The sequence below is a fragment of the Campylobacter sp. RKI_CA19_01122 genome (genome assembly GCF_025771325.1).
In the GTDB taxonomy this organism is placed as follows: Bacteria; Campylobacterota; Campylobacteria; order Campylobacterales; family Campylobacteraceae; genus Campylobacter_D; species Campylobacter_D lari_D.
The window spans coordinates 1-230,686 of record NZ_JAKMPZ010000001.1; the positions used below are offsets into that span (position 1 = coordinate 1).

General features: G+C 29.0%; 231 protein-coding genes, 1 tRNA gene, 5 pseudogenes and 1 riboswitch (1 of these 238 cut by a window edge). Of the genes and pseudogenes, 142 read left to right on the top strand and 95 right to left on the bottom strand.

The genetic code is table 11. The features are described 5' to 3' along the window. The 4 genes and pseudogenes from L8U37_RS00005 to argS form a co-directional block, all read left to right on the top strand. Nucleotides 1-778, top strand: a pseudogene (locus L8U37_RS00005) (hypothetical protein); the annotation flags it as partial. Beyond that, nucleotides 775-1,389: a guanylate kinase gene (gmk, locus tag L8U37_RS00010; protein WP_220566902.1), complete on the top strand. Its 615-nt coding sequence runs from the start codon at nt 775-777 to the stop codon at nt 1,387-1,389. The pseudogene L8U37_RS00005 and the gene gmk, both read left to right, overlap by 4 nt. A gap of 1 nt (nt 1,390) precedes the next feature. Beyond that, a complete protein-coding gene (locus L8U37_RS00015; RefSeq protein WP_133318671.1) occupies nt 1,391-1,630 on the top strand; it encodes a twin-arginine translocase TatA/TatE family subunit in 240 nt (79 codons plus the stop codon). 9 nt (nt 1,631-1,639) lie between these two features. Beyond that, on the top strand, nt 1,640-3,235 hold the full coding sequence (gene argS, locus L8U37_RS00020; RefSeq protein ID WP_220566901.1) for an arginine--tRNA ligase: 1,596 nt from the start codon (nt 1,640-1,642) through the stop codon (nt 3,233-3,235). Here the strand turns inward: argS and L8U37_RS00025 are convergent. From L8U37_RS00025 to L8U37_RS00050, 6 genes are all read right to left on the bottom strand, one after another. Beyond that, nucleotides 3,232-3,750, bottom strand: a complete 519-nt coding sequence (locus L8U37_RS00025) for a threonine/serine exporter family protein (protein ID WP_133318673.1) — start codon at nt 3,748-3,750, stop codon at nt 3,232-3,234. The two genes, argS and L8U37_RS00025, sit on opposite strands and share 4 nt — an antisense overlap. Further along, nucleotides 3,747-4,523, bottom strand: coding sequence for a threonine/serine ThrE exporter family protein (locus tag L8U37_RS00030; RefSeq protein ID WP_220566900.1), 777 nt, complete (start codon nt 4,521-4,523; stop codon nt 3,747-3,749). Before L8U37_RS00030 ends, L8U37_RS00025 begins: the two co-directional genes overlap by 4 nt. 126 nt (nt 4,524-4,649) lie before the next feature. Then, a complete protein-coding gene (locus L8U37_RS00035; RefSeq protein ID WP_263728295.1) occupies nt 4,650-5,255 on the bottom strand; it encodes a DedA family protein in 606 nt (201 codons plus the stop codon). A gap of 50 nt (nt 5,256-5,305) precedes the next feature. Next, entirely contained in the window at nt 5,306-5,734 is a 429-nt protein-coding gene (locus tag L8U37_RS00040) for a trehalose-6-phosphate synthase (protein ID WP_220566898.1), read from the bottom strand. Between the two features lie 48 nt (nt 5,735-5,782). Further along, nucleotides 5,783-6,265, bottom strand: a complete 483-nt coding sequence (locus tag L8U37_RS00045) for a peptidylprolyl isomerase (protein ID WP_133318677.1) — start codon at nt 6,263-6,265, stop codon at nt 5,783-5,785. A gap of 9 nt (nt 6,266-6,274) precedes the next feature. Further along, nucleotides 6,275-6,982, bottom strand: a complete 708-nt coding sequence (locus L8U37_RS00050; RefSeq protein ID WP_039618745.1) for a YebC/PmpR family DNA-binding transcriptional regulator — start codon at nt 6,980-6,982, stop codon at nt 6,275-6,277. A gap of 80 nt (nt 6,983-7,062) precedes the next feature. On the opposite strand from L8U37_RS00050, the gene L8U37_RS00055 reads away from it, so the two are divergent. From L8U37_RS00055 to L8U37_RS00070, 4 genes are all read left to right on the top strand, one after another. After that, entirely contained in the window at nt 7,063-7,608 is a 546-nt protein-coding gene (locus tag L8U37_RS00055; RefSeq protein ID WP_263728296.1) for a GNAT family N-acetyltransferase, read from the top strand. After that, nucleotides 7,609-7,800, top strand: coding sequence for a cation transporter (locus L8U37_RS00060; protein ID WP_263659023.1), 192 nt, complete (start codon nt 7,609-7,611; stop codon nt 7,798-7,800). Beyond that, the gene (locus L8U37_RS00065; protein WP_263728297.1) at nt 7,790-9,910 is read left to right on the top strand and encodes a heavy metal translocating P-type ATPase; all 2,121 of its coding nucleotides are present in this window, start codon (nt 7,790-7,792) and stop codon (nt 9,908-9,910) included. The genes L8U37_RS00060 and L8U37_RS00065 overlap by 11 nt, the downstream gene beginning before the upstream one ends. A 66-nt stretch (nt 9,911-9,976) precedes the next feature. Next, nucleotides 9,977-10,501, top strand: a complete 525-nt coding sequence (locus L8U37_RS00070; RefSeq protein ID WP_220566893.1) for a DUF2165 family protein — start codon at nt 9,977-9,979, stop codon at nt 10,499-10,501. A gap of 70 nt (nt 10,502-10,571) precedes the next feature. Here the strand turns inward: L8U37_RS00070 and L8U37_RS00075 are convergent, their stop codons facing one another. The 5 genes from L8U37_RS00075 to alaS all read right to left on the bottom strand — a co-directional run bounded on the left by L8U37_RS00075 (nt 10,572) and on the right by alaS (nt 17,108). Then, nucleotides 10,572-11,120: a sulfite oxidase heme-binding subunit YedZ gene (locus L8U37_RS00075; RefSeq protein WP_263728298.1), complete on the bottom strand. Its 549-nt coding sequence runs from the start codon at nt 11,118-11,120 to the stop codon at nt 10,572-10,574. Further along, nucleotides 11,120-12,013 (bottom strand): protein-methionine-sulfoxide reductase catalytic subunit MsrP, encoded by an 894-nt coding sequence (gene msrP / locus L8U37_RS00080; RefSeq protein WP_220566891.1) that lies wholly within the window; start codon nt 12,011-12,013, stop codon nt 11,120-11,122. Before msrP ends, L8U37_RS00075 begins: the two co-directional genes overlap by 1 nt. Before the next feature lie 84 nt (nt 12,014-12,097). Next, nucleotides 12,098-14,029, bottom strand: coding sequence for a PBP1A family penicillin-binding protein (locus L8U37_RS00085; protein ID WP_263728396.1), 1,932 nt, complete (start codon nt 14,027-14,029; stop codon nt 12,098-12,100). Continuing rightward, nucleotides 14,029-14,571 (bottom strand): septum formation inhibitor Maf, encoded by a 543-nt coding sequence (gene maf / locus L8U37_RS00090; protein ID WP_263660145.1) that lies wholly within the window; start codon nt 14,569-14,571, stop codon nt 14,029-14,031. Before maf ends, L8U37_RS00085 begins: the two co-directional genes overlap by 1 nt. Next, nucleotides 14,571-17,108 (bottom strand): alanine--tRNA ligase, encoded by a 2,538-nt coding sequence (alaS, locus tag L8U37_RS00095; RefSeq protein ID WP_263728299.1) that lies wholly within the window; start codon nt 17,106-17,108, stop codon nt 14,571-14,573. Before alaS ends, maf begins: the two co-directional genes overlap by 1 nt. 108 nt (nt 17,109-17,216) lie before the next feature. Here alaS and L8U37_RS00100 point away from each other — a divergent pair, with 108 nt between their 5' ends. The 3 genes from L8U37_RS00100 to hemH are packed head-to-tail and all read left to right on the top strand — an operon-like array spanning nt 17,217 to nt 20,055. Further along, a complete protein-coding gene (locus L8U37_RS00100; RefSeq protein WP_263728397.1) occupies nt 17,217-18,293 on the top strand; it encodes a DegT/DnrJ/EryC1/StrS family aminotransferase in 1,077 nt (358 codons plus the stop codon). Further along, a complete protein-coding gene (locus L8U37_RS00105; protein ID WP_263728301.1) occupies nt 18,290-19,147 on the top strand; it encodes a Gfo/Idh/MocA family protein in 858 nt (285 codons plus the stop codon). Before L8U37_RS00100 ends, L8U37_RS00105 begins: the two co-directional genes overlap by 4 nt. A 2-nt stretch (nt 19,148-19,149) precedes the next feature. Then, on the top strand, nt 19,150-20,055 hold the full coding sequence (gene hemH / locus L8U37_RS00110) for a ferrochelatase (protein ID WP_263728302.1): 906 nt from the start codon (nt 19,150-19,152) through the stop codon (nt 20,053-20,055). A gap of 16 nt (nt 20,056-20,071) precedes the next feature. Here the strand turns inward: hemH and L8U37_RS08160 are convergent, their stop codons facing one another. From L8U37_RS08160 to sstT, 20 genes and pseudogenes are all read right to left on the bottom strand, one after another. Next, nucleotides 20,072-20,305 carry a BspA family leucine-rich repeat surface protein gene (locus L8U37_RS08160; protein ID WP_412174895.1) on the bottom strand — a complete coding sequence of 78 codons (234 nt, stop codon included), beginning with the start codon at nt 20,303-20,305 and terminating at the stop codon, nt 20,072-20,074. Further along, nucleotides 20,206-20,727 carry a BspA family leucine-rich repeat surface protein gene (locus L8U37_RS00115; RefSeq protein WP_412174896.1) on the bottom strand — a complete coding sequence of 174 codons (522 nt, stop codon included), beginning with the start codon at nt 20,725-20,727 and terminating at the stop codon, nt 20,206-20,208. The genes L8U37_RS08160 and L8U37_RS00115 overlap by 100 nt, the downstream gene beginning before the upstream one ends. After that, nucleotides 20,719-21,120, bottom strand: a pseudogene (locus L8U37_RS00120) (BspA family leucine-rich repeat surface protein); the annotation flags it as partial. The pseudogene L8U37_RS00120 and the gene L8U37_RS00115, both read right to left, overlap by 9 nt. Nucleotides 21,121-21,410: 290 nt before the next feature. Beyond that, nucleotides 21,411-23,222 (bottom strand): peptidoglycan D,D-transpeptidase FtsI family protein, encoded by a 1,812-nt coding sequence (locus L8U37_RS00125; protein ID WP_133318689.1) that lies wholly within the window; start codon nt 23,220-23,222, stop codon nt 21,411-21,413. A gap of 3 nt (nt 23,223-23,225) precedes the next feature. Beyond that, a complete protein-coding gene (gene fliE / locus L8U37_RS00130) occupies nt 23,226-23,522 on the bottom strand; it encodes a flagellar hook-basal body complex protein FliE (RefSeq protein ID WP_133318690.1) in 297 nt (98 codons plus the stop codon). Between the two features lie 3 nt (nt 23,523-23,525). Further along, nucleotides 23,526-24,020, bottom strand: coding sequence for a flagellar basal body rod protein FlgC (flgC, locus tag L8U37_RS00135; RefSeq protein WP_263664367.1), 495 nt, complete (start codon nt 24,018-24,020; stop codon nt 23,526-23,528). Between the two features lie 10 nt (nt 24,021-24,030). Beyond that, nucleotides 24,031-24,462: a flagellar basal body rod protein FlgB gene (gene flgB, locus L8U37_RS00140; protein ID WP_263728303.1), complete on the bottom strand. Its 432-nt coding sequence runs from the start codon at nt 24,460-24,462 to the stop codon at nt 24,031-24,033. A 92-nt stretch (nt 24,463-24,554) separates the two neighbouring features. After that, complete coding sequence (gene aat, locus L8U37_RS00145) at nt 24,555-25,196, bottom strand: leucyl/phenylalanyl-tRNA--protein transferase (RefSeq protein WP_263664369.1); 642 nt, start codon at nt 25,194-25,196, stop codon at nt 24,555-24,557. Further along, entirely contained in the window at nt 25,171-27,300 is a 2,130-nt protein-coding gene (locus L8U37_RS00150) for an AAA family ATPase (protein ID WP_263728304.1), read from the bottom strand. Before L8U37_RS00150 ends, aat begins: the two co-directional genes overlap by 26 nt. Then, nucleotides 27,297-27,590, bottom strand: coding sequence for an ATP-dependent Clp protease adaptor ClpS (locus L8U37_RS00155; protein WP_133318695.1), 294 nt, complete (start codon nt 27,588-27,590; stop codon nt 27,297-27,299). The genes L8U37_RS00150 and L8U37_RS00155 overlap by 4 nt, the downstream gene beginning before the upstream one ends. Further along, entirely contained in the window at nt 27,574-28,191 is a 618-nt protein-coding gene (locus L8U37_RS00160; protein ID WP_133318696.1) for a TlpA family protein disulfide reductase, read from the bottom strand. The genes L8U37_RS00155 and L8U37_RS00160 overlap by 17 nt, the downstream gene beginning before the upstream one ends. Nucleotides 28,192-28,203: 12 nt before the next feature. After that, on the bottom strand, nt 28,204-28,659 hold the full coding sequence (gene smpB, locus L8U37_RS00165) for an SsrA-binding protein SmpB (RefSeq protein WP_039668585.1): 456 nt from the start codon (nt 28,657-28,659) through the stop codon (nt 28,204-28,206). Then, nucleotides 28,659-29,414: a 4-(cytidine 5'-diphospho)-2-C-methyl-D-erythritol kinase gene (locus L8U37_RS00170; RefSeq protein WP_133318697.1), complete on the bottom strand. Its 756-nt coding sequence runs from the start codon at nt 29,412-29,414 to the stop codon at nt 28,659-28,661. Before L8U37_RS00170 ends, smpB begins: the two co-directional genes overlap by 1 nt. After that, entirely contained in the window at nt 29,411-29,638 is a 228-nt protein-coding gene (gene csrA / locus L8U37_RS00175) for a carbon storage regulator CsrA (RefSeq protein WP_012661763.1), read from the bottom strand. The genes L8U37_RS00170 and csrA overlap by 4 nt, the downstream gene beginning before the upstream one ends. Further along, on the bottom strand, nt 29,632-30,450 hold the full coding sequence (gene truB, locus L8U37_RS00180) for a tRNA pseudouridine(55) synthase TruB (protein ID WP_133318698.1): 819 nt from the start codon (nt 30,448-30,450) through the stop codon (nt 29,632-29,634). The genes csrA and truB overlap by 7 nt, the downstream gene beginning before the upstream one ends. Then, a complete protein-coding gene (locus L8U37_RS00185; protein ID WP_133318699.1) occupies nt 30,447-32,510 on the bottom strand; it encodes an ATP-dependent helicase in 2,064 nt (687 codons plus the stop codon). Before L8U37_RS00185 ends, truB begins: the two co-directional genes overlap by 4 nt. Continuing rightward, entirely contained in the window at nt 32,507-32,953 is a 447-nt protein-coding gene (locus L8U37_RS00190; RefSeq protein WP_133318700.1) for a hypothetical protein, read from the bottom strand. Before L8U37_RS00190 ends, L8U37_RS00185 begins: the two co-directional genes overlap by 4 nt. After that, nucleotides 32,946-34,667, bottom strand: a complete 1,722-nt coding sequence (locus L8U37_RS00195; protein ID WP_133318701.1) for a M3 family oligoendopeptidase — start codon at nt 34,665-34,667, stop codon at nt 32,946-32,948. The genes L8U37_RS00190 and L8U37_RS00195 overlap by 8 nt, the downstream gene beginning before the upstream one ends. Before the next feature lie 4 nt (nt 34,668-34,671). After that, entirely contained in the window at nt 34,672-35,550 is an 879-nt protein-coding gene (locus L8U37_RS00200; RefSeq protein ID WP_133318702.1) for an aspartate carbamoyltransferase catalytic subunit, read from the bottom strand. Nucleotides 35,551-35,559: 9 nt separating this feature from the next. Beyond that, on the bottom strand, nt 35,560-36,786 hold the full coding sequence (sstT, locus tag L8U37_RS00205) for a serine/threonine transporter SstT (RefSeq protein WP_263671265.1): 1,227 nt from the start codon (nt 36,784-36,786) through the stop codon (nt 35,560-35,562). A 147-nt stretch (nt 36,787-36,933) separates the two neighbouring features. Between sstT and metK the strand changes: the two genes are divergently transcribed. Next, on the top strand, nt 36,934-38,127 hold the full coding sequence (gene metK, locus L8U37_RS00210) for a methionine adenosyltransferase (protein ID WP_263665254.1): 1,194 nt from the start codon (nt 36,934-36,936) through the stop codon (nt 38,125-38,127). A 10-nt stretch (nt 38,128-38,137) separates the two neighbouring features. Here the strand turns inward: metK and L8U37_RS00215 are convergent, their stop codons facing one another. After that, a complete protein-coding gene (locus L8U37_RS00215; protein ID WP_220566869.1) occupies nt 38,138-39,460 on the bottom strand; it encodes an apolipoprotein N-acyltransferase in 1,323 nt (440 codons plus the stop codon). Here L8U37_RS00215 and yajC point away from each other — a divergent pair. From yajC to hpf, 13 genes are all read left to right on the top strand, one after another. Next, nucleotides 39,430-39,705, top strand: coding sequence for a preprotein translocase subunit YajC (gene yajC / locus L8U37_RS00220; protein ID WP_039618686.1), 276 nt, complete (start codon nt 39,430-39,432; stop codon nt 39,703-39,705). The two genes, L8U37_RS00215 and yajC, sit on opposite strands and share 31 nt — an antisense overlap. Further along, entirely contained in the window at nt 39,698-41,278 is a 1,581-nt protein-coding gene (gene secD / locus L8U37_RS00225) for a protein translocase subunit SecD (protein WP_039628546.1), read from the top strand. The genes yajC and secD overlap by 8 nt, the downstream gene beginning before the upstream one ends. Beyond that, nucleotides 41,278-42,249 (top strand): protein translocase subunit SecF, encoded by a 972-nt coding sequence (gene secF, locus L8U37_RS00230; RefSeq protein WP_220566868.1) that lies wholly within the window; start codon nt 41,278-41,280, stop codon nt 42,247-42,249. The genes secD and secF overlap by 1 nt, the downstream gene beginning before the upstream one ends. Nucleotides 42,250-42,251: 2 nt before the next feature. Beyond that, nucleotides 42,252-42,593, top strand: a complete 342-nt coding sequence (locus L8U37_RS00235; protein ID WP_133318707.1) for a DUF6394 family protein — start codon at nt 42,252-42,254, stop codon at nt 42,591-42,593. Nucleotides 42,594-42,601: 8 nt separating this feature from the next. Further along, nucleotides 42,602-45,031 (top strand): leucine--tRNA ligase, encoded by a 2,430-nt coding sequence (leuS, locus tag L8U37_RS00240; RefSeq protein WP_263728305.1) that lies wholly within the window; start codon nt 42,602-42,604, stop codon nt 45,029-45,031. After that, the gene (gene lptE, locus L8U37_RS00245) at nt 45,028-45,525 is read left to right on the top strand and encodes an LPS assembly lipoprotein LptE (RefSeq protein ID WP_133318709.1); all 498 of its coding nucleotides are present in this window, start codon (nt 45,028-45,030) and stop codon (nt 45,523-45,525) included. Before leuS ends, lptE begins: the two co-directional genes overlap by 4 nt. Further along, nucleotides 45,526-46,893, top strand: a complete 1,368-nt coding sequence (locus tag L8U37_RS00250; protein WP_263662498.1) for a hypothetical protein — start codon at nt 45,526-45,528, stop codon at nt 46,891-46,893. A 1-nt stretch (nt 46,894) separates the two neighbouring features. Then, complete coding sequence (locus L8U37_RS00255; RefSeq protein WP_263728306.1) at nt 46,895-48,064, top strand: Mur ligase family protein; 1,170 nt, start codon at nt 46,895-46,897, stop codon at nt 48,062-48,064. After that, nucleotides 48,051-48,962: a M23 family metallopeptidase gene (locus L8U37_RS00260; protein WP_243705623.1), complete on the top strand. Its 912-nt coding sequence runs from the start codon at nt 48,051-48,053 to the stop codon at nt 48,960-48,962. The genes L8U37_RS00255 and L8U37_RS00260 overlap by 14 nt, the downstream gene beginning before the upstream one ends. Continuing rightward, entirely contained in the window at nt 48,890-49,294 is a 405-nt protein-coding gene (locus L8U37_RS00265; RefSeq protein ID WP_220566863.1) for a bactofilin family protein, read from the top strand. Before L8U37_RS00260 ends, L8U37_RS00265 begins: the two co-directional genes overlap by 73 nt. Beyond that, nucleotides 49,284-52,223, top strand: coding sequence for a DEAD/DEAH box helicase (locus L8U37_RS00270; protein ID WP_263728307.1), 2,940 nt, complete (start codon nt 49,284-49,286; stop codon nt 52,221-52,223). The genes L8U37_RS00265 and L8U37_RS00270 overlap by 11 nt, the downstream gene beginning before the upstream one ends. Further along, nucleotides 52,220-52,900, top strand: coding sequence for an endonuclease III domain-containing protein (locus tag L8U37_RS00275; protein WP_263725724.1), 681 nt, complete (start codon nt 52,220-52,222; stop codon nt 52,898-52,900). Before L8U37_RS00270 ends, L8U37_RS00275 begins: the two co-directional genes overlap by 4 nt. A 78-nt stretch (nt 52,901-52,978) precedes the next feature. Then, on the top strand, nt 52,979-53,497 hold the full coding sequence (gene hpf / locus L8U37_RS00280) for a ribosome hibernation-promoting factor, HPF/YfiA family (RefSeq protein ID WP_263728308.1): 519 nt from the start codon (nt 52,979-52,981) through the stop codon (nt 53,495-53,497). Between the two features lie 35 nt (nt 53,498-53,532). On the opposite strand, the gene L8U37_RS00285 is transcribed toward hpf, so the two are convergent. Continuing rightward, on the bottom strand, nt 53,533-56,076 hold the full coding sequence (locus L8U37_RS00285) for a hypothetical protein (RefSeq protein ID WP_263728309.1): 2,544 nt from the start codon (nt 56,074-56,076) through the stop codon (nt 53,533-53,535). A gap of 162 nt (nt 56,077-56,238) precedes the next feature. Between L8U37_RS00285 and groES the strand changes: the two genes are divergently transcribed. The 3 genes from groES to L8U37_RS00300 all read left to right on the top strand — a co-directional run bounded on the left by groES (nt 56,239) and on the right by L8U37_RS00300 (nt 58,839). Further along, the gene (gene groES, locus L8U37_RS00290) at nt 56,239-56,499 is read left to right on the top strand and encodes a co-chaperone GroES (protein WP_263728310.1); all 261 of its coding nucleotides are present in this window, start codon (nt 56,239-56,241) and stop codon (nt 56,497-56,499) included. A gap of 13 nt (nt 56,500-56,512) precedes the next feature. Next, a complete protein-coding gene (gene groL, locus L8U37_RS00295; protein WP_263728311.1) occupies nt 56,513-58,150 on the top strand; it encodes a chaperonin GroEL in 1,638 nt (545 codons plus the stop codon). 119 nt (nt 58,151-58,269) lie between these two features. Beyond that, complete coding sequence (locus L8U37_RS00300; protein ID WP_220566857.1) at nt 58,270-58,839, top strand: NUDIX domain-containing protein; 570 nt, start codon at nt 58,270-58,272, stop codon at nt 58,837-58,839. Nucleotides 58,840-58,851: 12 nt separating this feature from the next. Here L8U37_RS00300 and L8U37_RS08165 read toward each other — a convergent pair whose 3' ends face one another. The 5 genes and pseudogenes from L8U37_RS08165 to rpmB all read right to left on the bottom strand — a co-directional run bounded on the left by L8U37_RS08165 (nt 58,852) and on the right by rpmB (nt 61,623). After that, complete coding sequence (locus tag L8U37_RS08165; RefSeq protein ID WP_412174897.1) at nt 58,852-59,313, bottom strand: CZB domain-containing protein; 462 nt, start codon at nt 59,311-59,313, stop codon at nt 58,852-58,854. Continuing rightward, nucleotides 59,299-59,583 (bottom strand): annotated as a pseudogene (locus L8U37_RS08170) (methyl-accepting chemotaxis protein); the annotation flags it as partial. The pseudogene L8U37_RS08170 and the gene L8U37_RS08165, both read right to left, overlap by 15 nt. 429 nt (nt 59,584-60,012) lie before the next feature. Then, entirely contained in the window at nt 60,013-60,228 is a 216-nt protein-coding gene (locus L8U37_RS00310) for a YdcH family protein (protein WP_012661736.1), read from the bottom strand. Between the two features lie 47 nt (nt 60,229-60,275). Further along, nucleotides 60,276-61,403, bottom strand: a complete 1,128-nt coding sequence (locus L8U37_RS00315) for a potassium channel family protein (RefSeq protein WP_263728313.1) — start codon at nt 61,401-61,403, stop codon at nt 60,276-60,278. Nucleotides 61,404-61,428: 25 nt separating this feature from the next. Then, entirely contained in the window at nt 61,429-61,623 is a 195-nt protein-coding gene (rpmB, locus tag L8U37_RS00320; RefSeq protein WP_012661734.1) for a 50S ribosomal protein L28, read from the bottom strand. Nucleotides 61,624-61,765: 142 nt separating this feature from the next. Between rpmB and rpe the strand changes: the two genes are divergently transcribed. The 3 genes from rpe to thiC all read left to right on the top strand — a co-directional run bounded on the left by rpe (nt 61,766) and on the right by thiC (nt 64,653). Next, the gene (gene rpe, locus L8U37_RS00325) at nt 61,766-62,413 is read left to right on the top strand and encodes a ribulose-phosphate 3-epimerase (protein ID WP_263728314.1); all 648 of its coding nucleotides are present in this window, start codon (nt 61,766-61,768) and stop codon (nt 62,411-62,413) included. Beyond that, complete coding sequence (locus L8U37_RS00330; protein ID WP_263662503.1) at nt 62,410-63,174, top strand: 3'-5' exonuclease; 765 nt, start codon at nt 62,410-62,412, stop codon at nt 63,172-63,174. The genes rpe and L8U37_RS00330 overlap by 4 nt, the downstream gene beginning before the upstream one ends. A 32-nt stretch (nt 63,175-63,206) precedes the next feature. Next, a riboswitch (TPP riboswitch) is annotated at nt 63,207-63,311 on the top strand. A 43-nt stretch (nt 63,312-63,354) separates the two neighbouring features. Continuing rightward, a complete protein-coding gene (gene thiC, locus L8U37_RS00335) occupies nt 63,355-64,653 on the top strand; it encodes a phosphomethylpyrimidine synthase ThiC (RefSeq protein WP_263660121.1) in 1,299 nt (432 codons plus the stop codon). 27 nt (nt 64,654-64,680) lie between these two features. Here thiC and L8U37_RS00340 read toward each other — a convergent pair whose 3' ends face one another. Both L8U37_RS00340 and nrfH read right to left on the bottom strand, forming a co-directional pair. Next, nucleotides 64,681-66,498 carry an ammonia-forming cytochrome c nitrite reductase subunit c552 gene (locus L8U37_RS00340; protein WP_263728315.1) on the bottom strand — a complete coding sequence of 606 codons (1,818 nt, stop codon included), beginning with the start codon at nt 66,496-66,498 and terminating at the stop codon, nt 64,681-64,683. 16 nt (nt 66,499-66,514) lie between these two features. Next, nucleotides 66,515-67,009, bottom strand: coding sequence for a cytochrome c nitrite reductase small subunit (gene nrfH, locus L8U37_RS00345; RefSeq protein WP_039618639.1), 495 nt, complete (start codon nt 67,007-67,009; stop codon nt 66,515-66,517). Nucleotides 67,010-67,236: 227 nt separating this feature from the next. Here nrfH and L8U37_RS00350 point away from each other — a divergent pair, with 227 nt between their 5' ends. Next, nucleotides 67,237-69,330 (top strand): RNA degradosome polyphosphate kinase, encoded by a 2,094-nt coding sequence (locus tag L8U37_RS00350; RefSeq protein WP_263664387.1) that lies wholly within the window; start codon nt 67,237-67,239, stop codon nt 69,328-69,330. A gap of 21 nt (nt 69,331-69,351) precedes the next feature. Here L8U37_RS00350 and rpoD read toward each other — a convergent pair whose 3' ends face one another. Further along, nucleotides 69,352-71,229 (bottom strand): RNA polymerase sigma factor RpoD, encoded by a 1,878-nt coding sequence (gene rpoD, locus L8U37_RS00355; RefSeq protein WP_133318727.1) that lies wholly within the window; start codon nt 71,227-71,229, stop codon nt 69,352-69,354. Nucleotides 71,230-71,363: 134 nt separating this feature from the next. On the opposite strand from rpoD, the gene L8U37_RS00360 reads away from it, so the two are divergent. From L8U37_RS00360 to purU, 14 genes are all read left to right on the top strand, one after another. Beyond that, nucleotides 71,364-72,176: a flagellar hook-basal body protein gene (locus L8U37_RS00360; protein WP_133318728.1), complete on the top strand. Its 813-nt coding sequence runs from the start codon at nt 71,364-71,366 to the stop codon at nt 72,174-72,176. A 17-nt stretch (nt 72,177-72,193) separates the two neighbouring features. Beyond that, entirely contained in the window at nt 72,194-72,988 is a 795-nt protein-coding gene (flgG, locus tag L8U37_RS00365; RefSeq protein WP_133318729.1) for a flagellar basal-body rod protein FlgG, read from the top strand. Nucleotides 72,989-73,156: 168 nt separating this feature from the next. Then, nucleotides 73,157-75,931, top strand: a complete 2,775-nt coding sequence (gene napA / locus L8U37_RS00370; protein WP_263728316.1) for a periplasmic nitrate reductase subunit alpha — start codon at nt 73,157-73,159, stop codon at nt 75,929-75,931. A 2-nt stretch (nt 75,932-75,933) separates the two neighbouring features. Next, nucleotides 75,934-76,683, top strand: a complete 750-nt coding sequence (gene napG / locus L8U37_RS00375) for a ferredoxin-type protein NapG (RefSeq protein WP_133318731.1) — start codon at nt 75,934-75,936, stop codon at nt 76,681-76,683. Further along, nucleotides 76,680-77,471, top strand: coding sequence for a quinol dehydrogenase ferredoxin subunit NapH (gene napH / locus L8U37_RS00380; protein WP_263728317.1), 792 nt, complete (start codon nt 76,680-76,682; stop codon nt 77,469-77,471). The genes napG and napH overlap by 4 nt, the downstream gene beginning before the upstream one ends. Next, nucleotides 77,461-77,979, top strand: a complete 519-nt coding sequence (locus tag L8U37_RS00385) for a nitrate reductase cytochrome c-type subunit (RefSeq protein ID WP_133318733.1) — start codon at nt 77,461-77,463, stop codon at nt 77,977-77,979. The genes napH and L8U37_RS00385 overlap by 11 nt, the downstream gene beginning before the upstream one ends. A gap of 4 nt (nt 77,980-77,983) precedes the next feature. Beyond that, on the top strand, nt 77,984-78,910 hold the full coding sequence (locus L8U37_RS00390; protein WP_220566846.1) for a WD40 repeat domain-containing protein: 927 nt from the start codon (nt 77,984-77,986) through the stop codon (nt 78,908-78,910). Beyond that, entirely contained in the window at nt 78,897-79,232 is a 336-nt protein-coding gene (locus L8U37_RS00395; protein WP_133318735.1) for a chaperone NapD, read from the top strand. Before L8U37_RS00390 ends, L8U37_RS00395 begins: the two co-directional genes overlap by 14 nt. Nucleotides 79,233-79,234: 2 nt before the next feature. Next, nucleotides 79,235-79,402: a hypothetical protein gene (locus tag L8U37_RS00400; protein WP_087699327.1), complete on the top strand. Its 168-nt coding sequence runs from the start codon at nt 79,235-79,237 to the stop codon at nt 79,400-79,402. Nucleotides 79,403-79,404: 2 nt separating this feature from the next. Beyond that, nucleotides 79,405-80,577, top strand: coding sequence for an MFS transporter (locus tag L8U37_RS00405; RefSeq protein ID WP_220566844.1), 1,173 nt, complete (start codon nt 79,405-79,407; stop codon nt 80,575-80,577). Nucleotides 80,578-80,638: 61 nt separating this feature from the next. After that, a complete protein-coding gene (locus L8U37_RS00410; protein ID WP_087691144.1) occupies nt 80,639-80,887 on the top strand; it encodes a hypothetical protein in 249 nt (82 codons plus the stop codon). Then, nucleotides 80,884-81,321 carry an effector protein CiaD gene (ciaD, locus tag L8U37_RS00415; RefSeq protein WP_220566843.1) on the top strand — a complete coding sequence of 146 codons (438 nt, stop codon included), beginning with the start codon at nt 80,884-80,886 and terminating at the stop codon, nt 81,319-81,321. Before L8U37_RS00410 ends, ciaD begins: the two co-directional genes overlap by 4 nt. Further along, entirely contained in the window at nt 81,290-82,393 is a 1,104-nt protein-coding gene (locus tag L8U37_RS00420; protein WP_263728318.1) for a CCA tRNA nucleotidyltransferase, read from the top strand. Before ciaD ends, L8U37_RS00420 begins: the two co-directional genes overlap by 32 nt. Before the next feature lie 2 nt (nt 82,394-82,395). Continuing rightward, nucleotides 82,396-83,223, top strand: a complete 828-nt coding sequence (gene purU / locus L8U37_RS00425; RefSeq protein ID WP_133318739.1) for a formyltetrahydrofolate deformylase — start codon at nt 82,396-82,398, stop codon at nt 83,221-83,223. Nucleotides 83,224-83,247: 24 nt separating this feature from the next. Here purU and glnA read toward each other — a convergent pair whose 3' ends face one another. Further along, nucleotides 83,248-84,678, bottom strand: coding sequence for a type I glutamate--ammonia ligase (gene glnA / locus L8U37_RS00430; protein WP_133318740.1), 1,431 nt, complete (start codon nt 84,676-84,678; stop codon nt 83,248-83,250). A 215-nt stretch (nt 84,679-84,893) separates the two neighbouring features. Between glnA and L8U37_RS00435 the strand changes: the two genes are divergently transcribed. The 18 genes from L8U37_RS00435 to L8U37_RS00520 all read left to right on the top strand — a co-directional run bounded on the left by L8U37_RS00435 (nt 84,894) and on the right by L8U37_RS00520 (nt 97,682). Further along, nucleotides 84,894-85,601: a protein phosphatase CheZ gene (locus tag L8U37_RS00435; RefSeq protein WP_220566841.1), complete on the top strand. Its 708-nt coding sequence runs from the start codon at nt 84,894-84,896 to the stop codon at nt 85,599-85,601. Continuing rightward, nucleotides 85,598-86,854 (top strand): peptidase U32 family protein, encoded by a 1,257-nt coding sequence (locus L8U37_RS00440; RefSeq protein WP_220566840.1) that lies wholly within the window; start codon nt 85,598-85,600, stop codon nt 86,852-86,854. The genes L8U37_RS00435 and L8U37_RS00440 overlap by 4 nt, the downstream gene beginning before the upstream one ends. Next, nucleotides 86,851-87,345 carry a 5-(carboxyamino)imidazole ribonucleotide mutase gene (gene purE, locus L8U37_RS00445; protein ID WP_133318743.1) on the top strand — a complete coding sequence of 165 codons (495 nt, stop codon included), beginning with the start codon at nt 86,851-86,853 and terminating at the stop codon, nt 87,343-87,345. Before L8U37_RS00440 ends, purE begins: the two co-directional genes overlap by 4 nt. A gap of 9 nt (nt 87,346-87,354) precedes the next feature. Continuing rightward, the gene (locus L8U37_RS00450; protein ID WP_220566839.1) at nt 87,355-87,861 is read left to right on the top strand and encodes a DUF3972 domain-containing protein; all 507 of its coding nucleotides are present in this window, start codon (nt 87,355-87,357) and stop codon (nt 87,859-87,861) included. Further along, nucleotides 87,858-88,718: a glycine--tRNA ligase subunit alpha gene (gene glyQ, locus L8U37_RS00455; protein ID WP_133318745.1), complete on the top strand. Its 861-nt coding sequence runs from the start codon at nt 87,858-87,860 to the stop codon at nt 88,716-88,718. Before L8U37_RS00450 ends, glyQ begins: the two co-directional genes overlap by 4 nt. Then, nucleotides 88,708-89,433 carry a Nif3-like dinuclear metal center hexameric protein gene (locus L8U37_RS00460; RefSeq protein WP_133318746.1) on the top strand — a complete coding sequence of 242 codons (726 nt, stop codon included), beginning with the start codon at nt 88,708-88,710 and terminating at the stop codon, nt 89,431-89,433. The genes glyQ and L8U37_RS00460 overlap by 11 nt, the downstream gene beginning before the upstream one ends. An 11-nt stretch (nt 89,434-89,444) precedes the next feature. After that, nucleotides 89,445-90,164 (top strand): zinc ribbon domain-containing protein, encoded by a 720-nt coding sequence (locus L8U37_RS00465; RefSeq protein ID WP_133318747.1) that lies wholly within the window; start codon nt 89,445-89,447, stop codon nt 90,162-90,164. Further along, entirely contained in the window at nt 90,161-91,345 is a 1,185-nt protein-coding gene (gene waaA, locus L8U37_RS00470; RefSeq protein WP_263669825.1) for a lipid IV(A) 3-deoxy-D-manno-octulosonic acid transferase, read from the top strand. Before L8U37_RS00465 ends, waaA begins: the two co-directional genes overlap by 4 nt. Then, a complete protein-coding gene (locus L8U37_RS00475; protein ID WP_263669824.1) occupies nt 91,326-92,078 on the top strand; it encodes a pseudouridine synthase family protein in 753 nt (250 codons plus the stop codon). Before waaA ends, L8U37_RS00475 begins: the two co-directional genes overlap by 20 nt. A 64-nt stretch (nt 92,079-92,142) precedes the next feature. Then, nucleotides 92,143-93,480, top strand: coding sequence for a signal recognition particle protein (gene ffh / locus L8U37_RS00480; protein WP_220566836.1), 1,338 nt, complete (start codon nt 92,143-92,145; stop codon nt 93,478-93,480). A gap of 71 nt (nt 93,481-93,551) precedes the next feature. Then, nucleotides 93,552-93,779 (top strand): 30S ribosomal protein S16, encoded by a 228-nt coding sequence (rpsP, locus tag L8U37_RS00485; protein ID WP_012661702.1) that lies wholly within the window; start codon nt 93,552-93,554, stop codon nt 93,777-93,779. Nucleotides 93,780-93,781: 2 nt separating this feature from the next. After that, the gene (locus L8U37_RS00490) at nt 93,782-94,027 is read left to right on the top strand and encodes a KH domain-containing protein (RefSeq protein WP_043019956.1); all 246 of its coding nucleotides are present in this window, start codon (nt 93,782-93,784) and stop codon (nt 94,025-94,027) included. Further along, on the top strand, nt 94,017-94,541 hold the full coding sequence (gene rimM, locus L8U37_RS00495) for a ribosome maturation factor RimM (RefSeq protein WP_133318751.1): 525 nt from the start codon (nt 94,017-94,019) through the stop codon (nt 94,539-94,541). The genes L8U37_RS00490 and rimM overlap by 11 nt, the downstream gene beginning before the upstream one ends. Further along, on the top strand, nt 94,538-95,242 hold the full coding sequence (gene trmD, locus L8U37_RS00500) for a tRNA (guanosine(37)-N1)-methyltransferase TrmD (protein ID WP_133318752.1): 705 nt from the start codon (nt 94,538-94,540) through the stop codon (nt 95,240-95,242). The genes rimM and trmD overlap by 4 nt, the downstream gene beginning before the upstream one ends. Before the next feature lie 11 nt (nt 95,243-95,253). Continuing rightward, complete coding sequence (gene rplS, locus L8U37_RS00505) at nt 95,254-95,610, top strand: 50S ribosomal protein L19 (protein ID WP_012661698.1); 357 nt, start codon at nt 95,254-95,256, stop codon at nt 95,608-95,610. Nucleotide 95,611: 1 nt separating this feature from the next. Then, complete coding sequence (locus tag L8U37_RS00510) at nt 95,612-95,965, top strand: cupin domain-containing protein (protein ID WP_243705616.1); 354 nt, start codon at nt 95,612-95,614, stop codon at nt 95,963-95,965. 53 nt (nt 95,966-96,018) lie between these two features. Then, entirely contained in the window at nt 96,019-97,359 is a 1,341-nt protein-coding gene (locus L8U37_RS00515) for a class II 3-deoxy-7-phosphoheptulonate synthase (RefSeq protein WP_263659063.1), read from the top strand. After that, nucleotides 97,353-97,682 carry a Spx/MgsR family RNA polymerase-binding regulatory protein gene (locus tag L8U37_RS00520; RefSeq protein WP_263665222.1) on the top strand — a complete coding sequence of 110 codons (330 nt, stop codon included), beginning with the start codon at nt 97,353-97,355 and terminating at the stop codon, nt 97,680-97,682. Before L8U37_RS00515 ends, L8U37_RS00520 begins: the two co-directional genes overlap by 7 nt. A 52-nt stretch (nt 97,683-97,734) precedes the next feature. Here L8U37_RS00520 and L8U37_RS00525 read toward each other — a convergent pair whose 3' ends face one another. From L8U37_RS00525 to L8U37_RS00545, 5 genes are all read right to left on the bottom strand, one after another. Beyond that, on the bottom strand, nt 97,735-99,930 hold the full coding sequence (locus L8U37_RS00525) for an autotransporter outer membrane beta-barrel domain-containing protein (RefSeq protein ID WP_263728319.1): 2,196 nt from the start codon (nt 99,928-99,930) through the stop codon (nt 97,735-97,737). A 126-nt stretch (nt 99,931-100,056) separates the two neighbouring features. Then, entirely contained in the window at nt 100,057-100,623 is a 567-nt protein-coding gene (locus L8U37_RS00530; protein WP_263659065.1) for an anthranilate synthase component II, read from the bottom strand. Next, complete coding sequence (locus tag L8U37_RS00535; protein WP_263728320.1) at nt 100,620-102,368, bottom strand: bifunctional anthranilate synthase component I family protein/class IV aminotransferase; 1,749 nt, start codon at nt 102,366-102,368, stop codon at nt 100,620-100,622. The genes L8U37_RS00530 and L8U37_RS00535 overlap by 4 nt, the downstream gene beginning before the upstream one ends. 65 nt (nt 102,369-102,433) lie before the next feature. Further along, a complete protein-coding gene (gene fliP, locus L8U37_RS00540; RefSeq protein WP_133318758.1) occupies nt 102,434-103,168 on the bottom strand; it encodes a flagellar type III secretion system pore protein FliP in 735 nt (244 codons plus the stop codon). 144 nt (nt 103,169-103,312) lie between these two features. Next, the gene (locus L8U37_RS00545; protein WP_263728321.1) at nt 103,313-105,649 is read right to left on the bottom strand and encodes an autotransporter domain-containing protein; all 2,337 of its coding nucleotides are present in this window, start codon (nt 105,647-105,649) and stop codon (nt 103,313-103,315) included. Between the two features lie 162 nt (nt 105,650-105,811). Here L8U37_RS00545 and glmU point away from each other — a divergent pair, with 162 nt between their 5' ends. From glmU to truA, 7 genes are read left to right on the top strand one after another with little or no spacing between them, the layout of a single operon-like run. Then, on the top strand, nt 105,812-107,104 hold the full coding sequence (gene glmU / locus L8U37_RS00550) for a bifunctional UDP-N-acetylglucosamine diphosphorylase/glucosamine-1-phosphate N-acetyltransferase GlmU (protein WP_263728322.1): 1,293 nt from the start codon (nt 105,812-105,814) through the stop codon (nt 107,102-107,104). Then, complete coding sequence (gene coaBC, locus L8U37_RS00555) at nt 107,101-108,264, top strand: bifunctional phosphopantothenoylcysteine decarboxylase/phosphopantothenate--cysteine ligase CoaBC (RefSeq protein WP_263728323.1); 1,164 nt, start codon at nt 107,101-107,103, stop codon at nt 108,262-108,264. The genes glmU and coaBC overlap by 4 nt, the downstream gene beginning before the upstream one ends. Continuing rightward, the gene (locus L8U37_RS00560) at nt 108,261-108,881 is read left to right on the top strand and encodes a hypothetical protein (protein ID WP_220567271.1); all 621 of its coding nucleotides are present in this window, start codon (nt 108,261-108,263) and stop codon (nt 108,879-108,881) included. Before coaBC ends, L8U37_RS00560 begins: the two co-directional genes overlap by 4 nt. A gap of 1 nt (nt 108,882) precedes the next feature. Then, the gene (uppS, locus tag L8U37_RS00565; RefSeq protein WP_263660975.1) at nt 108,883-109,551 is read left to right on the top strand and encodes a polyprenyl diphosphate synthase; all 669 of its coding nucleotides are present in this window, start codon (nt 108,883-108,885) and stop codon (nt 109,549-109,551) included. Then, a complete protein-coding gene (locus L8U37_RS00570) occupies nt 109,548-110,297 on the top strand; it encodes a prepilin peptidase (protein ID WP_263662528.1) in 750 nt (249 codons plus the stop codon). The genes uppS and L8U37_RS00570 overlap by 4 nt, the downstream gene beginning before the upstream one ends. Beyond that, nucleotides 110,294-111,319 carry an LptF/LptG family permease gene (locus L8U37_RS00575; RefSeq protein ID WP_214100351.1) on the top strand — a complete coding sequence of 342 codons (1,026 nt, stop codon included), beginning with the start codon at nt 110,294-110,296 and terminating at the stop codon, nt 111,317-111,319. The genes L8U37_RS00570 and L8U37_RS00575 overlap by 4 nt, the downstream gene beginning before the upstream one ends. Beyond that, the gene (gene truA / locus L8U37_RS00580) at nt 111,319-112,053 is read left to right on the top strand and encodes a tRNA pseudouridine(38-40) synthase TruA (protein ID WP_263664410.1); all 735 of its coding nucleotides are present in this window, start codon (nt 111,319-111,321) and stop codon (nt 112,051-112,053) included. The genes L8U37_RS00575 and truA overlap by 1 nt, the downstream gene beginning before the upstream one ends. Here the strand turns inward: truA and L8U37_RS00585 are convergent. Together L8U37_RS00585 and L8U37_RS00590 are read right to left on the bottom strand one after the other, a co-directional pair. Beyond that, the gene (locus tag L8U37_RS00585) at nt 112,007-112,885 is read right to left on the bottom strand and encodes an EamA family transporter (protein ID WP_263664411.1); all 879 of its coding nucleotides are present in this window, start codon (nt 112,883-112,885) and stop codon (nt 112,007-112,009) included. The genes truA and L8U37_RS00585 overlap by 47 nt on opposite strands. Nucleotide 112,886: 1 nt before the next feature. Further along, the gene (locus tag L8U37_RS00590; RefSeq protein WP_220567261.1) at nt 112,887-113,339 is read right to left on the bottom strand and encodes a methylated-DNA--[protein]-cysteine S-methyltransferase; all 453 of its coding nucleotides are present in this window, start codon (nt 113,337-113,339) and stop codon (nt 112,887-112,889) included. A gap of 108 nt (nt 113,340-113,447) precedes the next feature. Here L8U37_RS00590 and L8U37_RS00595 point away from each other — a divergent pair, with 108 nt between their 5' ends. The 11 genes from L8U37_RS00595 to L8U37_RS08175 all read left to right on the top strand — a co-directional run bounded on the left by L8U37_RS00595 (nt 113,448) and on the right by L8U37_RS08175 (nt 124,666). Next, entirely contained in the window at nt 113,448-114,695 is a 1,248-nt protein-coding gene (locus L8U37_RS00595) for an ankyrin repeat domain-containing protein (RefSeq protein WP_393921267.1), read from the top strand. Further along, nucleotides 114,692-115,438 carry an SDR family NAD(P)-dependent oxidoreductase gene (locus L8U37_RS00600; protein WP_263669812.1) on the top strand — a complete coding sequence of 249 codons (747 nt, stop codon included), beginning with the start codon at nt 114,692-114,694 and terminating at the stop codon, nt 115,436-115,438. Before L8U37_RS00595 ends, L8U37_RS00600 begins: the two co-directional genes overlap by 4 nt. Before the next feature lie 16 nt (nt 115,439-115,454). Next, nucleotides 115,455-117,167, top strand: coding sequence for a Na+/H+ antiporter NhaC family protein (locus tag L8U37_RS00605; RefSeq protein WP_263728324.1), 1,713 nt, complete (start codon nt 115,455-115,457; stop codon nt 117,165-117,167). Then, a complete protein-coding gene (trmA, locus tag L8U37_RS00610) occupies nt 117,168-118,205 on the top strand; it encodes a tRNA (uridine(54)-C5)-methyltransferase TrmA (RefSeq protein ID WP_220567256.1) in 1,038 nt (345 codons plus the stop codon). An 802-nt stretch (nt 118,206-119,007) separates the two neighbouring features. Beyond that, nucleotides 119,008-119,331: a MarR family winged helix-turn-helix transcriptional regulator gene (locus tag L8U37_RS00615; protein WP_133318774.1), complete on the top strand. Its 324-nt coding sequence runs from the start codon at nt 119,008-119,010 to the stop codon at nt 119,329-119,331. Between the two features lie 13 nt (nt 119,332-119,344). Then, nucleotides 119,345-120,517, top strand: coding sequence for an MFS transporter (locus L8U37_RS00620; protein ID WP_263659077.1), 1,173 nt, complete (start codon nt 119,345-119,347; stop codon nt 120,515-120,517). Between the two features lie 74 nt (nt 120,518-120,591). Then, entirely contained in the window at nt 120,592-120,963 is a 372-nt protein-coding gene (locus tag L8U37_RS00625) for a CoA-binding protein (protein ID WP_220567274.1), read from the top strand. Beyond that, the gene (gene ilvA, locus L8U37_RS00630) at nt 120,956-122,167 is read left to right on the top strand and encodes a threonine ammonia-lyase (protein ID WP_263728326.1); all 1,212 of its coding nucleotides are present in this window, start codon (nt 120,956-120,958) and stop codon (nt 122,165-122,167) included. Before L8U37_RS00625 ends, ilvA begins: the two co-directional genes overlap by 8 nt. A 43-nt stretch (nt 122,168-122,210) precedes the next feature. Next, nucleotides 122,211-122,702, top strand: a complete 492-nt coding sequence (locus L8U37_RS00635) for a PAS domain-containing protein (RefSeq protein ID WP_133318778.1) — start codon at nt 122,211-122,213, stop codon at nt 122,700-122,702. An 85-nt stretch (nt 122,703-122,787) separates the two neighbouring features. After that, nucleotides 122,788-123,279, top strand: a complete 492-nt coding sequence (locus L8U37_RS00640; protein ID WP_133318779.1) for a PAS domain-containing protein — start codon at nt 122,788-122,790, stop codon at nt 123,277-123,279. Between the two features lie 652 nt (nt 123,280-123,931). Further along, nucleotides 123,932-124,666, top strand: coding sequence for a methyl-accepting chemotaxis protein (locus L8U37_RS08175; RefSeq protein WP_412174898.1), 735 nt, complete (start codon nt 123,932-123,934; stop codon nt 124,664-124,666). A gap of 10 nt (nt 124,667-124,676) precedes the next feature. On the opposite strand, the gene lon is transcribed toward L8U37_RS08175, so the two are convergent. Beyond that, complete coding sequence (gene lon, locus L8U37_RS00650; RefSeq protein WP_263728327.1) at nt 124,677-127,055, bottom strand: endopeptidase La; 2,379 nt, start codon at nt 127,053-127,055, stop codon at nt 124,677-124,679. Then, complete coding sequence (gene bamD, locus L8U37_RS00655; protein WP_133318782.1) at nt 127,055-127,711, bottom strand: outer membrane protein assembly factor BamD; 657 nt, start codon at nt 127,709-127,711, stop codon at nt 127,055-127,057. The genes lon and bamD overlap by 1 nt, the downstream gene beginning before the upstream one ends. Before the next feature lie 175 nt (nt 127,712-127,886). Between bamD and fliW the strand changes: the two genes are divergently transcribed. From fliW to L8U37_RS00680, 5 genes are read left to right on the top strand one after another with little or no spacing between them, the layout of a single operon-like run. Further along, nucleotides 127,887-128,282 (top strand): flagellar assembly protein FliW, encoded by a 396-nt coding sequence (gene fliW, locus L8U37_RS00660; RefSeq protein ID WP_012661666.1) that lies wholly within the window; start codon nt 127,887-127,889, stop codon nt 128,280-128,282. Further along, the gene (locus L8U37_RS00665; RefSeq protein WP_263659080.1) at nt 128,282-129,010 is read left to right on the top strand and encodes a pyrroline-5-carboxylate reductase; all 729 of its coding nucleotides are present in this window, start codon (nt 128,282-128,284) and stop codon (nt 129,008-129,010) included. The genes fliW and L8U37_RS00665 overlap by 1 nt, the downstream gene beginning before the upstream one ends. Next, nucleotides 129,007-129,303 carry a hypothetical protein gene (locus tag L8U37_RS00670; RefSeq protein ID WP_263725695.1) on the top strand — a complete coding sequence of 99 codons (297 nt, stop codon included), beginning with the start codon at nt 129,007-129,009 and terminating at the stop codon, nt 129,301-129,303. Before L8U37_RS00665 ends, L8U37_RS00670 begins: the two co-directional genes overlap by 4 nt. Then, complete coding sequence (locus L8U37_RS00675; protein ID WP_263728328.1) at nt 129,287-130,015, top strand: prepilin-type N-terminal cleavage/methylation domain-containing protein; 729 nt, start codon at nt 129,287-129,289, stop codon at nt 130,013-130,015. The genes L8U37_RS00670 and L8U37_RS00675 overlap by 17 nt, the downstream gene beginning before the upstream one ends. Next, a complete protein-coding gene (locus L8U37_RS00680) occupies nt 130,012-130,428 on the top strand; it encodes a hypothetical protein (protein ID WP_263728330.1) in 417 nt (138 codons plus the stop codon). The genes L8U37_RS00675 and L8U37_RS00680 overlap by 4 nt, the downstream gene beginning before the upstream one ends. Here L8U37_RS00680 and L8U37_RS00685 read toward each other — a convergent pair. The 6 genes from L8U37_RS00685 to L8U37_RS00710 all read right to left on the bottom strand — a co-directional run bounded on the left by L8U37_RS00685 (nt 130,412) and on the right by L8U37_RS00710 (nt 135,277). Beyond that, nucleotides 130,412-131,056 (bottom strand): MarC family protein, encoded by a 645-nt coding sequence (locus tag L8U37_RS00685; protein WP_220567245.1) that lies wholly within the window; start codon nt 131,054-131,056, stop codon nt 130,412-130,414. The genes L8U37_RS00680 and L8U37_RS00685 overlap by 17 nt on opposite strands. 52 nt (nt 131,057-131,108) lie before the next feature. Continuing rightward, a complete protein-coding gene (rpsR, locus tag L8U37_RS00690; protein WP_039618521.1) occupies nt 131,109-131,369 on the bottom strand; it encodes a 30S ribosomal protein S18 in 261 nt (86 codons plus the stop codon). Between the two features lie 10 nt (nt 131,370-131,379). Continuing rightward, complete coding sequence (locus tag L8U37_RS00695) at nt 131,380-131,910, bottom strand: single-stranded DNA-binding protein (protein ID WP_133318788.1); 531 nt, start codon at nt 131,908-131,910, stop codon at nt 131,380-131,382. Nucleotides 131,911-131,913: 3 nt separating this feature from the next. Next, nucleotides 131,914-132,288 (bottom strand): 30S ribosomal protein S6, encoded by a 375-nt coding sequence (gene rpsF / locus L8U37_RS00700; RefSeq protein WP_133318789.1) that lies wholly within the window; start codon nt 132,286-132,288, stop codon nt 131,914-131,916. Between the two features lie 90 nt (nt 132,289-132,378). Further along, complete coding sequence (gene holA, locus L8U37_RS00705; protein WP_263728331.1) at nt 132,379-133,344, bottom strand: DNA polymerase III subunit delta; 966 nt, start codon at nt 133,342-133,344, stop codon at nt 132,379-132,381. Further along, nucleotides 133,337-135,277 carry a VacB/RNase II family 3'-5' exoribonuclease gene (locus L8U37_RS00710; protein WP_263728332.1) on the bottom strand — a complete coding sequence of 647 codons (1,941 nt, stop codon included), beginning with the start codon at nt 135,275-135,277 and terminating at the stop codon, nt 133,337-133,339. The genes holA and L8U37_RS00710 overlap by 8 nt, the downstream gene beginning before the upstream one ends. Before the next feature lie 107 nt (nt 135,278-135,384). Between L8U37_RS00710 and ilvC the strand changes: the two genes are divergently transcribed. Genes ilvC through L8U37_RS00735 form a run of 5 tightly spaced genes read left to right on the top strand, consistent with a single transcriptional unit; the run spans nt 135,385 to nt 139,493 of the window. Continuing rightward, nucleotides 135,385-136,407 (top strand): ketol-acid reductoisomerase, encoded by a 1,023-nt coding sequence (gene ilvC, locus L8U37_RS00715; RefSeq protein WP_263659087.1) that lies wholly within the window; start codon nt 135,385-135,387, stop codon nt 136,405-136,407. A 1-nt stretch (nt 136,408) separates the two neighbouring features. Continuing rightward, nucleotides 136,409-137,476 (top strand): divergent polysaccharide deacetylase family protein, encoded by a 1,068-nt coding sequence (locus L8U37_RS00720; RefSeq protein WP_263728333.1) that lies wholly within the window; start codon nt 136,409-136,411, stop codon nt 137,474-137,476. Continuing rightward, nucleotides 137,463-138,230, top strand: coding sequence for a DNA-protecting protein DprA (locus L8U37_RS00725; RefSeq protein ID WP_263660085.1), 768 nt, complete (start codon nt 137,463-137,465; stop codon nt 138,228-138,230). Before L8U37_RS00720 ends, L8U37_RS00725 begins: the two co-directional genes overlap by 14 nt. After that, entirely contained in the window at nt 138,227-138,613 is a 387-nt protein-coding gene (gene ruvX, locus L8U37_RS00730; protein ID WP_220567240.1) for a Holliday junction resolvase RuvX, read from the top strand. The genes L8U37_RS00725 and ruvX overlap by 4 nt, the downstream gene beginning before the upstream one ends. Beyond that, nucleotides 138,600-139,493 carry an RsmB/NOP family class I SAM-dependent RNA methyltransferase gene (locus L8U37_RS00735; protein WP_263728334.1) on the top strand — a complete coding sequence of 298 codons (894 nt, stop codon included), beginning with the start codon at nt 138,600-138,602 and terminating at the stop codon, nt 139,491-139,493. Before ruvX ends, L8U37_RS00735 begins: the two co-directional genes overlap by 14 nt. Nucleotides 139,494-139,680: 187 nt before the next feature. Here the strand turns inward: L8U37_RS00735 and rpsO are convergent, their stop codons facing one another. Further along, a complete protein-coding gene (gene rpsO, locus L8U37_RS00740) occupies nt 139,681-139,953 on the bottom strand; it encodes a 30S ribosomal protein S15 (RefSeq protein WP_012661650.1) in 273 nt (90 codons plus the stop codon). A 184-nt stretch (nt 139,954-140,137) separates the two neighbouring features. Here rpsO and L8U37_RS00745 point away from each other — a divergent pair, with 184 nt between their 5' ends. Genes L8U37_RS00745 through L8U37_RS00765 form a run of 5 tightly spaced genes read left to right on the top strand, consistent with a single transcriptional unit; the run spans nt 140,138 to nt 144,602 of the window. Beyond that, nucleotides 140,138-140,542 carry an Rrf2 family transcriptional regulator gene (locus L8U37_RS00745; RefSeq protein ID WP_220567238.1) on the top strand — a complete coding sequence of 135 codons (405 nt, stop codon included), beginning with the start codon at nt 140,138-140,140 and terminating at the stop codon, nt 140,540-140,542. Further along, nucleotides 140,535-142,694, top strand: a complete 2,160-nt coding sequence (gene flhA, locus L8U37_RS00750) for a flagellar biosynthesis protein FlhA (protein ID WP_263728335.1) — start codon at nt 140,535-140,537, stop codon at nt 142,692-142,694. The genes L8U37_RS00745 and flhA overlap by 8 nt, the downstream gene beginning before the upstream one ends. Before the next feature lie 9 nt (nt 142,695-142,703). Continuing rightward, nucleotides 142,704-143,756 (top strand): DHH family phosphoesterase, encoded by a 1,053-nt coding sequence (locus L8U37_RS00755; protein ID WP_263659093.1) that lies wholly within the window; start codon nt 142,704-142,706, stop codon nt 143,754-143,756. Next, entirely contained in the window at nt 143,740-143,976 is a 237-nt protein-coding gene (locus tag L8U37_RS00760) for a hypothetical protein (protein WP_263659094.1), read from the top strand. The genes L8U37_RS00755 and L8U37_RS00760 overlap by 17 nt, the downstream gene beginning before the upstream one ends. Continuing rightward, on the top strand, nt 143,973-144,602 hold the full coding sequence (locus tag L8U37_RS00765; protein ID WP_263662538.1) for a hypothetical protein: 630 nt from the start codon (nt 143,973-143,975) through the stop codon (nt 144,600-144,602). The genes L8U37_RS00760 and L8U37_RS00765 overlap by 4 nt, the downstream gene beginning before the upstream one ends. On the opposite strand, the gene L8U37_RS00770 is transcribed toward L8U37_RS00765, so the two are convergent. Further along, nucleotides 144,591-144,722: a hypothetical protein gene (locus tag L8U37_RS00770; protein ID WP_256374638.1), complete on the bottom strand. Its 132-nt coding sequence runs from the start codon at nt 144,720-144,722 to the stop codon at nt 144,591-144,593. The two genes, L8U37_RS00765 and L8U37_RS00770, sit on opposite strands and share 12 nt — an antisense overlap. 240 nt (nt 144,723-144,962) lie before the next feature. Between L8U37_RS00770 and L8U37_RS00775 the strand changes: the two genes are divergently transcribed. The 3 genes from L8U37_RS00775 to dnaK are packed head-to-tail and all read left to right on the top strand — an operon-like array spanning nt 144,963 to nt 148,136. Beyond that, nucleotides 144,963-145,745: an HrcA family transcriptional regulator gene (locus L8U37_RS00775; RefSeq protein WP_258107533.1), complete on the top strand. Its 783-nt coding sequence runs from the start codon at nt 144,963-144,965 to the stop codon at nt 145,743-145,745. Then, the gene (gene grpE, locus L8U37_RS00780) at nt 145,742-146,251 is read left to right on the top strand and encodes a nucleotide exchange factor GrpE (protein WP_114640401.1); all 510 of its coding nucleotides are present in this window, start codon (nt 145,742-145,744) and stop codon (nt 146,249-146,251) included. Before L8U37_RS00775 ends, grpE begins: the two co-directional genes overlap by 4 nt. A 22-nt stretch (nt 146,252-146,273) precedes the next feature. Continuing rightward, nucleotides 146,274-148,136, top strand: a complete 1,863-nt coding sequence (gene dnaK / locus L8U37_RS00785) for a molecular chaperone DnaK (RefSeq protein ID WP_263728336.1) — start codon at nt 146,274-146,276, stop codon at nt 148,134-148,136. A gap of 31 nt (nt 148,137-148,167) precedes the next feature. Here the strand turns inward: dnaK and L8U37_RS00790 are convergent, their stop codons facing one another. Genes L8U37_RS00790 through L8U37_RS00800 form a run of 3 tightly spaced genes read right to left on the bottom strand, consistent with a single transcriptional unit; the run spans nt 148,168 to nt 150,231 of the window. Further along, a complete protein-coding gene (locus L8U37_RS00790) occupies nt 148,168-148,821 on the bottom strand; it encodes a DNA/RNA non-specific endonuclease (protein ID WP_220567125.1) in 654 nt (217 codons plus the stop codon). Next, nucleotides 148,818-149,261, bottom strand: a complete 444-nt coding sequence (locus L8U37_RS00795) for a GatB/YqeY domain-containing protein (protein ID WP_220567124.1) — start codon at nt 149,259-149,261, stop codon at nt 148,818-148,820. Before L8U37_RS00795 ends, L8U37_RS00790 begins: the two co-directional genes overlap by 4 nt. A gap of 10 nt (nt 149,262-149,271) precedes the next feature. Next, entirely contained in the window at nt 149,272-150,231 is a 960-nt protein-coding gene (locus tag L8U37_RS00800; protein WP_263728337.1) for a Ppx/GppA family phosphatase, read from the bottom strand. A gap of 55 nt (nt 150,232-150,286) precedes the next feature. Here L8U37_RS00800 and L8U37_RS00805 point away from each other — a divergent pair, with 55 nt between their 5' ends. From L8U37_RS00805 to L8U37_RS00815, 3 genes are read left to right on the top strand one after another with little or no spacing between them, the layout of a single operon-like run. After that, complete coding sequence (locus L8U37_RS00805) at nt 150,287-151,054, top strand: pyridoxine 5'-phosphate synthase (RefSeq protein WP_220567123.1); 768 nt, start codon at nt 150,287-150,289, stop codon at nt 151,052-151,054. Next, nucleotides 151,051-152,151: a 4-hydroxythreonine-4-phosphate dehydrogenase gene (gene pdxA, locus L8U37_RS00810; protein WP_220567122.1), complete on the top strand. Its 1,101-nt coding sequence runs from the start codon at nt 151,051-151,053 to the stop codon at nt 152,149-152,151. Before L8U37_RS00805 ends, pdxA begins: the two co-directional genes overlap by 4 nt. A 43-nt stretch (nt 152,152-152,194) precedes the next feature. Beyond that, nucleotides 152,195-153,715, top strand: a complete 1,521-nt coding sequence (locus tag L8U37_RS00815; RefSeq protein WP_263728338.1) for an inorganic phosphate transporter — start codon at nt 152,195-152,197, stop codon at nt 153,713-153,715. Here L8U37_RS00815 and mnmH read toward each other — a convergent pair. From mnmH to L8U37_RS00850, 7 genes are read right to left on the bottom strand one after another with little or no spacing between them, the layout of a single operon-like run. Then, nucleotides 153,710-154,693, bottom strand: coding sequence for a tRNA 2-selenouridine(34) synthase MnmH (gene mnmH / locus L8U37_RS00820; protein WP_220567121.1), 984 nt, complete (start codon nt 154,691-154,693; stop codon nt 153,710-153,712). The genes L8U37_RS00815 and mnmH overlap by 6 nt on opposite strands. Beyond that, nucleotides 154,686-155,174: an HIT family protein gene (locus tag L8U37_RS00825; RefSeq protein ID WP_220567120.1), complete on the bottom strand. Its 489-nt coding sequence runs from the start codon at nt 155,172-155,174 to the stop codon at nt 154,686-154,688. The genes mnmH and L8U37_RS00825 overlap by 8 nt, the downstream gene beginning before the upstream one ends. Beyond that, nucleotides 155,174-155,776: an indole-3-glycerol-phosphate synthase TrpC gene (locus L8U37_RS00830; RefSeq protein WP_220567119.1), complete on the bottom strand. Its 603-nt coding sequence runs from the start codon at nt 155,774-155,776 to the stop codon at nt 155,174-155,176. Before L8U37_RS00830 ends, L8U37_RS00825 begins: the two co-directional genes overlap by 1 nt. Then, complete coding sequence (locus L8U37_RS00835) at nt 155,761-156,996, bottom strand: tetratricopeptide repeat protein (protein WP_263728339.1); 1,236 nt, start codon at nt 156,994-156,996, stop codon at nt 155,761-155,763. Before L8U37_RS00835 ends, L8U37_RS00830 begins: the two co-directional genes overlap by 16 nt. After that, nucleotides 156,972-157,343, bottom strand: a complete 372-nt coding sequence (locus L8U37_RS00840; RefSeq protein ID WP_263728340.1) for a YkgJ family cysteine cluster protein — start codon at nt 157,341-157,343, stop codon at nt 156,972-156,974. The genes L8U37_RS00835 and L8U37_RS00840 overlap by 25 nt, the downstream gene beginning before the upstream one ends. Next, on the bottom strand, nt 157,333-158,025 hold the full coding sequence (locus L8U37_RS00845) for a tRNA1(Val) (adenine(37)-N6)-methyltransferase (RefSeq protein WP_263725682.1): 693 nt from the start codon (nt 158,023-158,025) through the stop codon (nt 157,333-157,335). Before L8U37_RS00845 ends, L8U37_RS00840 begins: the two co-directional genes overlap by 11 nt. Further along, entirely contained in the window at nt 158,019-158,963 is a 945-nt protein-coding gene (locus L8U37_RS00850) for an NAD(P)-binding domain-containing protein (RefSeq protein ID WP_263728341.1), read from the bottom strand. The genes L8U37_RS00845 and L8U37_RS00850 overlap by 7 nt, the downstream gene beginning before the upstream one ends. A 251-nt stretch (nt 158,964-159,214) precedes the next feature. Here L8U37_RS00850 and L8U37_RS00855 point away from each other — a divergent pair, with 251 nt between their 5' ends. Together L8U37_RS00855 and L8U37_RS00860 are read left to right on the top strand one after the other, a co-directional pair. After that, entirely contained in the window at nt 159,215-160,465 is a 1,251-nt protein-coding gene (locus L8U37_RS00855; RefSeq protein WP_263728342.1) for an MFS transporter, read from the top strand. Further along, entirely contained in the window at nt 160,462-162,471 is a 2,010-nt protein-coding gene (locus L8U37_RS00860) for a CocE/NonD family hydrolase (RefSeq protein ID WP_263728343.1), read from the top strand. The genes L8U37_RS00855 and L8U37_RS00860 overlap by 4 nt, the downstream gene beginning before the upstream one ends. 30 nt (nt 162,472-162,501) lie before the next feature. Here the strand turns inward: L8U37_RS00860 and L8U37_RS00865 are convergent, their stop codons facing one another. Both L8U37_RS00865 and L8U37_RS00870 read right to left on the bottom strand, forming a co-directional pair. Then, on the bottom strand, nt 162,502-166,014 hold the full coding sequence (locus tag L8U37_RS00865; RefSeq protein ID WP_263728344.1) for an acyl-[ACP]--phospholipid O-acyltransferase: 3,513 nt from the start codon (nt 166,012-166,014) through the stop codon (nt 162,502-162,504). A 69-nt stretch (nt 166,015-166,083) separates the two neighbouring features. After that, on the bottom strand, nt 166,084-166,692 hold the full coding sequence (locus tag L8U37_RS00870) for an NAD(P)H-dependent oxidoreductase (RefSeq protein WP_263665185.1): 609 nt from the start codon (nt 166,690-166,692) through the stop codon (nt 166,084-166,086). A gap of 133 nt (nt 166,693-166,825) precedes the next feature. On the opposite strand from L8U37_RS00870, the gene L8U37_RS00875 reads away from it, so the two are divergent. The 4 genes from L8U37_RS00875 to gltS all read left to right on the top strand — a co-directional run bounded on the left by L8U37_RS00875 (nt 166,826) and on the right by gltS (nt 172,552). Beyond that, the gene (locus L8U37_RS00875) at nt 166,826-167,959 is read left to right on the top strand and encodes an efflux RND transporter periplasmic adaptor subunit (RefSeq protein ID WP_263728345.1); all 1,134 of its coding nucleotides are present in this window, start codon (nt 166,826-166,828) and stop codon (nt 167,957-167,959) included. Next, on the top strand, nt 167,956-169,887 hold the full coding sequence (locus L8U37_RS00880) for an ABC transporter permease (RefSeq protein WP_263728346.1): 1,932 nt from the start codon (nt 167,956-167,958) through the stop codon (nt 169,885-169,887). Before L8U37_RS00875 ends, L8U37_RS00880 begins: the two co-directional genes overlap by 4 nt. Before the next feature lies 1 nt (nt 169,888). Then, nucleotides 169,889-171,229 carry a TolC family protein gene (locus L8U37_RS00885; RefSeq protein WP_220567109.1) on the top strand — a complete coding sequence of 447 codons (1,341 nt, stop codon included), beginning with the start codon at nt 169,889-169,891 and terminating at the stop codon, nt 171,227-171,229. A gap of 114 nt (nt 171,230-171,343) precedes the next feature. Continuing rightward, nucleotides 171,344-172,552: a sodium/glutamate symporter gene (gene gltS, locus L8U37_RS00890; protein WP_133318821.1), complete on the top strand. Its 1,209-nt coding sequence runs from the start codon at nt 171,344-171,346 to the stop codon at nt 172,550-172,552. A 28-nt stretch (nt 172,553-172,580) separates the two neighbouring features. Here the strand turns inward: gltS and nth are convergent, their stop codons facing one another. Beyond that, on the bottom strand, nt 172,581-173,204 hold the full coding sequence (nth, locus tag L8U37_RS00895; protein ID WP_133318822.1) for an endonuclease III: 624 nt from the start codon (nt 173,202-173,204) through the stop codon (nt 172,581-172,583). 78 nt (nt 173,205-173,282) lie between these two features. Between nth and L8U37_RS00900 the strand changes: the two genes are divergently transcribed. From L8U37_RS00900 to L8U37_RS00920, 5 genes are all read left to right on the top strand, one after another. Next, nucleotides 173,283-174,098 carry a peptidylprolyl isomerase gene (locus L8U37_RS00900; RefSeq protein WP_133318823.1) on the top strand — a complete coding sequence of 272 codons (816 nt, stop codon included), beginning with the start codon at nt 173,283-173,285 and terminating at the stop codon, nt 174,096-174,098. After that, nucleotides 174,098-175,162, top strand: a complete 1,065-nt coding sequence (fbaA, locus tag L8U37_RS00905; RefSeq protein WP_263728347.1) for a class II fructose-bisphosphate aldolase — start codon at nt 174,098-174,100, stop codon at nt 175,160-175,162. Before L8U37_RS00900 ends, fbaA begins: the two co-directional genes overlap by 1 nt. A gap of 75 nt (nt 175,163-175,237) precedes the next feature. After that, nucleotides 175,238-176,569, top strand: a complete 1,332-nt coding sequence (locus L8U37_RS00910) for a MotA/TolQ/ExbB proton channel family protein (protein ID WP_263666191.1) — start codon at nt 175,238-175,240, stop codon at nt 176,567-176,569. Beyond that, nucleotides 176,556-177,506 (top strand): OmpA family protein, encoded by a 951-nt coding sequence (locus L8U37_RS00915; RefSeq protein WP_263660064.1) that lies wholly within the window; start codon nt 176,556-176,558, stop codon nt 177,504-177,506. The genes L8U37_RS00910 and L8U37_RS00915 overlap by 14 nt, the downstream gene beginning before the upstream one ends. Beyond that, nucleotides 177,493-178,377 carry a 1-aminocyclopropane-1-carboxylate deaminase/D-cysteine desulfhydrase gene (locus L8U37_RS00920; RefSeq protein WP_263728348.1) on the top strand — a complete coding sequence of 295 codons (885 nt, stop codon included), beginning with the start codon at nt 177,493-177,495 and terminating at the stop codon, nt 178,375-178,377. Before L8U37_RS00915 ends, L8U37_RS00920 begins: the two co-directional genes overlap by 14 nt. On the opposite strand, the gene L8U37_RS00925 is transcribed toward L8U37_RS00920, so the two are convergent. Continuing rightward, a complete protein-coding gene (locus L8U37_RS00925) occupies nt 178,348-179,712 on the bottom strand; it encodes a sodium-dependent transporter (RefSeq protein ID WP_214126899.1) in 1,365 nt (454 codons plus the stop codon). The two genes, L8U37_RS00920 and L8U37_RS00925, sit on opposite strands and share 30 nt — an antisense overlap. A 102-nt stretch (nt 179,713-179,814) precedes the next feature. Here L8U37_RS00925 and L8U37_RS00930 point away from each other — a divergent pair, with 102 nt between their 5' ends. Then, nucleotides 179,815-180,990, top strand: a complete 1,176-nt coding sequence (locus L8U37_RS00930) for an NAD(P)/FAD-dependent oxidoreductase (RefSeq protein ID WP_263728349.1) — start codon at nt 179,815-179,817, stop codon at nt 180,988-180,990. Here L8U37_RS00930 and L8U37_RS00935 read toward each other — a convergent pair. Both L8U37_RS00935 and dsbD read right to left on the bottom strand, forming a co-directional pair. Next, the gene (locus L8U37_RS00935; protein ID WP_263728400.1) at nt 180,983-181,636 is read right to left on the bottom strand and encodes an MOSC domain-containing protein; all 654 of its coding nucleotides are present in this window, start codon (nt 181,634-181,636) and stop codon (nt 180,983-180,985) included. The two genes, L8U37_RS00930 and L8U37_RS00935, sit on opposite strands and share 8 nt — an antisense overlap. After that, nucleotides 181,636-183,327, bottom strand: a complete 1,692-nt coding sequence (gene dsbD, locus L8U37_RS00940) for a protein-disulfide reductase DsbD (protein WP_263728350.1) — start codon at nt 183,325-183,327, stop codon at nt 181,636-181,638. The genes L8U37_RS00935 and dsbD overlap by 1 nt, the downstream gene beginning before the upstream one ends. A 92-nt stretch (nt 183,328-183,419) precedes the next feature. Between dsbD and ppk2 the strand changes: the two genes are divergently transcribed. Together ppk2 and L8U37_RS00950 are read left to right on the top strand one after the other, a co-directional pair. Next, nucleotides 183,420-184,247 carry a polyphosphate kinase 2 gene (gene ppk2 / locus L8U37_RS00945; protein WP_263728351.1) on the top strand — a complete coding sequence of 276 codons (828 nt, stop codon included), beginning with the start codon at nt 183,420-183,422 and terminating at the stop codon, nt 184,245-184,247. A 9-nt stretch (nt 184,248-184,256) separates the two neighbouring features. Further along, on the top strand, nt 184,257-185,039 hold the full coding sequence (locus L8U37_RS00950) for an amino acid ABC transporter permease (RefSeq protein ID WP_263728353.1): 783 nt from the start codon (nt 184,257-184,259) through the stop codon (nt 185,037-185,039). Here L8U37_RS00950 and L8U37_RS00955 read toward each other — a convergent pair. The 5 genes from L8U37_RS00955 to L8U37_RS00975 are packed head-to-tail and all read right to left on the bottom strand — an operon-like array spanning nt 185,036 to nt 189,568. After that, the gene (locus L8U37_RS00955; RefSeq protein WP_263728354.1) at nt 185,036-185,800 is read right to left on the bottom strand and encodes a transporter substrate-binding domain-containing protein; all 765 of its coding nucleotides are present in this window, start codon (nt 185,798-185,800) and stop codon (nt 185,036-185,038) included. The two genes, L8U37_RS00950 and L8U37_RS00955, sit on opposite strands and share 4 nt — an antisense overlap. Beyond that, entirely contained in the window at nt 185,797-186,522 is a 726-nt protein-coding gene (gene kdsB, locus L8U37_RS00960) for a 3-deoxy-manno-octulosonate cytidylyltransferase (RefSeq protein WP_220567098.1), read from the bottom strand. The genes L8U37_RS00955 and kdsB overlap by 4 nt, the downstream gene beginning before the upstream one ends. Beyond that, the gene (gene thrC / locus L8U37_RS00965) at nt 186,519-187,928 is read right to left on the bottom strand and encodes a threonine synthase (protein WP_263728355.1); all 1,410 of its coding nucleotides are present in this window, start codon (nt 187,926-187,928) and stop codon (nt 186,519-186,521) included. The genes kdsB and thrC overlap by 4 nt, the downstream gene beginning before the upstream one ends. After that, complete coding sequence (locus L8U37_RS00970) at nt 187,903-188,841, bottom strand: tetraacyldisaccharide 4'-kinase (RefSeq protein ID WP_263660057.1); 939 nt, start codon at nt 188,839-188,841, stop codon at nt 187,903-187,905. The genes thrC and L8U37_RS00970 overlap by 26 nt, the downstream gene beginning before the upstream one ends. Next, nucleotides 188,828-189,568 (bottom strand): NAD+ synthase, encoded by a 741-nt coding sequence (locus tag L8U37_RS00975; protein ID WP_263671394.1) that lies wholly within the window; start codon nt 189,566-189,568, stop codon nt 188,828-188,830. Before L8U37_RS00975 ends, L8U37_RS00970 begins: the two co-directional genes overlap by 14 nt. Before the next feature lie 61 nt (nt 189,569-189,629). Between L8U37_RS00975 and L8U37_RS00980 the strand changes: the two genes are divergently transcribed. Together L8U37_RS00980 and L8U37_RS00985 are read left to right on the top strand one after the other, a co-directional pair. Further along, on the top strand, nt 189,630-190,229 hold the full coding sequence (locus tag L8U37_RS00980) for an MBL fold metallo-hydrolase (RefSeq protein WP_263728357.1): 600 nt from the start codon (nt 189,630-189,632) through the stop codon (nt 190,227-190,229). Beyond that, on the top strand, nt 190,229-190,510 hold the full coding sequence (locus L8U37_RS00985) for a hypothetical protein (RefSeq protein ID WP_133318838.1): 282 nt from the start codon (nt 190,229-190,231) through the stop codon (nt 190,508-190,510). Before L8U37_RS00980 ends, L8U37_RS00985 begins: the two co-directional genes overlap by 1 nt. A 23-nt stretch (nt 190,511-190,533) precedes the next feature. Here L8U37_RS00985 and L8U37_RS00990 read toward each other — a convergent pair whose 3' ends face one another. Beyond that, a complete protein-coding gene (locus L8U37_RS00990; RefSeq protein WP_220567093.1) occupies nt 190,534-191,529 on the bottom strand; it encodes a c-type cytochrome in 996 nt (331 codons plus the stop codon). A gap of 190 nt (nt 191,530-191,719) precedes the next feature. Between L8U37_RS00990 and L8U37_RS00995 the strand changes: the two genes are divergently transcribed. Genes L8U37_RS00995 through L8U37_RS01010 form a run of 4 tightly spaced genes read left to right on the top strand, consistent with a single transcriptional unit; the run spans nt 191,720 to nt 195,027 of the window. Then, entirely contained in the window at nt 191,720-192,697 is a 978-nt protein-coding gene (locus L8U37_RS00995; RefSeq protein ID WP_220567092.1) for an agmatine deiminase family protein, read from the top strand. Then, nucleotides 192,694-193,608 carry a cation diffusion facilitator family transporter gene (locus tag L8U37_RS01000; RefSeq protein WP_012661604.1) on the top strand — a complete coding sequence of 305 codons (915 nt, stop codon included), beginning with the start codon at nt 192,694-192,696 and terminating at the stop codon, nt 193,606-193,608. The genes L8U37_RS00995 and L8U37_RS01000 overlap by 4 nt, the downstream gene beginning before the upstream one ends. After that, complete coding sequence (locus L8U37_RS01005) at nt 193,577-194,449, top strand: N-carbamoylputrescine amidohydrolase (protein WP_220567091.1); 873 nt, start codon at nt 193,577-193,579, stop codon at nt 194,447-194,449. The genes L8U37_RS01000 and L8U37_RS01005 overlap by 32 nt, the downstream gene beginning before the upstream one ends. Before the next feature lie 11 nt (nt 194,450-194,460). Next, a complete protein-coding gene (locus tag L8U37_RS01010) occupies nt 194,461-195,027 on the top strand; it encodes a DJ-1 family glyoxalase III (protein ID WP_263673081.1) in 567 nt (188 codons plus the stop codon). Between the two features lie 23 nt (nt 195,028-195,050). Here the strand turns inward: L8U37_RS01010 and L8U37_RS01015 are convergent, their stop codons facing one another. Continuing rightward, nucleotides 195,051-195,290 carry a SelT/SelW/SelH family (seleno)protein gene (locus L8U37_RS01015; protein WP_257396702.1) on the bottom strand — a complete coding sequence of 80 codons (240 nt, stop codon included), beginning with the start codon at nt 195,288-195,290 and terminating at the stop codon, nt 195,051-195,053. 103 nt (nt 195,291-195,393) lie between these two features. Here L8U37_RS01015 and dnaE point away from each other — a divergent pair, with 103 nt between their 5' ends. The 5 genes from dnaE (at nt 195,394) to L8U37_RS01040 (ending at nt 203,897) form a co-directional block, all read left to right on the top strand. Next, nucleotides 195,394-198,987, top strand: coding sequence for a DNA polymerase III subunit alpha (gene dnaE / locus L8U37_RS01020; RefSeq protein WP_263728358.1), 3,594 nt, complete (start codon nt 195,394-195,396; stop codon nt 198,985-198,987). A gap of 67 nt (nt 198,988-199,054) precedes the next feature. Further along, nucleotides 199,055-199,483: a hypothetical protein gene (locus L8U37_RS01025; protein WP_263728359.1), complete on the top strand. Its 429-nt coding sequence runs from the start codon at nt 199,055-199,057 to the stop codon at nt 199,481-199,483. A gap of 9 nt (nt 199,484-199,492) precedes the next feature. Beyond that, nucleotides 199,493-200,320, top strand: a complete 828-nt coding sequence (locus L8U37_RS01030) for an SIR2 family NAD-dependent protein deacylase (protein WP_263728360.1) — start codon at nt 199,493-199,495, stop codon at nt 200,318-200,320. 27 nt (nt 200,321-200,347) lie between these two features. Continuing rightward, nucleotides 200,348-201,748, top strand: coding sequence for a DUF262 domain-containing protein (locus L8U37_RS01035; protein WP_263728361.1), 1,401 nt, complete (start codon nt 200,348-200,350; stop codon nt 201,746-201,748). After that, entirely contained in the window at nt 201,738-203,897 is a 2,160-nt protein-coding gene (locus L8U37_RS01040; RefSeq protein WP_263728362.1) for a DUF262 domain-containing protein, read from the top strand. Before L8U37_RS01035 ends, L8U37_RS01040 begins: the two co-directional genes overlap by 11 nt. Nucleotides 203,898-203,922: 25 nt before the next feature. Here L8U37_RS01040 and L8U37_RS01045 read toward each other — a convergent pair whose 3' ends face one another. Continuing rightward, nucleotides 203,923-204,219 (bottom strand): hypothetical protein, encoded by a 297-nt coding sequence (locus tag L8U37_RS01045; RefSeq protein WP_263728363.1) that lies wholly within the window; start codon nt 204,217-204,219, stop codon nt 203,923-203,925. Nucleotides 204,220-204,316: 97 nt separating this feature from the next. Between L8U37_RS01045 and L8U37_RS01050 the strand changes: the two genes are divergently transcribed. The 5 genes from L8U37_RS01050 to L8U37_RS01070 are packed head-to-tail and all read left to right on the top strand — an operon-like array spanning nt 204,317 to nt 207,693. Continuing rightward, complete coding sequence (locus L8U37_RS01050; protein ID WP_263728364.1) at nt 204,317-205,864, top strand: WG repeat-containing protein; 1,548 nt, start codon at nt 204,317-204,319, stop codon at nt 205,862-205,864. Nucleotides 205,865-205,873: 9 nt separating this feature from the next. Further along, nucleotides 205,874-206,224 (top strand): hypothetical protein, encoded by a 351-nt coding sequence (locus L8U37_RS01055; protein WP_263672621.1) that lies wholly within the window; start codon nt 205,874-205,876, stop codon nt 206,222-206,224. A gap of 2 nt (nt 206,225-206,226) precedes the next feature. After that, entirely contained in the window at nt 206,227-207,381 is a 1,155-nt protein-coding gene (locus L8U37_RS01060) for a PD-(D/E)XK nuclease family protein (protein ID WP_263728365.1), read from the top strand. Next, on the top strand, nt 207,368-207,523 hold the full coding sequence (locus L8U37_RS01065) for a hypothetical protein (RefSeq protein ID WP_263709372.1): 156 nt from the start codon (nt 207,368-207,370) through the stop codon (nt 207,521-207,523). Before L8U37_RS01060 ends, L8U37_RS01065 begins: the two co-directional genes overlap by 14 nt. Beyond that, entirely contained in the window at nt 207,523-207,693 is a 171-nt protein-coding gene (locus L8U37_RS01070) for a hypothetical protein (protein ID WP_263672618.1), read from the top strand. The genes L8U37_RS01065 and L8U37_RS01070 overlap by 1 nt, the downstream gene beginning before the upstream one ends. Before the next feature lie 286 nt (nt 207,694-207,979). On the opposite strand, the gene L8U37_RS01075 is transcribed toward L8U37_RS01070, so the two are convergent. From L8U37_RS01075 to L8U37_RS01090, 4 genes are all read right to left on the bottom strand, one after another. Beyond that, a complete protein-coding gene (locus L8U37_RS01075) occupies nt 207,980-208,156 on the bottom strand; it encodes a WG repeat-containing protein (RefSeq protein ID WP_263728367.1) in 177 nt (58 codons plus the stop codon). A 7-nt stretch (nt 208,157-208,163) separates the two neighbouring features. Further along, entirely contained in the window at nt 208,164-208,652 is a 489-nt protein-coding gene (locus L8U37_RS01080; protein ID WP_263728368.1) for a WG repeat-containing protein, read from the bottom strand. Nucleotides 208,653-208,763: 111 nt separating this feature from the next. Continuing rightward, nucleotides 208,764-210,242 carry a DUF2779 domain-containing protein gene (locus L8U37_RS01085; RefSeq protein ID WP_263728369.1) on the bottom strand — a complete coding sequence of 493 codons (1,479 nt, stop codon included), beginning with the start codon at nt 210,240-210,242 and terminating at the stop codon, nt 208,764-208,766. A 79-nt stretch (nt 210,243-210,321) separates the two neighbouring features. Beyond that, nucleotides 210,322-210,951, bottom strand: coding sequence for a hypothetical protein (locus tag L8U37_RS01090; protein ID WP_263664460.1), 630 nt, complete (start codon nt 210,949-210,951; stop codon nt 210,322-210,324). Between the two features lie 195 nt (nt 210,952-211,146). Between L8U37_RS01090 and L8U37_RS01095 the strand changes: the two genes are divergently transcribed. Together L8U37_RS01095 and L8U37_RS01100 are read left to right on the top strand one after the other, a co-directional pair. Next, nucleotides 211,147-213,027, top strand: a complete 1,881-nt coding sequence (locus tag L8U37_RS01095) for an McrB family protein (protein ID WP_263728370.1) — start codon at nt 211,147-211,149, stop codon at nt 213,025-213,027. After that, nucleotides 213,011-214,348 carry an McrC family protein gene (locus L8U37_RS01100; RefSeq protein WP_263664462.1) on the top strand — a complete coding sequence of 446 codons (1,338 nt, stop codon included), beginning with the start codon at nt 213,011-213,013 and terminating at the stop codon, nt 214,346-214,348. The genes L8U37_RS01095 and L8U37_RS01100 overlap by 17 nt, the downstream gene beginning before the upstream one ends. Here L8U37_RS01100 and L8U37_RS01105 read toward each other — a convergent pair. The 5 genes from L8U37_RS01105 to L8U37_RS01125 form a co-directional block, all read right to left on the bottom strand. Next, on the bottom strand, nt 214,345-215,031 hold the full coding sequence (locus tag L8U37_RS01105; RefSeq protein WP_263728371.1) for a hypothetical protein: 687 nt from the start codon (nt 215,029-215,031) through the stop codon (nt 214,345-214,347). The two genes, L8U37_RS01100 and L8U37_RS01105, sit on opposite strands and share 4 nt — an antisense overlap. Before the next feature lie 13 nt (nt 215,032-215,044). Next, nucleotides 215,045-216,967 carry an AAA family ATPase gene (locus tag L8U37_RS01110; protein ID WP_263728372.1) on the bottom strand — a complete coding sequence of 641 codons (1,923 nt, stop codon included), beginning with the start codon at nt 216,965-216,967 and terminating at the stop codon, nt 215,045-215,047. 62 nt (nt 216,968-217,029) lie between these two features. Further along, nucleotides 217,030-217,653, bottom strand: a complete 624-nt coding sequence (locus tag L8U37_RS01115) for a hypothetical protein (RefSeq protein ID WP_263728373.1) — start codon at nt 217,651-217,653, stop codon at nt 217,030-217,032. Nucleotides 217,654-217,677: 24 nt separating this feature from the next. After that, on the bottom strand, nt 217,678-218,445 hold the full coding sequence (locus L8U37_RS01120) for an agmatine deiminase family protein (RefSeq protein WP_263728374.1): 768 nt from the start codon (nt 218,443-218,445) through the stop codon (nt 217,678-217,680). Next, on the bottom strand, nt 218,442-218,990 hold the full coding sequence (locus L8U37_RS01125) for a hypothetical protein (protein WP_263728375.1): 549 nt from the start codon (nt 218,988-218,990) through the stop codon (nt 218,442-218,444). Before L8U37_RS01125 ends, L8U37_RS01120 begins: the two co-directional genes overlap by 4 nt. Nucleotides 218,991-219,099: 109 nt before the next feature. Here L8U37_RS01125 and L8U37_RS01130 point away from each other — a divergent pair, with 109 nt between their 5' ends. After that, on the top strand, nt 219,100-220,506 hold the full coding sequence (locus tag L8U37_RS01130; protein ID WP_263728376.1) for a PD-(D/E)XK nuclease family protein: 1,407 nt from the start codon (nt 219,100-219,102) through the stop codon (nt 220,504-220,506). Nucleotides 220,507-220,510: 4 nt separating this feature from the next. On the opposite strand, the gene L8U37_RS01135 is transcribed toward L8U37_RS01130, so the two are convergent. Continuing rightward, nucleotides 220,511-221,431 carry a helix-turn-helix transcriptional regulator gene (locus L8U37_RS01135; RefSeq protein WP_263728378.1) on the bottom strand — a complete coding sequence of 307 codons (921 nt, stop codon included), beginning with the start codon at nt 221,429-221,431 and terminating at the stop codon, nt 220,511-220,513. Between the two features lie 527 nt (nt 221,432-221,958). Between L8U37_RS01135 and L8U37_RS01140 the strand changes: the two genes are divergently transcribed. The 4 genes and pseudogenes from L8U37_RS01140 to L8U37_RS01155 all read left to right on the top strand — a co-directional run bounded on the left by L8U37_RS01140 (nt 221,959) and on the right by L8U37_RS01155 (nt 224,380). Continuing rightward, nucleotides 221,959-222,348: a hypothetical protein gene (locus tag L8U37_RS01140; RefSeq protein ID WP_263728379.1), complete on the top strand. Its 390-nt coding sequence runs from the start codon at nt 221,959-221,961 to the stop codon at nt 222,346-222,348. Further along, a complete protein-coding gene (locus L8U37_RS01145) occupies nt 222,332-222,484 on the top strand; it encodes a hypothetical protein (protein ID WP_235362394.1) in 153 nt (50 codons plus the stop codon). Before L8U37_RS01140 ends, L8U37_RS01145 begins: the two co-directional genes overlap by 17 nt. A 559-nt stretch (nt 222,485-223,043) precedes the next feature. After that, nucleotides 223,044-223,355, top strand: a pseudogene (gene traN / locus L8U37_RS01150) (conjugal transfer protein TraN); the annotation flags it as partial. 272 nt (nt 223,356-223,627) lie between these two features. Beyond that, entirely contained in the window at nt 223,628-224,380 is a 753-nt protein-coding gene (locus L8U37_RS01155; RefSeq protein WP_263728380.1) for a hypothetical protein, read from the top strand. Nucleotides 224,381-224,487: 107 nt separating this feature from the next. Here L8U37_RS01155 and L8U37_RS01160 read toward each other — a convergent pair. Then, a tRNA-Leu gene (locus L8U37_RS01160) sits at nt 224,488-224,574 on the bottom strand. 159 nt (nt 224,575-224,733) lie between these two features. On the opposite strand from L8U37_RS01160, the gene flgL reads away from it, so the two are divergent. Next, nucleotides 224,734-226,959: a flagellar hook-associated protein FlgL gene (flgL, locus tag L8U37_RS01165; RefSeq protein WP_263728381.1), complete on the top strand. Its 2,226-nt coding sequence runs from the start codon at nt 224,734-224,736 to the stop codon at nt 226,957-226,959. Between the two features lie 1,361 nt (nt 226,960-228,320). Beyond that, nucleotides 228,321-229,841, top strand: a pseudogene (locus tag L8U37_RS08180) (DNA translocase FtsK); the annotation flags it as partial. On the opposite strand, the gene mltG reads toward L8U37_RS08180, so the two are convergent. After that, a protein-coding gene (mltG, locus tag L8U37_RS01175) for an endolytic transglycosylase MltG (protein ID WP_133318850.1) crosses the window boundary here: on the bottom strand, nt 229,842-230,686 show its 3' portion. 109 nt of this gene lie beyond the right edge of the window; only the last 845 of its 954 coding nucleotides appear in the window; the start codon falls outside the window, past its right edge; the stop codon is at nt 229,842-229,844. It abuts the pseudogene before it with no gap.

A 230,686-nucleotide genomic window follows, 5' to 3' on the forward strand; every position in this document is an offset into this window, starting at 1 on the left:
AAATATAGAAGAAAATATAGAAGAAAATATAGAAGAAAATATAGAAGAAAATATAGAAGAAACCCCTGTTGAATTTGATTCTTTTGATACACTACCTATGGTTGAAGAGATAGGTGAAAAAGAAATGAGCTTTGATGATTTACCTGAGGATGCTCAATTTATTGGTGAGGAAAAAGAAGAAAAAATGGCTTTAGAAGAAAATGAGCCTATGGTTGAAGAAATATTTGAAAATGAAAGTATAGATGATTTTCAACTAGAAGAAGAAGAGCTAAGTACTCAAGATAAGATAAAAGAAGAATTGGCCGCTATTGATGAGCTTGATGAAGAATTTAATGGTCTTGATGGGGAGTTAATGCAAAATTTTGACACTCAAGAAACAGATAACAATGAAAATACGCAAGCTTTTGATTTAGAGGAAAATATAGAGGAAAATATAGAGGAAAATATAGAGGAAAATATAGAGGAAAATATAGAGGAAAATATGAGCGAAATTTTAGACGATACACAAGATGAGTTTGCAAATTTAAATGAAAATGATATTATGTTGGCTTTAGGCGAAGAGCTTGCTCCAGCTATTGTAGAAAAGAAAGAAGAAAATAGATTAAGCACTCAAGAAAAAATAGAAAATTTACAAGAAGATGAAATGGTAAATGAGCTTAGTAAGAGTATAGCTCAAACCATTACTTCAAGTATTACTGATGATACTTTAAAGGCAGCCTTGAAAGGTATGAAGATGAATATAAACATCAATATAAGCTTTGATGAGGATAAACATTGAGCGGTCAAATTTTAATTATTTCAGGGCCAAGTGGAGCAGGTAAGAGTACCTTGCTTCAAAAACTTTTTAAAGAAAAAGATAATATTTATTTTTCTATTTCAAGCACAACAAGAGCTCCTAGGGAAAATGAAAAAAATGGAGTAGATTATTTTTTTATCAGTGAAGAAGAATTTAAACAAGGTATAGAAAAAGGTGATTTTTTAGAATGGGCTTTAGTGCATAAAAATTACTATGGTACATCGTTAATTCCTGTAAAAAAAGCATTGCAAGAGGGTAAAAGTGTCATTTTTGATATAGATGTGCAAGGCTTTTGCATAGCTAAAGAAAAAATGCCTAATTATATTACTTCTGTATTTATCACAACTAAAGATAAAAAAGAACTTGAAAAAAGATTGCTTAAGCGAAATACTGATAAAATAGAAGATATTAGCAAAAGATTAGAAAATGCTAGTGATGAAATGGCTTATTTGGATCGATATGATTTTTTAATCATAAATGATGATCTAGAAAAAAGTTATAGGGAGCTAGAAGCAGTTTTTGAAGCTTCAAAATTAAAAAGTACAAAACATGATTTAAAACAAATTCAAATTCAATGGAATAAAGGAGAATAAAATGCATATGCCAAGTGGAACCCAATGGTTAATTATATTACTTATTGTAGTATTACTTTTTGGTGCTAAAAAAATTCCAGAGCTTGCTAAAGGTTTAGGAAAAGGTATTAAAACTTTTAAAGATGAAATGAATACTGATGATGATAAAAAAATCGTTCAAGAAGATGCACAAAAAATTGAAAAAATCAACGAAAAAGATGTGCTAGTAAAAGAAAATAATGAAGAAACAAAAAAAGCTTAAGGCGATACGTTGAAAACTTTAGTTTATAAAGAAATTAAAGAGAAACTAGGAAGAGATTTTATCTTAGAAAATCCTAAGAATAAAAATTTAGCCCATTTTGCTACACCTTTGGCTTTTTCTTTAGCTAAAGAATTAAGGCAAAACCCTATAATAATTGCTAATGATATTGTTGCTAAGTTAAAAGATTGTGATTGTTTTGAAAGTGTAGAGGCTTTAAATGGTTATGTAAATTTTAAGCTTTCAAAGGCTTTTTTAAATTCTTTGGCTACGCAAGCTTTGAGTGATAGTGAAAATTTTGCAAAAGATGAAAAAAAAGAGCAGAGTTTTTTACTTGAATATGTTAGTGCAAATCCAACAGGACCTTTACACATAGGGCATGCTAGAGGGGCTATTTTTGGTGATACTTTAACTAGGGTTGCTAGACATTTAGGATATAAATTTGATACAGAATATTATGTTAATGATGCGGGTAATCAAATTTATCTTTTGGGTCTTTCTATATTGCTTGCAGTAAAAGAGCATTGTTTAAAAGAGCAAGTTCGATATCCTGATGAGTATTATAAAGGTGAATATATCGTAGATGTAGCAAAAGAGGCTTTTGCTGAATTTGAAAAAGATTTTTTTATAGAAGGAAATATTCCACAATTAGCGCTTTGGGCTAAGGATAAAATGCTAAAAATTATTAAGCAAAATTTAGCCGATGCTAAGATATTTATTGATACTTATGTGAGTGAAACAAGCTATTATAGTGAATTAGAAAATACTTTAAAAGCCTTAAAAGAGCATGGTGGTACTTATGAGCAAGATGGTAAAATATGGCTTGCATCAAGTGCTAAAGGTGATGAAAAAGATCGTGTGATTATTAAAGATAATGGAAAAGGAACTTATCTAGCTGCTGATATAGTTTATCATAAAGATAAAATGAGTCGTGGTTATGATAAGTGTATCAATATATGGGGGGCTGATCATCACGGCTATATTGCTAGAATGAAAGCTGCTATGGAATTTTTAGGTCATGATAGTCAAAATCTTGAAATTATCTTAGCACAAATGGTTTCACTCTTAAAAAATGGCGAGCCTTATAAGATGAGTAAAAGAGCAGGAAATTTCATTTTAATGGGTGATGTTTTAGAAGAACTTGGTAGTGATGTGCTAAGATATATTTTTATCAGTAAAAAATGTGATACGCATTTGGAATTTGATGTAGATGAGTTTAAAAAAGAAGATAGCTCTAATCCTGTGTATTATATTAATTATGCTCATGCGAGAATTCATCAAGTATTTGCCAAAGCAGGTAAGAGTGTAAATGATGTTATATATGCTAAATTTGAGAGTTTAAATGAAGATGGTATGAATCTTTTGTTTGAAAGCTTAAATTTAAAAGCAGTACTTAATGATGCATTCGAATCAAGAGCCTTGCAAAAAATTCCTGATTATTTAAAAAATTTAGCCTCTTTATTTCATAAATTTTATAATGAAAATAAAGTTGTTGGCTCAAGCAATGAAGATGAGCTTTTAAAACTTTTTGCCATATGTGCCTTGAGTATTAAAACAGCTTTTGCACTCATGGGAATAGAGGCAAAGAATAAAATGAATCACGATTAATTTTGATCGTGATTTTTGCTTTTTTTAATACTTCTTGTCATCATAAAGCTTTGTTCAAAAAATAAAAGCAAGGTTATGCTTACTCCTACTGCTAGAGCTAATGTTACCGAAAGTGTTGTAAAGAAATAATCAAAAAAATGAATCAAAAAATTAGTTTTTTCGCCAATATCCTCTGAGCGTATAAAAGAAATCAAATACAATATAGCTTTGTATGCGTAAATTCCGGGTATCATAGGGATAAGAGCAGGAAAAGCTATAATTTCAGCAGGTGTTTTAAAAATCTTAGCCAAAAACAAACCAAGACAACCTATGCTAAAAGAAGCTATAAAGGTCGCAATAGCTAAAGTTTGAAAGCCAAAATACCCCATTAGAGTAAAACGCATACCATGTGCTATGGCGGCTAATATGGCTGAAAGTATGAGTGTTTTAAAGGGCGGATTACACACATAAGCAAAACCAAATCCTGTTAAAGCTGCAAAAAACATATCCCAAAGTATAGAAGAATAATCAATCATCTTAAAATTCCAAAGTCACTAATGCTAAGAGTGGTATAAATTCCAATAGCAATACAGCATACCAATATCGCCACACTAATAATACGACTAAAACCCATAAGTATGTGATCTTTTAAAATATCTATAATTGAGTTTATAAAATAAACTCCAGGTATTAAATACAAGATACTAGAACCCAAAGCAATATTTGCTTCTTGTATAAGCTTTAAATCCACTCCAAAAAACACAATAAAAGAAGATAAAAAAGAGCAAAAAATATATTGAATTCTTAAATCAATTTTTATTCTAGTGAGTAAAACTCTCAAACTAAAACCCACTAAAGTAGCTAAAAATACAAATAAACATCCATAAAAATCTCCCCCAAATAGCTTACAAAAGGCCGAATTTGCTGCTGAAACTAAAAATAAATTAGCTAAAAAAGGATTTCTTTTGGTTTGTTTGAGTTTTAAAAGAGAAATTTTGGCTTCTTCTAGGTTGTATTTATGATCATGAATTTGCCAACTTAATGCACTAAGTTCTAAAATAAGTTTAAAATTAATATGATTGTGTTTGTTAGGTATGATGTAGGTTCTTTGTATAGAGTTATCATCTTTATCAAAAATATTTAGCGTAGTATGATGAAAGAAAAAATTCATATTAATTTCATAACCATACGCATTAGCTATCCTTCCAACGCATTTTGCTACTCTTGCTGTGTAAGTTCCTGCACTTAGAAAAACGCTAATATATTCGATTAAAAAATTAGTTAAATTTTGAATTGATGGTTTTTGCATAAATATTCTTTAAAATAGTTTTTAAAGATTTTATCAAAATTAAAATATAAAATCTTATAAATTTAAAATATTTTTGTAAAAATATTAAAAACATATGCACTAGGTAATTTAAGGAAGTTAAAAAAATTAAGTGCGATTTTTCTTTTTTTGTATATAAATATAGATAGTTAAAAGCATACTTATAAAAATAATACAAGCAATAATAACAAAATGTAGATATTCTTTAAGTAAGTCTTCATTTTTACCTAAAATATAACCTAATATAAGTAAAATTAAACACCAAATTCCAGCTCCTAAACTAGTATAAAATATAAATTTTTTCAAATTCATTCTTGCAAGTCCAGCAGGTAAAGAAATGTATTGACGCAATCCAGGGATTAATCTACCACTAAATGTTGATATTTCACCATGTTTATTGAAAAAGGCTTCAAACTGAGCAAATTTTGTTTCATTAACTCCAAAATATTTACATATTTTTAAAACAACATTGCGCCCTAAAAAATAACATAAGTAATAATTTAATAAAGCACCCAAAAGAGCTCCAAAAGTCCCACAAAGTAGGCATAGCCAAAAGTTAAGTTCGTTTTGATGGGCTAAATATCCAGCAGGTATCATCACTACTTCACTAGGAAAAGGAAAAAAGGAGCTTTCTATAAACATAAGAAAGATAATCCCCCAATAACCCCAATCTTTTGCAAGAGTAAGTAAAAAATCTATAATATCACCAAGCATAAACACCCTTTAATTTTTTAAACTAATGATATAAATTTAGTTTTAATGTTTTAAAAATATAGCATGGCTTTTGCACAAATGACTATTAAAATGCATAAAATCAATGCAATCAAGTGAGATTTTAAGGGATCTTTTCTTTTTAAAATTTTTATAAAAAACAAAGAATAACAAGTTAAAGCTAACATTGTTATTAGTAGCAAAAGCTTGATAAATAAAAATACTCCAAAATTGCTTGCAAAAAAATCCCAAAAAGAATTAAATTCATAAAAACTTAAAAGATAAAAACCACTCAATAAAAGTAAGATAAAAATACTAGCAAAAATAAAAATACTTGACTTGGTATAGGCTTTTTTAATTTTATCGCAATCTTCTTTGCTTTCGTGTTTATAAGCAAAGCAATAAACACAAACATCAAAAAATACATAGGCTATAAAAAATATAGCACAGATAAGATGAATACAAATAAAAATAAAATGCATAATTAATCTCCTTAAAAAATCATAGCACAATTTTAAGGAGATGTAAAATTAAAGTTTTTCTAAAATTTGGATAGTTTTGATTTTATCTCCTGCTCTAATGCTATCTAGTACTTCTAAACTTTCTTTGTCTTCAGGATTGATTTGTCCAAAGATAGTATGCACTCCATCTAAATGAGGTTGTGGGCTGTGACAAATAAAAAATTGTGAACCACCTGTATCTCTACCAGCATGAGCCATAGATAAACTACCTCTTAAATGTTTGTGTTTTTGATCGTCACATTCACATTCTATCTCATAACCAGGACCACCTGAACCTATACCATAAGGACAACCACCTTGTATTACAAAATTTGGAATCACACGGTGAAAAACAAGCTCATCATAAAAACCTTCATTAGCTAAATTAGCAAAATTACACACAGTTTGTGGTGCTTCATCGGGAAATAATTCTAATTTCATATCACCTTTTTCGGTGCTAATGATAGCAAAATTGTATTTTTTTGCATCTTTTATGTCGATTTTTTTAAGCATTTTTTGCTCCTATTCTATGTTGGTATAAACTGCTTGTACATCATCATCATCTTCTAATTTATCAAGCAATTTTTCAATATCAAGAAGTTGCTCTTCGCTAAAGCTTACGGGGTTATTAGCAAGATATTCAAGTCCTGCTTTTTTAAGCACTAAGCCTTTTTTTTCTATGGCATTACTAAGCTCACCAAAAGCAGTGTAATCACCTATAATTAGTAATTCCTCTTCATTTTGCTCAAGTTCTTCAAGTCCTGCATCAATAAGTTCAAGCTCAAGTTCTTCTAAATCTCCATCATATTTTTCAAGATGAAAAACAGCTTTGTGTGAAAACATAAAAGTCAAAGAGCCATTTTGCAAAATTTCTCCACCATTTTTGCTAAAAATTGCTTTTACATTAGCCACTGTGCGTGTAGGATTATCACTCATACACTCAACAATGATTAAAGCCCCATGTGCTGCTTTTCCCTCATAGTGGATATTTTTAATATCAGCACTATCTTTTCCACTTGCTCTTTTAATAGCTGCATCGATATTGTCTTTTGGCATATTATTAGCTTTTGCAGTAGCTATGGCACTACGAAGCTTTGGGTTCATATCAGGATCAGCTCCGCCTTCTTTTGCTGCTACTTGTATAGCCTTTGCAAGTTTTGGAAAAAGTTTGCTCATTTTATCCCATCTTGCTTCTTTAGAGGCTCTGCGATATTCAAACGCTCTTCCCATAAATTCTCTCTTTCTTATATTGTTTTAAAGTTAAAAGTATAAACTAAGAAGTCTAAATTTGATTTTAAAGGAGCAAAAGAGTGATCAGAAAAGCTAGGAAAGATGATGTTAAAAAATGTATACAATTGCTTGCTTTGGCAATGGATCATTTTATATATAAACTTAGTGGCTATAATGATCATCAAAAAGCCATAGAGGTTTTAGAAAATTTCTTCACTCAAGAAAATAATCGTTTAAGCTATGGAAATATATATGTTTATGAAGAAGATAATGAAATTTTAGGTGTGATTTGTTTTTATGATGGGGCTTTGGCAGATGAGCTAGATAAGCCTTTAAATGAGCATTTAGAATTTTTAGGAATTAATGAAAAAGTTTTAAAAGAATGTGATAATGAGTTTTATTTAGATAGTATTTGCGTGGATGAAAAGGCAAGAGGGAAAGGTATTGCTAAGAAATTGATTGAATATGCCTTCAATGAAGCTTTGAAAAATGGCAAAAAGCTTTCATTAATCGTAGAAGATGAAAATATAAATGCAAAAATACTTTATGAAAAAATGGGTTTTAAATTTATAAAAAATAAAATTTTTCACACTCATAAATATGAATATAGAGAAAAAGGAGAATAAATGATTATAAAAACTAAAAATATTAATTGTCAAAGTTGTGTAAATTTAATCAAAGCTTCATTGGAAGATGAATTTGGTGCTATGCAAATAAGTGTTGAAAATAAAAGCATAGAGATTGATTTAAAAGCAGAGCAAGTTGAAGAGTTTAAAAAACAATTGCAAGATTTAGGTTTTGAGACAGATGAAGCATGAGTTAAAGTTAAAAATAGGCAATATGACTTGTGTTAATTGCTCTAATGCTATAGAAAAAGTTTGTGCAAAAATTGATGGGGTAGAAGATGTAAGTGTTTCTTATGTCAATTCTAGTGGAGTGTTTTTGCTTAAAGATTTATCTTTAGAAGCAAAGATCAAAGAAAAAATCAAAGCTTTGGGTTTTGAGATATTGCACGAAGAACAAAATTTATACGAATTTAAACTCAAAGAGCTTAAAAATATGAAAACAAAGCTTATTATGAGTATAATTTTAAGCTCTATTGTGATGTATTTTGAAATGTTTGTTCAAGGAAATGTTTCTGCTTTAATTCAAATGTTTTTATCTATGATAGCGATTTTTTATTGCGGAAAAGGTTTTTTTATCCACGCTCTTAAAGGATTAAAACATAAAAATTTAGATATGAATACCTTGATATCTTTAGGAGCTTTTACTTCTTTTATATATTCTTTTTTTGTGTATTTTGAGGTATTTAGTAAAGATGGTTATTTGTATTTTAGTGGCGGAGCGATGATTGTAAGCTTTGTTTTATTAGGTAAATACTTAGAAGAAAAGGCTAAATTTAAATCCTTAGAATATCAAAACAAATTAAAAAATATAGATATTAAAAAAGCTAATATAATCTTAGAAGATGCAAGTATAAAAAGCATACCTAGTGCTTTTGTAAAAGAAAATGATGTGATTTTAGTGAAAGAGGGTGAAAGCGTTGTTGCTGATGGGGTAATTATAGCAGGCGAGGCTGAGGTTGATGTGAGTTTTTTAACAGGAGAATTTTTACCACTTTTGAAAAAGCAAAATGATGAAATTCTAGCAGGAAGTGTGTTGATTAATGGAAGCTTAAAGATTAAAGCTAGTAAAAAGGCGATTGAAAGCTCATTAGAACAAATTAAAGATCTTGTTTTTAAAGCAGGCAATATCAAAACACCTTTAGCAAATTTAGCTAATAAAATTTCAGCTTATTTCGTAGCTTGTATTATTGTTTTATCACTTTTTGTGTTTGTTTTTTGGTATTTTAAAGAAGGAGTCAACGCAGCATTTTTACATGCTTGTGCCACTCTTTTAATCTCTTGTCCTTGCGCTTTGGGCTTAGCAACCCCTATAGCCATAGTTAGTGCTTTAGCAAATGGTGCAAGAAATTTTATCTTAGTAAAAAATCCAGCGGTATTAGAGAATTTAGCTAGTATAAAACTTGCTATTTTTGATAAAACAGGCACTTTAAGTCAAGATGATTTAAGTATTTATAAGCATGATCTAACTCAAGAAAATTTTCAAAAACTCACGCAAATTGAAAATTTAAGCTCACATCCTATTGCAAAGGCTTTTACTAAAGAATTGAATGTAAATTTAAATTTACAAGGAAAATTAAGTGTTTTAGTGGGTAGTGGTTTGCTTTATGAGGAAAATAATGATAAATATTTAATAGGCAATGAAAAATTAATGCTTGAAAATAGTGTTGATATACAAAAAAGCAAGCAATTTTTGCAAGAATTTGAAGATCAAGCACCTATATGTTTGTATTTTGCAAAAAATAATATTTGTCTTGGCGGGGTTTGTTTAAAAAATGAACTTAAAAACGAAGCTAAAAATTTGATAGCAAATTTAAAACAAAAAGGTATAAAAAGTATTATTTTAAGTGGTGATAATAAAAAAAGTGTTACTAAAATAGCAAATGAGCTTAATGTTGATGAATATTATTCTGATTTAAAACCTGAGCAAAAACTTGATTTCATAAAAGAAAAAATCAAAAAAGAAAAAGTTCTTTTTATAGGAGATGGTATCAATGATGCTCCTGCTTTAAATTTAGCTAGTGCAAGCATAAGTTTTTCTAAAGCAAGTGAGCTTGCTAAAAAAAGCGGAGATTTGATTTTGATAAAAGATGATTTATCTTTAATAGCTTATTGTTTCGAGCTTTCTCAAAGAACTAAAAATATCATCAAACTTAATCTTTTTTGGGCTTTTGTTTACAATGCTTTATGTATTCCCATTGCGGCAGGTCTTGTGCCATTTATAAGTCTTAGTCCGCATTTGGCAGCTTTAGCAATGTGTTTTAGTTCGGTAACGGTTGTAGTCAATTCTTTGAGATTGCGTTAGATATTTCAGTTTTATTTAATATTTGTTGTATTATATTAATATAACTTTAACAAAAAGGAGTATTTAATGAATTGCAATTGTAGTTTTTCTATGATGAGTGTAATAAGATATTCTAAAATGATTATCTTGCTTACCGTTGCCTCTTTGGCTGCTATTGTTGTTTTTGGTAATATAACTGATTATAATTCAAACTTTCAGTTTGTAAAACATGTTATGAGTATGGATACTAAGCCTGATTATTTAGGTAATGCTATTATTTATAGGGCTATTACAAATTCTACGATCCATCATATTGCTTATATCTTTATTATTTGTTTTGAAGCTTTTATTATGCTGACTGCTTTAAAAGGTGCTTTAGATATGTTTAAAGCAAGAAATTTAGATGCAAAAACTTTCCATGAAGCTAAAAAATTTGGAATCATTGCTTTAACTTGTTGTTGTTTGTTATGGTTTTTTGGTTTTCAAGTGGTGGCTGCAGAGTGGTTTGGCATGTGGATGAGTAAAACTTGGAATGGTTTGCCTGATGCTACTAGATTAGTAACCTATATGCTTTTAGCATTAGTTTATATTAGTATTAAAAACGATGATTAAATCACAAACTCTCTGTTGAGGGTTTGTGGAAAATATAAAATGTTTTTATAATGATTGAGCTTGTAAATATTTACTTCTTCTTTTTTTTGTAATTATTCCATAATTTAAAAAACAAGAAAATTAAAGCTAGGCTCAGTGCTAAAAAATGTGGAATTTGCGGTATTTTTGCAGATAAAAAATAATGCCAAGATACTAGTAAAAAGCAAAAATAGCCAAGTTTTCTTATCTTACTTAATTTTTTAAAAAGCTTAAATGAGCTTATAAACATAAGTGTGAGTATGAAAAAGCTTATAAAACCACTAAATTCTAAATTTTTACTAAAAGTATCTTTGAAAAAAAGCATTAAATCTAAATTTTTACTAAAAGCAAAGTAATTAAAAAAGTGAATCAAAACCCAAAAAAATGCATAAAAACCTAAAAATTTAGGGTAATCTTTTGTGTGTTTATACTTTAAAAGTGAAAAAAATAGGCTTAATCCAAAAAAGATTAAGCCAAATACACCACTATAAAAATATACAGATTTTACAATATCAAATTCTTGCATGATTTGATAAACACTAAAAACAATACTTAAAACAAAAGCTAAAAATCCACTGATATTATAAACTTTTTTGCTCATTAAAAATTAACCTTTAAATCCATATCTTTATACAAATGCGCTACTTCTTTTTCATAGCCATTAAACATCTGTGTAGGCTTAGTGAAAAAATCTCCCAAAGGACGCTCATTTGCTTGAGACCATCTTGGGTGAGAGACATTTGGATTAACATTAGCATAAAATCCATATTCTCTAGGGTTTGCTAACTCCCATGTGGTTTTGGGTTGTTCTTTGGTAAATTCTATTTTTACAATAGATTTTATACTTTTAAAGCCATACTTCCATGGAACTACAAGGCGAATCGGTGCTCCATTTTGTCCCAATAAAGGTTTTTTATACATACCCACAGCCATAAGTGTTAGTGGGTGCATAGCCTCATCTAATCTTAAGCCTTCTACATAAGGATAATCAAGAGTTGGAAAAAATGAGGCTTGATCGGCAAATTGATTTTTATCAAAAAGAGTGGTAAATTTTATAAATTTAGCTTCACTTTTAACTTTACATTTTTCTATTAAAGCACGCAATTCAAAACCAACCCAAGGCACCACCATAGACCAAGTTTCAACACAGCGAAATCTATAAATTCTCTCTTCTAATGGAAAAGCCAATAAATCTTGCATAGTTAAAGTCAAAGGTTCTTCAACTTCCCCGCTAACTTCTATTTTCCAACCATTTGTGTTGAAATTTTTTGCAAGCTCAACAGCTCTTTTTTTATCAGTAGAAAATTCATAAAAATTAACATAATTAGTTGCAATTTTTTCTTCACTTAAATTTAATTTTTCATTATTAGGATCAGGAAAGAAATTTAATGCCATTAATTCAGATTGAACTAAAGCTGAACTAACTAAAGCTCCAGCACCTAGTTTTAAAAAATGGCGTCTTTTGTTATATAATTGTTCGTTTGTGATATTCATGAAGCATCCTTTATATATTTTGTGATATTAAAACATATAAAGGAAAATAGAAGGATAATTTTTATTATTTTATAAAAAATATTTTTAAAAAATTACCTCATTATTTTCAGATAGAGCAGGGTTGTTTTTTGGAAATGGAGAAGTATTGGTGTAGTACTCTCTTTGTTTTTCATAAATTCCTTGATAAACTCCTTTTGGGATGATAAATTTTCTAGCGCTATCAGGATAAAGTTCTAAGTATTTTGTTAAAAATTCTTTAAAAACCGGCGCAGCAGTTCTTGCCCCACCTTCTATTTGTTTCATAGGCTTATTATCATCATTTCCATACCAAATAATAGCTTCTATTTCAGGAGTTAAGCCACAAAACCACGCATCAATGCTTTTATTTGAAGTGCCTGTTTTTCCAGCTATTTCAATCCCTTCTACTCTAGCATTACGCCCAGTGCCTTTTTTTACAACATTTTGCATCATTTCATTGACTAAAAAGGCTTGTTCAGGTTCACTGATTTTTCTTTCTCCGGAATTAAATTCTACTACTATTTTACCATTTTTATCGATTACTCTTTTAATGAGTAATAAGTCTTTTTGCACACCATAGTTTCCAAATACCGTGTAAAGTTTAGCATAATCATAAATGGAAATTCCAAAGCTACCCAAAACTATAGATAAATCAACTGGTATGTTTTCAAAGCCCATAAATTGAAGCTTATCGTGGATTACATCAAGTCCTAGGGCAAGAGCTAAATTTATGGTAGCTAGGTTTCTTGAGCCAGTTAGCGCTTCTTTTAAACTTATAAGTCCTAGAAATTTTCCACCATAATTTTTAGGTTTCCAATCTTTCTCATCTTTTTTAGTACTTTCAAAAATTCTTGAAATATCGGCAACCTTACTCATAGGAGAATAGCCCATGTCAATGGCAATTTGATATAAGAAAGGCTTAAAAGAACTCCCCGGTTGTCTTAAGCTTTGAGTAGCGCGGTTGAAATTACTTTTTGTGTAATTTACTCCACCAACTAAGGCTAAAATGTCTCCATTTTGATGATTTGCTACTATCATAGCTCCATTGAGTGTGCTTAAATTTGCATCTTTATCTCTTTTAACTATTTCATCATAGCCAAATTTTAAAGCTTCTCTTGCAATATTTTGCACATCAAGATCAATGGCAAGCTCTATTTTGTAGCCACCACTTTTTAAGTCTTTAATCCCGCTTAGTTGTTTTAAAACTTCTTGAGTAACATAAGGGGCTGCATTTTGTGTTAAAGTATCATCATATACTTTTGGAATTTCTTTTAAGGCGTTTTCATACTCTTCTTTAGAAATCCAACCAAGATTATACATTCTTTGTACTACGCTATTTGCTCTAGCTAAAGAAAGATCTAAATGTCTAGTAGGATCATAAGTACTTGGAGCCTTTGGCATACCTACCAAAATAGCAATCTCTTTCAAACTAAGCTCATCTAAATTTTTTCTAAAATACCCAAGCGCAGCAGTTTTTACTCCATAATATCCATGTCCAAAGAAGATGAAATTTAAATATCTTTCTAAAATTTGCTCTTTAGTTAAAGTATTTTCTATCTTATATGCAAGCAAAGCTTCTTTTAGCTTTCTGCTCAAAGTACGCTCAGGAGTTAATTCTGTATTTTTTATGAATTGTTGAGTAAGAGTGGAAGCTCCTTCCATAGTTTTTCCACCGCTTCTTATGATTTTAATAGCTGCTCTAAAAATTGCATCTATATTAACCCCGCCATGTTCAAAAAAGCTAGTATCTTCAATGGCTACCAAAGCTTCTATAAGTCTTGGTGGAAGTTCTTCATAAGGAGCATAAAAGCGGTGTTGCTCGAAAACATTTGCAACTAATTTTCCATTTTTATCAAAAATTTGTGTTGTAAGAGGCGGTTTGTAATCTTTAAAGGTATATTGATTTAAATCAGAATCAGAAAATAAATATGCAATAAATATAAAAACTCCAACCGCACACATTATACAAAAAGAAAGAAATATTTTTAAAATTTTTATCATAAAAATGCTTTCAAAAGTTCTATATTAAGCCCTAGTGCTGTACTTTGATGGCCTATGATTTTTTTAATGTATTTTTTATGAAATCCCTCGCACATCACAGCACCGGCTTTACCTTGATAAAGTTTTGAATCAATGTATTCTTGCATATCTTTTAAATCAAATTTATCTAAGATCAAATCACACTTGCTAAGATTAAAAATCTTTTTATCTTCTAAAACTAAAATCATCGCGCTTAAAACGCTAATGCTTTTGCCACTTTGCAAATTGAGCATATTAAAAGCCTCATTGTCGCTTTTAGCTTTAGTTAGAATGATATTTTGAGCACAAACTATGCTATCAGCAAATAAAACATTTTTTAAGTCAGGATATTTTGTAAAAAATTGTCTTTCTTTTTCTAAAACAATTTTTTGCACATAAGAGCTTGGATTATCTTTTTTTATTAAACTCTCATCATAATCGATAATAATTTGCTCAAAAGCGATATTTGCTTCTTTTAGCAAAGCAACGCGTGAGGGCGAACTTGAAGCTAAATAAAGCATTAAGCAAGACTTTCTTCTATGATTTTTTTAGCATGATCAAGTGCTTGTTCTATTTTACTTGTATCTTTACCGCCAGCTGTTGCAAAATCATCTCTACCGCCACCGTTTCCACCAAGCATTTGTGCAATTTCTTTTACCAAAACACCAGCTTTTAACGAAGTGTCTTTAACACCTGCTGCTATGATAATCTTACCTTTTTTTTCTTGTAAAAGTAAAATTACAGCTTTGTTAAATTTATTTTTAAACTCATCTATCATAGTTTTTATATCACCACTATCTATTTTTTGTACACAATATTGAATGCCATTTAATTCTTTAGAGTTTAATTCTGCTTTGCTTGAATTTTTTAATTCATTTTTTAAACTAGCTATTTCATTTTTTAATTTTGCTACATAGCCTAAAATATCTTGAGTTTTTAATTCTTCTTTGGCTTGATTAAGCTCTTTTAAATTTTCACTAACATAATCAAGTGCAGCTTTACTTACCACCGCTTCTATCCTTCTAACCCCAGCACTAACACCACTTTCTTTGATGATGTAAAAACTTCCTATTTCAGAGCTATTTTTCACATGAGTACCACCGCAAAGCTCTTTGCTAGCTCCTAGGGTTAAAACTCTTACTTTTTCTTGATATTTTTCACTAAATAAAGCTATTGCACCGCTTTTTTTAGCTTCATCTAAAGCTAAAATTTCAATTTTAGCTTCATTTGCTTGTATGATGTAAGTGTTTACTAAAGCTTCTATTTGCTTTAATTCTTCTTTATTTAGAGCTTTTGGATGAGTAAAGTCAAATCTTAATTTATTGTGTTCTACTAAAGAGCCTGCTTGGCTAATGTGTGAGCCAAGAATTTCTCTTAAAGCATGGTGTAATAAATGTGTCGCACTATGATGTCTAGCAATTTGTTCTCTTTTTTTAGTATCTATGCAAGCTAACACTTCATCGTTTGTTTTAAGATCTTGTTTTAATTTCACTTGACTAAGATTAATATCAAAGAATTTTTGTGTATCTAAAACCTCATTTTCATTGATAAAACCTATATCAGCACTTTGCCCTCCACTTGTTGCGTAAAATGGAGTTTTTTCAAGCATTAACCACGCTATATCTCCTGCCTTAGTTTCGGTTATGATTTTAAAATTTTCATCCAAAATAGCCATGATTTTAGTTTTTTCTTCATAATTTTCATAACCACTAAAAGTATTTTTGCCAAATTTTTCTAATAAAACTTTAAAGTCCCCGCTAACTGCTTTATCCCCACTTCCTTTCCAAGAAGCCTTAGCTCTATCTTTTTGTTCTTGCATAAGCTCATTGAATTTAGTCTCATCTATACTAAGATTTTTTTCTCTTAGCATATCTTGGGTTAAATCAAGCGGAAAACCATAAGTATCATAAAGTTTAAAAGCTACTTCACCGCTAAAAATATCTTTAGTTTTTTTAAGTTCTTCATTAAAAATTTCTATACCATTTTCAATAGTGCTTAAAAATCTTTCTTCTTCTAGTTTGATTTGTTCTTTAATAAATTCTTTTTTTTCATTTAAGTAAGTATAATGCCCACCCATTAACTCACAAACTACATCTACAAGCTCATACATAAAAGCTCTTTTAAGACCTAACAAATATCCATGTCTTAAGGCACGACGCATAATTCTTCTTAAAACATAGCCCCTGCCTTCTTTATCAAAGCCAACTCCTTGAGCAAGTAAAAATACACTTGATCTTATATGATCAGCAATTACTCTATAACTAGCTCCGCTTTCATAGGTATAAGTTTTACCGCAAAGTTTTGCAATACTCTTAATAATAGGCATAAACAAAGAACTATCAAAATTACTAAATTTTCCTTCTTTTATAGCACTAACTCTTTCAAGCCCCATGCCTGTATCAATACTTGGTTTTGGTAATGGAGTAAGCGTGCCATCAGCACTTCTTTCATACTGCATAAAAACCAGGTTCCAAATTTCTAAGAACCTATCTCCATCTCCACCCATATAATCTTCGCTAGAATTAAAATGCTCAGCGCCTTGATCATAAAAAATTTCACTACAAGGTCCACATGGTCCAGTATCGCCCATTTGCCAGAAATTATCTTTATCGCCAAATTTATAAATTCTTTCTTTTTCTATATGTTTTTGCCAAAGCTCATATGCTTCATCATCACTTTCATGAACGGTTACATATAATCTTTCTTTAGGTAATTTTAAAACTTCAGTTACGAATTCCCAAGCATAAGCAATGGCTTGTGCTTTAAAATAATCTCCAAAACTAAAATTCCCAAGCATTTCAAAGAAAGTATGATGTCTTGCCGTATAGCCTACATTGTCTAAGTCATTATGTTTTCCACCAGCTCTTATACAAGTTTGACAGCTTGTTTTACGCGGAGGATTAGGGCGTGGTACTTCTCCGGTAAATATGCTTTTAAAAGGTACCATACCTGCATTAGTAAAAAGTAAAGTTGCATCATCAGGCACCAAAGGGCTTGAAGGAGTGATTTCATGTCCTTTTGACTTAAAAAATTCTAAATATTCTTTTCTTATATCCATAGATTTTCCTAGCTAGTTTTTTGTTTAAAATAATACCAAAAATACTTTAAATTAAGTAAAACTATCTTATAATCATGATTTTAAATTTATAAGGTTAATATAATGAAAATTCCTTTTATAGACTTAAATGCTCAATATAATGCTTATAAAAATGAAATCGATGAGGCTATTGGTGAAGTTTTACAAAGCACTTCTTTTATAGGTGGTGCAAAATTAGAAGAATTTGAAAACAATTTAGCTAAATATGCAGGTATTAAACACGCAATAGGTTGTTCAAGTGGCACAAGTGCGTTATTTTTAGCCTTGATGGCTTTGGGCGTGGGTAAAAATGATGAGGTAATAGTACCAAGTTTTACCTTTATAGCTACAGCTGAAATGGTTGCTCTAATCGGCGCTAAGCCCGTTTTTGTAGATATTGATTTTAAAGATTATAATCTTAGTTTAGAAAAAGTTCAAAGTGCTATCACGCCTAAAACTAAAGCTGTAATTGCTGTGAGTATTTTTGGGCTTATGCCTGATATGTTTGCTTTAAAAGAACTTTGTAAAAGTCAAAACATCGCTTTGATAGAAGATAGCGCACAAAGTTTTGGAGCTAGTCAAAAAGGTATAAAATCATGTGTTATAGCTGATATATCTTGCACAAGCTTTTTTCCGTCTAAGCCTTTAGGTGCTTATGGAGATGGCGGGGCGATTTTTACCCAAGATGATGAATTAGCGCAAAAAATAAAAATTTATTTAAATCATGGACAAGTGCAAAGATATAAGCATAAATACATCGGTATTAATGGAAGGCTTGATACCATCCAAGCGGCTGTTTTAAATGTGAAATTAAAATACTTAGATGAAGAGATTAAAAAAAGAGAAGTAATAGCAAAAGTTTATGATGAAAATTTAAAAAATTGTATTTTACCGCCAAGAAAAGATGATTTTGTGAGTGCTTGGGCTCAATATAGCGTGCGTGTAAAGAATAGAGAAAAATTCATGCAAAAATTACAAGAGCAAGGTATACCTACTGCGGTGCATTATCCTTTGGGGCTTCATTTGCAAGAAGCTTTCGATTATCTTGCTCATAAAAAAGGTGATTTGCCAAATACGGAGCTATTAAGTGATGAAATTTTATCCTTACCTATGAGTGCGTTTTTAAAAGAAGAACACCAAATTAGAGTGATTGAGGCTTTTAAATGAAAATAGGGCTTATAGGCCTTGGTAAAATGGGTAAAAACCATTTAAGAGAACTCGAGCGTAATTTAAAAGTAAAAGAAATTCATCTTTATGATCCTTTTTGTAAAGATAAATTTAAACACTTTTTTCATAAAAATTTTGATGATTTTTTAGCACAAAATCTTAATGGTGTTATCATTGCCACGCCTACTCATACGCATTTAGATATAGCTTTAAAGGTTTTTCCTAAAATAAAAAATGTTTTAATAGAAAAGCCTTTGGCATTAAATGTAGATGAAATTTTAATTTTAGAGCAAAAAGCTAGAGAAAATAAAGTCAGAGTAGGGGTGGGCTTTTGTGAGAGATTTAATCCGGCTATTTTAACTTTAAAAGAAAAACTTTTAGAAGATGAGATTATAAGTATTAACATACAAAGAATTTCTCCTTATCCACAAAGAATAAATGATGTGGGTGTTTTAAGTGATCTTAGTGTACATGATATTGACTTAGTTAGATTTTTAAGTCAAGAACAAATTTTAAAAGCAAATATTTATAAAAGCTTTCATCATGATAAATTTGAAGATGAGGTAATGATAGGTTTAAAATTGGAAAATATTTTAGCAAATATCCATGATAGTTGGAATGGACAATGCATTATAAGAAAGATCACGCTTTTAGGTAAAAAACATATATATGAACTTGATCTTAAAAATTTTGAACTTTTTATTAATATGCAAAAAATTCCAAATTTATATAAAAATTCTCCTTTATATGCTGAACATGAGGCTTTTTTTGAGTTTTTGCAAAATGGGGTTTGCGAAAATTTGGCTAGCATTGAAGATGCTTTGAGGGTACAAGAAATTTTAGAAGGTGTTTGATAGTGAAATATGTCTTTTTTTTAAATATGGGCGGGGTTAATAAACTTGACGAGTGTGAAGTTTTTTTAAAAAATATGTTTAATGATCCTTATATTTTAGGGATAAAAAATGTTTTTTTAAGAAAATTTGTAGCCTTTATGATAAGAAAATCAAGATTAAAAGCTATGAAACAAAACTATGAAAAAATGGGTGGGAAATCCCCGCTTACTCAAATCACACAAAGTTTATGTGATAAATTAAATTCTAAAACTAGAGAATATAAATTCGATTTTATTAGTCTTTATGTACCACCTTTTGCAAATGAGGTTTTTTCAAAATATGATTTTAAGCAAAATGACGAAATTATTTTATTTCCTTTGTATCCTCATCATTCTAAAACCACTGTAACTAGTTCTTTAGAAGTAGTGGAAAATGAGCTAAGAAATATCCAAAACCAAGCTAATGTAAAAATCATTGATGTTTTTTATAAAGATGAACTTTATAATGAAATGATTATAAAGCATATTTTAAAAAAAAAGAGAGAATATGATTATAAAACTTTGATTTTTTCTGCGCATTCTTTACCGCTTTCAGTGATTAAAAAAGGTGATTTGTATGAAAAACATGTGCAAGAGCATGTGGATATTTTAAAAGGAAAGCTTAAAAATAAATTTGACCAAATCATTTTATCATATCAATCAAAACTAGGTCCAGTTAAATGGCTTGAGCCTAACACAAGTGATATTTTAGAAAGTTTAGATCAAAAAGCTTTGATTTATCCTGTATCTTTTTGTATAGATTGCTCTGAAACGATTTTTGAGCTTGGAGTTGAATATAGGCACTTAGCAAAAAGCGATTATGAGCTTATTAAATGTCCTAATGATAGTGATGAGTTTATAGAGTTTATTTTAAATCAAGTAAAAATATAGTTTTTATATTAATGTTTTATAGCGGTATTAAAAAACATATATTTTTTCTCGGGATATTTTCTAAATTCCAGTTTGATAGTTTTTGATTGAAATTTATACATCCACTAAACATACTTTGTGTGCTTATAACACTATCAATATTCCAATTGTTTAAATCTTGATTAAATTTTGGAGTTTTTGAAAAAGGAATTTTGAAAATAGATTCACAAAAAATACATATTCCATCCATAATACATTTGAAACATCCCATTTATCCAAAGCTTGATTAAAACTAAAGCAATTTGAAAACATATAACTAATATTTATAACTTTAGTTGTGTCCCAATTATTTAGATTTTGATTGATTTTTTTACATCCATAAAACATTTCATTCATGCTTGTTACATTTGATACATCCCATTCTTCTATACCACTAAAATCTTTTCTTTTGCTATTTTTAAATAAACAATCCATTTCTTGTATATTGCTTACATTGATATCTTTAAGGCTTGTATTTAAATCATCAACTAAGGCTTTTAGTTCGCTTTTGGTTTTTGGATTATACATATGAGCATATTCTTTTTTACCAAAAAGAAAAGATTGTGTTGTATTGTTTTTGTGGTCTTTGAATAATTTCTCATATTGTTTAAAATTTGCCAAAGAAAATATGGATTTGTAACAGCCACTAAACATATTATCTTTGATAGTTATATTTTTTATGTCCCAATTATCAAGTGAATGCATGAAATTTTTACAATTTTCAAACATAGATTTTGAATTTGTAATTTTAAGTGTATTCCATTTATCTAGAGCTTGATTAAAACTTATGCAATTATAAAACATTTTAGAAGTTATTCTTAGATTAGATGTATTCCAAGAATTAATATTTTGATTAAATTTTTTACATCCTTGAAACATTTTATGTGTATTAACAAGATTAGATGTATTCCATTTATCTAGAGCTTGATTAAAATTTTCACACCCTTGAAACATTTTAGCCATGTTTTTTACTTTGCCTACATCCCAGTTGTTGATATAGGAATTAAAATTTTTACATCCTAAAAACATCCCTTCCATGTTGTCAACATTACTTGTATCTCAAGTCTCTATACCTATAAATTTTTTCTTCACTAATACTACTAAATAAATAGCTCATATCTTGAATTAAACTTGTATCTATATTTTTAAGCGGAATATCTGATAGTATCAAATATTTAAGAGTTTCTTTTGTTTTTGGTTTGTGGATTATCTTTTTTGATTGCAGTTTGAGTAAATACAATATAACTAAAAACACAAGTAAAGTTATAAATAATAAAACCCAATGCTTTAAATAAGCGAAACAAAAAATCAATATAAAAAAGATTATTATTGTAATTTTATTTTTTAATGTCATTGTTTTTGCTTTCTATTATGGGTTTTAAATAACTTTCTTTAATCAAAAGATTTACTGTATCTTTAAACATAGGTAAAGCACTTTGTGCGGCATAATAACTATAAGCTTTGGTAGGATGTCTTACTAAAACTCCAATGGTGTAGGTATTTTTCTCATCATTTGCAAAGCCAAAAAACGAGGCATTATAGCGATTTGAAGTATAGCCTTTTCTTTCAGCAATCCTAGCTGTACCCGTTTTTCCACCTATAATGATACCTTGAGTTCGTGCTTTTTTACCGGTTCCTTTTTCTATAACATTAATTAAAATTTGTTGCATTTCTTTGGCAGCTTTGCTTGAAAGAATTTTTTCTTTTTTAACTTCATCATCAAGTTTTATTAAACGCCCATCTTGATAAATTTTATTTGCAATTTGTGGGGTGATGTAAATTCCATCATTGTTAAATACATTATAAGCAGCTAAAAGTTGTATAAAAGTTGTTTTCAAGCCATAACCATAACTTAATACAGATTTTTCTACTTCTCTTAATCTTTTTGGATTTGGTATTTCTCCTTTTTGCTCATAAGGAAGATCAATACCGCTTTTTTCTCCAAAACGAAAAATTCTAAGGCCTGAGATAATTTCAAGATTACTTAATCTTTGGGCAATTTTAATCATACCGACATTTGAAGAGTAGGTAATAACTTCTTCCATGCTCATTTTGTTTTTTTTGTGATCATCGCGTATGGTAAAACGACCAAGTTTGTATTGTCCACCTTGAGTATCAATGATTTCATCAACTTTGATTTTATCAAGCATTAATGCAGTGGTAAATATAAAAGGTTTTATAACAGATCCTGCTTCATAGCCATATTCTATGGCACTTGCATTGAGCACAGATAGATCTTTTCCGCGATTTTGCGGATCGTATCTTCTTGAGCTAGCAAGTGCTAGAATTTTTCCGCTTTTGCTTTCCATGATGGCAACTATAATTTCATTGGCTTTTAGATCTTCATTTCTTTTATCGATAGCTTTTTCTAAACCTTTTTGAAGTTTTAAGGAAATATTTAAGTATAAATTACAACCATCTATTTTGCGTTGTTCATAAGAATGCAAATTTAAGATAATATTACCACCTATATCTCTTAAACCTTGAATTTTAGCATTTTGCAAAGGATTTAAACATTCATTATAGTATTTTTCCAAACCTTTTATGCCGACATTTTTAAAAATTTCACTTTGCTCATCCATATAGGTTCTTGTGTAGCCTATGATTGGAGTAAGTGAATCTTTTGGCATATATACACGATCTTCTTTGTGTTCTATAATATCAAGCCCTCTTGTCTCCACTCTGCCATTATTATTTGTGAAGGATTTAAAAAAACCTTGAGTATAAAGTTTTTTAGCTAGTTCTTTTAAATAACTTGCGTCTTTTGAGTTAATATCTTGGAGTAAAATAAAATTATAACTTCTTTTTTTCTTTGCAAGCATTCTTTTTTTTATATCTTGCATTTGTTCATCACTTGCGCCACTATAAATTTGAAAAAGAGTTAAAAACAAATCCTTTTTATCGGGATTTAAGCTCCTTAGATCAATTTCAGCTCTATAAATTTGCCTACTAGAAGTTACGGTAAAATTATCGCTTGTGATGATATTACCTCTAAGAGCGGAAAAATATTGTTCTTTTTGAGTATTTGGTATATGGCGTTTTGAGGTTAGAAAAAAAGTAGAAAGTAAAAACAAGGCCATAAAAAATAGAGCCATACAAAAAGCAAAAGCTACCTTTGAAACTCTATTTCTAATGGTGTTTGAAAGCATATATTAAATTTGGGTTCTTGAAATTTCTTTATATGCGTTTATAGCCTTATTTCTAACTTCAAGCATAAATTTCATACTTGATTCAGCTTTGCTAATCGCAATTGCAGCTTGATGTAAGTCTTTGACTTCGCCTGTTGCAATGTCTACCATAGCAGCTTCGGCGGTTTCTTGAGTTTTATTAAGATCGTTGATGGAATTTTTTAATAAACTCGAAAACTCATCTCCTATGTTGCTTGTGTTGTTATTATTGTTTTTGTTATTAACATTGTTAAATTGATTTATACCATTAATAGTGTTCATTTATTAACCTCTTAGTAAATCTATCGCACTTTGTGCTATAGTTTTGGTGTTAGTAAAGGCACTTACATTAGCTTGATAAGCTCTTGTTGCTTCTATTAAATCGGCCATTTCAATAACAGGATTTATATTTGGATAAGCAACATAACCTTGTTCATTCGCATCTGGATGAGATGGGTCAAATTTCATACGAAAATCTTTATCATCTCTTACAACTTTATCAACTACTACGCTCATTATAGCAGGTTTTGCATCTTTTTGTGAAGCAGGATCGTTTAAAGGATTTTCATATTCTAAAAAATTATTATCTTTAGCTATTTGCTTGTTTAGCAATTCATTAAAATCAGTTGCTTTGAAAATCACTTCTCTTCTTCTATATGGACCACCTTCTGCTGTTCTAGTAGTATTAGCATTAGCTATATTTGAGCTAATTACATTCATTCTAAAGCGTTGAGCACTAAGTCCATATCCACTAATATCAAAATCACTTAAATAAGCCATTATTTTTCTCCTAGCCTAATTTAGAGCTTGTTTCTATGATGGTTGAAAAAATATTACTTTGTCTTCTTAAAACACCATCTAAAGCAGAAATCATCATAGTATTTTTGCTCATTTCAGTAGTTTCTACATCAAGATCTACTGTATTTGCGTCATTTCTTGCCAAATGTCCATCTCTTAAATAAATAGTTGATTTATTAGGATCTGGAAATTTCCAAGGTTTTTGATGATTTGTATTTGTGCTTGCTAATTCAAGCTCTTTAGTATCTTTTTTTTTGAAAATTTCATTTGCTCTATTAACTAAAGCAGTTTCAAATTCTATATCTCTTGCTTTATAAAAAGGAGTATCAACATTTGCAAGGTTAGAATTAATCATTTGACTTCTTAGATTTCTTCCTGCTAAAGCATTAACAATAAGTTCTTTTGACTTAAAAGGGCTTATCATAATTTTTCCTTTAAAATAAAGCTTTTATAGACTAAAAGCAAAAATCATTCCAAAATATTTATGCAATTTTATTTATGTATAAGTATATCTTTTTATAGTAAATTTTTGAAATTTTTAAAGCCACTTTCAAGTGAAACTTTTTTTTCTAGTGTTTTCAAAAAATCTTTTTTTGTCATTTCTTTAGCACCCATAAATTTTAAATGCTCATTAGGCACTTGACAATCTATTAAAAAATCATATGGTTTTAAAAGCTCACAAAGTCTTATTAGGGCTACTTTTGAGGCATCTTTTTTAAGACTTATCATACTTTCACCAAAAAATATTTTACCTATTATAAGTCCGTATAAACCGCCGATTAAAACATCATTTTCATAAACTTCAACACTATGAGCTAAATTTTGCTCAAAAAGCTTTGTATAAACCTGTATAAATTCTTGACTTATCCAAGTTTTTTTTCTTTTTGCGCAATGACTTATAAGCGAGTTAAAATCAAAATTAAGTCTTATTTCATAAGTTTTTAAAGATTTTTTTATGCTTTTTTGTATGCGCACTTCATCAGGTAAAAGCACCATTCTAGGAGAAGGACACCACCAAGTAACAGGATTGCTAGTCCATGGAAAAAGCCCTAAGCTATAAGCATGAGGTATAAAATCTACTTCTAGTTTTTCACTAATAAAAACAGGCGCATCATCAGGGCTTTTTAAAAGTTTAGAATACAAATTCAATTTTTTCATTTTTGGAAAGTTTGAGTTTTAATTTACCACCATTTTTTAATTTTCCAAATAAAATTTCATCACTTAATCTCTCGCCTAATTCTTCGGCAATAATGCGTTTTAATAATCTTACTCCAAATTCTTTATTATTAGTTTTTTTAGCAAGAAATTCTTTTACTTTTTTATCAGCTTCCATGGTGATGTTGTTTAAATTTTTTGCCATTAAATCTAGTTCTTTTTGAACGATTTGTTCTAAAATTTCTTGACTTAAGTCATTAAAATGAATGATTTTATCTATACGGTTGATAAATTCAGGTGCGAAGAAATCTTTTATGGCTTTATTACTTTTTTCTTTATCACTGCTTAAAAAACCAAGCTCATTACTTTCTTTGAGACCTAAATTTGAAGTCATAATGATAATAGTATTTTTAAAATCAGCTTTTAACCCACTATTATCTGTTAAACTTGCATTATCAAAAATTTGTAAAAAGGTATTAGTTAAATCAGGATGAGCTTTTTCTATCTCATCAAATAAGACCACGCTAAAAGGATTTTTTCTAATACTATTACTAAGCAAGCCACCATCTTCATAGCCCACATAACCTGCTGAAGTTCCTATGAGTTTGCTCACATCATGTTTTTGTGAGTATTCACTCATGTCAAATCTTTCAAGATTAAGGTTTAAAATTTGTGCTAAATTTTTTGCAAGTTCGGTTTTACCAACTCCACTTGAACCGGTAAATAAAAACACGCCTTTTGGGGTATTTTTGCCTTTTAACCCCGCATAGCTTTGTTTTAAAATAGAACACAAAGCTTTAATGGCTTCATCTTGTCCAAAAATATTTTGTTTTAAGTTTTGCTCTAAATTTTTTAAGATTTTACCTTGATCACTTTCATAAATTTTATGAGAATGTGTCATTCTTGCTAAAGTATTTTCTAAATCTTTTATTTTTACTATTTTTTTACTTTTTTTATCTTCTAAAGCAAAGCTTGCGCCAAGTTCATCAATTAAATCAATTGCACTATCGGGTAAAAATTTATCATGTAAAAATTGTTTTGCTAGTTTTATGCTTGTTTGTAAAATTTCATCACTAATTTTGATTTTGTGAAAATTTTCATATTTGCTTTTTAAGCCTTGCAAGATCAAAAAACACTCTTCTTCGCTTGGCTCATCTATATCAATTTTTGCAAATCTTCTACTTAGAGCTTTGTTTTTATCAAAGGTATTTTTGTATTCTATGAAAGTAGTTGCACCTATGCATTTGATGTTGCCATTACTTAATGCAGGTTTTAATAAATTTGACATATCTGCATGACTTTCATTGCTTGCGCCGGTTCCTACTATGGTGTGAATTTCATCTATAAATAAAATAGCATTAGGGATATTTTCTAATTCTTTAATGATATCTTTTAACCTTTTTTCAAAATCACCCCTATATTTTGTCCCCGAAAGCAAGCTTGTCATATCAAGGCTATAAATTTTTGAGTTTTTTAAATGTTTTGGTACTTTTTCTTCAGCTATAGCTAGCGCTAACCCATCTATAATGGCACTTTTACCAACACCTGGTTCACCAACTAAAATAGGATTATTTTTCTTGCGACGGCTTAGAATTTGCATCATTCTTTCAAGTTCAAATTTCCTACCTATAACAGGATCTATTTTGCCTTTTTTTGCAAGCTCAACTAGCTCTATGGTATGGGTTTTTAAATTTTCAAATTCAGCATTTTGTAACAATTCTTTTATTTTTTCTTCTTCTATTAGGTGTTTTTTTAAGATATTATAAGAATAAGCTTTTTCTTCTTTGCAAAGTGCGATGATAAAATCAATCACACTTGTTTGATTTTTTGCATTTAGCTTGTGTAATATATTTTCCAAGATTACAGAAAAAATAGGTTCTATTTCTTTTTTTAAAATTTCATTATTTTTAGCCAGATAATTTTTTAATTCATTTTCAAAGCCTTGTAAATCACCATCTCCGATTTCTTCAAGTAGATTTTTAAAATCATCGCTAAGCTTAACTAAAGCAAAAAGCAAATGCTCACAAGTGATAAATTCATGATGATTGATAAAGCTTAAATGTCTTGCATTTGGTATAAATGAGTCAATCAATTCTTTATATTTCATTGTTCTTCTATCCTTGTTTGGAGTGGAAAATCATTATTTTTTGCTGCCATGTCAACTTGCTGTTTTTTGCTAAGTGCAATTTCTTCTGTATATATGCCACAAACTCCGCTTCCTTGATGATGGATTTCAAGCATAATTGCACTTGCTTTTTCAAAATCATGATGAAAAATATTCATTAAAATTTCAATTACAAAATCCATAGTGGTAATATCATCATTTAAAAGCAAAACCTTAAACATTTTAGGTTCTGCTAGTTTTTGTTGTTCTAAAATTTCATTTTTTAGACCCATTTAATATCCTAGTAATATCTTCTTGCATAATCTCAGTAGAAACTTTTCCAAGATAATATTTCACATAACTTTTTGAGTCTTTATTCCAAAAATCTGTTAGATCTTGATAATTTCCACCTTTTAAAACTACTTTAAAAGGAAGTTGTTCCATGCTTTGATAGTTGATATCTTTTAATGCTTGTGCAACAATTCTATCGTTTTCTTTAGAATTGCTTAAGAAATAATAAGCCCCATATTTAATGGCAAAATCTTTTACAGCTTGATCGCTAACATTTTCAAAATGACTTAGTCCTATGATGATAAAATTGTCAGCATTTTTTTGCCACAAACTTGTTAGATGAGTGGCTTCTTCTTGACAAGGTGTGCAAAAGGTTCCAAAAAAATCAAACATCAAAATTTTACTCTCTTCACCTTTTACTACAAAACCATTTTGTGTTCTTACTAGGATTTTCTCGCCACCATTGACACTTTTTAAAAGAATTTCATCACCCATTTTATACTCAGCAAATGCAAATTCATTTTCGATTTTTTCTTCACTTGAGCAAGCACTTATTAAAAATGCAAAAGCAAATGTAAAAAACAAATAAGTAAATTTTTTCATCAAAATCCTTTTTTAATAATGATTTTTCATAGCAGCTCTTGCTTCAAGATCTGCTTGTTTTTTCTTTAAGCTTTCTCTTTTATCGTGTAAGTTTTTTCCTTTGGCTAAGGCTATTAAGACTTTTGCTTTATTTTTTTCATTAAAATAAAGTTCTAATGGCACTATAGTAAAGCCTTGGGTGCTAATTTTACCAAAAAGCCTATCGATTTGCTTTTTATGCATTAAAAGTTTTCGCGCACCTTTTTCATCATGCTTATAAAAAGAATGTGTAGTGCTAAGATGAGAAATATGAGCATTAAGTAAGAAAATTTCACCTTTGATAATACGCACAAAAGAATCTTTCAAATTTGCTCTACTAGCTCTTAATGCCACTACTTCAGAACCTTTTAAAACAATACCTGCTTCAAATTTTTCCAAAATTTCATAATCAAAAAAAGCTTTTTTGTTTTTTACTATAGTTTTTTTCATCATTTAGCCTTAAAAACTCCACTTCCACTTCCACTTAAAAAATAAGCCTCATTAAGAAAAGTTTGCATTTTAGGATAAATTTTTACACAAGGAGCAAATAAGTCGTTTAAATCAGTATTTTTATACTCTAAAATTTCACTTGTTTTGAGTGTTTTAAGTGTTTTGGCTAAATTTAAATTCGCTGTTAAATCATATGAACTTTCATCAAATGCTTTATATACTTTTGCACTTGAGCATTCAATAGCTGGAAAAGTAAAATCAAGTTGGGCAAAATCATCTTCAAAATATTCTACAATCTCGCCACACCCGCTAACATTTGCACTATCATATCCGCTTAAAAAAAAGATTAAATCAGAGCCAAGTTTTTGGCAGATTTGTTTAAGTTGTTGTTGGTTGAGTTTTAAATTTAAAGTTTCGTTGATCATTAATAAAAATACAACCGCATCAGTACTGCTTCCACCAAGGCCTCCGCCTATGGGAATGTTTTTGATAAGCTTTAAACTTTTGTCTTTAAAAAATTCATTTAATTCATTAGAAAAACCTAAATTTTCTAATTCTTTATAAGCTTTGTGTATGATAGTATCTTGAGTAAAATTTCCAGTGATTTCAAACCCTTCTTTGGTTTTTTCATCACTAAAGCTTAACTCATCAAAAATATTTTTTAGTAAAATAAAGCGTGATTGTAATAAATGATAAGATCTTAAATCAATTCCTATGATTTTTAAAAAAATATTAGCTTTTGCGTAAGCTTTCATTTTTTAAGCTTTTTACTCAGATCGTCAAGTTTTATCGTTTCATCGCTAATTGCATGTAAATTTTCACTTTTTACTTGCTCGATAAGCTCTTTGCGTAGTATCATTAAAGACTTTGGAGCTTCGATGCCTATTTTAGCATAGCCTTTGCCTGTTTGAACTACTTTGATTTCTATATCATCTCCGATTTTTATACTTTCATTTTCTTTTCTTGATAAAATTAACATTTTAATACCTTATTTAAATAATATTGCACTTGATTATCTTGGATAGAAATGATAGAAAAAAAATCTTTTTCTTCTAAAATATAGCTACCTTCTTCTTGAATTTCCAAATCGTCCAAAAATATTTTTTGTCCATTGTGTAATTTTTGGGGGTATTTTATCGTATTTTTTCTAAGATTTAAATAAGCTAAAGGATTTAACTCTTTTTCATTCTCATAAAAAAACCTTCCCTCGCTTAAACGCTCCAATGAGCTTAATGTGGCTTTAATACCAAGTTTTCTAGCAAATAATTCACAATAAGAGCGTATATAAGAACCCTCACTAACTGCTATTTCTATGGTTAAAAAGGGGTGGTTATAGTGTAAAATTTTAGTATAAAAAATTTCCATAACACAGGATTTTAAATTGACTTCAAAACCTCTTTTTGCAAGCTCATAAGAGCGCACTCCATCTATTTTTTTTGCACAAAATGCGGGTGGGGTGTAGGTGATTTTACCTAAAAGTTCATTTTTAATTTGTTCTAAAATTTGCTCATCAAAAGCATTTATAAGATTGATTTCTTTGATATTTTGATTATCAAGGCTTAGTGAATGCACGCCTAGCCAAAGTGTTGCTTTATAAACTTTTGGATTTTTATCAAAAAAACGAAAAAGTTTTGTGTATTGATCAAAGGCTATGAGTAAAACACCTTTTGCAAAAGGATCAAGTGTTCCTGAAAAACCTGCTTTTTTGTTTTTATATTTTTTCTTGAGTTTGCCTAAAAAAGCATTAGAACTTATACCACTTGGTTTATAAGCTACAAAAAGTTTATTCATATCACTTTTTCCACAAAACTTGACATTATCATTCTTTCTATGCCTCCAAAATTAATCGTGAGTTTTTCTTCAGCACCTATTTTACTTACCCCAGTGACTCTGCCTATGCCAAAAATTTTATGTTTGATTAAATCGCCTTTTTTGTAGCAATTTTTTTGATGATCTAGTGTTAATTCTTTTTTGATTACATTACTCTCGCCAAAAAATCTACTTTTTTCTAATCTTGTGCGACTTCCTTTATAAAATCTAGAATTAGCATAACTTAAATAAAGTTTTTTCTTGGCTCTAGTGATTGCTACATAGGCAAGTCTTCTTTCTTCTTCTATATTGCTTGATTCGCTAGTGAGTGGGAAAAATCCTTCTTCTAAGCCTATGATAAAAACATAATCAAACTCAAGTCCTTTACTTGCATGAATACTCATAATACAAATACTTTCTTTATCAAGTCCATCTTGCTCATTAAGTAAAGAAATTTCATTTAAAATATCATCTAAGCCATTATAATTTCCATGAGTGATTTTATCTTTTAAATTAGCATAAAGTTCATCTATATTTAAAAGTTTATCTTCACCCTCTGGGTTATCTTTGTAAAATTCTTTGATTTTAAATTCTTCTTCTAAGGCTAAAATCATTGCAAGTAAATCATCTTTTTCTTTGATTTTGTGTATGCTTAGTATGAATTTTTCTAATTCTTTGTCTGTTTTTTTGCTAAAAAATCCACTTCCTTGCAAAGCACATAGGCTTTCAAATAAAGACAAATGATTTTCTTTGGCATAATTTTCTAGCTTTTCTAAACTTGCATTACCAAAATTTCTTTTAGGGCGGTTGATAATGCGTTTAAAAGAATAATCGTCATTTAAATTTGAAAGTAATCTTAAATAAGAAATAATATCTTTAATCTCAGCTCTTTCATAAAAACGAATTCCACTTAGCAATTTAAAAGGAATTTTTTCTTTGCTAAAAGCTTCTTCAAGAGCACGAGATAGGGCGTTTACTCTATAAAGTATGGCTATTTCACTAGGATTAATCCCTGAGTTTAAAAGTTTTGAAACTTCTCTTGCAACCTTAAAGCTTTCAATTTTCTCATCATCATTTTGTAAAATTGTGATTTCTTCGCCCTCATCTTTGGTGCAAATTAAAGTTTTTCCTAGTCTTTTTCTATTATGTTCTATAAGCTCATTCGCAGCTTGTAAAATAGCGCTAGTTGAGCGATAATTTTGCTCTAATTTGACTAATTTTACATTGTTAAATTGTTCTTTGAAATTTAAGATATTTTCTATTTTAGCCCCGCGCCAACCATAAATACTTTGATCATCATCACCCACCACACAAATATTTTCATGAGACGTGCAAAGTTTTTTTAGAATTTGATATTGTAAGGCATTAGTATCTTGATACTCATCTACTGTTATATAAGTATATTTTTGACTTTGCTCTTGTGCAAATTGTTCATCTTCTAAAATTTTATTAGTTAGCATGAGTAAATCATCAAAATCCATGAAATTATTTTGGATTAAAAAATGCTCATATTGCTCATATAAATGAATGATTTCTTCGTAATTTTTGTTTTTTTCATCTTTTAAAAATTCTAATTCTTTGCGTATTTCTTGAGCGCTTTTGCTTTGATTTTTAAAATTTGAAATATAAGCACCTATGCTTGCTAAAGAGCTTTGCAAATTTTCGCTAGCTAAATCTTTTAGTATTTTCTTTTTATCATCTGTATCAATAATGACAAAATTATTTGCTCTATTAATTCTTTCGCTATAAAGTCTTAAAAATAACAAACCAAATTTATGAAAAGTACATAAAAGGGGATTATGTAAATTTTGATCTTGTAAAAGTGCTAAGGCTCTTGTTTTCATTACATTAGCAGCTTTATTTGTAAAGGTTAGCGTGAGGGTATTTTGCGCAGGAATACCTACATGATCGATTAAATAGGCAAGTCTAGTGGTAATGGTTTTAGTCTTTCCACTACCTGCACCTGCTAGTATTAGCATAGCTCCATCAATATGCATGATAGCTTCTTTTTGGCTATCATTTAAACCTTCAAAAAAACTCATTTTTTAAATAAATCTTTATTGTTGGGATTGTTTAAAAAAGCATTCATGGATTTTTCTTTTAACTTTTGATCATTTTGCTTTTTAAAATAGTTTGAAAAATTGACAAAAATGATATTATCTTCAACTTGAATTTGAGTAATTGCCCCTAAATCCACTTTCACAAAGGTTGCAAAATCATCAGGTCCAAAACCTGCGTGAAATTCTATATGCTCATTTGTTAAAACTATGGATTTAAAAGTATAACCACCAAGTGCAAAAAGACAATAAGGATTTTTGCTCACTACATCTAATTCTGGTGGTAAAGGAGGTTCGAGTGTAACAAATTTAGTATTTACAATGATATTAAACTCAATATCTTCTTGGATTAAAATTTGCAAACATTCATAAATGCTTTTTTGCATTAAAGTTATAAAATTTTTATTATTTAAAATTTTATCAATCATTGCTTAGCCTTAAAAATTCATCTACTAGTATCCTAACTTGCTCTAAGCCTATATTCCAAAATTTATCACTTTCTATATCAAAGCCAAACATAGCTACAAGTTCTTTTGGGCTTTTGCTTCCCCCACTACTTAAAAACTCAATATAAATTGAAGTAAAATTAGAGCATTTGCCACTTTTATATAGACCATAAAGTGCTAAAACTAAAAGTTGTGCATAAGCATAAGCATAGCAGTAAAATGGAGAGTGTATAAAATGTGGTATATAAGAATACCAAAGGCCATAGTTTTTGGTTAAAACTACACTATCTTGAAACATTTTTCTTGATTCTTCAAGCCAAATTTCACTTAGTTCTTGAGCGCTTAGTTCTTCTTTTTTAGCATGAAATCTGCGTTCAAAAGTAGTAAAATTAATCTGTCTATAAAGAGTAGCAAAAATATCTTCGATTTTTGCTGCATATAAAGATAAAAGCTCCTCTTTGTCTAAATTTTCTTTAATGTAATCAAAAATCAACATTTCTGCAAACACTGAAGCAGTTTCTGCTGTAGTTAGAGGTGTATCTTGATTTAAAAAACTTACTTTATAAGAAAGTTTTTGATGTATAGTGTGGCCTAGCTCATGAGCTAGGGTAAAAAGATCGCGTCTTTGGTTGGTATAGTTTAAAAGTATGAAAGGATGGCTTAGCGGCGTGCTTGAGTGAGAAAATGCTCCACTTTGTTTAAATTCTTTAGGATAAACATCGATCCAATTATTCTCAAAAGCTTCTTTTGCTATCATATAAAAATCTTTAGAAAATTTTTCAAAGGCTTTTAAAACGATATCCTTTCCTTGATTAAAATCAACTTGCATTTCTTTTCCAATAGGTGCATAACGATCATAATCTTTTAACTTTTTATATCCTAGAATTTTTTTCTTTGCATTGTAAAATTTAGAAACGATATCAAAGCTATTCTCGCTAGCACTAATAAGCGCATCAACACTTTTTTTAGAAATTTGATTTCTTATATGCCTTGGAGTTTCTGGGTTTTCATAAGATCTTAACTCACAAATGCTGGCAAGTTCACTTTTAATCATATTAAAAATATATACTAAAAGTTTGTTTTGCTTTTTTAAGGTTTTGCTAAAGCATTTTGAAGCTTTTTTTCTAATGCTTCTATCTTTATCATAAAGCTTGCTTAGAATTTCTTCCTCGCTTAATTTTTGCCCTTCAAAATTAAATTTTAAAGCACTAAAGGTTTCATCAAATAATCTTGCAAATGCATTTGAACCTGTACTTGATAGAACCAAGATAACTCTTTCTTCTTTTTTAGAAAGATTGTGTTTTTTGTGTTTGATAAGATTGTTCAAATAAAACTCATAATCTTTGCAAAATGTGATGAAAGTTTTACTTTTTTCTTCTTTTAACTCGCAAAATTCAAGCTCAAAAAATAAAAGATTTTCTTCTATTTTTTTACTTAAATTTTCATATTTTGCATAAAAAGCACCCTTGGTAGTATCTTGAGCAAAATTTAAATACACATAGGTTAGTATGTGGGAAAGCTTTAAGATTAATTCTTCGTAATTTTTTAAAGCCTGTAAAAATTGCTCATTGCTTAAACTATGAAGATTAGTTTCATATTGTTTTTTAAATTCACAAGCTTCATCTTGGATTTTTTGTAAAAAAAGATTTAATTCTTGCTCATCTTTAAATAATGTACTTAAGTTCCAATTTTGCATGATTTTAGCTTTCTAAAATGAGTTTTTTTAATACAGCCATTCTAATGGCAACACCATTTTTAACTTGAGTTAAAACCTTGCATCTTTTATCAGCCATTACTTCATCACTAATATCGATATTTCTATGCACAGGACCAGGATGTAAGATAATGAGATTTTTATCTTTTATTAAATCTTTGCTAATACAAAAATCATTTGCATAATCTTTAAGCGATGCATAGGTTGGAATATTGTGTCTTTCAGTTTGTGTTCTAAGACTCATGATAATATCAACATCATCAATAACTTCTTTTAGTTTATTTGTTTTTTTAATAGGATAATTTGGCATAAAATGAGGCGGGGACACTAGGGTGATATCAATACCAAAACGAGGTAATAATTCTAAATTTGAAGCAGCAACGCGTGAGTTTTTAATATCTCCTACTATCGCTATTTTTTTACCTTTTACATTATAGTTAAAATGCTCCATTATAGTAAAAAGATCAAGCAAAGCTTGGGTAGGATGAGCGTGTTTACCATCGCCTCCATTAACTATAGGACAATGAGTGTAATTTGCTAAAGTATGAGGCACGCCTGAGTTTTTGTGTCTAACTACAATAGCACTTGGCGCCATTGCGTCTAAATTTGCAGCAGTATCAAAAAGTGTTTCGCCTTTGCTTGAACTACTTCTTGAAACATCTAATTTTAAAACTTTAGCACCTAGTCTTCTTGCGGCTGTTTCAAAGCTTGATTGAGTGCGTGTTGAATTTTCAAAGAAAATTGTTGTGACACTTTTTCCTTCTAAAAATGTGCGCGGTTTTTCATCTAAAAATTCTTTTGCTTCTTTAAATAAAGTCAAGATTTCATCATTGTTAAAATCTTTTGTAGTAATTAAATGCCTCATAAGTCCTCCTTAAATTTTTAAATTAAGTTCATTATCTGAACAAATAGCACTAAATAAAACATCTGTTGAGCTATTTAAAGCTGTTTCAACGCTATCTTGAATAACCCCTATGATAAATCCAACCGCAACTACTTGCATAGCTATATCATAATCGATATTAAACAAAGAGCAAGCAAGCGGTATGAGTAAAAGCGAACCTCCGGCAACCCCACTAGCTCCACAAGCTGCAAATGCAGCTAATACACTCAAAAGCATAGCTTGTAAAAAATTTATTTCAATACCTACTGTATGAGCTGCTGCAAGACTTAGTATAGCTATAGTTACAGCTGCCCCTGCCATATTAATCGTAGCTCCTAGTGGAATAGAAATGCTATATAGATTATTGTTGATATTTAATTTAGAGCAAAGTGCCATATTTACAGGGATGTTTGCTGCAGAACTTCTTGTAAAAAATGCAAAAACAGCACTATGTTTTAAGCAAATAAAAATCAAAGGATAAGGATTTTTCTTCGTATAAGCAAAGACAATTAAAGCATTAATTACAAAGGCTACAAAAAACATGGTTAAAACTAAAATGATTAATAATTTAATATAACTTAAAAGTCCTGCTGCTCCTGTTTGAGCAACTGAATTAGCCACAAGTCCAAAAATTCCAAAAGGAGCAAGCTTGACTATAAATTTAACGATTTTTAATACACCCTCGTTTATATCAGTAAAAAGTTGTTTTGCATCATTAGAGCAATGTCTTAGAGCAAAACCTCCACCAATAGCCCAAGCTAATATGCTTAAATAATTTCCTGAAGATAAAGCGTGGATAGGATTATCTACTACTTGAAAAAGTAAGGTTTTAAATACTTCGCCTATATGCGCAGGGCTTGTAGTGGAAGCTTTTTCAATATCGGTTAATACTAATTCTACAGGAAAGATAAAACTTATACTAACTGCGCTTAAAGAAGCTAAAAAGGTTCCAAAAATATACAAGAAAATAATGTGTTTTATTTTCTCACTTCCATGATTAAATTCTTTTGTGCAAATGGTTGTTAAAATTAAAATAAAAACTAAAATTGGCGCTATAGCTTTTAACGCTCCTGTAAATAAAGCACCAAAAATATTTGCAAAAATAGCTAAATCTTTAGAAAAAATACCTACTAAAATTCCTAAAACAATACCTATGCAAATTTGTAAAATAAGATTTCCATCTTTATAGCGTTTGATTGCATAAGAAAATAAATTCATTTCTTACCTTTTTTTGTAGTGATAAATTTAAATTTATTCTAGCAAAGTAAAGCTTAAATAAGCTTTTTGATTTTTAAGTTAGCTTATGTTATTATATTTTAGAAAATTTTTAATTTAACGAAAAAGATGATGCAAGGAATATAAAATATGTATTTATTTACTTCTGAAGTTGTTAGCGCAGGACATCCTGATAAATGTGCTGATATTATAGCTGATTCTATAGTGGATGCTTTTTTAACTCATGATAAAGACTCAAGGGTTGCTAGTGAGGTTTTTGTAGCAGGAAATAAAGTAGTAATTGGTGGTGAGATTAAATCAAAATATAAATTAGAAAAACAAGATTATGAAAATATTGTAAAAAAAGCTCTAGCAGATATTGGTTACAATGGAAATCCGCATTTTAGCAAAAAACAATGTTTACACCCTGATGATTTAGATGTAATGGTATTTTTAAATGAGCAAAGTCCTGATATCAATCAAGGTGTTGATCAAGAAGATGGAGAGATTGGAGCAGGTGATCAAGGTATAATGTTTGGTTTTGCAAGCAATGAAGCAAAAGAATATATGCCAGCAGCTATTTCTTATGCTAGAATGCTTTGTGATAAAGTATATGAGTTTGCAAAAAACAATCCTGATAAACTTGGAGTAGATATTAAAACTCAAGTTACAATTGATTATGCAAATAAAGAAAATTTTGAAAATTGCAAACCTCAAAGTATCCATACTATTGTAGTTTCAGCTCCTTGTGTTGAAAGTATGAAAATAGAAGATTTAAGAGCTTTGGTGATGGATTTGATTTTGGATTCAAATTTACCAAAAGAGCTTTTTTGCCCAGAAAAAACAAGAATTTTAATCAACCCAACGGGAAAATATGTAAATCACAGCTCATTACATGATAGTGGTTTAACAGGAAGAAAACTCATAGTAGATAGCTTTGGTGGCTATGCTCCAATAGGAGGTGGTGCACAATCTTCTAAAGACTATACTAAGGTTGATAGAAGTGGACTTTATGCTGCAAGATGGCTTGCTAAAAATATCGTAGCAGCAGGGCTTGCTAAAAAATGTATAGTGCAACTTTCTTATGCTATAGGTGTGGCTAAACCAACTTCTGTAAGTGTGGATTGCATGGGAACAAATACAAGATTAGATGATGATATTTTAAGTGATTTTGTGATGAAAACTTTCCCATTAACTCCAAATTGGATTAAAAATAAATTCAATCTTGATAAACCAAGTAAAGATACTTTCATGTATGCTGATGTAGCTGCTCGTGGTCAAGTGGGTCAAGCTGATTATCCTTGGGAAAAATTAGACGCACTTGATGAATTTAAGGCATTATAAAATGAAGCTTTTAAGCTTCATTTTGCTTTAAAAGTTTTTCTTTTATCTTTAAAATCAATACTTCTTTTGGCTTAATTACCGCATTTTCTTTTCCATTAACTGCATGATATATACTTACATTATAATTATTTGCATAAAAACGCATTAGAAAATTTTGTAATTTATACTCACTTGAAAAATTAAACCAAGCATTGTTTGAAATAGCGATGATGATTTTTGAGTGTTTGTAAAGTTTTTCTTTTGTAGCTTCAAAGCAGATAGCATTAGTGATGAGCTGGTTATTTAGAGTGTATTGATTTAATTCTTTTCCTTTTGAAAATTCATCAATATTTAAAAGGTGTTTTTTAAAAAAGTTTTTAAATATAGGAATTTCTTCTCCAAAAGGTACAAGATAATGTTTGTTAAAAACTTGTATGTTGCCATTGTCAAATACATAAGTACTATTGTATAGATGATTAGGTGTAGTGCTTATAGCACCTATGATGATGATGATTTGTTTTGATAAATCTTTTAAGGCTTGTAAATAACTTGGTGCTTTATTTAATGCAAAAGCAAAAGCAGTTTCAGGAAAAATAATTGCTTCTTTACCTTCTTTTATAGCCTTGTTGATTTGATAAAATATATCTTTAGAATGAGTTTGTAAATTTTCTTGTATGAATTTTTGATCTTGGGAGATATTAGTTTGGATTAATTTATAGTCTAATTTTAGTGTTTGTGATTGTTTTTGATTATATTGAGCTCCGATTAGAATAAGGATTAGAATGATTGCTATTTTATAATATCTTGAAATATATTTTTCATAATAAAAATAAGCAATCAAAAACATAGCTATAATACCTTGGTAACTTGCATCAAAGATTCCATATACACTTAAAACACCCCAATTTAGCCAATCAAAGCCAAAAGGATGAATAAAACAAAGTAAAAAAATTCCACAAAGCCTTAAAAAATCATATTTAAGAAAAAAACATATAAAAAACAAAAATCCATAAATTAATCCAATTAAGATAATTTCTAAAGGAATTAAATAAGCTAAATTAAAATAAATTGATGATAAACCTATCCACCAAAACCATAAAATTCCTATAAAAAAACCGGTGTAAAAATATCCTGCTTTACTTTTGTTTCTTAGTAATAAAATTAAACCATATATGCTTAAAAATGGTGAGATAAATTCGAAAAGTAAATTTTCAAAAAAAGAAAAATAAATAAAATTTGACAATAAAAGTGCAGAAAAAAAGGCTTTTATTATTTTAAAAGTGGTAGAATTAGAATTTATGAACTTAAAAAAAAGGGGAAGAAATGGCAGAAAACGGAAATATTTGGACTTCATTGTTGCCTCTCATTGTGCTTTTTGCGATTTTTTATTTTTTGGTTATTAGACCACAACAAAAACAAGCAAAAGACCATAAATTGATGGTTTCATCTTTAGAAAAAGGAGATAAAATCATCACAAATGGTGGGATAATTTGCGAGGTGGTAAAACCAGAAGAGGATTTTATCAAAGTTAAGCTTAATGATGAAAATGTAGTTGTAAAAATTTCTAGAGATTTTATAGCAAAGAAAATTGATGCGTAGTGGAAAAATTACTTATAGAAGTATTATTTTCTTTGTAGTTTTTCTTATAGGGCTTGTTTTTTCTATACCTTCTTTTATGCAAACCCAAAGTGGTGCTAAGATTAACCTAGGACTTGATTTGCAAGGTGGTTTGCATATGTTATTAGGTGTAGAAGTGGAAGAGGCAGTTAAGTCAAAGGTTAAATCCATAGCCTCTTCTCTTAGTTATTCTATCAATAAAGAAGATATTATTGTTGATAAAATCAAAGTAAATGATACTAGTATTGAATTTAGTTTATTGGATGAAAATGATGTAGCTAAGGTTGATTTGTTGTTAAAAGACATTAAAGGCTTGGCTATTACACACGAAAATTTACACTACACACTTTCTTTAACCCAAGAAGAAATTAAATTAACTCATGAACAAGCTATTTTGCAAGCTGTAGAAACAATTAGAAATAGACTTGATCAATTTGGTCTTGCAGAGCCAAATGTAGCAAGATCAGGTGAGGATAAAATTTTAGTCGAACTTCCAGGTATTAAAACTGCTGCAGATGAGGCTAGAGCTAGAGAACTTATTGCAAAAGCTGCACATTTGCAATTAATGGAAGTAGATGATGTTAGAATGGATCAGGTAAATAATCTTACTCCAGCTCAAGCTGCTGAATATGGAGATTTAATTTTTGAAGATGCAAAAAATCCTCAAATTAAATATCTAGTAAAATCTATACCTATTCTTGATGGTTCTATGCTAACAGACGCAAAAGTGGGTTTTGCGCAAAGTAATAATCTTCCTGTGATTAATTTCACCTTAAATTCGGAAGGTGCTAAAAAATTTGGAGACTATACAGGAAATAATGTAGGCAAACGCTTAGCTATAGTTTTAGATAATAAAGTATATTCAGCTCCAAGAATTAATGAAAGAATAGGTGGAGGTAGTGGTCAAATTAGTGGTAGTTTTACCGTTGAAGAAGCTCATGATGTGGCCATTGCTTTAAGAAGTGGGGCACTTTTAGCACCGGTTAAAATGCTTGAAAAAAGAAGTGTTGGACCATCTTTGGGTGCTGATAGTATTAAAATGAGTATGATAGCCCTAGCAGGTGCTTCTATATTAGTTATTGCATTTATGGTGATGTATTATGGTATAGCAGGAATTTTTGCTAATATTGCTTTAGTGGCAAATATTTTAGTGATTATTGCTGTAATGGCTATGTTTGGTGCAACCTTAACTTTACCTGGTATGGCAGGACTTGTGCTTACTGTAGGTATGGCAGTAGATTCTAATGTTATTATTAATGAAAGAATTAGGGAATTATTGCGAGAGGGTGCTAGCATAAGGCAAAGTGTTGAAAATGGCTATAAGCATGCAATGAGTGCGATTTTAGATTCTAACATTACTTCGCTTATTACTTCAGTAGTACTTTATGCTTATGGAACAGGTGCGGTAAAAGGTTTTGCGGTGACTTTAAGCATTGGAATCTTAGTTTCAATGATTACTTCTATTGTTGGAACTCATGGTATGTTTGAAATGTTTATGAACCGTATGGAAAAAAGCAATAACACAAGATTATGGTTTGGATATAGGAGACCTTAATGCAATTTTTTAGTCAAAAACATATTTATGATTTTATGAGAATGAGATTTGCAGCCATCTCTTTGTCTTTTATTTTATTTTTTGGTTCTATTTTTATCCTTTTTACTAAGGGTTTGAATTTTGGTATTGATTTTACCGGTGGAACTTTGGTACAGCTTCAATATGAGCAAAAAGCACCCTTGGCTGAAATTCGTAAAGCTTTATCTATAAATGAAAATTTAAAAGGAGCTAGTGTTACCGAATTTGGTAGTGCTAATGAAGTTATTATTCGCTTTTCAGGAAGTAGCGATAGCTTGGGAAGTGATATTGGAGTAAGTATTGCAAATTTGTTAAAAGATACAGGTAAATTTGAAGTGCGCCGCGTGGATGTAGTAGGTCCAAAAGTAGGAGATGAACTACGTAATAAAGGTCTTATGGCAGTTGGAATTTCTTTGATTGCTATTTTGATTTATTTGGCAGTGAGATTTGAATGGCGTTTTGCTATGGCTTCTATTGTGTGTGAAATTCATGATATAGTCATTACTTTAGGTGCTATTGCATTATTTGAAATAGATGTAAATTTAGATATTTTGGCGGCTGTTTTAACTGTGCTTGGATATTCTTTAAATGATACGATTATTATTTTTGATAGGATTAGAGAAGGTGTTAAAACAAGTAAAAATTCAAAACTTGATTTAATTATTAATGAATCAGTTTCTGCAACTTTATCAAGAACTACTTTAACAACAGGTTTAACTTTAATCACTGTTGTAGTGCTTTATTTCTTTGGTGGATCTATGATAGAAGGTTTTGCTCTAACTATGATAGTGGGTATTGTGGCAGGTACTGCAAGTTCTATATTTGTAGCAAGTCCAGCACTTTTATGGTTTAAATTTAGTGTTACGCAGTATCGTCAAAAAGAATTAGAAAAAGTAAAGAAAAAACAAGAAAAAGAGAAATTAAGAGCGATGTATGAAAAAGGAACGGTGTAAAAATGAATTGGGGTAAGGTTATTTATATCTTTTTTGCTCTAATGAGCTTAACTACAACCGCAGGATTTTTATATGATCAAAATGAAGTTGCATTATTTATTGCAGCTTGTGTGAATTTAATTTCTACTTTATTGAAAATCGGAGTTAGAAATTTCTTAGCAGCTGAATTATTTGCTAGTTCTTTAGTGGCTGATTTGCATTTAATTCCAGCTTTTGCTTTAATACAAATTAATCCGGAAGCTAATGTTATGGTTTATACTTTAGCAATTGGTGCTTTGATAGCTAATATCTTTTCAATGATTTTAGTTATAGTTGATTCAGTAAAAAGTCAAGAAGAAAATTAGGAGTTAAAATGGCATATGAGGCAGGTAAAATAGAAAAAAAATGGCAAAAAATTTGGCAAGAAAAAGAATATTTTGAGCCAAAAGATGATTTTTCTTTACCAAAAAAATACATTTTATCTATGTTTCCATATCCAAGTGGTAGAATTCATATGGGACATGTGAGAAACTATAGCATAGGTGATGCTATGGCTAGATATTATAGAAAAAAAGGTTTTAATGTCTTACATCCTATAGGTTTTGATAGTTTTGGTATGCCTGCTGAAAATGCTGCGATAAAACACGGTATTCATCCTAAGAAATGGACTTATGAAAATATTGATTATATGCAAAATGAACTTGTTTCTTTGGGCTTTTCCTTTTCTAAAAAAAGAATGTTTGCTACTTCTGATCCTTTATATACTAAATTTGAGCAAGAATTTTTCATCAAAATGTATGAAAAAGGACTTGTTTATACTAAAGAAGCTGAAGTTAATTGGTGTGAGAATGATAAAACAGTCTTAGCAAATGAGCAAGTTGAAGATGGCAAATGTTGGCGTTGTGGACATGAAGTCATTAGAAAAAAAATGCCAGGATATTATGTAAAAATTACCGCTTATGCAGATGAATTATTGCAAGATCTTAAAAAATTAGAAGGAAAATGGCCAAGTCAGGTTTTGACTATGCAAGAAAATTGGATAGGTAAAAGCACAGGACTTAGTTTTGATTTTGATATAGAAGAAAATGATAAAATCAGTGCAAAAAAGATCAATGTTTTTACAACAAGAGCTGAGACTATTTATGGAGTGTCTTATATTGCTTTAGCACCTGATCATGAAATAGTAAACGAATTAATTGATAAAAAATTACTAGATCAAGATACTATCATAAAAATTCAAAATATACAAAATCAAACACCCCGCCAAAGACAAGCTGCACCAAAAGAAGGATATTTTTTAAATCTTCATGTAATCCATCCACTAAGTAAAGAAAAAATTCCTTTATGGGTAGCTAATTTTGTTTTAAGTGATTATGGTAGCGGGGCTGTTATGAGTGTGCCTGCTCATGATGAAAGAGATTATGAGTTTGCAAAAACTTATAATTTAGCTATAAAAAAAGTAATTTATAAAGATGAAAATGACGCACAATGTTACACTTTAAAAGAAGGTGTTTTAACCAATAGTGGCGAATTTGATCAATTAGAATGTAATGATGCTAGAGAAAAAATTAGTTTAAAAATTGAATCTTTGGGTATTGGTAAAAAGGTTACCAATTTTAAAATTCGTGATTGGGGTGTTTCTAGACAAAGATATTGGGGTGCTCCTATACCAATGATTAAGTGTAATTCTTGTGGCATAGTTCCTCAAAAAATAGAAAATTTACCTATTACCTTGCCTGAAGATGTGATTATAAATGGAGAGGGAAATCCACTTGATAAGCATGAAATATGGAAAGAGTGCATTTGTCCAAAATGTGGTAAAAAAGCACAAAAAGAAAGCGATACTTTAGATACTTTCTTTGAAAGTTCTTGGTATTTTGCGCGTTTTGCAAGTGATGATAAAACATGGCAAGAAAAAGCGGTAGATGAAAAAAGTGTTAATTATTGGATGAATGTTGATGAATATATTGGTGGGATTGAACATGCGATATTGCATTTACTCTATGCTAGATTTTTCCAAAAAGCACTTAGAGATTTGGGTTATTTAAAAGATGATGAGCCTTTTAATAGACTTTTAACCCAAGGAATGGTCACTAAAGATGGTGCTAAGATGAGTAAATCTAAGGGTAATGTAGTAGATCCTGATTATATTATAGAAAAATATGGAGCAGATAGTGCAAGATTGTTTATATTGTTTGCTGCACCACCTGCTAAAGAACTTGAATGGAACGATAGTGCGCTAGAGGGTGCGTTTAAATTTATCAATAGGCTTTATGAAAAGGCTATGAGTTTAGAATGTGGAAAATTACAAGAAATTGATCATCAAAGTTTAAATAAAGAAGAAAAATATGCTAGATTAAAAGTATATGAAGCTTTGAAAAAATCTTTTGAAGTTTATGAAGAAAGTTTTGCCTTTAATACCTTAATAGCTGCATGTATGGAAGCTTTAAATGCCTTAAATGCTATAAATCATAAAGAAGTTTTAAAAGAAGCTTTTTATATTATTTTAAATATTTTAGAGCCTATTATCCCTCATGTTTGTTTTGAGCTTAGCGAGCATTTGTTTAAATGTGAAAATTTTAAAGTATTAAAAATAAAAGAAGAAGTTTTTGTAAAAGATAGTTTTAATATAGCTATTAGTGTTAATGGTAAAAAAAGAGCACAGATTGAAATAAATTCAGAGGCTAAAGAAGATGAGATTTTAGCTTTGGCTAAAGAAAATGTTGCAAAATGGCTAGAAGGAAAAACCATTGTAAAAGAAATTTATATTGATAAGAAATTGGTAAATTTGGTGGTTAAATGAAAAAATATTTAATATCTTTTTTTGCTTTTTTTATTATATCTTGTGGATATATCCCATCATCTCAAATGGCAAGTAGGGTTTTGGGTGAAAATGTATTTTTGAAAATCAATATTAGTAAACAAGATCCCGAAAATAGTGTTTATATAACAGATATTTTAAGAGAAGCTATGCTTAATAAGCTTGGCAGAAAAGTCACAGATGAGCATAATGCAGATAGTTCTATTATAGTTACGATGAAAAAGTTAGAATTTCATCCTATGGTGTATGATAGAAATGGTTATGTGGTTAATTATAAAGCAGAGCTTTACTTGGAATTTCTTATGCGTTATAAAAATGGTAAAGAAGAAGTTGTAAATACTAAAGGAAGTTATAATTTTGATATTAATCCAAATTCTATTATTAGCGATCAAGCTAGATTTGAAGCAATTAAAAATGCATCAAGTGAAGCTTTTGATGAATTTGTTTCTATTATAGCTATTAGGGGTTATAAATAAATGGCAAGTCATATCAATGAGATTGCAAAAGAAACATTGATAAAATTAAAAGAGCGTAAGTTGCATCCAACTCCTGAAAATTATAGTGAGGTATTTGAAGAATGCGCTAAAAAAGCGGGAGTGATGAGTTTTAATAAAGCAAGGATAGAAAAATATACTAATCTTTTAGATGATATTTATAAGCAAGAGCTAAAAGGAAAAAGCATTCGAACTATTGATGAGTTTTTGATGTTTTTAGTTTCTAGGCTTAATAGGCAAGTAAGTAGAAAATATGAAGATGTTTATGCTTTGCTTGATTTGATTGTGCAGCAGCTTAGTATTAGCAAAGATAAAAAAATCAAAGAACTAGCAAAAATTACTCAACACAGATTATCTCAAGCTATGGATTTAGAAACCATATATCTTTTAAGGGCTAAATGGAGAGAGCTTGAAAAATCTTATGAGGATTATGAGCTTTTAAAAAAATTAGAAGAATTTAATATTCGAGCGTTTTTGGATTTTCACACTTTAGTTGAAAAACTCATTGTTATGTTAAAGGAGAGATCTTATGAGAAGCAGGCTGAACTTTTACTAGCTTCTTTGGAGTCTTTGTTTGGAGCAAGTAAAGAGCTTGAGCAGTTTAAACAAAATTTAAAAGAAAATCCTAAATTAATTGCCAGGAAAGAATTTGCACATGAGTATTATTTAATGTTGCAAAAAAAAGAAGCAACAGATAAATATTATATACAAAAAAACCTTTCTTTTTTTAATCAGCACTTAGAAAGCTTAAATGAAATGGTATCAAAGCTGTATGATAACAGCCAAGAAGATGTGAAATTTATTAATGCTTTAACTAAAGATGAAAATGGTAATGTTCAAATTAATTTTGATACACTAAAAGATAAACTTTTATATGCAAACGAGCAAATAGCGCAAATTAAAACTCAAATTCAAGCTACAAGTGATGATGAGCAAAGAGAGCAGTGGAGTCTTGCTCAAGAACTTAAAAAACTTGATGAAAACTATAAGCTTTATGCTGTTAATTATGCATTATGTTTTTTTAAAATTAATAATATAGAGCATGTTATTAATGTTTATGGTGTTGATAGTTTTAAGGCAATTAGTGGAAAGTTTAAAAAGATACTTAAAGATTTATGTAAAGATATGGGTGAAATTTGGATTTTAGATGAAAGTTCTTATTTGGTTATACTTCCAGGTAAAAATTTAGAAAGTGCTCAGATTTTTATAGAAAAAGCCTTAAAGCTTATAGATGATTATAAATTCATTTATAAAGAAGAAGTAGTTAAACTTATTTTATCATCTTCTTGCATAGAAAAAAAAGAATTTCCAGATGGCGATATTTTAAAAGAATTAATCCAAAAAGCTTAGCATGAAATTTCAACAAACACTTTCACAAAAAACTATGTATGTGCAAAAAATTAGTAGATTTTTTATGTTTAGCATGTATGAGAAGTATAAAAAATTTATTCCAAAAACTAAAAATATCCAAATTATTGGCACTAATGGTAAAGGAAGTACGGGTAGATTTTTAGCGCTTTTACTTTTAGAGCAAGGATATAAAGTAGGTCATTATACAAGTCCACATATTTTTGAATTTAATGAAAGATTTTGGTTAAATGGCAAAATTGCAAGCAATGAACTTTTAGAAAAAGCGCATGAAAAACTAGAAAGTGTTTTTTTGGAAGATGTAAAAAAACTTAGTTATTTTGAATACGCTACTTTTTTAGCTTTTTTTATTTTTAAAGATTGTGATTATGTGATTTTAGAAGCCGGAGTAGGTGGGGAGTATGATGCGACAAGTGTTTTTGAAATAGATTTTAGTATTTTTACTAAAATAGGATTTGATCATCAAGATTTATTAGGTAAAAATTTAGAAGAAATAGCAAGAACAAAATTAAAAGCCATGAGTGCCAAAGCTTTAATTAATCATAAGCAAGAAGCAAAAGTATTAAATTTGGCTCAAAAAATAGCAAATTTAAAACGAGCTAGTTTAAGTATCAGTTTGCTAGAAAAAAATAATTTTATTTATCCTTATGTACAAGAATATATTCAAAAATATAATTTTGCGACTTTTTTAAAAGATAATCTTTTTTTAGCTTTAGAAGCTTTTTCTAAAATTTGTGCTAAAAATGAAAAAGAATTAATTCAAGGTATCAAAAATCTACCAAAACTTGATTTAAAAGGAAGGTGCGAGCAAATAAGTCAAAATATTTTTATTGATGTAGGACATAATGAAATGGCGGCTTTAGCTTTAGTTGAAATTTTCAAGGAAAAAAAAGTTCATTTAGTTTATAATTGCTTTTTAGATAAAGATTCTTATAAAATTTTAAAGGTCTTAAAACCTATAATAAAAATAGTTGAAATTTATGATTATGAAAGTAAAGATAGACCTTTGGCGGGTTCTGTTTTGCTAGAAAATTTAGAAAAATTAGATATTGTTTATCAAAAATTTGAACAAATAAAAAAAGATGAGTTATATTTGGTTTTTGGTTCTTTTGTATTGGTAGAAAAATTTTTAAGAGGCTATAATGAAAGATAAATTTACGCTAACTATTACAGATGTAAATGGTTCTAGACATTTTTTATTAAGTCAGATTATAAAAAAAGTAATAATTTATTTTACTACTTTTGTTTTTGTTGTTATAGTTTTAGGTGCTTTATATATTAATTATCTAGCAGATAAGCGTTCAGAGCTTTTAAAAGAACAAGAAATATTATCTTCAAAGAATACTAAATTGTTTTCTCAAAATGAGAGTATGCAAAAAAGTTTAGAAGAAAAAACAGCCTTATATGATGAACTCCAAACCCAACTTGCAGATATTGAGGATAATTTAGGCTTAAAACAAGATGAAAGTTTAGATATACCAGAAAGATTAGAAAAAGTCAAACTTACTAATGATCAAGCTTATTTATTTTTAACACAAATTCCAAATGGTCATGTGATAGAAGATAATGGAGTCACAGGTAATTTTGGATGGCGTCATCATCCTATATTAAATAAAAAAGAATTTCATCCAGGTATTGATTTAAGAGCAGCTTTAAAAACTCCTATTTATGCGCCTGCAAATGGAGTGGTTGAATACGCTGCATATAGCAATAATGGTTATGGTTACTCAGTGATTTTGATCCATAATTTTGGTTTTAAAACGGTTTATGCGCATATGACGCGTCAGGATGTTGTCAAAGCAGGGCAATTTGTAAAAAAAGGTGATTTGTTGGGTTATACGGGAAATACAGGTCTTTCTACGGGACCGCATTTGCATTATGAGGTTAGATTTATTAATAAACTTTTAGATCCTAAGATTTTTATAGATTTAAACCGAAAAAACTATGAACAAATTTTTGAAAAAGAAAGGAGAGTGCCATGGCAATCTTTAATAAAGGCTCTATTGCTGCAGTATCCGAAACTACAGTCATTTCAAACGGAGCAAAAATAGAAGGAAAATTTTATTTTGATTCTATGCTTCATTTAGATGGAGAAATTACAGGAGTAATTAATTCTTCTAATGTGATAGTGATAGGTAAAAGTGGTGTTTTAAAAGGACAAGTTAAGGCAAATAAGATAGTAATCAATGGAGTTTTTGAGGGAGAAATGCAAGTTGATTCTTTAGAAATTTTATCCGGCGGTGTGCTTAATGGTAATATCATAGTTAAACAATTAAGTATTGAAAATGGTGGGAAATTTAATGGAAGTAGTAAAATAATTGAAAAAGAAGAAGAGCTTGCAACTATTGATGTGAGTATAGAAAATTCAGAAAATGCAAGCTAAATTATATGAATATTTATTAAGTAATAAAACTGAGTTAATAATTTGTGAGAATGATAAAGAAGCAGATGAATTAGCTCAAGTTTGCTTATTTTTAAAATTAAAAACTTTTATTTTACCTGATTTTAGAGCAGAATTTGGTAGCGATTTACGCTCTTTTTCTAAAGAACTTTTTGAAATTTGTAAAGTATTAAATGCTTATCATAAAGAAAATGAAAATAAAATTTTAATATCTCCTATAAAAACAATTTTGCAAAAGTTACCAGGTAAAAAGCATCTAAAAAACATTATTCTTAAAAGAAATTCACTTCTTGCTTTAGAGAAATTTAAAGAAGAAATTTTACATAGTGGATATGAGTTTGTAGATATAGTTCAAGATAAGGGTGAAATTTCAATACGCGGGGATATTATAGATATTTTTGCGATTAATGAAGAACAACCTTTTAGAATTTTACTTTTTTCAGATGAGATAGAAAGTATAAGATATTTTGATATACATACACAAAAATCAATCCCTGCTGAACTCTCCAATATAGAAATTTGTCCTTTTTTGAGTGCTTTTAGTCAAGAGCAATATGAAAATTTACAAGAAAAAATTCAAAATTTCCAAAGTCAAAGCATTATAAATGATGTTAATTCTTTAGGTTTTTGGTGTGTTGATGATTTTTGTGATTATTTAGATTTAAATTTTGTAAGCATAAAAAAAATTGATGTAAATGATTTTGAAGAAGATATTAGTAAAATCAATCAAAATATTTTACCCGAACCAAAATTTTATAAAGATTTGGTAAGTTCTTATAATTATGATTTTTTCACTTTTCACAAAGATAAAAAAATTACTATTTTAGCAAAAAATGAAGCTTTGTTTAAAGCTTTAAATTTACAAGAATTTTCAAATATTAAATTAAAAATATCCCAAGAAAGAATTAATTTAAGTACTCAAGATGAGCTTATCATATCTTTAAATAAAAAAGAAAAAAATAAAAGAGTTAGAAAAGCAAGTTTGGTAATAGATGAGCTTAGAGTTGGGGATTTTGTTGTGCATGAAGATTATGGTGTAGCTAAATTTTTAGGTCTTGAGATTATTGCAATAGCAGGAGCAAAAAAAGAATTTGTCGCTCTTGGGTATTTAAATAACGATAAGCTTTTATTACCTGTTGAAAATTTATATATGATTGATAAATATATCGGTGCAAGTGGTGGCGTGCCTTTACTTGATAAGCTTGGAAAAGGAAGTTTTTTAAAAATCAAGGAAAGATTAAAAGAAAAATTATTTGCCATTGCTTCAAATATAGTTTCTTTAGCAGCGACTAGAGCTTTGATAAAAGCAAAAGAATTAAAAATTTCTCAAGAATTACAAGATGAATTTATCAATAAGGCAGGATTTTTTTACACTAAAGATCAAAGTCAAGTTTGTCAAGAAATCACTCAAGATTTAAAAAGTATGCAGGTGATGGATAGGCTTTTAAGTGGCGATGTGGGTTTTGGTAAAACAGAAGTTGCTATGAACGCTATATTTACTTGTGTAAAAAGTGGTTATACGGCTTTATTTTTTGCGCCAACTACTTTGCTTTCAGCCCAGCATTTTAAAACCTTAAAACGAAGATTTGATTCTTTTGATATAGAGGTTTTTAAGCTAGATCGTTTTACTAGTGCTAAAGAAAAAAAACAAGTTTTAGCATTTTTAAAAGAAAATAAGCCTTGTGTAGTGGTTGGAACGCATTCTCTTTTAGGGGTTGAGTGTGAAAATTTGGGTTTAGTCGTGATAGATGAGGAGCATAAATTTGGTGTAAAACAAAAAGAAAAACTCAAAGAACTAAGTAAAAATTCACATATTCTATCTATGTCAGCAACGCCTATACCAAGAAGTTTAAATCAAGCTCTTAGCTCTTTAAAGTCATATAGTGTTTTACAAACTCCACCTGAGGATCGTTTGGATGTGCGTACCTTTGTTAGAGAAAGTAGTGATGCTTTGGTTAAAGAAGCTATTTCAAGAGAATTAAGAAGAGCGGGACAGATTTTTTATATACACAATCATATAGCAAGTATTGATGGGTGTAAAAAATATCTTTTAGATTTGTTTCCAAATTTAAAAATTTTAATCTTGCATTCTAAAATTGATGCAAAAACTACTGAAGAAGAAATGATTAAATTCGAAAATAAAGAATATGACTTATTGCTTTGTACTTCTATAGTTGAAAGTGGTATTGATTTGGCAAATGCAAACACTATCATAGTAGAAAATTCAGATCGCTTTGGTATGGCTGATTTGCACCAACTTAGAGGAAGAGTAGGGCGTAGTGCTAAGCAAGGATATTGTTATTTTCTTATTGAAAATAAGGAAAAAACCACAAAAGATTCTTTAAAAAGACTTACGAGTTTAGAGAGTAATTCTTATTTAGGCTCAGGAAGCGTGCTTGCTTATCATGATTTAGAAATTCGTGGTGGTGGAAATTTATTAGGTGTGGATCAAAGCGGACATATAGAACAAATTGGTTATAGTTTGTATCTTAAAATGTTAGAAGATGAGATTAATAAATTAAGTAAAAAAGAAGAAATTAAAGAGAAAAAAATAGATCTAAAGCTTAATATCAATGCTTTTTTAAATAGTGAGTATATTAGTGAAGATCGTTTGAGATTAGAACTTTATAGAAGACTTAGTAAATGTATGAGTGTTAATGAAGTTTATGAGATAGAAAGTGAGATGAATGATCGTTTTGGAAGGCCTGATATCTTCACAAAGCAGTTTTTGGATTTAATCATCATAAAAATTTTAGCTAGCAAGCATTATAAACTAGTGAGTAATTATGAGCAAAATATTTGTTTTGTAAAAGATGATGAGAGCAAGGAAGTCATTAAGGCAAAAAGTAAAGACGATGATGATGTAATTGAGGCTATTTTGATGCATTTAAGAAAGAGTGAAAAAGCATGAGTGGATATGAAATTTTTAAAGCTTTAGTTAATGCAAATATTGTTTATAAAGATTTTGAATGGCTAGAAAATAATACTTTAAGTGAGTTTGAAATTTTAATTTCTGTAGTTTTAACTCAAAATACAAATTGGAAAAATGTATTGAAAGCTTTGATAAATTTAAAACAAGCAAATATTACTAAGATAGAAGATTTATCAAATTTAAATACTCAAGATTTAGCGTTTTTAATAAAGCCAAGTGGATTTTATAATACTAAGGCAAAATATATTAAAAATTTTACTCAAAAATATTTTCAATATTTTAATTCTTTTGAGCTTTTTAAAGAAGAAGTTGATAGAGAATGGCTTTTGGATATTAAGGGTTTTGGTCAAGAAAGTGCTGATGGAATTTTAAATTATATATGCAAAAAAGAAGTTTTAGTAGTTGATGCTTATAGTGCAAAAATAGCTAATTATTTAGGCTATGAGTGTCAAAGTTATGATGAGTTGGCAGATTTTTTAAAAAAAGACATAGCTAAAAATCAACAAGAATTGTGTGTTTTATTAAAAAAAGAATGTAAATTATATGAGCTTTATCAAATTTTTCATGCTTTAATTGTTTCTTTTTGTAAAACACACTTTCAAGGTAAAAAACTTTCAGAGAATGGTGTGCTTATTCTAGATCCTTTAAAATTTTAAATTTATTTTTTATTTAAAAAGTTATTTTTTTACGATTAAAGTGCTATAATGTATTTAACTTCATAAAAAGGAGAAGTAATGAATACAAGTATAGTTGGAAAGCAATTTGAGCTAACTGAGTCTATAAAAGAGTATGTGGAAAAAAGCTTTGATGCTTTAAGTAAATATGGCTTAGATGTGATTTCTGCGCGTTGTGTTATAAGTGCTGATGAAAGGCATGGAAAGAAAGGATTTTGGGCTGAATTTAGCATTAATCTAGCCGGTATTAATACAGTGGTTGTAAAGCAAAAAGATAAAGACTTATATGCTGCTATAGATTTAGCTATTGATAGAATTTCTAAGGTTTTAAGAAGATTGCATGATAAAAATATTACCCATAAACATCAAGATGAGATAAAAGAAAATTTAGTATTACCGAGCTTGATTGAGGAAGATGAGATAGTTCCAACAGAACTTGAGCTATATAAGCCTTTGGAAATTGAAGAAGTATTGGAAAAATTAAAAGCAAGTAAAGATATATTTTTAGTTTTTAATGACATAGATGCAAAAATGAGGGTGTTATATAAGAAAAAAGATGGTAAATTTGGTTTATTTTAATAAAAATCTAGCCTTTTTTTTAAAGGCTAGATTTATTAGAAGAGTTTGTTAAAAATTTTATCTATTGCTTGATCTACTTTTTTACCTGTATTTTTAGCACCATCACTAGCATTTCCACCTATTGTATTAACAATAGAATTTACAACACTTTTTGTATCAAGACTTACTTTAGGATCTTGCGTTGTTCCTTTTATAGTACCTTTGAAGTTTGCTCTATCAATGACGATATTAAAAGGAATGTTTAATTTGGTACTTTTTGTATCAACCTTACCTTTGCTAATATTTATATTGCTTCTATCAGCCACTAGGTTTAAATTTAAATCTATAAGATTTTTGTTGATATTTATTTTGGCTTCACCGTTGCGATATACATCTTGAGTGATATCTTTTTGTAAAAGTAACATTAAAGCACCTGTGATGAGATTTTTCTTAAGTTGCCCATCGGCTAAATTCATTAGCACTACACCACTTTCTTTTAAAAGATTATAATCAATGCTTAAATTTGATTTTGCTTGGTAATAATCAGGTAAATCTAAGCTTTGAGTTAAATTTGAAAGATCGGTATTTTGCATTTTAGCGTTAAAAATATTATTTTTTAAAGTGGCATTTAATGAGCCGTTAAATATATTTTTACTATTAATACTTGCATCTATTAAAGCGTTTTTAAAATCAAATTTTCCTTCAAAATCAGCCTTGCCTTTTAAGTTTCTATCAACTAAAAATCCTAACTTAGAAAAATCTTGCAATGATATATTATAAGTGCTTACTAGAGCCATTTGATTAAGATCAAATTTACCTTTTAATGAATTAATATTTGCAAATGAACTTAGAACTTTAGCGTTAAAATCAATGATTGATTTAGAAATTTTTCCATCAAGATTGATTTTTGCTGAAGTATTCTTTGGAAATTTTTTCTCTAAAAGCTTGGATAATTCTACTTCATTAAAAGAAGAATTAATGATTGCTTTAAAATCACCATTAATATTGTTAAAATCAAGTGACTTTAAGTCAATATCTGCATTTACATCACCAAATGCTAAAACTTTTTGTCCTATCAAAGGAAAAAGTTGTTCTAATTTTATATTATCAATCTTTGCTTGTAAACTTTTTCCATTGGATTTTGCATTGATAAGCCCTTGCATGATTTTAATATTTGCATCAAGATTTTGAATTTGATTTGACTTAAGATCAACTTTGGCATCTAAATTTAAAGGTCCATTGAGATCTTGTTTGGTTAAAGGTTTTAATTTGTTAAGATTATCTATAAAAGCACTAATTTGTACATTTAAATCTTTGTTTGTAAGGTTATATGAACCTTTTAGTTGAGGTATTTTTGCTATGTTTGAATCAAGTAAAGCTTCATAATCAATCAAAGAATTTTTCGCATTTGCTTTAGCTTGTAAGTTAAAATTTGTTTTTGGAAAATCAAGATTGCTTAGTTTTTTAAATTCCATAACATTTATATTTGCATTGTTTAACCTAGTGTTTAGATTGAAATTTTTAAAATCAAGCCCTTGTGTTTTTAAGTCTAAAACTAATTTAGAATTAATAAAAGCAGGTATGGAGATAGTCTTTAAAAGTTCTGCTACTTCTATATTAGTTGTATTGATATTAAGATTATTATTTTCTAAAACAGCTTTTAAGCTACCACCAAATCCAAGCAAGTTAGCATCTAATCTTTGTAATTGATTGTTTGCAAAAAGTAAATTACCTTGAATTTGACTTTTGCCTTGGAGTTTCATTTTAGCTAGAGATGAAAATTGATTAAAATCATCTATTTTGATGTCAAAATCACTAGCTAAGTTTTGTTTTGTTATATCATAAATACTTTTTTGTGTATAAAGTTTAAAAAAATTGCTTAAAATTTCACTTTTAAATATAACTTCATTGTTTTGGATTAAAGATCTTATTTCACCTTTTATATAGCTTTGTTTTGGTAAGCTTAGATTAAAATCTTTTTCAATTAGAGTATTGTTGATAGAACTTGTGTAAAAATTAATCAAAGCATTACCATTTGGTTTTAAATCTTTAGCTTGTATATCGCTTATAATACTAATTTTTCCTTGAGCATATCTTGGTAGATTAGCAAAATCTAAAATTTGAGCCAAATCTATATTTTTGCCAATAAATTCAAGATTTATAGGAGAAAAATCAACAATTTTTGCATCTAAGCTAAGATTAGAATCAAACAAAAATCCATTACCTTTTACTAAAAAATCACTACTTTTACCTACAGCACTACCTTTAAATGTAAAATCTTTATCACTTTTTAAGCCAAGATTTTGAATATAGTTTTGTTTAAGTCCTAAAAGATAGTTTAAATCAAATCCTAGTCTTAAAGGTGATATGCCACCTTCTATGTTAGCAAAAAATTTATCATCAATATTTGCTTTAATGTCAAGTTGTGAAAAACTAATTTTAAAATTTTCAAATTTAACATTCATACCGCTTTTTTGAGCAATAATCGTTTCGATTCTTGGCTTTAAAAAAGCATTACCCATGCTTGTAAATAATAATGTATATATAGCTAGAAATGCTATACACACTACACCTAAAAGAATGTAAAGAATTTTTTTCATGAGAAACCTTTATAATGATATATCATATAAATTTAGTGATATAGACTAAACTTATATGATATATTTTACTTAATTTATTGACAATTAACTTTCTTTAATGTATAATTCTATCACTCAAAAACAAAGAGTGCTAAAAATGGCACATTTTAGAAAGGATAAAAAATGAATTTTCAACCTCTAGGAAAGCGTATTTTAGTAAAACGCTTAGAAGAAATGAAAACTACTGCTTCTGGGATTATTATACCAGATAATGCTAAAGAAAAACCATTAAATGGTGAAGTTATTGCAGTAAGCAAAGAAATAGAAGATATTAAGGTAAATGATAAAGTAATGTTTGCAAAATACGGTGGAACTGAAATTAAACTTGATAATGAAGAGTATTTAGTTCTTAATGTTGAAGATGTTTTAGGGATTATTAAATAAAAAAGGATAAAAAATGGCAAAAGAAATATTTTTTTCAGATGAAGCAAGAAATAAACTTTATGAAGGTGTTAAAAAACTTAATGATGCTGTAAAAGTCACTATGGGGCCACGCGGTCGTAATGTATTAATCCAAAAAAGTTTTGGTGCTCCAACTATCACAAAAGATGGTGTGAGTGTAGCTAAAGAAGTGGAATTAAAAGATTCTTTAGAAAATATGGGTGCTTCTTTAGTTAGGGAAGTAGCTAGTAAAACAGCTGATCAAGCAGGCGATGGAACAACAACAGCAACAGTTTTAGCGCATGCTATTTTTAAAGAAGGTTTGAGAAATATTACAGCAGGTGCTAATCCTATCGAAGTTAAAAGAGGTATGGATAAAGCTTGCGAAGCTATAGTAGCTGAACTTAAAAAACTTTCTCGTGAAGTTAAAGATAAAAAAGAAATAGCTCAAGTTGCGACAATTTCTGCGAATTCAGATGAGAAAATCGGAAATTTAATCGCTGATGCTATGGAAAAAGTTGGAAAAGATGGTGTTATCACTGTTGAAGAAGCAAAATCAATCAATGATGAATTAAATGTAGTTGAAGGTATGCAATTTGATAGAGGTTATTTAAGCCCATATTTCATTACAAATACTGAAAAAATGACAGCTGAATTGCAAAATCCTTTTATTTTGTTATTTGATAAAAAAATTACTAACTTAAAAGATTTATTACCAATTTTAGAACAAATTCAAAAAACAGGAAAACCACTTTTAATTATAGCTGAAGACATTGAAGGCGAAGCTTTGGCAACTTTAGTTGTAAATAAATTAAGAGGTGTTTTAAATATTTCAGCAGTTAAAGCTCCTGGCTTTGGCGATAGAAGAAAAGCTATGCTTGAAGATATTGCTATTTTAACAGGTGGTGAAGTGATCTCTGAAGAGCTTGGAAGAACTTTAGAAAGTGCTAGTATTCAAGATTTAGGTCAAGCTTCAAGCGTGATTATTGATAAAGACAATACAACTATTGTAAATGGCGCAGGTGAAAAAGCAAATATTGATGCAAGAATTAACCAAATCAAAGCTCAAATTGCTGAAACAAGTTCAGATTATGATAGAGAAAAATTACAAGAAAGATTAGCTAAATTAAGCGGTGGTGTAGCGGTGATTAAAGTTGGTGCGGCTACTGAAACTGAAATGAAAGAGAAAAAAGATAGAGTTGATGATGCATTAAGTGCTACAAAAGCTGCAGTTGAAGAAGGTATAGTAATAGGTGGTGGCGCTGCATTAATCAAAGCAAAATCAAAAATCAGTTTGAATTTGCAAGGCGATGAGGCTATTGGTGCAGCTATTGTAGAAAGAGCATTAAGAGCACCTTTAAGACAAATTGCTGAAAATGCTGGATTTGATGCTGGTGTAGTTGTAAATACAGTAGAAAATAGTAAAGAAGAAAATACTGGTTTTGATGCTGCAAAAGGTGAATATGTAAATATGCTTGAAAGCGGTATTATCGATCCTGTTAAAGTAGAAAGAGTAGCCTTGCTTAATGCGGTATCAGTAGCTAGCATGCTTTTAACAACTGAAGCTACAATTAGCGAAATTAAAGAAGATAAACCTGCTATGCCTGATATGAGTGGTATGGGCGGTATGGGAGGCATGGGTGGTATGATGTAATACCATCTTTTTTACTTCTTTTTGGAGTTGCTTTTTATAGCAACTCTTTTAAATTCTTTTATATTTTTTCATACTCGTTTTATTTTGTTATAATAGATGTAAAATTATAAGGATTTTACATGAAAAATTTACAAGAAGAGCAATTTTCTAACTCAAAATATATTAAACCTAAAAGATATACTTATATAGGTAAAGATAACAAAAAATACACTTGGGATTTTATAGAAGCATTAGATAGTGTTTCTGTTTTTTTATATCATACTCAAAAAGATTCTTTTGTTTTTGTAAAGCAATTTAGAATTCCTTTATGGGATTATCAAAAACGCAATAACTTAAATTTAAACGAGATGGGATTTAGCATAGAGCTTTGTTCAGGTCTTGTTGATAAAGATTTGAGTTTAGAGGAAATAGCTAAAGAAGAATGTATTGAAGAACTAGGTTATGCTCCTAAGGTTGTAGAAAAAATAGGGGAATTTTATACAGGTTTTGGTTCAGGCGTTAGTAGACAATTTTTATTTTTTGCTGAAATTAATGAAGATGATAAAATTGGTAATGGTGGTGGAATTGAGGGGGAAGATATCCAAGCAGTATGGATAAAAAGAAAAGATTTTGAAAAGTTTTCTAAAGAAAATCCTATAAAAACGCCTTTACTTGAGTATGTGTATTTATGGTTTAAGGGTAAGAATTAATCTTACCTCTTTTTATTTTTCCTCTTTATTTTCAATATTTAGATCTTTTTCATCAAGCATTTCTTTAAAGATTCCAAATAAATCTTCAGAAGCCTTTTCAGCATTAGAGCATTTATCTAAAATTTGATTTTGTACTAGTTTATCACTTGTATCTTCATTATGTGCTAAAGCAACGGCTTGGTTCATATTTTCATGTACTTTTTGATGTGGTAAATTTAACTTACCAAAAGCTCTTCCGCTAGAAAATCTTTCCTTGCCAATACCAGCAATCCATTTTGCAAGTCTGCAACTTAAATGATCAGATAAAGTTTTTCCTGAAGCATGAATAATTTCATTATATCCATTTAATTTAAATGCAATATGATCTAGTTTTGCTAGTGATATGAATATTTCAGAGGTAATGCTTTTAGCGTGAGAACTAGTTGAATTTGCATTAGAAATTAATTGAGCAAAATTACTAGAGAATTTTACTATATGCTCATTAGATTCTAATGATACTTTTTCTACTTGTTCACTTTGTCCATACATCTCATCAGCATTTTGTTTTAATAGGTTAATATTTAATTCTACTTCAGAAGTTGCTTTTTGTGTTTTTTCAGCAAGTTTTCTTACTTCATCAGCAACAACAGCAAAGCCTCTGCCGTGTTCTCCTGCTCTAGCAGCTTCGATTGCGGCATTTAGTGCTAAAAGATTGGTTTGATCGGATACATCTTTGATTAAGTTAATAACATTAGTGATCTCATCAACACTGCGGTGTAAATTACCTGCTGTATCTCTTGAGCGATTAGCTGATTCAATAATGCTTTGAAGTGAAGATATAATAGAATGCGTGATAGAATTTAACTCTTGCATATCTTCCAAAGAAGAATCAGAATACTGAGAAATCATTTCCGCTTTATTAACATTTTCTTGCATGTCACTTTGAACATTTGAAATACCTTTTAAAACACCGTTTAGTAGCATTTCTAAAAGATGGGTTTCAAGTTCAGCTTTCCCACAATCTCCTTGTAGTTGTTTTTCATAATTCTCAATTAGTTCTTGCTTTTCCAAAAGAAGTTTTTTATTTTCTTCTTCTAATGCTTTGATTTTATTTTGCAATTCTTCAAAGTCTTGTTTTGATTGACTTTTTTTCCCAAACATGTTTTATCCTTAAAGTAAAAATTTTACAGAGAATTATTTTTTGTAATTTGATAAGTAAGTATTTAATTCATCCTTTAATCTTAATTTTTCTTTTTTTAGATTAGCTATTTCTAAGCTATCTAAATGAATTCTACCCTCTTCTGCATCTTTGATTTTATGATCAAGTTCATTATGCTCTTCAAATAGTTTATCAAAGTGCATATCCTTACCTTTTAACTCAGTGATTAGATCTCTAAATTCGTGTAGCATATTAGCCTCCTTTTTTAAATTAGTATTTGATTATAGCTTAAAATAAGTTAAATATATTTTAACTCATCAGGTTTTTGTTTATTTTTGATAATCTTTTTAGCTATTTTTATACTATCTGCTGTGCCTACGATTAATAATTTTGCTCCAGTACCTATTAAAGTGTCTCCTCTTGGCATAGGGGTGAATTTTTTGTTTTCCAAAATTCCTACTATGCTTACATTTGCCATATCTCTTAAATGGATTTCTTTTAATCTTTTAAATCTTACCCATGAATCATCAGGAATTTTAACTTCTTCTAAATCAATAGGGCTATTTTTTTTATAAAGATAGTTTTCTAATAAATTTTCCATATCAGGTCTTGCTGACATAGCACTAAGTCTTTGTGCGACCAATTTTGTAGCAGAAACTATGGAATTTGCTCCAAGTTTTTTTAGTTTTTCAGTTTCGTCTTCATTGCTTGAGCTAGCTAGTATAAAATAAGGATTGATTCTTTGTAATTCTTTTTCAAACAATCTCACTGAAGCAATGATGGCTATATTATCTGCTATGTTATTGCTAAGAGTAATTACACCTTTTGCGCTAGAAAGATTGGTCTTTAAAAAGGCTATATTTGTATGTGGAGCACTTTCTATATAATAAGGATAATTATATTTTTCAGCTATCTCGCTAAAATTTTCTATTTCATCAACAACAACAAAAGGAATGTGATTTTCTTTGAATTGCTGTGCTAGTTCTATGGTAAAATCATTGTGATAGCATATTACAAAATGATTTTTTAATCTTGCAACTTTATGAAGCATTCTTCTTTCCTTGATAATCTTAGACAAAACACCTTTTTTGACTATTTCTATTACCAAACCCATACAAAAAGTAAATATTGTAAAAGTCAATAATACATATACAACAGTAAAAATTCTACCTGCTGTTGGTATGGGATTTACTTCAGTATAACCTAAAGTGGTAAAAGTCATACCAGCTTGATAAATAGCATCGTTAAGGTTATAATTGCTTGTGAGCATATAACCAAAAGCCCCAATTAATGTCATCATTACAACAGCAATAAGAGGAATTCTTAAAAATCTAAGTTGCTCGTAAAGCTCGTCATTGAGATTAATTGAAGGTTTTGGAGAGGGAGACCAATTGAGGAATTTTTGTAGCTTTTTCAAAAAAGACATAACAATTCCTCGTTTACATTAAGGATTATTTGCTACTTTGTTTTTTAAGTGTTCTTAAGGTTGAAGCAGCTACTCTAACTTTTCTAGTAGTTCCATCTTCTAAAGTGATACGAACTGTTCTTAAATTTGGCAAAAAGCGTCTTTTAGTTTTATTGTTAGCGTGGCTAACATTGTTACCTACCATAGGTCCTTTTCCTGTAATTTGGCAAATTCTTGACATAAATTTTTCCTTATGAAATAAAAATAATTTTTAGCATTATATCTAAAGCAAGCTTAAAAAAATCAAATATTATTAAAAATACATAAAGAAAATTTGATAATAAGTATGATAAAATTATTTTTTATTTTATTGGAGATATATAATGTATGTAGCGCCAAGTTTATTGTCTGCAAATTTTTTAAACTTAGAAAATGAGATTAAAGAAGTATCTCAAGCGGGAGCTGATTTGTTGCACATTGATGTGATGGATGGACATTTTGTGCCAAATCTTACTTTTGGTCCTTGTGTGGTTGAAAATATTTCAAAAATTACTTCAGTACCTTTAGATGTGCATTTAATGGTGCATAATGTTAGTAGTTTTGTAGATTTATTTATACCTATAAAACCAAAATTTATTAGTTTTCATTTAGAAGCTGAAAACCATCCTATTAGGGTGTGTGAGTATATAAGAAAAAACGGCATTTATCCTGCTATTGTATTAAATCCACATACCCCCGTTTCAAGTATAGAGTATATTTTAGAATTTGTAGATATGGTGCTTTTAATGAGTGTTAATCCAGGCTTTGGCGGGCAAAGTTTTTTACCTTTGGTGTATAATAAAATTCGCCAGTTGAGAGAAATGATAGATAGGAAAAATCTTAAAGTTTTTATAGAGGTTGATGGTGGGGTAAATGGCTTAAATGCACCTGATTTGGATGAAGCAGGAGCTGATATTTTGGTCGCGGGTAGTTATATTTTTTCTTCGCAAGATAAAAAAACAGCAATTAATTCTTTAAAGCTTGAATTTTGAGCCAACAACAAATCGATGATTTAATCATCAAGCTAAGCAAAGAAAACAAACCTTTTCCTTGGGTTTTAAAAGAACTTGCAAAAATAGAAGAATTAAACCACTATGATTTTGATTTATATATTTTTGAGCTTTTAGGACTAGGGGTAGAGCTTAATGCACAAAATTGTTTGTGTTTAAAAAGTAAAAATAAAAAAATAAAAGATGAGATATTTTGTGTTGTAGATATTGAAAGTACCGGCGGGATAAAAAGTGGTCAAATTTTAGAAATAGGTGCTGTAAAAATTCAAAATTATAAAGAAATTGATAGGTTTGAAAGTTTTGTAAAAGTAGAAAGCATACCTGAAAATATTACAGAATTAACTGGGATTAGTTTAGATATGGTAGAAAATGCTCCTTCTTTGAAAGCTGTGTTAAATGATTTTAAGTTATTTTTAAAAGATAGCATTTTTGTAGCACACAATGTGCGTTTTGATTATCATTTTATATCTAAAGCTATGTATGAAAATGATTTTGGAGTGCTTTTAAATAGAAGATTATGTACTATTGATTTAGCTAAAAAATGCATTGAAAGTCCCAAATACGGCCTTGATGCTCTAAAAGAGTTTTTGTGTATTGAAAGTAAGCATCATAGAGCTTTAAGTGATGCTTTGGCCGCAAGTGAAATTTTGAAATACTGTCTTAAAAAAATTCCTTTTTACATTAAAACTACTGAAGAATTGTTACATTTTAGCAAGCAAGCTAAAAATCAAACAAAAAAATAAACTTTGTTTTGTATTTATTGCTATACTTCTTTTGCATAAATGACGGGAGCTTGTGATACAGGCTGAGAGTAAGCTAAAAGCTTAGACCGCACCAGAACTAGGTAATACTAGCGTTGGGATAATTTATCAACTACTCACATACCCTTCATTTATCCAAAATTATTTCAAGGATAAATTCAAATGAAAACTCAAATGTCTTATGCAAAAGAAGGAATTTTCACAAAGCAAATGCAAATTGTTGCACAAAAAGAACAAGTAAGTGAAGGTTTTTTACTTGAAAATATAGCATGTGGAAAAATCATCATTCCTGCAAATATCAACCATAAAGCATTAGATCCAAATGGTATCGGTTATGGACTTAAAACAAAGGTAAATGTAAATTTAGGTGTTTCAAATGATTGTGTAGATTATAGTGAAGAGATGAAAAAGGTAGAATTGGCTCACAAATTTAATATAGAAGCTATTATGGATCTTAGTAATTATGGTAAAACTAGTCGTTTTAGAGATGAGCTAATTGCTACTTCAAAAGCTATGATAGGTACTGTGCCTGTTTATGATGCGGTAGGTTTTTTAGAAAAAGATTTAAAAGATATTAAAGCAAAAGATTTTTTAGATGTAGTATATCATCATGCTAAAAGTGGAGTGGATTTTATGACAATTCACGCAGGGATAAATTCTCGTGCTGCTAGGGTTTTTAAAGAGTGTGATAGGATTACTAATATAGTTTCAAGAGGAGGTTCAGTTCTTTATGCTTGGATGCAAATGAATGATGCTGAAAATCCATTCTATGAATATTATGATGATTTGCTTGCTATATGTAAGGAATTTGATGTGACACTTTCTTTGGGTGATGCACTAAGACCTGGTTGTACTCATGATGCAAGTGATGGAGCTCAAATTGCTGAACTTATCGAACTTTCGTTATTAACTAAAAGAGCATGGGCTCAAGATGTACAAGTAATGATAGAAGGACCTGGTCATATGGCTATTAACGAAATAGAAGCTAATATGCAACTTGAAAAAAGAATTTGCAACGGGGCGCCTTTTTATGTCTTAGGACCATTAGTTACTGATATAGGTGCAGGATATGATCATATAAGTGGAGCAATTGGTGGAGCAGTTGCAGCAGCAGCTGGCGCTGATATACTTTGCTATGTAACTCCTGCTGAACATTTAAGACTTCCAAATTTAGAAGATGTAAGAGATGGTATAGTAGCAACTAAAATAGCAGCTCATGCAGGAGATATAGCCAAGCTTCCCAAAGAAAGAAAAATAGATGATGAAATGAGTAAAGCAAGACAAGATATTGATTGGGAAAAAATGTTTAAATTGGCAATTGATGGAGAAAAGGCTAAGAAAATGTTTAATGAAAGAAAACCTGAAGAACTTAATTCTTGTTCAATGTGTGGAAAAATGTGTGCTATGAACACTATGAATAAAATTTTAAAAGGTGAGGATGTAAGTTTGATAAAAGAATAAACCCTCGATTACGAGGGTTTATTTTGATTAATCTATTACTTTATAATTATAAGGTTTTAGATTTTTATCATCTTCAAGAAGTTTTGCTGGTGGATTACCATTTACTTCTTGGTGTTTATAGTAGCGATCACCTGCTTTATTACCATTTAGATCTACTTTATAGTGAATTTCACCTGGATTTAATTTTTGAATATCTTCAAAACCTAAATTTGAAGTTTTGAAATCTTTAATGCCATTTTTGGCTGCAATTTCTACTAGCTTAGTTTGTCCTTGTCTTGACATATCAACTGATTGTAAAAGCATTCTTGAAGCTTCTCTAGGATTGTGGAAACCTGTTGAGTTTTCAGCACCTACAAAGTCCGCTCTAATTTGAGATTTTCTATGTAGTTCTAATACTTCTTTTAATTCAGCCGAAATTTTAGCATCATCTGCTTTGCCATCAGTTTGAAATTTAGGCATTTTTCCAAGTTCTGCACGAATAGTTTCTACATCTTTAATCAAGCTTACTAAAGAATATTCAGCTGTTCTTAAATCATGAGCTACTGAATTTTGAATATCTTTTACTTGTTTAGCTAAATAGCCTTCGCTTTGAGTATGGCAAGTTTTACAAGCTGAGTTGATATCAACTAAAGGTGATGTGATGTTGTGGTTAGTAACTTTTTTTGCACCTTTTCTAATGTAAGGCATATGGCAATCTGCACAACTTACTCCATTTGCAGCATGTACACCGCCACTATAAAGTTCGCTTTCTGGGTGTTGAATTTTTAGCATAGGTGCTTTGGTGATTTTATGTACCCAATCACTTGGGAAATTTTCTCTATTTTTTTCGTAATAATCATCAAACATTTCTATTCTAAATGGTTCACCTTTTTTCCACTCACTCCAAGGAAATGCTAATTCTATACCATCAACTTCGATTTCAACTGGCTTATTACCATCTCTCCAAGAATCAAACTCATCATAAGTTTTCTGAGTGCCATTCCACCATTTTTTAGAACTATCATTAGCTATACTTTCGCCGATAGTTTTTACTTTGGTGCCTGTTGGTTTGAAGTAGTATTCAACGTGGCATTGAGAGCATACTAAGGTTCTCATTTCACTTCTTGAAGCTTTAATGCCTTGTTTTTCATCTGCTTCATAACCTCTTGAAATTAATGCTTTGATTAAAGCTGGTCTTGTAAGTCTTAAACTCATATCTGTTGGATTATGACAATCTGCACATGTTACACCCATTCTTTTTCCACCATGAGGTCCGCTGTGTTCAGGTGAGTTTTCTTTAGCTCCATTTACAGCTGGGATAGTTTTAACCATAGTCCAATATTTTGCAGAGTTAAATGCTACCCAATCGCCTTTTGCAGTGTTGTTTAAAAGCCATGGAGTCCATCCGCTATGGCAGTTCATACAAGCTGTTGGTTGACCGCCAAATCCTGTAAAACCATGTGCATTTAAGAAATCTTTATTATTTCTAGCTGTATCCATTTGATCTACTTGAACCCAAAAGTGTCCTCTTTCTTCATTTGCATCAATGCTAAATGGATAACCTGCCCAAAGAACAGTTAGTTGTGGATAGCGAATAAGCTTTGAATAAGCTAAATTTCCACCAAATTCTGTTGCATTAGGTGTTTGTTTTTCTACTGCTGTGTGCATGTCTAAATAATCAGGAAAGTTCTTTCCCCAGTAATCAAAAGTAGGATTTTCATCACCAAGTTTTACAATTTCTTGTGAAATGATCCCACCTACTGAATCATTTGTTTTAGCTGTAATGTCCTGATTAAGCCATAATACACCTGCAATAGCTACTATAGTAGCACTTATAGCACTATATAAAATGCCTTTGTTATTCATTAAATACTCCTTTCATTTAAAATCCTCTCTTGTGACCAACACCTTGGTGGCAAGATACACAACTTAAAGCATTATCTTTATGTGGATCTAGGGTAGGGTTGATAGTGTTACTTGCAATTTCTTTGTGACATTCTATACAGTTATTTTGGACTATTTCTTTACTTTTTGCATTTGCACTCAAATGTGTAGGTAAAGAATCTAGTTTGAAAGTAAATGCATAAGCATGTCCTAAGCCACTTTGAGCTTTAGCAATCCATTTTTCAAAAAAGCTATGTGGCAAATGGCAATCATTACAGGTTGCTCTTGGTTTACCATCAACTTCTTTAGAGTGCGAAGCTTTTAAATAATCATTATAAACCTCGTTCATAATATGGCAATTATTACAGCTTTCACTAGCATCGCTAAAATAAGAAGTGCCCTTAGCATTATGGAAAGTATACATTCCAACTCCTGCTAAAATTACAAGTAAGAAGAGGAAAACAGCAAAAAGTTTTGAGTTTGCTTTTTTCAAAGTCTCTCCTTTGAATGAAGTTTAAGTTACAAGAACTTGTGTATAATTATATAACACCATAAAGGCAAAAAAGTAAATATATATTTATTAATCATTTATTATTTTTTTAATAAGATAAAAAAAGTATTATTTTTTTATATAATTATATTTACTATTATACAAATAAAATAAATTTTAATGAAAGAAATACTAAAATATAAATATCTAGAAATAAAGGTAGGTATATCATGCAAATTCAACCATCAATGTATATTAACAGAGAACTTTCTTGGCTTGCGTTTAATTCTCGTGTTTTAGATCAATGCTCTAAAGATCTTCCTTTGCTTGAAAAACTTAAATTTATTGCTATATACTGTACAAATTTAGATGAGTTTTATATGATAAGAGTGGCTGGATTAAAACAACTTTTTGTGGCAGGAATAAGCACAACAAGCAATGATGAAATGACTCCTCTTGCGCAACTTAAAGCTATTAGAAATTATCTACATGAAGAAAAATATGTAGTAGAGCAGTATTTTACTAAAATTACCCAAGATTTAGAAAAAGAAAATTTATTTATTCGCTCATACGAAGAACTTGATGAGGATTTAAAACAGCAATGTAATGAGCATTTTTTTTCTAATATTTTTCCTGTGATAGTGCCTATTGCAGTTGATGCAACTCATCCTTTTCCGCATTTAAACAACCTTTCGTTTTCTTTAGCGGTAAAACTTTGTGATCCTATGCACCCTGAACTTTTAAAATTTGGCATGATACGCATACCTAGGGTTTTACCAAGATTTTATCAAGTAAGTTCTAATATTTATGTGCCTATAGAAAGTATAGTACGCTATCATACTGAGCATATTTTTCCTGGCTATAAGCTCTTATCTTCTGCTGCTTTTAGAGTAACTAGAAATGCAGATATGGAAATAGAAGAAGAAGAAGCTGATGATTTTATGTTGATTTTAGAGCAGGGTTTAAAACTTCGTAGAAAAGGTGCTTTTATACGCTTGCAAATAGAAAAAGGCGCAGATGAGCAGTTGATTGAATTTTTAAGTTCTCATATGAATATTTTTCATAAAGATATTTATGAGTATAATATACTTTTAAATTTAGCTTCATTATGGCAAATCATTTCCAACAAAGAATTTACACATTTGCTAAATCCTATGTATACACCAAAAATTTTACCACCTTTTGGGGATAATGTATCTATATTTAGTGCAATAGATAAACAAGATATTTTGGCTATACAGCCTTATGAGAGTTTTGAGCCTGTATATCAATTTATCAAAGAGGCAAGTAAAGATCCTAAGGTTGTTTCTATAAGAATGACTCTTTATAGAGTAGAAAAAAATTCAAACATAGTTCAAGCTTTAATTGATGCAGCAAGCGATGGCAAACAAGTTACTGTAATGGTAGAATTAAAAGCGCGTTTTGATGAGGAAAATAACTTGCATTGGGCAAAATCATTAGAAAATGCAGGGGCTCATGTGGTATATGGAATCACTGGTTTTAAAGTGCATGCAAAAGTAGCTCAAGTGATTAGAAAAGAAGGAGATAAATTAAAAATTTATAATCATTTAAGTACGGGTAATTACAATGCAAGTTCAGCTAAAATTTATACTGATGTGAGTTATTTTACTTCAAAAGAAGAATATTCTCAAGATACTACAACTTTTTTTCACATACTTTCAGGATATAGCAAAAGTCGTCGTTTAAAGACTTTGTCGATGAGTCCAAAGCAAATCAAAGAAAGAATTTTAGATATGATAGCTACTGAAGCAAGCTATGGAAAAGATGGAGTAATCATAGCCAAAATGAATGCTTTGGTAGATGGTGATGTGATTAAAGCTTTATATGAGGCTTCAAATAAAGGTGTTAAAATAGATCTTATTGTGCGTGGAATTTGTTGTTTAAGACCTGGAGTAAAAGGATATAGTGAAAATATAAGAGTTAGAAGTATAGTGGGAAAATATTTAGAGCATGCTAGAATTTTATATTTTAAACATACAACACCAAATTATTTTATTTCAAGCGCTGATTGGATGCCAAGAAATTTAGAAAGAAGACTAGAATTAATGACTCCTATTTTTGATGAGCATTCTCGTGCAAAATTGGCTCAAATTTTAAAACTACAATTAAGCGACAATGATTTAGCTTATGAGTTAGACAACGAGGGAAGATATCGTAAGGTTATTTTAAATGAGACAGAAAAAATCAACAATTCTCAACAAACTTTAGAAGAGTATATTAGTAGAATTTTTAATACCTTGAAAAAAGATACTGATCACAGCAGGGCGACGCACTTAGCAACGAAGCTTTTTAGAGATAGCTAATCCTTGCTTTTTTAGCAAGGATTATTTCCAACCTTCTATGTAGTTTTTAAGTTTTCTACCAACTTTTGGGTGTTTAAGTTTTTTTATAGCTGAGCTTTCTATTTGTCTTACTCTTTCTCTTGTGACATTTAATTCTTTACCGATTTCTTCTAAAGTTCTATCACTTTCATCATCCATTAAGCCAAAACGCATTCTAATAACAGCCTTTTCTCTATCATTAAGCTGATCTAAAACTTCATCAATTTGTTCTTTTAAATCATCTTTTAAGATGTGATCCATAGGTGAAATTGAGGTTCTATCTTCTACAAAATCTCCAAATTTACCATCATCCTCGTTGCTAATAGGTGCTTCTAGGGAAATTGGTTCTTTAGTAATTTTAATAACTTGTTTTACTTTATCTATACTAAGTCCTACTTCTTTTGCAATAATACTTACATCCGGTTCTTTACCTTCTTTTTGCAAATATTCGCGAATGATTTTATTGATTTGATTGATAGTTTCTATCATATGAATAGGAATTCTTATAGTTCTTGCTTGATCAGCAATTGCTCTTGAAATAGCTTGTCTAATCCACCAAGTTGCATAGGTTGAAAACTTATAACCGCGTTTGTATTCAAATTTATCTACCGCTTTCATTAAGCCTATGTTGCCTTCTTGGATTAAATCTAAAAATGGTAATCCGCGGTTAGTATATCTTTTGGCAATGCTTACAACTAAGCGTAAATTTGATTTTGCCATTCTGGTTTTAGCTTCATCTGAGATTTTTTTACCGCGTTTGATTTGCTCTAGAATTTCTTTTAGTTGATCTTTTTCTAAATCAAAAGAATTTTGGCTGGCCTCTTTGGTTTGAATGAGTTTTTTAATCTCCATATAAGTGCTTACCATGGTAGTTTCTAGTGCGCGTTCAGCAATTTCTTCTTTGCTAAGTTTGGTAATATCTTTTAAGATATCTTGGTGTCTTTGTTTTAATTCTTCTGAAAACATCGGTAAGCGATATTCTAAGCGTTTTAATTCTTTGTCAAATTCCTCATCACTTTTTAATGCTGTTTCCATAGATTTTACTATTTCAGAAATAAGTTTTGATGTTGGACCTAGATCCATTAGTTTTTCTTTTAGTATATTTTTCTTAAAAGCAATTATGAGTTTATCTAATAGTTCATCATCATTTTTTTCTGCATTAATAGTAGATATAGTTTTTAACCATTCTTTTTTTGCTTTTTCTAATGCTTTAAAGCTTTCTATGACTTTTAGAGTTCTTTCATCTTCTTTTTTATTTGTTTTTTTAGGTTTTTTTTCATTAGAATTTTCATTTTCCTCATTTTCGTTTTCTTCTTCAGAATCTATTTCTTCATCGCTTTTATCATCATCGCTTTTATCATCATCCTCAAAGCTTTTAAAAAGCTCTTTCACTCTTCTTTCTCTATTAATTAAAGGTTCTTTATAATCAAGTATAAAATCAATCAAATAAGGCACAGAACAAAAAGCATCGATGATAATGTCTTCGCCTAGCTCAATCTTTTTAGAAATTTCAATTTCTTCATCTTTGTTTAAAAGAGCAATTTGTCCCATTTCTCTTAAATACATTCTTACAGGAGAGTCTGATCTGCTCCACTCAAGTAAATCATTTTCATTGGCTAAATCAAATTCATTTTCCAAACTTGTATCTTGTAATTTTTGTTTTTCCTCTTGTAGCTTTTTTGCTTCTTCTAAATTTCTTTTTTTGGCAATTTCAGCTGAAGAGATTAATTCTACTTTATATTTATCCATTAGATCACGGATTTTTTTTGCACTTGTTGCGTTTGGAAGCTTTGCAAAATACTTGACAAGTTTTTCATATGTGATATAATCTTTAGAATTTTCTTTGAAAAGTTCTTCTAAAACATTAGTTTCATTAGCCATGGATACCCCTTGTATTTAAGTAATGAGTGTAAAACTAAATATTATGCCTAAAAATTAATTAAAAACAAATAAAAATATTTTGGAACGACTTTTGCTTTGTTAGTGAAAAATTAAGATTTTAGTTAGGAAAAATAATGCAAAATGGGTATTATCAAGCCACCGGTGCTATGGTTACGCAATTTAATCGTTTAGATGTTGTAACTAACAATCTAGCAAATGTAAATACAAGTGGCTATAAAAGAGATAATGTTGTTATTGCAGATTTTAAAAGGATTTTTAAAGAAACTCAAGATGAGTTACCTATACAAAATCACACAAGAGATGCTGCAAGATTTGTTAATACAACTATAGATAGAGTTCCGCAGGTTAATCATGTCTATACAAATTTTAGCGTAGGTTCTATGAAAATGACGCATAATCCTTTGGATTTAGCTCTTACTCGCGAAGATACTTTTTACTTGATTAAAACAAATAATGGTGAAATAAGATTAAGTCAAGATGGAAATTTCCAACTTGATGATGAGGGTTATTTGGTAAACCGTCAAGGATACAGAGTTTTAAGCAGTGATTATTTTAATAATCCCGAAAATGATGGCATACGCATAGGAGATTCTACTTCTTTTATTAATGTGGATAAAAATGGAATTATCAGTGCAGCTAATCAAAATATTGCAAGATTATTTGTAGCACAAGTTGATGATTTAAGAGATTTACAAAAAGATGGCGATAATATGTATAAAATTGATAATTTAAACAAGATTAGAGATTTACCAAATTCAAATGCCATTAAGCAAGGTTTTACTCAAGGATCAAATGTTAATCCAGTTACAGAAATGGTAGGGTTAATTGAGGCAAATAGAATGGTTGAGATGTATCAAAAAGTTATGACATCTCATATGGATGATTTAAATCAAGAAGCTATTAATAAATTAGCAAGTACTAAATAAAACTAAGGATAGATAAAATGTTAAGATCATTATACACAGCAGCATCAGGGATGGTATCGCAACAAACACAAATTGATGTGACTTCAAATAATATTTCAAATGTTAATACAGTAGGTTATAAAAAATCGCGTGCAGAATTTGCAGATTTGATGTATCAAACGATGAAATATGCAGGAACTTCAACCTCAAGCACCACAAAACATCCAAGCGGCATTGAAGTAGGGCTTGGAGCAAGAGTAACAGCTGTAAGTAAAATTTTTAGTGAAGGTAGTTTAAAACAAACATCAACTTCAGGTCTTGATATGGCAATTGCTGGTAATAATGGCTTTTTCCAAATTCAAATGCCTGATGGAACTATAGCTTATACTAGAAATGGTCAATTTACTAAAGATGCTGAAGGAAACATAGTAAATTCAGATGGTTATAGACTTTTACCGGAAATGACTATACCTGAAGATGCTATTGCTATAAATGTTGCAAGCGATGGAACAGTTTCAGTAATGCAGCCAGGAAATACAGCTGAAACTCAAATAGGACAAATTGAACTTGTAAATTTTATCAATCCTGCAGGTTTACATGCTTTAGGGGATAACCTTTTAGTAGAAACTGATGCAAGTGGGGCGCCTATTGCAGGTATAGCGGGCGAGAACGGTTTTTCTGTCATCAAACACGGCTTTGTGGAGCTTAGTAATGTTCAACTTGTAGAGGAAATGACTGATCTTATTACAGGACAAAGAGCTTACGAAGCAGGCTCAAAAGCAATCACTACAAGTGATGATATGCTTGGAATTGTAAATCAATTAAAACGCTAGAATTAACTAGCGTTTATAATATGTAAAAATATTTAAAAATATACTAAAAAACTCCTATTTATAAATACTTATAAAATATTCTTTTTTATAATTTAAATTTTATCATTAATGTAGTAATATTTTTTAGATGTATTAAAATACATTGAATAAACAATAACGAGGGATATAATGAACAGAAGAGACTTCATTAAAAACACCGCTATTGCTAGTGCTTGTGGTGTTGCAGGTCTTAGTGTTCCAAGTAGTGTACTTGCTAATACTGAGAATAAATGGCGTTGGGATAAGGCTGTTTGTAGATTTTGTGGTACAGGCTGTGGAATTTTAGTTGCAAGTTTAGATGGTAAAATTGTTGCTGTAAAAGGAGATCCAGCAGCTCCTGTAAATCGTGGATTAAATTGTATTAAAGGTTATTTTAATGCAAAAATTATGTATGGAGAAGATCGCTTAGTAACACCTTTACTTCGCGTAAATGCAAAAGGTGAGTTTGATAAAAATGGAAAATTTCAACAAGTTTCTTGGCAAAGAGCCTTTGATGAAATGGAAAAACAATTTAAAAAAGCTTACAAAGAAAAAGGTGTTGAAGGAATTGGAATTTTTGCAAGTGGTCAATATACTATACAAGAAGGATATGCTGCTGCAAAATTAGTAAAAGCTGGTTTTAGATCAAACAATATAGACCCAAATGCACGCCATTGTATGGCTAGTGCGGTTGTTGGTTTTATGCAAACTTTTGGAGTTGATGAGCCTTCTGGTTGTTATGATGATATAGAGCTTACTGATACTATTATTACTTGGGGTGCAAATATGGCAGAAATGCATCCGATTTTATGGTCAAGGGTAAGTGATAGAAAATTAAGTAATTTAGATAAAGTCAAAATTGTAAATTTATCTACTTTTTCTAATAGAACTTCTCATATAGCAGATACTGAAATCATCTTCAAGCCAAATACTGATTTAGCTATTTGGAATTATATCGCTAGAGAGATTGTTTATAATCATCCTGAAGCTATGGATAAAGAATTTATTGAAAAACATTGTATCTTTACAACAGGCTATGCTGATATTGGTTATGGAATGAGAAATAATCCAAACCATCCTAAATTTAAAGCAAGTGAGAAAGATACAGTAGCAAAACAAAATGCTATTATTGTAGATGAAGAAGAAGCGGTATCTTTGGCTTATTTAGGAGTAAAAACAGGTGATAAATTTGAAATGAAACACCAAAGTGCTCCTGATGCGCATTGGGAAATTTCATTTGAAGATTTCAAAAAAGCATTAGAGCCTTATACGCTTGATTATGTTGCTAAAGTTGCTAAAGGTAATGAAGATGAAAGCATTGAAGAATTTAAGAAAAAACTTCAAGAATTAGCAAATTTATATATAGAAAAAAATAGAAAAGTTGTAAGTTTTTGGACTATGGGCTTTAATCAACACACAAGAGGTACTTGGGTAAATGAGCAAGCTTATATGGTGCATTTTTTACTTGGCAAACAAGCTAAGCCAGGTAGCGGTGCGTTTTCATTGACAGGGCAACCAAGTGCTTGTGGAACTGCAAGAGAAGTAGGGACTTTTTCGCATCGTTTACCTGCTGATATGGTCGTTGCAAATCCTAAACACAGAGAAATTAGCGAAAAAATTTGGAAAGTTCCGGCAAAAACAATCAATCCTAAACCAGGTGCTCCATACTTAAAAATCATGAGAGATTTAGAAGATGGAAATATCAAATTTGCTTGGGTGCAAGTAAATAATCCTTGGCAAAACACTGCTAATGCAAATCACTGGATAGCAGCAGCTAGAGAAATGGATAATTTTATCGTTGTGAGTGATTGCTACCCAGGAATTAGTGCTAAGGTGGCAGATTTAATTTTACCAAGTGCTATGATTTATGAAAAATGGGGTGCTTATGGTAATGCTGAAAGAAGAACTCAACACTGGAAACAGCAAGTGCTGCCTGTAGGTGAGGCTATGAGTGATACTTGGCAAATTATGGAATTTGCAAAACGCTTTAAATTAAAAGAAGTTTGGGGTGAAACTAAGGTAAATGATAAACTTACTCTGCCAAGTGTTTTAGAAGAAGCTAAAGCTATGGGTTATAGTGAAGATGATACTTTATATGATGTATTATTTGCAAACAAAGAAGCAAAATCTTTCAAAGCAAACGATTCTATTGCAAAAGGATTTGATAATAGTGATGTTAATGGCGATGAAAGAAAAATTATAGGTAGTGATGGTAAAGAATTTGAAGGTTATGGCTTTTTCGTTCAAAAATACCTTTGGGAAGAATACCGTAAATTTGGTTTAGGTCATGGCCATGATTTAGCGGATTTTGATACTTATCATAAAGTAAGAGGTTTAAGATGGCCTGTGGTAAATGGTAAAGAAACGCAATGGAGATTTAATACTAAATTTGATTATTATGCTAAAAAAGCAGCTCCAAATTCAGATTTTGCATTTTATGGTGAATTCGCTAAAGAACTGCCAAAAGGAGATTTACTGGCTCCGCAGACTAAAGAAAAATATAGCTTGAAAAACAAAGTGAAAATTTTCTTTAGACCATTTATGAAAGCTCCTGAAAGACCGAGCGAAGAGTATCCATTTTGGTTATGTACTGGTAGGGTTTTAGAGCATTGGCATAGTGGAACTATGACTATGAGAGTTCCTGAGCTTTTCCGTGCAGTACCTGAAGCACTTTGTTATATGAATGAAGATGATGCTAGGGCAATGAAAATTAATCAAGGTGATATCGTATGGGTACAATCACGCCGTGGTAAAGTAAAAGCTAGAGTAGATTTTCGTGGTAGAAATAAACCATCTAAAGGGCTTGTGTATGTGCCTTGGTTTGATGAAAATGTATATATAAACAAAGTTACATTAGATGCAACTTGTCCATTGTCTAATCAAACAGATTTCAAAAAATGTGCCGTAAAAATTACTAAAGCATAAAAATGAAAAATAGAAGAGAATTTTTAGCCTTTACTTTTAAGCTTTTATGTATAGGAAGCGGAAGTGCATTTTTAGCAAGTTTAGCATTTAGCTCAAATCAGGAGTATTTTTTAAGACCTCCTGGGGCAGATGATGAAAAAGAATTTTTATCAAAATGTATACGATGTGGACTTTGTGTAAAAGCTTGTCCTTATGATGTTTTAAAACTAGCAAATTTAGAAAATAGTGCTAAAAATGGCACACCTTTTTTTATAGCAAGAGAAAATCCTTGTAGATTGTGCGAGGATATACCTTGTATAAGAGATTGCCCTACAAATGCGCTAGATCATAAATATTTAGAGCAAAATGATGGAATTTATAAAACAAAAATGGGTATAGCTATAATTGATAGTGCAAGTTGTGTTGCTTATTGGGGAATTCAATGTGATGCTTGTTATAGAGCCTGTCCATTGATAGATAAAGCATTAAAGCTTGAAATAAAACGCAATGAAAGAACTGCAAAGCACGCATTTTTATTACCTGTAGTAGATCATGAAGTATGCGTGGGATGTGGGATTTGTGAGAAAGCCTGTATAACGCAAAAAGCTGCTATTAGAGTTTTACCTAGAGAATTTGTCTTGGGAAAAGCTGGGGATAATTACATCAAAGGTTGGGATGAAAAAGATGAAAAACGCTTGCAAGATGTAAACACAGATAAAAATTTCAATAAAAACAAGGCTAAAGATTATCTTAATGATGGAGAATTGTTATGAAATATCTTATTTTAAGAAGAATAGTGCAATTGTCTATCTTAACTTTTTTTTCTTTTGGTATATTTAATTTTATATTAAAAGGAAATTTAAGCTCTTCAGTTTTATTTTCTTCGGTGCCGCTAAGTGATCCTTTTGCATTTATTCAACTTGTGTTAGCAAGTTTGCAAGTAGATTTAATGGCTTTAAGTGGTGCTTTGATAGTATTTTTATTTTATGCTATTTTTGCTGGAAGAGCGTTTTGTGCTTGGGTTTGTCCTGTAAATATCATTACTGATTTTGCTTATTTTATTAGAAGTAAATTAGGTTTTAATCAAGCAAGGATTTTTAATGTAAATAAAAATTTGCGTTATTATGTTTTGGCTTTTGTTTTGATTTTTTCTTTTCTTTTTTCCTTTCCTGTTTTTGAGGAATTTTCTTATATAGGAATAATCCAAAGAGGAATTATTTTCGGCGGTATTTCTTGGCTTTTTGTAGTTTTGATTGTTTTTTGTATAGATACATTTTTTAGTCCAAGATTTACTTGCTCGCATTTTTGTCCTTTAGGAGCTTTTTGGGCTTTAAGTTCGTATTTTTCATTACTAAAAGTAAGATATAACTTACAAAAATGTACTAAGTGTTATAAATGCCTTGGGGTATGTCCTGAAAAGCAAGTGCTTTGGATGATAGGTAAAGAAAATCAAGATGTAAAATCAGGTGAGTGTATAAGATGTGGAAAATGTGTTGATGTTTGCGGTGATGATGCTTTAGGTTTTAGTATAATAAATTTAAGGAGAGAAAATGAAAAATAAAATCTTTTTATCCTTAGCAGCAGCTGTTTTAATAAGTGCTTGCGGACTTGCTGTTAAAAGTGTTGATTCAAAAGATATAGGTTTAAGAAAAACAAGTTTAGAAAGTGAAAATGTAGAGTTATTGGATGCAAAGTATTCTCAAGCAATGGCTGGAGAATCTGTTTTAATTGAGAGATCATTTGAAAATGCTCCGCCATTAATTCCACATACTTTAGAGGATATGCTTCCAATTACTAAGGATAATAATATTTGTTTAAGCTGTCATGATAAAGCTATAGCTAAAGATGTTGGAGCCACTCCGCTTCCAAGTAGCCATTATTTTGACTTAAGAAAAAACAAATCTACTAAAGATATGATAAGTGATGCAAGGTTTAATTGTACACAATGCCATGTACCACAAAGCGATGCAAAACCTTTAGTAGGAAATAGTTTTGAAGCTAAATTTAAAAATGAGGAACTAAAGAAAAAATCTAATCTTTTAGATGTTTTAAATGAAGGCGTAAAATAAAACTATGAAAAAAATATTTTTAATCTTACTAATGAGTGTATATGTATTTAGTTATGAGCTTAAACTTGATTCAAATTTAAATGCCTTAAAACTTGTTGATAGTAGTTTGCTTATAGGACTTGATAATGGAGAATTAAATCAGTACTTTATTAAAGACAAAAAAATGCAAAAAATCACTCAACTTGATAAGATTAAAAATTTTTACGAAGAAAATCTTAGCCCTAGAATTTATAGTATTGATTACTTAAATGGGGCTATTTTGATTTTAAGTGAAGGTGATTTTGGTAGTAAAAGGCTTAGTATTTATAAAAATAAACAACTTTACAACTATAAGCTTTTAAGTGATGGAGTAAAAAAAGCTTTGTTTTTAGATGATGATACTATTTTATTAGCCTTGCTAGGTTCTAATATAGAGCTTTTTGATCTAAAAACAAAAAATATTATAAAAAATTTTACTTTCTCTAACTCAAGTTTAAGTGATGTGGTTTTAAATGAGACAAAAACTCAATTAGTAGCAGGTTTTGAAAGTGGTGAAATAGTACTTTTTGATGTGAAAAAGTGGCAAAAAATAAAAAGTTATAAAAATCTTCATAAAGATAATATTTATCAACTTGATTTTAAAAATGCAATTATTACAAGTTGTAGCACTGATAGAAAATTAGGCATAGCGCGAAATGATCAAGAAAAAAGCATAGAAAGAGACTTTTTAATATATGCTTGTAGTCTAAATAAAAGTGGTTCTATAGCGGTTTTTGGAGATAATGAAAAAAATATTATAGAGCTTATAGATACTAAAAATTTAAAAACAATAAAAAAATTCCAAAATAAAGATTTTTTGCTAGAATATCTTATATTTTTAAACGAGCATGAATTTATTAGTGCTGGTTATGAAGATAAAATTATATTTTGGAGTATAGATGAATCTTTCTAGTGTATTGATTTTAACTAAAGAGGAAAAATTAGAAAAACTTAAAGAGCAAATTCAACAAACACCATGTTGTAGTGTGGAATTGGCTCAAGAAGAAAAAATTATAGTGGTAATAGAAAGTGAAAATTTAGATGATGAGTTAAAAGCATATAAACAATTAGAACAGCTTGATGGGGTGATAAGTATTAATATGGTATTTTCTTATCAGGATTTGGATGAAGAAAGAGAAAAAATTTTAAAAGCAAATTTTGAGGCAAATACTTTTGATGAAAATTTAAAAAAAGATAATTTAGAATACTATGGTAATGTTTTTAGAAAGTATTGATTATGATTTTTTTAATACCTTTAATTGTGATTATTTCTTCTATTTTTATCATTGATCACTTTTATTTTTCCAAAGAGAATGAAGTTGTAAAAGAAAAAAAACAAGTAGTGCAAAAAAACACCGATTCTGATAAACAAAGATATCTTGAAAATATATTAAATCAAAAATAATCATGTACACACAAATTTCATATAAAAAATTCTTTTGGATTAATATTTTAGTTGTGATTACTCTTGCTTTAAATTTAAGAGCACCTATAACTTCCATAGGTCCTATGATAGAACATATTCAAGAATATTACAATATCAATTCTACTTTAGCAGGTATGCTAACAACCTTACCTTTAATAGCTTTTGGTCTTATATCGTTTTTTGTAGCGTATTTTTCACAAATTAAAGCTTTGTTTTTTGCTTTAATTTTGATTGTCTTTGGAGAAGTTATTAGAAGTTATGGAGGAACTATAGGTTTATTTTCTGGGGTTTTTTTGGTAGGAGCAGGCATTGCAATAGCTAATGTTTTATTACCTTCTTTTGTAAAAGAAAAATTTTCTAAAAATACTTATAAGATAATGGGTTTATATGGATCAATTATAGGCTTATCTTCAATTGCTGGCGTGGCCTTATCGCTTCCTTTGCTTAAATTTTTTGATGTACCTCAAGCTATGTTTTTTTGGGCTATATTGGCTTTAATTGCTTTGATTTTTTATTTTCCGCATTTGAAAAATAAAAGATTATTGCGCCCTAAAAAGAAAAATATTAATAAAGTAAATATCTTTTTAAACTTAACAGCCTGGAAAGTTACTATTGTAATGGGATTACAAAGTTTTTTATCTTATAGTCTTTTTGCATGGCTTAGTGTGATGATTAGTGAAAAGGGCTTTGGAATTGACTTTGGTTCTAATGTTTTATTATTATCTCAAATCATAGGAATGCCCGTGGCATTTTTACTACCTATCATTTTAGGAAAGCTTAGATCTCGTGCTAAAAGTTTTGCTATAGTGATGTTAGGGTTTTTGTATTTTTTAAGTTTTATGATGATTTTTCTTTTTAAAGTAAAAGCGATTTTGTTTTTAGCGGCTATTTTTTTAGGTTTTGCTTCTAGTGGAGTTTTTACAATTTCGCTATTATTTATTGCTATCAAAAGCTCAAATTCTATCATAGCGGCTAAACTTTCTGCTATGTCACAAGGTATAGGGTATTTAATAGCTGCTCAATCACCTTGGATTATAGGCATGCTTCATGATAATTTTAGAAATTTCACTTCAGGCTTTATTATGCTTATTATAGTAGCTATAATACTTAACATTTTTGTATTTTTGGCATATAAGGCTCCTGTGATTAAGTGAAAATTAAAAATAAATTAAAGCCTTTTTTGTTAGAATTTTAGGATTTTATTTTTGTGAGTTAATAATGCGATATACAGTAACAGAGGCTTCTATTTATGAAGCACAAGGCTTAAAAGATGAGGCTTTGGAGATTTATAAAAATATATTAAAACAAGATCCGCAAAATAAAAATGCCATTGATGCTATAAGGCGTTTGAGTGGCTTGCGTTCTAATCATGAAGATTTAAATTATGATATGCTTGATTTTTTTGTCAATATGAAAAGTGAAGAAGAAATTAATGAATTTAAAAGGTGGTTGATAAAACTATGAATATAGAAGATTTAGCAAAAATGGCTATTAGTGAAGTTAATTCAGAGTTAGATAATAAAAAAAATAAAAACGATGAATTTGCCCCTATGGTAGAAGAAATTACTCAAGAAAAAAATGTTAATACTCAAGAGAAAAAAATCAAAGAAGAAATTAGTAAGGTTGCACAAGAGCTAATCCAAGAACTAGATGATTTAGAAGTAAAAGTAAAAGATGATAAACAAAATGTCGCTATTAAGGTTGAAGCTTTAGAAGAAAAAGAAGAAAGCATTATAAATAATGAAGAATTTTTCTTGAAAAATCTTAGAGAGCGTATTTTGGTTTTATTTGAAGGATTAAAAAATACCAAAGATGAGCATATGGAAAAAAGACTAGATATGACCATTACTTTTTTAGAGTTTTTACTTGCAAAGATTGAAGATAGACTTAAAAAATGACCAAGATTTTTTAAGAATTAAAAATATACTTAAGCCTTACACACAAAGGGTTTATTTAGTAGGTGGTTGTGTAAGGAATTCTTTTTTAGATTTATCTAGTGATGATTATGATATAGAAATTTATGATATTGAGCCTATGCTTTTTGATGAGCTTATGCAAAAACTTGGTGCAAATGGAGTAGGAAAAAGTTTTTTTGTATATAAATATAAAAAATTTGATTTAGCTCTAGCACGCTATGAAAATAAAATTTTTACAGGCCATAGAGGTTTTGAAGTTAAAGTTTGTAATAATGAGCAAGAAGGAGCAAGAAGAAGAGATTTTACCATTAATGCATTGATGGTAAATATTTTTGATTTTGAATTTTTGGATTTTTTTAATGGTTTGCAAGATTTGCAAGCAAAGATTATAAGACATATTGATGATAAAAGTTTTATTGAAGATAGTTTAAGAGTGCTTCGTGGAATTTCTTTTGCATGTAGGTTTGATTTAACAATTGCAAAAGAAAGTTTAAAATTAATGCAAACTATGGATATAAGCGATTTATCTAAAGAGCGTATTAATAATGAACTTTATAAAATTTTTAAAACTTCAAGACTGAATAAAGCTTATGAGTATTTTAAAATTTTAAATTTAGAAGAAAAAATCTTTTTTTATCAAAGCTGTAATAAAGAATTTGAGAGACTTTTAGAGTGTAGCCAAAAGTTAATTTGTGATGAGGCTTTGTTTTTGTATTTGTATTTGAATTTTTTTCATATAAATAAAGAGGAATTTTTTAAAAAAACAAAATTAAAAAAAGAGCTTTTAAAAAAATGTGAACAAGAATTTATTTTAGGTAAAATTGATGATTTTAATTTAGCTAAAATTGCTTTAAAAATACCACTTTGCAAATGGCTTGGACTTTGGAATAATGAGCGTATAACACAAGCAAAAAAAATAAATTTATACTATCATGCTTTTGAAAGTAAAATTAGCGCCAATGACTTACTAAAGGAAGGATTTAGCGGGAAAGAACTTGGAATTGAACTTGAAAAAAGAAAATTACAAGAATTAAAAAACTATATAAAGGAGTAAAAATGAATGAGTATATTTTAAAAATTTCATGCAGCGATGAAAAAGGATTGATTTATAGAATTTCAGATGTTATTTTTAAATATAGAATCAATATTATAAAAAATGATGAATTTGTTGGAGAAAATCGTTTTTTCTTTAGGGCGCATTTAGAAGGTGAGCTTGATATAAAAGCTTTTAAAGGAACGCTTGAAGCTATGCTTCCTGATAATGCACAAATTGAAATTACCTCAAAAAGAAAAAAAGATATTATTGTTTTAGCTACTAAAGAAACTCATTGTTTAGGTGAGTTACTTATCCGTCAATTTAGTGGAGAATTTAATGCAAATATTAAGGCAGTTATTGCAAATTATGATGTATTAAAACCTTTAGTGGATAAATTTAACATACCTTTTCATACTATTTTAGCACAGGATTTAAGCAGACAAGAGCATGAAAAAAAACTACTAGAGTGTTTAAAACAATATGAGTTTGATTATATTGTTTTAGCAAAATATATGAGAATATTATCTCCATCTTTTGTAGAGAATTTTGAGGGGAAGATTATTAATATCCACCATTCTTTTTTACCTGCATTTATAGGAGCTAATCCTTATAAGCAAGCTTATGAAAGAGGGGTAAAGATTATAGGTGCAACAGCACATTTTGTAAATAATAACTTAGATGAGGGGCCAATTATTACCCAAGATGTTATACCGGTTACTCATGAATATTCTTGGCAAGCTATGCAACAAGCAGGGCGTAATGTAGAAAAAAATGTTTTTTCTAAGGCCTTGGATTTAGTGTTTGATGATAGGATTTTTATATATGATAATAAAACAATAGTATTTTAATCTTGATGCTAAAAAGCATCAAGATTAGCATGAATAGCAAGTTTTAAACTCATATGCAGTTGGTCTAGCTTCTACAGGCCATACTTGAGTTTCAAATTTCATATGTTGATAATCATCAATAAATACATCACTCATAACAGGCTTTAAAAAGGCATTTTTTCTAATGAGTGCTTCCAAAGATCCTCTTAAAGTGTGAGGTAATTGCTCTATACCTTTTTCTCTAATTTCATCTAGGGTTAGTGCAAATAAATTTTCATCCATAGGACCTACCGGTATGGTTTTATTTTTAATACCATCAAGTCCTGCCATAAGCAAGCTTGTAAAAGCTAGGTAAGGATTGGAAGTGCTATCAGGAAATCTTATTTCAACTCTTGCGCTTTTTTCATTAATACCATAAGGCACGCGACAACTTGCAGAGCGATTTTGGCAAGAATAAGTTAGTATGCAAGGTGCTTCAAAACCTGGAACTATTCTTTTATAAGAATTTGAACTAGGATTGGTAAATGCAGCAACACTTCTTGCATTAGCTAAAATTCCACCGATGTAATTAATCGCATATTCACTTAATTTTCCATATCCTTCTTTATCATAAAATAAATTTACTCCATCTTTCCAAAGGCTCATATGCACATGCATACCACTTCCATTATCTCCATAGAGTGGTTTTGGCATAAAGGTCGCTGTTTTTCCATTTAAATGTGCTACCATTTTAACTACATATTTATAAATTTGTACATTATCAGCAGCTTCAACTAAATTTCCAAATTCTACACCAATTTCAGCTTGTCCTTGTGCTACTTCATGATGATGTACGAAAGTTTTTAAACCAACTCTTTCTAAAACTTGTACCATTTCAGCTCTAATATCCACACTAGAATCAATAGGACTTACAGGAAAATATCCACCTTTATTTCTTGGGCGATGTCCACTATTGTAACTATCTGTAAAATCTTTATTATCATTCCATTCACCTTCTTCAGTATCTACTTCATATTTTGCACAGTGAGAAGAATCAACTATTTTTACATTATCAAAAATAAAAAATTCATTTTCAGGACCAAAATAAGCAGTGTCAGCGATATTACTTGTGCTTAAGTGTTGCATTGCTTTTTTAGCAATACTTCTTGGACATTTTTCATACATTTGATCTTTATAAATATCATATACATCGCAAATTACTATGATAGTAGGATCAGCTGTAAAAGGATCTAAAAACGCACTTTCCACATCAGGTTTTAAAATCATATCTGATTTTTCTATAGGCTGCCAACCATGCAAAGAGCTTGCGTCAAAAGGAATTCCGTTTTCAAAGGTTTTATCATCAATTGCTTTTATATTATAAGTGATGTGATGCCAAGTGCCTATCATATCAGTAAATCTAAAATCAACAAATAAAACTTCATGTTCTTGACAATAACTAAAAAACTCATCAATGTTATTTACAAATTTACCCATTTTTTTCTCCTTTTTATTTTTTGGGTTTTTTAATTTATTTTATAGATTGTAGTATATTTTTTTTAAATTAAGTTTAAATTAATATTTTTTTTATAATCAAATTAAAAAAAAGATCATTTTGTGTAAAAAAATAATTAATTGGTAAAATTAATGTTGATTTATATTTTTTTGTAATATAATCTCGCATTAGTTTTTTTATTAAAAAAGGTGTAACAATGACTCAAGAAGAATTAGATGCTTTAATGAATAGCACTGAAGACTTAGATCTTGATTCTGTAGAAGAAACAGAAGAAAAACCAGATACAGATTATGAAGATGAGGAAAAAAATAAGCAAATTGTCAATGATATGATTAATGGTGATTATAAAGCAAGAGCGGATATGGCTTGGCCACCACCACCACCTAGTAAAGAACATAAAGTTGTACATCAACTTGATGATGTTACAAGAGATAGCGAAATAAAAGCCACAGAGATGATGGAAAAATTAGAAGCTATTAACGATTTTTTTGCAAATTCTGAGAGTGATCTTTGTGTAATCAGTGATGCTTTAAATAAAAATATAGAAATTTTTGAAAAATTAAATGCAAAATTTCCTAATGTGGTAAGCTTTAAAGAAGCTATTGAGATAAATAACAATGCTAAAAATATCATAGATGAGATTACAGGTTGTTTGCAAACTGGACAAGATGAAGTTATGATGGCAATGGATGCTATGCAATATCAAGATATTCATCGTCAAAAAATTGAGCGTGTTATTAATGTTATGAGAGCTTTAAGTAGATATATGAGTAGTTTGTTTGAAGGTAAAATTGATGATGAAAAACGCGTGGGATCTGCTGTGCATATCGAAGGAGATACAACTGCAGATGTTGTAAGTAATGATGATATTGAGGCATTAATCGCAAGTTTAGGAAAAAAATGATTATTCCTGAAATAGTAGCTCCTGCAGGTAATTTTACAAAATTAAAAATAGCTTTAGCTTATGGAGCTGATGCTGTTTATGCAGGAGTGAGTAATTTTTCATTAAGAGCAAGAACTGCTAGAGATTTTAATTATGAAACTTTTAAAGAAGCTATTGAGTACACGCATGCAAAAGGAAAAAAAATTTATGTAACGATTAATGGATTTCATTTTAGCTCACAAATTGAAGGTTTGAAAAGGCATATTTTAAAATTAAAAGAAATGAAACCCGATGCTTTTATAGTAGCTTCTGTAGGTGCTATGCGTTTGGTTAAAGAGCTTGCACCTGAAATCAATCTTCATGTATCAACCCAAGCTAATATTTTAAATTACTTAGACGCTCAAGTTTATAAAGATATGGGAGCTAAGCGTGTTGTTATAGCAAGGGAACTTGGTTTAAAAGATGCAAAAGATTTGAAAAATAATTGTGACATAGAGCTTGAAAGTTTTGTCCATGGTTCTATGTGTTTTGCGTATTCTGGCAGATGTTTGATAAGCTCAGTGCAAAGTGGACGCATGAGTAATCGTGGATCATGTGCAAATGATTGTAGATTTAACTATGAACTTTATGCAAAGAACCCAGAAACTAATACACTTTTTAGACTTGAAGAAGATGAGAATGGCACGCATGTGTTTAATTCTAAAGATTTAAATTTAAGCTCGTATATTCAAAAAATTATGCAAGAAGATTGCATTCATGCTTTTAAAATAGAAGGAAGAACGAAAAGTGAGTATTATGTAGCTTTGACTACAAGAACTTATAAAATGGCAGTGCAAGATGTATTGCAAAATACTTTTGATGCGGCTAAGTATGAAAAAGAAATTCATACTTTAAAACACAGAGGTTTTACAGATGGATATTTAGTTTCAAGAGCTTATGAAAAAACCGATTCAATAAATCATAATACAAGTATAGAAGAAGGAACCCATCAAGTGCATGCTATTAGCGAAGATGGTGAATTTTTTAAATGTAAGGGTAAGATAGAATTAAACAAAGAATATGAAATTCTAGCTCCGGTTGATTCTAATATAGAATTAGGGGAAAATAAACTAGGTTTAGTATATGAAAATGAAGGAAAAAATTTCATAGTGTTTAAACAATTATTAGCAAAAAACAATAAAGAATTTAGTGAAATTCATAGTGGTAATGAAAATGAAATTACTTTGCCATTTAAACTTCCAGAATTTAGCTTTTTAAGAAGGAGTGTTGAATGAAATTTGTTTCCATATTGATGGGAAGTAAGAGTGATTATGATATAGTAAAAGAAGCTTTAGGAATTTTGGAAAAATTTGATGTAAAATATGAAGTCTTGATCACTTCAGCTCATAGAAGTCCTCAAAGAACCCAAGAATACATCAAAAATGCTGAAGAAAAAGGTGCAAAAGTATTTATTGCTGCAGCGGGTATGGCAGCTCATTTAGCAGGAGCTGTTGCAGCACATACAACAAAACCTGTTTTAGGTATACCTATGCCAGGAAGTAATTTAGCTAGCATGGATTCTTTATTTTCTACTGTGCAAATGCCAAGTGGAATTCCTGTAGCAACTGTGGCTATAGGTAAAGCAGGGGCTATTAATGCAGCTTATTTGGCAGTGCAAATTTTAGCAATAGAAGATGAGTCTTTAGCGCAAAAATTATTAGAAGATAGACAAAAACAACAAGAAAAATTAATCCAAGATTCTAATACAATTGAAGTTTTTCTTTAAGGAGCGTATATGCAAACTTACTTGGAATTGAAAGAATTTTGTCAATTAGTGCATTTATCTGAAGATGTTGTAAAAGGAATGATGGCAAATGGTGCTTTAAATTTCAAAGAAGAAGAAGGTAAAATTTATATAGAAGCTAATCAAGGTACTTTTAGCGTAGTTCCTTCAAGTTCAAAGCAACCTGCTATGGTAAATTCTATGACCTTGGCAGGAGAAAGTTTTGTAGAAAAAACTATAGGGACTATTTTAAATTTACATGAAAAAGTTCTTGATGCTAAGGATGAAACCTTAGAAGCTTTAAAGGGTGAAAACAAATTTTTAAAAGATGCTCTTTATTCTATGCAAGAGCTTTATGATGAGGATAGAAAAACTATAGAAAATCTTAACGAGCAACTTAAATATGCGCGTAATGAAGTTGAATTTCTAAAAAGAAAATATAAAATGATGTGGAATAAAACAGTGGAATTATATGCAAATTCGCCTGAGAAGTCTGAAGAATTAAAGGAAGAAAAATGACTTTTTCTCAAATGATTTTAAATTTACAAGAATTTTGGCAAAAGCAAGGTTGTGCTATTATGCAACCTTATGATTTTCCAGCAGGTGCAGGGACATTTCACCCGGCAACTTTTTTAAGAAGTTTAGGTAAAAAACCTTGGGCGGCTGCTTATGTAGCACCAAGTAGAAGACCAACTGATGGAAGATATGGTGAAAATCCTAATAGGTTGGGTGCTTATTATCAATTTCAAGTTTTAATTAAACCAAGCCCTGATAATATCCAAGAATTATATTTAAAAAGTTTAGAAAATTTAGGCTTTGATTTAAAATCACATGATATTCGTTTTGTTGAAGATAATTGGGAAAGTCCAAGTTTAGGTGCTTGGGGTTTGGGTTGGGAAGTTTGGCTTGATGGTATGGAAGTTACACAATTTACTTATTTTCAACAAGTTGGTGGTATAAGCGTAGATTTAGTTAGTGCTGAAATTACTTATGGCTTGGAAAGACTTGCAATGTATTTACAAGATGTAGATAATGTATATGACATAGTTTGGAATGAATTTAACGGCGAAAAAATTACCTATAAAGATGTTCATAAGCAAGGTGAGTTTGAATTTAGTAAATATAATTTTGAAGTAAGTGATGTAAAAACTTTAAATATACAATTTGAAAATGCTTACAATGAGTGTAAAAATGCATTAGATGCAAAACTTGCTTTACCAGCATATGATTATTGTATGTTAGCAGCACATACTTTTAACTTGCTTGATGCAAGAGGAGCTATTTCAGTAACTCAAAGACAAGATTTTATGCTTAAAATTAGAGAATTATCTAAAAGTTGTGCTTTAGTATATAAAGAAAGTTTAGATGAAAATTAAAGAAATTTATGATTATTTAGATACTATTAGTCCATTTAATACGCAAAGTTCATGGGACAATAGTGGTTTATTGCTTGGAAATTTCGATCAAGATGTAAATAAGATTTATCTTGCGCTTGATGTAGATATGCATTTAATTGAAAATGCAAGCGAAAATTCACTTTTTATAGTCCATCATCCTTTAATTTTTAAAGGTTTGAAGAATTTAAGTGGAGTGCTTTATCCGCAAAATCTTCTTACAAAAATGATACAAAAAAATATAGCCTTGATTGCTATGCATACAAATTTTGATTTAAGTCATTTAAATACTTATTTTACTAGCGAAATTTTGGGTTTTAAGATCAAAGAACAAAATGAATTTTTGATCTATTGTGATGTAGATTTTCAATTAGATACATTAGTTGATCATGTTAAAAAGTGTTTAAAGCTTAATCATATTAGGGTTGTTAATGCTCATCAAGAAAAAATAAAAACTTTAGCAATATGTACAGGCAGTGGTGGAGATTTGATTTCTAGTGTAAAAGCAGATTGTTTTTTAAGTGGAGATTTTAAGTATCATCAGGCCTTAGAAAGTTATCATAATAAACTCAATTTGATTGATATAGGTCACTATGAAAGTGAGTCATACTTTGGTGAAATTTTAGCAAAAGATTTGCAAAAATTTCATTTAGAAGTTATAATATCAGTTTCAAAAAATCCATTTCAATATTTTTAAGGAAAAAATCAATGAATAAATATTTAGAACAACTTATAGCTTTATCGCAAATTGATAAAGAGTTAGATGGTTTTGCAAATAAAGTAGAAGATGCTACAAAGGATTTAAAAGAAAAGCGTAATTTGCTTGATAAAACTGAAGAAGAAATTGCAGGTTTTGAAAAAGATATTAAAGATATAGAAAATCAAAAAATACAAAACAATAACCATATTGCAGAATTTGGTGTGAAAATTAAAGAAATAGCCAAAAAAAGTGCTGCAGTGAAAACTGAAAAAGAAGCAAATGCTTTAAAAATCGAAGAAGATATAGCTAAAGAGCAACTTGATGCAGCAAATGAAGAGATAGAAAGATTAGATAAAATTTTAGAAAACAAAGAAAAATTTATACAAGAATTGCAAACTAAGAGAACTGAACTTGAAAATGAAGTGGATCAAATAGATGCTCAAACAAAAGTTGTATTAGTTGATATTGAAAAAGAAAGATTAGAGATTTATGATAAAAAAGTAAAGCTGGTTGGCGAAATAAATCAAAAAGTTTTAACTTTTTATGAGAAAATTAGAAAATGGGCGGGAAATAGTGCTGTAGTTCCTGTGAAAAAACATGCTTGTTATGGCTGTTTTATGAGAATTTATGATAAAACTTATTTAGCAGTTTTAAAAGGTGATGAAATCGTAACTTGTCCGCATTGTGGAAGAATTTTATATAAAGAAAAAGAAGAAAATCAAAATTGATTTTTTTTTATTACATTTTTGCTGTGATTATATATGTAATCGCAGTTCCTTTTTTGTTGATTTTAAGTTTTTGTAAAGAAAAATATAAAGTATCTCTAAAATCTAGATTTTTTCTTTACAAAAACTTAAAACAAGAACAAGGAGATATATATTTTCATGCTTGCTCCTTTGGGGAGATTAAAAGCATTGCTCCCTTAATAAAACTTTTTCCAACTTGTAAAATTTCAACCATCACGCAAACTGGATTTAATGAAGCTTTAAGACATTCTAAAAAAGTAAATTTTTTACCATTTGAAATTTTTATACCTTTTTGGATGAAACCTTGCAAAGTTTTGATTATTTTTGAAGCAGAGCTTTGGCTTATGCTTGTATTGATGGCTAAATTTTATAATGCAAAAGTTATTTTATTAAATGCTAGGATTAGTGATAGATCTTTAAAAAACTACAAGCGTTTTAGCTTTTTTTATCGTTTGATTTTTAAATATATTGATGTTGTGTTTGCGCAAAGTCAAAAAGACAAAGAAAGGTTAGAGTGTTTGGGTGCTAAAAATGTTGCAGCATATAAAAATATCAAAGCATATATAAAACAAGAACAAGTGAAAAATTATTCAAAACCTAAGGCTAGGGTTATTATATTTGCTAGTACGCATGAAAATGAAGAACGATTATTGCTTAATGAGATTAAACTAGAAGAAAATGATAGATTAATTATCGCTCCAAGACATCCGGAGCGTTTTGGTGAGGTTGAGGGGATTTTAAAAGATTTTTGCCAAAAAAATCATTATAATATGCAAAAATTTTCAGACTTTACTTTAAGTGAAAATGATTTTGCAAATTTTTTTAAGACCAAGTGTTTATTACTAGATACTTTGGGTGAGCTAGAAAGTTTTTATAAGATTAGTGATGTAGTTTTTTTGTGTGGCTCTTTTGTAAAAAATATAGGTGGGCATAATCCTATAGAAGCGGCTAGATGGAATAATGTTATTATCTCGGGGAAATATTATTTTAATCAAGAAAGTTTATATCAAGAAGTTGATGATTTGTATATTTGTGAGAGTGTAAAAGATATAAATGATTTTTTAAAGCAAAAATTATCACAAGCACGAGTTAAAGAGCAAAATGATTTAAATGAAATTATATTAAGTATAAAAGAAGGTTTAGATGCAAGAAAAAGCTTATAAATTGCTTGCAATGCAAGAAAAAATTTCTAATAATGCAGCAAAGGATTTGATTGATAAAGGCTGTGTTTTTGCTATGGGTAAAAAGGTTGTTATAGCTAGAGCTTTGATGAGTTCTAAAACAAGATTTGTTGTGCAAAAAATAAAAAAAGCAAAAATACTTTTTGAAGATGATAAAATCATAGCCTTAAATAAGCCTTATGGAGAAATTAGTGAGAATTTAGAAGGTGTTTATAATGCTAAATTAATTAACAGGCTTGATAAAGAAACAAGTGGAGTTTTGCTTTTAAGCAAAGATGAGGAATTTAGACTAAAATGCATTCAAGAGTATAAAAAACAAAATGTTTATAAAAGCTATTTAGCTATTGTCGATGGAGTAATTGCTGAAGAACTTGAAATTTGTGAAAAAATAACTACTATAAAAAATAAATCCGGAGCTTTTAGTAAAATCGATAAATTTGGCTTAGAAGCTCATACTCAGGTTATACCTTTAATGGTAAATGCAAAAAAAACTTTAATAAAAGCAGTCATTAAAACAGGTAGAACACATCAAATCAGAGTGCATTTAAATCATATAAAACATGGTATTATTGGCGATGAAAAATATGCAAAAAATAGCTCTTCTAGAATGTATTTGCATTCTTATGAAACGCATATTTTTGATTATCAATTTAAAGCTTTACTTGATGAGAGTTTTAATGCTTATGGTTTTGAAATAAAAAATTTAAATTTTTAAAGGCGTTTAAAGCTAAAAGGGTTTATAATTTAGCTTTTTAAAATTTTAATAAAGGGAAAATAAAGTGTTTGAAATAGTTAGTGAGTCATTTAAATCCGCGGTTAATAAGCTTCGTTTTGTTGATGATGAAAAAGCTTTAAAAAATGCTCTTGACACTTTAAAAAAAGCCCTTTTAAAAGCAGATGTACATCATAAAGTTACAAAAGAATTACTCACTTTAGTAGAAAATGATGTAAAAACTAATGGCATAGGCCAAAAGCAATTTTTAGACTCAATTAAGAAAAATTTAGAAGAAATTCTTAGTGTTAAAGGTAAAAATCAAGGTTTTGTATTTGCTAGTAAGCCACCTACGGTTGTTTTGATGTGCGGTTTGCAAGGTGGTGGTAAAACTACTACTACGGTAAAAATTGCTAATTACTTAAAACTAAGAAATAAAAAAGTATTAATTGCTGCATGTGATTTGCAAAGATTAGCTGCGGTAGAGCAATTAAGACAACTCACTCAAGCTAATGAGCTTGATTTATTTTTTATAGAAAATGAAAGCAATCCTTTAAATGTAGCTAAACAAGCTTTGGAAAAAGCAAAAAATTCTATGTATGATGTTTTGCTTGTAGATACTGCCGGTCGTCTGGCAATTGATATAGCTTTGATGAATGAGCTTAAAGAAGTAAAAGCTATTTTAAATCCTGATGAAGTATTTTATGTAGCTGATGCTATGAGTGGTCAAGATGGAGTTAAAACAGCAAGTAGCTTTAATGAAGCTTTAGAAATCACTGGGGTTATTTTAAGTAAATTTGATGCAGATACTAAAGGTGGTGTTGCTCTAGGTATAGCTAAACAAATTGGTGTGCCTTTAAGATTTATTGGTGTTGGTGAGAAAGTAGCTGATTTAGAAGTATTTATCCCTGATAGGATTGTTAATCGTATCATGGGTGAGGGTGATTTGGCGACTTTGGCTGAAAAAACTGCCGCTATTATAGATGAAAAAGAAGCAAAAAAACTTAATAAAAAAATCAAAAAAGGTGAATTTAATTTCAATGACTTTTTAAATCAAATGGAAAGTGTTAAAAAACTTGGTAGTATGAAATCAATCATTGGTATGATACCTGGTTTATCATCTATGGCAGCAAATATTAAAGATATTGATTTGGATAATTCTAAAGAAATTATTCATATTAAAGCAATGATTTCATCAATGACGCCAAAAGAAAGAGAAAATCCTGATTTGTTAAACAACGCAAGAAAGCGTCGTATTGCAGAGGGTGCTGGTTTATCTCAAATGGAAGTAAATCGCTTTTTAAAACAATTTAGTAATGCAGCTAAGTTGGCAAAAAAATTTTCAAATAAAAAAGGAATGGAAAATTTTATGAATATGTTGCAGCAAGCTAAAAGACCGCAATAATTAAAGCTTTTTTATGGATATATGAGTTAAAATATCTATAACAAAATTTTAATTTTTTTAGGAGTATTAAAATGACAGTAATCAGACTTACAAAAATGGGACGCAAAAAAAGACCATTTTATCGTATAGTTGTAACTGATAGTAGAAAAAGACGCGATGGTAGTTGGATAGAAAGCATTGGATATTATAATCCTATGGTTGAACCTGAAGTAGTAAAATTTGATGCTGAGCGTTTAGCTTATTGGAAGAGCGTAGGTGCTAAATTAAGCGATAGAGTAGCAGCTATTACAAGCAAATAAAAATGGTTGAAAATTTTTTAAGAGAATACGCAAAATTAATTGTTGATTTTCCTGAAAAAGTTGATATACAAAAACAAAATTTAGAAAACAATTTTGCTGAAATTATCATTTATGTTGATCCAACTGATACTGGTAAGTTGATCGGAAAAAACGGGAAATTAATCAACGCAATAAAAACAGTTATTATGGCTTATAAAGTTAAAGATGCAACTTCATATCGTATAACGGTAAAAGCTATTGAAGAATGATTTGGTCCAAGTTGCTAAACTTGGGAAAAGTGTTGGTTTGAAAGGTTATGTAAAATTACATAATTTAAGTGATTTTTATGAGCAGTTTAAAGCAGGTGCTAAATTTTTTGATGGTAATCAAAAAATTTACACCATAAAAGCTTTCGATAAAACAAGATCTTTGGTTTTATTTGAAGATTTTGAGAATTTAGAATCTGCAAAAAAACTAACTAATATTACACTATTTCAAAGCATAAAAACTACAAAAGAAACTTGTAAGTTAAAAAAAGATGAGTATTTTTATTTTGATATTATAGGCTGTGAAATTTTTGAAAATGAACAAAAATTAGGTATAGTTGAAGATATTTTAGAAAATGGAGCTGGATTTTTATTCTGTATAAAATGCGATGAAAAACTACAGACAAAGGTTAAAAACTTTTATATTCCTTATGTTGATAAATATATTCAAAAAGTTGATATAGAAAATAAAAAAATATTCACACAATCTGCTTTAGATATTTTAGAAAATTCATGAAATATACTTTTGTAAGTTTATTCCCAGAGCTTATTGAGCCTTATTTTAAAACTTCTATTTTGGCAAGGGCAAAAGAAAAAGGAATTTTAGAATTTGATTTTGTTAATCCTAGAAATTTTACTACAAATAAACATCTAAAAGTAGATGATTATAAAATAGGCGGTGGTGCGGGACTTTTATTACAAGCTCAGCCTTTATATGATTGTTTAACGCATATTAAAAGCCAAGATAAAAATACGCATTTTATTTTTCTTTTACCATGTGCTAAAACTTTTAAGCAAATAGATGCTAAAAGATTAAGTGTCAAAGAACATATTTGTTTTGTATGTAGTAGATATGAGGGTTTAGATGAGCGTATTGTGGAAGAATTTGCTAATGAAGTGTTTTCTATAGGAGATTTTATACTTACAGGTGGAGAGTTAGCATCTTTGGTGATGTGTGATGCTATTAGTAGAAATATTCAAGATGTTCTTGGAAATAGTGAAAGTTTAAGTGAAGAAAGTTTTGAAAATGATTTATTAGAAGCACCATCATTTTCTAAGCCATTTGTTTTTGAAAAGGAAAATAAAAAATTTTATGTTCCTTCAGAGTTTTTAAAGGGAAATCACGCTAAAATTACAGCTTTAAAAACTACTTTGGCGTCTTGCAAAACGAAATATTTTCGTCCTGATTTGTATCAAAAGCATGAACGCAAATTTTAAGGAATATCGTTATGAAAAATAAATACATTGAGCAATTTGAGCAAAAACAAATTGAAGGTAAAAATGTTCCAGAATTTCGTGCTGGAGATACTTTAAGACTTGCTATTCGCATTAAAGAAGGCGATAAAACAAGAATTCAAAATTTTGAAGGTATTTGTATAGCGCGTAGAGGAAATGGTGTAGATGAAACTTTCATTGTGCGTAAAATAGGTGCTAATAATGTAGGTGTTGAAAGAATTTTCCCTATTTATAGTGAAAGTTTAGAAAGTATTACAGTATTAAGAAGAGGTCGTGTACGCCGTGCTAGATTATTCTATTTAAGAGATAGAAGAGGTAAGGCTGCTCGTATTAAAGAACTTAAAAAATAAAATGAAATTTAGAACTCAAATGCATGAAGTAATTTCTTGGGAACAAGAAATTGAAAATGGCATAAATATATCTAAAAAAATAGAAAATGCTTATGCTAAGGAAATATGCATAAATATGTCAAAGGATAGCTTTATGAAAGATCATAAAGCACCTTTTGATATTACTATACAAGTATTAAAAGGCTCTATTGATTTTGGAGTTTTAAATCAGCAAATTCTACTTAAATCTTTAGATAGCATTAGTTTAAAAGCTAATGAAATTCATAATCTTTTAGCACTAGAAGATTCTATAGTGCGTTTAACTCTATATAAACAAGATAGCCTTGAACGCGTTGAGAGTGTTTTGAAATCTTAATTTAAGTCTCATTTTGTATAATTTTAGCTTACTTAAAATTAGGAAGTTAAGCTATGAAATGGACTAAAGATTCTTGGAAAAATTATAAAATTCAGCAACAGCCGCAATATCCTGATGAAAATGAACTACAAGATGTTGTTAAAAAATTAGAAAAATTACCACCACTTGTTTTTGCAGGTGAGGTAGATAAGTTAAAAAAATCCCTTGCTAATGTTGTAAATTCTCAAGCATTTTTACTCCAAGGAGGAGATTGCGCAGAGAGTTTTGTAAATTTTGGTGCTGATAATATAAGAGATATGTTTAAAGTTATGCTTCAAATGGCCATAGTACTTACTTTTGCAGGATCTTGTCCTATTGTTAAAGTAGGGCGTGTTGCAGGACAATTTGCAAAGCCAAGAAGTAGTGATTTTGAAGAAGTAGATGGAGTAACACTTCCAAGTTATCGTGGGGATATTATTAATGGTTTTGAATTTAATGAAAAATCAAGGATAGCTGATCCTAAAAGAATGCTAGAAGCGTATTATCAAAGTGCTACAACTTTAAATTTATTAAGAGCTTTTTCAAGAGGTGGTTTAGCAGATTTAAGAGTAGTGCATAAGTGGAATTTGGGTTTTTTAAAAAAAGCAGAGCTTGGGAAAAAATATAATGAACTTAGTGAAAAAATCACTCAAGCTTTAGCTTTTATGCAAGCTTGTGGTATCACTGATACCCCAAATCTTTCTCAAACAGCCTTTTATACTTCTCATGAAGCCTTGCTTTTGCCTTATGAAGAAGCTTTAACTAGAGTAGATAGTTTAAGCGGGGAAATTTATGATTGTTCAGCACATATGCTTTGGATAGGCGAGCGTACTAGAAAAGCAGATGAAGCACATGTGCATTTTTTAAGTGGAGTAAAAAATCCACTCGGTGTTAAGCTTAGCGCTAATTATGATTTAGGTGAGATAAAAAAGCTAGTAAGTATTTTAAATCCACATAATGAAGCAGGAAGATTAAATTTCATCATCCGTATGGGATGTGATAAGATAGAAAATGCCTTGCCAAAATTATTTAAAGAGTTAAAACAAGAAGGGTTTAATATACTTTATAGCATAGATCCTATGCATGCAAATACGGTTAAATCAGGTAATTTTAAAACAAGAGAATTTGATAAAATTATTCAAGAAGTGCGTGCGTTTTTTGAGATAGCTATGAGTGAAGGAGTGTATCCTGGTGGGGTACATTTGGAAATGACAGGGCAAAATGTAACAGAATGTGTAGGAGGCTCTTTAAATATCACTCAAGAAGAACTTTCTAAACGCTATGAAACACAATGTGATCCAAGATTAAATGCTGACCAAGCTTTAGAATTAGCATTTATCATAGCAGACTTAGTTAAAAAGGCAAGAAAATGTTAAAATTTTATGGTATTAAAAATTGTAATAGTGTTAAAAAGGCCATGGATTATTTAAATTCTAAGCAAATTGAATTTGAATTTTTAGATATTAAAAAGCTAGATGAAGAAACTTTAAATTTTTGGCTTAGTAAAAGGAGTGTTTTAGAGCTTGTAAATGCAGCGGGTATGAGTGCTAGAAAATTAGGGTTAAATAAAGAAAAACTTCAAAATTTAAACCAAGATGAAATTAAAGTGATGATTTTGCAAAATCCAACGCTTATAAAACGCCCATTAATTGTAAAAGATGATGAAGTTTTTATAGCTAAAGAATATGAGAGTTTTTAAAATGCTAGAGTGAAAAACTCTAGCATTTAGGAGTTTCTCAAAAAATATTTTTTTAGAATTTGTATTTAAAACCTACTTGACCACTTACATAAGTTTCATTTTTACCATCTGTTTTACCAGCTAGTATTTGTTTAGCCCCAACACCTGCATTTAGGCTAAATTGCTCACTAATATCTACATTTCCACCTATGATGATTTGTCCATAAGTTTTTTTCTTATCATCACTTTTTACGCTAGGTAGTGCTACTCCATTTAAACTTGCTACATAATCATCTCCATTATTCATTACATATTGTTCTATTTTTGGAGTGATAAATAAATATGATGTTTCGCTCATATATTTTCTAAATTCAGCACCGAGTTCTAAAGAAATAGAATTATTACTAGCGCTATTGACATCTTTTCCTGCAATTCCATTTTCTTTATAGCTTGGGGTATGTGCATAGTAGTAGTTTGCTCCGGCAAAAGGTTTGATAAATAAGGTATTATTACTAAAATCAAAAATATATCCCATGTTAGCACTCAAACCAAGGAATTTTCTATTAAAGTCAGCACTATTTGTAGTGTTAAATCCTCTATTTACAATATCTTGATCTGTTGGAGAAATTTGAGCATAAGCCTTAACATTAACTTCTACCTTTGGACTTATATGGATATTAGAATAAGCACCAAATTGGAAATTATCTGATTTTTGGGTTAAAAGATTATCTTTTATTTCAGCGTTTGCATAAGTAAAATAAGCACCAATAATAACATCATCATTGATTTTTCTATCCATACCTATAGTGGCTCCATATAAAGCACCACTATCTCCATCTATGATGTTTGCACCGCCTATTACATTACCCCAAATGCTGTTATTATAATTATCAACATAATTTCCTCTATAATCATTAGTAGCAAATCTTATTTGAGATAATTTTGTAGCGTAATTTCCATAAGGATTATTTAACATAGCTACACGAGAACCTATAGATACATCATTTGATACATTGATAGTCGAGTTTATACCCGATGAGGCTTGATTTACATTTGAGATAGATTTAGCTGAATCTTTTATATCATTTGCTACTTGTTCCCCGACTTTATCAAATTTAATACTACCTATTGCATTTAAATCTTTACCGAGTATAAGTCCATCTAAAATTTTAGAAACAAAGTCTTTGTTAGAAGCTGAAACACTAGAATCGTTTTTAATATAATCATCATTAGAGATTATTCCACTTTCAGCATTGCTAATCATATCTTGAATTTGCTTTATTTGCTCATCAATTTTTGCAATGGCTTCATCTATTTTTTCTATATTAACACCTTCTTCATCTTTGGCATCTTCTAAATCAGTTTTAATTAATTCTAGATATTTTTTATCACTTTCTAAGACTTTCTTATTATTAAGTACATTTTCATTTGCGCCACCGCTAATTAAAAGCTTATTATCTTTTGTAGAAAGTTCATAATCAACAAAATCTTTTACATCTATAGCTCTTACAATTTCATAATCAAGTCCTAAATCTTTGCTACTCATACCTACAATGTTTTCAAAATTTTTACTTATGTTTGCACTAGCTTTGTTTGAGCTTGTTATATCTTCATTAAATCCTTCGCTTGCACTCATGAAAACATAATTATTTAAAGCCAAATCACCAAAGCTTGTTGTTCCTATGGAAAAGTTTGAATTTGTGATATTTGCTTTACCATTTACTTGTATGTGGTTTTGACTTTTATTACCACCTATGGTAAATAGAGTAGATTTATCTGCTGTAAAATTTCCATTTACTTCAAGAGAACCTTGTAGGCCATGCCCATCAGCGATTAAAATAGCTGAAGATTTTATATCATCTAAAACACCATCTGTAGGATTAGATGAACCTTTTATGCTAAAATCTCCATTTACGATGGATTTTCCATCTAAGCTTTGAAATATCACATCTGTTGCCTCAGTTTTTTTAGCATTAATGGTATAGTTTGTTACATAACTAGCACCTTCGGAAGTATTTTTCAAAGTAAGATTATTAGAATTTAAGTTAATATTTACTCTTGAGAGATCTTTAAATTCATCGTTAGCTATAGCATTAGCTAGGTCTGTCATTGTGAGATTTATAGTTAAGTCTTGATTGGTATGTTCTTGTTTTAGATTGAAATTTTGACCATCACTGGTTTCAAAATAATTTTTCATAGTGTCATCTGTTATGGTAATTTCTTGTGCTAAGATAGCATTGCTTAATAAAGCACTAATACCAACTCCCATTAAAACTTTACTTGTGTAATAGAAAGTTTCATTTGATTACTCCTTGTAAATTTAAATTGAAAAAAGCATTATACCCCCCCCCATAAATTTAAGTTTAAAGTAAATGAAAAAAATATAAATATTAGATTATTGCAAAGTAAGAAAGTTTTTAAGTAGCTTTTTGCCATTTTGACTCAGTATGGCTTCAGGGTGGAATTGAACTCCATAAATATCGTATTTTTTATGTTTTAAAGCCATGATGATATTATCTTCACTATGGGCTAAAATTTCACATTTTTTGCCTATATGACTGACATAAAGAGAGTGATATAAACAAATTTTAAAATTTTGCTCAAGGTTTTTAAAAAGTGGGTTTGGTTTAAATTTTATAGTTTTTACCTTACCATGAGTTGGGTTTGGAAGTTTAGAAATTTTACCACCAAAAACATGTGCTATACATTGGTGTCCTAGACAAATTCCAAGAATTTTTTTATCTTTCTTAAAATATTTTATAGCTTTTAAACTTAACTTTGATTCTTTTGGAGAATTTGGTCCAGGGGAGATTAGAAGATGGGTAAAATCATATTTTTTAAGCTTTTTTGGATTTTTGAATTTATCGTTTTTAATAATTTTATAAGTAATGTTTAATTCTTTTAAATAAAAGGCTATGGTGTAGGTAAAAGAATCATAATTATCTATAATCAAAACTTTCACAAAAATACCTTTTTTAAGCCTCTTAAAGAATTAATAGCATAAATTTCTTTAGCATTTAAAAGCTCATCTTTAGTGATATCTTTTTCTTTGATGAGCTTGTGTTTTAAGAGTGTTTGTCTATAAATACCATTTAGGCAGTTTTTAGCATAAGGGGTAAAATACTCATCATTTAAATTTATAATAATGTTACTTCTTGAACCCTCACAAAGTATGCCTTTTTCATCAAAAAAAACTATGTCATAGCAAATATTTTCTTTCCATAGATGAGAATTTGCCTCATATAAACTACGCAGAGAAGTTTTATGGTGTGTTAAAAGATTTACTTTTATGATGTCTTTACTTATGAGTAGTTTTTTGCTTGAATTTTCTTGTATATTGCTAAAATCAAACTCATAAAGGCCATTTTTAAAAAGTTTTAATTTAATAGCCTTTGAGCATTTTTGAGTAAAATTACTTTTTGTAAAAAAATGATGATGATTGAAAACAAAATTGTTAAAATTTTGTAAAGATTTAAAATGGAATTTTTTATCTTTACTCTCTAGTATATTTTTAAAATCATGTTTTAATCTTTGAGTATCAAAGCCAAAAAAATTAGCTGAGTTTAAAATTCTTGTCAAATGTTCTTTGAAAAATAAAATAGAATGATTTTTATAATACATTGTTTCAAATAGATAAAAGTTAGGTTTTAAAATTTTACTTTTTAGTTTTAATTCTTCAAATTCATCTTGTTTTTGTGAGTCCCATACAAGTCCGCTTCCCACACCATATCTTAAAAAATCATCATTATTTTTTTTCTCTAAAGTGCGTATGGCTACGCTAAATTTTGCTTTATCTTTATGGATTAAACCTATCGCTCCACAATAAATCCCGCGTTTTCTTTGCTCTAAATTTTCTATGAGTTTAATAGTTTCTATTTTGGGTGCACCTGTGATAGATCCACATGGAAAAAGGGCTTTGAAAATTTTAAAATAATCATTTTTTGGCTTTAATTTCCCACTTATTTTTGAAATGAGTTGGTGTAAGGTAGGGTAGGTTTTAACCTTAAAAAGTTCGCATTTTAAAGAATGTTTTTTGATGAGTTTTGAAATATCATTGCGTAATAAATCAACTATCATTACATTTTCGCTAATAGTTTTTTCATCGCATTTTAAAAAGTTTTTTAGATTTTCATCTTCTTTTGGATTATTTGAGCGTTTGATTGTGCCTTTCATGGGTTTTGTGATGATTTTTTTATTTTTGATTTTAAAAAAAAGTTCAGGTGAAAATGAAGCCAATTCTAAAAATTCATTTTTCATATAAGCTTTATAGGGGGTATTTTGCTTAGGATAAAGGCTTAAAAAACTCTCATACACATTAAGATTTGATTGTAAATGTAGTTCTTGAGTAAGATTAACTTGATAACTTTGACCTTTAGCTATGGCTTCTTTGACTTTGTCAAAGTTTTCAAAATACTTTTCTTGGTTTAAATTGGATGAAAAACTTGGATAAAAGTCTAAATTTTTTTCTTCGTTTGTAAAGATTTTTTTTGATTTAAAAGCAAAAAAATATAAAAAAGGCTCTTTGCTTTTATAATTTTTATCTTCTAGATATTTATAGAATTCATATTGAATATAGCCTAAAAAATAATATTGATTTTTATATTTTTCTATGATTTTAAAAGCTTTTTTACTTTCTTTTTGAGTGTGAGCTTTAAGAGTGAAGGCAAGATCATCATAAAGGTATTTTCCAAATATAGCAAATGCCATTTAAAATCTTTGATTTGGAAAAATACAAATAAAGCTAATAATACACATATTTTTGCTCTAAATTGCTAAGTTAAAAAGCTTTTGACGAGATTTTGTATAAGCAAATTCCATCCATCTACCAAAACAAAAATAAGCAATTTAAAAGGCATGGAAATCATAACAGGTGGTAACATCATCATACCCATAGCCATTAGCACTGAGCTTACTACCATATCAATAACTAAAAATGGTAAGAAAAGTAAAAAGCCTATTTCAAAAGCAGTTTTGAGTTCACTTATCATAAAAGCAGGCACTAAAACCGTTAAAGGAACATCATCTATGGTTTTTGGATTTTCTAAATTTCTGATCCTATAAAAAAGTGCTAAGTCTTTTTCTCTGGTATTTTTTAACATGAAATCTTTAAAAGGTTTAACGCCTTTAGCAAAGGCTTCTTCATAGCCTATTTGTTCAGCAATATAGGGTTTTATGCCTTCATTGTATGATTTTGTAGCAACAGGTTCCATAATAAAAAAAGTTAAAATCAAAGCTAGTGTCGCTAAGATAGTATTTGGAGGCATGGTTTGTGTGCCAAGAGCAGTTCTTAGAAAAGAAAAAACTACTATAAGTCTTAAAAATGAAGTCATTACAAAGATGATAGTTGGAGCAAGTGCTAGTATAGTTAAAACTATAATTATATTTAAAGTTGTTACGAGCTGTTGAGGGCTATTTGGGGCACTAAGGCTTAAATTTACAGTTGGTATAGTTGCTTCAGCGCCAAAAAGAGCTAGGCTTGATAAAAATAAAACTAGTAAAACCCTCAAAATATTTCCTTGGTTAAAATTAAAAGCATTATTTTAGCAATTTTACTCTTAAAAATGCAATTTATATGATTGAATTAATGGTTTATTTTTAAAATGCTAGAGTGAAAAACTCTAGCATTTAGGAGTTTCTCAAAAAATATTTTTTTAGAATTTGTATTTAAAACCTACTTGACCACTTACATAAGTTTCATTTTTACCATCTGTTTTACCAGCTAGTATTTGTTTAGTTCCAACACCTGCATTTAGGCTAAATTGCTCACTAATATCTACATTTCCACTTATGATGATTTGTCCATAAGTTTTTTTCTTATCATTACCTTTGATGATAAAATTTGAATTTGATCCAACAAATCCAGCTATATAATCATCTCCATTATTCATTACATATTGTTCTATTTTTGGAGTGATAAATAAATACGATGTTTCGCTCATATATTTTCTAAATTCAGCACCAAGTTCTAAAGATATGGAATTATTTGTCATACTTTGAACATCTTTTGCAAACATACCACTTTCTTTATAACTTGGAGTGTGTGCGTAGTAGTAATTTATACCAGCAAAAGGCTTGATGAATAATGATGATGAATTTGGATTAAAAATTCTACCAGTATTAGCACTTAAACCAAAGAATTTACTATCAAAATCAGCCTTATTAGAATCATTTAACATTACAACACTTTGATCTGTTGGAGAAATTTGCCCGTAAGCTCTTAGATTAATTTCCCATTGATCGTTTGGATTAATTAAAGAATAAATACCAAATTGATAGTTATCTGATTTTTGTTCCATAACTCCATCTTTGATAGTTGAATCAGCATAAGTAAAGTAAAAACCAAGCAAAGCATTATCATTGATTTTTCTATCAGCACCTAGTGTAAATCCATATAAAGCACCACTATCTCCATCTATGATATTTGCACCACCAAAAACATTACCCCAAAAGCTATTATTAAATGAAGAATTTCCATAATAATTATAAACATCGCTTGCTAGTGCTGCTATATGGGTTGTAGCAAATTTTTCTACTAAAGTTTTATCTTGATAAGGATTTGAAAGTTTTGCTATTCTTGTTCCAATTGCTAGGTCATTTGCTACACCTATAGATGAATTAACAGAAGAATTTTGAGCATTATTTACTATAGCTTTTGCACTTGCTTTTGTATTTGTGGTAAGTGTGTTTAGATTTTTTCCTGTGGTATCTAGAGTGAGTGCTGCGATAGCATCATTGCTAAGTTTAGAATCTAAAATACTATTTAGCATATTTACAGCTAAATTTTTATTTTCTAAGCTAACATCTTTCATATTTTCAACTAAATCACTACCATCAAATTTTCCACCATTATTTTGTATATCTTGGATTTGTTGTTCTAATTTTTTAATTCGTTCTTGCAGTTCTTTTTCTGCTTGTGCTATGGCTTCAAGCATAGCATCATCGCCAATATATCCTGGTTTTTGGTAGGAATTTTTGTTATATTCTTCATCATATTCTATATTCTTTTTTATATTCTCAAAAGTATCTAAGGCTTCTTTTCTAATATCAATTTCAGATTTTAATATTTTTGATAAATCTCTTACATTTTCATTAGCACCACCGCTAATTAAAAGACTTTTGCCATCATTAGAAACACTAAGTTTATAATCTGTAAATTGAGCCAAATCAGTATCTTCAAAAAATACATTTTTTGGTAGTAAATTGCTTGTTTCAAGCATGCTTGTTATATCTTTAGTATATAGTGCCGTTACTAAGTTTTTATCTATATCTTGGTTAAAACTACCTGTAGTTTTTATAGCTACATAGTTGTTTATACCTAAATTTGAAACACTATTTGTGCTTATGCCTATAGCTGAATCTTTTATATTTACATCTCCATCTACAGAGATTAAGCCACCTTTTTTATTTGCATCAAATATACCAATAAAAGAATTATTTACATTTAAATTTCCTTGTATGCTCATATAGCCATCTTTTTCGCCATATCCATTCCATACATCTAAACTAGGTCTATCAAGCTCCCAATCATTTATATTGTTACCTGTTATAGGTGAGCTACCATTAAGCGTAACATTTCCTTTTATATTAAAAGCTTTATTTGCTTCTAAGGTAGCTCTATCAGAATTTAAAATGATTTCTTTTGCTTCTAAATTAACACTATATAAATCATATTTTGCTTCATTAGTTGAAGTGCTACCTACATCTATCCAGTCTGAATCAGATCCTATGGTTAAAACGCCACTTGTTTTGATGTTAAATTCATTTATAGGCTTATCATGATTTTCTCCACCGTAGTATGATTGAATATCTGAAGGACTTATTTTTAATTCTATATTTTCTTTAGAATCTAAACTCCAAATTCCATCTTTATAGTTAAAAAAATCAGAAAAATTTCCATGATTTATCTCTTGAGCTAAAGCAGCACTGCTTAATAAAGCACTAATGCTAACTCCCATTAAAACTTTACTTGTGTAATAAGAAAGTTTCATTTGATTACTCCTTGTAAATTTAAATTGAAAAAAGCATTATACCCCCCCCCATAAATTTAAGTTTAAAGTAAATGAAAATCTGTAAAAAACAAATAACAACTAGTAAGAATTTTTACTTTAGCTTGTTAAAATAAGCAATAATTTTTAAAACAAAGGTAAATTATGAAAATTTCTGTGCTTATTTTGGCTGCTGGACTTGGCACGCGTATGAAATCACAAAATCCAAAAGTGCTTCAAAAAATTTGCTCAAAAGCAATGATTTTACATATTTTAAAACAAGCATATAAAATTAGTGATGATGTATGTGTGGTGCTTTCTCATCAAAAAGAAAAGGTTGAACAAGTTGTTTTAGAGTATTTTCCAAATACACGCTTTTTAGAACAAGACTTGCAAAATTTTCCAGGTACTGCAGGGGCTTTAAGGGGTTATGAGAGTAAGCATGAAAAAGTGTTGATTTTATGTGGCGATATGCCTTTGGTTAAAGCAGATGATTTAGAAAAAATAGCTTTAAATGAGAGTGATTTTAATGTGGCAGTTTTTGAGGCAAAAGATCCAAAAAGTTATGGAAGAATAGTTTTAAAAGAAAATAAAATTCAAAAAATAGTAGAAACAAAAGATGCAAGCAAAGAAGAACTTGCTATAAACATTTGCAATAGTGGTGTTTATGCTATAAAAGCACAAATTTTAAAAGAAGTATTGCCTTTGATAAAAAATGATAATAAAGCTAAAGAGTATTATTTAACCGATGCGGTTTATTTAGCAAAAGAAAAGGGCTATGAAATCGATGCGGTGTTTGTAAATGAGCAAGATTTTATGGGGGTAAATGATAAAATTGAGCTTTGCCTAGCTCAAGATCTTATGCAAGAAGCGATTAAAAAAGAATGGATGAAGCAAGGAGTGATTTTTCACATGCCTGCGACGACTTTTATTTCAGATGAAGTTGAGTTTGTAGGTGAGTGTGAGGTGTATGAAAATGTGCGTATAGAAGGAAAATCAAAAATCATTAATTCTATCATTAAAAGTTCAAGTGTGATTGAAGATAGTATAGTAGAAAATAGCGATGTAGGGCCTTTAGCGCATTTGCGTCCAAAATGCCGGCTTAAAAATACCCATATAGGAAATTTCGTAGAATGTAAAAATGCTTTATTAAATGGAGTTAAAGCAGGGCATTTGAGTTATTTAGGGGATTGTGAGATAGATGAGGGAACTAATATAGGTTGTGGCACTATCACTTGTAATTATGATGGGGTTAAAAAGCATAAGACCAAAATAGGTAAAAATGTTTTTGTGGGTTCAGATACGCAATTTATCGCTCCGGTTGAGATAAAAGATGAGGTAATCATCGCAGCAGGAAGCACTGTGTGTAAGGATGTAGAAAAAGGCTCTTTGTATATTAATAGAGCAAAGACGCAAATTATAGAAGATTTTTACTATAAAAAACTAGGTAAAAAATGAAAACAATCTTACTAGCAGTAAGTGGAAGCATAGCCTTTTATAAAGCTTATGAGCTTATTTCTTTATTAAAAAAAGAAGGTTTTAGGATTAAAGTTTTACTAAGTTTGGGAGTTTTAAAATTTGGCACTAAGCTTAGCTTTGAAGCTTTAGCGGATGAAGTTTTATGTGAAGATAATGAAAGTTGGCAAAATACTAATAATCATATAGCTTTTAGTAAGACTTGCGATTGTGTGCTTTTTGCGCCTGCTAGTATAAATTCTATTAATAAATTAAACTATGGTATAGCAGATAATTTATTTATTCAAACTTTAATAGCAGTAGATAAAAATAAACCATTTTTAATCGCACCCGCTGCAAATACAAACATGTATTTACATTTTAGCACTCAAAATTCTTTAAAAAATTTAAAAGAGCAAGGCTATATTATCATTGATCCTATAGTTAAAACTCTAGCTTGTAAAGATGAAGGCTTAGGAGCTTTGGCTGAGCTTGATAGTATTATAAATGCTTTAAAAAGAAGTCTAATGCAGGAAGATTTTTTTAAAGATAAAAGTTTTATTGTAAGTGGTGGTGGCACTAAAGAAAAAATTGATGATGTAAGATGTATTAGTAATTTTTCAAGTGGAAAAATGGCAAAGGCGGTTGCTGATGCTTTATATTTTTTAGGTGCTAAGGTGGTGCTAATTAGCTCAGTAGAGTTTAAAACACCTTATAAATTAGAAAAATTTGAATCTTCTTTAGAACTAAAAGAAAAATTGCAAAAATACAAAGATTTTGATGCTTTAATTATGGCTGCTGCTGTGAGTGATTTTACTCTTGAGGCTTACAAGGGTAAGATTAAGAAAAATGAGCATTTAAACGGACTTGATTTAAAATTAAAGCTTAATGAGGATATCTTAAAAAATTTAGATTTTAAAGGCAAAAAAATAGGCTTTAAAATGGAATTTGATGAGCAAAATGCTTTAGAAAATGCTAAAAAATCTTTAGTTAGTAAAAATTTAGATATGGTGTGTTTAAATGTCTTAAATGAGCAAATGAACTTTGGAAGTGATGAAAATAGCATTTGTTTTATCACTAAAGATAGCATCTCTCAAAGTTCTAAACAAAGCAAAGAAAAACTTGGTTTTATTTTAGCACAAGAATTAAGGAAGCTTTGGTGAATATCATCAACTCAACCTTACCTGTAAGAATGCAAATTTTAGAAAAACGCGCATATAATCGCTATGTATTGCTTTTAAACACTAAAAAGCTTGAAACAAAAAGTTTGATAGAGCTTGAAGTAGGGGAGGAATATTTAGCTGAAGTTTATGAAGATAAAGGCGTGATTTCTTTTAAAAATCTTTTGAAAAAGCCTAAAATTAGACTTTTTGAAGAAGGGACTGAACTCATAGAAAAGCTTTTACAAGAAGGTGATGAAAAAGCTTGGTATAAAAAATTCATTATCCAAAGACTTATGGAAAGCAAAAGCACATATGAGTTTGAAATTTATAAGGAAATGTTTTTTGCATTTTTTGAAGGAATTTATCATATACCTTTTGTTTATGAGGGAAATAGAGCTTTATTTGAAGCTAAGAAAAATGGAAATATTTTAGAGGTGTATTTGTATTTTGAAATTTTTGGTGCTTTAAAAATTATAATTGATAATGGTAAAATCATACGCATACAAACACCTTTTGCCAAAGTAGCACATTTTTTAAACGAGTATTTTAAATTTGAAGTAGTTAATACGCTCAATCCTATGTTTGTTTTTAAAAGATTGATGGATATAAAGGGATAGAATGAATGAGTTAAAGCATCTTGCTGTAGTAATGGATGGCAATAGAAGATGGGCTAGAAAAAATGGACTTTTAGAAAAAATTGGTTATAGTCAAGGTGCTAAAGTTGTTGAAAAAATTATAGAAGTATGTATAGATGAAAAAATTCAAAATCTAACCCTTTATGCTTTTAGTACAGAAAATTGGCAAAGACCAAAAGAAGAAGTGGAGTTTCTTTTTAAGCTGTTAAATAAATATCTTGATGAATCTTTAAATAAATTTATAGCTAATGAAGTGCGTTTTAAAGCCATAGGAAATTTAAGTCTTTTAGATGAATTAACCTTAAAAAAAATACAAAATTTTCAAGAACAAACTAAAAATTACACAAAATTATGCGTAAATTTAGCTATTTCTTACGGAGGCAAGGATGAAATAGTTAGAGCGGTTAAAAAGGTGATTGAAAAAAATCTTGAAATTAATGAAGCAAATATACAAGCAAATCTTGACTTAAGTGAAGATGTGGATTTGTTTTTAAGGGTAGGGAGTGCTAAAAGAATTTCAAATTTTTTATTATGGCAGTCAAGTTATGCAGAAATTTATTTTAGTCAAACTTTATTTCCTGCACTTACTAAAAAAGAAATCACAAATATCATTACTGAGTTTAAAAAACGCAAAAGAACCTTTGGTAAATGATATTTTTATTTTTATTACTAGGGCTTTGTGTGGGTTCTTTTGTCAATGTTTTGATTTTAAGAACGATTAATAAAGAAAGCATAATAAGCCCAAGATCAAAATGCCCTAAGTGTTTTAAAACTTTGAAATTTTATCATCTTTTTCCTTTGTTATCTTTTGTATTTTTAAAAGGCAAATGTGCTTTTTGTAAAGAAAGAATTTCTTTGATTTATCCTTTTAATGAATTTATTTGTGCGTGTTTGTTTGTCTTTGCTTTTTATTTAATCGAAGATGTTTTTCAAATTTTAATTTTTGCTTGTATGCTAGCTGTATTATTAGCACTTTCTTGGATGGATTATTATCTAAAAGCAGTGAGTGAGCTTTGGCTTTGGATTTTATTTATTTTAGCTTTTTGTTTTGATTTTTTGCAAAATGGTTTAAATTTAGAGGATTTTCAAGATAGCTTTTTATTTAGAGTGTGTTTTGGAGCGGGGTTAATTTTTATACTAAAAAGTGTGATTAATTTTATTAAAAATTTTAAAAAAAGAGATGAAATTTTAGAAAGTTTAGGGGAAGGTGATGTTATAATAATAGCTTTGATTTTTGGAATTTTTGGCTATGAAAAAGGCTTTTTGATTTTATTTATTGCAAGTTTTTTAAGTCTTTTGATGTTTATAAAAATAGCCAAGAAAGATTATCAAATGCCTATGATTCCTTTTTTATTTTGTGGAATTTTGATTAATCTAAGTGTAGAAAGTATATTATGAAACTAGTTTATAAGTATTTGCTTAATCAGTTTTTAAGTACAATGTTATCTTTATTTTTTACTTTATTTATTATTGTTTCGATTATTTTTTTTATACAACTTGCTAAAATTACTGCTTATATTGAAATTACTTTTTTTGAATTAATCAAATTATATATTTTTCTTTTACCAAAGATATTAATTTTTACTCTACCCATATCTTTTTTCATAGCTTTGACTTTGGCCTTTTATAGGCTTTCTAGAGAAAATGAAAGCACAGTGTTGTTTGCTTTGAGTATAGCTCCAAGCATGATAGCAAGTTTTTTTGCAAAAATTGCAGCTTTAGTAAGTGCTTTTATGCTTGTGGTGGTCTTGGTTTTTATACCTATATCTTTTGAACTTTTTGATAATTTTGTAGATTATAAAAAAATTAGTGCTAAAGTAAGTATAAAAACAGGGGAATTTGGACAAAGATATGGAGAATGGCTTGTTTTTATCGATGCCAAAAATTCTGATGAAACTTATAAAAATATCATAATGTATCATCCAAAGAAAAACCCACAAGATAAAGAACAAGTGATTTTAGCTAAAGAAGGAAAGTTAGAAACAAATGATGGGGTTATTACTTTTAAGCTAGATGAAGGAAAAGCTTATGAGATTAAAGAAGAAGATTGGCATATTTCTAGTTTTAAAAATTTATTAATTAAAAGCAAACTTTCTTCTAAAGAATTAAATACTCAAAGTTTTTATGGGTATTGGTCTGATGTAACAAGCAATAAAGAAAAAGCAAAAGAATTTGTTATTTATATTCTTATAGCTTTATTTCCTTTAGCTAGTGTGCTTTTTGCACTCTCTTTTGGTATAGTAACTTATCGTTATGAAAAAGGTTTTGCTTATTTTGGAATTTTTGTGATTATTTTTGCCTATTTTACGCTTTTGATTAGTTTTTATAATCCTCCTTTTGTAGCTATCGCTGTGATTTTTTCAAGCTTTTTAATTACTTCTTTGTTTTATTTTAAAGCAAAAATTGCAAGTAAGTATTAATGCTTTTAAAATTAACTTTTTCTTATGATGGTTCTAAATTTCAAGGTTCAGCCACCCAACCACATAAGCTTAGTGTCCAAGATACCTTAGCGCAGGCCTTGTCGCATTTGGGTATTTATGAAAAACCTTTATTTGCTTCAAGAACTGATAAAGGTGTGCATGCATTTAATGCAGTTGCTTGTGTAAAAGCAGGAGAACATTTTAAAGATTTTGTATATTTAAAAAATAAAATCAATCATTTTGCACACCCATTTATACATATAAAGCATATCCAAAGAATGCAAGAAAATTTCCAAGTGCGTTTTGATGTGCAAAAAAGAGCATATCGCTATATTATAAGTCATGAAAAATATAATCCTTTTTTAGCCTCATATGTGCATTTTTATCCAAAAATAAATATTAAATTAGCCAAGGAAATTGCTTTTTTATTTGAAGGAGAGCATGATTTTAAACTCTTTCAAAAAGAAGGCTCTGATAATAAAACAAGTATAAGAAAAATGTATAAAACTAGAGTTTATGCTTATAAAAATTACACTGTGTTTTATTTTGAAGCAAATGGTTTTTTAAGATCTCAAATTAGAATGATGATGGCAAGTATTTTAAAAGTATTAGAAGGAAAAATGAGCAAAAATGAGCTTTTAGATCAAATCAATGCCAAAAAAGCTCATTGTAGATTTTTAGCTCCTGCTAGTGGTTTGTATTTGAGTAAGATTTCTTATTATAATAATGCATGATTTTTCTATGTATAAAAAATGAAAAAAGAATGATCAAGGTCCCTATGCAAAAAGGTAGTAGCTCTACATCTACTCCAAAAATACTCATATTGATAAAAATACTTATAGGTATAATGGCATTATTCATCAAAGCTAAAACCCCGCTATCTACTTCAGTGGAGCCTTTGTTCCATAAAAAATATCCAAATCCTGAAGCAATAGTCCCAAGATAAATCAAAGCTATCCAAGAACTTAAATTGGATGGTAAATTATTATAATCTCCAAAAAATAAAAAAGCAGGTAAGGTTATACTGGTTGCGCCTAAATAAAAATAAGCGAAAGCTTCTTTTTGGTTTAAGTTTGTATTTTTTTCTAATAAAATTTTATAAAAACTTTGTCCAGCGCCAAATACTAAATTAGCTCCTTGAATAAGTAAAAAACCATATAAAAAATTAGAGTTAATATTATCAAATTTAACTACAAAAGCACCTACAATACATATAAAAATACTTATAAAATATAAATATCTAAGATTTTTTGAAAAAAGCCCATAAAAAAGTACAACATAAAAAGGTGTAAAAATCGTAAAAAGTGCCACTTCGCTTACACTTAAATATAAAAAAGAATGATAATAAAATAAATTCATCACACCAAGTTGTAAAGCTCCAATGCTTATGAGTTTTAGTTTTAAATGCAAATTCAGCTTAAAATTTAAAAAAGGTAAAAATACTAATAAAGACAAAAAAACTTTTGCAAATGCAGCAAAAAAACTATCCATTTCTAAGGTTATAAAATGCCCAATTAATGGAAAAGAAAAAGCCCAAATAAAACTTGCTAGTAATAAACTTGGCATTTTAAAGCACACCTTCTAATTTAAGTAAAGCTTCTTTGATAAATAAACCACCATTGTATCCGCCTAAGTGATTTTTAGCTACCACTCTATGACAAGGTATAAAAATTGCAAGTTTGTTTTTAGAATTTGCATTACCTACCGCTCTAAAAGCTTTTGGATGATTGATAAAAGAAGCAATTTCTTGATATGTTTTAGTTTGTCCATAGGGAATTTTAATTAAAGCTTTATATACTTTTTGCTCAAATTCGCTCCCCTGAAGAGCTAGGGGTGTATTAAAGAAAAAAAGTTTTTTATTAAAATAAAGGTCTAGTTCTTCTAAGGCTTGTTCTAAAATAATGTGTTTATCTTTGCTAAAATTGGGCTTATATGTTATAAAATCAACATTGATAAGTTTATTTTCATTGCTCTGCAAAAGAATATAAGCAAAACTAGCTTTGTAAAAACTTTGATACATTTTTTCCTCATTTTAAAATAATCATTCTATGAATTTTAAATTAATTAATTGTTATTAAAGCAAAAATTTAGTTAAAATAGTGATTTAATTTATATCAAAGGAAAATATTTGAGGATTTTATTATTTAGTTTGATTATAAGTTTAAATGCATTAGCTTTAGATTACACTTGTGGGTATGTCAAAGAAAATAAGATGGATTTTTTTAAAGAGTTTAAACCACAATTTTCTCAAGATTTTGCTCAAGTAGATTTAAATTGCGATTTTTCTTTAAAAAATAGTCAAATTACAAAAAGATTATATGAGCTTGCTAATGAAATTAGAGGAAGCAATAGTGCCTGTATGGGAGGGGAATATTTTAGCGATTTGAGAAAATTTGATTTTAAATTATTAGAAATTGCGCTTGATCCGCAAGTTTATCAAAAAACTTTACAAGATCCTATAATACTTGAAGAAAAATTTGCAAAATTAAAAGCTTATTTTAGATTTTGGGCTTATCAAAGTATAGGAAATTTTAAGCTCTTTAAGGAATTTTGGAAAGAATATAATAATGCGATTAATCCTTTAACAAAATATTTTCAAAACGAATTTAATTTAGATAAAGCAAGTGCTATTTACTTTGCTAGTAATGCTTTGAATGAATTTTTAAATTGGGCAGTTGGCGAGACTAAAATCTTTAAAGATATTTCGGACTTTGAAAAATTTGTGGCTAATAAAAACAACTCTTTAGAACAAATAAAAGAATATATTTATTCTAAAAAAATTAGCAATTTAGAATTAAATAATGGTTTTAAATCTGCTTTGTTAAACAATAGAGAAAGTCAAATTATAAGTGAGTTTATAAAATTAGGTGTAAAAATAAATGAAGGTTATGAGTCTGCTTTGTTTTTTGCATTAGATAGTGCAGATAATGTCAAGCTTTTATTAGAAAATGGGGCTATTATTGATTATAGAAATTCTTTTGGAAAAACACCTTTGTTTTATGCAGTTGAATACAACAATTATAAGGTTGCAAAAGTTTTATTAGAAAATGGAGCTAATGCAAATCAAAAATACATTAACGATAATGAAAAACTTTCTATTGCTAGTATGGGAAGTAATACGCCATATTTCATTACTTTATGTGCACTTGAGCATACTTCTAAAAATATTTTTATGCATGGAGCAAACTATGCAGATGTAAAAATGCTTAAGTTACTTATAGATTACAAAGCAAATTATAAAGAAATTGATGATTTGGGATTTAACGCTCTTGATTTTGCCATAATTGCAAAAAAAGAACAAAATATTAAATATCTAAAAAAACTTGGTTTAAAGGAAAATGAGAATTTGATGCTATATGAAGAGACACAACCATGAAAACTGCTTTAATAACTGGAGTAAGTTCAGGTTTTGGACTAGAGAGTTTAAAAGCTTTAATAGAACTTGATTATAAAGTTATAGCTATAGCAAGACGCAAAGATAGATTAGAAAAACTACAAGAGCTTTATGGGGATAAAATTTATCCCATAGAACTTGATGTTAGAGATAAACAAGCAGTTTTTGCATCAATTGAAAATTTACCTCAAGATTTTGGCAATATTTCTTTGCTTATTAACAACGCAGGTCTTGCTTTAGGTTTAAATGAATTTGATTCTTTGGATATTGAAGATATTGAAGCCATGGTAGATACTAATATCAAAGGCTTTTTATATGTAGCAAGAGCTGCTTTACCTTTACTTAGAAAAGCAAAAAATGCCCACATAATTAATCTTGGCTCAATTGCAGCTAATGTGCCTTATTATGGAGGTAATGTTTATTGTGGAACTAAGGCTTTTGTGGCACAATTTTCCAAAGCTTTAAGAACGGATTTGCGTGGAAGTAATATAAAAGTAACAAATATCGCTCCAGGGCTTTGTAAAACTGAATTTAGTGAAGTGAGATTTAAAGGTGATATTAAAAAAGCTGATGAGGTTTATGAAAATACTAAATATATCAAAGCTGAAGATATAGCAAAAATTATTACTTTTATCATTAGCTTACCTGAGCATATTAATATTAATGAAATAGAGCTTATGCCTGTGACTCAAACATGGGCAGGAACTTTTAGCGAAAAAATATAAAAACTTAAGGATAATTATGAAAATTTTTTATTTATTATTAGCTCCTTTGTTGTTATTTGCTGATGCACAAGCAAATGCGGAACTTTTTGGAGTTTGGACGCTTTTACCACCGGTGATAGCTATTATTTTAGCTTTTGTTACTAAAGATGTAGTACTTTCGTTATTTATTGGTGCATTAAGTGGTACTTTTATGTTAGGACTTATTGAAAATAGTATTTACCATGCTATCATAGCTTCTTTTACAGGCTTTATTTCTAAAGTGGTAAATGCTATGGCAAGTCCTGGTAATGCAGGAATTTTATTGCAAGTTTTAACCATAGGTGGTGTTGTAGCTCTTATTACTAAAACAGGGGGGACAAAAGCAGTAGCTCTTTGGCTTTCTACTAAAGCTAAACAAGCAAAAAGCTCACAATTTGCTACTTGGTGTATGGGAATTTTTATTTTCTTTGATGATTATGCCAATTCATTAATCGTAGGTCCTATCATGCGTCCGGTAACAGATAAATTTAGAGTAAGCCGTGAAAAACTTGCTTTTATTATGGATGCAACTGCAGCACCAATTACCGGTCTTGCTATCATTTCTACTTGGATAGGACTTGAAATTTCTTTAATTCGTAGCGGATATGATCTAATTGATAATGCAACTTTTGCACATTTAGGTGTAGTAAAAGAAGAAATTAACGCTTTTGAAATTTTTGTACAAACCTTACCTTATAGATTTTATAATCTTTTTATGTTGATTTTTGTTGTTTTGACTATTTATACAGGTAGGGAATTTGGACCTATGTTAAAAGCTGAACTTAGAGCTAGAGCGGGTAAATTTTCTCATGGTCATGAGCAAATTGATAATATAGAAGATAAGGTCTTAGAGCCAAAAGAGCATGTAAAATTGCAAGCTTCTAATGCTATTATACCTTTGGCTGTTTTGATTGTGTTTTCATTTATAGGTTTTTATTTTAGTGGTTATAATGCCTTAGATGATGTGAGTGTTAAAGCACAAATTGATGCAGCACCGTTTAGTTTATTTGCTTTTAGAGAGACTTTTGGCGCAGCTGATGCTTCAGTTGTATTATTTCAAGCAGCACTTTTAGCTACCATAGTAGCTATTATTTTGGGAATGTATAGAAAAATATTTACTTTAAAAGAAGCTATTGCGGTTTGGACTCATGGCTGGAGAACTATGATTATGACTGTGATTATTTTACTTTGTGCATGGTCATTAGCTTCTGTGATTAAAGATTTGGGGACTTCTAAATATTTAATTGACTTATTTTCAGATAAAACACCTCTTTATTTGCTTCCTACAGCAATTTTTATTTTTGCTTCTATTATTTCTTTTTCAACGGGAACTAGTTATGGAACTATGGGTATTTTAATGCCTTTGGCTATTCCTTTAGCTATGGCTGTTGGGGTTCATAATGAATTAAGCGGAGCAGAGTTACACCAATATATGATTATTAATATTTCAGGGGTTTTAACAGGAGCTATTTTTGGAGATCATTGCTCGCCAATTTCTGATACAACTATACTTTCGTCTATGGGAAGTAAGTGTGATCTTTTAGCTCATGTTAGTACACAAATGCCTTATGCTTTGAGTGTTTGTGCTATTAGTATACTTTGTGGTTATTTACCGGTAGCATTAGGACTTAATGTGTGGCTAGGACTTGTTTTTGGAATCTTAGCTATGATAGTTTTACTTTTTGTGGTTGGCAAAAAGGTAGATGCGTAAATGCATTTTGAAGAAAAAATTGCTTTAAACAAAGCATTGTTTTCTTCTTTATATGATGGAGAAATTCAGTGCTTTAAATCACCTTTAAAAGCTTATAGAACTAGGGCGGAATTTTCTATATATCATCATGAAAATGGGAAAATTTCTTATGCAATGTTTGAAAATAAGAAAAAAATTCCTATTGAAAATTTTGATATAGCAGATGAAAAAATTCAAAAATATATGCCTATTTTATTAAATAATCTAAATGAAAATTTAAAAGAAAAGCTTTTTGGAGTAGAGTTTTTAGCTACAAAATTAGATTTAAGTATAACTTTACTTTTCCATAAAAATATAGAGCTAATCACACAAGATTTACAAGAATTAGCAGAAAAATTAAATCTCAAGCTCATAGCAAGAAGTAGGGGTAAAAAACTTGTATTTAATGGAGAAAATTTAAGACAAATTTTAAATATCAATACAAATGAATTTTTATATGAGTTTAATAATGATTGTTTTATCCAACCCAATACTTTTATTAATGAAAAGATGAACGAATGGGTTGTATCTTGTGTAGAGAGTGATTTTAAGCAAGATTTATTAGAGCTTTATTGTGGTTATGGAAATTTTACCATAGCTTTAGCAAGAAATTTTAAAAAAGTTTTAGCAACTGAAATTTCTAAGAAAAATATTGAGTTTGCTTTAAAAAATTGCGTTTTAAATTCTATTGAAAATATAACTTTTACAAGGCTTTCTAGTGAAGAGTTAAGTCAAGCATTGAAAAAAGAAAGGGAATTTAATCGCTTAAAAGACATAGATTTAGATGGTTTTAAAATATCTCATGTCTTAGTTGATCCTCCAAGAGCAGGACTTGATTTAAGTGTGATTGAACTTATTAAAAATTATGAAAATATCATTTATATATCGTGCAATCCTATCACTTTAAAAGAAAACCTTGAGAAATTATGCAAAACTCATAAAATATCCAAATTTGCATTTTTTGATCAATTTGCAAACACAAATCATCTTGAATGTGGTGTTTATTTGAAAATCAAATAACAATATAAAACATTAATTTTGCACATATTACAATAATTATAGTAAAAATAAATACAATAGGATGAATATATGCATGAAAAGGATTTTGTTTTTTTAAGATTATTTTATAAAAAAGAGAAAATAGTATTAATATAAAAATACAAAAAGCAAAGAATATTTTGCAAATAAATATCCAATTTAATGAATTTAAGTGAAAATGAGCTAAATATAAACCGCTAAGAAATAAAATCAATACAATAGGTGGCATTATTTTAATTGTATTTTTTATATCCAAATTTAATTTTCTTAATAAGAATACATCGGTAAATAAAAATCCTATAAAAAATATAGCACAAAATAAATGTATTATTAGTATATAAGGATAAATATCGATCATGATTACAACCTTTATTGTGATAATTTTTAATATTTTATAATACTTAGTGGTAAAATTTATTGATTTATGTTAAATTATGTTAAGCATTATAAAATAATAATGCAAGTTTTATTATATAAATAAAGTCTCTAAAGTCATAGTTTAATCTAAGCTAATTTGAGTTTGTCAATACTACAAATATTTGTAAATTTAAAATATTATAACAAAGTTACAAGCTTTAATTTTTTGATATTTTTTATCTTAAATGCAGAATGTACTTAAGGAAAAAACTTATATAAGTTAGAATTTATGTAATCTTTGTTACTATTAAAATAGTTGATTTAATCAATTAATTTTTACAAAGGATTTCTCATATTTTTTCAAAAAATTACTTATACAAATAGAAAAATACTCTATAAAGTCAATGAAATTTTAAAGCCATTTGGATTGAAATCAAGTGATTGGAGAGTTTTTGTTTATTTAAGCCATCATCAAAATAGCACTTTAGCTCCAATATGTGAATTTTATCAAATGGATAAAGCTATACTTTCTAGAGTTGTTTCCAAACTAGCAAAACTTGAATATATAGAGTTTTTAAAAGCTGATGATAAAAGAGAAAAGATCATTACTTTAAGTGCCAAGGGTAAAGAAATTTTTTTTGATGCAAATGTTTGTATAAGAAAATATGAAAAAGAAATCTTAGATATATTAGATGAACAAGATCAAGAAGTGCTTTTAAAATTACTTGATTATATCAATGAAAAAATTTAAGAAAGGTTTTTTCATGGGTCTTAGTAAGAAATATAATTTATTTAATATAAATTTTTTCTGTATTTTTGGGATAAATTTTGTTATTTGTCTTGTTTTTTATATGAGTACTATTTCTAGTACAGATTATGTTTTGGGTGTTTTAAATCTTCAAACTAGCACCGCAGGACTTATAATGGGTGCTTTTGTTATAGGTGCTTTGCTTTCTAGACTTTATTTTGGTTCTATTATTGATGGTATTAATATAAAAAAAGTGATTATATTTTCACTTTTATTTTATCTTTTTATTAATTTAATGTATTTGAAATTTTATAATGTGTATTTTTTGGTATTGATACGCTTTCTAGCTGGAGTTTGCTATGGAATTTGTTCTTGTGCTTGTGGGGCAGCTATTGCTAGAATAATACCTAGTAATAAAAGAGGAATTGGTATAGGGTATTATGCTACGAGTGTTGTTTTAACTTCAGCTTTAGGGCCTTTTTTGGCCATAAAACTTGACTCTATCAACTTATTTCAACTAAGCTTTTTAATTGCAAGTGTGAGTATTATCTTTGCATTAGTTTTATCAATTTTTTTAAAAGTAAGAAGATTTAAAAAACATTATCATGTAAAAAGAAAATTTAGTATTTATAATTATTTTGAAAAATCAGTTTTAAATTTGGCTTTGATTACTTTTTTGATCGCATGTCCTTTTGGAGCTATTATAGCTTATATGAGTGCTTATACTCAAAGTTTAAATTTAAGCTTTGCTGGATCTATGTTTTTTGTAATATATGCTGGATTTTCTATAGTTTTTAGACCTCTTGCTGGAAAGGTATTTGATAAACATGGAGCTAATATTGTAATAATTTTTTCATTATTTAGTTTTATATTGTGTTTACTTTTACTTGCGTTTGCAAAAAATTTTTATATGATTATTATCGCCGGTATATTTTGTGCACTAGGTTATGCAAATGCTACTTCAAGTGCACAAGCTTTGGCTATCAAACTAGCTCCTAAAGAAAAAATGGGGTTAGCTAATTCTACTTTTTTTCTATCTTTGGATTTTGGCATAGGAGTTAGTCCTTATTTGTTGGGTATTGTTGAACCAAGTATAGGTTTTGCTAATGTCTATGCACTTTGTGCTGTACTTGTTTTGTTTGCTCTTGTTTTATATTATTTATTAATAGTTAAAAAAACTTTTTGTTAATTTTATTTTAGATACAATGCTTTTTTAAAAATAAGGAAAAAGCATTGTGTGATACTCATAAAATACTAAGTTCTATGAAAAATATCGCCATTATAGGACTTAGTCCTAATCAAGAAAAACCTTCGTATTTTGTAAGCAAATATTTACAAGATTTATCTTATACAATTTATCCTATCTATCCTAAAGAAGATTTTATTTTAAACGAGAAAGTTTATAGAAATTTAAGGGAAATTCCTTCTGAAATTGACACGGTTGTAATGTTTAGAAAAGCAAGTTACGCAAATGAAATTTTTGAAGATCTTTTAGCTAAAAATGTTAAAAATTTTTGGATGCAACTTGGTATTATTAACGATGAAATAATGCAAAAATGTAAAAAATTTGGTATAAATTGCGTTCAAGATCGTTGTATTAAAATAGAATTAGATAAAAAGGTAAATCATGATTGAGTTAAATAAAATTTATCAAGCAAAGCAAAAAATTGCAGATTTTGTATTAAAAACCCCTTTGGTGCACTCTTCTTTTTTAAGTGAGTTTTTAGATACTGATGTTTTTCTAAAATGTGAAAATTTACAAAAAACAGGTGCTTATAAAATCAGAGGTGCTTATAATGCTATTGCTAATTTAAGTAAAGAACAAAAGCAAGCAGGTGTAATAGCTGCAAGCGCTGGAAATCATGCACAAGGAATTGCGATTAGTGCTAAAAAATTTGGGATAGAAGCTGTGATTGTTATGCCTGAAGCTACACCTTTGCTAAAAGTAAGTGCGACTAAAAATTTAGGTGCAAAAGTGATTTTAAAAGGAGATAATTTTGATGAGGCTTATGCTTATGCGTTAAATTATGCTAAAGAACATCATTTAAATTTTATTCATCCTTTTGAAAATGAAAGTATTATAGCAGGGCAGGGTACTTTAATGCTTGAAATGCTTGATGAAATAAGTGATTTAGATATGATTTTAGCTCCAGTTGGTGGTGGAGGTTTGATTAGTGGAGTGGCGAGTGCTGCTAAGCAGATTAATCCTAATATAAAAGTTATTGGAGTGAGTGCTAAAGGAGCTCCTGCTATGTATGAGAGTTTTAAAAGTAAAAAAATAATCAATTCAAAGGCTGTGAGAACCATAGCTGATGGTATTGCGGTGCGTGATGTAAATAAAATTAATTTTGATATTATTCTTGAATGTGTTGATGATTTTATTCAAGTTGATGATGAAGAAATAGCTAATGCGGTGTTGTATTTACTTGAAAAACACAAAATCACAGTTGAAGGTGCTGGAGCATCAGCAGTTGCTGCACTTTTACATAAAAAAATAGATTTAAAAAATCATAAAAAAATAGGCGTGATTTTAAGCGGTGGAAATATTGATGTACAAATGTTAAATATTATCATAGAAAAAGGTTTGTTTAAAGCTTTTAGAAAAATGCTTATCAATGTTACTTTGGTTGATAAACCAGGAGCTTTGAGTACTTTGAGTGATGCTATAAAAGAAGCTCAAGCTAATATAGTTAAAATTGATTATGATAGATTTTCCACTAAGTTAGAATATGGTGATGCGATGATTTCAATTACTTTAGAAACAAAAGGAAAAGAACATCAAGAATTAGTCAGAAAGATACTTTATGACAAAGGTTTTAATTTCAATGAAATTTTATGATAAATGAAATATAATATTTTGTAAATAAATTATAAGGAAAAAAATGTCGCAAGAAAAAATTTTAGAACCAGATACATTAATAACCTCTAAGACAGATTTAAAAGGGGATATTATTTATGCTAATGATGATTTTTTAAAATATGCGGGTTATAAAATGGAGGAAATTTTATATAAACCTCACAATATTGTGCGTCATCCTGATATGCCAAAAACTGTTTTTAAATGTTTATGGGATTATATACAAGATGGAAAAGAAATTTTTGCTTTTGTTAAAAATAAAACCAAACAAAATGATTATTATTGGGTTTTTACTAATGTTACAGCTTCTTTTGATGAACAAGGAAATATTATAAATTATTATTCAGTTAGAAGAAAACCTAAAAGAGAGGCAATATCAACCATAGAGCAAGTTTATAAAATTCTTTTAGAAATAGAAGAAAAAGATGGTATAAAAGCCGGAGTGGATGAACTTGTTAAGATAGTTAATTCTTATGGTATGAGTTATAATCAATTAATTTTAGAGCTTCAAAGATGAATTTGATAAATTTTGTTTATAAATTATTATTTTATATTGAGATATAATTACTCCCATTTTAATTTTAAACTAAGGAGATTGTGTTATGTCTTCAGAAAAAATTCTAACCTCGGATGTTTTAATAACATCAAAAACTAATTTAAAAGGTGAGATTATTTATGCAAATGAGGATTTTTTGAGATATTCTGATTATAAAATTGAGGAAATTTTATACAAACCTCACAGTATCATGCGTCATCCTGATATGCCAAGAACGGTTTTTAAATATTTATGGGATAACATTCAGCTTAAAAAAGAAGTTTTTGCTTTTGTAAAAAATAAAACAAAATATAATGATTATTATTGGGTTTTTGCTAATATAACTGCTTCATGTGATGAAAATGGAAACATTTTAAATTATTATTCAGTTAGAAGAAAACCAAATATGGAAGCTATCAAAACAATAGAAGAAATTTATAAAGTTCTTTTGTTGAAAGAAAAAGATGGTGGTATTAAATCTGGAATAGAAGAGTTAAAAGCAATAGTAAAATCTTATGGGGTGACCTATAATGAACTAATGATGAAAATTCAAAAATAAAAAAGGATTTCTTATGAAAAATATTTTGTTTCTTGGTATAGTTTTAAGCATAGTAGCTTGTATTAATTCTTTGTTTTATGCAGAGTTTATTTCCTTAGGTTTCTTTTTAGTTTTGTTTTGTTTATTTATATATGGATTGTTTATTTTAAAAAAAGAAGAACAATTTAGCGATAAGATTTTACATCTTAGTAGAGAGTTAAAAAATGGTAATTTTGATTCAAGAATTGTATATATTAAATGTGCTAATAAAAAATTAAAAGAAATTGCTGATAATCTTAATAATACAATAGATGGTTTAGAAGCTTATTTAAGAGAGATAAATACTTCAATTGCTTGTTCTCAAAAAGGTGAATATTTTAGAAGAGCTATCCCTGAAGGTTTAAAAGGTATTTTTGTTCATAATATTAACTTTATTAATAAAGCTTTAGATGATATAGAAAAAACAGGAAAATCTGTTTTTAAAAATGCTTTATCAAGAGAACTTATGGACTTGAGTTTAAATAGTCAAAATAAAAATTTAAACGATTTGTCTTCTGCATTAAATAAAATCATCAAACTTATGAGAGAAGTTTTTGGTGATATTAGAATAATCTCAAATACAGCACAAAAAAATGGTTTAGAAGTAGGTAATTTACAGGATTCAATTTCATCAATGATGCAAGTGGCTGATGAAAGTAAAAATGCTGTAAATACTTTTGCATCTAATGCTCAGAGTATCAATGCAATTGTTGAGGTAATTAGGGATATTGCAGATCAAACTAACCTACTTGCATTAAATGCAGCTATTGAAGCAGCTCGTGCGGGAGAGCATGGTAGAGGTTTTGCGGTAGTTGCAGATGAAGTAAGACAACTTGCTGAAAAAACACAAAAAGCAACAGGTGAAATTACTTTAGCAATTCAAGTAATGAATCAAGAAATTGCTTCTATACAAGAAAATAGCGAAAAAGTGTTTGATATTGCAAATTCTTCTGATAGTAAAGTTGCTGATTTTAGTGAGGCATTTAAAGAATTAGAGGATAAAAGCTCTCATTTAGGAAAAGAATTTGTTAATTTTGCTTCTGATTTAACTCTTTCTGCAATGAAAATAGATCATATATTATATAAATCTGATGTTTATTTAACTCTAAATGGTTCTCAAGAAAATCTTCAAAATCTAGATCCTATTTCAACTTTATGTAAAGATGAAGATGCAAAAAGTATTTTCTGTCCTTTAATTTCTCAAAATGAAATGGAGATTAAGAGTGAGAAAATACAAAGCGCGGCAAGTAAAGCTATAAAAATAGCTAAAAAGGATAATATATCAAAAGAAGATTATGACTCTATTATTAATGATATAAGAGAACTTGAAAATGAAAGTAGAGTAGTTATGAATAAATTAGAAGCTTAAAGCTTCTAATTTAGATAAGAGCTATTTTTAAAACTTCTTGTAAATTTTTCACCCCAATAATTTTCATATTTTTTACTACTTCTTCAGGAATATCTTTCAAATCTCTTTCATAGTTTTTATGTGGGATAATGGCTGTTTTAATATCAGCTTTATAAGCAGCAATAAGTTTTTCTTTTAAACCACCTATTGGTAGAACATTGCCCATTAGATCAATTTCTCCAGTCATTGCAACATTTGATTTTACTTTCTTGTCGCTAAAAATAGAAGCAATGGCTGTGGTAATAGTTATGCCTGCACTTGGTCCGTCTTTTGGAGTGGCTCCATCTGGTACATGAATGTGAAGATTGTATTGATTGTATATGTTTTCATCTTCTTTGCAGAAAAGTTTCTTTGAGACTTTAATTTGTTCATCATCGATTAAATTCTTAACAAGACTTTGAGCAATTTTTGCTGATTCTTTCATTACATCACCTAAGCTTCCTGTTAAAGTTAGATCACCCTTGCCTTTGATTTTAATGGCTTCGATTTTCAATACATCTCCACCTACTGCAGTCCAAGCAAGTCCATTTACCTGTCCGATTTTATTTTCTTTTTCGTGCTTTTCTATTTCAAAGACTTTTTTACTTAAAAAATCTTTTAAATTTTTATCATTAATTTCAATATTTTTAATATCTTTTTCTAAAAGAAGTTTTTTAACACATTTTCTACAAATTTCAGCAATTTTTCTTCTTAAATTTCTTACACCTGATTCTCTAGTATATTCATTCACTATTAATTCTATAGCATCATCACTAAAGCTTATTTCTTCTTTTTTTAATCCATGTTTTTTTATTTCATCAGGTATGAGATAGTTTTTGGCTATTTGGAATTTCTCTTGAGGGGTGTAAGAGCTAAGTTCTATAAATTCCATTCTATCTTTTAGAGCAGGTGAAATTAAACTTGCATCATTTGCAGTAGCTATGAAAATGATTTTGCTTAAATCGATGTTGAAATTTAGATAATAATCTCTAAATTTAGTATTTTGTTCAGGATCTAAGATTTCAAGTAAAACTGCACTTGGATCTCCTCTATGATTGCGACTTAGTTTATCAATCTCATCAAGCACAACTACTGGGTTGCTTTGTTTTGCTTCTATAAGTCCTTGTATAATGCGTCCTGGCATAGCTCCTATATAGGTTCTTCTATGTCCTCTTAGTTCATTAACATCTTCTAAACCACCTAAAGCTATGCGCACTAACTCTCTTTTTAATGCCTTTGCGACTGAATTTGCTAAAGAAGTCTTGCCAACACCAGGAGGGCCAACTAAGCACAAGATGACTTTTGCACCATCTCTATCTTTAATCTTGCGTTTTTCTAAAAGTTCTTTAACTGCAAAGTATTCTTCAATACGCTCTTTTGGTTTTTCTAGAGCATAGTGATCACTATTGAGTTGTAAAGATACATCTTTTAAATTTAGTTTTTTCTTTGAGGAGTGCTCAAAAGGTATATCTAAAACCGTTTCTATGTAAGTTTGCACCATAGAAGCTTCTGAATTATCTTGATGAATTCTTTCATATTTTTGAATTTGCTTTTTGATTTCTTTATAAGCCTCTTCATACATAAAAGCTTTTTTCTTTTCTAATTTTTTATTATATTCCTCTACTTCGCTTTCTTTTTGTATATCGCTTCCAAGCTCTCTTTGAATTTGTTTGAGTTGTTCTTTTAAAAAGTATTCTTTATTAACCTTGTCAATTTTAGAATGAACTTTATTTTTGATTTCTTTTTGGATTTTATTTGCTTCAATTTCTTTAGCTAAATAATCAATTAAATTTAAAAGCTTGGTTTCTAAATTAGTTTCGATAAAAAATTCATAAGCTTGTTGTTTTTTGATTTTAATAGAATTTAATATTAGATCACAAATTCTGCTAGGCTCGACATCTTCTTCTATAGTTCTTAAAAGATCAGGTGGAAAATAATGACTCACAGTCGATAAAGCTTTTGCTTTTTCTCTAACTACTTCTATAATAGCTTCTTTTTTTGTATTGCAAATTGGCTCTTGATGAATTAAATCAACTAAAGCATATAAAGGATCATCCGAAATTCTCTCAACAATCTTGGCTTTTGCATATCCTTGGAATAAAATTTTTATCCTACCATCAGGCAGTGGAACTTTTCTCATAATACTCCCAATGACACCACAATCATATATATCATCAAAGCCACGCCCACCTTCAATTTTTGATGGTGCCACAAAAATCATACTTTCATTTTGTAAAGCGGTATCTAAGGCTTTAATATTTTGCATATCATTTAAAAAAATAGGTGTTATCATAAAAGGGTATAAAAAAAGCTCATCTTCTACAAGAATGGGAAGTTTTGTTGGATAGTTTTGAGTATTTTCTAATTTCATTACATTATACCTTCTTCAAATATTTTTCTATACCATGGAAGTTCTGGTTTAATCATATCGATTTTATTAAAATCGGAATTTTCGATTTTTTGCTTATAAATCTCATAGCTTTGCTCTCTGTTTTTTTTCTGATATAACTCTGCTATACTTGTATCAAGGTAAAAAACTGCAAGATTAAATTTAGTTAGCATGGTATCGATTAAATCATTATATTGTACATTGGGATAGTTTTGATTGTATTCTTTGATTTCTTCTATTGTTTTTAGCATTAAGGCTTGGTTACGATTTGGAACAGCAAAAGAGTCAAATTTAGCTTTGATTTTTAAATATCTTATATAAGCTACATTTTTAGAATCACCAAATTTGTTTAAATATTCATCAAGATAAAAATTTGCCATTTCATATTCTTCTTCACTAATATGAGCTTGAGCTAATATAAGTAAAGTTTGTTCTAATAATGGATCAGCAATATGCTCACCTGCCATTGAAGTATAGTGTTTATCAGCTGCTTCAAGATTTTTTTCTTGTAAATCTTTTATAATTTGTTGATACCATTCCATAGAACTTAGATTATATAAATCTTCAGCTTTTTTCGAGCTACATGCTCCTAAAAATAAACCTGCAATAATAAGTGAAAAAATAAAAAGTTTTTTCATTGTGTTACCTTATAAATTTAATAATTGTAATTATAATGTTTTTATGTTTATGAAATTGTTAATTTTTAAAACTAAAATTATAGTCAAAAACTCTTAATTAGTGTAATTTTTAAAATTGGAACTAAAATTGCTTAATGAGTTGTAATTTCTTAGTCAATAGATTTTAGGAGGCAAGATGAACTTAGAAGTTAAATGTCCTATTTTAGGTTTTGAAGATACCAAAAATATGAATTTTTATAAAATAGACGAGGTTTTTTATAGACTTAAAAGCCTTGATGGTAAAGATTTTTCTTTTGTGATGATTGATCCTTATATGATCCGTCCTGATTATGATTTTGAAGTGCCTGATTATTATCAAGAATTATTAGCTTTAAATGAGCAAACTAATTTTGGTGTGTTTGTTATAGTAGCTATTAATGAGCCATTAGAAGAATCTACGGTAAATTTTTTAGCACCTGTTGTGATGAATTATGATAATAACTCTTTAGTGCAAGTGATTTTAGATACAAGCAAATATCCTAATTATTTTCAGTCTGAAAAGATTTCAGCTTTTATTAAACAAACAAAATAATGTCTGAAATTTATATTTTAGGAAATGGTGCTATGGCAAGTGCTATAGCTAAAGGTTTAGAGGATACTTATAAAGTAGTTATTGTTGCTAGGGATTTAAAAAAAGCCAGTGGTTTAAATTTAAAAGTATTATCGTATGATGAGTTTGATATGGATAATAAAAATATTATTTTGGCTTTTAAACCTTATGCATTAGAAGAAGTAGCTGTTAAATTAAAAGGCAAGGCAAGATGGCTTATTTCGGTTTTAGCAAACACTACTTTTGAGCGGCTTCATTGTATTGATGCACAAAATTATGTGAAAATTATGCCAAATACAGCAGCCGAATTTAAAGCTTCTACAACTGCTTATTTAATGGAAAAAGATTTATTTAAAGATGAAATTTTATCTTTGCTAAATACTTTTGGTAAAGCCATAAGTTTGCAAAATGAAAAAGAATTTGATATAGCTATGGTTTTGAGTGGTTGTGCTCCTGCATTTTTGGCTTTGGTAGCAGAAAGTTTAGCTAATGCAGGTGTGAAAAATGGTTTAAAAAATGAGCTTAGTTATGAGCTTACTCGTGCAAGTTTTGAAAGCTTTAGTGCTTTGTTTAATCATGCTCATCCTGCTATTATTAAAGAAAAAATTTGTTCTCCAGCAGGAGTAACTATAAAAGGAATTGAAGCTTTGGAAAAAAGAGCTTTGCGCGGTGCCTTTTTTGAAGCTTTTAATGCAAGTTTAAATAAATGAAGCAAGCTTTTAGTCTCCTAGAGCTTGCTTTTTGTATTGTAATTTTATTTTTTATTTTTGGATCTTATTATCTTGTATTTGCAAATAAATCTTTAAATGTTATATGGCAAAATCAAACCCTTTTTAATGAAGAAAAAGAATTGCTAAAGAAAATTCCTTTATATAAAGCAAAAGAGATAAATATAAATAATTACAACTTTTTAGAATACACTAGTGATGAATTTAAACTCAAATCTTTAAAAATAAAAGATTTATCCTATAAAGAAGCTTTTGTAGATGAAAAAGGCTTTTAGTTTATTGGAACTTGCGTTAAGCCTTGTTATTTTGGGTATTTTGATTACTATTTTAATTAATCCAGCTATGTATATTTATAATTATAGTTTTAATGTTAAAAAATCTAGTGAAATATTTTTTGATTTAAATCAAGCTTTACTTAGCATGGAGAAAATTTATAATTCTTGCTTGAATGCAATATTTACAAGTAATTCTTTTGAGTGTTATATGAGTGCAAATGATGATATTTTTTATGATTTGTCATTAAAAAAAATAAACTTCAGTGGTATTATTTTAGAAAATAATGAAAGTTTTTTTAGCCCAAAAAGTAATTTGCATTTTATAGAAAATGGAATTTCTGAAGGAATTTTGAGCAATTATAAAGATATGCATAGTATGAAGAAGTTGAAAATATATACTAGTGATTATATGTATATTTATGATATAAAAAATTCAAAAATCTATAAAATATTAGTTGATGATAGAGAGAAAATCCATTTTATTAATGAGAAATTTAGTGGATTTTATACTATTTTATATGCTTATGTTAGAGTATATTTAGAAAATGAAAATATTTATATGCAAATTGATGATTTAAATCATAACAAACAAGTATTTTTATTAGCTCAAAATATTTCAAAACTTATTTTCAAGCATGATGGTGAGTTATTAAAAATTACAATTTGCAGTAATACTCAAAATAGATGTTTAGATAAATGGATGCTTTTGTGAAAAAATCATTTGCAATGATATATACAATATTTTTTATTTTATTTATTTCTTTTATTATGGTGTTTATAATAAAAATTTCTTCATATCCACCAAGAATTATGAAAGATTTAACGCTTTATACCCAAGGAAATATTTTACTTCATGATGCTAAAGAGTTTGCTAAATATTTTTTATATCAAGCCTATTTGGAGGGTAAAGAATGCTTAAGTGAATATAATTTTGAATATAATAATATAAAAATACGAATTGATTATGCTTATCCTTTGGGTGAATGTAAAAATAATAAATTAATTGCAAAGTATGTTCATGCAAAAAGTATTGTAGCGGTAAATATTAGTGTGTTGTTAAATACCAATAAAGCAGTAAATGAAGAAGAGTTTTTACAAAAAAGTTTTTTTATTTATCCCAGGTAGATTGAATGTAAGTTTGAATTCCAATAGCTATCATTTTTACTCCCATAGCCATAATAAAAACTAAAGCAATGCGTGAAAAAACATAAAGTACAAGCTTACCGATAACTTTTTCAATAGTAGCTGAAAAGTGAAATAAGGCAAAAATAAAAGCAAAAGTAAGTAATACAGAAGCTATGGCTATAGCTAAATTTTGATCTTCTGAAATAACTACTATGGTAGAAAGTGTTCCAGGTCCTACAAGCATAGGAAATGCCATTGGTACTATACTTTTTTTTAATAATTCTTTGTGGCTTAATCCTTGATAGTGTTGAAATTGAGTGCTTGATGGGGTGAAAAGTAGATTTTTTGTACTCATAATGATTAAAATCAAACCACCTGCAACTCGTAAATCATTAATATCTATTTTAAATAAATATTTCATGATAAATGGTCCAGAAAGTAAAAAAACTAAAACAATACAAAATGCAGTGTAAATGATATTTCTAAAAAGTTTTTTTCTTATATCAGCATCTAGACCTTCAGTCATTGCAATAAATTGTGGAAGATTTCCAAAAGGATTTAAAACCGCTATAATAGCAACGGATGCAAGTAAAATAACATAAATTTCAGATTCTATATCTGAAAACATAAAACAACCTTTTATTTTCCCAAGCTTAAAAAGCTTGGGTTTGATTTAATAATTATAGTCCTTCAAAAGGATTAGTAACAACTTCTTTTCTATCTACGATATAAGGGATAAGTGCTACATGTCTTGCACGCTTAATAGCAACTTCAACCATTTCTTGGTGTTTTTTGCTAGTGCCTGTTAAACGGCGTGGCATGATTTTAAATCTTTCTGATAAAGCATGTTTTAGCAATGCTGTATCTTTATAGTCTATAAAATCAACTTTAGCTTCAGTATATTTACAATATTTGCGTGAATATTTTCTTTTTTCTGCCATGTTTTTTCCTTTAAAATGGTAATTCTGTATCATCATCATATTTATCAATATCAATTTCCTTCATAGGGGCTTCCTTTTGAGGATTTTGATAGGTATTATTAGATGAATTTGTTCTAGTTTGTACTTGAGCATAAGGATCAAAGCTTTGTTGTTGATTAAAATTTTGATTATAACCATAATTTTGATTTTCAAAATTACTTTGTTGATTATTTTGTACAGTTGAACCTAGCATTTCTAAATTTTCAACTTGAATACTATGCTTTGATCTGTTTTGTCCATTTTGATCGCTCCATTGCTCAAATCTCAAACGACCTTCGATTAAAATTTTACTACCTTTATTAAGGTATTGATTAGCAATTTCTGCAGTTCTTCCAAAAAAGCTAATGTCGATAAAGCAGGTTTCCTCTCTTTTTTCTCCTGTATTTGTACTAAATCTTCTTGTTACAGCTATAGCAGAAGAGCCTATTGCGCTACCTGATGGAGCATAACGCATTTCTATGTCCCTTGTAAGATTCCCTACTAAAACGACTTTATTAAACATTAATTAGCCTTCTGTGCTTTCGCTAGCTTTAATTTCTTTTTTATTTTGTTTGATACCCTTGCTTAGTCTTTCCCAAGCTGCAATTTCTTTTTTATTTTCATATTTTACGATTAAAAATCTGATTACTTCTTCAGTGATTCTTAATACCCTTTCAAGCTCTGCTATTAAATTTGTAGGAGCTTTGAAATAAATCACAAAATAAGTTCCTCTTTCGTATTTTTTAATTTTGTACGCAAGTTTTCTTGTTCCCATTGGAACTACGCTTTCAATTTCTGCGCCATTTTTTGTAAGGACTTCTTTTACGAATTCCAACTTAGCACTTACTTCTTCTTCTGTAAGTGTTGGTTTTAATATGAATAAAACTTCATAATGTCTCATTTAATTTCTCCTTATGGATATAAAGCCTAAAATTTTAGGCAAGGATTTTGCATAAAATGCAAATTTAATTTTACCATAAGTTTTCTTAATTTAACTTTTTAATATGGAGCTAAGTTGTAAAAGTGTTGCGATTAAAAAATCTTTTTTTTCTATTTTAGAATTCTTTTTTAATTCATATTCGCAATTACAAAGTGTCAGAAAGATATTTTTATATTGTGATATTTTGATCATAAGAGCTTGTTTTTGAAGATTTTGTGCCACAGAAATAGGTGGAGCATAGCCTAAAATTTCTTTCAAGTCTAAATTTCCATAAATTTTAATATGTAAAGCTATTTTAAAAAGTCTAGAAAAATTTGCATATAAGGCATTAATCAATGCTATTTCATTGTAATTTTCTAAAATATTTTCAAGTTCACTCCTTAAATCTTTTTTTTGCATTAATTTATCAAAAAAACTTTCAAAACTAATAGTACTTAAACTATAACAATGCTCTTGGATGATTTTTTCATTGATATTTAGACCACTAAATTTATTTAACTCATTAGCCGCTAAATATAAATTTTCATTAAAATTATAAAAAAGAGCATAAAGGGCATTTTGAGTAATGTTAATATTTAATTCTTTAGCTTTTAAAGCTAGTAATTCCATGCCTTCCTTAGCTGAATTTACTTTATAAAATCTACAAAAATTATTAGCAAAAATTTTCTCCGCTTCACTTTGTTTGGAGCTTTCATCATAAATTTCAAGTAAAAAATAATTATCTTGCGAATTTTGACAAAGCTGTAAAAGTTGCTTGAGTTCTTTACTTGAGATTTTCTTTTGAGTTTTGATTTCTAGCAGTTTTCTCTCGCTAAATAAAGAAGCGCTAGATAAATAATCATATGCTTGCTTAAAATCATATTCTTCAAAATAAAATCTTAAACTCTCATCAAAAGAGTATTTGTCTTTAATAAATTTAGTATAAAGCTCTATTTGGAAATTATCCGCTCCATAAAGCAAGAAATAATTGGGAAAACTATTACCATTAAGTAAGCTTTGGAGTTGATTTTTATACATTTTGGTTTCTTTCTAAACTAAAATGCTTGGTAATTTTGCCAAAAATTTTAGCACTAACAATATCTACTTCAGTGATTTCTACTTCTACATTTTCTAATAAATTTGCCCTTGAACCTATGATGGTAATCAAAGCTCCCTTAATTTCATCATTTAATTTTACTTGCAATGAACTTTGATTTTCTACCACTAAAGCCTTAAATCTTTTTCCTATATTTTCTTTTGCCCATCTTGCAAATTTTCTATCCATAAAATGCCAAGCAACCTTATCTGCTTCTCTTTCTAATAAACTTAATTCCTCACAAGTGCTTTGTATGTTTAAAAGCAAATAATTAAACATTTTTTCATCATTGTTAATTTTAGCTTTTAAAAGTCTATGTAATATAAGATCAGAATATCTTCTAATAGGACTTGTAAAATGGGTATATTTATCAAAACCTAAGCCAAAATGCCCTGCATTTTCACTAGAATATTCTGCTTTTTTTTGCGCCTTGATGATGAGTTTATCTACTTCTTCTCTTATATTTAGCTCATTTGCTAAGACTTGAATGTCTTTAAATAATTCTATGACATTATTTTTAGGATCAATATCTATACTAAGTGTTGAAAGATCAGCTAGCAATTGATCTATTTTTTTATAATCAGGACTTAAATGATTTCTAAAAACTCCTATATCAATGAATTTTGCTGCAGCTTTATTAGCTAAAAGCATGCAATCTTCGATTAAATTATGCGAGGCAGTATCATTTTCAAGGCGTGTTTTTATGAGTTTATTATTTTCATCTAAAGTCATTCTTAGCTCTTGGGTTTTAAACTCACAAGCATTTTTTAATCGTTTTTTTCGTAAATTTTGAGTGATTTTGAAAACCTCATAAAGCCAATTGATTGCGCCTAAATCTTCTTGCTTTTGTAAATACTCATCAACTTCATCGTAATTAAAACGGCGTTTTGAGTTGATAATAGCCTCAAAAAGCTCTTCTTTAATCACTTCATTGTTTTGATCTAAGCTTATTTTAAAACAAAATGCTAACCTATCTTCATTAGGTTTTAGTGAGCAAATATTTTCACTCAAAGCTCTTGGTAGCATAGGTATAGCAATATGAGGAAAATAAATCGAAAAACCCCTTGATCTTGCTTCTTTATCAATAGCACTATAAGCATGCACATAAGCACTTACATCAGCTATGGCTACATAAATAGCATGCTCATTTTTATCATAATAAATTGCATCATCAAAATCTTTTGCATCAATTGGATCAATGGTACAAAAATTTAAATTTCTAAGATCTTTTCTTGATGGATACATACTCGCATCAACTTCATTTCCATAAGCTCTTGCTTCATTTTCACATAAATTATCAAAAACTGCATTTTTATTAAAAAGTGCTAAGGAAATTTTTTCATCTACAAAATCATCATCAATATGTCCTATCACTTCAGTGATATTATTATCATGATTTTCTATTTTTAAAATAGTTCCCAAAGGTAGAGTTTTTAAGGATTTTTGAGAGGCTTTTAAGGCACATGTGAGTCCTGTTTGAATATTTACTCCAAGGACTGCTTCGCCGTATTTTTTAGTTATAACCAAAGAAGTTTCATGGGCTCTTTTAAGTATTAAGATAACTTTAGCACTTGGACGCTTTTTTTTAAGAGGAAGTAATTTTGCCACAACTATGTCAGCATAATTCGCTCCTTTTAAATTTTTATTTTCTATGAGCAAATCACGCTTAAAAACAAGATCAAAACTTTCTAAAAATCCCGTTCCATTAGCTGAAATATCAATCTTACCAAAAGTAAAGCCATCTTTTAAATAGTATTTGTTTTTATAAAATTTAATGATATCGCAAGTTAGCAACTCTCTAATGATTTGCTTGCTTTTATTGGTAATTTCATCAGCATTTAGACCATAGCTTAGTTGATTAAATAATTCTTTCATAATACTCTTTATAGTAATTTTTCAAAACTTAAATTTTATCATAAAAGGATTAAATTTATATTTTTTAGTTATAATCTTTGCTTTAATTTTAATTTTAGGAGTGCATAATGGCTGTGTCAATTTATTATGATAAAGATTGTGATATTAATTTAATAAAATCAAAAAAAGTAGCTATTATAGGTTTTGGCTCTCAAGGTCATGCTCATGCTATGAATTTAAGAGATAGTGGTGTAGAAGTGATCATAGGGTTAAAAGAGGGTGGGCAAAGTTGGGCAAAAGCTCAAAAAGCAAATTTTATAGTAAAAAGTGTAAAAGAAGCTACTAAAGAAGCAGATTTGATTATGATTTTAGCTCCTGATGAAATTCAAAGTGAAATTTTTAATGAAGAAATTAAAACTGAATTAAAAGCAGGTAAAACTCTAGCATTTGCACATGGATTTAATATCCATTATGGACAAATTGTTGCTCCAAAAGGTATAGATGTGATTATGATAGCTCCTAAAGCTCCAGGTCATACTGTAAGACATGAATTTAGTATAGGCGGGGGCACTCCTTGTTTAATTGCTATCCACCAAGATGAAAGTAAAAATGCTAAAAATTTAGCTTTAAGTTATGCTAGTGCTATAGGTGGTGGTAGAACAGGTATTATAGAAACGACTTTTAAAGCTGAAACTGAAACAGATTTATTTGGCGAACAAGCGGTGCTTTGTGGAGGACTTAGTGCTTTAATCCAAGCTGGTTTTGAAACCTTAGTTGAAGCAGGGTATGAACCTGAAATGGCGTATTTTGAGTGTTTGCATGAAATGAAATTAATTGTAGATTTGATTTATCAAGGTGGTATTGCTGATATGAGATATTCTGTTTCTAATACTGCTGAATATGGAGATTATATCACAGGGCCTAAGATTATTACCAAAGAAACTAAAGAGGCTATGAAAGGTGTTTTAAAAGATATACAAAATGGAAGTTTTGCTAAAGATTTTATCTTAGAAAGAAGAGCGAATTTTGCAAGAATGCATGCAGAGCGTAAATTAATGAATGATTCTTTGATAGAAAAAACAGGACGCGAACTTCGTGCTATGATGCCTTGGATTAGTGCTAAAAAATTAGTTGATAAAGATAAAAACTAATTTGAAAACTATAAATAAAAAATACAAAGTGCTTCTAGCACTTTGTCTTGTTGTAATTGGAATTTTTCTTTTTGCATTTGGAGCTTTGTTTTTAAAAAAAGAAGAAAATAAAACCTTAGACTATAATCAAACCATAGTTAAAAAAGAACTATTACCACCTACAAAAGAGCAAGAAAATAATTTTAGTTTTAATGATATAAATTTGACTTTAGAAAATGAAAAATTAGAATTTTTAGATAAAAACATTAGTGAAATTTTAAATTTAAACCCTGTAAATACAGAGTTAAATCAAACTAAAGAGGATAATCAAACTTTAATTTTAGAAGTAATAGATCAAAATACAAGTAAAGAATTAATCAATAAAGAGCAAAATATATCAGATAAAAATGAGGATAATAAAACTCAAATCCTAGTGCAAAAAAATACCAAACCTCGTCTAGCAATTATTATAGATGATATGGCAAGTCACACTCATGTAGATATGCTTAAAAAAACAAATTTAAAATTAATCCCATCTTTTTTTCCACCTGATAAACGCCATCCTTATACAGCTGAGTTTGCAAAGGATTTTGACTTTTTTATGGTGCATTTGCCTCTTGCTGCTATAAAATATGACAAGGCAGAATTAAACACTTTACACCCTAGTGATGATATGGAAAAAATAAGCAAGCGCGTAGCTTTTGTAAAAGAACAATTTCCAAAGGTAAAATTTATTAACAACCATACAGGAAGTTTATTTACTGCAAATAAGCAGGCTATGGAAAAATTATTTAATGCTTTTAAACAAAATGATTTTATTTTTGTAGATTCAAGAACCATAGGAAATTCTAAAGCTAAAAATTTAGCAAGTCAATTTAATCAGCCTTATATAGCTAGAGATGTTTTTTTGGATAATGAAGATGATATAGCATATATTAAAAATCAACTCAAACAAGCAGTAGAAGAGGCAAGAAAGAAAGGTTTTGCTATAGCTATTGGTCATCCAAGAGAAAAGACTTTTAAAGCTTTGGTGCAAAGTAAAGATTTGTTAAATTCAGTTGAACTTGTATATTTAAATGAAATTTATTGAGAATATTGAAGATTTTAAAAATCTTTTAAATCCACCTTCAAAGATTTATTATAAAGGCAATTTAGAGCTTTTAAATGCTAGAAAAGTAGCTATTATAGGTTCTAGAAAAATGAGCGTTTATACTAAAAATTGTCTCATTGAGTTAGTATCTTTGTTAAAAAAAACTAAGGTTTGTGTAGTAAGTGGTGGGGCTTTGGGTGTGGATATCCAAGCAGCTAAAATAGCTTATCCTCAAACTATAGCCATATTTGCTAATGGACTTGATGAGATTTATCCAAAAGCTAATACAAATGAAATTTTAAATATTTATGAAAATGCATTAGCTTTAAGTGAAAATGAAGCAAAATATAAAGCAAAGCCATATGATTTTTTATTAAGAAATAGGCTTATTATTGCTTTAAGTGAGGTTGTTATAATAGCTCAAGCTGATTTAAAAAGTGGTTCTATGCAAAGTGCAAGGCTTGCTTTGAGTATGAATAAACCTATATATGTATTACCTCATAGGAAAGATGAAAGTGAAGGAACAAATTTACTTTTAGCCACAAAAAAAGCAAATTTAATTCATAATTTTGAGGAATTTGCAAAAATGTTTGGAGAGCTTTATCAAGAGCAAAGTGAGGATGATTTGTTAAGCTTTTTAAAGCATGAAAATGATTTAGAAAAAGTTTTGAAAAAATTTGGTGATAGAGTTTATGAATATGAACTTGAGGGTCTGGTGGAAATTTCTGGAGTGAAAATAAGAGCTTGCATATGAATACTTTAGCGTTAGATATAGGTTTAAAGCGTATTGGTGTTGCTTTGTGTATTAATAAAAGCATGGCCATGCCGCTTGAAGCTATCATTAGAAAAAACCGCAATCAAGCAGCAAATGAGGTAAAAAAATACATTAAAGACTATGATGTAAATACTTTGGTGGTAGGAATTCCTTTGGGCGGATCTAGTGAAGATGAAATGCGAAAAAGAATAGAGCATTTCATATCTTTACTTGATTTTGATAAAGAAGTTTTTTTTGTTGATGAGAGTTTTAGCTCTAAAAACGCACAAGAGCTTGGTGTAGTGAATTTAAAGAAAAAAGATGGCAAACTTGATTCTTTAGCTGCATATTTATTTTTAAAGGATTTTTATGGCCTTGCTTGATTTAAATACAGCTTTAGATGAAATTTATACAAAAGAGCAAAAAGAACAAATTCTTCAAAGTTTTAATCAAGAAAAATATCTCAATATTTTTAGAAATTCTTTGCTTATTGACAATGAAAAACTAGAAGAAATTCTAAATGAAAAAAATATAAAATTTAAAAAAATTGATTTGTATTGTTATAAAATACCTAGTATTTTTAAAAGCAAATTAAGCTCAATGAATGCTTTTAATGAGGGTAAGTTTTATATACAAAATTATTCTTCGTATTTATGTGCTAAAACCTTGGGTGTTAAAGCTGGTGAGAATGTATTAGATATGTGTGCAGCTCCTGGTGGAAAAAGTTTAAATTTGGCCAATTTTATGCAAAATGAAGGTTATTTAGCAAGTTGTGAATTATCTAAAACACGCTTTTTTACCTTAAAAACAACTATGGAAAATTATCAAGTTAAAATTGCAAAATGCTTTTTAAAAGACGCACGCACTATAGGTAAAGCTTGTCCTTTGAAATTTGATAAAATTTTGCTTGATGCGCCTTGTTCAACTTTTGCAAAAATGGGTTTTGAAATACAAAAAAACACAAAAGAAATTAAGCAAATAGCAAATTTGCAAAAAAAACTTTTACATTCAGCATTACTAGCCTTAAAACATGGTGGGGAATTGGTTTATAGTACTTGTACATTTTTAAGAGAAGAAAATGAAGCTGTTTTAGAAAATGCGTTAAGAAATGAAAATTTTAAATTAGAATTACTAGATTTTGATTTATTAAATGTTAACTTCATTAATGCAAAAAGTGATGATTTTGACTTGTCATTTGCCAAAAGAGTTTTACCAGATAATTATGCAGATGGGTTTTTTATAGCAAAAGTGAAAAAACATTAAAAATCAATAAAATTAAATGCGAAAAATATTTTTACTCATAAAACTTAAAGTGCTATTTTTAGATACTTAGAAGCTAAAATCACATCGTGAAACTCTTGTGAATAAAATATTGAAATTTTGAAAACTTAAATTAAAGAAGTGGTAAATAACTAAAATAAAATATATTAAAGATAAATAAGCACGAGGCTTATTTATCTCTTAAATTTAATTCGCTGATTAATTTAGAATAAGCTTGATAATCTTTTCTTTTTAGATAAGATAAAAGTCTTTTTCTTTGACCAACAAGCTTTAAAAGACCTAAACGAGAAGAAAAATCTTTTTTGTAGATTTTTAAATGTTCTGTTAAATCTGAAATTCTTGCGCTTAAAAGTGCGATTTGAACTTCTGGAGAACCAGTATCTCCTTCTTTTCTAGCAAATTTTGCAACTATTTCTGCTTTTTTAGCCGAATCTAAAGCCATAATAGACCTCCTGAGCGGTATTTAAAATAAAAAGTGCAATTATAACTAAAAAAACAAAAAAAATGCTGAAATTTGAAAAATAAGAAATTTAATATTTAACAACACATATTTTTGATATAATTAAAATTTTTATTTAAAGTTAAAAATAGATATTGTTTATTAATATTTCAATGAAAGGAAAAAAGTGTTATTTACCAAAGCTAGCGAATATGCTTTATTGTCTTTAATTCATATAGCAAAATCCCAAGAACCACAAGATGTAGATACTATGTCAAGTGTTTTAGATATACCAAAAAGTTTTTTAGCAAAAATTTTACAAGCACTTGCCAAAGACGCACTTTTGAAATCTTATAAGGGTGCTAAAGGTGGATTTATGCTTGTTAAAAAGCCAAGTGAATACACTTTAAAAGAAATTATTAATAGTGTAGAGAAAAAATCTATCAATGTATTTGAGTGCAGTAATGGAATTTGTCCTTCGCAAAAAGAAGAAAATTGTAAAATTATGCCTGTGTTGGTGAAGCTTCAAAATAAGATAGATGATTTTTTAGTTTCTATTACTCTAGAGGATATTATTCAAAATAATGGCTAAAAGGGATATTTTTAGCTTAGTATTGCCTTGGATTGCTCCACTTGTTGCACCTATTTTAAAGGCAAAGAGTCTAACTATAGTAGCTGTAATTATTGCAATTTTAGCTATTATTATAGTACCTTTACCAAGTATAGTTTTAGATTTTTTTCTTGCTTTAAGTATAGCAATTTCGGTTTTAATTATTTTAATTTCTTTATATATACCAAAACCTACAGATTTAACAACTTTTCCAACTATGATTTTAATTATTACGCTTTTTAGACTTTCACTTAACATAGCTACAACGCGTATGATTTTAAGTGAGGGTCATCAAGGTCCAGCTGCTGTTAGTGATATAGTGGCAAGTTTTGGTGAATTTGTTGTTGGTGGAAATTATGTTATAGGTATGGTTGTTTTTTGTATTTTAGTTTTAATCAATTTTATGGTTGTAACCAAAGGTAGTACAAGGGTTTCTGAAGTTCAAGCAAGATTTACCCTTGATGCAATGCCAGGTAAGCAAATGGCTATTGATGCGGATTTAAATGCAGGTTTGATTGATGAAAAAACTGCACGCGCAAGACGCCAAGAAATCATAGCTGAAGCAAATTTTTATGGAGCAATGGATGGTTCTTCTAAATTTATAAAAGGGGATGCTGTTGCTGGGATTATCATTACTATTGTAAATTTAATTGGTGGTTTTATGATAGGTTATTTTCAGCATGATATGGAGCTTGGAGAATGTGCTTCAACTTATACTATATTAACAATAGGTGATGGACTTGTTTCTCAAATTCCTGGACTTATAACTTCAACAGCAACTGCTATCATTATCACGCGTGCTAGTAAAGATGAGGATAATTTTGCTGAAGGTTCTATTAATCAGCTTTTGGGAGAATATAAAACACTACTAATTGTAGGTTTTGTTTTATTTATTTTTGCTTTAGTACCTGGTTTACCGCATTTTTCTTTGGGCTTTATGGCTTTGGTATTTTTGGGTCTTGGTTATATGATAAAGCAAGTGCAAGAGGGTAAAATTCAAATTAACGCAATTTCAGCTAAAAAATCTCAAGAAGCTGATGAGCAAGAGCAAGCTAAACCTCAAAAACGCAGCGAAGAAGAAATCTTAAAAGAAGAAGAAAATAAAATCACAGATATTTTAAAATTAGAAATTTTAGAATTAGAATTAGGTTATGGACTTATCAAACTAGCAGAAAGTGAATTAACAGAACGTATTAGATCAACAAGACGCAATATAGCTCAAAGTTTAGGTTTTTTAATGCCAAAAATTAGAATTAGAGATAATTTGCAATTAAAACCAAATGAATATACTTTTAAACTCAAAGGTGTAGGTATAGCTAGTGCTGAAATTTATCCCGATAAATATCTAGCTATGGATAGTGGTTTTATCACTGAACCTATCGAAGGTATAGCTACTAAAGAACCTGCTTTTAATTCTGATGCTTTATGGATAGAATCATCTTTAAAAGATGAGGCAACGCTAAATGGTTATATTGTAATTGATCCAGCAAGTGTGATTTCAACCCATATGAGTGAGCTTATAAAAGCTAATGCTTCAGAGCTTTTAACTAAACAAGAGGTTCAAAATTTATTGGATAAAATCAAAAATGATTATCCTATCGTGGTAGATGATTGTTTAAGGGTTGCTAGCATAGGTTTAATTCAAAAAGTTTTAAAAGCTTTACTTAAAGAACATATTCCTATTAAAGATATGCTTACAATTTTAGAATCAATTAGTGATATAGCTGAAGTAAGCAAGAGTTTGGATATGATTATTGAGCATGTAAGGGCTTCTTTAGCAAGAGCAATTACAAATTTATATGTGGATGAAAAAGGGCAAATTAGCTTTTATATTTTTGATGCTGCTGCAGCTGCAAAATTAATGGAGCATGTGCAGTTTAAAGATGGTTCGTATCATTTAATGATAAATGTAGCTCAAACTGGTGCTTTAGTAGAAGCTTTAAAAGCTGAACTTGCAAGTGTGGCAAATACAAGAATTAAGCCTTTCTTGCTTTGTGTTGAGCCGCAACTTAGAAAATTCATTGCTGATATTTGTTCTAATTTTGGTATTAATATTACGGTCTTAAGTTTTGCTGAGATTGCAGAAAATACCAAGTTTGAAACAGAAGGTATCATAAAAGTTGATAATTTATAAAGGAAAAATATGAAAATTTATCATCTTTCACATACGGATTTAGATGGCTATGCTTGTCAGTATGTGCTAGATTTTTATTTTAAGAATTGTTATTTTTATAATTCTAATTATGGTAAAGAGATTAATGAAAATTTTAATGTGATTTTTAAAAATATAGAGGAAGATTTAAAGCAAAATCCTAATGAAGAATTTGTGATTTTAATCACGGATTTAAATTTAACATTAAGTCAATGTGAAGATTTTCAAAAAGCCATAGAAGGTAAAAAAATCAAGCTTTTACTTTTAGATCATCATCAAAGTGGCTTAGAATGTATGCAAAAATATCCTTGGTATTTTTTAGATGATAAAAGATGTGCTACTAAGATTGTTTATGATTTTTTTAGTAAATGTTATGGCGAAAATAAGGCTTTGTCAGAATTTGTGGATGTGGTAAATGCAGTAGATATTTGGTTGAGTGAAGATGAGAATTTTGAACTTGGAAAAGTACTACTTGGTATGGTTTCTGGAGCAAAAGAAATCAATAGAGTAATGTTTGCACAAGAAAATATCAAATATCTTTTTTATCTTTTTGATGTTTGTAGAAAATACATTCATCAAAAAAATGCTCATATTAATTTAGATGATGATTTACATGGCTTAAAAAAATCTTTTTTTAAAAAAGAAAATGATGATACTTTAAGCAATTTAATTTCTAAATTTATAGTAGAAAGACTAAGTGTAAATAAAGAAAAATTTAGTGTATTTTATAAAGGAAGTAAAGGTTTATTAACTTCAAATATAGGCAATACTTCCGTAATTGGAAATGATTTTTTAATGCAAAATCCTGATTTTGATTTTTTTGTTGATCTTAGTTCGAGAAAAACCTTAAGTTTTAGAGCAAATAATAAAATCGATGTGAGTTTGATGGCTAAAAGTTTGGTCAATGGGGGAGGGCATAAAAATGCTAGCGGAGGATTATTTGCTGCGTATAAAGATAGCTCTAACTATGATTTCATAAAAGCACAATTTGTAGATTTAATTAAAAGTAAAGAATTAAAGGAAAATAATGAAAACAAATCATGATTTTAAAGAAGAAATAGAAAATTTACAATATGAATTAAGTATAGTTTTAGAAGCAATGCTCTTGTTTGCTGGGGTAAAAAGAGTAAAATTAGAAAAAGCAATTGGAGTTTATATTGATTGTATTGATGAAGTTTGTCATAATACCCAAAAAGAAGGAGTTGATGAGATCTTAGAAGTAGTGGAGTACTTAAAAATTCATCATAAAGATTTATTTGAATGAAAAATTTATTATTGCTTTTTATAGGAATTTTTTCTTATGCAAATATCTATGAAGATTTAAGTGATTTTGCTTACAATAAACAAAACACGCTAAATTTAAGCTCTAGTCAAGCTTTATTTTTAGAATACAAACAAAACAAACAAGCTTGTGTAGATATAGTACTTGCTAAAGATAAGGCTTTTGTGGTTAAAATTTATCCATTGTGTGAAAATTTAAACGAAAAAAGTCTAAATGAATACTTAAATACGCAATTTATAAGTTTATACACTAAAGATTTATCAAAACTAAAAAAAGAAATTGCTGATATTAAAAATATTATGCGCGATTTTATGATTTATTATACCTTGCATCAATCTTTTGCAAATGAAATTAAGAGAATGAGTAAAAATGATAAATTACAAGCGTATGAACTAGATGAGAAAAAAGGTGGAAAAATTCTCTACAAGGTCAATAATCAAGCTTGTGTAATTTTTGATTTATATTTAGATGAAAATTTGCAAGCTAGTATGCAAGTAAGTGGAATGGAAAATTTGGATAAAACTTGTATGGAGTTAATCTCATCCCCTGATTTTAAAGACTTATCTTTCACAAAAGAGGGTATGAGAAAATATAAATTAAAAAACTAGTCTAAAAAATCTTAAATAATATAACTTTAAAATTCTACTTAAAGCCATTTTTTTTCTTTCTATATTGGAAAACACATAAGCTTCAAGATCTTGCTTTTCTCTTAAAGTAAGATTTTTCATTATTATAAACCTTTTAAAAAATATTGCTAGACGCAATTATATTATCTTTTCTTTTAAAAAAACTGAAAAATAAGTTTTTATATATTATATATAAATGGCTAAATAAACTTTAGTTATATAGACTAAATAATTTTAAATATTTTTATTTAAAAATAACTTGACATTATTATACTAAAGTTGTATAATTATTTTGTCACTTAAAAACATTGAGTGCTAAAATAAAAAATTTAAGGTTTTATAGTGAAGTCTTATAGTAAAAAAGATTTAATTTTAAAAACTATCATTGAAACCTATCTAGAGGGTAATAACCCTGTGGGTTCTAATGAGTTAAATCATAAAGTTAGCATACCTGCTTCTACTATAAGAGTTTATTTTAAAAAATTAAGCGATGAGGGTGTATTAACGCAACTTCATATTAGCAGTGGTCGCATACCAACTTTTAGTGCTATGAAGGCTTATTGGTATGAGCAACTTTGCGAAGATGAGATTGTGATTAACGATCTTGCATTATTAGAGTTTTTGCTTGATAAGTTTGAAATTTATACCTTAGTTTATGGTGGCGATGAGCTTATTTTACAAGATATTACCAAGGTTAATGATAAATTTATCATACTTGATTTTGGACAAAATGAGTTGGTTTTAAGATTTAGCCAAGATAGTCTGGTTTTCTTACAAAGACTTATAGGACTTGATCTAAAAAGTATTGAAAATTTAGCTTTTAGAGTTGAGTTTAAAGAGTTATTGGAAAAAATAACTATGCTAAAAGAAGCTATGGTTTATTATAGATATAATGAGAGTAAAGCTTATCAAATTTATCAAAATGATGAATTTGCTAAGCTTTTATCTCCTCAAATTGGATTTTATTTTAACGATAAATTGCAATTTGATCCTTTATTTGAAGAGGGTTTTATGGGATTAAAGCTTAAGAGTACATTTTTAGGCAAAGAATCTAATGTGGTTTTTGCTGGTAGTGTGTATTCTGATTTTAAAACAATGTTAAATATTATAAAGGAGGCTGCGTGAGCGAAGAAAAGCAAAATGAGCAAATGCAAGAAGAAGCAGTGGAAAATTCAGAAAATCAAAACAATGAATTAGAAAAACTTCAAGCAGAGTATAATGAGTTAAAAGATACTTATTTAAGAGCAAATGCTGAATTTGAAAATATCAAAAAAAGAATGGAAAAAGAAAAAATTTCAGCAACAATTTATGCAAATGAAAGTTTTGCTAAAGATTTGCTTGATGTAGTTGATGCATTAGAGGCGGCTATTAATGTAGAAGCTAATGATGAATTAAGTTTGAAAATAAAAGAAGGGGTTCAAAACACTTTAGACTTGCTTTTGAAAAAACTTGAAAAACATATGGTTAAAGCAATAGAAGCAAATGGTGAGTTTGATCCAAATTTACATGAAGCGATGTTTCATGTTGAAAGCGCCGATCATGAAAGTAATCATATTGTCCAACTTTTACAAAAGGGCTATATGATGAATGATAGAGTAATTAGATCAGCAAAAGTTAGTGTTGCAAAATAAAATTTAATAAAAAGGATAAAAAATGGCAAAAGTTATAGGTATAGATTTAGGTACAACAAATTCTTGTGTGAGTGTATATGAAAGAGGCGAGAGTAAAGTTATCCCAAATAAAGAAGGTAAAAACACTACTCCTTCAGTAGTTGCTTTTACAGATAAGGGAGAAGTTTTAGTTGGAGATAGCGCTAAGCGTCAAGCTGTGACTAATCCTGAAAAAACTATTTATTCTATAAAAAGAATTATGGGTTTGATGATCAATGAAGAAGCAGCAAAAGAAGCTAAAAATCGCTTACCTTATCATATCACAGAGAGAAATGGGGCTTGTGCGATTGAAATAGCAGGTAAAATTTATACTCCACAAGAAATTTCAGCAAAAGTTTTAATGAAATTAAAAGAAGATGCAGAAGCTTTCTTGGGCGAGAAAGTAGAAGATGCGGTTATTACTGTTCCTGCGTATTTTAATGATGCACAAAGAAAAGCTACAAAAGAAGCAGGACAAATTGCAGGATTGAATGTATTAAGAATTATTAACGAACCAACTGCAGCGGCTTTGGCTTATGGACTTGATAAAAAAGAAAGTGAAAAAATTGTAGTTTATGATTTAGGTGGTGGTACATTTGATGTTACTGTGCTTGAAACAGGTGATAATGTTGTAGAAGTTTTAGCAACAGGCGGTAATGCATTTTTAGGCGGTGATGATTTTGATAATAAATTAATTGACTTTTTAGCAAATGAGTTTAAAGATGAAACAGGTATTGATCTTAAAAACGATGTAATGGCTTTACAAAGATTAAAAGAAGCAGCTGAAAATGCTAAAAAAGAATTAAGTTCAGCTAATGAAACTAATATTAATTTACCATTTATCACAGCTGATGCAAGTGGTCCAAAACACTTAACTAAAACTCTAACAAGAGCTAAATTTGAAAGTATGATTGATGGTTTAGTTGCTGAAACTATTAGTAAGATTAACGAAGTAGTAAAAGATGCAGGGCTTGATAAAAGTGAAGTAAAAGAAATCGTTATGGTGGGTGGTTCTACTCGTGTTCCACTAGTACAAGAAGAAGTTAAAAAAGCCTTTGGAAAAGAGCTTAATAAATCAGTAAATCCTGATGAAGTTGTTGCAATTGGAGCGGCGATTCAAGGTGCGGTTATTAAAGGTGATGTTAAAGATGTATTATTGCTTGATGTTACTCCGCTTTCTTTAGGTATTGAAACTTTAGGTGGTGTGATGACTAAAATCATCGAAAAAGGTACAACTATACCAACTAAAAAAGAGCAAGTTTTCTCAACTGCTGAAGATAATCAAAGCGCAGTTACTATCAATGTTTTACAAGGTGAGAGAGAATTTAGCCGTGATAATAAATCTTTAGGAAATTTCAATCTTGAAGGAATTCCACCAGCACCTCGCGGTATGCCACAAATTGAAGTAACTTTTGATATTGATGCAAATGGTATTTTAACAGTTAGTGCAAAAGATAAAGCTACAGGTAAGGCTCAAGAGATTAAAATCACAGGTTCAAGCGGACTAAGTGAAGAAGAAATCAACAATATGGTAAAAGATGCAGAGCTTCACAAAGAAGAAGATAGAAAACGCAAAGAAGCAGTAGAAGCTAGAAATGCTGCTGATAGCTTGGTACATCAAGTAGAAAAATCTTTAAGTGAGCTTGGAGATAAAGTAGGCGATGATGATAAAGCAAATATTCAAAAAGCTTTAGATGAGTTAAAAGAGACATTGAAAAATGCTAATGCTTCTAAAGAAGAAATCGAAGGCAAAATGAAAGCTTTAAGTGAAGTTTCTCATAAATTAGCAGAAAATATGTATAAAAAAGAAGAACTAAACGCTCAAAAGAAAAAAGATGATGATGTAATTGATGCTGAAGTTGAGTAAAAATTAAACTAGAAGCCTTGTTGCTTCTAGTTTAATCAATATATTTTTTACAATCTTCCTTAAAATAATTTCTATCAAATCTTGCAAAATTATCATTATTTGGCACTTTATAACATTCAGTGAAATTTTTAGCCTTAAGAATTTTGATATAAAAACTAGGAATGGCTATGTTGTTTTTAATGCGTTTTGGCTTATCATCATAAAGTACTAAATTTAAGACTTCCAATTCTTTATTTTTCTTTGCTAAATATCTTTCTCTTTGTTCGATTTCATTCCAAATTTCTGCATTAATATCTTTTTTTTGCGGAGTGATATTGCTCATTAAAAAAGTACTAAGTTGGGCTTGTGGGGTTGCATTCATGGATTGATTTGGTACGACATGCCCTCTTGTATAACCACTTCTTAGATAATCCTCCCAATAAGTTCTATACTTTTTAGGAATATTGGTATCATCTTTAAATTTTGGGCGTTTTTTGATGTGCCCTTGATTTAAAATTTTAGCTTCTAGTTTATAAGCAATTGCCTTAGTGCCTTTATAATTATAATCATAACAATTAATATAATAATATTTATCCATTAATAAAGAGCAGTCTTTAAAATAAGCTTTAAAGCTAGGATGTAATTCATATTGAGTATAAGCAAAAGAGCTTAAAGTTAAGGCACAAAGTGTTAAAACTTTTTTCATGCTAAAAGCTTTCTTACCATTTCATTAAGTCTTTTACCATCAACGCTTGCACCAAAAGCTGCTTTAGCTTCTTTCATCAAAATACCTTGTTCTTTTAAAGAGCTAATTTGTAGTTTTTCTATAAGTTTTTTTAGCTCACTTTCTAATTCCTTATCGCTAAGTTGTTTTGGTAAATAAGCACTTAAAATAGCTACTTCTTGGAGTTCCTTTTGTGCTAAATCTTCTCTAGAACCTTTGCTAAAAGCAAGTGCGGCTTCATTTCGTTTTTTAATCTCACTCGCAATGATTTTATATATTCTTTCATTATTAAGTGTGATTCTCTCATTAACTTCTATTTGTTTAAAGCTAGCATTAAGCGTTCTTAAAGTGTTTCTTTTAAAATCATCTTTATTACGCATAGCTTCTTTGATATCTTCTAAAATTTGATCTTTTAAACTCATTTTTTCTCCTTTAAAATTTGATATTTTTAAAATGTGCTATACACACACCTTCTCTAACACCATCATCAATCACAATGAGCTTTTGCTTATTAAATAAAGCAAAAAGTATCATTGAGCCTGCTATGAGGTATTTTTTTCTATTTTCTCCAAGATAAATTTTAGCTTTTTCTTGTTCTAAATTCCAAATTTTTAATGCAAAATCAAAAAAATCTTTGCGTTTGAGTATTTTACCATTTACACTTTCTTCTAGGTAGTCTTTGTATTTTATGTTTTGTTTATAAGCACAAAGTGTGGTAGGTACTCCTGAATTTAGTATGAAAAAATTTCCTTTTAATTTTATATCTTTACTAAGATTAAAAGCTTTTAAGGCAAGTTGCTTTAAATGCGCAGGGTAGGGGCTTAGATGAATTTTTAATTTTTCATCTTTAATACGCACAAGATTTTGTGGATATTTTTTAAAAAATCTTACATAAACACTTGGTTTTATGGCTTTAAAATGCATTCTTTCATAAAAACTAATGATTCCAAAATCATAACTTTTGCTAAATTTATCATTTGAAATTTCACAAGAAGCACCGCCCAAATCACAATAATTTAAGTCTTTTCTAAAAAGTTTAAGAGCTTTAAGACGCTCTTGCATACCTAAAACGCTTAGTTTTGCTTCTGTTTTTGCATCGATTAATTTTATATCAAGTTTAAATTCTTTTTGAATTTTTTCAAAAATAAGCTTAGTATTTTTTGCTTTTCTAAAAGCAGCTGTGGCGACTGCTTTAGCTTGACTTAAGTTATAATTTTTTTCTTTTAAGATTTTCAAAGCGCTAAAAATTCTTTCTATAGCTTCATCACTAATGGTGTCATTTTGCATATTTTTAGCTGCTCCTATGATAAATTCTTCGCTTTTTAATTTATTAAAATTCTCATCCATCAAAACAGCTCTTAATGTATTTGAACCCATATCAATACCTAGCACTAGCTCTCCTTAAAAAATTTAAAGTATAATAGCAAAAAACTTATAAGGAAAACTTATGCTTTTAGGGGTTAATATCGATCATATAGCAGTTTTAAGAGAAGCTAGAAAAGTAAATGATCCTGATTTACTTGAAGCTGCGTTTTTGAGTGCAAATTTAGCTGATCAAATCACTATCCATGTAAGAGAAGATCGTCGTCATGCTAATGAGTTTGATTTAGAAAATATCTTAAAATATTGTAAGTGTGTAGTGAATTTAGAATGCTCTATTGATATGATAGAATATGCTTTAAAATACAAACCCTCGCGCGTTACTTTAGTACCTGAAAAAAGACAAGAGCTTACAACAGAAGGTGGTTTAAATTTAGACAATGAAAAATTACAAGAAGCCATTAATGCTTTAAAACAAGAGCAAATCGAAGTTTCTTTATTTATTGATCCAAATTTAGAAGATATTAAAAAATCATCTTCTTTAAATGCTGATTTTATAGAGTTTCATACAGGCTTGTATGCTAATATTTATAATGCATTATATACCAATATCAATCAAACTTCTTATGCATTGCCTGAATTAATTTTAAGTAAAAATGAACTCAAAAAGCTTTTAGAAAATGAACTCCAAAGATTAAAACAAAGTGCGAGTTTGGCTAAGGGTTTAAATTTAAGAGTGGCAGCTGGTCATGGGCTTAATTATAAAAATGTAAAAAATATTGTGGATATTTTAGAAATAGAAGAGTTAAATATAGGTCAAAGCATAGTAGCAAGATCGGTTTTTGTAGGCTTAGAAAAAGCTATATTGCAAATGAAAGCTTTGATTAAAAGATGAAAAAAATTGCTATTAGTATAGGAGATTTAAATGGTATAGGTATGCAAATTTTATTATCTTGTCATGATGAGCTAGTAAAAATTTGTGAGCCATATTATTTTGTGCATTATGAATTATTTCAAAAAGCAAGTAAGCTTTTGAAAATAAATCCTAAATCTAAAATCAATTTAGTTGAAATTTCTAATGCTTCAAAACCACATTTTGCCTTTAAAGAAGAAAAAGAAAATTTTTTAATTTATGAGTTTTCATATCAAGCTAGTAAAATTATTGATTTTGATTTTGAGTTAAATCCTGCAAATTTAGACGCTAAAAGTGGAGCTTATTCTTTTTTAAGTTTTGAAGGAGCTAGTTATTGCACGCATTTATTTTTAGATGCTTTAGCAACTTTACCGATTAATAAAAAAACTTGGCAAATGGCAGGAGTGAGCTATAAAGGTCATACTGAAGCACTAAGAGATTTTTTCAAACAAGATGCTATTATGATGTTAGGGTGTGATGAGCTTTTTGTGGCTTTATATACTGAACATATGCCTTTAAGAGATGTTTATAAAGAAATTAAGGCTTTTGAACTTGCGAAATTTTTAATTAATTTTTATCAATGCACTTTATTTGAAAAAATTGGAGTTTTGGGTTTTAATCCTCATGCAAGCGATAATGGCGTAATAGGCGGAGAAGAAGAGCAGGAAATAAAAAAAGCTATAAGAATGGCAAATGTATTTTTAAAAGATCATGCATTAAATTTACAAAATTTAGAAAATGAATATTTTTTAAGTCAAAAAGAAAAAGAGTTTTCTTATAAGGAAAATATTTTTTTAAGTGAGCCTTTAGTGGCCGATAGTGCTTTTACTCCTTTTGCATTAAGTAAATGCAAGTATTTAGTCAGTATGTATCATGATTTAGCTTTAGCACCTTTAAAAGCTTTGTATTTTGATAAAAGCATTAATGCGAGTTTAAATTTACCCATAATTCGAACTAGTGTTGATCATGGAACAGCTTATGATAGGGCTTATAAAAATGAAAAAATAAACTTACAAAGTTATATGCAAGCAGTAAAATCTGCTTTACAATTTTTACAAATCAAAGAAAAAAATAAGTAAAAGTTACTAAAATATTCTTAAAATAATTTCTTAAGGAGAATGCTTGAGTAAAGACAATACCATTGCATTTTTTATTTTTATTGTAAGCGTTTTGTATTTTTTTGTTTGGGGTTATAATTACATTCCTAATAATTCCATGATATTATTTATTCTTGCTAGTGTATTTGGAATTTTTATGGCCTTTAATGTTGGCGGTAATGATGTTGCAAATTCATTTGGCACTAGCGTGGGAGCTAAGACAGTTACTATTAAGCAAGCTTTAATTATTGCAGCAGTATTTGAATTAAGTGGGGCTGTGTTTGCAGGTGGGGAAGTAACTAATACTATAAGAAGTGGTATAGTGGTTTTACCAGATAGTGTTGATCCTATGGTGTTTGTATGTGTTATGCTTTCAGCTTTGCTAAGTTCAGGTATTTGGTTATTTATAGCAACAAAAAAAGGACTTCCAGTTTCTACTACTCATAGCATTATAGGTGGTATTGTAGGTTCAAGTATAGCTATGGGGTTTGTATTTTTTGATCAAGACCAAGCTTTTTCTATGGTAAATTGGAATGGTATTTATAAAATAGCTATGAGTTGGGTTATTTCTCCTTTACTTGGTGGACTTGTGGCGTATTTAATTTATGCTTATATTTATAAAAAAATACTTCAACCTTCGGCTTTGATTAATATGCAAATAAAAGAAATTAAAAAAGAAAAAAAAGAGTTTAAAGAAAATTTTTTTATCAATTTAAAAAACAAAAGTCAAGAAGAGCAAATTAAAGAATTAAGTGCCATTGTTTTAGATGATGATGAAAAAAGAAGTGAATATAAGTTAAAAATTAAAGAATTAAAAGAAAAAGAAAAAAATATAGATGTTTTTTCTAAAATGAAATTTCATGTTCCTTTGGTTGCAGGGATAGCTGCTTTAATAATAGCGTCAATGTTTTTATTTAAAGGTTTAAATAAAGTTTCTACTTTAGATATGGTGCAGAATTTATGGATAGTTTCTATTATTTCTATTTTTGCTTATATAGTTACTTTGGCTGTTGTAAGATTGATGAAAAAAACTGAAGTAAATAAAACTATAGAAAAGATTTTTTCGTGGTTTCAAATTTTTACTGCTTCTAGTTTTGCTTTTTCGCATGGAGCTAATGATATAGCTAATGCTCTTGGGCCATTTGCTGCGATTTTAGATGTGCTTAAAAATAATACCATTAATCCAAGTTCGCCAGTGCCATTTGCTGTAATGCTTATGTTTGGTATAGCTTTGGTTATTGGACTTTGGTTTTTAGGTAAAGAAGTTATTCAAACTGTTGGTTCAAAACTAGCAGAAATTAAGCCAACAACAGGCTTTAGTGCTGAACTTGGTGCAAGTATTGTTATACTTTTAGCAACTCAACTTGGAATTCCAGTTAGCTCAACCCATATTTTAATCGGCGCTATTTTGGGTATAGGGGTGTTTAATAAAGATGCTAAATGGGGTATGATGAAACCTATTGGTTTAGCTTGGGTTATTACTTTACCAGTTGCTGGAATTCTTTCAAGTATTATTTTTGTAATTTTTGTAAATATAATCTTATGAGTTTAAACTCATAAGATATTTTTTAGCTTCATTTAAATTAGAGCTATTTATAAAATAATCAATTTTTGCAGGTTTTTTATATACTTTATCATAATATTCAAAAAGCATTTTTACACAAAGTTCTAAATTATTTTCTTCATAATTTTTACAAAGTCTTAATTTAAAATCCTTGCTGATATAAGGTGATATTTTTTCAACGCATTGATAAAATACTTTTTTATCCATTGGAGTATAGTTTTTTAAAACTCTTTGAATGCGTAAATTTATATCACACTCGCACCAAATTTTCTTAGCTTTTTGCATACTATTGTATAAATTTAGTGGGATAGTTAAATTTCCAATTTGTCTGCTTTCAGCTTCTATAAAACAAGTTTTGTGAGTATAATCTTTTAAAAAATAAAACAACTTATCTTCAAAGGCTTTTTGGCTTGGTTGTTCTCCATAAATTTTACCAAAACTTGATCCTTGGTGATTAGCTAGTTTTTCTAAATTTAAAGCATTGTTTAAAGTTTGGATTAAATCACTTTTACCACTTGCTGTATTGCCACAAAGACATAAAAACTCAATATTTAAATCTTTCCTAAAAAACTCACTCACATAACTTCTATAGGCCTTGTATCCACCTTCTAATCTTACAACTCTATAACCAAGTTCAGCCAAGATTAAAGCAATAGCTTTTGATCTTTTACCGCCTCTTGCGCAATAAATTCCCACCAAAGAACCTATTTTATAATTTTGATAAAGTTTATTAATATGCTCACTCATATTTTTACAAATATAACTTGCACCTTTTGCTTTAGCTAAGCCTTTATTTTTCTTATAAAGTGTGCCTATTTCTTCAAATTCATTATCATTTAGTGCGTAGTAATTTTGCGCAGATTTTATATGAGCAAGTTTGTATTCTTTGGGACTTCTTACATCAATTAAAAGATCAAAATTAAATTTTAAAAAATTTTCAAAATCAACTTCTTTATACATAATCTTTAAAAGCTTTGCATAAGGTGGTATAAACTTTTTCCAAATCACTCCCACAAACTCTAGTTTGTCCTATGGTAGTGATAAAATTTGTATCCCCTTGCCATCTTGGGATTAAATGATAATGACAATGCGGCGCTATGCCAGCTCCTGCTGCACTACCTAAATTCATACCTATATTAACACCCTTAGCATGAAAGTTTTCTTTTAAAATTTTAACTCCAATACGCACAAAATGGCTAATTTCTAGCCATGTATCATTATTTAAATCTTCTATATTTTCTAAATGATCATAAGGGATAATCATGAAATGACCCGGACTATAAGGGTATTTATTCATAATGCCAAAACATTCTTTAGCTCTAAAAATTACCCCAAGTTTTTCATCTTCATTGAGTTCATACTTACAATGACAGAAAGGGCAAAAATTTTTATCTTTATTATTAAAATAAACATCCCTCCAAGGTGCGTATAAATACTCCATCAACTCTCCTTTATGCAAGAATGCAGATTTTTGATATTTTTACTTATAAGAGCTTTATTTTTTGGTATCAAAGGTAATAGCTTTTCATCTTCTAATAAAAAAATTCTAGCTCCTGCTAAAATAGCATTATTAAGATCGCTTTTGCTTTCAATATAAAAAATGGCCTCTAAGCCAAGATGTATTGCAAAATTATAAAGTTTTTTTAGTTGCATAGTTTTTAGCATTTTAGGAAATACAATAAACGCATCAGCTCCATATACCAAGCTTTCTAAAATTTGATATTCATCAAAAATAAAGTCAAATTGCACAATGGGTTTTTCATGATAGCGTCTAAAAAGACTTAAATTTTGTATGTCTTGATTAAGCAAAGGACTTGTTGGTAAAACGATAGCATCAAAATTTTCATGATTAAAATTTAAATCTTTAGAATATAAAAAATGCGAAAGTTTTCTTTCAAGCAAAAGTGTGTAAATATCTTTAGGATAAAAAGCATTAGAAGCTAGGCTTCTGCCTAGCATATCATAAGGAAAAATTTCTTTTTTATTTTCTAGAATTTTTTGTGTTTTTGAAAAATGATTTTTTAAATCTATTGTTTTAAACATTTTTCAATGGCCTTTAAGTGATCTTTGCTTTCTTGGGAATTTGCAAATTCTTTATCGTGGAATGTTTTTTGTAAAATTTCATAAGCTTTTTTGCAATTTTTAAGTTTATAATAGCCCCAAGCTAAAGAGTCTAGGTAGTAAAGATTTTGTGGTTCTTGTTCAAGCGCCCAGCCTACTAATTCTATACCTTTTGCAATATCAATATCATATTCGATTAAGGCATAGCCATAGTAGTTTTGATATAAAGCATCGCTACGCACATCTACACTTTGTTCAAATTTTTTCATAATAGAAGCTAGAATTTTTGGATCCGTGATTTTTTTACTTTTAGAATCCATATAAATTTCAAATTCTAAAACCCCTGCCATAGAAAGGTATTTTTTATCTTTGCTAAGTTCATAATGTTTTAAAGCTATTTCGTAAGCTTTTTTATAATTTTTTGTTTGTGTATATAAGAAAATTTTAGTATCAGGATCTATGTTGTATTGTTGGACTAAATTTAGAGCTTGTTTATAATTTTTTTCTTGCACTAGTAATTCTATCATAGCATATATATATTTAATATCATTGTTGAGTTTATATAGTTTTTCAAGGGTTTGAATGCTTGCCTTATTGTTTTTTTGCTCTTGATAAATTTTTAAAAGTAGGGTGCATGTTTTAAGAGTGCATTGTGAATTTTTTACAAATTCTTCTAAAGCTTTTTTAGCTTGATCAATATTTTTATTTTTAATATTAATTTCAACTATTTTAAGTAATAAATTTTCATGTTCAAAAAGCTTATAAGCAAGATTGTATTGCTCTAAAGCTTTGGTGCATAAAGCTTTTTTAGCAAAAATATCACCTAGTATTTCATAGTTTCTATAATCTTGCTCTTCTTTAATGAGTTTATAAAGTATAGTTTCGGCTTGTTTATAATCTCCTATTTCAAAAAAATGCAAAGCATTTAATCTTGCAATAGCTGTATGATTTAAAAATTCTTTAGAGGCTTTTAAAAGTTCATCTTTTTGTTTTAAGTTAGCACCCAAAGCTAAAAGCAATGCTTTTTGTAAATAGATACTTTCATTATTTTCATGAAATAAATTTGTATAAATATCACATGCTTTTTGAAACTGTCCATGTTCTTCATAAATGAGTGCTTGTAAGATTTTATCTTCGCTTTTAGCCAAAGCAAGGTTTGTTAGGATAAAAACGATAATTAGTGAAAGCAAACCCCTATACATTCTTCTTTCAACTCCTCTTTGTGTGTTTTAAAATACTCCCAAAATGGAAAAGTTTTACATTGTTTTGGTCTATGCTTGTAAATTAAACATTTTTTATACATTGTATCAAAAAAAATACAACGATAGCCATTTTCATGCTTTACTTCTTTAAAACTATATTTAAATCCAACTTTGATAAGGTATTGTTCTTTAAAGGCTTCAAAGTTTAAATTAAAAAAAACAGCAATAGCTTCTAGCTCTTCTTTGCTTGCATAGATATATCCACTTTCTCCAGTGCAGCATTTTCCACCGCATATTTTACAAGCATTTTCATCAAAAGAATAATCAAAGTCTTTTTCACATATCATAGCTTATAGTTCCTGTATTTTCATAAATTTCACTAATTTTTGGATTTAAAACATTATTTTCATACATAAAAAGCGTAGGCATTATCACACAAGGGCTTTTACTATTTTTTTTAATATGCATTAAAACAAGCCTTGCATTAGTTTGTGTATTGGTGTGAATGCATTGAAGAGAAACTAGCTTTAATTTAAATTGCTTTAAAGAAGCACAAATTTCATCTAAAAAACTTGCCTCATAGCACATAAAAAAACTACCATTTGGCTTGATTAAAGTATTTATTTTAGCAAACATCTTCTCAAGTGGCATAAATTCTTGATATCTTGATATACATAAATGCAAATCTTGGCTTTTTTGTGTATTTTTTTTATAAAATGGAGGATTAGAGATCAAAAAATCAAATTTTATATCACTTTTATAGTTTAAAAAGTCTTCGCAAATGCTTTGAATTTCAAGTTTATTTTCTTTAGCATTTTTATAACTTAGTTCGATATTTTGCTCTTGAATATCTAGTAGATAAACTTTTGAATTTGGAAATTTTTGCTTTACTAAAAGTCCTAAAATTCCACATCCACATCCTATATCAAGGATATTTCCTTTTAAGTTATTTTTAGATAAAAAGTCAAAAAGTAAAAGGCTATCATTATTATAACGATAGCCTTTTGAATATTGAAAGAGTTTTAGCATTTATAAAGATGATCGCAGATTTTAAATGAATCATTTAAACCCACTACAATAGAAGCTCCGTTTTTACTCGCTATATCACCTGCGATAAATAATCCTTTTACATTGCTTTCTTTATTTTCATCAAAGCTTGGCACACCTTTTTCATCAACTTCTATAGAGCATTTTTGTAAGAAATCAAGCGGGGTTGAACCACCAATAGCATAAATAATGCGATCATAAATTTCACTTGTATTGTTAGTGAAATTTACTTTAGCTTTACCATTTTCATCTTCAATACCAGTTATATCTATGCCGAGTTTTGCTTTTACACTGCCTTGCTCAAAAGCTTTTTGAATATCTTCAAGATTAATATCATTTAATCTTGAGAAAGTTTCTCTTCTATAGCAAAGTGTAACATCGTTATTTTTAGCTAAATCTATAGCGTATTCTGCTGCTGAATTTCCACCGCCTACAACTAAGATTTTTTCACCTTGGCTTGCTGAATTTGCATTAAAATTGATGATTTTTGTTAAAGTTATAGGTAAAGTATAGCTTGGTTTATTTGGCTTACCCATTCTACCTATGGCAATAACTGCATTTTTACAAATATAATTTTCATTTGCAGTGCTAACTATGAAATTTTCTCCATCTTTTTTAACACTTTCAACTTCACTAGAAAGCTTTACTTCAAGATTGTGCTCTTTAATGGCATTTTGGAAAGTTTCTATTGTGCTTTCTCTAGTTCCATCTTCAAAATTTATATGTCCATGATTTGTGCTATCACAACCTTTATAAGCTTTGTCTACTCTTTTGCCTTCTTTGTAAAATTTTACTAAGGTTTGACAAATCGCATCAGCTTTTTCTAAAACAATAACTTCTTTATTTTTTATTTTAGCTTCTACTCCAGCTGCAATACCTGCAGGGCCAGCACCAATAACTACCATATCAAAAATTTTCATTATTTCCCTTTTTTAATTTTTAGTTTATGTAAATGTATCAAAAAAACAATAATAAAAAATAAAAAACAGAAATTATTTTTATTTTGTAAATAAATTTTTTATGCTTATAAATTATTAAATTAATAAAATTTTATAATAAAGTAGATTAAAATGTGTAAAAAATATATTATTATAATATTTTTTGCATAAAATCACTTATATAAAAGCAAAAAAACATAAAAATTATATATAGTATGCAAAAGGAGTTTTTGATGGGACAAAATACAGGACAAAGTTTAAAAAATAATTTTTTAACATTATTGTTATTATCCTTTTGCGGATCTATTATTTATGGTTTGCCTTATTTTAGAAAGTATTATTATGATGATTATATGAGTCTTTATCATTTAAATAATTTTGAAATGGGGCTTTTAGGTAGTGCTTATGGATTGCTTGGTTTGTTTTCTTATGCTTTAGGAGGTTATTTAGCAGATCGTTTTGCACCAAAAAAGTTATTGATTTTTTCTTTAATTACTACAGGACTTGGTGGTTTATTGCATTTATATTTTACTTCTTTAAATGCACTTTTGATTATTTATGGAATTTGGGGGATTACCTCATTATTAACTTTTTGGCCTTCTTTGATGAAAATAGTAAGGAGCTTAGCAAATTCTAAAGAACAAGCAAGGGCTTATGGAATTTTTGAAGGCGGTAGAGGAGTTGTTGGTGCTGCACATTTGGCTATAGCTACGAGTATTTTTGGATATTTTCAAACAAAAGCCTTGGCCGCACAAGGTATAGAAATGGTTATTGTGTTTTATTCTATAGCTCCTATTGCAAGTGCTATTTTATTGTTTTTTCTTTTGAAAGATGATATTAATGAGCAAAGTGAGAAGATTAAAATCAAAGACTTGATTTTTCTTTTGAAAAATTCTGCTCTTTGGCTTGTGGTTGCTATTACTTTTTGTACATATTTTTTTAACATGAGTTTTTATTATTTTACTCCTTATGCAAGCAATGTTATAGGAACTTCTGCTGTTTTTGCAGCTATTTTAACGGTATTGGCTCAATATATTCGTCCGGTTTCTTCTGTAGTGGGTGGATTTATAGCAGATGGATATGGAAAAGCTAAAATAATGATGATAGGCTTTATTTTAATGGGAATTGGTGTTATTTTTTTAATGCTTAGTTCAAAATTAAATGGATTTTTACAAATGAGTGTTTTAACTTCTGCTTGTGTCATAATTTATATAGCTATGTATTCTAATTTTGGAATTTATTATTCTTTACTTAGTGAGGGAAAAATTCCTATACATTTAGCGGGTATGGCTATAGGTATTGTATCTACTTTTGGGTATTTGCCTGAAGTTTTTGCACCATTACTTGCTGGAGATTTATTAGATAGATACCCAGGTGTAAAAGGTTTTCATATATATTTTACCATCATGATAGTTATGGCTATTTTGGGCGTAATGTTTTGTTTGATTTGGATTAAAAAATACAATAAAAAGGGGATAAAATGAAGGAAATTGTTTTTAACTTTAAAAATAAGGTTAGAGTAATAGAAAATGAATGGATAGTTTTAAAAGATGGCACTAAGCTTTCATCACGAATTTGGCTTCCTCAAGTAAAAGAAAAAGTTCCTGCTATATTAGAATACATTCCTTATAGAAAAAATGATGGAACAAGGGGTAGAGATGAGCCTATGCACGGATATTTTAGTGGTAATGGCTATGCGGTTGTTAGGGTTGATATTAGAGGAAGTGGGGAATCTGATGGTTTATTAGAGGATGAATATTTAAAACAAGAACAAGATGATGCCTTAGAAGTCATTGAGTGGATTGCAAAGCAAGAATGGTGTGATGGGAATATTGGTATGATGGGTAAATCTTGGGGTGGCTTTAATTCTTTACAAGTTGCAGCAAGAAGACCTAAAAATTTAAAAGCAATTATAGTAGTAGGTTTTACTGATGATAGGTTTAATGAGGATATTCATTATAAAGGCGGATGTTTGCTTAATGATAATTTTTGGTGGGGTAATATCATGCTTGCATATCAATCACGCTTTGTTGATCCAAAAATTGATCCAAATGGTAGAAAAAAATGGCTCAATAGGCTTGAGAATATGCCTTTATGGCCCACATTATGGCTTGAGCATACTTTAAAAGATGATTATTGGAAGCATGGATCTGTTGGGGAAAATTATGATGATATACAAGTCCCTGTTTTTGCATTAGATGGATGGGCTGATTCTTATACTAATCCTGTTTTTACTCTAATGAATGGTTTGAAAGTTCCAAAAAAAGCTATCGTTGGTCCTTGGGCTCATGTTTATCCTCATGATGGCTTACCTTTGCCTGCAATGGGTTTTTTACAAGAAGCACTTAAATGGTGGGATAAATGGCTTAAAAATGAAGAAAACGATGTGCTTGAAGCTCCTATGATACAAGCATATATTGAAAATAGCTCTAAGCCAAATTCAAAAACAGAGAAAGTAGAAGGTCGTTTTGTTGCTTTAAATGATTTTAAAAATGATATTAGCTATAAAAAATACTATTTAAATCCGCATAAATTAACATGTAAAAAATCAAGTGAATTTATCAAAATTAACACTCCATTAAATCATGGGCTTTTATCAGGAGAGTGGATGGGAGCTGGTGTTTTAGGAGAAAGTCCTAGCGATCAAAGGTTGGATGATGGGATGGCAGTTGTTTTTGAAAGTGATTTTTTAGAACAAGATTTGGATGTCTTAGGCTTTCCTATGTTAAATGTAAAAATTGCAAGCGATCAAGAAAAAGCTATGCTTTTTGCTCAACTTAGTGAAGTTAGAGCTGATGGTTTTGTAAAAAGAGTAAGCTATGGAGTGATCAATCTTGCATTAAGTGATAATAAAGAACAATTTATACCTTTAAAAAAAGATGAATTTATCCAAAAGCAAATCAAACTTGATGCTTGTGGATATAGATTTGCCAAGGGTTCTAAGATAAGATTATCATTAGCAAATTCTTTTTGGCCTATGTTTTGGCCTATGCCAAAAATTTCAACCTTAACTTTAGATTTAAATGAGTGTGAATTTAATTTGCCATGTTTTAATGGACAAAATAGCGATAAAATCAATATGCAAGCACAAAGTGCTCCTTTAACTCCAATAACACTTTTAGAAGAAGGTAGGGTAGATAGAAGCATTTCTTATGATATTTTAAACGATACTTGGACTTGTATTACAGATGGTGTTGGCGGGGTTTTTGGAGAAGGTGTTTATAGATTTGATGAGGTTGATGTTTTAGTAAAGCATAATTTAAAAAGAGAATTAAAACTTCAAAATGAAAACCCATTAAGTGCAGAATATACCATTACTCAAACAATGCAAATAGGACGCGAGGGTTGTATGATGGAGGCGGATATAATCTTAACACAAACTAGCGATTTAGAGTATTTTTATATTAAGGGAAAATTAGTAGTTAAGGAAAATAATAAGCTTGTTTTTGATAAAAAATATGATTGTAAAACTAAAAGAAATAGTTTATAAAATTTCCCAAAGTAAAATTTACTTTGGGAATTAATTTTCTTGCAAGATTTTAGCTAAATCTTTAGCACCTTTTAGATCCACTTTGCCAGAGCCTAAAAGTGGGATTTGTTCTACTTTAAAATATTTACTTGGTTTAAAAATAGCAGGCATAGTAGAGTTTTTAATCGCTTCGCAAATTCCTTCAAAATCTTGCTCTTGGCATTCTACTAATAAGCATACCATTTCACCTTTTTTATCATCATCTAGTGCAACTGCGCAAAATTTTACTATATCTGTATTGATAAATTTAGCAATTTCTTCTTCTAAAGCTCCTAAAGATATCATCTCACCACCAATTTTTGCAAAACGAGAATAACGATCTACTATATATAAAAAGCCATCCTCATCTACATGACCTTTATCGCCGGTATTATACCAGCGTATGCCATCGATTTCTTTGATAACTTCATCGGTTTTTTCTTTATTGTTTAAATAACCCACCATAACCTGATGGCCACCAATGAGTATTAATCCATCTTCTCCATGATTTAAACTTTCATAAGTAGATGGATCTACTATGCGTATAGCGCTTCCTGGTAAAGGCATACCTACACTACCTTCTTTATTTGCACGATGTAAAATCCAATAGTCAGGATCAAATTTATTCGGTAAATTCACACTTGCAACTGGAGTGGTTTCAGTGGCTCCATAGCCTTCAAAAATAGGTTTTTTAAATTTAATTTCAAAGGCAGTTCTTACTTCACTTTTGAGTTTTTCAGCACCTGAAACGATAATCCTTAGGCTTTCAAACATAATCGCATCAAGTTTTTTATTTCTTGCATAAATACCCAAAAAAGTTGAAGTAGCACACATAATGCTAACATTGTTTTTTACTATAGCTTTTGCTACACCTAGTGCATCTGTTGGATCAGCATGTGTTATGCTTTTAATCCCTTCTAATAAAGGCATAAAAGTAGTTACAGTTAATCCAAAAGCATGAAAAGGTGGCAAAGAAGATAGAACAACATCTTCATTTTTTGCGCATAATACATCTGAAATTTGGGCTATATTGCTTAAAATATTGCGATTATTTAGCATTACTCCTTTAGGTGTTCCCTCGCTACCACTACTAAATAATATAGCAGCTATGGCAAGGTTTTGTTTATTAGATGCAAATAATGCTTTTATTAAACAAGTAGGTAAGATACTTACTAAAGCAAGCATAGAAAAGATTTTGAGTTTTTGTCTTTTAAAGTTTGCGATAATATCTTCCATAAAAATAATTCTAACATGCTCTTCAAATTCTAGTTTTATGCCTTTATTTTCTAATTTTTCCATAAATTTTCTAGAAGTATAAATTTGTTGAATTTGAGAGCTTTGAATGGCTTGATTTATTGCTTTTACACCTGCTGTGAAATTTAAATTTACCACGATTTTATTTGCAAGTAATACAGCTAAATTACAAAGAGAACTAGCCATGGAAGCAGGGAGTAAAATTCCTATACATTCTTCTTTTGGAGTATAGCTTCCTTGGGTAGGTTGTATATTTAACTCATGTGATCTATTTTTTATAAAAGAGCTAAAAACTAGACTTAAAGCAAGCATTTTTCTATAAGTAATACCACCTATTAAAGGATCAACAATAGCTATTTGACTTAAATTTCTTTTAGCACTATCTATCCAAGCTCTAGCTATAGTATGCATACTTTCACATTGAGATTTCCAAGCAATAAATGAAAGTTCAAAAACCTTTGTTTTAACCACTTCTTTTTTAGTGTGTATTGGCAAGCTTTTTCCAAAAGCAATAGCGATTTTTCTTTTGCTTATTTTGCGGTTTCTTGCTGAAAATTCTTCATCACTTCTTGAAAAAGCACTTCCCCAAAGTCCTCTAATATAAAAAGGTAAAATCACTCCATCTTGTTCTTCTAATTTTGAGCAAACTAACTCAAACCCACCTTTAAATTCATTAAGCTGTCCATGGCGTGAAAGCACTCCTTCTGGGAAAAGGCAAACTAAATTTCCATTTTTAATATGCATAGCAATAAGCTCTAAGCTTGATTTGCTAGAAGCACTTGAAACAGGAATAACTCCAAATTTATCAAGAAAAATTCTAATATACCACTTAGAATAAATGCTTTTTTCCATAACAAAATAAATTTTTCTTGGTATAGCCATTTGCACAATAGCCCAATCTATAAAAGATATATGATTGCCAAGTAATAACGCTCCACCTTTTTCAGGAATATTCTCAAAACCTTCTACCAATAAACGGTAGCGTTGAAAAAACGCTATACTCATTAATAAACGCACTAAAGAAAAAGGCAATTTACTTAGCACATAAATGCTTCCAAAAAATGCCACAGCGATGATAAAATAAAACAAATTTATCACTTCAATTTTAGCATAAGCAGCAAAAGTAGCTAGTGTTAAAAAGCCTAACATAAAAAAATTTTGTATGAAATTATTTCCTGCTAAGACTTTTCCTAATTCATTTTCTTTTGCATGAAATTGTATTAGAGAGTTTAAAGGTATGATAAAAAATGCTCCGCTTAAACCAAAAATAAAAAACACTACACTATAACTTAATAAGTTTTCTAAAAATGGCATTAAAATGCTCATTAGAAAAATCCCTAAAGCACCTAGTGGTATAAGACCTAATTCGATGTAATTTTTAGAAAATTTACCACTAATAAGCGATCCTATAATCACTCCTATGCCAGAAAAAGCTAAAGAGCATTGTACATAAAAGGTATTTTCTATAAAAAGATCATTTTTTGCATATACAGGAAAACTCACTAAATAAAGTTGTGATATGGCCCAAAAAAGTGAAATTCCTATAATGCAAAGCCAAATAATTTTATGAGAAAATATTGTTTTTAAATTAGAGGTTAAAAGCTTTCCTTGTAAATATTGTTTTTTATCAAAACTTAAATTTTTATCTTCTTCTTTTAAGCTAGGAAGTTTATAAGCTAAAAAAAGTTCTAATAAAGCAAAAGCTATTAATACAAAACCCAAAGGTGCAATTTGTGTTAAAATATCCGAAGGAGTGTTAAAATTTGACTCAAAAAGCATTTCAAAGCTTAGAGAAAATACTGCCATACCGGCTAAAATAGCCACAATACTTACTGCATTGACAGCTCCATTTCCCATAGCTAAAAGTTCTTTTCCTACTAATTCTTTTATAAAGCCATATTTTGCAGGAGAGTATAAGGCAGATTGCACTCCCATGATAAAAGTCATTGTAAATGCAAGCCAAAATGCTCCAAGATAATAACACAAACAAATAATACAAGTTAATATTACTGAAAATAATGCAGATATTTTCATGATTTTATTTTTAGGAAATTTATCCGCTAAAAATCCAGATGGTGAAAGCATAAGAATAAAAGGCAAAAGCATTAAAGCATTGACAATAGCAGTTAGAAAAAGTTGGGTGCTATCTTCATAAAATTTATAAATGGTATTTTGTATGATGATTTTGTGTCCTAAATCCACAAAAGCGTTAATAAAAGCTACTGCTAAAAATGGCAATACGCCAAAAATCTTTAAAAAATTTCCTTGCATTTAAAACTCCATTTTATTTTAAAAATATTATTTTATTATATAAAATTTAAATGGAGTTTTGATATTTGATTAATCTTTAAATTCTACCACTTCATTAAATGCAAAACGAGCTTTTTCTGTACTAGAATTTTTTTGGGCATGTCCTAGAGCAATGAGCATAGATACTCTTTGTTTAGCGGTGTCTAAATTTAAATATTGATTGATTTTATCTTTATCAAAGCCACCGATAATACACGAACCTAAATTTAAACTATAAGCAGCATTGATAATATTTGCAATGGCAAGATGACTTTGCTCTTTTGCATAAATAAAACTTTGTTCTAAATCCATTGCGTCTAAAAATGGCTTATAGGTTTGTAAGCGTTTGTTTAATTCTTCTTGGCTTAAACCTCTCTTTTTTAGTTTTTCTTCAAAATAATCTTTAAAATCAGCTCTTGAGATCACAACAATAATAGCAGCACAATTTGCTACATGATTTTGATTGTTAGCTATTTTTGCAATTTCTTTTTTATGTTCATCTTTTTGAAAAACTAAGAATTTCCAAGGTTCAAGCCCCAAAGAACTAGGAGATAATCTAGCACATTCTAAGATATATTCTAAGTTCTCTCTAGAAATTTTTTCTTGAGTATATGCTCTAATGGAAGAGCGATTTTGCATTAAATTTAAATAATCTTGCATATAATTTCCTTATTTTTAGTTTAATTTATCTTATATCTTATAAGCTTTAAAATTGTTAAAATTATATTTTATTGCTACAATTTTATTTTTACTTCACACAAATGTTTTATTATGCGGTTTTTAAAGGATTAAAATGAAAAAAATAATTTATTTGAGCATATTTTTGATTATACTTATTATAGGGGTGTATTTTTACTTTTTTGCAAATAAGGAAGAATATAATTATCTAACTTATGAGGTTAAAAAACAAGACATTACTCAAAGCATAGAAGCAATAGGTGAAGTTTATGCAAAAACCCAAGTTGATGTTGGTGCACAAGTTAGTGGGCAAATTACTAAACTATATGTAAAATTGGGCGATCGTGTTAATGAGGGTGATTTAATCGCGCAAATTGATAAAGATAAACAACAAAATGATTTAGATATTACCAAAGCTAGACTTGAAAGTGCAAAGGCAAATTTAGAAAGTAAAAAAATTGCTCTTGATATAGCTACTAAACAATACCAAAGAGAGCAAAAGCTTTATGCTAAAAAGGCTACCTCTTTAGAAAATCTTGAAAATCTTAAAAATACTTTTTATGCCTTAAGAGCAAATGTGGCTGATTTAAAAGCTCAAACTACTCAACTTGAAATTTCTTTAAAAAATGCTCAAAAAGATTTAGCTTATACTACTATAACTGCACCTAGTAAGGGTGAGATTATCAATGTAGCAGTTGAAGAGGGGCAAACTGTAAATGCAAACCAAAATACACCAAGTATAGTGCGCTTGGCTGATTTAAGTGAAATGGAAATTCGTATGCAAATAGCTGAAGCTGATATTAATAAAATCAGTGTTGGAAAAAAGGTAAAATTTAGCATTTTAAATGAGCCTGATAAAAAATATGAAGCAACTATTTCAAGTATAGATCCAGCAAATACTACCATAAGTGATGCAACAAGCAATACAAATTTAAACTCAAACTCAAGTACTAGCACTAGCGCTGTGTATTATTATGCAAGGGTTTTTGTAAAAAATGATAATAATTTTTTACGCATAGGTATGAGTACAGAAAATGAAATAGCCATTAAAACAGAAAATAATACTTTAGTTATACCAACTTTAGCTATAAAAAGCGATACAAAAGGTTATTATGTAGAAATTTTAAAAGCCAATAATATAAGTGTAAAAACACCTGTTAAATTAGGCATCAAAGATAGTTTAAATACTCAAATTTTAGATGGTATTAATGAGGGTGATTTAGTTATCATAGGTAAAAATAAAAAATGATACGCTTAGAAAATATACAAAAAAAGATTAATAATACAACTATTTTAGAAAATATTAATCTTTATATTCAAAAGGGAGAATTTGTAGCCATTATAGGACAATCAGGAAGTGGTAAAACCTCTCTTTTAAATATTATAGGCACACTTGATGAGCCAAGTAGTGGAAAATATTTTTTAGATCAATATGAAGTTACAAATTTAAGCAAAGATGAAAAAGCAAGAATTAGACGCGAAAAAATTGGTTTTATTTTCCAAAGATATAATTTGCTTAGTCTTTTAAATGCTAAAGATAATGTAGCCTTACCTGCTGTTTATGCAGGAAAAAATAAACAAGAAAGATCGCAAAAGGCTAAAGAATTACTTTCTTTTTTAGAGCTTGATCATAAAGAACTTTCTAAGCCAAATGAACTAAGTGGTGGGCAACAGCAAAGAGTTTCTATAGCAAGAGCTTTGATGAATGGCGGTGAGCTTATTTTAGCAGATGAGCCAACGGGTGCGCTTGATTCTAAAAGCGGTAAGATAGTTTTAGAAATTTTAAATAAACTAAATGAGCAAGGACACACCGTAGTTTTAGTAACTCATGATAGAGAAATAGCTGCTAGAGCAAAAAGAGTTATAGAAATTAAAGATGGTAAGATTATAAGTGATAATGGTGCAAAAAAAACAGATGAAATAAAAACTAAGTTAATGCCAAAAGAGAAAAAAAGCTTTAATTTGCTTAAAAATCAGCTTTTTGAAAATTTAAAAATGTCTATAACTTCCATTGTAGCACACAAACTACGCTCTTTGCTTACTATGCTTGGTATTATCATAGGCATAGCTTCAGTAGTTTGCGTGGTTGCTTTAGGACTTGGAGCCCAACAAAACATACTTGCTTCTATTAGCTCTATTGGGACTAATACCATAGAAGTTGTTTCAGGGCGTGGCTTGGGAGATATTCGATCAGGTAGAACAAGGCTTAATTTAAGTGATTTAAAAACCTTAAGCTCTTTGCCTTATTTAGAAGCAGTAGAAGCAGATGTGGGTAAAATAGGGGTGGTAACTTATAAGAATAATTCTTTACAAGCTAGAATTTATGGAGTAGGACCAAATCATCTAAGACTTAGGGGTTTTGTGATGGTAGATGGTAGGTTTATTAATAATGAAGATATAAAAGATAATACTAATATTTGCATTATAGATGAAAATGCTTTGAGAATTTTATTTGATAATATCAGCGTTAAAGATGTTTTAGGTAAAAGCGTGATTTTTAACAAGCAACCTTTAACTATAGTTGGTGTTTTAAAAAAAGAAAGAGATAATAAAGGCTTTAGAGCTGATGAAAATACCATTAAAATTTATACTCCTTATTCTACTTTGATGAATAAAATCACAGGAGATAAACAAATAAGAGCCATAGTAACTAAGGTAAAAGATGAGGTAAATCCTGCTTTAGCTGAAGAGGCTATGGTAAAAATTTTAGAGATTAAACGCGGAAAAAAAGATTTTTTCACTATAAATTCTGACGCGATTAAAAATGCCATTGAGGAGAATACTGCTACTTTGACTTTACTTATTTCTTCTATTGCAGTGGTATCTTTGATAGTAGGTGGTATTGGTGTGATGAATATCATGCTTGTTTCAGTAAGTGAGCGCACAAGAGAAATTGGAGTTAGAATGGCTATTGGAGCTAGAAAAGAAGATATTTTAATGCAGTTTTTAATCGAAGCTGTGTTGATTTGTTCTTTAGGGGCTATTTTTGGAGTAATGCTTTCTTTTATCATCATTGAAGTATTTAATTCTTTAAATTTTGGTTTTACGATGATACTTTCATTAAATTCGGTATTTTTAGGGCTTTTAAGTTCGGTTTTAATCGGAGTGGTTTTTGGATTTTTCCCAGCAAAAAATGCAGCAAATTTAAATCCTATTAGTGCTTTATCAAAGGAATGAGATGAGAATATTTTTATTATTTTTTATAGCCTTTTTTTTAAATGCCTGCGTAGGAGTAAAATTAGAGCAAGTATCTCAAGAGCAAATAAAAAAAGAATATTTTGAAGATTTTAACGCAAGCAAGGCTTGGTGGGAAAAATATAATAATCAAGACTTAAATAATATCTTAAAAGCTATTATTGATAATAATAAAGACTTAAATATAGCAAGGGTTAATTTTTTAAGTACTTTGGCTAGATATAAGCTTTTAAATTTAGATCTTTATCCTACTTTGAGTGGAAATTTTGGTGCAAATATAAGAAAAAATTTAAACAATGGCACAAAAACGCATAGTTTTTCAAATGGCATTATGTTAAATTATGAGCTTGATATATATGGCAAAATTTCAGATCAAGTTGCTAGTTCTGAATTTTTAGCAAAGGCAAGTGAGTATGAGTTACGCTCTTTAGAGCTTGATACGATTAATTTAGCGATAAATAGTATTTTTGAATTTATTTATTTCAATGATGTAGATCATTTATTAAACAAACATTTAAAAAATCTAGAGCAAATGCTAGAAATTTATACTACTAAACTTAATTATGGAAAAGTTGAATATATAGATCTTTTAAATATTAAAAAATCTTTATTAAACACTAAACAAAATATCATTACAAATTTGCAAAATAAAGACTTAACTCTTAAAAATATAAAAGACTTACTGGGTAAAGATGATGAGCATTTGATTAATAAAATGCTAAATTATACTCTTGAAGATTTTTCTTTGCAAAAAATTAATTTTGATATAGAATTAAAAATGCTTGCTTATAGACCACAAGTTCAAGCAAAACTAAATCAACTTATGGCTTCTTACAAGGATTATACAAGTGTGCAAAAAAGTATTTTACCTAGCATAAAAATATTGGGAAATTTAGATGGGAATGATAAGAATATTGATGAGAGTTTTAAATTTTTAATTTTAGGAGGCAATGTCGCCATTGACTTACCATTTTTGGACTTTTATAGAGTAAAACAAAATGTAAAAATTTCTGAATTAGCATATCAAGCTCGTTTGGTTGAATATAAAGATGTATTACAAAGAACTATCCATGAATTTAATTTTTGTTATGAAAATGACAAGTATTATAATGATTTGTTAAAATTAGTAAAAGACATTAATGTTAATCAAGAAAAAATTACACAGCTATATTTAGAAAAATATGAATTAGGTCGCAGTGAATTAAAAGATTATCTTGATGCGGACGCTTTGTTTATAAATTCACTCCAAGAGCTTAGCAGAGCAAAGCTATCTTTGCTTAAAAATATTAATTTATATCATAATATTGTTTTAATTTCAGAGTAAAAAAGACTAAAAGTGTTTCATTTTGTAATATTATAAGAAAAGAGTGTTGTTTATTTGCGTTGTTTTAAAGTCATTTAGAATACAATTGATAAATAAATCAAACAAAGGAGAATTATGAAATTTGATTTTTATGCAACGCTAGTTACTATGGTTATAGTATTGCTTTTAGGCGTATTTGTCATTAAAAGGGTAAAATTTCTTCGTGATTATAATATCCCTGAGCCAGTTGTTGGTGGTGGGATTGCTGCGATTATTCTTTTGATCTTACATAGTTTCTTCTCATTGGATATTAAATTTGATGAATCTATGAAAGATCCTTTAATGCTTGCATTTTTTTCAAGTATTGGTTTGTTAGCTGATTTTGCTTCTTTAAAAAAGGGTGGAAGAAAATTAGCAATTTTTTTAGTTGTTGTTGTTGGCTTGCTTTTTGCGCAAAATATAGTTGGCATAGGTGTGGCAAGTGCTATGGGGCAAAATCCACTAATGGGACTTATAGCAGGTTCTGTTACAATGAGTGGCGGTCATGGAACAGGTGCAGCATGGGCAGCTGAATTTATTAAAGAACCTTATTTTTACTCTAGTGCAACTACTGTTGCTATTGCTTGTGCTACTTTTGGGCTTATTTCAGGTGGTATCATAGGTGGGCCTGTTGCAAGATATTTAGTCAATAAATATAAGTTAGTAGTTCCAAAGCAAAATGATGATAAAGATGCGATTTTAAATTTCCAGTCTCCAGAAAAAGAAAGACTAATCACACCTTCTTCTTTTATAGAATCTTTGGCATTAATTGCTTTATGTTTATTAATAGGTAGTGCTTTGTCTACTTATATTAAAACAAATACAGGTTTTACTTTACCAACTTTTGTGTATTGTCTTTTTGTAGGTGTGGTTTTAAGAAATGTTTTATCAGCTACAAAAATTCATCATGTATTTGATAGAGAAGTATCAGTTTTAGGTAATGTAAGCTTATCTTTATTTTTAGCTTTAGCTCTAATGACTATTAATCTTTGGGATTTAGTAACTCTTGCATTACCGATGTTGGTAATTTTAGCTGTTCAGGTTGCTATGATGGCTGCTTATGCTATATTTATCACTTTTAGGGTATGTGGAAAAGATTATGACGCAGCAGTTTTAGCAGCAGGGCATTGTGGTTTTGGTTTGGGCGCTACTCCAACAGCTATGGTAAATATGCAAACTGTAACAAATCACTATGGTATGAGCCATATGGCATTTATTATTGTACCTTTAGTGGGTGCGTTTTTTATAGATATAGTAAATGCTTTAGTCATCAATGCTTTCTTGTATCTACCATTCTTTCATTAAAATCATCTAGCACTAAATTGGTGCTAGATTAAATTTTCTTATCTTTACTTTTACATAAATGATTTAAAAAGCACTCTTTGCATAAAGGATTTTTAGCTTTACATGTATAACGCCCAAAAAGCACCATAGCTTGATGAAGATAGTTTAGATTATCTTTAAAAATTTTAGTTAAGTCTTTTTCGGTTTCTTCAGGAGTTTTGGCTTTGCTAAGATTAAGTCTATGCGAAACTCTAAATACATGGGTATCTACAGCCATGCAATTAGCCCCGCACCATTCTATCATCACTACATGTGCAGTTTTTTGTCCTACACCTGCTAGAGTTTTCAAATCTTGCTCGTCCATTGGAATTTCACCATTAAATTGCTCGCAAACTGCTTGAGCCATTTTGATTAAATTTTGTGCTTTATTATTATAAAATGAGCAAGAATTAATCAAAAGTTTTAAAGAAGATAAATTTGCCTTAGCTAAATCTTGCACACTAGGGTAAGCTTTAAATAAAGCAGGTGTGATGAGATTAACCCTTTTATCAGTACATTGAGCTGAAAGCATAACACAAACTATAAGTTCATAAGCATTGCTAAAAACTAATTCTGTTTTTGCTTGTCCAAAATGTTTTAAAAATAATTCTTTAATTTCTAAATTTCTTTTCATAAACTTATTGTATGTTAATCGGCTTTAAATAAAGTTTAGATATAATAAAATCAACAAAACTATTTCAAAGGAAAAACAATGAAAAAAATTTCTTTAGTTGCTGCGGCTTTATTAACAGGTTTGAGTTTAAATGCTGCGGTGGTTGCAACCCTTGATGGAAACAATATTAGCGATACAGAAGTAAATGAGTTTTTTGCTCCTATGTTAAGAGGTGCTAAAATCACTGACTTACCAGCTGAACAAAAAAAAGCAATCATTGATCAATATATCATCCAACAACTTGTATTAAAAGACGCTAAAGCTCAAAAAATAGAAAATGATCCTTCATATAAAGAAGAATTAGAGCGTGCTAAAGAAGCTATCATGGTAAATATCTATCAAAAGAAAATTTTTGATTCTATCAAAAATGATGATGCTAAGGCTAAAAAATACTATGAAGCAAATAAAGATAAATTTACTAAACCAGCTCAAGTAAAAGCTAAGCATATTTTGGTAACTAGTGAAAAAGAAGCTAAAGATATTATTGCCGAGCTTAGTAAGTTAAGTGGAAAAGCTTTAAATGATAAATTTGCTCAACTTGCAAAAGAAAAATCAATCGACAAAGGTTCTTCGGCTCAAGGTGGTGATCTTGGATGGTTTGCTGAATCAACTATGGTAAAACCATTTGCTGATGCAGCTTTTTCTATGAAAAAAGGTACTATTTCTAAAACACCAGTAAAAAGTGATTTTGGATATCATATTATTTTAAAAGAAGATGCTAGAGCGAAAAGTACTATGAGTTATAATGAAGTAAAAGCAGGTATTGAAAGCAATATCAAAATGGAAGAATTTAAAGAACTTATGAATAAAAAAGCTCAAGAGCTTCGTCAAAAAGCAAAAGTGGAATATAAATAATGGGTGTATTAGATCTTGTCAAACCAGGTGTTTTAAGTGGCGATGATCTAAATACCGTATATAATTATGCAAAAAAAGAAGGATTTGCTATCCCTGCGGTAAATGTCGTGGGGACAAATTCTATTAATGCGGTTTTAGAAAGTGCTAAAAAAGTTAATTCACCTGTGATTATTCAATTTTCAAATGGTGGAGCTAAATTTGTAGCAGGAAAAGCTTGTCCAAAAGCTGATGTGCTTGGTGCTATAAGTGGTGCAAGACATGTACATTTAATGGCAAAAGCTTATGGAGTTCCAGTAATTTTACACACAGATCATGCTGCTAGAAAATTACTTCCTTGGATTGATGCTTTGATTGAAGCAAATATTGAGTTTAAAAAAGAAGCAGGTAAGCCTTTGTTTAGCTCTCATATGATTGATTTAAGTGAAGAGGATTTAGAAAATAATCTAGGCACTTGTGAGAATTATTTAAAACAAATGTCTGAGCTTGGAATTTCTTTAGAGCTTGAGCTAGGATGTACGGGTGGTGAAGAAGATGGAGTGGATAATACTAATATTGATAATGCAAAATTATACACTCAGCCTGAAGATGTAGCATTAGCTTATGAGAGACTTTCTAAAATTAGTGATAGATTTTCAATTGCAGCTAGTTTTGGTAATGTACATGGAGTATATAAACCAGGAAATGTGATTTTAAGACCTGAAATTCTTAAAAACTCTCAAAATTATGTAAAAGAAAAATTCAATCTTGGTGAAGATAAACCAATCAATTTTGTTTTCCATGGTGGTAGTGGTAGCGATATAGAGGATATCAAAGCAGCACTTAGCTACGGTGTAATTAAAATGAATATTGATACAGATACACAATGGGCTTTTTGGGATGGTGTTAGAGAATATGAGCTTAAAAATAAAGCTTATTTGCAAGGCCAAATTGGTAATCCAGATGGAGAAGATAAGCCAAATAAAAAATATTATGATCCAAGAGTATGGCTTAGAGCGGGCGAAGAGAGTATGATCAAACGCTTAGAATGTGCTTTTAGTGATTTAAATTGTATCGATAGAAACTAAGAGTTTTATAACTCTTAGTTGATTTTCCTGTGAAGATTTCAAATTTTTAGAGTAAAATTAACAAAGGTTTATAAAATGGAAGTTAAAACAACTGATGATTTTTCTGATCTTGTATTACCTGAAGGAAAAGGTAGCACAGGAATTGTTGCTTATTTAAAGATTGTTTTTATCCCTGCTATATTGTATATTTTAGTGCTTTTAGGGTATTTTGGAAAGATTGATTTTAAAGTAGAATTACATAGTGTTGTAATGATAGGGATTATCTTTTTGGTGGCTTTGATCTTTGCTAGACATAGTGCTGATTATGCTTCAAGTATTTTTGAGCAACAAAAAGATGAGTTTAAGCTGATATTAAAACGCTATATTATGAAGCATTTTTTAGTTATAGGTAAAGAAACAAAGTCAAATGCTAGCTTTGATGATTTTGCATATGCTTATGTGAAAGATTTGAGAAATGAAAATTTTGCTTCTGTGGGTGCAGCTATTTTTCCTATGCTTGGTATTTTAGGAACTTTTATAAGTATAGCCATGTCTATGCCAAATTTTAATTCAAGCGACACAGCAGGCTTAGAACAAGAGATTTCAGTTTTATTAAATGGAGTAGGAACAGCCTTTTATGTATCAATTTATGGAATTTTCTTAGCACTTTGGTGGATATTTTTTGAAAAATACGGTAGTAGTAAATTCCAAAAACTTCTAAATCGTCAAAAAAACGCAACAAGCGATTTTTTTTGGTCTAAAGAAGAAATTGATAGAAAATACCTTCAAGAAAGTTTGCAACATTTTGAAAAAATAGGCACGATTTTTGAACATGTAAGCAATGAGGAATTTTTTAAAGAACTAGATAATACAATAGATAGAAAATTCAAAGTTTTTCAAGAGCTTGTAAATGCTGAAGAAAAAGCTGTAAGATTAAGCAGTGAGCATGTAAAACAAACTATGAGTGATTTATCTAAAACCCAAAGAGAGCAAAAAGATATAGTTAAAACTTATAGCGAGATTGCAAATGCGGTAAATATGTTAAATTCAAACATAAAAGATCTAACTTTAAGAATTTCAGAGCAATATAATAGACTTTTAGATGTGAGTTCAGATAAGATTGTGCATTTAGATAAAAGTGTGAGTGCTTTAGATGAAAAGGTAAATAATTTTTCAAATAATATTGAAAAATATCAAAATCTTATGCTTGATAATCAAACTAAGCTTTTTGAAGGCTTTAGGGCAAGTATTATAGAGGGTATGCATACTTTTAAAGAAGCTTATGAAGATGAAAAAAATATTGACGAAAAAATTTCACTAATGCAAGAATTTAAAGAAGAAAGCAAAGAATTAGATGAGCAAACCACACAAGTTATTGCAAAGCTTGAAAATCAAAAAGAAGATGAAAAAATAGATGATAAAAAATAATTCTAACAATGAAGAAAATAATTTTTGGATAGCTTATGCAGATTTAATGGCGGGCTTGCTTTTTATATTTATTTTGCTTATTGGAGCTATAGTTGTTAAGTATGTTTTAACTCAAAGTGATTTACAAATCATAAAAGAAAATTTGCAAAAACAAGAAGAACGCTTAAGAGAGAATAAAGAAGAATTAAATCAAAAAGAAGATATTTTAAAAAGTCTTAGCCAAAAATTAAGTAATACCTCAAGTACGCTTGATAATATCAACAAACAAAAACAAGCTTTAGAAGCTAATATTACTAAACTTAATCAAGATTTAAATTCAAGTTTAGATGAAAAAGATCAGCAAATTTTTGCTTTACTTGAAAGATTAAATAAAAAAGATGAGGAAATCAAAGAATTAGAGCGTAATTTTGATGAGGCGAAAAGCAAAATCAAAGAACTAGGATTAATCAAAGAAAATACCATCAAAAATCTTCAAGCAAAATTTGATACTAATATTACCTTAGATTCTAATACAGGCGCGATAGTTTTACCTTCTGAAGTGCTTTTTGATACAAATTCTTTTACTCTAAAAGCTCAAGCAAAAGAGAATTTAAAGGCAATTTTAACACAGTATTTTGACAATATCTTAAAAGATGAAAATATCTTAAATAGTATAGAAAATATAGTCATAGAAGGTCACACAGATAGTGCAGGCTCTTATATATATAATCTTGATTTATCACAAAAAAGAGCTTATGCTGTGATGAGTTTTATACACTCATTTTACAAAGATCCAAGATTGCAAAAACTTTTAATGGCAAGTGGTAGATCTTATTCTGATGTGATTATGAAAGATGGCAAAGAAGACAAAGAGGCAAGTCGTAGAATAGAGATTAAGTTTAATATCAATACAAATAATGCTTTAGAAAAGGTTGAAAAATACCTTGATAGCAAGTAGAATTGATGTTTTAAAATACAAAGATTTTGAATTTTTACTCAAAAGAGATGATTTACTAGGTTATATTAATGGAAATAAGGCTAGAAAACTAGCCTTTTTTGAAAAAAATAAACATTTATTTAAAAAAGGACAAAGATTTATTTCTTTTGGCTCCTCTCAAAGTAATGCTTTAGTTGCTTTAGCTAAGTTTTGTTACGAAAATGATTTTTTGCTCATTTTTGTTTGTGAAAAAATGAGTTCTTTTTTAAAAGAAAATCCCCATGGAAATTTAGAATTTGCATTAAAACACAATGTGAAGTTGATAGAAAATATAAATTATCCCACAAGAAGACTGCAAGCTTTAGCCTTGAAAAAAGATGATGATATTTTTATAGAAGAGGGTGTGGCTATAAAAGAAGCTGAATTTGGATACCAGCAACTAGCCTTAGAGCTTAGTGAGCAGTTAAGTGAAACTGTAAGTATTTTTTTACCTTCAGGTATAGGAACTTCTGCGGCTTTTTTGGCTAAACATAGTAAATTTAAAGTTTTTACATGTGCTTGTGTGGGCGATAGTGCATATTTAAAAGAGCAAATTTTAAGCTTAGAGCCAAATTATGATTTTGGTAATTTAACCATATTAAATTCACCTAAAAAATATCATTTTGCTAAGCCTTATTTAGAATTTTATGAGCTTTATAAGGATTTAAAAAAAGAATGTGGAGTGGAGTTTGATTTGCTTTATGATATGGTGGGTTTTAAAACTTTATTAGCTCATAAAGAGCAATTTGGTGGAAAAATCTTATATATCCATCAAGGAGGCCTTGAAGGAAATATAAGCATGTTAAAGCGTTATGAGTATAAATTAAAAAATTCCAAAATAAAAAATCACTAAGATAATCAAAGGTATAATAAATTTAACATAATAATACCATAATTTAAAAATACTTCCTTTTAGGGTATTTTGATTGGAAAGTTCATAAATAGCATCTTTTTTAAGCACCCAACCTACATAAATACAACAAAAAAATGCGGTTAAAACAAAGAATATATTTCCACTAATAAAATCAAAGCTATCAAAAATATTTTTTCCCTTGATGATAGTAATATCTCTTAAAGGACCATAGGTAAGTATACATGGTAAATTTCCCAAAACAAAAATACTTCCAAGTGTTAGATTGATAGCAGTATTTTTAGCTAGTTTAAATTTTTCCTCCAAAACACTAATGATTACTTGATAAATTGGCAAGCTTGTAGTAAGTGCAGCGATGATTAAAAGCAAAAAGAAAAACACACAAATTATACTTCCAAAAGGTATATGTGAAAATGCAACAGGTAAAGTTTTAAAAACCAAAGATGGCCCACTATCAGGGGTTAAACCTACGCTAAATAAAGCTGGGAAAATCATAAATCCAGCAAGCACTGCTATGAGAGTGTTTAAAATTCCTGTATAAACAGAAGTTTTGATTAAATTCTCATTTTTCTTAAGGTGAGATGATAAGGTTATCATTACACCAAAACCCAAAGATAAGGCAAAAAATACTTGCCCTAAAACATCTATAAACAATTTGGGAGTGATTTTAGAAAGATCAGGAGTAAGGTAAAATTTCACACCCTCGCTTGCTCCTTCAAGAGTTAAATTGCGTGCAACAACAACCAAAAGGCAGATAAACAAAAATGGCATAAGGTATTTTACTGACTTTTCTATGCCATCAATCACACCTTTTTTTAAGATAATCCAATTAATTATCACAAATATAGTAGTAAAAATTCCTATTAATAAAGGATTATTTTCTATAGTAGAGCTATAAAATTCGCTTGTATATTGAGCGTTAATGGGACTTGAAAGATTAAAATCGCCTATGATAATTTTAAAAATATAAGCTAAAACCCATCCGCCTATTACCATATAATAAGCCATGATTCCAAAACTACCTAAAAGTCCCATATAGCCAACACCTTGCCAAGAATTAGATATTTTAACTCCATCACTTGTTTTTCCGCCAAAAGCATCGACTGAATTTAGCATTCTGCGTCTTCCTATGACATTTTCGACCAAAATCACAGGAATTCCTATAAAAATCATAGCTATACAAAAGGCCAAAACATAAGCACCGCCTCCATTTTCACCCACTAAATATGGAAAACGCCAAGTGGCTCCAAAACCAATAGTCGCTCCTGCTACTGTAAGGATATAAGTTAGCGTATTACTCCAAGTTTGTCTTTGCATGCTTTTTCCTTGCTAAATTTAAATAAAAAATATTTTAAGATAAAAAATAATACCATTATGCCAAATTTTTATTTATTTTTTTATCAAATTAAAGGAAAATCCATGCAAAAAAAGAAAATTTTGTTTTTAGGTGCAGGATATGCTACTTTATCAGCTATAAAAGCCTTACCTGATGAGTTTTTTGAAAAAGCACAAGTGAGTTTGATTAATAATAATTCTTATCATTATCATACTATTTTACTACACAAAGTAGCTTCCAATGAAGATATTTATAGTTCAAAATATGATCTTTTGCCTTTATTAAATCCAAAAATCAACTTTATCCAAGATGAAGTTTTAAAAATTTCTAAAGACAAAGTTTTTACTAAAAATAATGAATTTGACTTTGATATTTTAGTATGTGGGCTTGGTTTTGCCAAAGAAACTTTTGGTATTAAAGGCATGCAAGAATATGCTTTGAGTATAGATAATTATGAAAATGCTTTAAAAATTAATGAAATAATATATGAGAAAATAAAAAATTATAAAACCACCCAAAATGAAGATGATTTAAAAATCGCAGTTTGTGGCGGGGGCTTAAGCGGGGTTGAATTTGTAGCTTCTTTAGCTAAAGAGCTTAAAATATTTTGTCAAAAAGAGCAAATTTCTTATGAGAAATTAGAACTTTCTATTATTGAAGCTATGGATCAAATTTTACCTATGTTTGATAAAAGTTTGGCTCTAAAAGCAAAGCAAAGACTAGAAGCACTTGGTGTGAAAGTATATGAAAAATCTAAAATTATAGAATGTGAAAAAAATGGTATAAGGCTTGATGGGGGAGAATTTATTAAAGCTAATACTATCATTTGGACTGCAGGAGTTAGAGGTAATAGCGTTATAGAAAATAGCTCAGATTTTCCAAGCACAAGATCGCGTATAGAAGTAGATGCTTTTATGCATCCATTAAATGTTGAAAATTCATCAAAATACTTTTTTATAGGCGATAATAGTTTATTTAAAAACCCTAAAACTAACACTCCATATCCTCCAACAGCCCAGCTTGCATTAAGAGAAGGAGCTTATGTGGCTAAAGCTTTAATGGCTATGATTGATGAGAAAGATTTTAAACAAGAATTTTCTTTTGTGAGTGGAAATACCGTTTGTTCAATAGGAAAAGATTATGCAGTTGGCACGGTTTTACATAAACCAATTAGTGGTCTTTTGGCAATAAAACTTAAAATTTTTATAGAAAAACTATGGCAATATCAGCTTATGGGGATAAAAGGATTTTTTAAATAAACATATAAGAATTATCATAAGTATGGTTTAATCTAGCTTGAATACTCTCTTTCCATCCTTTTGCTAGGGTGGAAATTTTTTCTAATTTTTCTAAAGAATTTGAATTTTTAAAAGGATTAAAAAATAATTGATTTAACTCCATAATACTTAAATTAGTTTCATCTTTTTGTAAGATTTTGATTTTGTCGTTTTTGTTTATTATGCCTTCTTTTAAGACTCTATAATACCATCCAGTTCTTCCACTTTTGAAAATTTCTTGAGTGAAATTTAAGTGATTGTGTATGCTAGAAATTTTAAAACAAGGCTTGCGCGGTTGACTTACTTGTAAAATACAAGTACCTATCTCATGTATATCTCCACAACAAACATTATTTTCATTTAAACCATCAATACTTAAATTCTCTCCCATTTCTCCAAAATTTAAGTATTTATTTAAATAATTATTCCATAAAGTATAGTTTTGTACACTATTTACAAAAACAACTTTTTCTAAATTTCCATGATGAATTTTATCGGCTATTTCATTATTAAGAATACAATCTGTATAAATTTGCAAAGAATCTAAATAAATATCCTTGATAAATGCTGAATGAAATTTATTATAGTTTTTGATTTTGCCAATTTGTAAAGATTTAATAGAGCTCATCAAGGAACTCTATTTAAAAATTCATTTGCATCTACATAGCCTATAATGCGTCCTTTTTCCTCGCTTTTGTTAAAAAATATCATCACAGGAGGCCCAAAAACTCCAAATTCTTTCATAAGAGCTAAATCTTCTTGGCTATTATGTGTTACATCTGCTTTCAAAAGTGTGTAATTAGCAAGTAAATTTTGTACTTTAGCATCTGTAAAAGTATATTCTTCTAAGAGCTTGCAGTTTTCACACCAAGCGGCTGTAAATTCAAGCATAACAGGTTTGGTAGAATTTTGTAATTCTTGCTTAAGTTCTTTTAAATTTTTAATGGTTTTAAAACTTAAACTAGGGCTATTTTCTTTTGAAGCAAGGTTGAACTCAAGAGGTTTTAGTAAGCTTTTTGAACCCATTGAGCCACCTAAAATTAGGCTTAAACTGTAAGTTAAAACTAAAATCATACTCGCTTTTTTAAATTTGTCAAAATTAGTTTTAGCTTCATCAAATAAACCCATAAAACTAGCAAAAAATACCCCTATAACCCCATAAAGTATTAAAATGATATTTGCACTAAGTATTCTTTCTAGCATCCAAACTGCCATAATAAGCATGATAAAACCAAAGAAAATCTTTATCTTAAGCATCCAAGCTCCGCTTTTTAAAAAACTTCCTCCAAGTCCTATTAAAAGTAAAGGCATGCCCATACCAAAACTCATCACAAATAAAGAAAGTCCTCCCAAAAATACATCACCACTATTAGTAATATAAAGCAAAGCTCCTGCTAAAGGTGCAGCCACGCAAGGACCTACAATAAGAGCTGATAAAAAGCCCATGATAGCTATACCAAAAACTCCATTTTTGCCTTCTATTTTTTTATTGATAAAATTTTGAAATTTAAGTGGCAGTTGTAATTCATAAAGTCCAAACATAGAAAGTGAAAGTAATACAAAAATGCCTGCAAAAGTAATGATAATCCAAGGTTGTTGTAATAAACCTTGTACATTAGCCCCTGCAAGGCCTACTAAAGCACCTGCTATAGCATAAGCTAAAGACATAAAAAAGACATAGATAAAAGATAAATAAAAGCTATGTTTTTTAGATGGTTTGTCTTTGAGCTTCATTGCAATTAATGAAGAAAGAATAGGTATCATTGGTAAAATGCAAGGAGTAAATGCTAGTAATAAGCCATAACCAAAGAAAGTCAAAAGTGTGATAAATATATTTTGCGTACTTAAATCATTAGCAATTTGCTCATCTTCATTTTGCTTTTTAAATTGATCTTTAGTTGATTTTATAGCATAAATTCCATTTTGTTTATTAAGCTCATAATTTACATATACAGGACGATAGCATAAACCTTCTTCTGAACAACCTTGATAAGCTAGGGAAAGTTTTGCTTTGTTATTTTTAATAAAATCATCTAATAATAATTGAGGTATGAAAAGTTCAAGTTGGCTAAAAATTACTTCTTTGTTTTCTCTAGTTTGAGTTTGTGGGAAATTTAATAAAGAAGTAATATCATTAGAGTCTAATTCTACTTTGATTTGATCTTTATAAAGATAAATTCTATCTGCAAGATTGATTTTTAAAAAAATTCCTTGATTATTGCTGTGAGTATTAAGTTTAAAGGCTTCATTAAGTGATAATACTCCATTGTTAGCAAAAGCTAAATTTAAAAAAATAAAAAATACCGCTAAAAAACGCATTTTTCTCCTTGAAATTGAAAATTAAATTTGTTTTATTTTACTTATTTGTGGTAAATTTAAGTTAATAATTATCCTAAATTAAGGAGTTTGTTATGAATAAGGATAAATTTACTCTTATTAAAGTGAAAAAATCAACACTTGAGTATGAAAGCGAGCTTAGAAGATTACAAATCGAGCTTTTAAAATTTCAAAATCATGTCAAAGATAAAGGATTAAAAGTTTTGATTTTAATTGAAGGGCGTGATGCAGCAGGAAAAGGTGGTGCTATTAAAAGATTAATTGAACATTTAAATCCTAGAGGTTGTCGTGTGGTAGCACTTGAAAAACCAAGTGATGTGGAAAGAACTCAGTGGTATTTTCAGCGTTATGTGACACATTTGCCTGCAGCAGGAGAGATAGTGATTTTTGATAGATCTTGGTATAATAGAGCAGGGGTGGAACCTGTGATGGGCTTTTGTACTCCAAATGAGCATAAAAAATTCTTGCGTGAGGTGTCTTCTTTTGAAGAAATGCTACTTGATAGTGGAATTTTATTTTTTAAATTTTATTTTTCAGTTTCCAAACAAGAGCAAAAAAGGCGTTTTGAGCAAAGGAGAACAGATCCGCTAAAACAATACAAACTTTCTGTTGTTGATGAAAAATCACAAGAATTATGGGATAAATACACTCTAGCAAAATATTCTATGCTTTTAGCTTCTAATACACCAAAATGTCCTTGGGTGATCATTAATTCAGATAGTAAAAAGAATGCAAGGATAAATTTATTTAAATATCTACTTAATTCTTTAGAGTATCCAAATAAAATTAAAAATAAGTATTTTAAATATGATAAAAAATTAGTCCGTAGCGGTGAGGAAGAAATTCGTAAGATGGAACTTAGTTTAAATGATGAAAAACTTAAAAAATTTGATAAAAAATAAAGGCTAGAATTGAATCATCTTTTTATAGTGCGTAATAAATTTAATGAGCATAAAAAAATCAGTCCAAAGGTGTTTGCTATTAATGCCTTTTTGCTAGCATTTTTATTGTTTTTATTTTTTTATTTATCTTTTTTAAGTGCTAGTTATAATTTTGATTTTATGGCAATTTATGGGTATAAAGACAAAATGATACAAGGTTTTTTTACGAGTTTTTTTATTAGTGTTTTGTCTTTGATTGTAGGTGTGATTTTTGCTTTGATTTTGTGTTATATGAGTCTTTGTAAAATCGTGCTTTTTAATATGTTTGCAAGAGTTTTTATAGAGCTTATTAGAGGCACACCTTTGCTAGTGCAAATTTTATTGATTTATTATATTTTTGCAGATAACTTGGGGCTTGATAATCGCTATGTTTGTGGAGTTTTGATTTTAGCTTTATTTGCTAGTGCTTATATTTGTGAAATATTTAGAGCAGGGATTTTAAGTGTTGATAAAATGCAATATGAAAGTGCTAAGGCTTTAGGTTTGAGTGAGTTTGAAATTTATAAAAGTGTGATTTTTCCTCAAGCTTTAAAAAATATCTTAGCACCACTAAGTGGACAACTTAGTAATTTGATCAAAGATAGCTCTCTTTTAAGCGTTATAGCTATTTCAGAATTAACTCAAAATGCTCAAGAAATTAATGCTTTTACCTTTTCTACTTTAGAAATTTATATTCCCTTAGCGCTTTGTTATTTGGTTTTAACTTTACCTATTTCTATGTTTTCAAGAAAGCTTGAAAAGAGTTTTTCTTAAAAGAAAAACTCAAGCTTTTGTTCTTTGAAAACTTCTTGCATATCTTTGAGATATTTTTGACTTAGTTTACCAAAAAGACCATTTTTTTTAGATTTTAAAATAAACTCATTGAGCTCTTCTTTTAATTTGGTATTGTTTTTATTTAAAGCTATGGCCCATTGCTCAGGTGTTTTTTCAAAAGGGGTAAAAATAGCTTTTGTTTGCTCAGGATGTTTTTTCCATGCTTTATAAATACTCATTTGATCATAAATAAAAGCATCAGCTTTTGCTTGAATGACTTCTAAAATAGCTGCATTTTCTTTATCAAATACTAGGATTTTTGCATTTTTAAGATTTTTTTGAGCATATAAATGCGCACTTGAACCTCTTTTTAAAGCAAGGATTTTTCCTTTTTGATTTAAATCTTCTATGGAATTAATATTTGATTTTTTAGCGCTTAATATCGCTAAATTTGCCTTAGCATAAGGCAAGGTAAAATCTATTACTTTTTTTCTTTGCTCGCTTATACTCATAGAAGACATGATGAGATCTATTTTTTGAGTCCTTAAAGCAGGTATAAGTCCATCCCAAGCTATGTTTTGAATTTTTAAATCATAGTTTTTTTCCTTAGCAAAGGCTTGTAAAAACTCTACACTAATACCACTTGGATTACCTTTAGTATCACTCATTTCAAAAGGAGGGTAGGCTAACTCCATACCTACGATTAATTCTTTTGCATGAAGTGTAAAAAACAAGCTTAGTAAAAAAAGTATTTTTTTCATTTTTTAACTCCAAATTTAGCCAAAGCCCTCTCATAATCTTCTTTTGTATCTATACCTATGCTTTGACTTTGTATTTTTAACATTTTGATTTTTTTGCCATTTTCTAAGGCTCTTAATTGTTCTAATTTTTCACATTCTTCCAAAGCTGAGTTTTTCAAAGTACAAAATTCTTGTAAATTTTTAACCCTATATGCATAAATTCCAAGGTGGGCTTTAAAATTTTGTTTATAATTTGCCCTTTCATAAGGAATTTTAGATCTTGAAAAATATAAAGCATAATCATTACTATCAGTAACTACTTTAACCAAATTTGGATCATCGCAAGCTTTTGCATCTACTTCTTTGTAGCAACTACTCATAAAACAAAGCTCATCTTCAAAAGCTTTTTGGCTAAATTCTTTAAAATCTTTAATATTTTGTGTTTCTATAAAAGGCTCATCGGCTTGGACATTGATGATTAGCTCATTTTCATTTAGTTTTAAAATTTGACAAGCTTCGTTGATTCTATCAGTGCCACTTTCGTGATTTTTACTTGTTAAAACTGCTTTTATATTGTGTTTTTGCGCTATTTTTAAAACCTCTTCATCATCAAGTGCCACACACACTTCATCAACTTCTTGCATTTTTTTAGCTGTATAAATAAACATAGGTAAATTATCAATCTCACATAAAATTTTATTTTCAAAACGACTTGATTTTAATCTTGCTGGTATGATAATCATTGTTTTATCCATTCTATAATAGTTTGTTTTAGATTTTTAAGTTTGCAAACTTGATTTTGCTTTTGTGTGCTTGTAAATAAGCTTGCGATATTTGGATGAATTTCTTGTTTAAATTCTTTTGCAAGTTCTTGCATGCAAGATTGTTCATCTTGGCATTCTTTATTATAAATTGCTTGATACATGCTTGGAGTAAATTTACTCCATTGTGCCGTGGAAGTGATAAGCGTAGTAGTGTTGGAATCAAGCATTTTAAAGCAAGTGCAAGTGTGAGGGTCTAAAAGTCCTAAGTGGCTGTATTGTTTGATATATTGCATACACTCATCATCATTACAAAAATCAGCTTCAAAGTCTTCTTGTAAAAGCTCTAGTTCTTTTTGGCTAAGCTCATAATATTTTTCATTCTTTAAAGCCTGCATTAACTCTTTGGTGCGTTCATCTTTAAATTTATCAAAAAGCAAGCGTTCTATATTTGATGATATAAGTATATCCATAGCAGGAGAAATAGTCTTTTGTAGGTTTTTATTTCTTAAATCGTATTTACCTGTATTAAAAAACTCACTTAAGATATTGTTTAAATTGGAAGCAATTTTTATTTTACCTATATTTGCTCCCATTTTTTTAGCATAATAAGCTCCCAAAGCATCGCCAAAATTTCCACTTGGAATGATGATATCTATTGTTTTATCAATTTTTAAGCTAGCATAATAATGATAGATGATTTGAAAAAGTATTCTTCCGAAATTAACTGAATTTGCAGCACTTAGACTTAACTTTTCTTCTTTTAAGGTGTTTTTAAAATCTTCATCATTTAAAAGTGTTTTTAGGGCATTTTGTGCATCATCAAAATTACCTTCAATGGCTATGGATTTTAAATTGCTTGCATTTGAGTGTGTCATTTGTAAAGCTTGAGTTTTACTTGTGCCTTCATTTGGATAAATGCAAACTACTTTTATGCCTTTTTTATTTTCAAAGCTTTTTAGCGTAGCAGGCCCTGTATCGCCACTTGTAGCACACATGATTAAAAAATCATCATCTTTTTTTAAGTATTCCAAAAGCACGCCAAAAGGTTGCAATGCCATGTCTTTAAAAGCTCTTGTTGGCCCATGAAATAATTCATTAATATAAAGCTTATCATTAATTTTTCTTAAATTAATAGGGCAGGTTTTATCATCAAAACTCTCATAAGTTTTCAAAGCTTTTTCAAAAACTTCAGGCTCTAAATCAAAATCAAAAGCTGCGATAATTTTTAAGGCTAATTCTTTGTAGTTTAAATTTTTTAAAGCTTCATTATCAAGCTTTGGTAGATTAAGTGGTGCATATAAAGCATTATTAGGTGCACTAGGGCTAAGTAAGGCCTTTGAAAAGCTTACTTGGTGATTTTTATCTTGGGTTGAGTGTAGTAACATTTTTTTCCTTATTGTTAAATTTATCAATATAATCTTGCAAAATTTGCTTAAAGCTGTCTTTTAAAATAATATCAAGATGAATTAATTCTGTTTTAAAGCCAAAATCTTTTACTTTCACATAGTCTTTAAAGGTCAGCATTAAGGTATCACAATTGTGTTTTTTTAAAAGTTTTTCTAATTCTTCTTTTTGAAAAGTGTAATGATCAGCAAAAAAATAACAAGCCCTAGCTTTGATAAAATGCTCATATAATCTAAAAGGCTTTGCAATAGAGCTTATTAAAATAGCTTTTTGGTTTTCTTTTACATGAGAATAACGCACAAAATCTTCATTTTCTTTAGCTATAAAATCAGCCCTTTTAGCAAAAGATTTTGGCAAACGATAAGCCCCGCTAGGTAGGGTAAAATCAAAAAAAGGCTCATCTTTGCTTTGTAATAAAATACTAAGTTTTTTAATATGAAATTTAGAAAAAGCATCGTCTAAAAGTATGATCTTTGCTCCAAGTTCGATAGCTTTTTGTATGCCTTTAACTCTATCTTCACTTACTATCACTCCACTAATGTGCTTTGTAAGTGCATACTCCATAGCTTCATCGCCACTTTCTTTAATGCTGCATAAAATTTTATCTTTGTGTTTAACGATGATTAAGCCTTCACTTTGTCTTTTATAGCCTCTTAAGATGATAAAACAATTTTCAAATTCAGCAGCTATGGCTTTACAAATGGGAGTTTTTCCATTGCCTCCTAGGGTTAGATTACCTATGCTTATAATGGGTAAATTAAAATCAAGTTCTTTTTTAAATTTAGTATTTAAAATAGCTATAATCATATATAAAAAGCTAAAAGGTAAAAGTAAAAAGGCTAGAATTTTTTGTAAAAAATTAGGTTTAAAAAAATACCGATCAAGCCAAGTCATATGTATTCTTTAATGTTGTTGGAAGTTTTCTTTTAAAGGCATTATTTTGCATACGCTCTAAGACTAAATTTTTTAAATTTTCATCAAAATTTTCCAAACTTTGATTATTTTCTAAAGCTTTTAAAACTTCATCTAAAACTTCATATTTATAGCCAAGATCTTTTTCATCGCTTTGATTTGGCCAAAGATCAGCACTAGGGGCTTTTTGTATGAAATTTTCATGTACACCTATAAATTTAGCAAGCTCAAAAACTTCACTTTTATAAAGTGTAGCTAAAGGATTAAAAGCGCAAGCTAAATCCCCATAAATAGTTCCATAACCAAGCATAAGTTCGCTTTTATTAGAAGTGCCTACCACTAAAGCATTATGCAAGGCTGAATAATCATAAAGCAAGCTCATACGCACTCTTGCAGCTAAATTCCCAAAGCGTAAATGGCTTAAATCTTGACAAATTTTTTCATAAGCACAAAGTACTTCATCAATATAAATGATCTTATGATGAATTTGCAAATGATCACATAGCATTAACGCATCATCTAAATTTTCTTTTTTAGAATATTTTGTAGGCATTAAAAGCACAAAAAGTTTTTCACCTACTGCTTTTTTGCAAAGATGAGCTACTAAAGCTGAATCTATCCCACCGCTTAAACCTAAGATGAGATTTTTATCTCTTGCTTGTTCTTTTATAAAATTGATCAATAATTCTTGTAATTTTGTATAATTCATAAAAAATCTTTAAATATTAATTTTTTAAAATTATATTTGATTTAGTTAAAAGGAAGTTTATATGCGTATTTTAAAACAACCATGTGGAATGTATGAAACAAATTGTTATATTATAGATCATAATAACAAGCAAATTATCATCGATCCAGGAGAAAATGCTTATAAGTTTATCAAAGAAAATACAAGCAAACCTTTAGCTATTTTAAATACCCATGGTCATTATGATCATGTTTATGATAATGCTAAAGTTAAAATGGCTTATGAAATTCCAATTTTTATCCATAAAGATGATGCTTTTATGCTAAAAGATCCTTTTAATTATGGTTTTGAGCATTCAAGTGCTGATGTATTGATAGAAGATGAAAATGAATTTAGTATAGATGAGTTTAAGTTTAAATTTCATCATTTCCCAGGGCATACTCCAGGGTGTTGTATGATAGAACTTGTGGGCAAAGATGTGCTTTTTAGTGGGGATTTTTTATTTTATCGTAGTATTGGTAGGTGGGATTTTCCTTACTCAGATGCAACTAAGATGAAAGAGAGTTTGCTTAAAGTTTTAGCTTATGAAAAAGATTTTAAACTTTTTCCAGGGCATGGAGAAGAAAGTTCTTTAAGAGAAGAGCAAAGTGCAATTCCTGCTTGGTTAAGGTATTTTCATTAATGGATAAGGTTTTATATTTTTTAAGTTTTTTACTGATTTTAAGTGCGATTTTGAGTTTTTTTAAACCCAAAGAAACAAAAAAGAAATTTTTTCACAAATGTCCATGTTTTAGAGCAGTAGAAAATGGTTTAATGAGTAGAATTTGCATTTATGCAGGAAGTTTTGGTTTTATGTATTCTGTGCTTTATATTGGTTTTGGAGTGTATGATAAAAAGCTTTTTATGATTTTGCTTTTATCTTTTGCGATATGGTATTTTGCTTGGGTTTTAAAAAAAGAATAGCTAGAATTAGCTATTCTTAAAAATTATTTTGTATTAATATATAAAGGTTCAAAAGGACCATAACGATGTTGCTCTATACTAAATTTATCATGTTTAGCATAAGGTTTTACATCCATATCTGCAGGTTTTACATCACGATCCGGAAAGTCTTTATTTCTATTCTTTTTAATAGGTCTTGGTTGAGAATTAATATAAGCTGCCACATCATAAGCTTGTTCTAGAGTTAAGGTTGCATCATCTTTTGGCATATTTGCTTTGATATAACTTGCAGCTTTGATAAGTCTATACATGCCAGCACCTGTGTTGTAACTATCATTTCCCCATAAAGCAGGATATATGTAATAACTCATACTAGGATCATTACTTTTTATCCCCTCTCCATTTTCTCCATGGCAGGCTACGCACTTATTTTGATAAATTTCTTTACCTTTTTTAGGATCTGCTGCTCTTTTTAAAAAGGATATTTTAGGTAATCCTTGTCCTTGTGTTTTTGCTCCTACTTCTATACCTTGAGAAATATAATGCATATAAGCAAGTATGGCTTTCATTTGAGGAGAGTTGTTTGGAATCCTTTTACCATTCATGGATCTTTCCATACAGCCATTAATCCTATCTTCTAGAGTGATTATTTTATCCGCTCTTGCATTATATTGTGGAAAGCGTGCATAAATTCCTACAAAACCTGATTGATTTTTTATAGTTCCAGCATTAGCATGACAGCTTGAGCAAGAAAGATTATTACCTGCATAACGATTTTTAGGATTTTTTGCTTGAGGTCCTATATAGTTTGTGGTGTAATTTAAAATTTTATTACCCAAAATGACTGCTTGAGTATAAGGTGAATTTGGAAGCTTATCTTCAATGATAATACCATTTTCTATAGTATTTGGGACTTTCCATTGTGCACTTTGCAAATGGATACCTGTTTGCTTTTTTGCTTGAAGTTTTGCTTGATCAATGGCAAAAGCAGAACTCATTAAAAAAGATAAAGATAAGACAGAATATACAATTTTTTTCATTTTACCTCCTTGAACTTGTCTTATTTTCATCTTATAACTTGAAATTTAAAAAAATATTAAATGTTTTTAATGTAAAAGTATCTTTAAATACTACTATGCCGTTTTTAAAGATAAAAATGATATTATTAATATTTTTTAGAATATGTAATTAATGTTACCTTTTTATACATTTTATCAAAGGAAATTATCAATGAGAAAAAGCATAGCAGAATGGGAAAAACAGGAACTACTTTTACTTTCATTACCCCATAAAAATAGCGATTGGAGTCCTTATTTAGAAGAAATTATGCAAAGCTATGAGGAATTTATTAGAGCTGTGGCAAATTTTCAAAAAGTTTTACTTATTGCTCCAAGTGAAAAAGATTTTCAAAGATTTAAACATATAAAAAATGTAGATTTTTTTAAGTGTGATACTAATGATACTTGGATTAGAGATTTTGGTGCAATTGATGCGCGTGAAGATGATAAAATTATAGGGCTTGATTTTACTTTTAATGCTTGGGGCGATAAATTTCAAAGTTCTTTAGATAATGCTGTAAATTCTAAACTTTTTAACAATAAACTACAAGGAAAATTAAAAAAAATAGATTTTATTTTAGAAGGTGGGAGTATTGATTTTAATGGGCAAGGAGTAATGCTTACAACGAGTGCTTGTTTGTTAAATAAAAATAGAAATTCACATTTAAATAAAGAGCAAATTGAAGCCAAGTTAAAAGAAATTTTTGGCTTAAAACAAATTATATGGTTAAATCATGGTTATATAAAAGGCGATGATACTGATCATCATATAGATACTCTAGCAAGATTTATCAATGAAAAAACCATCGCTTACTGTGTGTGTAAAGATGAAAATGATGAGCATTATAAACCTTTAAAGGCTATGGAAGATGAGCTGAAAAAAACAGGATTTGATTTATTAGAACTTCCTTTACCTAAGCCTTTGTATTTTGAAGGTAAAAGACTTGGTGCTACTTATGCAAATTTTGTTTTTGTTAATGGTGGCTTGATAGTGCCAACTTATAATGATGAAAACGATGCTTTGGTATTAGAAAATTTACAAAAAGCATGCAAAGATAGAAAAGTAGTAGGGGTTGATGCAAGAGTGTTTTTAAGACAAAATGGTTCTTTGCATTGTTCTTGTCAAAACCGCTATGAAGGTCAAAGATGAATTTGCAAAAAAGCGCAACCATCATCGCAAGTGTATGTGCTATTTTTTTAGCTATTATAAAATTTGCAGTAGGATTAGCTTCGGGTTCTGTTGCAGTACTTTCTAGTGCGATTGATTCTTTGCTTGATTGTGTGATTTCGGGTTTAAATTTTTTAGCTTTGAAAAAAAGTTCTCAAGGCTCTAGCAAGGAATATAATTTTGGCCTTAGTAAAATTGAAGCTTTAATGGGGCTTTTTGAAGGTCTTGTTATTAGTGGGATTGGGGTTTATATTTTTTATGAGAGTGTTTTAAAAATTCACAATCAAGAAAGTGTAGAAAAACTTGATCTTGGAATTTTTGTCATGGCTTTTGCTATGGCTGTGACTTTGTGTTTGGTGGTTTTTTTAAATTATGTTGCTAAGAAAACAAAAAGCTTGATTATAAAAGCTGATAGCTTACACTATAAAATAGACTTTTTGACTAATGCTTTAACGCTTTTAGCACTTGTGATTATAGCTTTTACAAATTATCATTTTATTGATGGATTATTTGGCATAGCTATAAGTTTATATACGATTTTTTCAGCTTTTAAAATCATTAAGGAAAGTTCTAAAATTTTATTAGATGTAGCTATTGATAAAGAACAAGTTGAAGTGATTAAACAAATCATAAGTGCAAATAAAGAAGTCAAAAGTTTTCATCATTTAAAAACTAGAAAAAGTCCTGATATGCTTTATGTTAGTGTGCATTTAGTTTTTGAACCTACAATATCACTTTTAAAAGCTCATGAGATTGGTGATGAGATTGAAGATAGCATAAGAGAACATTTTAAAGATGATTTTTGGAATATCCATATACATTTAGATCCTTATGATGATTCAGAAGAAGAAAGGAGTAAAAATGAAATTAGCGCTCATTCAGCAAGAATTTAAACAAAATAAAGAAAAAACTATAGAAAAAACATGCGAACTTATTAAACAAGCAGCAAAAGAAAAGGCTGAGCTTGTGTGTTTGCAAGAGCTTCATCAAACGCAGTATTTTTGTCAAAGTGAAAATACAAACTTTTTTGATTTGGCAAATGACTATGAAGAGGATGTTAAATTTTGGTCTAATGTAGTTAGGGAAAATAAAGTTGTTTTGGTAACTTCTTTATTTGAAAAAAGAAGTGCAGGGCTTTATCATAATACTAGCGTGGTATTTGAAAAAGATGGCTCCATAGCAGGCAAATACCGCAAAATGCATATTCCTGACGATCCTTGTTTTTATGAAAAATTTTATTTTACTCCAGGTGATTTGGGTTTTGAGCCTATACAAACAAGTGTTGGAAAGCTTGGAGTTTTAATATGCTGGGATCAATGGTATCCTGAAGCTGCTAGGTTAATGGCTTTAAAGGGAGCTCAAATTTTAATTTATCCTACCGCTATAGGTTGGTTTGATAAGGATGAAAAAGAAGAAAAACAAAGACAGCTTGAAGCTTGGATAGGTGTGCAAAGAGGTCATGCTATAGCTAATGGCTTACCTGTAGTAGCTATTAATAGAGTGGGTTTTGAAAAAGATGAAAGCGGTGTGGAAGAAGGTATAAGATTTTGGGGGAATTCTTTTGTTTTTGGGGCTCAAGGTGAAGAGCTTTTTAGGGCTGATGATAAACAAGAGCTTTGTAAAATCGTTGAAATTGATATGCAAAGATGTGAAAATGTGCGTAGATGGTGGCCATTTCTACGCGATAGACGCATAGAATATTTTCATGAATTAAATAAAAGATTTATTGACTAAAAGGAGGAAAAATGAAAAAAGTTTTAGTGCCTTTGGCAAAAGGTTTTGAAGAGGCTGAATTTATAGGTATAGCTGATGTTTTAAAAAGAGCAGGGGAAGCTAGTGGGAATTTAGAAGTAATTATTGCTTCGCTAGATGATGAGCTTTTAGTGCAAGGAGCTAATGGAATTAGCATAAGGGCTGATGTGAGTTTGGCTAGTGTTGATCAAGAAAATTTAGATGCAATCGCTTTGGCAGGTGGATTTGAAGGTATGATGAATTTAAAAAACAATTCACTTATCATAAAAATCATACAAGATTTACATGCTAAGAAAAAAATCGTAGCTGCTATTTGTGCTTCACCTATGGTATTGGCAAAAGCAGGGGTGATTAACGGGGAGTTTTCTTGCTATCCTGGTTGTGAAGCGGGTATTGAAGGTATAAGAGTAAATAAAGCAGTTGTGGTAAATGAAAATGTCATCACAGCAGCTGGGCCTGCTACGGCTATTTTATTTGGTTTAGAGCTTGCTAAACATTTATGCTCAGAAGAAATTTATCAAAAACTTTATGAAGGTATGCTTGTTCCTTTAACAAAATAAACCCTCGCTAATGAGGGTTTAGCTTACATTTGTTTCATAAGCTTGGTAATTTCACCCTCATGAGGAAATCTATCTACTTCACAATTAAACAAGTCTTTTTTAGAGTAAATGATTTTACCATCTACTTCTACTATAAAATGACCACCACCTTTTTCTATGGTAGAAATTTGCGCATCTTTGAATTCATTTTGTATTTCTTCTGCAACCCTTGCAGCTTGTGGTTTGTAATTTCAAAGATTACAATAATAAATTTTTACTTCCATTTTTTACTCCTTTTTTGAAAGTAAGCTATTATACATTTTTTATGCTTGTAAGTTTTAAATTTAAGGTTTTTTTTTATAATAATAAAAAAATACAAGGAAAAATATGAGCCAATTTACACATTTGCATTTACATACAGAATATTCTTTACTTGATGGAGCAAATAAACTCAAAGAGCTAGCTAAAACGCTAAAAGTACAAGGTGCAACAAGTGTTGCTATGACTGATCATGGAAATATGTTTGGTGCTATTGATTTTTATAAAACAATGAGAGCTGAAGGAATTAAGCCTATTATAGGGCTTGAAGCATATTTACATAATCACGATGATTTAAGTGATAAAAGCTCAAGACAGCGTTTTCATCTTTGTTTATTTGCTAAAAATGAAATTGGTTATAAAAATTTGATGTATTTGAGCTCGCAAAGTTATATACATGGCTTGTATTATTACCCAAGGATTAATAAAAAGCTTTTAGAGGCTCATAGTGAGGGTTTGATTTGCTCTTCTGCATGTTTGCAAGGTGAGGTTAATTGGCATTTAAATACCAAGAATGAAAGAAATATAAAATTTGGCGCAAAGGGTTATGAGGGTGCAAAAGAAGCAGCTTTATGGTATAAAAATGTTTTTGGAGATGATTTTTACCTTGAAATTATGCGTCATGGTATTGATGATCAAAAATTTATTGATGATTCTATCATCAAACTTGCTAAAGAGCTTGATATAAAAATTATTGCAACTAATGATACGCATTACACTTTTAAAGAAAGAGCGGCTGCTCATGAAGTATTTATGTGTATTGCTATGGGGGTTAAGCTTGATGATCCAGGGCGTTTAAGACATGAGGTGCATGAGTTTTATGTAAAAACGCCAGAGCAAATGAGCGAGCTTTTTGCTGATATTCCTGAAGCCATTGAAAATACTCAAGAAATAGCTAATAAATGCAATTTAGAATTAAAACTAGGCGATCCTACTCCGCCAAATTTTAAATTTACCCGTGAATATGCAAAAAAATATAGTTTAAATCTAGCACAAGAAGATCAAGAATTTAGCTTTGATAATGATGATATAGTTTTTGAGTATCTTTGTAAAAAAGGCTTAGAAGAAAGACTTCAATTTATCGATGAGAGTAAACACCAAGAGTATAAAGATAGGCTTGATTTAGAAATTAGTATTATTAAAAATATGAAATTTTCAGGTTATATGTTAATCGTTCATGATTTTATCGCCGCAGCTAAGGAAAAAGATATACCAGTTGGCCCAGGGCGTGGGAGTGCAGCGGGGAGTTTAGTTTCGTATTGTTTGAAAATTACAGATTTAGATCCTATACCTTATAATCTTCTTTTTGAGAGATTTTTAAATCCTGAGCGTGTATCAATGCCCGATATTGATGTGGATTTTTGTCAAGATAGAAGAGGGGAAGTGATTGATTATGTGATCGATAAATATGGAGCTGAAAAGGTTGCACAAGTCATTACCTTTGGTAAGCTTTTAGCAAAGGGGGTAATCCGTGATGTAGCTAGGGTTTGTGATATGAGCATACCTGATGCAGATGCTTTGGCAAAATTAGTTCCTGAAGAGCTAAAAATTACTTTAGAAAAAGCCTATGAGCAAGAACCAAAAATAGCTGAATTTGTAAATTCTCATCCAAAGGGGCGCCAAGTTTGGGATTTTGCTAAGGCACTAGAGGGTTTAAATAGAAATGCAGGTATGCACGCGGCCGGAGTTGTGATATCTAATGAAGCTTTGTGGAATAAAGCTCCGCTTTTTAGACAAAGCAAAAACGATGAGCGCCATTTGGTAACCCAGTATTCTAAAGAATATCTTGAAGATGTGGATTTAATTAAATTTGACTTTTTGGGTTTAAAAACCCTTACCGTAATTGATAATGCGATTAAGCTAGTGAAAAAGCGTTATGGTAAAGATGTAATTTGGGAAAAGATTGATATGAATGATCCTAAGGTTTATAAAACCATACAAAGTGGTAATACCTTGGGTATTTTCCAAATAGAATCAGGCGGTATGCAAAGTTTGAATGCTAGGTTAAAGCCTGAAAGATTTGAAGATTTAATCGCGGTTTTGGCTTTATATAGACCAGGGCCACTTGATAGTGGGATGGTGGATGATTTTATCGATATTAAACATGGTAGAAAGGCTGCTACTTATGCATTTGAAGATTTAAAACCTATACTTGAAAACACTTATGGGGTTATAGTTTATCAAGAGCAGGTTATGCAAATAGTGCAAAAAATTGGTGGTTTTTCTTTGGGTGGAGCCGATAATGTGCGTCGTGCTATGGGTAAGAAAAAAAGAGAAATTTTGGACAATCTTAAAGCAGAGTATTTAGAAGGAGCTAAAAAACAAGGCTATGATGAGAAAAAGGCTGATGATTTGTTTGAGCTTATTTTGAAATTTGCTGAATATGGTTTTAATAAATCTCACTCGGCTGCCTATGCACTTATAACCTTTCAAACAGCGTATTTAAAAACTTATTATCCAAGTGAATTTATGGCTGCGCTTTTAACAAGCGAAGAAAGCAATGTGGATAAGGTCGCAAAATACATTGAAGAGATGAAAAGAATGAATATCAAGCTTTTGCCGCCAAATATCAATAAAGCTCAAAGAGAATTTAGTGCAACTAAGCTTGAAGATGGTTCTGAAGCTATTATTTATGGGCTTGGAGCGATTAAGAGTGTGGGAATTCCTGCGATAGAAAATATCATGACTATTCGCAAGGAAGAGGGCTTTAGTGATTTTGATGATTTTATAAGCTCTATTGATCCTACTAAGATTAATAAAAAAACTATAGAAAATTTAGCTAAATCAGGTGCTTTTGATGAGTTTGGTTATACTAGAAAATGTTTGGTGGATAATCTTGAGCTTATTTCAGAAACAAGTAGAAAAATAGCTGAAGTTAAAAGAAATTCTACTGCTTCTCTTTTTGGAGAAGAAGAAATAGCCGCAGATATCAAAGTAGGGCTTCATGATAGCAAAGTAGAATTTGAGTTAATGGAAAAACTAGGCTATGAAAAAGAAATCTTAGGAATTTATGTATCAGGCCATCCTTTGGATAAATTTGCAAGTCAAATAGAAGGTATAGATTATTTTAAAAGTATGGATTTTGAAACACTCAAAGGCGAGGGTGAGCTTTTGGTTGTAGGAAAGATTGAAGATTTTAAATCAATGATGAGTAAAAGTGGTAAAAGATATGCTAAGGCTGTGGTTTTAGACTTTTATTCTTCTTTTGATATGATTATTTTTGAAACTCAAGTAGAAAAAGTTGAAACACTTTTTAAAGAAAGCAAAGATGAAGCCTTTGCCTTTTTACTAAGATATAAAAACAATGACAATGACTTAAGCTTTAGTTTAAATGAAATTTATACACTAGAAGAAGCAAAAGAAAATGAGCTAAAATCTTTTAGTAAGAAAAAAAGCTTTGTAAAAAAAGAAAACAAAGAAGATTTTACACAAGATCCTATGAAATTTGAAGAAAATATCATAGAACTTGACATTAATAAGCTTAGTAAAGATATGGTGTATGAAATTTATGATCTAGCTAATACAAGACATAATCCAAAAGATGCTAATAATAAAAAGCTTGTGTTAAAAGTACTTGATATGGGTAGCTGCTTGCTTTATCATACAAATTTTGTTCTCTCGCAAGAAGCTATGGATGTGATAGCTCAAAAATGTAAAGGTTAAAATATAGACACTAAAAGTCCATTTTATATAGTATAATTATATCAATACAATATAAAAAGGATAAAAAATGGCTTTAGCGGTTGAGACTATTCAAGATTATACCATCCAAAAAGGTAAAAAATCTTTTTGGATGTGCTTTAACACTCCAAATAATGATTTTCATGTCAATAAAACAAAATATAGCGATTTGTTTGATAAAGACAAGACAGATTACAAAGCTAGAGATGAATTTTTAGCTTTTATGAAAGAAAATTTTCCAAAAACAAAACTAACTATGGTATTTGATACAGCTCCGGTGGGGTATTTGTTGTATCCTTATTTGGGTAGTCTTGCTGTTGATTGTGAGGAAAATGATGAGGTTTATAAGGCTATAAGCAAAAAATACGAAGATGAAAATTGCATGCCAAAATTCATGAATGCAGTTTTTTGGGAAATGAGCCTTGAGGTAGCTAAAGAGCTACATGAGGCTAGGAAATTTGATTATGAAAATTTTTAAAGGTAAAAAATGCAAATACAAACTTATATAAAAGAAGCTTTAGACAAAGCAGAGGTAATCATCATCACAGCTGGAGCTGGCATGGGAGTAGATAGTGGTTTGCCTGATTTTAGAGGAAAAGAAGGTTTTTGGAGAGCTTATCCGCATTTGCAAAAACTAGGCATAGACTTTGAACGCATGGCTAATCCTACAAATTTTTATACAAACGCACAGTTTGCCTGGGCTTTTTATGGACATAGATTTAAATTATACAAAGATACTAAGCCACATAAAGGTTATGAAATACTTTTAAAACTTGCAAAAAGCAAACAAGATTATTATGTCGTTACGACTAATGTAGATGGACATTTTAAAAAGGCTGGTTTTGATGAGAATAAAATTTATGAATTTCATGGAAATATAAATTACTTGCAATGTTTTAATTATGCATGCGGTGATTTGATCTGGCAAATGCAAGAGGAATTAGATATAGATATGGAAAATTTCAAAGCCTTATCTTTGCCAAAATGCCCTAGATGTCAAGGTTTAGCAAGGCCAAATATCTTGATGTTTAATGATGGTAGTTTTAATGATAGCCGTTATTTTTTACAAAAGCAAAGTTATAAAAACTGGCTTAAACCCTTAGAGGATAAAAACATCTTGCTTATAGAGCTTGGAGCTGGTAAGGCTGTGCCTAGTATGCGTATATTTGGCGAGAATTTTTGTAAAAAAAGCAAAACTAGAACACTTTTAAGGATCAATCCAAATGAGTGTGATTTTCCAAAGTTTTTTAGAAATGGCATAGGACTTAAGATGAAAGCTTTGGAAGCTTTGGAAATGATAGATAGTTTGATATAATAAGCTTAAAATTTAGAAAGGCTATAAATGAGTGGTGAAAATACAGAAGTAAAATCTTGTGTTGTGAGTTTGAATGAGTTGGTGTGTGGTAAAGTAGATAGTAAAAATGATCAAAAATCAGATCTATTTTCAAAAGATAAGTTTTTATTAAACATACCTGATTATCAACGCCCTTATGCTTGGGGTATAGAGCAAGTTAAAATTCTTTTAAAAGATATAAGCGAACAAATAGATAAAAACCAAAATAAACAAAATGTTGAAAACCAAAAATATCTTTTAGGAAGTTTGATATTGCATAAGGGAAATACAGAAATAGTAGATGGTCAACAACAGAAAGATAATGAATTTAATATAGTAGATGGCCAACAACGCCTTAGCACCTTGGCTTTGATTTTAAGAGTTTTATGCGAAAACAATCAAGGAAAATGCACAGAATGTAAAATAGGTAATTTTTTAGGCGAAGTTAATTACTCTCATAATGAGTCAAAATACCATATCAAAGAAAATTACGAGTATATAAAAGCTTATTTTGAAAGTTATGAAAATGATAAAAAAGACAAGTTTTTAGATTTTCTTTTAGAGAATATAGAATTTATCTGCGTTTTAGCTCCAAGCGAAGATGATGCGTTTTTGTTTTTTGATAGTGCAAATTCAAAAGGAAAAGGCTTAAAATCATATGATCTTATAAAGGCTTTTCATTTGCATTCTTTAGAGAAAAAACAAGGTAGTATGCTAGGTTATTATGCAAGGAAATTTGAAAATCTTGCAAAAGATGAAAGGAAAATCACTATTTTATTTGATGAGCTTTTAGCACCTGCTAGAGCATGGTTAAAGCACAAAAGCATTAATGCTAATGATATTAAAGCATATGAAGAGTTTTGTAAAGAATTTTTTAGCGATAAATTCCTTTATAGCAAGGAAGATTTAGGAATTTTAAGTAGTTTTGCTAATGGGGTGGATTTTTTCGAGTATTTGTTTAAATACAATGAGCTTTTTGATAAATTATCAAATAATACTTTATACCAAGAGCTAGATAAAATATATTACACAGGATTTATTTATAACAAATACATTTATGCCATTGCTGTGATGATTTATTTTTCTAAATTTCCAAATGGTAATAGTGATTATTTCTTAGTCTTGCTTGCAAGAGCTGCTTTTAGCTTAAGAGTTTATAGACCAAGTATTTATAGGGCTACTCAAAGAGATTATGCTTTAGAGTTTTTAGAAAAAGTGTATTTTGTATCTTTTGAAGAGGAATTAGAGCAAAATTTACTTGATTTTATAGCTATAAAAAATGAAGAAGAAAGAAAATCAGTACAAGAACATGATGGTGGGAATAAATGGTATTTAAAAATAACTAAAGAAATTTATAAAAAACAACACATACAAAAGCATATAGTTAAGGAGAATGAAAATGGCAAATAATTCAACAAATAATCAAAATCAAGCAAGTGTTATAAATATTGAGAATATAGTAAATGTTAATGATAAAAAACAAAGTATCTTTTTTGAAATTCCACCTTATCAAAGACTATATGAGTGGAATAAAGAGCAAATACAAATCTTGCTTAATGATATAAAAACTAAATTTGATGAAAATAAGAAAGATGAAAATAAGAATAAAGAATACTTTATCGGTAATGTAGTGGTAAGTAAAAAATCTGTCAAAAAAGATCAGAATAATGATGTTAAACATTTACTCATAGATGGCCAACAACGCTTAACAACTTTGTTTTTGATAGGATTTTTTCTTTCTTATAAAAATCCAAGCGATCAGCCAAAATGGAAAGAATTTATAATGCAAAGTGATAAACTTAGAATTTCTATGCCTATAAGAGAAAAAGAAGAAGAAGTTCTAAAAGAATTTGCTAAATTTTGCAATAAAGATAATAAAGATAATGAGAGAAGAAAAAATGATATTTTTTTACAAAAATTAAAAGAATTTCCACAGGATATATGCCAAAACATACCACAAGCTTTAGAAATTATAGTAAATTGGTTTGAAGAAAATATTGAAAATAATGATATTGAAGGGTTTTCTAATTTTATTTATGAAAAAGTAAAATTTGTTTTTGTAGAATTAGCCGAAAATACTGACTTAAACCGCTTTTTTATCCGTATGAATAACCGCGGCAAACAACTAGAAAAACATGAAATTTTAAAAGCAAGATTGCTTTCTAAATTTAATGATGAAGATGAAAGCAAAAGAACTCTTTATGCTCATATATGGGATATTTGCTCTCAAATGGATAATTATATCTTTCAAAAAGCTAGCGATAGAGTGATTTCTAAGTCAAATGAAAGTAGTGGAGATTCTATAAATAATATCATAAAACCTAAAAATTCATTTGACAAACCAAATCAAAATAAAGAAAATCAAGGTAAATTTAAATCCATAGTAGATTTTCCTACTTTTTTATTGCATGTTTATAAGCTTACTTATTTAGAAGAACATAAAAATGAAATTAGTAAAATTACTATAGATAAAAATAAGCTTTTAGAGATTATAAAAATAGAAGAAAACACTAAAAAATTCATAGAAAATCTTTTAAAATATAGAATTTTATTTGATTATTTTGTTATTAAAAGTCAAGATGATATGGAAAATTCTTATAAGATTAGAAGATTATCTAAGGAAGATAAAGCATATACAATTAGTGAAAAGTCTAATGTTATGCCTAATCTTGCTATGGTGCAAAATTATCTACGCGTAGCAAGAAGTGGTATGTCTAATAATCATCATCACTGGCTTACTCCATTTTTGAAAAAATTAGATAATTATTTTAGTAATTTTAAAAGTAATAATATAATATCTGAAATTGTAAAATTTTTTTCTAGTGATTTTAATATTACTAGCGAAAAATTTGAGAATAATGTAGAATATTATATAAAATTACTAATAAATAATGATAATCTAAAAGAATTTTATAAAAACACACAATCAGATTTAATACATTTTCTAGAAATTTTAGACACAGCTTTAGCTAAAGAGCAATTGCAAGATAAAGTTTTAATTGATAAAGTTAATGAAATTCTAAATTCGAAAAATAATTTGACAACAACTGATGATTTTGTCTTAAATAAATTTTATATAAATGAGAAAGAAACGCAAAAATGCATATTAGATCAAGGAACAGCGACTCCGCATTATTGGTTTTATCGTTTGGAGTATTATTTATGGAAAAATAGGAAAGACGTTAGTTTAGATAACTATAAATTAAATGATAAAAATTTTAGCGATATTGCTAGCAATTTCTATTTTAGAAGCTTAAATTCCATAGAACATGTGCAAGCACAGAGTAAAGCACAAGAATGGGGAGATAATGCAGACAAGATAGATAATTTTGGAAATTTAGCTCTTATTAGCTCTAGTTTTAATTCATCTTTAAATAATCAAGATACACAAGATAAATATTTAGATTTGCAAAAATATATAAATAAAGATAGTGTTATATCTTTAAAACTTTGGTTAATTTATGCTTTAAGTGAAAAAAAACAATCAAAAAAATGGACTTTTGGTAATGCACAAACACACAAAGAACAAATGTTAGAAATATTAAAAAAATCGTTTTAAAGCAATTAAGATAAAGCCTAAGGCTTTATCTTTTCATAAATTTAGCAAAGACTTTATTTTTGCTTCTTATCTTACGAAAATACTCTTTTGATGAGATATCTTTTAAAATTTTAGCATTGTTGTAGCTTAGATTAGTTTTTCTTTGTATGTAAGAAATGGCTTTATTTGCTAAATTTTTCTCTCTTGATTTTTTTATCAAAGCCTTATCTAAAGTAGCTATCTTAGGCATGTTTTTGATAAATTCTAGATACTCTTCTTTGCTTTCAAAGGGAGAATCTTCAAAACTAAATGGAACCTGACTTGGTATTTTTTCCTTTTTCATTTTTTCCTCCATATTTTTAAAATGATATTCTAGCATAAAATATAGACATTATTGGTCTATAAAATTCTAATATAATTTTATTTTACAAAGGAAAGTGATGAAAGAAGTTAGGATTGTTATCGATGATGAATTTGATCATGTAAGAGATTTTCAAAATGGCTTTGCAGCGGTAAAAAAAGCTGGTAAGTATAGTTTTATAAATAGCAGTGGAGAATTAATTTGTGATTTTTTATATGATGAGGTTTTAAATTTTAGTCAAAATTTAGCAGGTGTTATGATAAATGACAAATGGGGTTTTATAGATACTAAAGCTAAAGTGGTGGTGGATCTTATATATGATGATGTTTGTAGTTTTGTAAATGATTATGCACTTTTACGACAAGGAAATGAAAATATCATCATAGATACTCAAGCAAATATCATTTTAAAGACTGAATATGATGGCATTATAAGACTTAGTGATAAGCTTTTTAAGATCAAAAAAGGCGATGTGTTTGCATTGATCGATCAGAATGGAAATTTTTTAAGTGATTTTGAGTTTTTAAGTATAAAAAGACTAAATGAAAGATTATTTTTATGCAAGCAAAAGATCAATGGCAAGGTTAAATGCGGAGTTTTAAATGAATTTGCAAAGCTTGTTTTAGAGGCTAAATTTGATGATATTAACTTGATAAATGATGAGTATTTGCTAGTGTTTGATGGGTTTTTGTATGGTTTGTTTGATGTAAATTTAAATTGCATTTTTGAACCTATGTATAAGGATGTGAAATTTATAGCCAAAGATATGATCAAAGTCAGGGTAGGGACTAAATATACTTTGGTAGATAAAAACAAAAATGAGCTTAGTAAGAATAGTTTTGATTTTATGAAGATTATTGATGATGAGCTTGTTTTGTTTTTAGAAAATTCTAAATTTGGTTTCATGGATCAAAATGGGATGTTAATTTGTGAAGCTAAATTTGATGAAGTTGGAGAATTTGTTGGTGGATTAGCTTGCGTAAAAATAGCTAACAAATACGGCTTTATAGATAAAAATGCCAAAATCATCATCGATGTGATGTATGATGAGCTTAGGTTTTTTAGTGAGAATTTAGCAGCCTTTTGTGTAGCAGGAAAATGGGGTTTTATCAATACAAAAGGAAAAACCATCATAGAAGCAAAATACGATGAGGCAAATAGCTTTAGCGAAGGCATAGCAAGTGTAAAAAAAGACAATAGATATTTTTTGATCAATCAAAATGATGAGATACTTTGTGAGCATGAGTATGAGTATATGTCTTGTTTTAGCTGTGGTTTGGCATTAGTTTTAACAAGTGATGGTTTTATTTATGTGGATAAAAATGCAAATATTGTTATAAAAGAGCATTTTGATGAGGCGTTTGATTTTAAAGAAGGTTTAGCACAAGTTTGTATAGATAATCAATGGGGTTTTATTAATACAAATGGAGAATTTGTGCTTGATTTGCAGTTTGAAAATGTAAATGATTTGGGCAATGGAATTTATGAGCTTAGTAAAAATGGACATAAATTTTACTTAGAATACAACGGAAAAATAACCCTTAATCCTTTTTCTCAAAGACAAATTGCATGTATAAGCAAGGATATAGGCTGGAGAATTTTAAGGTTGTTAGAGTTGAAAGAGTAAAGGAAAAATATGCGAGGAAATAATCTTAATGAAATGATAAGAATTTATGATAAATACATGTCTATTTATGGAGATAGTGGTGTGTTTAGACTAGATGATGATGATTTATTGTATGCAAGTGAAATTTTAAATAAAGGAGGATTTTTTTGTTATGATGAGAAAATAGTTGATAGAGAGTATGATTTGATGTGTTATTTTACTGTGATATTTTTACCTAAAAATGATTTAGCAAAACACGCTATTAAAATTTTAGAAACTTTAGAGAAAAATAGAGTTGGAGAACACATGAAATTTTGGCTTTGTGATGATGAAAATTACGCTAAAATAAAAATTATTAGTTTATATATGGAAAGGAAATAAATATGGAAAAATTTTTAGAACAATTTAAGGAATTTAAGGAAAAAAACAAATCAAACTACAATCCTTTATTAAAGGTTTTGCCTGCTCATGATGAGGTGAATTTGCATAGTGGAATTTTAAAATCTTTACTTGATCCTAGTGAGAATCATGAACAAGAAAAGTTATTTTTGGATTTATTTTTAGAAAAGATAGGATTAAAAGAATGGTTTGGAGAAAGTGATGATGTAAAAGTCTTAAAAGAATATAAAAATATAGATATTTATATACATAATGGCACTAAACACATTATACTAGAAAATAAAATTTGGGCGAAAGATCAACATCAACAAATTGCTAGGTATATAGAGATATTAAATAAAGAAGAAAATGTTTCTTATAAAGATATCAAAAATATCGAAAATATCGCTGTGATTTATCTTACTTTAGATGGTAGAAAACCTAGTAAGGATAGTTTAGATGAATGGAAAATAGATAATGATGAATTATTCTTAAAAAAAGGCGATGATAAAGTGCTATATAAACAAATTTTCTATAAGAATGAAATTTTACCTTGGCTAAAAAGTTCCCAAGAAAAGGTTAAAAATTTATGCAGTTTAAGTCAAGCTATAGAATTTTACAAAGATGCTATAAATAATGTCATAGGCAATGGTAGTGATATAATAAGCTTTTTGCAAAAGGAAAGTAAAGTTGGTTTTGAACAATTGTTTAAAGATTTAGTTAATAATAAGTCAAAATTATTGCCAAAAATATCAATGTATGAAAGAGATTATATTATCAATAAGTTTTTAGAAGAAACTTGCAAAGTTTTTGATAATGATTTTAGCATTGATAATGGCTCAAGCTATATTCAATTTATACTCAAACCAAAGAATTTAAGTAATAATGATGTATATTTTGCTTTTGCTTGGTTTGATACTACAAATTCTAAAAATTGGAAAAATTTTGGAATCAGACTTATAGGTGATATATCAAAAGAAGATAGAGAAAGAATTCAAGATAAAATACCTGAATTTAACGGATACACTTTATCTGATTATATAGTTTTTGATAAAAATCCTACAGCAGGAGCAATACTAAAATTTATTGAAGAAAATAAAGAAAAAATCAAAGAATTAAATGAAAAATTAAACGGAGTAAAAAACAATGAAAACTCTTGATATTTTGCTAGAAAAATGGAATGATTTTCATAAAAACTTATGTAGAGAATTTATCCATCATGAGGTTTTTAATAATCATAATACAATAGAAGCTTTAAAAGAAAGTGAAAATTATCATTGTGAGGTAAAAGCCAAGAGATAGTGCTAAATCCACAAGCTAAAATTCATATTTTAAGTTTTAAGCTCAGTGATGATAGAAAACTAAAAACAATCAATCAGTTTTTAAAAAACAATAAATATACAGGATGTTATTATGATGTCTTTTATACAAATGAGGTAAATGTGTATGAGGTTTTAAAAATCGAATTTTAATCCATAGCTTTAATTTTATCATGGTTAAATTTACAGCATTTTAGTAAGGCTTGACGGAGAGCTTTTTTCATTTTCACTCATATTTTGTACAGCTTCAAAACTTTACATAGCTTCGCTTTTATTATGGATTAAATTTAAATTTTTATAAGCTTGCTCCATATCAGGATTAAAGCTAGTAAAACTTTTTTATAAGACTTTTTTGCATTTTATAATAATCTTTATTTTTAAAAGGCTCCATAAGAACTTTGATATTTTTTTCTATATTTAACAAATGCTCGCAAACATTTTAAATCATATTTAGGTTTTTTAGTTTTAATTCTTCGCCTTTTTTAAGTAAAAATAAATTCGTATCAAGTTTTAGTATCTCATCATACTCAATCTCAATAACAATTTCTTCATTTTTATTTATCAAACCCCATTTTTCACCAAGCTTAACTTCAGCTAAGCCATCTTTAAACCCCAAAGCATTATCATATTTTGCTTTCTATAACTAAATTTCCTTTTTTATCTATAAAACCCCATTTTCCATTAAGCATAACCCCAGCTAAACCATCACTAAATTCTCCAACATAATCATACTTTGTTTCTATAACTAAATTTCCCTGTTTATCTATAAATCCCCATTTTCCATCAAGCTCAACTATGGCTAAACCATCACTAAATTTTCCAACATAATCATACTTTGCTTCTATAACTAAATTTCCTTTTTTATCTATAAAACCCCATTTTCCGTTAAGTTCAACGCCGGCCAAGCCATCATGAAAGCTGTTGATACCATCATATTTTACTTTTGTGATTAAATTTCCTTTTTTATCTATAAAGCCATATTTTGTTTTTGTACAACAAAATCCATATAAATCATCATTTAAGTGATAAATCTTGCCAGCGATTTTTTTTAGTATGTTTCCATAGATATCAAATAAAATTGAATCTTCTTTAAAAGTTGTTGCATAATACATTTTATCTTTTTTTTATAACACCACAATCTGCTATTTTTTTACTAGTAAAATTCTTATCTAGTTTTAAAAGACTTGTTTTCATGTGTTTTCCTTTTTAAATTTGTATATTTGTTATTTTATAAGCTCTTCTAAATGTTTTAAAATTTTTACCATGGCTAAGGTATCAAGTTTGCAGTATTCTAGTAAGGCTTGGCAGTAAGATTTTCTTTCGTTTTCACTCATATTTTGCATAGCTTCAAAACTTTGCATAGCTTCGTTTCCATTATGGATTAAATTTAAATTTTTATAAGCTTGCTCCATATCAGGGATTAGAGCTGGTAAAACTTTTTTTATAGAATAACTTCCTTGCATTTTATAGTGATAATAATCTTTATTTTGAAAAGGAATCATAAGATCTTTGATATTTTTTTCTATATTTAACAAGTGCTCGCAAAATTTAGGAAAAGCAAGTGCTAAATTTCTTATAACACCTTTTTCAAAGCTTGCATTATAAGAAAGCACGCAAACATCTTTTGGTATATCATTGATCAAATTTCTTACAAGTTCATATCTTGGATCGATCCCGCATTCGCTTAAAAATTCTTTATGTTCTAACTTGTCTTTATAGTCTATATGTAAAGAGTATTGAAAAGGAATTTGCATATAAGGTCTTATACCTTTATATTCAGGTATAGCTTGCATAAAAGTTTCAAAGTCTAGATGATATACGGGATAGGTTAGAGTATCTAAGAATTTTTTGATATTTTCTTTGTTTATGTAGATTTCTTTATTAAGTGAGGCTTTGATTTGAATTTGTTGGTTTTCATTAAAGATGGATGGATCTTTTATATCTTTGAAATTGATTATATTTTTTTGATAGGGTTCAAATTTTTTATTTGCATTAAGCCTTGAAATGTTAAAAACATTCTCGTTTTCACATAAATTTCTTTGTTTAACCCAACAATACTCATATCCATCGCACTCATAAGGATCAAAACAATGTGTTCCTATGTCTATATTTGGCTCTTCATTTTTACTTAAAATTTCTTCAAAGTATTTTAAATTTTTTCTAACTTCTTCTTGGTTTTGGATAACTTTATCTGTGATGTCATTGAACTTAAAAAGTTGATTTATATCAAGAAAATCACCTCTATAGTATTCATTGTTTAAATGTATCAGGTTAACTTGTTTGATTTTATAATTTAAATTTGATAAAACATAATACTGCAAAGCACAATCATCTATATAAACATCTTTTAAAGATGTAGAGCTTTTTACTTCATTTATGATCAAACCATCTTTAGTATTTTGTAAAATATCTATCATGATCAAAATACCATCATAGCAAAAAGTAGCTTCGTAAATTACCTCTTGGTTATTTTCTAATAATTTCTTAGTTTGTTCGTATTTTTCATCAAAAGAACCGCCTTCAAACTCTATCTTTACTCCATTTGGAAAAAGCTCACAAGCTAGCTCGCCTACTTTGTTACCAGTTTTAAATTTATCTGAAGTATTCTCTGGGGTACTTAGTACTTCATCTTTGTAAGTTTTTAGCCATAAAGACTTAGCACATTGTGTGCCTCTTGTGTATCTTGATTTTGAAAAAAACATTATTTACCTTTTTTTGTTGTTTTATTTGAATTTTAGTCTATTTTTTTAAAATAGGCTAGAGTATTATTTCTTCAAAGGTTTATCTCACATTAGAGCATAAATTAGTCCGCTTGAAAAAAACAAAGCGTGCTAACGCATTTTGTTTTTCTTCTCTTCTTTGCGCTACGGTTTTAAGATTGCTTTTTCTCAAAACTGCAAAAATACTAAGTCCATACCATAATCCTAATGTTATTTTTAAAGGTAGTATTAAAATCATTAGTAATGGATTGTTACGATTATCTCTTAGTGTTGTGTATGCTATATATAATACAACGCATGCCCATATAAAAGCAATGACACCCATAATCATTAGCGCAGTATCTCTTTCTATTCGCATTAGAAATAATGTCATAAAGATTATAAAGGCTAAAGGCAATACAGCAAATAATCCAACACACAAGCTAAGATCTATTGTATTTCTATATATAACTACCTTGCCTTTTAATCCATAATACACAAGCACTGCAGCTATGATGATATATATTAAGATAGCTATGGTGATGATTATTGTATTGGTATAATCTTCTTGAGCTATTTTTGTGCTTGTATTGTTATCTATGGTTTTTTCTATTGTTATATCTTGTTGTGCTGTTGTATAATTTACTTCAGCATTAGTAAAAGTAAAGCATATACACATTAATATGCTTAAAATTAAAAATAGTTTTTTCATTTTATTCCTTTGTTTTTGATTTGTTATTTTAAATTTGATTTTTATTTTTTAACACCTCCATGACTTGATATTTTTATTTTACAATTGTAATTTATTTTAGTGGACTGTGTTTGTCTATTTTAAATTTTTTATTTTGGTATAATTAACAATGCAAAAATTAAGTTATAATTATAAAAATCAAAACTAAGGAAAACTATGAGTGATTTAAAAACTAGTTTAAATGCAATTAAAGATAAAAATTTTGGTTATTTTTTTGATAAAGATAAATGCTATATTTATCATACTAAATTTGGTAGGGAGAGAAAAGAAGAGATTTTAAAAAATGAAGATATTAAAACAAAATTTGAAAAATTAACCAAAAACATTTATAAAGAAAATGGTGATACATTTGGTACATTAAAAAAAGCTTTTAAGGAATATTTACAATATTTTGGTGATAAAGATACTATTCATATTAAATTTTATGAAAATGGAAAATTTTTACGAACAAAAAGCGAAATTGTGAATAAATTTAGCGAAACATTTGGTAAAAAAATAGACAAGATAGATTTCAATCAAGGTAATTTTAAAAAAGGTATTTTTGAAAAATGGTGGGACAAAAGTATAAATAGTGCTAGAATGCAAGGTAATGCTACAAATTTATTAAAAGATGAAACAAAATTAGTTGAGAATCTTAAAACAATAAACAAAGCAGCAAATGATAGTAGCAATTTAACAGAACTATTTGAAAAACTTAAAAAAGTAGAAGGTATGAAAGCTACTGCTAGAGAACTAGCATATTTTTTACAATTTGATAAAGATAAATTTCCACTTGCAAATGACGCTATGATAAATATGGTTAAATATATCTTTGAAATGCTAAATGAAGATTCAAAAAAGAAGCTTGAAGATATAAAAAAAGAGACAACTAAAACTAGAAATGAAGAAATATACTTTAACTTTGTTTTGGATGAACTTAAAATAAATGAAAATTCATATAATCTTCCAAAATACTATATTTTAGATCAATTTTTAAATTTGATCGATAAGATAAAAGAATCTGATTTGACTTTGATTACAAAAGAAAAATTAGCTGAAAATAAAAATGTTGAAGATTTAGATCAAAGTGCGTATTATAAACTTTACAAAGCAGCTTATGATTTTGCAAATTTATGTGGCAAAGCAGATATAAAAAGCAATGATTTAGAAGGCTTTAAAAAGCTTTTAAAAACGCATAAAAACATCATTTTTCATGGAATTCCTGGAACTGGAAAAACCTACACTATAGTAAATAATGTAAAAAATATCATTAAAAATGAAAATCAAATGCTCATTACTCAATTTCACCCAAGTTTTTCTTATGAGGATTTTATAGAAGGTATTAAACCTGCAGGGATTGAAAATGGACAATTAAAACTTGAGCTTAAAAATGGAACTTTTAGAGAATTTTGTGATAAAGCAAAAGAAGAAGAAAAAGGATTTTTGGAAAAACTCGAAAAAGGAAATTTTAATGAAGCTCTAAGTGATCATGGGTATTTTTTCATAGCTGATGAGATTAACCGTGCGGAATTATCTAGGGTTTTTGGAGAATTACTTTATGCACTTGAGTATAGAGGAGAAAAAGGCAAGATAAAAACACAATATGCCTCTATGAGAAATGATGAGGATTTTTATGTGCCTGAAAATGTATTTTTCTTAGGGACTATGAATGATTTAGATAAAAGTATAGATAGTTTTGACTTAGCGCTTAGAAGACGCTTTATATGGCAAGAAATGGAGTGTGATTATGATGTAATAAGAGATGAAATTTATGCAAATAATATTGAAGAATACACACAAGCTTGTCAAAAATTAAACAAAAAAATTAGTAAAGATATAGGTGAAAAATATCAACTTGGACATTCTTATTTTCTAAAAATTGAATTTAAAAATGATGAGATTAAAGATAGTGATATGAAAAAACTTTTTAGCAACCGCTTTGAAGCGCTTTTAAAAGAGTATTTAAGAAGCGAATATAATGAAAAAGAAATACAAACGCACTTGGATAATTTAAAAAAACTTTTTGTTATAGAAAAAAACGATGATAAAAATAAATGATAATAGCTTTATAGAAATAGATCAAAAATCTTCAAGAATACAAGATTTTGATTTGTATTTTGAAGATTTTATAAAAAATGGAAATTTCTTTTCTTTTTTCAATGATGATGAAAAAATTTTAAGCAAAAATACTAAAAATCCTATCATTTCATTACGAACGATTGAAGAAAACAAAAAACAAATCACTAGTGGAAATTATATAGGAAAAATTTCTTATAATGGTTTGGAAGTTGAGATAAATTCCAGGTTTGGCAAGAAGTTTTTAGAAAGAATGCTAAATTATGCTAATGATGTATTTGTTGATGATGTGAGTATTTATCAAGATGTAAAAAAGGAAAGCAATATAAGTGAGTTTATACTTTTTTATATCTTTGTGCAAAAACTTGAAAAAAGTTTTTTGATAGGTTTGCCTAAAAATTATCAAAGTAAAAAATACAACGATTTGCGCTTTAAGGGAAATATCGATATGGTTGAATTTATAAAACACAATATCCCTTTAAAAGCAAAGGTTGCTACAAAAACAAGAGAGCAAATAGAGGATGTGCATATTATTAATGTATTATATAAAGCATTAGAAGTCATAGAAAAGAAAAATTCAGGCTTTTTAAAAAATGTAAAGCATATAAAAACCTATTTAGTGCAAAATAAAAGCGAGCATTGTTTTATAAAAGAAAGTTTAAACAAAGCCTTTTCTAGCAAAGCCTTGAGAAATCAAAACTATCAAAACTACAAAGAGCTTTTAAAATACGCAAAAATGATCATAGAAAGTCAAAATTTCACTAGTAAAAATAAAAATGATCAAAAAAGTTATGGTTTTATCGTTAATATAGCAGAGCTTTTTGAAATTTATATAAGCAAACTTTTAAGAAAAAATTTTGAAGAATATATGGTTGATTCTCCAAAGCTTGAAATTTATAAAAATAGCTTTTATAAACGCTATATAATACCTGATATTGTTTTGTCTAAAGATGATACATACATGGTTTTTGATACTAAATATAAAAGAATGAAAATGGAAGGTAGAAGCCAAAATGGCATGGGAGATTTAGACAGAAATGATTTGTTTCAAATTCATACTTATATGGGGTATTATCAAAAGATAGGCAAGGTGCTTTTAGGTGGACTTTTATATCCTATGCAAGAATTTGAAAAAGAAAAATGCCATAGTGAAAATTCTATCCTTTCAGATGAGTATAAATTTATAATTGATGGAATTTTTCTTGAAGATAGTCAAGATAAAGAAATCACTCTTGAGTATATTACCCAAAAAGAAGCGCAATTTATAGAAAGGATCAAAGAGCTACTAAAACAATCATTTTAGTAGCTTAGTAAAAGAAACCTTCTTTCTATATCCTCGTGAGCGATAGAGTTTATTTCTAGTTTATAGGGTTTAAAATTTTTCGTGCTAATATTAGCAAATAAAATATCCAAACTCACATCTAAAAGTTTTTTTAAACCTTTTGAAAAATCATAATCTTTTAAATAAAAATTATTTCTTATCAAATTTTCATTTTGTTTTATAATTTCTAGCAATTCTTGCTCTTTAATATAAAATAACCCTTCTATAAGCATGTTTTGATAAGGTGAGATGTCGTTGATGTTTAGCACTTTTTTATCTATCCAGCCATTTTTAGGAAAGGCATATGCGCTTGCAAGATGATAGAGTTTGCTTTTTGTGTTTGTTTTTTTTAATTTATAGTGTATTTTTGCATTATGTTTTATAAAATCAACAACATAAAAATGTTTAAAATCCGCATAATTTTGACTTAAAAAATTTTCAAAAGACAAAAGTTTGCTTTGAGTATTTACATCTAAAAAATATCCATTTTCTAAATGATAACTTTGGCTTAGTAGTTGTATATTTTCTGTTTTTTGAATTTGTGTTTGGAAATTAAACTCATCATTGTTTGTTTCATACAATGCTTTAATGTGTTCTTTTGCTTTTATATCATTAAATCCAAACATAAAGCTTTTGTGTAATGTTCCTTGAAGTGTTATGTTCATAGTTTTATCCTTTTTATAAAAATCCCATGTTGATTTTTTCATCATCTGATTTGAGTTTTGATTCTTTTTCTAATTTTTTTAAAAACTCATTGGCGTTTTTGATTTTAAGAATTTTATTTTGTCTAAGGATTAGCGCAAAATCGCCCAAACAAATATTTTGAAGCCTTAAGAGCCTTTTTGAAATTTGCTTTTTATCAAAGCTTAAATTTAATTCTTTAGCAAAAAAATCAAAAGCCTTTAAAAGCTTTTCTTGTTTTAGTGCCTGAAATTCTATCTTTAGATCAAATCTTCTTATGCTAGCTTTATCAAGGTTTTGTAGGTAATTTGTAGAAGCTATGAAAATACCTTCAAAATTTTCCATTTGCATAAGCATTTCATTGACTAAGCTTTTTTCCCAGCTTTTATTTGCTTCATCTCTACTATAAATTAACGCATCGATTTCATCAAGTTGTAAGATAGCATTATCATTTGAAGCTTTTTTGAAAATGTTTGCGATATTTTTTTCATTATTGCCCACAAAAGGATCTAAAATATCACTAAGTTTATAAGAATGTAAAGTTTTGTTTAAAACATTAGCTAGTTCTTTGCCAAACTCGCTTTTTCCACTACCTGCTATGCCATAGCTTAAAATTCTTAAACTTGAATTTTTATCGATATTGTTTATTAGTTCCTGTAAATTTAAATCACATTCTATCAAGCTTAAATCGTATTTTTTGTCTTTTTTTGGCATTGAAATGCCCTGAAGTGATCTTGCTTTTAAATTTTCATTGATCAATCTTACAAATACTTCTTGGCTTTTGCTTTTAAAGATCTTAGCATTGTTTGCACATTTTAAAATAACCCCTTGAGAAAGTTCAGGATGAGAAGCTATATTTTCTATAATGGCTTCATCTATTTTTATATTTTTCTTGTTGAATAACTTTTTTATATTTTGAATTTTCTTTTCTTTAGGCATACTTTCAAGCTCTAAAACCACATCAAAACGCCTCAAATACGCCTCATCCATGTCTTTAGAATTTGATAAAAACACACAAATGCTATTTTCTTCATCTAAGATTTTATTGATTTTTAATTTTTCTTTTAAAGAATCATAGCAAAGGCTATCTTCACACTCATCAAAGACTATTATTTGCTTTTTTGGATTGAGTATCTTTTTAAGTGCGTAAAAATTTGAAATTCTACTTGATTTTTTATCATTTTCACAATCTTTAACACACAATGCTTCTTTTCCAAGCTCTTTAGCTATGAGTGCGCTAAGCTCGTTTTTGCCCACACCTGCTTTTCCATATATAAAAATATTCCCCTTTTGGCGTTTTTTTAAAAAAGTAATGATAGTATTTAATTCTTCTTGTATATAGTCAAAATCACTCAAATTTAGTCTAGTTTTAGGTAAAAAATAAGAAAACTCACCCATAAGTGTAGTTTTGCTAATATCTTGAGTGAAAATGCTTTCAAAATTATTTACATCTATACCAAAGGCATCACTATCATAATAGCACAAGGCATCTAGTTTAAAAAGCATAGAATCATCACTTAAGGCTTTATTGACATCTTTTGAAGTGTGGTTGAAAATTTTTTCTATGATTTTTTTGCCTAAAGCAGTGCTATAACCTTGGTGTAAAGCAAATCTACCTTTGTTTGCATAGTAAAAAAATGCAAACACATCACATTCTGCTTGAGTAAAATTTAAGTATTTTTTAAGATAACTTAGATTTTTCTTTAAAAAGCTAGGATAGATAAATTTGGAGTATTGTTTGTAGATAAAACTAGGGATTTTATTATCTTTTTCTAGTATTTCCTCAAATTCGCTGTAAAAATCTTTTTTGATTTGCTTGTTGTTTGAGAGCATTTGTGCGTGTAGTGAGATGACTTTTACATTATGTGAGTAATAATCAAAATCCGCAATGTGAGTAAGAGTAGAAGTATTTGTTTGCATTATAAACCTTTAAACTAAGATATATAATGTAATTATAAACAAAATAACTAGACTTTAGTTGTCTAGTTATGAGAATTATTTGGTGTTTTTTCTAATAATGCACTATAAAATTTTTTGATACTCTCGCTAAAATAATCTTTAAAGTCACTAGTACTTATCATATCGCTTTTTGCATTATTGCAAATACAGCAGGCTAAAACACAATTTTCTTCATTGTAGCCTTTATCTGGATCTAATCTTTCGATTTGCAATTTACCATTGAAGGCACGCTTTTTGGAATTTATAGGTTTGCTATCTCCAAATAAATTATTTAGATCACTTTGTAATATTTCGCAGTAATAACATTTTTTCTCTTGCTTTTTATACCATATAGTGAAATTGTAAAATCCACCAAATGGATCCTTATTATTGTTTCTTTTTTTTAGAGAATTGTATTTACTTCTTAGGTTACAATCATTTTCAATTTTTTGCATTCTTTGGTAAAGTTTATCATATTTATCATTGTCAAATTCTCCATGTGACTTATTTAATTTAAAAATTATATAGTCTTTAAGTGATTTGTGTCTTTTCTTTAATTCGCTCTTTGCTTCTTTTCCATCAAGTTCTTTTATTGCTTTATCCCATTCTGATAAAGCACTTTTTAGATAAAGCTCTTCAAATTTTTCTTCTAATGTTTGATTTTCCATTTTTAATCCTTTAAATAAAATTAATCATTGTAAAATATTAGCACTAATGCAATGCAAGGCTCCACCTTTTTTGATAATAGGCTTTAGATATATACCTATAATTTGCTTGTCTTTATAGATATTTTGTAAAAAGCTTAAAACCCTCTCATCCTCATCTATATCATAAGTTGGCACAAAAATCACCTTATCAAACTCTAAAAAATTTAAATACGCACCCCATTTGTATTTTTGCATAAATTCTTTAGAATAGCTCATTTTTGTAACTTTAAAATCCTTTAAAGCGGTGTTTAATTTCTCAAAAAATTGCACATTTTCTAAAGAAAAATCATTGATTAACACATGATCTTTGCTTATAAATCTCACCATACTATCGCTATGTGCGTATCTATCATAAGCTAGTCTTGGTAAAAAGACTATGTGTTTTAAATTTAGACTTTGTTTTAAAGTATGGATAATGCTTTCCTTGCTAAGCGTTGGATTTTGGCTAAAAATTTTTTCACACATAAAGGCAATATCATGTTTTCTTATGAAATTACCTCCATCAAGGATTAAATTTAAGTGATTTTTTAGAGGTTTTATAGTGGTTTTTAAATGTGGATAATTTCTAAGATAATCAGGATCATAAATATAACTTGTCGCTGTATTTTCATACACTAAAGGCATGAAATCTCTTAACCATATATCATTACTTGGTATTTCTTTAAAAGTGATGTTAAATTTAGCAAAATTTCGTACAAGATTTTGATAAATTCTTTTATGTTTTGATGATAAAAGTGTAGAAATAGCTATCATTCATCGCTCTTTTGCATGCTTAAAACTAACAACTCATCATCATAAATAATGTCATATTGTAAGATATCTCCCCAAAGCTTTAATTTGCCTTGTGAATTTTCATAGTGCTTTATAGCTAGTTCTTTGAGCTTTTGCATGATTTGTGTTTTATCAAGATAGAGCATATCATTGCTAATAGGAAATTTAAGCACGCGTAAATGAGATAAAAACATCAAGGTATGCAAAGGCTCGCTTTTGCGTTTAAAGTTTGTTTTTATAATGGCTTTTGTTTCTTGTAATTTTATGTGTTTATCTTTTAATAAAATACTTTGTTCTAAAATTGATTTTAAAATTTCTTTATCTAAGATAAAATCAAATTTTTGTATAAATTCTAAAGAGGAATTTACCATATCATAATGTCCTTTTAAAAGCCATTCTTGTATGCTTTCGCATTCTAAAAACAAAGTTTTTGTTTTGGTAAATTTTTCTACATTGTTATAACCAAATTTCTTTGCAAGTAAAGTCTCATCGGTGTGAGTTAGGATGTGTTTCATGGTTTGAAGCATTTTTAATCCTTTTTTTGAATGATTTGAAAAATCATAGCTAAAAAAAGCAGACAATGGTAGTCTATATTTTTGTAGTATAATTGTAAAAATTATTTTAAAGGCATTGTAAATGAAAAATTTTATTGAAGAATTATTAAGGGTTAATGATAAATTTGAAGAAAATACCAAAAAAGGCATGAGTGATATAAATATTTTTGAAGCTTTGGGAGTTGAGTATAAAGAAAATTATCATTCTAAATTTATAGCTTATTTGATCGATCCGCATGGTGATCATTATCAAGAGCTTTTTGCAAATGAGTTTTTAAAAAAGCTTGGAAGATACACAAAAGCTAAGAAATTTAAAAATCTTACAGCCCATGACATAGAAAGCGTAGAAACAGAAGCTTGTGCTAAAGATAATAGAAGAATCGATATTCTCATAAGCTTAAAAGATAAAAGATATATCATCATAGAAAATAAACTTTATGCAAAAGATCAACCAGATCAACTCAAAGACTACATAAAACACATAAAAGAAAAAGTTAAAAACATAGATGATTTTCATGAAAATATACTTACTATTTATTTGCATAAAAATGAAGATACCGAGCCTAGTAAATATAGCTTAGGCACAAAAAATGGATTTAAAATAAATGATGATCTTATATATGATAGCTATGATAAAAAAATGAGTTTTTATCTAAAAATGGATTATAAATGGATAAAAGAGTGGATTAATGCTTGTATAGGTGTGTGTGAGAATAAAGTTAAAAACAATGAAATTGATAAAAAATTTAAAAATGATATGCAAAATGTGATTTTTACTTTAAATCAGTATAAAACTCTTTTAACTTGGTATGTAGCTATAGATGATTATGTGGCTAAAGATTATGTCATGGAATTTTTGAAATCGAGTAAAGAAAATTTAAACAATGCTATAAAATTAAAAGATGAAAGTGATTCTAAAGATATAAAATATAAAAAAGCAAAAGAAATAGTAGAAGAGAAGTGGGATGAAATTTGTGAAGAATTAGTAAATGATTTTTTTAATGAGCTTGAAAAAGAATTTGAAAAAGAACGAACTATATGTGGTATAAAATGGTTTGGATGTAAGCTTAATGAGAAAAGAGTTAAATATGATTGGTTTGATTTTTATCCAAAAATTTATGAAGATGATGGTAATGATGTGTGGCCTAGTGTGGGTGTTTTTTTTGGAAAAAGTGATTATAGTGGCTTTGGATTGACTTTTAAAATGAATTATTTAAAAAATAAAAAAATATACAATAAATGCATAAAGCATTTTCAAAAATCAAATGTAGAAAAATCTGATAATATCCGCAGAAGTGGTGATCATTATTACTATGATGTATTTGAAAATTTTAACTTTAAAGAAAAATATGCTTTTGCGTATTGGCTAATAAATAATCATGGCAATTGGATGGTAGAATTTTCTAAAATTTTAAGAGAATTTTTGGATAAAAATACCATAAAAGATGTTTTAAAAAAGATAAACAATGAATTAAAACCAAACAAATAAGCAATCATTTGCTTATTTGATCAAGGTATTCTCCAACTACTTCTTTGACTTTATTTGCTATGAAATCAGGTTCTAAAACCTTTACATAAGGTATGTAATAATACACTAAAGGTAAAATTTCCATTTCATGAGTTATCTCAAGCTCTATTTCTATGGAGCCATCTTTGTCTTTGCCGGTGATGATTTGTGAATTTAGAGGTTTTCTTTCAAAGTATTTTCGCACAGGTTTTTCTACTAAAAGCCTTACTGTAAAAGGCTTATCAAGACTAAACCATATAGAATTTACTCTTTGAAGTTTTACTTCTAAACTCTCATCGGTTTGAAAATGCTCTTGGGTTAGGGTGATGTTTTGGATATTTTTTAAATAAAATTTTTTGAAAATATCACGTTTTTTCATGTCAAAAGCAAGTAAATACCAAAATCCACTAAAAAAAGCTAGTTTTAAAGGTTTTACTTGGAAAAGTTTATTTTCATATTTAAAGACAATTTGTGTTTTGGTGTTGATGGCTTGTTCAAGAATTTGAAAATTGCTTAAATCTTTTTCTTCTAGCTTTTCTGCATCTAGGCTAGTATGGATGGGGTTAGAGATATTTTGAGAAAGTTTAGAAAGTAGGGGATGAGCCTTAGCATAAAAGCTATTTCCAGCACTTTTTGCCATGGTATCAAGCACTTCAAGGATTATTTTTTCATCATCTTGCTCTTGAATGTCTTTGCTTGTATCGATACGCCATTTTCTTCCATTTTTAATAAGCCCCATAGGCTCAAAAACCCCTTGCATGTCTCTTTTTATGGTTTTAGCGCTTACATTGAGTTCTTGGGCTAGTTCTTTTATGGTTATGCCATTTTCAGACTTTACTAATTTTTCATATAAAACTTCAAGGCGTGTTAGTTTGGAATTTGCAATGTATTTTTTAAGTTCTTTCATGATTTTTCTCTAAATTTTTTAAAATATTAACAACAATTGCTTTATAAACAAATAAAGTCTAGTTTATAAACGCTGCAAAACTTATATTTTGGAAATGAAAGTTTGTTTATAAAATAATATTTGATAGTAAAAGATGATAAATATATAATTATTAGAATACAAAAGGTTGTTTTTACTAGGTTTAACCAAGAGTGATGAAAGTATAGGTCAAAGCAGACAAGCTTGTAAAAAATTATATGACTTGTTGTATCAGCAAGATTTATCAAATATAAAATTAGAAATCACAAACGAATTTTAGAAAGGAGTAAGCTTAGAGTAGGTTACCACATAATCCCCTTAAAAAAGGGGACAAGGTTAATAAGCCTTGACTATAATCATACTTAGTAGTATAATTATAAAGATTATGTGGATTATATAGCTCAAATTTAATCACCTACTTTCTAGGGTTAGATTAAGCCATAGGGGGTCAGACCTACGGCTAACCCTTGAAAGTATTATACAAAAACCTACTTTAAACTACAAATAATATGTCATTTTTATTTAAAAATACAAAGCTTTATATTGCTTTAGCCTTAATGCTTATGCTTAATGTATTTTTATATCTTAAGCTAGATAGCACAAATGCAAAATTAGAAAAAAGTCAAAGTGATTTAAATTTAGCTTTGAGTGTAAATAATGAACTCACGAGGATTACTCAGGAGTTGAAAACAAGACACGAGCAAGAGCTAAAAGCACTCTTTCATGCAAATACTCAAAAAAATCAAATCAAAACAAGGGTTGATGATGTTAAAAACTATATATCCAAAAGCAATGAAACTAATACTACTAAGCTTTTTAATGCTATGCTTGATAGGCTGTGGGAGCAAAACACAAGTACTAACCAAAATACAAATTCAAAAAGTGCAAATACCAAATGAGCTTTTAGAATTTGATAGAGCGCATAAACCTATAGTGCAAGATGAAAAAGATATATTAAAAGCTTATAGTGAGCTTTTTTATCACTATAAGCAATGTGAGATCAATATAGATAAAATTAAGGAGTTGAATGAGTGATTTTATCTGCTAATTTTTTGAGTTTCACAATATACTACTTTCTTTTGGATTTCTAGTATATGTTGTGACAACATATTGTTTATTGAAATTACCATTCCAAAAGCTTAGATAATCTAGCGATAGATTCTAACAATGATGGTTTTAATGATAGTTGTAATTCTTCAATACCACCTGCAAACAATTGTGTTAAAAGTAGGAAAGTATGTCCATTTAACGAAGAAAGAGAATGTGTTTTAACAGATAATAAGTATCAATGTTCCCCGTTTCCTTGCATAGAAGGTGCTAGCCATATCGAAGATGAAGATACTCAAGTTGGTATTAATGATGAAAATAATAATGGTTGGGAAGATGATGGTTCTTGTGGAGGACAAATTTTTATCTTTAATAAAAAAGATAATAGATGTCGCTCTAAAGACAAATTTTTTGGTTTAACTGGTGGTGGTTGCTGTGATAAAGATAAAGTATTTATAGGGCTTGTACCTTGTAAAGAAGATGAAAAAAGCTAGCAAAACTCAATAAGCAAAATAGATGTGTAGAAGTTGGTGAATATTGCTCTAAAAAAATTAAATTCATAGGTTGTATTCAGCATAAAAAAACACACTGTTGTTTTAACTCAAAATTAGCAAGAATATTTAATGAACAAGGACGCCCACAAATTGGAAGAGATTGGGGTTCTCCAAAAAGTCCTGATTGTAGAGGATTTACTCCAGAAGAATTTCAAAAGTTAGATTTTAGTGAAATAGATTTAAGTGAATTTATTGCTGATATTGTTGGAAGTATTGATGTAGATAAAATACAAGCTGATTCTATAAAAATACAAGAAAAGATTGAAAGCAATCTTGAGAATTTAACAAGAAAACATACTAATTAAAAAGAAAATAAAATTATAGAAAGGAGATAGAGTTTAGTTAAAAGTTTGTTTGGTAAAAGCCAAAGGGATTGTTCTAAACCCTGCAAAAGCAGGGGATACTCAATAAGCCTTGACATAGCAAAGCATTAAGAGTATAATTATTAGAACAATGTTGAGCATTTAACTCACCTCCCTTCTGGGCGGTAAATTGAATGTCAAAGGTGGCACCCTTTGGCATTCCACCCTTAATACAATTATACCAAATAAACTCTTTAACTTCTTTAATACAATTGATGAAAAGATTTTACATTTTATTCCTTAGTGCTTTAATTTTTGCACCTTCTTTATTATTTGGTGCTACAAATATAGATGATAATCATATTATCTTTACTTGGGGCTATGGTGAAGTAGCAAATGATATTTTACAAGTTATAAAAGATGTTATATCTTTGCTTCAATTAACTAATAAAAGTAAAGAATCTTTTCATATCAATATCTTAATCAATAGTGATACACTTTATAAAAATCCTTTATTGCAATATAATATAAATAGAACAATTTCCAAAGATGATAATATCATTTATGCTTTAAAAAATACTTCTAGTATAAATCAAGCTTTTAAAAACTTAAAACAATTACAAGAAGTATTATTAAAAGAAAATATATTTTTAAATTTTATAGACTTAAATAGCAAAGAAAGCCTTTTAAGTTTTTATAATCAAATATTAAGTAATCATCATCTTAAAGATTATTTTTATATAAAAAATAATCAATTTTTTATTAAAGAAGATATAAAAAATAAAATTGTATTTCACAATATCAATTCTTCTTCTATTATAAGTAATTATCTTAGCTTGTTAAATGATTTTAATACTTTAAGCAAGATAGAACTTATAAATATATTAGAAAGTTTAAGTTTATACAATCTTTCAACTTTAATGCAAGATATACAAAAAAGATACTTAAAACTAGAATATAACTTAAAAAGCTTTGATAAAGATAGTATCTTTTTATCTAATATGATTATGAATGTGAGGTTGAAGTAAGTAAATGGTAGATTTAGCAGGTGTGGTTTGTTAATTAAAATAAAAACTCTTTTTTAATATTTTGAATATAATTTGCCAAAAAATAACACTTGGGAGTAAAAAACAAATGGTGCCCGAGGTCGGACTCGAACCGACACAAGGTTGCCCTTACCAGATTTTGAGTCTGGCGCGTCTACCAGTTTCACCACTCGGGCTTTTTGAAAGTTTTAAAATAATTAAATAGAGTATGAGATTATACTAAAAAAAAATTAAAACAATATAAAATATTTTATATAAAAAATTTAAATATCATTAAAATTTGGAACTTTTTTTGCTTGTAAATAATTAAAAAAATTTATTTGCGGAGCAAAATAATGAGAATTAGCAATCAGTATAATTACTACACTTCTATACAAAACTACACAGATGGTCAGTCTTTGCTTAATAAATATAATTTGCAATTGCAAACAGGTCAGCTTATTCAGCATTCTTGGGAAAATGCAAATGTTTATATTAATGGCTCAAGATTAGAATATGAGATGGCAAACATAGGTCAAATAGTTCAAGGAACTCAATCTGCTATGGAGCTAGCAAAAAACACAGATACTGCCTTGAAAAATATCACAGAACTTTTAGAAAAATTTAAAACATTACTCACAAAAGCTGCAAGTGATGGTAATTCTCAAGAATCAAGAGAGGCTATAGCAAAAGAACTCAAACTTGTAAGAGATTCTATTGTAAATATTGCTAATACTAGTATTAATGGGCAATATCTCTTTGCAGGATCAAATAGTGCAAATAAACCTTTTGATAATTATGGAAATTATACTGGGAATAAAGATAATATTTTTGTAGTAAGTGGCGCTGGCACCCAAATTCCTTATAATATACCTGGATGGGATTTATTTTTTAAGCCTGATTCAAATATCAATAAAATTATTTCAACAAATGTTTCTTTTACTGATGCTCGTTATCCGGACAAAAAAGAATTTTTAACCGGAGAATCTAAATTTTCACATTTAATAGGCCAAAACTATGTTCAAAATGGAGAACTTAAGCCCGATGAGCATTTTGGTGATAGCTATGATGAAAAACTCTCTTTCCCACATTCGACTATGTATATTCAAGGTGTTAGACCTGATGGAACAAGTTTTAAAGCTACTTTAGATATAGATCCTGATGCAAAAATTGAAGATGTATTAAAAAATATTGGAAGATTATATGGAAATACAGAGGGAAATGAGGTTGTTAAAGTAGCATTAAATGATAGCGGGCAGATAGAAATAAAGAGTTTAAAAGAAGGAAGTAGTTCTTTAGATTTTCATGCTGTTGCTATGACTCCACAACTTTTAGATCCAGAGCAAATTAAAGAATTGAGTGATGCTGCTAAAGATGAAGGTATTACAATGGCTCAAGTTACAGAGCGTATTATGAATGCAGCAATTAAAGATGGTAATTTAAACAATGCTCAAAGTCCAATACAAGTAACAGTAGGTGGTAAGCAGTTTAACATAGACTTACACAAAACAGATTTTATTAAAAGTAACATCAATGGTGATAAAACTAATGGGGCTAGTTATGATGTGCCTTTTGAAAAAGATGGAAATACTGTTTTTGGCAATGTTTCTCAAGTGATTAAAGGTACAAGTGAATATGCTACTGATAGTACAAAGTTAAGTGAAGTTGTAGCAAATGCCAATGGAAGCATGCAAGGTCAACAACTCCAAATGGAAATCACTTCTAGAAGTGGTCAAAAATATAATGTAACTATTGATTTAGAAAATTCTACTGTAAGTTATCCTGATCCAAATAATCCGGGTCAAACTATAAGTTTTCCTATTACTCACTCTCAATATAATGAAAACACAGGTAATGCAGTGGGTATGCAAACAAGACCTGAAGATATTACTTATGGCCAGTTAAATGATATTATCGGTATGTTTGCAAGTGATAATGTTCCCACAGCAACTATTACTCCAAATGCAAACGGAACTATTAATAATAATGATTTTCAAACTATCCAACAAGACATAGCTGATTCTAAAGGTTTTGTTGAAGTTAGTATGGACTATAAAGGTCGTATAAGTATTACTGATAAATTTTCAAGTAACACTAATATAGGTCTTACTATTAAAGATTCAAATTCAAATAGCGGTTTTCCTCCAGCAGGAGAAATACGCGATGGATCAGGTTTTGTATTTAGTGCAAATAATTCTTTAACTATTGATGATCCAAATGTTGATTTGATTAAAGACTTAGATGAGATGATAGATGCTGTTTTAAATGGCAGTATGAGGGCTGATTCAGAAGGAAGTGATCCTAGAAATACAGGTTTACAAGGGGCTTTAGAAAGAATAGATCATTTGCAAGATCATGTTAGAAAAATGCAAACAACCATAGGAGCTTACACTAATAATATAGAAGAAACAAATAAAAGAATGACTTTTTTAAATATCAATGTAGCTTCTATTAAAAGCGGTGTAACTGATGCTGATTATGGGCAAACTTATATGCAGTTTATGCAAACTATGGTATCTTATCAAGCTATGCTTTCGGCTACTTCTAAAATTTCTCAAATTAGTTTATTAAACTACTTATAATTTTTTGATATAATAGCTTTTTTCTTTATAAAGGATATATTATAAAAAAAGAAGCTATTTTTGTTATTTCTAATATTTTTATTTTTTATTTTTGCTTAAGTGCTTTGATACCCGATCAAGCTTTAGTAAGTATTATAGGGTATTCCTTGGCAAAACTTAGTTATTTTTTATTTGGATCATTGACTAAATTTTACCCTTTTGTCTTTTTTTGGTTTAATTATCTTTTGTATAAAAATAACTATAATTTTGAACTTATAGAGCGTAGATTTAGTGTGGCTGTTTTTGCTTGTATTTTTGCTTCACTTATTTTTGCTTCAGCGTTCTTGCAAGATAAAGGCTATATAGCCTCTGCTATGTTTGTAATCTTAGATGGACTTTTTGGAAAAATAGGAAGTTTAATCTTGGTAATTTTGCTTTTAGCTTTTGCTTTTAGTATTTCTTTTCCGCAAATTATCAAAGAGGTATTTAAAATAGAGCTTGATTTTGATTTTTATTTAAAACTTGAAACTTTAATTAAAAATAAAATTTTTGGCTTTTTTGGTGGCGATAAATATGAAAATGAAACCAAAGAAGAACAAGAAAAGCTCAAACAAGAGCTTTTAATTAAAGATAAAACAGAAGAACTTATCAAGGAAAAAGAGCTACCAAAAAAAGAAATCCAAGAGAATAAAAAATTTAATCTTGAAGATTTAAAAAATCAAGAATTAGAAGAGGTTGTGATTAGTGAAGAGGATAAAAAGCTAGGTTCAAGTTATATTCATGAGCTTTCAGAACCTATTGCAAGTTTTGCTCAAAAAGCTAGTCAAATAAATATAAAGGAAGATGAAATGACCCCTGAAGAGTATTTATTAAAATACAAAAATAAAAGTGAAGATATTTATACTCAAACTTTAAAAAGTAAAAATTTAGATGAACCAAGCTATAAAAGACGCAATATGGATTTAAACGAAAACAAAGAAGAGGTGATAGAAGAAAATTCTTTGTTTGCCAAAGAGCTTAAAGAGCGTGAGCAAATGCTACAAAAAGCTAAATTGCTAGAAGAGTATAAAGCCTTGCAAAAAGAAAAAATCTTAGAAGAGCTTAATGAGGATTTTAAAAAAATTGAAGAATTAAATGCTATAGAAGCACAAAAAGAAGCTGAGTTTAAAAAAATTCAAAATAAAACTAGCTTTTTAGGGGTAAAAGAATTTAAAGATGAAGATTTTATTCCACAAAATGAAGTAAAAGAACTTGATTTTAGTGAAGATGATTTTGCCAAGCCTATTAGTATAGAAGAGCTAAGAAGTAAAAGAAACTATGAAAGTCCTTTTGTAGTAGAAGAAGCACAAAATGAAGTTAAAGAAGAAAAAATTCCATTTGAGATTACCCAAGAGCCTATAATAGAAGTAATAGAAAATAAAACACACCATTCTATCACTAATGAAGTGAGTGAAAACAAAGCCTTGTTGAAAGATCTTGATTTTGGAAATTTTGAAAAACCAAAAGATTTTTCTTTACCACCTTTAGATTTTTTAACTATGCCAAAAGAAGGCAAAAGCGAGATAAATGAAGAAGAAATAGATAGAAAAATTTATGATTTATTGGAAAAATTAAGACGCTTTAAAATAGGTGGCGATGTAGTTAGAACTTACACAGGTCCTGTTGTAACTACTTTTGAATTTCGCCCAGCAGCAGATGTTAAAGTAAGTAAAATTTTATCATTACAAGATGATTTAGCTATGGCTTTAAAAGCTCAAACTATAAGAATTCAAGCTCCAATTCCAGGTAAAGATGTAGTGGGAATTGAAGTTCCAAATGAAAAAATCGATACGATTTACTTAAGAGAAATTTTAGAAAGTGAGGTATTTAAAAATTCTAGCTCACCTTTAACTATAGCTTTAGGTAAAGATATAGTAGGCGATCCTTTCATCACAGATCTTAAAAAGCTTCCTCATCTTTTAATAGCAGGAACTACAGGAAGTGGTAAAAGTGTAGGAATTAACTCTATGCTTTTATCTTTGCTTTATAGAAATTCGCCAAAAACACTAAGATTAATGATGATAGATCCTAAAATGCTTGAATTTAGTATTTATAATGATATTCCACATTTACTTACACCGGTAATTACTGATCCTAAAAAGGCGGTAAATGCTTTATCAAATATGGTGGCTGAAATGGAACGCAGATATCGTTTGATGGCTGAAGCAAAAACTAAAAATATAGAAAATTACAACGAAAAGATCAAAGAACAAGGTGGAGAAATTTTACCATTTATTGTAGTGATTATTGATGAGTTGGCTGATTTAATGATGACAGCAGGTAAGGATGTAGAGTTTTATATAGGTCGTTTAGCACAAATGGCAAGAGCAAGTGGAATTCACTTGATCGTAGCCACGCAACGCCCTTCAGTAGATGTTGTTACTGGTGTTGTAAAAGCAAATTTACCAAGTAGAATTTCTTATAAAGTAGGGCAAAAGATAGATTCTAAGGTTATTTTAGATTCTATGGGGGCTGAAAGTTTATTAGGGCGTGGAGATTGTTTATTTACTCCTCCTGGTATGAGTGGTTTAGTGCGTTTGCACGCACCTTTTGCAAGTGAAAATGAAATCGAAAATATTGTAGAGTTTTTAAAAGCTCAACAAGTAGTAGAATATGATGAGAGCTTTTTAAAAGATGATAGTCAAGATGGAGCTTATAAAAGAAGTGAATTTGATGATGGAGATTTAGATGAACTTTATGAAGAAGCAAAGGCTGTAATCTTAGAAGATAGAAAAACTAGTATTTCTTATTTGCAAAGACGCTTAAAAATAGGCTACAACCGCGCAGCAAATATTATAGAACAACTTTCACAAACAGGTGTTTTAAGTGAACCTGATGCAAAAGGCCAAAGAGAAATTTTATAATCAATTTCTTATTGCCTTGTTATGATCTTTTAAAGTAGAGGTAAAAATATGCTTATTGGTTTTTTTATCTCTTACAAAGTATAAATATTCTGTTTTAGCAGGAAAAATAGCCGCCTTAATAGCTTCAAATGAAACATTACACACAGCTTCTTTTGGTATGCCATTAAATTTATAAGTATTGTAAGAACTATTATCTGATCTTATTCTTTGTGGAGTGATTTTTTCATGAGAGTATTTTCCATAATTTAATGTCCCATCCATTTGAAGCTTCATGCCTTTTCTTAAGCGATTTCTAATCACAGATGAAACTATAGGCATTTCTTCATTACTCGCTGCTTCTTTTTGTATAATGGAAGCAATGATGATATATTCATGCCATTTTTTTTCATTGTATTCTCTAAAAATTTTATAAGAAAGTTTTTTAAATTCACTTGCAGAGTAAGCCAAAAGATATTTTACTAAAAGCTCTTCTGTAATGCCTTTTGGAATTTTATAAGTTTCGGGAAAAAGCATACCTTCTTTAAAAGGGCTTTGTTTGTAAAATTCTTGCATTAAGGTTTTGGCATTTAAATTCAACTTTGGTGCTAATTCTTCAAAGAAAATTTCAGTCGTTTCCCCAGGAATTAAAGTAATAGTTTCAAGTGCTGCCTTAGCGACGGTAAGCTTATGTAAAAATTCAGCTCTATTTAGTTCTTTTGTGCCTATATTTATCCAGCCAGATTGTGGATGGCCTAAAAAATATAAAGTATATTTATCAATATTGCTCATTTTATAGTTATTTTTATCTAATTGCGTTATAATCTTACTAACAGAACCTTGTGGTATAAAAACTACAGAGTTTGTTT

Bases quoted from the DNA above. Each gene is read 5' to 3' on its own strand.
- napA (WP_263728316.1), top strand. From the start codon at position 73,157: ATGAACAGAAGAGACTTCATTAAAAACACCGCTATTGCTAGTGCTTGT.
- dnaE (WP_263728358.1), top strand. From the start codon at position 195,394: ATGAGCCAATTTACACATTTGCATTTACATACAGAATATTCTTTACTT.
- L8U37_RS00535 (WP_263728320.1), bottom strand. From the start codon at position 102,368: ATGGCATTTGCTATATTTGGAAAATACCTTTATGATGATCTTGCCTTC.
- L8U37_RS00915 (WP_263660064.1), top strand. From the start codon at position 176,556: ATGATAAAAAATAATTCTAACAATGAAGAAAATAATTTTTGGATAGCT.
- flgB (WP_263728303.1), bottom strand. From the start codon at position 24,462: ATGATAAGCCCTTTTAAGTCAAAAGAACTTATTGTTAATGCTTTAGCA.
- L8U37_RS00635 (WP_133318778.1), top strand. From the start codon at position 122,211: ATGTCGCAAGAAAAAATTTTAGAACCAGATACATTAATAACCTCTAAG.
- ilvC (WP_263659087.1), top strand. From the start codon at position 135,385: ATGGCTGTGTCAATTTATTATGATAAAGATTGTGATATTAATTTAATA.
- L8U37_RS00440 (WP_220566840.1), top strand. From the start codon at position 85,598: ATGATTATTCCTGAAATAGTAGCTCCTGCAGGTAATTTTACAAAATTA.
- L8U37_RS00605 (WP_263728324.1), top strand. From the start codon at position 115,455: ATGAAAATTTTTTATTTATTATTAGCTCCTTTGTTGTTATTTGCTGAT.
- rpe (WP_263728314.1), top strand. From the start codon at position 61,766: ATGTATGTAGCGCCAAGTTTATTGTCTGCAAATTTTTTAAACTTAGAA.
- L8U37_RS01115 (WP_263728373.1), bottom strand. From the start codon at position 217,653: ATGGAAAATCAAACATTAGAAGAAAAATTTGAAGAGCTTTATCTAAAA.
- L8U37_RS00150 (WP_263728304.1), bottom strand. From the start codon at position 27,300: ATGAAATATAAAGAATTGATTGACTCATTTATACCAAATGCAAGACAT.
- L8U37_RS00360 (WP_133318728.1), top strand. From the start codon at position 71,364: ATGCAAAATGGGTATTATCAAGCCACCGGTGCTATGGTTACGCAATTT.
- L8U37_RS00270 (WP_263728307.1), top strand. From the start codon at position 49,284: ATGCAAGCTAAATTATATGAATATTTATTAAGTAATAAAACTGAGTTA.
- dnaK (WP_263728336.1), top strand. From the start codon at position 146,274: ATGGCAAAAGTTATAGGTATAGATTTAGGTACAACAAATTCTTGTGTG.
- napG (WP_133318731.1), top strand. From the start codon at position 75,934: ATGAAAAATAGAAGAGAATTTTTAGCCTTTACTTTTAAGCTTTTATGT.
- L8U37_RS00200 (WP_133318702.1), bottom strand. From the start codon at position 35,550: ATGAGGCATTTAATTACTACAAAAGATTTTAACAATGATGAAATCTTG.
- rplS (WP_012661698.1), top strand. From the start codon at position 95,254: ATGAAAAATAAATACATTGAGCAATTTGAGCAAAAACAAATTGAAGGT.
- L8U37_RS01025 (WP_263728359.1), top strand. From the start codon at position 199,055: ATGGCTTTAGCGGTTGAGACTATTCAAGATTATACCATCCAAAAAGGT.
- L8U37_RS00765 (WP_263662538.1), top strand. From the start codon at position 143,973: ATGAAAAATTTATTATTGCTTTTTATAGGAATTTTTTCTTATGCAAAT.
- gltS (WP_133318821.1), top strand. From the start codon at position 171,344: ATGAAATTTGATTTTTATGCAACGCTAGTTACTATGGTTATAGTATTG.
- yajC (WP_039618686.1), top strand. From the start codon at position 39,430: ATGGCAGAAAACGGAAATATTTGGACTTCATTGTTGCCTCTCATTGTG.
- L8U37_RS00065 (WP_263728297.1), top strand. From the start codon at position 7,790: ATGAAGCATGAGTTAAAGTTAAAAATAGGCAATATGACTTGTGTTAAT.
- L8U37_RS00400 (WP_087699327.1), top strand. From the start codon at position 79,235: ATGATTTTTTTAATACCTTTAATTGTGATTATTTCTTCTATTTTTATC.
- fliW (WP_012661666.1), top strand. From the start codon at position 127,887: ATGAACTTAGAAGTTAAATGTCCTATTTTAGGTTTTGAAGATACCAAA.
- L8U37_RS01120 (WP_263728374.1), bottom strand. From the start codon at position 218,445: ATGATAGCTATTTCTACACTTTTATCATCAAAACATAAAAGAATTTAT.
- L8U37_RS00465 (WP_133318747.1), top strand. From the start codon at position 89,445: ATGAATAAATATTTAGAACAACTTATAGCTTTATCGCAAATTGATAAA.
- L8U37_RS01130 (WP_263728376.1), top strand. From the start codon at position 219,100: ATGAAAAATTTTATTGAAGAATTATTAAGGGTTAATGATAAATTTGAA.
- rpsP (WP_012661702.1), top strand. From the start codon at position 93,552: ATGACAGTAATCAGACTTACAAAAATGGGACGCAAAAAAAGACCATTT.
- L8U37_RS00695 (WP_133318788.1), bottom strand. From the start codon at position 131,910: ATGTTTAATAAAGTCGTTTTAGTAGGGAATCTTACAAGGGACATAGAA.
- purE (WP_133318743.1), top strand. From the start codon at position 86,851: ATGAAATTTGTTTCCATATTGATGGGAAGTAAGAGTGATTATGATATA.
- L8U37_RS00040 (WP_220566898.1), bottom strand. From the start codon at position 5,734: ATGCATTTTATTTTTATTTGTATTCATCTTATCTGTGCTATATTTTTT.
- thiC (WP_263660121.1), top strand. From the start codon at position 63,355: ATGAAAACTCAAATGTCTTATGCAAAAGAAGGAATTTTCACAAAGCAA.
- L8U37_RS00925 (WP_214126899.1), bottom strand. From the start codon at position 179,712: ATGCAAAGACAAACTTGGAGTAATACGCTAACTTATATCCTTACAGTA.
- L8U37_RS00725 (WP_263660085.1), top strand. From the start codon at position 137,463: ATGAAATTTATTGAGAATATTGAAGATTTTAAAAATCTTTTAAATCCA.
- L8U37_RS00050 (WP_039618745.1), bottom strand. From the start codon at position 6,982: ATGGGAAGAGCGTTTGAATATCGCAGAGCCTCTAAAGAAGCAAGATGG.
- L8U37_RS00970 (WP_263660057.1), bottom strand. From the start codon at position 188,841: ATGACTTGGCTTGATCGGTATTTTTTTAAACCTAATTTTTTACAAAAA.
- truA (WP_263664410.1), top strand. From the start codon at position 111,319: ATGCTTTTAAAATTAACTTTTTCTTATGATGGTTCTAAATTTCAAGGT.
- L8U37_RS01090 (WP_263664460.1), bottom strand. From the start codon at position 210,951: ATGAAAAAACTATTTTTAATTTTAAGCATATTAATGTGTATATGCTTT.
- csrA (WP_012661763.1), bottom strand. From the start codon at position 29,638: ATGTTAATTTTATCAAGAAAAGAAAATGAAAGTATAAAAATCGGAGAT.
- L8U37_RS00990 (WP_220567093.1), bottom strand. From the start codon at position 191,529: ATGAAAAAAATTGTATATTCTGTCTTATCTTTATCTTTTTTAATGAGT.
- glnA (WP_133318740.1), bottom strand. From the start codon at position 84,678: ATGGGTAAATTTGTAAATAACATTGATGAGTTTTTTAGTTATTGTCAA.
- flgC (WP_263664367.1), bottom strand. From the start codon at position 24,020: ATGGCTTATTTAAGTGATTTTGATATTAGTGGATATGGACTTAGTGCT.
- L8U37_RS01045 (WP_263728363.1), bottom strand. From the start codon at position 204,219: ATGAAAAAGGAAAAAATACCAAGTCAGGTTCCATTTAGTTTTGAAGAT.
- L8U37_RS01065 (WP_263709372.1), top strand. From the start codon at position 207,368: ATGAAAACTCTTGATATTTTGCTAGAAAAATGGAATGATTTTCATAAA.
- L8U37_RS00900 (WP_133318823.1), top strand. From the start codon at position 173,283: ATGAAAAAAATTTCTTTAGTTGCTGCGGCTTTATTAACAGGTTTGAGT.
- flgG (WP_133318729.1), top strand. From the start codon at position 72,194: ATGTTAAGATCATTATACACAGCAGCATCAGGGATGGTATCGCAACAA.
- rpoD (WP_133318727.1), bottom strand. From the start codon at position 71,229: ATGGCTAATGAAACTAATGTTTTAGAAGAACTTTTCAAAGAAAATTCT.
- secD (WP_039628546.1), top strand. From the start codon at position 39,698: ATGCGTAGTGGAAAAATTACTTATAGAAGTATTATTTTCTTTGTAGTT.
- L8U37_RS00850 (WP_263728341.1), bottom strand. From the start codon at position 158,963: ATGAAAATTTTTGATATGGTAGTTATTGGTGCTGGCCCTGCAGGTATT.
- bamD (WP_133318782.1), bottom strand. From the start codon at position 127,711: ATGAAAAAACTTTTTATTTTTTCACTTATTATTGCAGGTTTATTTTTA.
- L8U37_RS00935 (WP_263728400.1), bottom strand. From the start codon at position 181,636: ATGAGCTCTATTAAATCTTTACAAATTGGCAAAATCAAAAACTATAAT.
- L8U37_RS00250 (WP_263662498.1), top strand. From the start codon at position 45,526: ATGGCAAGTCATATCAATGAGATTGCAAAAGAAACATTGATAAAATTA.
- L8U37_RS00670 (WP_263725695.1), top strand. From the start codon at position 129,007: ATGAAGCAAGCTTTTAGTCTCCTAGAGCTTGCTTTTTGTATTGTAATT.
- pdxA (WP_220567122.1), top strand. From the start codon at position 151,051: ATGAAAAAAATTGCTATTAGTATAGGAGATTTAAATGGTATAGGTATG.
- L8U37_RS00520 (WP_263665222.1), top strand. From the start codon at position 97,353: ATGTTAAAATTTTATGGTATTAAAAATTGTAATAGTGTTAAAAAGGCC.
- L8U37_RS00170 (WP_133318697.1), bottom strand. From the start codon at position 29,414: ATGAAAGCTTACGCAAAAGCTAATATTTTTTTAAAAATCATAGGAATT.
- L8U37_RS01055 (WP_263672621.1), top strand. From the start codon at position 205,874: ATGCGAGGAAATAATCTTAATGAAATGATAAGAATTTATGATAAATAC.
- L8U37_RS00525 (WP_263728319.1), bottom strand. From the start codon at position 99,930: ATGGGAGTTGGTATTAGTGCTTTATTAAGCAATGCTATCTTAGCACAA.
- L8U37_RS01095 (WP_263728370.1), top strand. From the start codon at position 211,147: ATGAGTGATTTAAAAACTAGTTTAAATGCAATTAAAGATAAAAATTTT.
- L8U37_RS00385 (WP_133318733.1), top strand. From the start codon at position 77,461: ATGAAAAATAAAATCTTTTTATCCTTAGCAGCAGCTGTTTTAATAAGT.
- L8U37_RS00190 (WP_133318700.1), bottom strand. From the start codon at position 32,953: ATGATTGATAAAATTTTAAATAATAAAAATTTTATAACTTTAATGCAA.
- L8U37_RS01005 (WP_220567091.1), top strand. From the start codon at position 193,577: ATGAAATTAGCGCTCATTCAGCAAGAATTTAAACAAAATAAAGAAAAA.
- trmD (WP_133318752.1), top strand. From the start codon at position 94,538: ATGAAATATACTTTTGTAAGTTTATTCCCAGAGCTTATTGAGCCTTAT.
- L8U37_RS00865 (WP_263728344.1), bottom strand. From the start codon at position 166,014: ATGCAAGGAAATTTTTTAAAGATTTTTGGCGTATTGCCATTTTTAGCA.
- L8U37_RS00475 (WP_263669824.1), top strand. From the start codon at position 91,326: ATGCAAGAAAAAGCTTATAAATTGCTTGCAATGCAAGAAAAAATTTCT.
- L8U37_RS00235 (WP_133318707.1), top strand. From the start codon at position 42,252: ATGAATTGGGGTAAGGTTATTTATATCTTTTTTGCTCTAATGAGCTTA.
- L8U37_RS00460 (WP_133318746.1), top strand. From the start codon at position 88,708: ATGAAAATTAAAGAAATTTATGATTATTTAGATACTATTAGTCCATTT.
- L8U37_RS01000 (WP_012661604.1), top strand. From the start codon at position 192,694: ATGAATTTGCAAAAAAGCGCAACCATCATCGCAAGTGTATGTGCTATT.
- L8U37_RS00570 (WP_263662528.1), top strand. From the start codon at position 109,548: ATGATATTTTTATTTTTATTACTAGGGCTTTGTGTGGGTTCTTTTGTC.
- L8U37_RS00390 (WP_220566846.1), top strand. From the start codon at position 77,984: ATGAAAAAAATATTTTTAATCTTACTAATGAGTGTATATGTATTTAGT.
- L8U37_RS01110 (WP_263728372.1), bottom strand. From the start codon at position 216,967: ATGCAAACAAATACTTCTACTCTTACTCACATTGCGGATTTTGATTAT.
- L8U37_RS01040 (WP_263728362.1), top strand. From the start codon at position 201,738: ATGGCAAATAATTCAACAAATAATCAAAATCAAGCAAGTGTTATAAAT.
- L8U37_RS00045 (WP_133318677.1), bottom strand. From the start codon at position 6,265: ATGCTTAAAAAAATCGACATAAAAGATGCAAAAAAATACAATTTTGCT.
- L8U37_RS00860 (WP_263728343.1), top strand. From the start codon at position 160,462: ATGAAGGAAATTGTTTTTAACTTTAAAAATAAGGTTAGAGTAATAGAA.
- L8U37_RS00105 (WP_263728301.1), top strand. From the start codon at position 18,290: ATGAAAATAGGGCTTATAGGCCTTGGTAAAATGGGTAAAAACCATTTA.
- L8U37_RS01030 (WP_263728360.1), top strand. From the start codon at position 199,493: ATGCAAATACAAACTTATATAAAAGAAGCTTTAGACAAAGCAGAGGTA.
- lptE (WP_133318709.1), top strand. From the start codon at position 45,028: ATGAAAAAATATTTAATATCTTTTTTTGCTTTTTTTATTATATCTTGT.
- L8U37_RS00300 (WP_220566857.1), top strand. From the start codon at position 58,270: ATGAAAAATTTACAAGAAGAGCAATTTTCTAACTCAAAATATATTAAA.
- L8U37_RS00575 (WP_214100351.1), top strand. From the start codon at position 110,294: ATGAAACTAGTTTATAAGTATTTGCTTAATCAGTTTTTAAGTACAATG.
- L8U37_RS00675 (WP_263728328.1), top strand. From the start codon at position 129,287: ATGAAAAAGGCTTTTAGTTTATTGGAACTTGCGTTAAGCCTTGTTATT.
- glmU (WP_263728322.1), top strand. From the start codon at position 105,812: ATGAAAATTTCTGTGCTTATTTTGGCTGCTGGACTTGGCACGCGTATG.
- L8U37_RS00790 (WP_220567125.1), bottom strand. From the start codon at position 148,821: ATGAAAAAAGTTTTAACACTTTGTGCCTTAACTTTAAGCTCTTTTGCT.
- L8U37_RS00285 (WP_263728309.1), bottom strand. From the start codon at position 56,076: ATGAAAAAAATTCTTTACATTCTTTTAGGTGTAGTGTGTATAGCATTT.
- uppS (WP_263660975.1), top strand. From the start codon at position 108,883: ATGAATGAGTTAAAGCATCTTGCTGTAGTAATGGATGGCAATAGAAGA.
- L8U37_RS01100 (WP_263664462.1), top strand. From the start codon at position 213,011: ATGATAAAAATAAATGATAATAGCTTTATAGAAATAGATCAAAAATCT.
- L8U37_RS00885 (WP_220567109.1), top strand. From the start codon at position 169,889: ATGAGAATATTTTTATTATTTTTTATAGCCTTTTTTTTAAATGCCTGC.
- flhA (WP_263728335.1), top strand. From the start codon at position 140,535: ATGGCTAAAAGGGATATTTTTAGCTTAGTATTGCCTTGGATTGCTCCA.
- L8U37_RS00590 (WP_220567261.1), bottom strand. From the start codon at position 113,339: ATGTATCAAAGTTTTTACAAAGCTAGTTTTGCTTATATTCTTTTGCAG.
- L8U37_RS00405 (WP_220566844.1), top strand. From the start codon at position 79,405: ATGTACACACAAATTTCATATAAAAAATTCTTTTGGATTAATATTTTA.
- L8U37_RS00770 (WP_256374638.1), bottom strand. From the start codon at position 144,722: ATGAAAAATCTTACTTTAAGAGAAAAGCAAGATCTTGAAGCTTATGTG.
- L8U37_RS00840 (WP_263728340.1), bottom strand. From the start codon at position 157,343: ATGATATGTGAAAAAGACTTTGATTATTCTTTTGATGAAAATGCTTGT.
- msrP (WP_220566891.1), bottom strand. From the start codon at position 12,013: ATGAATATCACAAACGAACAATTATATAACAAAAGACGCCATTTTTTA.
- L8U37_RS00265 (WP_220566863.1), top strand. From the start codon at position 48,890: ATGGCAATCTTTAATAAAGGCTCTATTGCTGCAGTATCCGAAACTACA.
- L8U37_RS00625 (WP_220567274.1), top strand. From the start codon at position 120,592: ATGAAAAATATCGCCATTATAGGACTTAGTCCTAATCAAGAAAAACCT.
- L8U37_RS00665 (WP_263659080.1), top strand. From the start codon at position 128,282: ATGTCTGAAATTTATATTTTAGGAAATGGTGCTATGGCAAGTGCTATA.
- L8U37_RS01105 (WP_263728371.1), bottom strand. From the start codon at position 215,031: ATGAACATAACACTTCAAGGAACATTACACAAAAGCTTTATGTTTGGA.
- L8U37_RS00880 (WP_263728346.1), top strand. From the start codon at position 167,956: ATGATACGCTTAGAAAATATACAAAAAAAGATTAATAATACAACTATT.
- L8U37_RS00975 (WP_263671394.1), bottom strand. From the start codon at position 189,568: ATGAATTATACAAAATTACAAGAATTATTGATCAATTTTATAAAAGAA.
- rpsO (WP_012661650.1), bottom strand. From the start codon at position 139,953: ATGGCTTTAGATTCGGCTAAAAAAGCAGAAATAGTTGCAAAATTTGCT.
- L8U37_RS00185 (WP_133318699.1), bottom strand. From the start codon at position 32,510: ATGAGTTTTTTTGAAGGTTTAAATGATAGCCAAAAAGAAGCTATCATG.
- L8U37_RS01125 (WP_263728375.1), bottom strand. From the start codon at position 218,990: ATGCTTCAAACCATGAAACACATCCTAACTCACACCGATGAGACTTTA.
- L8U37_RS00930 (WP_263728349.1), top strand. From the start codon at position 179,815: ATGCAAAAAAAGAAAATTTTGTTTTTAGGTGCAGGATATGCTACTTTA.
- L8U37_RS00830 (WP_220567119.1), bottom strand. From the start codon at position 155,776: ATGTTTAAAACAATAGATTTAAAAAATCATTTTTCAAAAACACAAAAA.
- L8U37_RS00980 (WP_263728357.1), top strand. From the start codon at position 189,630: ATGCGTATTTTAAAACAACCATGTGGAATGTATGAAACAAATTGTTAT.
- rpsR (WP_039618521.1), bottom strand. From the start codon at position 131,369: ATGGCAGAAAAAAGAAAATATTCACGCAAATATTGTAAATATACTGAA.
- L8U37_RS00985 (WP_133318838.1), top strand. From the start codon at position 190,229: ATGGATAAGGTTTTATATTTTTTAAGTTTTTTACTGATTTTAAGTGCG.
- sstT (WP_263671265.1), bottom strand. From the start codon at position 36,786: ATGAATTTATTTTCTTATGCAATCAAACGCTATAAAGATGGAAATCTT.
- L8U37_RS00835 (WP_263728339.1), bottom strand. From the start codon at position 156,996: ATGTATAGGGGTTTGCTTTCACTAATTATCGTTTTTATCCTAACAAAC.
- L8U37_RS00310 (WP_012661736.1), bottom strand. From the start codon at position 60,228: ATGCTACACGAATTTAGAGATCTAATCACTGAGTTAAAAGGTAAGGAT.
- L8U37_RS00435 (WP_220566841.1), top strand. From the start codon at position 84,894: ATGACTCAAGAAGAATTAGATGCTTTAATGAATAGCACTGAAGACTTA.
- L8U37_RS00015 (WP_133318671.1), top strand. From the start codon at position 1,391: ATGCATATGCCAAGTGGAACCCAATGGTTAATTATATTACTTATTGTA.
- glyQ (WP_133318745.1), top strand. From the start codon at position 87,858: ATGACTTTTTCTCAAATGATTTTAAATTTACAAGAATTTTGGCAAAAG.
- ruvX (WP_220567240.1), top strand. From the start codon at position 138,227: ATGAATACTTTAGCGTTAGATATAGGTTTAAAGCGTATTGGTGTTGCT.
- L8U37_RS00215 (WP_220566869.1), bottom strand. From the start codon at position 39,460: ATGAAGTCCAAATATTTCCGTTTTCTGCCATTTCTTCCCCTTTTTTTT.
- L8U37_RS00195 (WP_133318701.1), bottom strand. From the start codon at position 34,667: ATGCAAAATTGGAACTTAAGTACATTATTTAAAGATGAGCAAGAATTA.
- metK (WP_263665254.1), top strand. From the start codon at position 36,934: ATGTATTTATTTACTTCTGAAGTTGTTAGCGCAGGACATCCTGATAAA.
- L8U37_RS00155 (WP_133318695.1), bottom strand. From the start codon at position 27,590: ATGGGTCTAAAAAATGAAATTTTAGAACAACAAAAACTAGCAGAACCT.
- L8U37_RS08160 (WP_412174895.1), bottom strand. From the start codon at position 20,305: ATGGGATGTTTCAAATGTATTATGGATGGAATATGTATTTTTTGTGAA.
- L8U37_RS00755 (WP_263659093.1), top strand. From the start codon at position 142,704: ATGAAAATTTATCATCTTTCACATACGGATTTAGATGGCTATGCTTGT.
- L8U37_RS00060 (WP_263659023.1), top strand. From the start codon at position 7,609: ATGATTATAAAAACTAAAAATATTAATTGTCAAAGTTGTGTAAATTTA.
- L8U37_RS00955 (WP_263728354.1), bottom strand. From the start codon at position 185,800: ATGAAAAAAATACTTTTTTTACTAAGCTTGTTTTTTACACTTCATGCA.
- L8U37_RS01080 (WP_263728368.1), bottom strand. From the start codon at position 208,652: ATGTATTATGCAACAACTTTTAAAGAAGATTCAATTTTATTTGATATC.
- aat (WP_263664369.1), bottom strand. From the start codon at position 25,196: ATGAAAAAATTGAATTTGTATTCTAAACTTTTAAAAAGCCCTGATGAT.
- alaS (WP_263728299.1), bottom strand. From the start codon at position 17,108: ATGGATATAAGAAAAGAATATTTAGAATTTTTTAAGTCAAAAGGACAT.
- coaBC (WP_263728323.1), top strand. From the start codon at position 107,101: ATGAAAACAATCTTACTAGCAGTAAGTGGAAGCATAGCCTTTTATAAA.
- L8U37_RS00845 (WP_263725682.1), bottom strand. From the start codon at position 158,025: ATGCTAAAACTCTTTCAATATTCAAAAGGCTATCGTTATAATAATGAT.
- L8U37_RS00025 (WP_133318673.1), bottom strand. From the start codon at position 3,750: ATGATTGATTATTCTTCTATACTTTGGGATATGTTTTTTGCAGCTTTA.
- L8U37_RS01035 (WP_263728361.1), top strand. From the start codon at position 200,348: ATGAGTGGTGAAAATACAGAAGTAAAATCTTGTGTTGTGAGTTTGAAT.
- L8U37_RS00030 (WP_220566900.1), bottom strand. From the start codon at position 4,523: ATGCAAAAACCATCAATTCAAAATTTAACTAATTTTTTAATCGAATAT.
- ppk2 (WP_263728351.1), top strand. From the start codon at position 183,420: ATGAATAAGGATAAATTTACTCTTATTAAAGTGAAAAAATCAACACTT.
- leuS (WP_263728305.1), top strand. From the start codon at position 42,602: ATGGCATATGAGGCAGGTAAAATAGAAAAAAAATGGCAAAAAATTTGG.
- fbaA (WP_263728347.1), top strand. From the start codon at position 174,098: ATGGGTGTATTAGATCTTGTCAAACCAGGTGTTTTAAGTGGCGATGAT.
- L8U37_RS00070 (WP_220566893.1), top strand. From the start codon at position 9,977: ATGAATTGCAATTGTAGTTTTTCTATGATGAGTGTAATAAGATATTCT.
- L8U37_RS08175 (WP_412174898.1), top strand. From the start codon at position 123,932: ATGATGCAAGTGGCTGATGAAAGTAAAAATGCTGTAAATACTTTTGCA.
- L8U37_RS00910 (WP_263666191.1), top strand. From the start codon at position 175,238: ATGGAAGTTAAAACAACTGATGATTTTTCTGATCTTGTATTACCTGAA.
- L8U37_RS00515 (WP_263659063.1), top strand. From the start codon at position 96,019: ATGAAATGGACTAAAGATTCTTGGAAAAATTATAAAATTCAGCAACAG.
- L8U37_RS01140 (WP_263728379.1), top strand. From the start codon at position 221,959: ATGTCATTTTTATTTAAAAATACAAAGCTTTATATTGCTTTAGCCTTA.
- L8U37_RS00710 (WP_263728332.1), bottom strand. From the start codon at position 135,277: ATGAAAGAATTATTTAATCAACTAAGCTATGGTCTAAATGCTGATGAA.
- flgL (WP_263728381.1), top strand. From the start codon at position 224,734: ATGAGAATTAGCAATCAGTATAATTACTACACTTCTATACAAAACTAC.
- L8U37_RS00545 (WP_263728321.1), bottom strand. From the start codon at position 105,649: ATGAAACTTTCTTATTACACAAGTAAAGTTTTAATGGGAGTTAGCATT.
- L8U37_RS00795 (WP_220567124.1), bottom strand. From the start codon at position 149,261: ATGAGTTTAAAAGATCAAATTTTAGAAGATATCAAAGAAGCTATGCGT.
- L8U37_RS00450 (WP_220566839.1), top strand. From the start codon at position 87,355: ATGCAAACTTACTTGGAATTGAAAGAATTTTGTCAATTAGTGCATTTA.
- L8U37_RS01155 (WP_263728380.1), top strand. From the start codon at position 223,628: ATGAAAAGATTTTACATTTTATTCCTTAGTGCTTTAATTTTTGCACCT.
- L8U37_RS00640 (WP_133318779.1), top strand. From the start codon at position 122,788: ATGTCTTCAGAAAAAATTCTAACCTCGGATGTTTTAATAACATCAAAA.
- L8U37_RS00115 (WP_412174896.1), bottom strand. From the start codon at position 20,727: ATGTTTAGTGGCTGTTACAAATCCATATTTTCTTTGGCAAATTTTAAA.
- L8U37_RS00490 (WP_043019956.1), top strand. From the start codon at position 93,782: ATGGTTGAAAATTTTTTAAGAGAATACGCAAAATTAATTGTTGATTTT.
- L8U37_RS00275 (WP_263725724.1), top strand. From the start codon at position 52,220: ATGAGTGGATATGAAATTTTTAAAGCTTTAGTTAATGCAAATATTGTT.
- L8U37_RS00350 (WP_263664387.1), top strand. From the start codon at position 67,237: ATGCAAATTCAACCATCAATGTATATTAACAGAGAACTTTCTTGGCTT.
- L8U37_RS00160 (WP_133318696.1), bottom strand. From the start codon at position 28,191: ATGAAAAAATTTACTTATTTGTTTTTTACATTTGCTTTTGCATTTTTA.
- L8U37_RS00395 (WP_133318735.1), top strand. From the start codon at position 78,897: ATGAATCTTTCTAGTGTATTGATTTTAACTAAAGAGGAAAAATTAGAA.
- L8U37_RS00875 (WP_263728345.1), top strand. From the start codon at position 166,826: ATGAAAAAAATAATTTATTTGAGCATATTTTTGATTATACTTATTATA.
- groL (WP_263728311.1), top strand. From the start codon at position 56,513: ATGGCAAAAGAAATATTTTTTTCAGATGAAGCAAGAAATAAACTTTAT.
- L8U37_RS00735 (WP_263728334.1), top strand. From the start codon at position 138,600: ATGGCCTTGCTTGATTTAAATACAGCTTTAGATGAAATTTATACAAAA.
- nth (WP_133318822.1), bottom strand. From the start codon at position 173,204: ATGAAAAGAAATTTAGAAATTAAAGAATTATTTTTAAAACATTTTGGA.
- L8U37_RS00870 (WP_263665185.1), bottom strand. From the start codon at position 166,692: ATGCAAGATTATTTAAATTTAATGCAAAATCGCTCTTCCATTAGAGCA.
- L8U37_RS00600 (WP_263669812.1), top strand. From the start codon at position 114,692: ATGAAAACTGCTTTAATAACTGGAGTAAGTTCAGGTTTTGGACTAGAG.
- smpB (WP_039668585.1), bottom strand. From the start codon at position 28,659: ATGAAAAAAACTATAGTAAAAAACAAAAAAGCTTTTTTTGATTATGAA.
- L8U37_RS01085 (WP_263728369.1), bottom strand. From the start codon at position 210,242: ATGTTTTTTTCAAAATCAAGATACACAAGAGGCACACAATGTGCTAAG.
- L8U37_RS01135 (WP_263728378.1), bottom strand. From the start codon at position 221,431: ATGAAAGAACTTAAAAAATACATTGCAAATTCCAAACTAACACGCCTT.
- kdsB (WP_220567098.1), bottom strand. From the start codon at position 186,522: ATGATTATCATACCAGCAAGATTAAAATCAAGTCGTTTTGAAAATAAA.
- truB (WP_133318698.1), bottom strand. From the start codon at position 30,450: ATGAATAAACTTTTTGTAGCTTATAAACCAAGTGGTATAAGTTCTAAT.
- mnmH (WP_220567121.1), bottom strand. From the start codon at position 154,693: ATGTATAAAGAAGTTGATTTTGAAAATTTTTTAAAATTTAATTTTGAT.
- L8U37_RS00585 (WP_263664411.1), bottom strand. From the start codon at position 112,885: ATGCCAAGTTTATTACTAGCAAGTTTTATTTGGGCTTTTTCTTTTCCA.
- purU (WP_133318739.1), top strand. From the start codon at position 82,396: ATGAATGAGTATATTTTAAAAATTTCATGCAGCGATGAAAAAGGATTG.
- rpmB (WP_012661734.1), bottom strand. From the start codon at position 61,623: ATGTCAAGAATTTGCCAAATTACAGGAAAAGGACCTATGGTAGGTAAC.
- L8U37_RS00825 (WP_220567120.1), bottom strand. From the start codon at position 155,174: ATGGAGTATTTATACGCACCTTGGAGGGATGTTTATTTTAATAATAAA.
- maf (WP_263660145.1), bottom strand. From the start codon at position 14,571: ATGCTTTATTTAGCTTCAAGTTCGCCCTCACGCGTTGCTTTGCTAAAA.
- L8U37_RS01060 (WP_263728365.1), top strand. From the start codon at position 206,227: ATGGAAAAATTTTTAGAACAATTTAAGGAATTTAAGGAAAAAAACAAA.
- ciaD (WP_220566843.1), top strand. From the start codon at position 80,884: ATGAATATAGAAGATTTAGCAAAAATGGCTATTAGTGAAGTTAATTCA.
- trmA (WP_220567256.1), top strand. From the start codon at position 117,168: ATGCATTTTGAAGAAAAAATTGCTTTAAACAAAGCATTGTTTTCTTCT.
- L8U37_RS00685 (WP_220567245.1), bottom strand. From the start codon at position 131,056: ATGTTTTCAGATATAGAATCTGAAATTTATGTTATTTTACTTGCATCC.
- L8U37_RS00075 (WP_263728298.1), bottom strand. From the start codon at position 11,120: ATGAGCAAAAAAGTTTATAATATCAGTGGATTTTTAGCTTTTGTTTTA.
- L8U37_RS00855 (WP_263728342.1), top strand. From the start codon at position 159,215: ATGGGACAAAATACAGGACAAAGTTTAAAAAATAATTTTTTAACATTA.
- L8U37_RS00035 (WP_263728295.1), bottom strand. From the start codon at position 5,255: ATGCTTGGTGATATTATAGATTTTTTACTTACTCTTGCAAAAGATTGG.
- dsbD (WP_263728350.1), bottom strand. From the start codon at position 183,327: ATGCGTTTTTTAGCGGTATTTTTTATTTTTTTAAATTTAGCTTTTGCT.
- rpsF (WP_133318789.1), bottom strand. From the start codon at position 132,288: ATGAGACATTATGAAGTTTTATTCATATTAAAACCAACACTTACAGAA.
- L8U37_RS00255 (WP_263728306.1), top strand. From the start codon at position 46,895: ATGAAATTTCAACAAACACTTTCACAAAAAACTATGTATGTGCAAAAA.
- ilvA (WP_263728326.1), top strand. From the start codon at position 120,956: ATGATTGAGTTAAATAAAATTTATCAAGCAAAGCAAAAAATTGCAGAT.
- lon (WP_263728327.1), bottom strand. From the start codon at position 127,055: ATGAAATTAGAAAATACTCAAAACTATCCAACAAAACTTCCCATTCTT.
- fliE (WP_133318690.1), bottom strand. From the start codon at position 23,522: ATGAACACTATTAATGGTATAAATCAATTTAACAATGTTAATAACAAA.
- L8U37_RS00995 (WP_220567092.1), top strand. From the start codon at position 191,720: ATGAGAAAAAGCATAGCAGAATGGGAAAAACAGGAACTACTTTTACTT.
- L8U37_RS00125 (WP_133318689.1), bottom strand. From the start codon at position 23,222: ATGCTTTCAAACACCATTAGAAATAGAGTTTCAAAGGTAGCTTTTGCT.
- napH (WP_263728317.1), top strand. From the start codon at position 76,680: ATGAAATATCTTATTTTAAGAAGAATAGTGCAATTGTCTATCTTAACT.
- L8U37_RS01010 (WP_263673081.1), top strand. From the start codon at position 194,461: ATGAAAAAAGTTTTAGTGCCTTTGGCAAAAGGTTTTGAAGAGGCTGAA.
- holA (WP_263728331.1), bottom strand. From the start codon at position 133,344: ATGTATAAAAATCAACTCCAAAGCTTACTTAATGGTAATAGTTTTCCC.
- thrC (WP_263728355.1), bottom strand. From the start codon at position 187,928: ATGTTACTACACTCAACCCAAGATAAAAATCACCAAGTAAGCTTTTCA.
- L8U37_RS00760 (WP_263659094.1), top strand. From the start codon at position 143,740: ATGAAAACAAATCATGATTTTAAAGAAGAAATAGAAAATTTACAATAT.
- L8U37_RS00510 (WP_243705616.1), top strand. From the start codon at position 95,612: ATGAAATTTAGAACTCAAATGCATGAAGTAATTTCTTGGGAACAAGAA.
- L8U37_RS00805 (WP_220567123.1), top strand. From the start codon at position 150,287: ATGCTTTTAGGGGTTAATATCGATCATATAGCAGTTTTAAGAGAAGCT.
- secF (WP_220566868.1), top strand. From the start codon at position 41,278: ATGCAATTTTTTAGTCAAAAACATATTTATGATTTTATGAGAATGAGA.
- L8U37_RS00620 (WP_263659077.1), top strand. From the start codon at position 119,345: ATGGGTCTTAGTAAGAAATATAATTTATTTAATATAAATTTTTTCTGT.
- L8U37_RS01050 (WP_263728364.1), top strand. From the start codon at position 204,317: ATGAAAGAAGTTAGGATTGTTATCGATGATGAATTTGATCATGTAAGA.
- L8U37_RS00315 (WP_263728313.1), bottom strand. From the start codon at position 61,403: ATGTCTTTTTTGAAAAAGCTACAAAAATTCCTCAATTGGTCTCCCTCT.
- hpf (WP_263728308.1), top strand. From the start codon at position 52,979: ATGAATACAAGTATAGTTGGAAAGCAATTTGAGCTAACTGAGTCTATA.
- groES (WP_263728310.1), top strand. From the start codon at position 56,239: ATGAATTTTCAACCTCTAGGAAAGCGTATTTTAGTAAAACGCTTAGAA.
- L8U37_RS00340 (WP_263728315.1), bottom strand. From the start codon at position 66,498: ATGAATAACAAAGGCATTTTATATAGTGCTATAAGTGCTACTATAGTA.